The organism is Mucilaginibacter lappiensis (assembly GCF_900155965.1).
GTDB lineage: Bacteria > Bacteroidota > Bacteroidia > Sphingobacteriales > Sphingobacteriaceae > Mucilaginibacter > Mucilaginibacter lappiensis.
Map to the genome: position 1 here is coordinate 1 of NZ_FTMG01000016.1, position 172,389 is coordinate 172,389.

Genomic DNA, 172,389 nt, shown 5'->3' on the forward strand with positions numbered 1-172,389 from the left:
CGTCTGCGGGGCTTTTTTTTTTCATCAAGATAGCCTATTTTAGCGTTTAAACGCGCTTTTTAGTCAATCAGACTTTTTAGAGGCTATCATTTCAATATTCGAGTTTCACAGGTTTTTTTGTTTAACCAGTCGAAAAAGTGTTACAAAATGGAAAAAATGTTACACAATGTAACGCGATTTTGTGACCAAAACAGTAGCTGCTTTGTCGAGTAGATTATTGAATTATGGCAACGCTTAGCCCAAAAGTCTTTAAGCACCACAAAAGAAGTGACGAAACCTACAATGTAAAAATTTGTATTTCCCACAAAAGTGAACGAGCTTACCTTGATACGGAACATTACGTTTCCGAGAAGAAGCTATCCAAATCCTTAGAGATCAAAGATCTTTTTATCTCTAAATTATTAAATGAAACCCTCGACGATTACCGCGAGGAATTCAGCAAGCTTGGTAAAAAGCTTGCATTGTACACAGTAAATGACCTAAAGGATCATTTGCTTAAAAGTGATGAGGCCATCGACTTTTTAAAGTTCTGCCAATTGCACATTGATCAGCTAAAGGTCAACGGCCAGACGCGAAGCGCCAGTAGTTATAACACGGTAAAGAATAGTCTGGAGGATTTTTTTAAGCGAAAGGCAGTGCCGGTGGAAGAAATTACGGTGAGGACGCTCTATGCCTATGAGCGGTACTTGAGTCAGCCCAATTATCCTTTAAAACAAGCTTTCTATCAGAACCGGCATGTAAAAACTCATCAGATCAGGAGATTAATGGAGATTAAGGAAAAATTGTCCAGTGTAAATATCAATCTTTTTGTTGCGAGTAAGGCGGATGTTGAAGTGCCGGATTTAAGAAAAACCTTGTCGGCACTGGGCTTTAAAATCATCCGACAAAGTGTTCCTTCATGGGTCGTCAGTGTCAAAAACTGTTTCAGCTATGGTGTGACCGATGATACATTGCTACTTTACCAACGCTGAAGTAAAACGTTTTATTTATGTTTATTTAATCATCCAATAGCTTTTTTATTTATCTTACATTACTCATGACTAATCGCCTGATCCTTGCCCTTCTGCTGCTTTTCACTGGTTTCTGCCATGCGCAGACGAAGCATGCTATTAGGGCAAAAGTTATTGACTCCGCGGATCATGAGCCGATTGAATTAGCAACGGTTGCTATTATAAACGTTCGCGACTCCTCATTGATGAGTTATACTACTACTGACAAACAAGGCGCTTTTATGTTGCGAAACATCCGTGGTGAAGAGCCCTTACGCCTTTTAATTACACATGTCGGGTACCTGCCCATACGCATCACGCTCCAGTTTTCGAAAATGCCGGTCCTTGATCTGGGCAGCCTCAGTCTCAGTTCAAAAACACTGAGCGAGGTAACGGTCAAAGGGCAAATAGTCCCTGTTGTCATTAAGAAAGACACTGTCGAGTTCAATGCAGAAGCTTTTAAAGTTCGGCCTAATGCCGTCGTGCAGGACCTGTTGAAAAAGCTTCCGGGGGTACAGGTTGACCGTGACGGTACGATCACTTATGCGGGTCGGGAAGTGTCAAAGGTAAAAGTTGACGGTCGCGATTTTTTCGCCAATGATCCTAAGATCGCTACGCAAAATCTTGACGCAGATATGATCTCAAAAGTGCAGATATATGATGACCGGGAGGGTGATCCTGATCATTTGTTACCCGATTATAAAGTGGGAAAGATCATCAATTTAAAATTTAAAAAGAAGTTCAGTAAAGCTACCTTTGGAAAGTCCACGCTGGCGGCAGGCACCCAGGAACGTTACGATATCGAGGGATTATACAATCAATCGCTGGAAGACCTGCAGGTAACAGTTATAGGCAGCAGCAATAATCTTGGACATACCCAGTTTATTGGGACCTCGCTCACGGATTTTGGCACGGGGCAAGGTATTGACCGCGTAACGGGAACCGGCATCAATATCAACGATAATTTTGGAAAGAAGGTGAAACTGAATTTGGTCTATAACTTTGATAATACCACCAACAGTAACCTGCAAACCTCGAATACGGCGCAATTATTAAATGACACCACGGTTACCCATAACGCCACAAATCAAATACATTCCGGAAATACGAATCATTCCATCGGCGGTAATCTCCAGGTCGCGATCGACAGCGCGTCCTATTTAAAATATACGCCCCTCGTCCGCTTTAGCAGCGGAAGCAATACCGGGATCAGCAAAGAAACTACATTTAACAATTTTGTCCCCCTCCTGAGTATCAATAATAGCCGGGAAACAGGTAACAGTAGGAATCAGGAGTATCAGCATAGTATGATTTATTACCATGCTTTTAAGAAAAAAGGGGAGTCTTTAACGATTAGTAACGAGTTGCATTTCAATCCCACCCATTCCACGGATATCAATAACAACCAGCTCACGGCCTATGCGGCCGGCGTTATTTCAGACACGCTAAACAGGTTAAACAGTAACAGCGTCCGGAATACCGGTACCTCACTTGTCGCGGGGTTTCACTATCCCTTAAGCAAAACATGGGCGGGAGAATTGGCCTTACGTGCCGGTTATTCCAAAAATGGCACTGATTTGCTTACCTATAACATCGACTCTAAAACGGGTCAGTATAACTTGTTTCTTGCTTCACAAAGCAGTTCCGTCAGCCGTGGACAATGGACACAAAGCGGCCGCCCGCAATTCATTTACCACAAAAACAAGCTTTCCTTAACCTTTGGGTTTAATGCGCAGCTACAGCAGATCGACAATCAGTTTAATGGCGGCGCTACCCATTTATACCAGCATTTCGCTTATATATTACCGTCATTTGCAGTTTCGTTAAACAAAATAAATTTTGACTATAGTGAAGATATACAGCAGCCTTCAATTGCGCAGTTGAGGCCTATTGTATTGGTCTATAATCAGTTAAACAGTGTGGAAGGCAATCCGGATTTAAAGCCCACGCGTTCGCATAATTTCGGTATCAATTACAGTGGCTTTGATGTGGCGAGTAATTCCTTTATCAATCTTGCAGCCCGCGTTAGTGTTGAAAGTAACAGCATTATACTGAAAAATTTTATAAACGCGCAGGGGGCGCAGTTGACAACTTACAGTAACAAGAATGGACGTTTTTCAATATCGTTAAACGGCTCTTTCAGTAAAACATTTAAACAAATTGGCGATTGGCAAATTCGCGAAAATACGGGCATTAATGCGATTGGCACCCGCAATTTCTTTGAATCCAATAATCAGCAAGGCTACCAAAATACCTATACATTTCCGATTACACAGCAATTTTTTATCAGTTATAAAGATGTGATCGAATTTGCACCGGCATATTATTTGAACTTTACCTTCACACATTACGAACAGGTCAAACTCCCAGGACCGCATTATTTTCAGCAGGTGATCAGCCTGCCGCTCGACATCAACTGGCCAAAACATATTAACTGGACCTTAAACTATACACACATGTATAACTCAATTCAATCAGCTGGCTTCCAACGACAGTCAAACCTGGTGAATTTTTCTATTGCGCACTCGATCCAAAAAAAGGAAAAAGGTGAGTTGCGCCTGACTTGTTACGACCTTCTCAACCAAAGTGTGAGTTTAAATCATTATGTTGCGAATAACACGGTATCTAATACCCAGAATCAAATTATACGAAGGTACTTTTTATTCACGTACACTTATCGCTTTGATAAGACTGAATAGCAGCGGGGAAACCTGCCAAACTGCTGTTGCATTTTTCTCCCAGTTATAAAAAGCGATACCAGAACGTTTGGTCCGCGGGGCAAGCAGCATATAAAATCGAAATCAATCAATATTATTACGTAGCGGGTAATTCGTTTAACGACCTTAGTTGACCGATAAAAAGGTTCGAATTCTGCCCAGCCTCAGGAGCATAAGCCCCGCACGTCTGCGGGGCTTTTTTTATGCCTTAAATTTTATAAGTTGGCGGTGCGGAGATAATACCGACCAAAGATAAAAATATGCGAAAATGAGACGATATGCATGGACTTTGATACAATATGAAGATATCCTGGCAACGCCTTTACTTACTTTTACGATCGTAATAAAATATCAATTATATACTATCCATGAACCAATCTAACCGATTTAAGTCATTGGTCTTGCTGGCCTATGTATGCCTGACTGGCACTGTACATGCCCAGGAAAGAAAAGCACCTGCTTACCCGCTGATCACCCACAACACCTACTTCAGCATCTGGTCAAATACCGATCAACTGAACAACTCTACCACAACGCATTGGACAGGTGCAGAGCATTCACTACTGGGACTGATCAATGTGGACGGGAAGATTTATCGTTTCCTTGGAAAAGAGCAGACCAGCTACAAAACCATATTGAGCGCTTCTGACGAAGCGGCTTATAACGTTAGTTACACGGAAAACAAACCAGAGGGTGACTGGACCTCGCTAAAATACAGTACTGCCGGCTGGAAGTCTGGACAGGCGCCCATTGGCGACGATGGGAAGAACGTAAAAACGTTGTGGAAATCGGACGACATTTGGGTAAGGCGGATGTTTAATCTTAGTACTATCGCCGGTATTAATGAGCTTTTCCTAAAACTTAATCACGACGACAACGTTGAGGTTTTTCTGAACGGTACCAGGGTTTACGAGAAGAAAGGCTGGACAAGCAGTTTCCAATATTTCCCGATCAATAAAAATACACTTAAAGCAGGTCAGAACTTGATCGCTATTCACCTGGCTAATACGGCAGGTGGTCGCTTTTTGGATTTTGGCCTTGTTGACAAATTAAAAGACAATGCCGCTCAAATATTACTGGCTGAACAAAAAAATGTCGAAGTGAATGCAACACAAACTGTTTACAATTTCGCCGCTGGAAAAGTGAACCTTCAACTTACTTTCACTTCACCGTTGCTGTTGAATGACCTGAATTTGTTATCTCGTCCGGTTTCCTACATCGCTTATAAAGTGAATGCAAATGATGGAAAAAATCACACCGTAAAAGTTTTTCTCGGCGCATCATCTGACATCGCAGTATATCAGCCTTCGCAGGCGGTTAGCGCACAAAAATATGCGACTGCAAAACTCTCTGTCTTAAAAACCGGCACCGTTGAGCAGCCTGTTCTTCAAAAAGGCGGCGACGATATGCGTATCGACTGGGGTTATTTTTATGTAGCTGCGCCAAAGACTGCCGGAGCGATTCAATTTATTACCAAAGGCAGTGAGGCTGCTAACGCATTCAAGAAGGGAGTTGTTTTATCAACTGCATCTAAGGGTCGTTCGCTTTCACTAAACACGATCATTCCTTTTGGAACTGTTGGTAAAAACGCTGTTGAGCACTTTGTTGAGTTAGGTTACGACGAGCGGTTTTCCGTACAATATTTTAACACTGATTTGAGGCCCTGGTGGAATAATTCAGGCAAAGCTAGCATTGAAGACGAACTGACAGGCGCCTTTAATGAATACCAGTCTGTTATGCAAAAATGCCACGCCTTCGATAAGGAGGTTTATGCGGATGCCTTACATTCGGGAGGGGCAGCATATGCACACTTGTGCGTATTGGCCTATCGTCAAAGCATTGCGGCCCATACGCTGGTTAAAAGCCCCGCTGGTGAAACCTTATGGCTATCTAAGGAAAACAATAGTGGCGGTTTCATCAATACCGTAGATGTAACTTACCCCTCAGCGCCGCTTTATCTGCTTTATAACCCAGAATTGATGCAGGGTATGTTGAACGGTATTTTCTACTTCAGTGAAACGGGCAAATATCCGCACCCATGGGCTGCGCATGATCTGGGCACTTACCCGAAGGCCAACGGACAGACCTACGGTGAGCCGATGCCAGTGGAGGAATCTGGTAATATGATCATCCTTTGCGCGGCTATTGCTAAAGCGGAGGGCAATGCCAACTATGCAAAAAAACACTGGCAAACGCTAACCATCTGGGTTGACTACCTTGCCAAAGAAGGTTTAGATCCGAAATTCCAATTATGCACGGATGATTTTGCCGGACATTTGGCCCGCAACGCCAACTTATCGGTAAAAGCCATCGTCGCGATAGCTTGTTACGCACAAATGGCCGGGACATTAGGTGAAACAGAAACCGCTAAAAAATATCGGGCCATTGCCGAAGGCATGGTGCCTGAGTGGATAAAAATGGCTGACGCCGGCGATCATTATGCACTCACTTTTGATAACAAAGATACCTGGAGCCAGAAATATAACCTGGTTTGGGACAAGGTCTTGAGCTTACATTTATTCCCTCAGAAAGTTTATGATACCGAAACCCGGTACTATCTGACTAAAATAAATAAGTTCGGGATTCCGCTGGACAGCCGTAAATCATACACCAAGAATGACTGGATCGTTTGGACGGCAACTTTTGCTCCTCAAAAGGATCAGTTCGAGGAGCTGATCAGGCCGCTTTATGTACATGCCCTGGAGACTCCATCACGCGTGCCGCTGAATGACTTTTACGATTCAAAAACGGGCATCAGGGAAAACTTCAAAGCAAGAAGTGTAGTTGGTGGTTTTTATATGAAAATGCTGGCTGATAAATTGAAAGCAGAATAAATTCGGAACACATAATATGAGCCGTATTTTTCCTGTTTTGGGAGTGGCGGGGCTATACGTGGCTCATATCATATCAGAGCCCAATTCTCTTATTTCTATATAATGAACAATAATAAATTGATCACCAAGCCGCATTACCCTATACTGGATGGTTTACGCGGTGTTGCAGCCATCATAGTTGTTACCTTTCACCTGACTGAACCGTTGGGGAGCGGTCATCTGGATATTATAGTTAATCACGGATACCTGGCTGTCGATTTCTTTTTCCTGCTATCAGGTTTTGTTATCGGCTATGCTTATGACGACCGCTGGCATAAAATGACAATCGGCCGTTTCTTTAAACGCCGTATCGAGCGCCTTCAGCCGCTGGTGGTCCTGGGCATGACATTGGGTGCTATAGGCTTTTACTTCACAGATTCAACGCTTTGGCCGCTTATCCATACCGTACCCTTTTGGAAAATGCTGTTGGTTTTGCTGATCGGTTACACTATTCTGCCTGTACCGCTATCCCTGGATATACGTGGCTGGCAGGAAATGCATCCACTTAACAGCGTAGGATGGTCTTTATTCTTTGAATACATCGCCAACATTCTTTATGCGGTTTGGATAAGAAAATTTTCAAAAACTACATTGGCTGTATTAGTATGCGTTGCGGCTGTAGCGCTTGCGTGCCTGGCGATCACCAATGGGGATGTCAGTGGCGGCTGGACATTTAACGTGGAGCAGGTGCGCGTGGGCATTACCCGCACAATATACCCGTTCTTTGCAGGCCTGTTGCTGTCGCGTATTGCTAAACCCGTCCACATCAGGAATGCATTTTTATGGTGCAGCGTTTTATTAGCGATGGTATTGTATATGCCGCGCATCGGCGGTGCCGATCATCTTTGGATGAACGGAATATACGAGTCTGTTTGCATCATTATCGTTTTTCCGCTTATCGTTTACCTTGGTGCCAGCGGTGAGGTCCATACCCAAGCGGGGAGCAGGATATGCAGGTTTCTAGGTGATATATCTTATCCTCTTTACCTGGTGCATTATCCGCTGGTTTATTTTTATGTGGCATGGATCAGCAATCATAAAGGCGTAACCATAGTACAGGCCTGGCCTTATGCATTAGCTATTTTAATCGGTGCAATTATCCTGGCGTATATCACTTTGAAATGGTACGATGAGCCGGTTCGTAAATGGCTGCGAAAAAAATTGGGCTAAAAGAAAAGTCTCCCGGATTCGGTAATGAGACTGAAAATAATTAATTGTAGAATTTTTACAACTAGCCAAGCCTAATCAGGACTATTATCGAACCGCTTGATGCACGATTTACAAACATTCGCTAACGTTTAAATATTGGTTCAAATCCAGTTAGGGGGATGAAAACACTTTTACAAATACTTATCTAATAACAACTTAAATAAGCATTTGGCGTATAATTACCGGAGCTTTGTGTTCTGAAAATAATTTGCAACATAAAATACGTTAGCCGGTCTAATCAACAGTGAGCAACCTAAAGGATGAACAATGGAGCGACCAACGCCTGGTAACAGCGGTGTTAAACGGCCACCGCCATGCTTTTGGTTTGATCATTAAAAAGACAGAGGGACTGGTTGCGCAAATGACCTTTAAGATGATCAACAGTCCCGGCGACCGTAAAGACATCGCCCAGGATGTTTACCTGAAGGCCTTCAAAAATCTTCGTGGCTTTAAGTTTCAATCCAAATTATCTACCTGGATCGGTCAGATCGCTTATAATACCTGCCTCCATTATCTGGAGAAAAAGAAGCTGGTGCTAATCGACAATTTTGGGGAAGATGGCGAAATTCCAGAAAATAACTTTAACAAAGATGTGAGGAATGACACGGAAGAAAAGCTGTTTAGCAAGGAACTGGCCAATATGCTTCACACGGAGATCGAGCAGCTTAAACCACTTTACAAAACACTTATTTCCCTATACCACCAGGAGGACCTAAGCTACGCAGAGATCGCCGAGATTACCTCTCTACCGGAAGGCACAGTCAAAAATTATATTTTCAGAGCAAGAAAAATGCTTAAAGAAAACATCTTATTAAAACATAAAAGGAACGAGTTATGATAACAGCACATCTTACCGATGCGGAGATACAGCTTTATGTAGCTGAACCGGAAATGACCAGTGATCAACTGAAAATACATATCCAAGACTGCGCAAACTGCCAGACTAGGGCTGTCAATTACCAGTTGCTTTTTAATGGTATTCAGGATCAGGCCAAACCGAGGTTTGATTTTGACCTTACAAGCCTTGTACTGGAACAATTACCGGAGCCGAAACGCGCATTCCCATGGGCTGCGGTGTTGGTATCAGTGTTTTCTATTATATTAATTGCCTTGTTAGCGGTATTCTTCTGGTCGTATATGGAGGCGGTTATCACGGGCGCTTCAACAGTCCTAATTGCAATTACAGTTACCGCAGCAGTCGTTATCTTGATTTTTCAGGCCCTTGAAATGGTTAAAAACCATCAAAAGCAGATACATACACTTTTAAACGCAAAAACATTGCAACTATAACTCGGGTAACCGGTCTCATCGGATATAAAAGCAAATCATAAAAACATGAAAAAGATATATATAACCCTTCTGTTGTTCCCAGGCGCTTTCGGGGCGTATGCGCAGAGCAGCACCAATTTAATGAGTGATAAGGGCACCTTCGAGGAATTTGTTCGCGATATCATGCTCCTGCTGATAGTCTTTTTGGTTACAAGTTTCATTCTTACGATGATCAGGCTCTTCCTGGATAACGGTCTAAAGAGGAAAATTGTAGAAATGGGTACACCGGAGACGATAGTATCACAGTTAATGGCAACTGGTAAAAATGAGATCAGGAACAGCCTCAAATGGTTTTGCGCACTTTGCGGGATCGCTGCCGGGCTCGGCATCATCGGCTGTTATCAGCTGACGGATATCTATGCCCTCATGGTTATCGCATTTTGTTTAGCACTAGGCTTCCTCGGTCATTTCCTCCTGGCCAGTCGACTGAATAAAGAATAACACTCCTTCTATTCGAAAAATGAAAACCCTGAAGGGTATGGGCATACTATGCCTGCTTTAGAAATATTAACACATCAAAAAATGAAGAAATTAATCCCGGCAATTATTGCCGCCCTGCTATTACTATGCGTTTGTTTTGCCTTTTTCCTTCAAAATAAACGCAAGGGCGAAACGGTTCTTTCCATTAAAGACGCGGAATCCAGTTATATTTTTAAAGCTTCCTTTTACTCCGGAGCAACGCCGGAAGTAACCAGATATATGGACAGTTGCACTGGCATACTCAGAAAGGAAAATGCCAGTTTCCATATTAAAATCTCAGATGGGGATTTAACTATTACGGCAGATAAGCAAGATAATTCTGTTATCGTTATATCTCACATCAGAAAGATGTGCAAGGGCATCAGTGATATGCTTATCCAGAATTAACCCACCCCTTTTATTACTTAAATCGGTCCAGTCTCCATTTAATTAAAACACTTTTATGAAATTATTTATCATGGCATTTTTTGCCATATGGCTTTGCTTTGCCCCAGATTTTCTAATGGCTCAAACGATAGTCGGCAAAATATCCGGAAAAGTTGTAGATGAAAATGGCCGGCCTATTGACGGCGCCACGGTATCCCTTATCCGGTTAAAAGATTCTGTGACTGTAAAATATGAACTGGCCGCTGCAGACGGAAGTTTTAACTTTGGAATAAGCGATGTGGGTGTATACCGTATCCTGATCTTTTCCATTGATAAACTGCCTTATAAAAGCGAGAGAATAGCAGTGGATGCGCAGCACCTGCTGATCGGTTTAATCCCGATCACCATGCAAACAGTCGCCAAAACTTTAAAAGAAGTAGTGGTTACATCCAGGAAGCCTTTTCTGGAGCAGAAAATAGACCGCACGGTAGTCAATGTAGATGCACTGATCAGCAATGCGGGTACCACTGCGCTGGATGTGCTGGAAAAATCGCCGGGAGTTGCCATTGACCAAGCCGGACAGATCAGTTTTCATGGCAAATCCGGCGTAGCGATCTATATAGATGATAAACCGACTTACCTTTCAGGCAGCGACCTGGAAAACTATCTTCGCTCCATGCCTTCATCAACCTTATCGCAGATCGAATTGATGACCAATCCGCCCGCTAAGTACGATGCTGCCGGAACCGCCGGGATCATCAACATCAAAACAAAAAAGACGAAAGTGAAAGGATTTAATCTGGGGGTGAGCCTTGGTTTGCGTCAAAGCCGGTACACGGCTACGAATAACAGCATGGATTTTAACTATCGTAAGGACAAGGTAAATGTGTTCGGAACCTTCGCCTACACATTCAGCAATGGCTATAACGATATAGACATCAACCGCAGTTACTTTTATAATGCGGGACAGCCATCAGGCGCGTTTACCCAGAATTCGTATATCCGCTCTAAGAGCGGCGGGTACAATGCAAAGCTGGGTATTGACCTGTATACATCTGAAAATACTACCATCGGCGTACTTTTAAACGGTATTGTTCGTTCTCCCGATCAATTCAATAGTAGCAAAGGTCAGTTATTTAATGCTGCTGGCCAGCCCGATTCTTCCATCATATCAAAAAACAAGGAACAGGGCAAGTTTAAAAATGGCAGCGCTAATCTAAATTACAAGCATACCTTTAAAAAAGACGGACCGGAAATAACGGCCAACCTGGATTACCTGGCTTTTGCGACGGACAATAACCAATCATTTTTAAACCAAAGCTATGCAACAACGGGTTCGGTTTCTATAGACCAGCTTAATGGCAACCTTCCCGCCGCCATTCATATCTATTCGGCCAAGGCAGACTACAGCCAGCCATTAGCCGGTGGCTGGAAGCTGGAAGCCGGCGTTAAAAGCAGCTATACCAACACCGATAACCAGGCCAATTATTTCGATATTGTAAACGGAAATACAATTACAGATGATGATAAGACCAATCATTTCTTATATAAAGAAGCCATCAACGCTGGCTACATCAATTTAAATAGGGATTTTAAAAGGCTAAGCATACAGGCAGGTCTCCGTCTGGAAAACACAGATTCCCGCGGTCACCAATTGGGTAATGCCCAAAAGCCGGATTCTGCTTTTAACCGGAATTACACGGGTTTGTTCCCAACCATTTATCTCCTTTATAAATTGGATACATTGGGCGATCATCAGTTAAAGATGACCTATGGCCGCCGTATTGAACGCCCTTACTACCAGGACTTAAACCCATTTATATCTCCGCTGGATAAATATACCTTCTATATCGGTAACCCTTACCTGCGGCCTTCGTACTCGGGGAACTTTGAGTTGGGTTACATTTATAAAGACAGGATCTCGTTAACGATGACCTACACTGATATCCGTGACCGGTCAACAGAAACCATCGAGATCCGTAACGGCTATTACTATGACCGTCCGGGGAATATTGGCAGCACAAAATTGTATGATTTGAATGCAGATGCAAGTTTCGATCCGGCACAGTGGTTTAACCTGGAATTGAGCGGGGACGTATGGCAGCTTCGCCAGGCGAGTGATTTTTACACAGGTACATTAAACAGCCACAACACCAGCTTCTCCGGGCAGGCGGTACTGCAGTTTAAGCTCAATAAAGGATGGACTTTACAAACAGACGGTAAATATCAAAGTAAACAGACCGACGCACAGTTTACGTTGGCTGCTAAGGGCCGCCTGAATATAGCTGCCTCCAAAGTACTGTCGCCGCGCACTACGCTAAAACTGAGTATCAATGACCTTTTAAATACGAACATTAACCAGGGAGTTATAAACAATCTGTATCAAACAAATGCCAGCTTTCGCACGCTGAAAGACTCACGTGCCGCACTGCTTACCTTAAGCATGCGCTTCGGAAAAGCTGTGAAGGATCAGCGCAAACATAATCAGACAGGCGCAGGTGAAGAGAGCGACCGGGTGAAAAATTAATGGGACATTTCATTTAAATCAAATATGCCTTTTAAATGAGTTGGAGCACTTTAAGAGAGTCCAGGACTCAAACCCCTGAAAGGAGTGGTTCGAAAAATGTTCCACTAAACCGCTCACTTCAATAGCTTTTAAATGTAGCTATTATGACCAGGCACATTTTATTAAAGAGTTTAAATCTTATACCGGTTTAACGCCTAATCAGGTGAAAAAGCTTTAAAGTTGTATCAATTAATCAGATGAAAAATCATCTATCATATTAAATGTGGGTACAAAATACAAGCTGCCTGTTTTGGCTGTGCTGAAATCTAATATCCTGTCATAATTTCCTTCGGGTGAACCGATAAACATATTATTCAACATCTGTTGTACGGTGCTGAATGTACTTGCATAGGCTATAAAATAGGTGCCCATTTCGTTGGTTGACATATTGCCGAAGGGCATATTATCCCGAACAATTTTAAGGTCGTCGCCAACATTGGCTAAGGCAATATGAGAGTTGGATGGTTTTACATCATCGCTCATTTCTATATCATTCGCTTTGTATCTGCCGATTACTTTCTCTTGCTGTTCAGTAGGAAGTTCTTTCCACGCGGTTAAATTATGGATGTATTTTTGTACAAAAAGGTAACTGCCGCCCCGGTAAGCAGGGTCATCATTTCCTATCATACTAAAGAGTTCTCTATCCTGTCCGTGTGGATTCTCCGTACCATCAACAAAGCCTAAAATAGAGCGGCTATCCCAGTATCGGAAACCATGAATTTCTTCCGTACTGATGGCCACCGGGCTTAAAATATTTGATATCTCGGCTGCCATATCGTAACAGATACTGGTGTTATCGGCCCTGATATGAAAATGTAGGTCGCCTTTGGAAGAAACTGCGGTGTGTTTATTGCCAACGATTGGAGCAAAATTCGCCAGTTCTTTAGGCAGAGGAACAGGAAGTCCAAGACCAAGCCAGGCATCATGTCCAATTCCCATTACACAGCTTGCCCGGGAAACAGGGAAACGGATATTAGCAGAATTATTAAGATTGATGATCAGTTTACAAAGTTGACCGAATGCCTCTTTAACCTCCGGGTTATCCTTAAAGCTCCAGACCATAAATATGGTATTGTTATTGGTATAGTCTGTTACATTTTGTGAGTCCGGCTTCATAAATTATAATATATCTGTTACGTGTTACGAAAATAAACAAAATCGTCAACAGCATTACGATAGGACAGTTAATTCTGATCCTGAAAATCGGCGCCTATAGTAGTTGCCTTCCAGGCTTCCAGTTCATCAGTCATAGCGGCCAGTTTTTCTGATGCACGCTTATAGGCATCCTGTCCAAGATATAAATGTATTGGCGGTTCTTGATTTTCGGAAAGCTGTATCAATATTTCAGCGGCTTTATCAGGATCGCCTGGTTGTTTGCCATTGGCTGCCAGGTAACGTTCCTGCGTATCTTTAACGGCCTGGTAGCCTTCGATCTTACTTTCGGTAAAAGCCAATGAATTTTGGGTGAGAAAACCTGTGCGGAAACCTGATGGTTCAACCGCGGTTACCTTGATACCAAACTCTTTAATATCAAGCGCTAATACTTCTGAAAAGGCCGTTACCGCGGCTTTGGTTGCCGAATATATTGACCAACCTGGTGCACCTACAAAACCGGCAACGGAACTCATATTGATGATGAAACCATTCTTCTGTTTACGCATAACGGGCAGTACGCTCCTGGTAACGTTAATGGTAGCCAGAACATTCACATCAAAAATATTCCTGATATCCTGTTCCATTATCTCTTCCACTGTGCCGGCCATCCCATAACCGGCATTATTAACCAGCACATCAATTCGCCCAAAGGCAGTGATCGTTTGCCTGATGGATTCATCAATACAATCCAGGTTATTCAGGTCGACTGCCAGTGGGAGAAATCGGTCCGTGTCTATTACGCCAACAGCATCTTTAAGGCTTTGCGCATTGCGTGAAGTTGCGGCTACGCGATAACCATCGTTCAGCAACCTTTTTACCAAAGTAAGTCCCAATCCCTGGGAGGCTCCTGTTATGTACCAAACTTTTGATGAGTTCATAGCTTGTTTGTTTAAGACGTCATGATCTTTGATGTATCCTCTATTAAGGATTGCATCAAAACAGCTGCCTTAGTATGTTTGAGTATAGGTGCAATTTGCCCGCCCCAGAACAATACCATATCCCATTTTTGCTGATCAAGTGCGGCTTTTCTTAGTGAAGACATAAACGTAGTTTGCAAAGGGAAGGGCAAAAATTGTTTCTCTTGGCCTATTAAATCTTTGGCTACCCTGCTGGTTATACCCCTGCCCAACCGCCCTGTAAAGGCACGCGACAGTGTGGTGTATTTAGCGGCATCAGAAAACAACATTTGCCGGTGAGCGGGTAATGCGCCCGATTCATCACAAGCCAAAAACGCAGTGCCGATCTGCGCGGCATCTGCACCCAAAGTGAGCGCCGCGGCAACACCGCGACCAGTTGCAATACCTCCGGCGGCAATGATAGGCGTTTTTACCTTTTCCCTGATCAACTGAACCAGCACAAAAGTTCCGGTAGTTGATTGTTCGGCAGAAGCCAAAAATGAGGGGCGGTGACCACCGGATTCAAAACCCGACGCGATGATCATATCTACACCGGCAGCTTCCAGGGCAATAGCTTCGTCAAGCGTTGTGGCGGCACCCACAGTTTTAATACCCAGTTTACCGCATTGCTCCAGGATATCTGCAGAGGGTATGCCAAACATAAAGCTGAATACTTTTGGACGAGTGCTCAAAATAACCTCAACCTGGTTTTCAAAGCGGGGTTTAAAGACCGCTGGTTTTTGGGGCAAAGCAATCCCGGCTTCATCAAAATAGGGCTTAAATAAAGTTTTAGTCTGCTCAAAATGCTCGGCAGAAACAGTACCATCCACTGCATCGGTATCAGAAACCCACAGGTTAATATTGTAGGGCTTATTGGTGGCTGCTTTTAGCTGTTTATCCTTCTCATAGATCTCCTGCGGACTTAAAGTGTAGGCTCCAAATCCCCCTAAACCACCTGCGTTAGATACTGTAGCCACCAATTCAACTGTAGACAGTCCTCCGCCAAATGGCCCTTGCATGATCGGGTAATCAATTCCTAATATTTCTGTTGCTTTTGTGTTATACCACATGATTATATAATTTTTATTGCTTTATGCCACCAATTATTTGTGAACTAATAGCTATTTAACGCTGTCAAATAAACTACCTCTATCTCATCGTCTTTTATCTTCCCTTTCACGTAATCAAAGAACGTAGCAGCATAGTTATAAGTTTTATGTAATTCAAAAGCTTCCTGGTTTTGATACACCTCGTAATTAACAATAATCCGTGGCAAATCTTCCCGGGTATTCACCTGAAATAATTCGCAACCCGCTTCCTTGCGGGTTTCAATAGCCATTGTGACCATTGCGTTTTTTACTTCCTCCTCAAAACCCGGCAATATATCTATATTGGCGATCAACGTTATCTTACTATTCATGACCAAAATATTTTTAATATGTTTTATTGAGCGATATCACTGATCATTTTATTAACGATGAGCCATTTGCCATCGATCTGATGGAAAGACAGTAACTCATGGTAATTGAAATCATACATTTTTACCTTTACCTCGGCAACGGCAATGGAATTTATTACCCTGATATCAATAATCTCCCCTTTAAATGGTTTGCCCGAATCTTTAGGGCTTTGGCGGTTTGCCACACCATCTAAATATTGCTCCAGTGTTTTGGCATAGGGCTGTCCTTTTACATCACCAAATAATAATGTACCGCTGTAATAAATTTTGCTTAATGAGTTTACATCCCCTTCATATATTCCTTTGAAGTAGTGTTGTTCGAGCACCTCAGTGATGGCAGCTCTGCTTTGCTGATTACTTTCCATTTTCTTTAAGTTTTGTGCTTTAATGTTCTGCAAGGTACAGAACATTAAAGCGGTTAATAAAAGGGTTTTCATATCAATTTAAATTATGCCCGGCTGCCATACCACCATCTACATTGATGATGGCGCCGGTAATAAATTTACTCTTGGCAACGGTATAAACCATTTCGGCAATGTCTTCCACTTCGCCTACTCGGTTTAGCAGATGTAAGCCAGCACTTTGGTCGGCTTTATCGCCATGCATAGGGGTGCGGATAGTGCCGGGCGCGATAGTATTCACCCGGATGTTATCTTTACCAAACTCGCTTGCCAGCTGTATAGTAAGCGCTTGTATAGCCCCCTTTGATGCCATTGGTGCAGTGATAGGAACTCCTGTAAGGGAGTGGTTCACTAAGGGTGTACCAATATTGATCACTACACCTTCGTGCTGTTTTAACATTTGTGGTATAACCGCCTGTGTGGTGAAATAGGTCCCTTTCAGGTTGGTATTCAAAAAGCGGTCGAGGTAAGCTTCATCCACTTCCAAAAAAGGTTTGGTTTCAAATATGCCTGCATTGTTTACCAACACATCTGCCGAACCAAATTTTTCGATGGCTTTGGCCACCAGCTGTTCGCCGGTTTGTTTATGGCTTACGTTACCTGCTACCATGGCCAGGTTATCTCCGGCACCCAATTCGTTAAAAACTTGCTCCAATTTGTGGGCGGTTGAGGAATTGATCACTACATTATCGCCCTTTTCTAAAAAGTAACGGGCTATTTCTTTACCTATTCCGGATGATGCGCCGGTTACAATGACGGTTTGTTTTTTCATGATTTTTATTTTTTATCGGCCGTAATACCTTTTTCTCTTAGCACGGATACTTGTTCACCGGCATAACCCCAATCGTCCAGGTCAACTTCCTGTATCACTACATGGGTTAAGTGCGGGTCTTTATTGAGCGTACTGGTCAATAAATCGGTTACACCTTTTATTAAGGTTTGTTTTTGTTCACGGGTGACTCCTTCACGGGTGATTTCGATTTTTACGAATGGCATGGCTGTAATTTTTAAGCTAAAGCGGTTTCTGCAACAGCGTTAGCGGTGATGGTTACCTGTAATTCAAACTCATTGTAGATCAGGGTATCACCCAGGTCTTTGAAGAAATTGCCAGAACGAAACTTCATGCCGTATTTGGTACGGTCGATCACGATTTTGCCCGATGCGGTAATTGCATCGCCAGCATTTTCGATTTGCGCGTCGAACGCTACCGGATGGGTAAGGTCTTTAATAGTCAGGTCTCCGTTAATATGATAAGACCCATTTCCCTTCGGCACTGATGTGGTGATCACGAATATAGCTTCGGGATATTGTTTTGAATTGAAGAAATCCTCAGAAGCCAGGTGACCTGCAAATTGATCGTTGGTAGCCGGATCGGTTATGTCCAGAATGTTGATCGATGTAGTATCGATGGTAAACCGGCCGCCGGTAAGCTGGCCATTGTTAAGGGTTAAAGAACCTTCTTTAACAGAGATAGTTCCGTTATGTGCGCCGGTTACTTTGCGACCAGTCCAGTCGATGTTACTTTTAGCGCTGGCGATTTTAAAATTTTGTGTTTCCATGTTTGTATGTCTTTAATGACAATACAAATGTGGGAAGGAACCGAGAGGAACTTACGTGACCTACATCACATTTAAAAAGGCTGTTAAATTAAGTGATGTACATCACATTTTGAATGATCAGTGCTGATAAAGCCTGCTCAGTGTTTCTCTCGAAACCCCTAAATAAGCGGCAATGAGATGTTTAGGGACAATGTTGTAGAGTGCAGGATATTGAGCCAGCAGCTCTTCATAGCGGTGTTTAGCATCATTGTTCATGAATGATAATAACCTTTTTTGGGAAGCAACATAACCCTTATTGGTGCGCCAGCGAAAAAAATGTTCTACCTGGTGAATCTCGTTGCAAAGTTTTTCCCGGTCATCGTTTGACAGGCAGAGCACCTCAGCGTCTGTAATGCAATCCAAATTGATGGTTGCTTTAGCATTACTGTAAAGCGCGTTATAATCTGATGACCACCAGGTTGGCATAGCAAATTGGAGGATGAACATTTTAAGGTCATCATTGATATAGAATGACTTGAGGCAGCCATCCAGTACAAAGTATTCATGATCTACCTTGTCGCCCGCGGCAATAATAACCTGGCCTTTTTTGAAAGATTGCAGTTTGAAATGCGAAAAAAGATAATCGAACTGCTCATCTGTTAACGATATAGTTTTAGCGATATGCTCTTTGAGTAATTCTTTTGCTTGCACAAATCAAAAATACTTAATGCATTTAATATTTTACATAGTTAAGATAGGTTCGATATAAAGGGCTGGCCAAACTATTTCGACGAACATTAATGAACAAAAACTGGGTTAACATGAAAAGCTGCTATTTAGCATTAAAATTATATTAACTTATTGATTTTTAATTAGTTAAATTTATTTCAACCATAAAAAGTGTAAACCATGTAAACCCACTTTTGTGATGAAATGGCCCGGCTATTTAGGGGTATAGCCACCAAGGGGTATTGTTTAAAAAGGGCGTCATGCTGATTTCTATGATAAAAGCAAAAGGTTTTTAATTAAGAAAGCACTTTTTAATTCCCTCCCACGGGAGGGGTGCGTTGGGCAGGTGTAATGGCAGGGAGGGGTTTCTATGCACGATGATTATCCTGTTCCATAAAAGCCCCTTTCTCCCCTTCCCTCAATGTCATTAAGTTAAGGGGAAACGCAAAAGCAATTCCGCAAAAGCCCCCTCTAAACGGCGACGCCCTCATGTAATAATCTCCCCCGGAAGGGGAGACTTAGCTTCAATTTTTTAAAGTGCTCCCTACCGGGGAGGATTTAGGTGGGGCTCCATGTGCTTAACTTAATGACATTGCCCCTTCCCTAGGGAAGCTACTGTGTGTACACATCTTTTTGATAAAACCCCGAAGGGGTTTCATGTCGGTAGAAATAGGATCAAAAGAGGTTTACGTGCCGTAGGTACGTCACTATTGATCTTTGCAGGTCAAATAATGACACATCAATAGACCTGAATTAGGTTAGTTTAGTACCTACGGCACTAAAAAGAGGTAGAATTTTATTGTTTCTACCGACATTTTGCTCCTCTGGAGCGGCTTTTTCTAATTATTAGTGCATCAAAAAGATGTGTACACACAGTAGCCCTAGGGAAGGGGAGAAAGGGGCTTTGGCTTCCTGAACGGCTGTCATGCTGAGCCCCGTCTAAGTATGGTGGGCGGGCCTCTGCGCTCTACCCTTCGACGGAGCTCAGGGTGGCAGACCCCTTTTTTTAACATTTCTGTTACTTTATTTTCAGGCTTTGGGCGGTTGCCAATAGCTCTTCCGCTGTCATAAAGCCTTCGGCTTTTTTGGCAATGCCGCCATCGGCATTTAAAAAGAACAGCGTTGGCGTTGCTCTGATCTTATACCTGTCGTTTAGCTTGTGCCCTTCGGGGCTATCGATATCAATGGCTACATCTACAAATTGCTGGTTGTATACATCACCCAATTTTTTCTGAACCAATACTTCCTGTTCCATTTTTTTGCAGGTAGGGCACCAGGAAGCATGGGCAAATACAAACAAAGGTTTATTTTCTGCTTTGGCAATTTCCTCGGCTTGTGCCAAAGAAGTGATTTTGAAATTTACCCCATCATGTGAACTTAACATGGGCTTGTATCTCCTGGTGCAGGAAGTAATACCGAAAGACAGGCCAGCAATGGCCGCGATCATAAATAATTTTTGAAATATTTTCATTTGATTTTAATTAATAGGTTATGCAACTTTTAACTGGATTTTCCGAAAGATGATCTTATACGCCAGCACTACTCCGGTTAATAATAAAGTACAACCCAATACCCAGTTGATGAGATTGTGTTGGGCTTTCAACACATTCATGAGATAGTTTCCTGCGCAGCCGTAAATTAGAAACGCCAAGCAGGTACCCGTACCAATAGCCGTTATATATATGTTGTAATTAGCCGCATCGGAGTATAATACCTTTCTGCCTTTTAGTACCGCCGTCCATCCCAGCCAAAACGGAATATGGAGCGGATTAAGCAAACTGAGCACCAGTCCCGAGTAAAATGGCTGCATGCCTATAAATGGCAGGGTATCCTCAAAATTGCGCATGTGAAATGCCGCTTCCAGACTTTTATAGGCCAGGTACAAAATGGCAAAGCAAAATACCACACTTAAGTATCTGAATAGTTTTTGTAGATGACCCAACTTATCGAGTAAAAACAGCGCTACCCTAACCAGGCTTACTTCAACCAAAATGGCGGCAAACCCAAATTCAAAGGCACCCATGAAATTATTATTGAGCGCATAATTGGCTACACTAGTATTTAAGGTACCAATAGGCAATGCCCCAATAAAACTAATACTGAAAGCGGCAAAAAATAATTTAAAATATCTGGACATGGTTAGGCAATCAGTTTTAAATAGTTGGTATTATCTTTTAACATTTTCATGCCTTCTGTGTAGGTCATGTATTTAAGATTTTTATTTTTCAGGTTGATGGCGCTGATATCATGTAGAAGCTTCCAATGTTTCATGATCTCTTTCCAGGCAAAAAATATGGAATGTTTAGGGTCATAAATATGGGTAGGTTCGCTGCCAGCTCCGTTCAACTCGATGATAGTAAAGTTTTTTCCCTGGCATAGTTCTTCCCAGGTATTGTACATCACATCCATCCTGCCGAAATAAAACTCAGGTATCTGCCGGCAAACAGCATCAATATTTTGGGTTAATTCCTCCGAGATCAAATGTGTTAGATCAATAAATTTAGCGCCCCTGGCGTGGTTGCCATAAGGAACCAATACCCGCTTTTCGTCTAAAGGTAATATCTCTTGAAGTTCAGTAGCATGGGTGATCATTAGCTCGGGTAACTGCAACAAATAGCGGGGTTCTTTGGCCATCAATTCGGCAATGGTGGATATGCCATTACCCGTAACTGTTAAAAATTCCTTACCCACAATACCCGATATATGACCTTTATCCTCACCCGGAATCCTGTAATAAAATATCCCTACCTCATGTTGATATGGAACAAAAGCCTGCACTAAAAAATCAACTTTCATGGATTGTACGTATTGAGTTAGTTCCTGGTCGTTGTATATTTTCTTAACCAGTATGCCCCGGCCGCCTATATCGGGTTTCAGTATTAGTGGATAGCTTAAATTTTCTTGTTTGATGACTTGTTTTATTTGTTCTATCGGTGTTCTTGCTTTAAAGAAAAAAGTTTCCGGTTTGTATGGTTCGGGCATCTGGTAATGGATGAGCCATTTGCTTTCCATAGCAAAGCCACCGTTTTCGATTTGAGGATTCGCGGTATTAAAAAAGAAAAACGAACGTGATTTGAAACTCAGCCAAAACCAGTAAAACATAATGGGTGCATACACCGAATTGAATGACCAGTACTCCCAGTTAAAAAGCCTGATCAGGAAGCGTTTTACAGCAAAAAAGCGCGGCAATATACCTGATGGATATATCTGAGCGGGGCTTTCAATAGCAAGGTCATTTACATATTGTTTATTTTCTTTCAGATCTTCATAGGTCATGGTGATGTTGCCATGCATTACGCTAATATTGGTTACGCTCATTGTTTTCATTTTTCCGTCGCGGTTAATAACCAGGCCGTCCCGCAGATCTCCTTCACCGGCGTGTTTGTGAAAGTGGAGGATGTCATTGGTAGTTTTGGGGTAATCGGATCGTTGCCAGTTACTAAACCAGTTCTCCCGTTTACCGGCCGCCATTTGATCATATAATGTAGCTGACGACCAGATATGGGCTGTATTTATGCTGATGGATGTAGTATGTTTTTCTTCCCCATCCCAGCGGCATTCATACAATTCGCCCGAGGTATACAATATCAATGTGAATGGTTCAACACCATTCAAATCCGTGGTGTTATAGTAATGGGCGGGTAGCTCTGCTTCGATAATTTCCTTCAATACAATTCCGCGGCTTTTCCGGTAATTTTCTTGTCTTGCATGTTTTACAAATGCGCCGTTAAGCAGTACCACCAGGTCGCCATTATTTTTGGCTGCTATCCAGCTACCATGCTTATCCGGATCTTTAGGATAAAGCAATTTCGCGTTCCCGGTGTTATAAATTTCAGGAGCAAGGGCGATGCCCCGGGTTATATGCTCATCCCGATTGGAGGTCAGAAAGAAACCATCTTTGCCGGGAATATAGGTTACTGTGCACATGCCTTCCTGTATTTAAGTGTGGAGGCCGCAACTCCAAATTCTTCAGGGATATCAATCTCCGATACAGCATTAATACCGATGCGGATAAGTGCCATGTGGTGAACGGTATGCTCCATATTGTAAACCAGTTCGCGTAAATAGTTAGTTACTACTTCTGCCTGGTGATCAGCATCGGCTCCGTACTCTACATGTAAAGCAAAGCTCTTGTCGGGCTTATCTAAATGATCAGCTATTTGATGTAGTGCTGCAATGGCTGCGTTTTTATCAGATTCGATAGCATGGTTCCGGATACGTTTATCATAATCAACCACCCCGCTTTCATAACCTTTATACAGTTCGATAAAAAACTCCAGGATGTGGCGAGTATGCTGCCCTATGCTTGAATGGGATAATAATTTTACGGGTTGTGTATACTGTTCGTTTGTAAGATTATCTATAACAAACTCCAGTTGCTCCAATAAATTTATTATTGGCTTTTTAAGTTTCATGATGTTTAAATTTATTATTTGCCTATGCGTGAATAAATGGGATATAGGACACCAATTGTTTTCTGAATATCAACAGGAGGATGGAACAGCAAATAAAAACTGCTAATGCCAGTACAAATAATTGTCCTCCGTCGTTTTGTACAACGATGCCTAATTTGGTGAGGTGTGACAGCAGTGCACCGGCCATAATGCCTACTGCTAATAACGCACCCAGGCTGGTGGTTTTGGGAATTAACAACAGGATGGAGGCTATCAGTTCTAAAGAGCCGATCCCGATTCGTCCCCAGGGCTCTAAACCAAGGGTTGAAAAAATATATACTGATTCCGGGGCTGCTGTAAACTTAAAATATAAGGTTTGGAGCATAATTATCGCGGCGGCAAGGCGCAATACCCAGGCTAAAATATTGATGGGTGTACTTGTCATAATTTTATTTTTTAATGATGTTGGGCGATTGGGGTATGATTTGTAGCTAACCTCAATGCAGCCTTGGTTATATCACGACCAGCCTCTTGTTTGGATTGAAGCGGGAATGATTGAAATACCACATCTTTATTGATGATGGTGATCTTATTGGTATCAAAACCGAAGGTAGCTCCGCTATCCTGGGTTGAGTTTAGTACAATAAGGTCGAAGTTCTTTTTATATAGTTTATGTACTGCATTTTGCTCCTCGTTATTTGTCTCTAAAGCAAAACCTACTGCAATTTGATCGTTCCGTTTCACCTGCCCGAATTCACAGGCGATGTCTACATTCTTAACCATTTTCAGCTCAAATTCACTTGCCGATTTCTTCATCTTATAGGTGAAAATTTCGGCGGGTTTATAATCAGCAACCGCCGCTGCAAAAACAACGATCTGTGCCGATTGGAAATAGGGCTGGCTGGCCGCAAACATTTCATCCGCCGATTGAACATGAATAATGCTGAGGTTAGGATGAGCTAATGCTAAACCTACCGGGCCAGATACCAGGACAACAGTGCAACCCTGCTCTAAGAAAGCGGAGGCGATAGCATAACCCATTTTGCCCGATGAGTGATTACTGATATAGCGCACCGGGTCAATGGCTTCCCGGGTAGGCCCCACGGTAATTAATACCAAAGGACCCTTTGTGGTGGTGTTCATGACGGGTTAGTTATTGTCCTTTATTGCAGGCCATTTTTCATCGGCCGTTTTGATCAGGTTTTGCTGATCTTTTGACCACATCTCTTTCACCTTGCTGTTGTAGTTGAAATAAAGCTTATCGTTTACTACTGTCCAGGTATCAGTTTGAGTAGGAGCCTTGTGCCCTTGTGATAAACCATAAGCGCAATAACCACCATATTGAGGAGCATATTTATCCGGATCGGATTTAAATGCTTCCAGATTTTTGCGGGATGCGAAAAGCCAGGTGGCTTCTTTCCATTGGTAGCTCAGGCTATCAGAGCCCTTCATTGGTTTTGACTCTGTAAAAAAGGCAACTGGATCGTAACCTTTAATGGCTTTACCGCCAGGTGCAAATATTTCTGATTTTTGTGCTTTTGCCTGTGCTATTCCTAAAAAAGCGATGAAGGCGATAAGAATGGTGCGTTTCATATGAATTATTTAATTAGTGTGCGAAATAAGTTTTATAGGGGAAATGGTTTACTGAATGATCTTGGCCCAGTTAGCATCGGCTTTTCTTTTAAGATTGCTTTCGTCTTTATCCCAGGATTTTTTGGTGTTATTAAAAAACTTATTGTAGAAAAGGTAAAGCTTACCATCAAGCAGTTTAAAAGTGCCGGGATCAATATCTACCTTCTCGCCGGTTGCTCCCATGGCATAAGCACACCAGCCGCCGTATTGTGGCTGATATTTAGCAGGGCTGGCTTTAAACAGATCCCTGTTTTGTATTGATGAAAAACGGTAGGTGATACCTTCTATAACGAGAGTAATATCTTTTTTTCCTTCCTGAGCTTTGTGGGCGGTGAAGTAGGAAACCGGGTCATAACCCCTGATAGCTAATCCGGAATCATCCAGGTTAAATTGTTTTTTGTGAAATTCGGTAGCGTTTTGTGCTGAAGCTACGCGAATAATAAATAGAGCTGCAACAAGCAGGGCGAACATTTTTTTCATGATCTTATTATCTTGATTAGTTGTTTTGCTGCTTTGTCGGAGATTACCGGCGATCCTTACAATAATTTTTAATTAATTAGCAAAGGGCCGGATAGATGAAGCTTGCGGAAGGGGAGACTTTCCTAGGATGTATTAAAGAAAAAGCCCCTGAATTCTAAAATTCAGGGGCTTTTTCTTTTTAGCCAGAACATATTACACTATTTATATCTATGGCTTTTTTTCTTCCAAAACTGTTTTTTTAATTGGAGAAAGCTGACCAAAAATATCTGTTATCTGCAGGGCTATATAATAATCCTGGGCTTTCAGATTCATACCTTTAACTAAAAAACCTGTGCTGGTGAGGTCCGGGTCAGTTCCTTTGATAGATGCAATGGGATTGCCAGCATATGAGCTATTTTCATATATTTTTATCTCATAGCTTAACTGTGGTGTTGCGGTTGGTAACATGCTCCAGTTTACAAAGATCTTTTTCTGTGAATGATCATAATAGGATGCCAGGTCATAAATACTAGCCGGCAGAATCTCTGGTTTATCTTTTTGATGAGTGGGATAAAAAGTTTTCGGCTGTCCCGGAGTTGTACCGCATGAAGTTATTTTTACACCATCATTACCATATTTTTCCGCCTTCCATGAACCGTCACCTGCTTCAGCTACCAGGGAGTCCGGATGTGCCCATTTGTTCTGATCGGTTAACATCCAGTAAGATTTGTAAACCGCTGTTCTGGATCTTTTCTGCTCATCGGCAAAGTTTTCCAGGAAACTGCCAATATCGCCATGAAGCATAGCTTCCTTTTCGGGCACCACAAAGGTTACATAATGCCGGTAAGTTTTCTCGCTTTGGTCATATATCCAGTAACCAACCATTGTTGTAGAATCATTTACTGTCCATCGTTTTACAATATTGGTGTACCAATGATCGGGCTTCCAACCAAAATCGGCATGTGAGTGCAATCCGGTCCCCTCACCACCAAAGCCACCAACAAAAGTTAGCGGGTCCTTATACTGTGCTGATAACTGAACCTTGTTAGGAAAATCCCAGATGGAAAATATGTTATTGGGCATACGTGTTTCATTTAATCCCGCCTTTTGTATCCCGCAATAACCACCGCTTTTGCCAATACCAAACTGCACACTGCAGGCATAAGTATATGGAGCCAAGCCATCTGCCGGAAACATCACATCAGCCATCATCAGTTCGGCTTTAATCTTATTCATTTTTACCGTTTTTACATATGGCCCCCATTTTGGACAGCTCTGCTGAGCAAGGCTATATGTAGCCGTGGCTAGTGTTAGTATCGGAATAAAAAGGTACTTTATATTTAATTTCATGTGCTTTAAATAAGCTTAAATTAACTAGTTGTGTGCTGCATCTATCGTTTGTTCTACTACCAGGTAAGAGCCCGGTACGTATATGCGTATAGGGAACCGAAGATTCAAACTATACATTCCATCGGGTAATCCGTCATTATGCACAAACTGGGTAGGTATCCTCTGGTAAATATTAAATTGGTTACCTAAGGTATTTAATGGAAATGGCGTAAATGGGAATCTAAACACCGAGGCATCGTCGGTATAATAATATGATTTAGTGTACTGCTGTAATGATTGTAAGTAAGGCGGATTAGGATTTAACCCAGCGGCCGGCCGGCTGATGATCTCTCCTTTTTTAGGATTAAAAAATACGCCGTTTTTATCCTTATACTTAACAGTGATCACATTCGGGGTATCAGCAACTCTGGTTACCGTTAACAATGGCGGTTTACCCACTACAGATTTACTTTCATTACCAACCATTATCCTGGTTTCGCTGGTTGATCCTATAGTTGGTATCGACTCAAAGGTGGTGGTATCCCGGAGTAAGAAATCGCCTATTTTGGGGTATACTTTTGTCCCAGTTTCGTTTTTTATTTCCAGGTCAAATTGATATTCTCCGGCGGGTAGTTGTAGGGCTCCGTAGTTGCCTAATATCTGGCCACTGGAAGGGTTAATGGAAATAGGCGCTACATTAATGGTTTTAAGTTTAGCATTGATTAGTTGCAGGGTGGTATCTGTTTTAGGGTCATACAATCCTGTCCAAACAGAAACGGGGTATGTTTTGCTAAACAGATCATCTACAATTTTACCGGTTGCTTTATCATAAAAATGGATCACTTTTACCGAAAAAGGTTGCGAGGTCCCGTCGCCATTCAATCCTGCACTAAGAAATGCCCGCCCTTTTGGAATGATGATAGGGCTTTGCTCATAATGAATATATGGGCTCAAAAAGCCAGTGCCTGTTTTTTTACATGCGTAGCTTGTTACTAAACATATAATGAGTAATGGGATATATATAAAGAGGTTACGTTTCATGTTGTGGTTATTGTTTAAAAAATAAAACATGTGAGTTACTAAGCACATTAAGTTGGCCTGTTGAAGTGGTAAGACCTGTTGTTTGGCACAGTACCCGAACCCCTACGGTATCTGGTATGTCTGATGCTACTACAACATTGGGTAGTTTCCCTTTTATAAATGTGTAGTACTCTATACTCGGAGCAGTACTGGTTGCAGAGGTGTAGCCTAAATTAGGGTCATATGTTTTTTCGAACGATACTACCGCCTGGCTCCCGGTTTTGGAAGTATTGAAAACAACCCCATTTTCGGTTAGTGAACCATAAGTTACTGTTTTAGGAATGATGTAAGTGTTCAGTGAATCTTTAAAAACGTTCAGATCGTATTTGATCAACGTATCGATACTATACCTGGCAAAGGGATTCTTTTTTTGAGCCTGTAAAGTTTTTGCTTGTAAATAATTGTTAATGGCAAAATCTGTTGGTGCATAAAATGTGATACCTTTTTGATTGATCACATCTTTTAATCCAGCCTTATCAACCACCAATAATAAAGTATCAAACATATTATATCTGTTACTTTTTAAATAATCATAAGTGCTTAAAGTTGTGGTTGTGTTTTCCAGTTTACCACCAACGATATAATCGTTTTTTTTGCATGAAACCAGTATGATACCGGCCAATGCAGAAATCATAAAGAATTTAATTATATTTTTCATTTTTTTATCTGTTTAAGTGAATTATTGACCTGCTGATGCCCACCATGCATTTTGTGTTAGCAATGGATCCTGCGGTAAAAGTGTCCTCAAATCAAGCGGCCATAAATAGCCCCGGTTAGTTATGCGATTAGGCAAGTAGCCATCGATAGAATTATCATAGTTGGGGTTCGTGATAAGACCCGATCGTACAAGGTCAAAATACCATTGCCCTTCACCGTATAATTCTCTTCCCCGCTCGTCCATTATGGTATACAGCAAATCGTTTTGACTGGTAAAAACATAAGGATCAAGACCTGCTCTTTGACGTACTCGGTTGAGATACATTAAAGCGCTTCCCGTATTTCCCTGATTCAGATCAGCTTCGGCTTTTAGTAAGAAGATATCGGCAAGACGTAAAACAACCATGTTGTTGCTTACAAAAGGAAGCGTTTGCTGTTGTGGGTTTTGGTATATCACGTTGGCATACTTAACCATTAGGGTGCGGGCGCTTTGCAAACCATAAAAGGTTGATTTTATACGTACATCTTTTTTTGAGGCAGTGGTATCATATAAGCTATTAACCAGGTCCTTATTTACCGACCATCCATAGCTTTTACCTTTTACAAATGGATCTCCTAAAAAAACCGAAAAAACGTTATTGTTGTTATCATTGGTAGCATCCCCGCGCTGTGCTTCATTCTGATTGGGAGAATAGATCATGTTGATCTCAAAGATGCTTTCCGGGCTTTGGCCTTTAAAGATATGAGAAAAGTTGGCCCCTGTTTCAAGCGAATACCCACCGTGTTGTATAACGCTATCGGCTGCTGCTGATGCCAATTGATATTGCTTTTGCCACATATACACCTTTGATAAAAGCGCAAATACTGATCCTTTACCCGCCTGAACAGCAACTTGTGAGGCATTGGAATAATTATAACTTAAAAGGCTGGCACTTTTTTTCAGATCACTCACTACCTGGTTAAAACCATCCGCATCTTTGCTTCGGGCAATCGGCTTGGCGTTGATAGGATCTGTATAGGCTTGAGTAACAATCACAGGTTCTCCCCAAACTTGTGTGATATAATAATAGCAATAAGCCCTTATGAAATAAGCTTCGCCCATAATTTGATTTTTAGTAGCAACAGGATCATCCTGGAAATTGGCTGCGGCTATATTGGGTACCTTACTCAATATCAAATTACACTGGCTTATAACCTGGTAAAAACTGGTCCAGTTATGTAATATTGGTTCGCGATAAGGTACGTAGTTAAAGTTCCATTGATTGATAGAGCTTAAACTGCCCAATTCAAAATTTTCATAAGCCGAAAATTCATTGGCCGTTGCATCACCAAAAATGAAATAAGCCTGGCCATTTGTTAAGGCTGTACGCAACAGGCCGTATGCACCTGCCAGTCCGCTTTCGGCAGCTCTTTCACTTGTCCAGAAATTATTGTCGGTTGGTGTATCAATTGGGCCTTCGTTAATGTACTTTTTGCAGGATGTAATTAATCCAACGCCGCAAATAATTATAGCTATAATGTATTTATTTATATACTTTTTCATCTGTAATTTCATTGAATTAATTAAAACTGAACACTTACACCCAAGGTTACTTTCTTAGGGATGGGATAAGTTGCCCCATCGTAAATACCAAACGGATTTACCTGCTCGGCATCGGGAACTTTAGCCTTTTGGAAAGTATAAACATTCTGTAAAACTGCATAGAAACGGCAGCCTGAAAGACCCAATGCATCTAAATACCTTTTAGAAAGTTTGTATCCTAAAGAGATATTGGTGATTTTTAAATAAGCCCCATTTTCGTTAAACATGGTTGAGAAAGGAAAAAACTGATAAAAGTAGGCCCCTCCAGGATTTAAGGCAGGGTACTTGGCTTTATAACCTGCCGGATCCTTAGCGGCTAATACCGGGTCCCAGAATCCTATTTTGGAAAGGTCAGGAATGCTAGAACTGGTAAAGTTGGTGATACCACTTGCCCAGTTATTGTACTGATTAGACAGTAAACTGTTAATGATGTCCCTTTTTAAAGTAAAGGTCATCCCGATACCTAATGAGAAGTTTTTATAACTGAAGTTATTGTTAAAACCACCGGTTATAGCAGGGTTAGGATTAGCTGTTGGCAGCAAATCGCCTTGTGCATTACCTTTGTCCTCGTCAGACCAAACATCATAATCGCCATTGGAATCCTTCCAGATAGGATAACCAGGTTTAACCGGGTAGTTTCCTTTAAAATAGGTAAGTGCCTGACCGGTAAATGGATTAACAGGTATTTGTGATTGCGAATTATAAACTCCCTGATAAATCATCTGGTTAAGCATATACAATGGCTTGCCAACCTGGAAAATGTAATTGATACCTAAACCACTATTGTTATCATTATAGGTTGCATAAATAGTGCGATTGCCATTTGGGAGGCTGAGGATTTGATTTTTATTGTATGAAAAGTTGAAGTTGGTGGTCCACTGAAATTTGCTGGAAGGAGGAAGATTATGCGTATCAATGTTAACCTCGATACCAGAGTTACCTACAGATAAACCTGAGTTAGAGGTTTGTTGTGTATACCCGGTATAAAAGGCCAGCGGAAAGGTGTAGTATTTATTACTTTGAATCTTGTTGTAATAATCTATAGTGAGGTTGATACGGCTGTTAAAAAAGGCGCCGTCAAAACCAATGTCAAATTGTTTAGTTGGTTCCCAGGTAAGGTTTTTATCCGTAACCCCGTTGCCTGTATTAAAGTTAGGCGTACCCATGGCTACGCCGTTGTAATAACCCTGCGTTAAATTGTAACCATTATATGGTGCGTAAAAATCGGATGGTTGATCACCATTAACACCATAGCTTGCCCTTACTTTTAAGAGCGATATCCATCTTACTGGTTTTAGATAGTTTTCATCAGAAAGGATGTAACCGGCGCTCACAGAAGGGAAATATCCCCATTTGTGGTTGGAGCCAAACCTTGACGACGCATCCGCCCGCATGGTAGCATCAAACAGATATTTTTCTTTAAAATCATAATGTACCTGTGTAGCGTAGGATAGCAGCGACGAAGCCTGGTAATCAGTTGAAGCTTTTAAACTGGATTGCGGCACCCCCTGAACCACCTTTATATTATCATCAGGCACATTATCACCGTAGATATTTTTACTGTTCACCACATCTCTTTGAAAGTTTTGTAGTACCAGAATATTGATATTGTGATTAGTGCCAATTTTTCGCCCGTAAGATAAAACGTTATTGACGTTGGCTGATACATAATTACTGCTGTAATCATAAGAAGTAGCAATCCCTTGCGCAGATAGTGTTGTAGGTGAACTGAACTGGTTTTCGCTCATATTGGTACTTCCAGATCCTTCAATTTTATAGAGTAAACCCGGTAGTATCTTGTAGTGCAACCCTATAAAGCCGGTTAAGAGATCGTTTCTGTCCAGGTTTCTTAACTGATCATATTGTCCCCGGTACCTGGCAATATCTGTATCATTAGTATAATACAATGAACTTGGCTGTTGAAAGCCGGATAAAGGGTTTACCTCATGCGGATCATTACCTAGGCCTGGCTGCCTGTCAACTCTAGAAAAGCTGATATTTACCTCGGTGCTCAGTTTGTCATTGATCTGGTAATCGATGTTCGACCGGAATGAATATCTCTTGAAGCCTGTTCCGTATAAAACGCCGTTCTCATCGTAGTTATTCAAACTGAAACGGTAGTTGATGGCATCTGTGGCTCCGGCTATGGATAAGTCGACGTTGTGGATATATCCTTTACGATAAAACAATCCCTGCCAGTTAGTGGCATTGTTAAATGCCGGGTTTAAACTATCAGTAAGCATTTGGGGTAATGAACCAATTGCTCTTACACCACCCTGTTGGGTTAAGAAGTTAAGTTTTTGATTTCGCTCATAAGAGCCGGTAGCTGTTTCAGTTAATTTGGGCTGATCAGAAAAACCACCGTAAACGTTTAAGTTTATTTGGGGTTTTCCTTTAACCGCTCTTTTTGTTTTTATAGTTATAACGCCATTTGCGCCTCTTGAACCCCATATGGCGGTAGCGGCGGCATCTTTGGCTATCTGTATGCTTTCGATGTCATTAATGTTGATGCCGGCCAATACATCGGTTTGGGTATTATCATAATTGCCCAGATCTGTAAGGCTGGTAGGTACACCGTCGATGATAAACAAAGGGGTACTTAAGGCATTGGCTTCGGAAAGGTTAGATGATAAAGCCGAATTGCCTCTCACTGTAAAAGTATTACGTACTCCGGGTTGCCCGCTAAAGTTTTGGATGTTTACCCCTGTTACCTTGCCTTGTAAGGCAATATCAAAACTGGGCGCTGGTAAATTTTCTATGTCCTTACCAGAAATTACCGTTATAGCCGCTGTGGTTGTCCGTTGTTTAATTTCATGGTAGCCTACAACAACCACATTGTTAAGCTCATTTTTTGAAGGCTGAAGGCTTACGTTAATAACCGTTTTTTCTTTAACATCAACTTCTTTAGCATCAAAACCGATAAATGAAAACCGGAGGATGGTATTGGGGGTAACAGAAATTTTAAACTTACCTTCCGAATCGGTAACTAGTCCCCGTTTCTCTCCTTTAACGGTTACCGAAACTCCGGGGATGGGTCTGCCATCATCAGCGCCTTTAACTGTGCCGGTTATATTTACCTGGGCATAGGCAAGCCCGTAATAAAATAACAGCATACAACAAATCAGAATCTTTTTGTAAATGTTCATCATGCTTTACTGGGTTAAATAAATAAATTGGAATGTTTTATAATTAATTATTGGATAATCGCCGGTTAACAATACACACCTTAATTTGCATTGATAAATAGCCTTACGGGAAGCGTCGGACTTAGCTCGTAAGTGATTGCTTTTCAATCAGAAAACCAATAATCTCTTAAACCAAACCTATCGAATAATTTTATTGAGCACCTAATTGGAGGGCACGCAAACGTTTGCTGCTAGGGTTTTATTATACAGCGGTTAAAAAAGTATATTATTTAATAGTTAAGGCAAAAAAGTGAGGTTTAAATCGTCTCAAGAGGTATTATTTAAAAAAAAATAAGAGAAAAATTGATTGGTGTGATTAAAAAAGGAAGATAGTTTTGTTATAGGAGGGTAAATTTTTAATTTTTTATGTCAATTTTAAAATAAAAGATAATAAAAATCGTTCGAGAGGCCTTTTATTGAAAATAAACGTGTTAAAAATCAAAAATATAGCTGCATCTGAAGATATTCCTGTTTTTTGTAAAAAGCTGAATCGGATGCTTTATTGGGAAAATGGAACTATGCTTTTTTTAAAATTGACGCAAACGTTTGATGTGATTGGATTTAATCAGATGCCGATTATTCTCATTTAGTCAGGCTATTTTTCATCTGTTGATTCAACTCAATGTTCTATATCAGCCCAACGCGACGGTTGTGCGCCTCAAATGGATAGCATCTCTTTTAAAATAAAAATTCGGGTTTAAAAATGACTGGTTCGGGATAGGCTTTGTCTAGTTGCCATATATAGTAATTGAGTTGAGTTCATGGTGATGATACTTTTGAGGAAACAATAAAGAAAACTCAAAAATTTAAATCATGAAAACGAATAAACACATCCTTATCAGTAAAATTATTACCGGTGTATTTGTCCTGCTAACAGCAACCGGTTTTGCTCAAACCAACACAATCGCCAACGCCCAGGCATCAAATGCCATCCGCCCTTTTCACGCTCACATTTCGGATGAGGCCGTTGCCGATCTGCGCCAACGTGTACAGGCTACCCGCTGGGCCGAAAAAGAAACAGTTACCGATCGTTCCCAGGGCGCTCAACTGGAAAAAATACAGGCCCTGGTAAAATATTGGGGAACAGGTTACAACTGGCGCAAAGCCGAAGACAAACTGAATGCCCTGCCACAGTTTATCACTTCTATTGATGGGCTCGACATCCACTTTATTCATGTACGCTCAAAAAATCCAAATGCGCTGCCGGTGATCATCACGCACGGCTGGCCGGGGTCTGTTTTTGAACTCCTGAAAATTGTTGGCCCACTGACCGATCCCGAAGCTTATGGTGGCCGCAAAGAAGATTCATTTGATGTGATTATACCTTCTATGCCGGGTTATGGATTTTCTGGTAAACCTACGGTTACGGGCTGGAATGCCGATCATATAGCCCGTGCCTGGGATGTATTGATGAAACGTTTAGGATATAAAAATTATGTATCTCAAGGTGGTGACTGGGGTTCGGTGGTAGCAGATAAGATGGCGGCTCAAAAACCGGTTGGCTTATTAGGTATCCATGTTAATATGCCGGCTACCGTACCTGCTGATGTAGCCAAATTACTGGCCAGTGGCAGTCCGGTACCGGCCAATCTTTCTGCTAAAGAAAAAGCTGCTTACCAATCATTGAATAACTTGTATACCAGGGGCGGTGGGTATGCCGGCATCATGGTTACCCGTCCGCAAACCATTGGCTACAGTTTGTCTGACTCACCGGTAGGTTTGGCCTCGTGGTTCTATGACAAATTCGCCGATTGGACTTATAGTGGTGGCGATCCCGAAAAGTCACTAACCAAAGATGAAATGCTGGATGATATTTCACTTTACTGGTTAACCAACACCGCTACATCAGGAGCACAACTTTATTGGGAAAATAATGCCAACAACTTTAATGCCGTTGATATTTCGATCCCTGCTGCCATAACTGTTTTCCCAGGCGAAATATACCAGGCACCAAAGAGCTGGGCCGAAAAAAGCTACCACAAGTTGATCTATTTTCATGAGGTAAATAAAGGCGGCCATTTTGCGGCCTGGGAGGAACCTCAATTATTTGCCGAAGAGCTTCGTGCTGCATTCAAATCATTACGTAAATAAAACTGATCTTATATAAGAAGTAATACATCGGCCACAGGCAGGTGTATTAAAACAAACAGCGCATTAAATAAAAGGAGAAATTAAGATGTCAAATGCAATTAAATATGATCGCCGCCGCTTTTTAAGTACTACAGCAATCACTATTGCAGCTACTCAATTAGGAATATTTGGTTCGGCGAAAGCACAGCCTCAACAGGCAAATTCAACAGGTAAAATGCCCTTTAAAACCAGCGCAAATACATCATTTGATCATATAAAACAAATTAACGCGGGTGTATTAAATATCGGCTATGCCGAAGTAGGCCCGGCCAACGGTAAAGTGGTTATCTTGCTACATGGCTGGCCTTATGATATTCATAGTTTTGTTGATGTAGCCCCCTTGCTGGCATCAGCAGGTTACCGGGTGATTATTCCGCATTTGCGTGGCCATGGTAATACCCGTTTCCTTTCAGACAATACACCCAGGAACGGCCAGCAAGCTGCTGTTGCCGTGGATATCATCGCGTTGATGGATGCGCTTCAGATCAAAAAAGCTATCCTGGCCGGCTATGATTGGGGAGGACGAACAGCTTGTATTATCGCGGCGCTGTGGCCAGAAAGATGTGAGGCTTTGGTTTCGGTGAGTGGTTACCTCATGACCAATCTGGAAGCCAGCAAACACCCGCTGCCACCAAAAGTCGAATACACTTGGTGGTATCAATACTATTTTACAACGGAGCGTGGTCGGGAAGGTTATGACAAGTACCGTCGTGATTTTGCGAAACTTATTTGGGAAACTGCTTCACCAAAATGGAACTTTGATGAAGCTACCTTAAACCGGAGTGCGGCTTCATTTGAAAACCCGGACTATGTGAGCATCGTGATCCATAATTACCGCTGGAGACTAGGATTGGCTGATGGCGAAGCGAAATATGACGATCTGGAAAAGCGACTGGCAGAAAGCCCGGTAATTACAGTGCCAACCATAACACTCGAAGGAGATGCCAATGGTGCACCGCACGCCGATCCGGCATCTTATCGTAACAAATTCTCGGGTAAATATGCACACCGTACTGTCACCGGTGGTATTGGGCATAATCTGCCACAGGAGGCTCCAAAGGCTTTTGCCGACGCAGTTATCGAGGCAGATAGATTTACTAAATAAGTCGTAAAATATTCAGGTTTAAAAATGTCTAACTCAGCAGTCCCCTTGTCCGCTTGCTGTATTTACGGATAGGACACAGCCCCATATAAGGGTATATTTGAGTAATAATAACAATTTAAAAAACACAACAATGGAAAGCAATAAAATAGATTCACCAGTGAATTCAATCAAAATCATCGAAGATATTACCGATAACAAAATCGACAAAGTATTATATACCGCTAAAGTGCGTACCACAGGCGCCCGCGAAGGTTTTTCCCGCAGCAACGATGGTCGTTTAGATATCAGGCATGCTACTCCGGGTACATCAGCTCCGGGTACTAATCCAGAGCAATTATTCGCTGCTGGCTGGTCGGCATGTTTTGAAGGAGCTATGGGTATTGCAGCTGCCAAAATGAGGGTGACCCTTCCTGAGGAACTGGCTATCGATGCAGAAGTGGATCTGGGTATTACTTCCGGTGCTTACTTCTTACAAGCCCGTCTTAATGTAAGCTTGCCAGGTTTAGATCGTGAAGCAGCACAAGCTTTGATCGAAGCCGCCCACCAAACCTGTCCTTATTCCAAACTAACCAAAGGCAATATCAACGTAGTGATCAATCTGGTTTAATACCCCTTTTATCAAAAATAAAAAAGCCTGCCCGATTATTTCGGGCAGGCTTTTTTATGGGTAAATTTTATTCTGTTTAAATATCAAAAGTTTCACCTATTGCTGGTAGATGTAGCTCTATTCCTGCTGTTTTGAATTGTTTAATCGCATCAGCTTTATCGATCTTAATAAAACCGAACGTATCATAATGAACACCCAATACTTTATTGGTTTTAACAAATTGCGCGGCTTCAATAGCTTCTTCTACACCCATGGTTAAGGCATCGCCTATCGGGAAAACGGCAAAGTCGAGATCTGCCCATTTAGGGATCAGCGTCATATCTAAAGTAAGACCGGTATCACCGCTGTAATAAAAATTACCTTCAGCAGCTTTTATTACAAACCCGCAAGCTACACCGGCATACGTTCCATCGGGCAAACTGCTGGAGTGCTGTGCGATAACTGATTTTGCTGTACCAAAATCAAATACAACCTTACCGCCAGGGTTTATCGGGTGAAGATTCTTTACACCCTGTTTGCCGAAATACGAGTACAACTCCCAGATACCAACCACAGTGGCACCCGTACGGTTGGCGATAGCCACCACATCCTGCATATGATCAAAATGGCCATGGGATACAAAAATGTAATCGGCCGGTATGGTATCAATATTGATGTCTTTGGCTAGTTCATTTCCGGTAATAAATGGGTCAAATAAAATGTGTTTGCCACCAGCAACTACCGAGAAGCAGGAGTGGCCGTAATACGTAATTTTCATAGGGTGTTTTTTATGTAATATTAATCAATTTAAAGTAATGATCCAGGTATTTGCCAACGGTAAAAACCTGCTGTAATCATAAATAATATAAGTGCGTTTGATGGGTGTTTCGTCTGGCTGTAGCGGCGCTTGCATCATTTTTTGAAGGAGTCGGTTTGGTTTGGATACATTTCCGGCACCTGAGTTAAATGCTTTTTCGAAATTAGCCGGAAGGGATGATTCCGGAATGTCGTTTTTAGTTGTATAGAGATTAGATGGCGTGAAATTAGGTCTGGATTTGAGCATATCTGCATAACCCATATGAGGTGAGTACAGGTGCCAGCCAGACCGTATGTTCGTACTAAAAGTCACCGCCTCTTCTGTGCACTTCAATTCTCTTGCAGAACCATATGGACTTTGGGCATAAGCACCGATACTCAGAAACGATGTCAAGCCCATTAAAAGTAGCTTTTTCATGAGTAATATATTTTACTGTACTGTTTATATCATACCAGCCCTCTTTTGAAAGGCTGGTATGGTTTACTTATAAATGCATATGATCTTCATCGGTAGGCTGTTTGCCCTTATGTTTCTTTCCTGCAACGCTGATCATGCCACAATCCTGTGGATTATTTTCAAACGGAGCTCTTGTGAGTAATGACATAGAAAATAATGATATGATACCAACTAATAATCTACTTTGTCTATATTTTTCGGCGCTACTCATAGGATACTACTTTTAACGTTGATATTGCTGTTCAGGTTGGCTCGGGTTGCAGATAAAACTTCGCCTGTAGAGGTATTTTGTATAAAGCCAACCACTTCCCAGTTTTGTGAATTAAAACCTTGAGGAGTCTTGATATGGCTTGTGCCTTTCTTGTCTGCATTTAAGGTAACTGTTTGCAGCTCGCGCACAATCTGTGCATGGGCCAGGGTACGGCCGCTGTTTTCGCCGGCAGCTACTTTGCTGGTGGCCGATTTTTGTACAAGTGCTATTAATAAGTTGTCTGTTGTCGAGCCTCCGGTTACCTGGTAATTGATGGCCAGTTTATCTTTATCTTGCTGAACCTGTAAGGCAACGTTTGCTGAAGCTGTACCTGCCAATGCCCCGGAAATGGCATCACGAAGAGCCGTTTCGTCCGAGCCTATGTATTCGGCCTTCCCATTGATTACAACCTGGGGGGTATAAATTTGCGGGTTGTTGAGCCATTGGCCGTAGGCAACTTGTCGTTTGGAAAATTCAGCATTGCTGAATACGTCTTTCCAGCCCAGGCGGTTCCAGTAATCAACATGGTAGGCCAGCACGTAAACAGGTTTGTCTTTAAATTCTTTTTGAATTTTGGCCAAGAGATCATCAGCTGCCGGGCAGCTTGAACAGCCTTCTGACGTAAATAATTCCAGTAGAGCAAATCCTTTTCCGGTAACCGGAGGATTGTCTTTTTTAGGAGAAGCTGTTGAAGGATCGATTAAAGCAGCGGTTAACAATACGGAGGCTATCGCGCCCGCACAAAAAGTTAAAATTTTAAGAGTTTTCATATCTTCTGATTTTTTTAATTACCTCAAAAGTATTCTCCTAACAGCTGCTTAATTAGTGCAAAAAGGCCCAATTAGTCATAATCCCGGTTCGATTGGACATTTACAAACGCCAAAATATGGGCGTTACCCATGTGCTTTACCTGTTCTCGAGCCAGTTTAAAAAAACAGGTGCTTTCTCTTTATTAATAAGCAATTTTTCTGGCGTAGGGATAGTGAGCTTTACAAATAGTTTGCGCATAAAGTAATGCTCTACCTCTTTTATCGCGTTGAAATTCACAATATACTGCCGGTTTAGTCTGAAGAATTGTACGGGCGATAATAAGCTGATGACCTGATCAAGTGACTGATTTAAAGAGTACTCCTGCTGGTCAAAACACATGATAGATGTTGCCTCATTCCGGATATAAAAGAAAGCTATACTATCTGTAGATACCGTAGTGTATTTATTATGCTTAAACACCAGGAAACTCTTCTTGCCAGCCGGCTGTGCAATTTGCGATAACAAGTTACCCAGATCGGGCATAATGCTTTGCTGGAAAAAGTTTTTGAGCTCATCCACCTTTTTGAAAGCATCGGCTATATCGGTTTTTGAAAACGGTTTCAGCACATAGTCTACACTGTTGGCTTTAAATGCCTCTAATGAATATTCGTCAAACGCGGTACAAAAGATAATTGGGCAGGTGATCTTAACAGATTTGAAAATTTCGAAGCAAAGGCCATCCGAAAGCTGGATGTCCATGAATATGAGGTCAGGCTGTTTGTTTTCAGTCAGATACCTTACCGAACTGTCAATACTCTGCAATTGTGCTATCACTTTTGCTTGTGGCCTAACTTCGGCTATCATGTTTTCAAGTGATCTGGCCGCTTTTAATTCGTCTTCAATGATGATAATGTTCATGTATTACCGGGAGTTTTATTTTGAATATTTTATTGTCATTAATGATCTCGATCTTTTTGTCTAACAAATGACTGTAGCGCAGGTTAATGTTTTTAAGACCAACACCTAGTGAGGATTCCTCATTTCTTTTGGGTTGCAATTGGTTTTCAATAACCAGGTTATCGCCCTCCGCATAAAGCTGGATATGCAAAGGGTGCTCCAATGATACCACATTATGTTTGATACAATTCTCTATCAACAATTGTAAAGTAAACGGGGGGATAAGACTGCCGAAGTATTTTTCACCAATGGTATTGGTGAAAGTAAAACCATCCTCAAACCGGGCCTTTAACAAAAAATTATAAGCCTCCACTATTTCCAGTTCTTCTGATAAATGAATCAGGTCCAGCTTTCTGCTTTCCAGGGTGAAGCGGTAGAAATTGGATAATTTCAGAATAAAATCTACCGAATTTTTATCATGGGTTTCTACCATGGCTTTCAGCGTATTTAAGCTGTTGAATAAAAAGTGCGGGTTAATTTGCTGTTTCAATAATTCGTATTGCGCCCCCAGGTTATCCGCCTTGGTGCGTTCCAGTTCAATATTAACCTGTTGATTCTTATAATTTTGATACAACAGGTGTATAAACATATAAAAAACAAGGTTAATGAGTATCCCTCTCACTTCCACCATCAGCACTACCGGGCCAAAATTAATGTGCGATAGTATGAGTTGCTGTATCGAGGCTAAAGCCAGCATCACACCGATACCGATCAATAAGCTGGTGAGCAGCCGGTAATAAGAAAAGATCCTGTTTGGACGATTGGTGACCGGGTTGTCGCGAAGTGTATAGATGTTATAATACCATACAAACAGGGCAAATAAACCGGTAATTGCCGAGTTTACAGCAGCCTCTGCCGGGTTAAAATGTCGCTCGGCAATTTGAGGAACGGATGATAATAAACCCAGAAAAATTGAACTGACCCATATGATCCCCGGAGATATTTTAAAGCTTTTGTTTTTCATTTAGAATAAGTTGTTTTACGGGAACACAGGTGGTTATAAAGCAAAGATAAAGTAAATTATGACCGACTTATTAGCCCATCATCCCAGGCCCTTTAGTGAAATTACATGTTTTCATTATCCCAGCTATTCTGCTAAACTACAGCCTAAAGCAGGAATCACTAGCCTGTTTATGGTTCAATTAGACATTTTACGTCTTCAATCGGACTATCGCAACCGTGAATATTCAGGATAATGGGAGAGAGGTAGATTTTTACAAACTTGTAAACGCACATAATTGATATGAATCATTCACTTCACCATATACACAATCAAGCCAATTTTGTAAGGCTACTGTTTCTGAACAAGGGCCGTAGGTGAAAACTTGGATGGTTCTTTTCAGCGATTCTTTTTGCAATATTTCCAACACAGTTTGTAAGATCTCTCCTCCAAAAGGAGTATATAGGAAGAATACGGTACCCCGTGAATAGTCTGCCTGGCGGGCGTCTATATTAATAAATTCAACTTTGGGTAAGTTGAGTTGTGCTACACATGTGTTGGAGTAATTACAATAAGCCGGTTCATATTCAACTCCTTTGGTTGCCGTTCCGTTAATCAGATTCACCAGAATGGGTACCTGACCCAGGCCTGATCCCAGATCAAAAAAGACATCATCCGGCCCTAAGTTGGCAAGCTCTGCTATCTCCAATATTATTCTGGCGGGTGTTTTTTGATAAAATACCATTTCCTGCTCCCGCTCCATGGTGGGTTCGGGAACGGCCTGATCTGATAATAAGCTATTCATAAAAACATCCAGGTTATCGTAACCGATGTTATCTGCCGGATTATCATTGTGCTCAAAATATTCACCGATCATTTTCTTGAATGATGATCCGGTGTACATACCCATTCTGATTTTTTCTCTGAGCTGCTTAAACAGATTACTATCTATTTTTTCCAGCTCATATTTTACCTTTTCTGCCTCAAGTTTGAGTGACTCCAATTCCTTCCTCTGCTCTAGGGTTTGCAGCAAGCCGTCAATCCGATCAATGATATGAAAATCAATAAAGTCTATAGCGTTTGCCCGGCTGTTAAAATTGGTTTCTTTATAAAGTGCTTCGTCCTGTTCTAATGCTTGTATGTCGGCTTGTATTTCTGCTAAAACCATTATTTATCGGCTTCTCTGGAATAATAAATTGAAAATGTAAGCTTACCAGCCAAAATTGATGGTTTTTTTAAGATCCGGGTGCAGACTTATAGAGACCGGGCAGGTTAGCGCGGCCAGTTCAAGGATCTTCTTTTCCTGATCGGTGTACTCCATCGGGAATTTAAAGTTAAGTATAATCTCGGCCACCCTGCGCGGATTGGCCGCCATAACTTTGGAAACATCACATTGGGTATTATCCATATTGATGCCGTGCGAGCGTGCAGCCAAAGCCATTACCGTTAAAACACATCCGGCTAATGATTCGGCAAGCAGGTCGGTAGGGGAAAAGCCTTCACCTTTTCCATGATTATCAGTTGGCGCGTCGGTAATTAGTTTAGAGCCCGATTGCAGGTGAATGGCTTCGGTCTTTAAATCGCCAATATAGGTTGTTGTAATGGTTGCCATATGTTTAATAATTATTGTAAGTGAAGTTAAGACTTTTAGAAATGCGATTTAAACAGGTTTGATCAACTACCTGAAAACTGGTATAAATAATTCCAAAAATACTGGTATTTCCATTGATGTATTTATGAAATAGTTTTGTATAGTAATTATTGATGTGTAAGATATCCCTATAACCTTAACACATCTAAGGTAGCTATGTAAAGCTATCATAATTTATACAGGCATTAACCAAATCAATCCGTCATGAAAAATCTTATCGTTTTAATTTTGCTCTTCGTATTTGCGGGAGCATCAACAGTGAAAGCACAGGGCATTATCGACAAAGCAAATAATTTGCTTAACAAAGCAGATAATGCGTCGAGCACAGCAAACCGGGCTGGTGGCACCAGCGACAAAGTTTTAGGGATCTTTAAAAAGAAAAAGAAAGTTGATGCAGCTGCAACTGCGCCTGCTAATGCTCTTACTGGATATAAAACAGTTATCACCATAAAAGGTATTACCATGGAAAACCTCAGGAAGCTGAATGCCAATGTGAAAGCCTGCGCCGGGGTAGATAGCACCAAAATGAAATTTAGCGGTACAGGTTCTATTATTTTAGTAGCTCATGCCCACGGCAGTACAGAAGATTTGTTAACTGCCCTGGAGAAAACGTCCAAAGCCATATTTACCGATAAGAATATAGAAGGCATGGAAGACGGGAAGATTGATATTGCCCGCTAAACAATAGCGTGTTTCATAGTCGGTTTTTTTTATAGGAAAGCCCCGCGTATTGCGGGGCTTTTTAATTCTATGATCGTTTAAATTAACGGTATATATTCATTTTTTTGAGCCAGGCTTTAAAGTATTTTGGCCATTCCTGCTCAGGAGAACCGGGAGCACCCATGCCCCACCCATGGCCGCCGGTAGGGAAAAGGTGTATTTCGGCGGGTATCTGATGATTTTGAAGTGCCGCGTACATTAAACGGCTATTTTCTACATTGGAGATAGGATCATCCTCTGCCTGGGCCAGGAAAGCAGGTGGCGTATGCTCAAGAACATGCAGCTGTACCGAGTAGCGTTTTTGAGCCTCCTTGTCCGGACGTTTACCTATAATTTCTTTCTCCGAATGGGTATGGTCATATGGTGGCAGCATAGTTATTACCGGGTAAAGCAGCGCGGCAAAATCGGGACGGGCAGATATACGATCGATGTCATCAACAGGGGGATAGAATTGTTCATCAAATGTTGTTGCAGTCATCCCGGCCAGGTGGCCACCTGCCGAAAAGCCCATGATGCCGATGCGGTGGGTATCATATCCGTATTTTTTTGATAAGCTCCTGATGATACGCATGGCCCGTTGCCCGTCTTCAAAGGGGACATTAGCATTAGTCCAGCCCTCGCCGGGTAAACGATAAATGAGTTCAAATGCGGTAATACCTTCAGATTGCAGCCAGTTCGCCGCTGGGGTGCTTTCTTTCCCAGCCTCAATATGCGCATAACCGCCTCCGCTGATCACCAATACAGCTATCCCATTTGGATGATCCGGTCGATGAACAATTAACTTTGGTGCTGAAATGTTAGTATAAGAACCTTTGGCACTTATATTTTCGGCTCCTTGCGGGCCTGGGCCATCCGGAGGTGTACCCCGCCAAAGTGGGATCTCTTCTAATTGAGTAGTGCTTTGTGCAATCGTTATATTGCTGTTAAACAAAAATAGTACAACCGCAAGGGCACTGATCAAAGGGGATATATTGGATTTGATATGGAGGTTCATAATTAAAAATACGGATATAAACCGGGTAATTATTTCTTTTGGGTTGATTGTGTAGCAGCTGCAATAATTAATTGGGCTACATCTTCGGGGTGCGATTCAAATACGGAATGACTGGCGCCGGCTATCTCCACCGTGTGGCTATGCGCGCGTTTGGCATACATACGTTCCAGATCGGGGTTGATGATACGGTCTGATTTGGCTACCATATACCAGCTTGGTTTTACTTTCCAGGCAGGGTTTGCTATAATGGCATGAAACACAATATCGGCCGTAGGCATCTGTGAGTTGGCCATGAATTCCGCTTGTTCTTTTGGAAGATCTGCCGAGAAATCTGCATAAAATTTAGATGGCTCGATATAATCAAATCCATCAGCACCTTTTTGAAGTGATTTATAGGCCGATGGGTAAAGTTTACCGTTACCCGCTTCACTTTCTCCGCTATCAGGTGCATGAGCGGCAATGTATACCAATCCCGCAACCTTAGGATCATTACCGGCTATGGTAATAATGGCTCCGCCATAACTGTGGGCCACTAAAATACACGGGCCGTTTTGTTGAGCAATAATTCTTTTAACGGCAGCAACATCACCTTCAAAGGTAGTTAAGGGTTGCTGCACAACGGTTACATGGTAGCCCTTTTTAACCAGTATATTGTAAACTGGTTTCCACCCGGAGCCGTCTACAAAAGCACCGTGTACCAATACTATATTTTTGATGTTTAGGCTGTTGCTGATGGATGGGGGTAAAATGGTTGATTTATTGATGATGTTGGCATTTACATTTGAACCGAAAAATATGCTAAAGGCTAGGGCTGTTACGCCGAGTTTAAGGGAGGTTTTCATGGGGTAGATTGTTATTAAATTATATAGGACAGACGGGTAGGTTAACGAATTGTTATCTAATTTAAGCTTTATGATGCCAGGATGATAAACCTCATCAATTTTGTGTCTGCACTATCTGCTATCAGATCCTGGATTTTCCGGTGGTGTTTATTTAATCCGTTTTTAATCGCTTCACAATCCAGGGCAGGGTAAGACCCTGACCAATAAGAGTAAACAGAACTACCACTACCGAAATGAAGATGATAGCATGGCGCTCCGGAAAGGGACTGCCATCGGCTAAAGTTACAGGCAAACCAATAGCTATGGCCAATGATACAATACCCCGCATACCCGACCAGCTAATGATCAGGCTGTTCTTCATATCCAACAGGGCATCTTCGGTTATTTTGCCTTTGCCTTTTTGAAAGGCCCGCTGCAAATTTATCCGTTGTAAAAACACACGGGCCATGCGTAGCAGCAAGGCAATAACGGTTATGATAAAGGCATAACCGATATAAGCCAGTATCTGGTTGTTGCTAAGTCCTTTTATTACCTGCGGAAACTGTAGGCCTATCAGAATAAAGATCAAGCCGTTCAATAAAAAAATGATGATATCCCAGATAGATTTGGATTGTTTTTTCAAGGCATCAGGGAATACTTTGTTGCTGAAACGCGCAATACTTAAACCCATAATCACTACCGCTATGACACCCGAAACATGCAGATCTTCGGCAACCAGGTAGGTTACAAAGGGCATCAGCAGCATAAAACTAATGGTTACTAAACTGTTAGTATGTACCTGCTTAAGGATAAAGGCCAGAATTTTACCCATGACCACGCCAATCACAAATCCACCGGCCATCAATATGATAAATTGCAAGGAAGCTTTCCAGAATACAAAGGCAGTGCCTGTTACCGCGGCAACCGCAAAGCGATAGGCAACCAATGCCGAGGCATCATTCACCAGGCTTTCGCCTTCCAATATGGTGTTGGTATTGTGGGTAAGTCCTAAACCTTTAGTAATGCTCATGGCCGCCACCGCGTCTGTAGCCGAAAGTATAGCACCAAGCACAAAGGAAAGCGGCCAGGTCATACCGGGTATCATATAATGGGCAGCTATCGCGATACCGCAGGTGGTAATAAACACCAGCGAAATAGCCAAAGTGCCTATCGTATTGATATTAGTTTTAAAAGTTTGGAACGATATATTGAATGCCGCATCGTACAATAGCGGCGGTAAAAATATCAGGAAAACGATCTCGGGATTGAGCTCTATATCCGGTATCTGGGGTGTAAACCCTACGGCAATACCGGCAACAATCAACAGTACAGGATAAGGAAGCTTGATCTTATCGGCAATAGCCGAAAGACCAATCATCACGGCAAGAATAAATATAACAATGCTGTAATTCTCCATAAAAGGCTTTATACTACCTGCTCTTGGTCATAAATGTAAACAATAAATTTATCAGCCCCCAAAAGCCTAAAATATCTTCATTATAGGGGCTGTAAACCCAAAAATCATGCAAACTTCATTTATAATATGATTCTTTGAATAAAAAAAGGATTATTATCTTATAGCGTGTTAATAGTGAGGTATTTAAAATGGGAAATATTTTTTTAGTAGAGGATGAAAGCAAGGTTGCCGCATTTGTTTCAAAAGGGCTGGAAGAGAATGGTTATAACGCCACAGTAGCCGGCGATGGCGCATCTGCCCAAAAAATTATCGATACACACAGCTTTGATATTATTATCCTGGATGTGATGCTGCCCGATATAAGCGGGATTGAACTATGCCGTCAGTTCAGAAAGGCAGGTGTTAATATCCCAATTCTTATTTTAACAGCGCTGGATAATGTAAATAACAAGGTAAAAGGCTTACAGGCCGGTGCAGACGATTACCTGGTGAAACCTTTCCATTTTAGTGAATTATTGGCCCGTATTGAGGCCCTGTTACGCAGGTTTAAACGATCACAAACCGATGAGCAAATGATCTCTTTCGGCGATCTGAATCTGGATACCTGGAGTAAAACTGCAGAGCGTGAAGGGGTGCAGATCACTTTAACCGCCAAGGAGTATACCTTGCTGGAACTGTTTATGCGCCATCCTAACAAAACATTGTCAAGAGAATATATTGCCGAAAAGGTTTGGAGCATTGAGTTTGATACGGGAACCAATTTTATAGATGTTTACGTAAACTACCTGCGTAAAAAAATAGAAAAAGGCTTTAGCAGCAAATTAATTTATACCATTATAGGAATGGGCTATATCATGAAAGATGCTTAAACTGTTATGAAGATAAAAAACAGACTGGCGCTTCACTTCTCGCTCATTACTGCAGGGTTATTGCTGGTTATATTGGCGGTTATCTATTCTATATTTTACAATCTTTTTAAAAACGATTTTTACGGGCATTTAAAAGATAGGGCCAAAGTGGCCGCCCAGCTTTATTTTGAGGCCGATGAAATATCAACCGATTCATTGAACCATGTACGTGAACGCTACCTGGCCAAATTACCCGGCGAAATACTGGGGATGTATGATGAGCACGATAAATCTTTTATTGGCGGGGCACATCAGTATTGGTCGGCCAGTGTTATCGATAAAATCCGTAATAAAAAGTTCATGCAGTTTACGGAAGGTAAAAGACAAACGGTTGGTATTTATTATAATGACAATCAGGGTAACTTTGTTATCCTGGTTTCGGCTTTTGATGAGCTCAACTACAACCGCCTGATTAAAATGGCGCAAATCATGCTGATTTCTTTTTTAGTTATCAACGGATTGCTGTTTTTCCTGGGCCGATGGTTTGCGCAGCGATCGCTGGCGCCCATTGATGGCTTAATTATGCAAATGAACCGCATAACGGTTAATAATTTGCATTTAAGGGTTGAGGAGGGTAAAGGGAAAGATGAGATAACGGCATTGGCCCGGTATTTTAACCGTTTGCTGGAGCATTTGCAAAACGCCTTTGAACTGCAGCAGGCTTTTGTAACTAACGCCTCGCACGAATTAAGAACACCCGTTACCAGCACCGTTGGCGAAATAGAGGTTGCCTTAGCCCGGCCGAGAACGCCCGAAGAATATCAAAAAACACTGCGCTCTGTTTTAACAGATTCCGAACGACTTAATGAAACCATAACCAGCCTGTTAGAACTGGCCCAAACCGATATGCAGTACACCCAGGCCAAACGCGAGCCGGTAATGATTGATGAGCTCATATGGGACCTGCACGATTATTGGAAAAAGCAAAAAGATGCCGGAAAATTAGTCCTGGAAATTTCGAAACTCCCGGAAGAGGCCGATCTTCTACGCATTTATGCCAACAAGGCCCTGCTTACCATAGCCTTTAATAATTTAATAGGTAATGCTTTTAAATTTTCCAATAATCAGCCGGTGGTATGTAACCTGTATGCCGATCAGGAAATGATCAGTATCAAAATAAGAGATTCCGGGATAGGCATACCCGCCGGCGATCTGCAAGAAATATTCACCTCATTTTACCGCAGCCCCAACGGCCGCTCATTTCAGGGTAGCGGGATAGGTTTGTACGTTACCCAAAAAATCATCCACTTATTTAACGGGATTATTTTAGTAGAATCTGAAAAAGATAAGGGTACCATTTTTACCGTTAAATTCCGACCTTCGGTAATCTAATGCCGTTCTAATGTCGATTTAATCCGGCTCTAATTCGTGATGTGTAATTTTGCTAAAACAAATATACTATGCACCTCAAATTTGTTATCGTTCTTTTCTATTCAATTCAACTATGGTGTATGGTTACCGGGGCCAGTGCTTATGCACAAGGCCCTGGTAACGATACCCTGCGAATGAATGTAAAAGATGCCGAAAAAGAATTTTTAAACAAAAACCTCAACCTGCTGGCCCAACGCTATAATATAGATATAGCAAGCGCGCAGGTAATTACAGCAAGACTGTTCCCTAACCCCGATTTTAATTTCGCTAACGGTATCCATAACGATACGCATGATGCCTACCGTAATAAATCACTTGGGCTGTCGCAGTTATTTACTACAGCCGGTAAGCGAAACAAAAATATACAGCTGGCCAAAATTAGTGTAGACCAGGCCAGATACCAGTTTTTTGACCTGATCAGAACGTTAAGATTTACGCTCCGGAGCGATTTTTATACCATTTACTATCAGCAGCAATCGGCCAAAGTTTATAACGAAGAGATAAGTTCGCTGGCCCGAATACTGGTGGTATTTAAAGAGCAATATGCCAAAGGTAACATCGCCCAGAAAGAAGTACTGCGTATACAATCGCAGCTGTACGCTTTACAAACGGAGTATAATAACCTCATTGTTGGTATAGATACTACAGAAAGTGAGTTAAAGATGCTCATCAAAGCATCGCCCAATAGTTACGTTATGCCAATAGCCGACCATGACGATGTTCAGGAATCTGTTACCACAAAACCTTACAAGCAACTGCTTGATTCGGCCTATGCCAACCGTTACGACTTAAAAAACGCAAAATCTATTGTTAATTATAATACGGTTAATCTGGCGCTTCAAAAAGCCACCGCCATACCCGATGTATCCCTTTCATTAAGCTATGATAAGTTTGGCGCTTTCAATAATAATTACATTGCCGGTGGCATCGAATTTAATCTGCCATTTTTTAACCGTAACCAAGGGGGGATTAAACAAGCCCGCCTAGCTATCGACCAAAGTAAGGTTCAGCTGCAAAGTCAGCAGGATCAGCTCGAAATGGATCTGGCAACAACCTATAAAGGGGCTCTCAGATTAGAGAATCTGTACAACGGATTTGATCCGCAGTTTAAGCATGACTTTACACATTTGATACAGGAAGTGTTTAAAAACTATCAGAAAAGAAATATCGGCTTACTGGAATTTCTTGACTTTTATGATTCTTACAAGAACAACCTGCTACAGCTTAATGCCCTGCAGTTAAGTAAGGTTACTTCGCTTGAGCAGCTGAATTTTATAACCGGCACCCCTTTTTTTAATCAACAATAAAATACTCTAACAGGATAATTCATGAAAAGATCAACCCCTATAAATACATTGATTTTTGTTGCAGCGGTGCTGTTGCTGCTTAATCTTTTTGCCTGTAACTCCGATGAAAACAAAGAGGCTGCGAGGGTGCCTTATACCGTTCCGGATTCCTTGATGAAAACACTGGTTATTGATACGGTAAAAGTAACCAACATTACCTACGCTATTAAGTTTAACGGCGCGGTTGATTTTAACACCGATAAGGTTATTAATATATTCCCGCTGATAAGCGGAACTCTGCAGGATATCAACGTGATGCAGGGCGACCAGGTAAAAGCCGGTCAGGTTTTAGGCGTTATTAAAAGTGCCGAGGTAGCCAACTATAACGTGGCCCTCATCAACGCCGAAACCAATGTACGTTTAACCGCCAAACAACTCGATCAGCAAAAGGATCTGTTTAAAAGTGGCCTGGCCTCAAAGGTTGATATTACCAGCGCAGAGGTTAATTATGAGCAGGCCATAGCGGCCCGCACGGCGGCACAACGTATCCTGCGTATCAATGGCAATAACCCTAATGGCGAATACGTCATTAAGTCGCCGATCGACGGTTTTGTAGTTCAGAAAAATGTAACCAATAGCATATCTATCCGCACGGATAACAGCGCCCCCATGTTTACCATATCCAACCTTAAAAAAATATGGGTTGAGGCCAATGTGTATGAAGAAAATATAGGTAAAGTGCATGAGGGTGATGAGGCTGAAGTGAGCACGATATCATACCCTGATAAAGTTTTTAAAGGGAAAGTAGATAAGCTGATGAACGTACTTGATCCCAACAGCAAGGTAATGAAGATGAAGGTGGTCCTGGACAATCCTAACTTTATGCTGAAGCCGCAGATGTTTGCCACGGTTACGGTAAATAATACCGAGAACGAACAGGCGATAGCCGTTTCCAGCAGCGACCTCATTTTTGACCATAGCCAGTATTATGTTATTATTCTGAAAGGTCCCAAAGATGTACAGATCAGATCGGTAGAGGTATCCAGCATTAACGGGAAACTGGCTTATATCAAAAGCGGGGTATCTAAAGGCGACAGGCTGATAGGCTCGCAGGCGGTATTGATCTATGGGTCATTAAACAACTAATTATTTATCCTTAACTAAAAGCAGATGAATAAACTACTTAAGGGAATAATTGGATTCTCGTTAAAAAATAAGTACCTGATACTTTCTCTTGCCGGCTTATTGGTTGTTAGCGGGATAATCACCTTTATCCAGATGCCTATTGAGGCATTTCCGGATGTTACCAATACCGAAATAGATATTATTACCCAGTGGCCGGGCAGAAGCGCCGAAGAGGTGGAAAAGCTGGTCACCATCCCTATTGAAATAGCCCTGAACCCGGTACAGAAAAAGGTAAGTCTGCGCTCGAGCACCATATTTGGGTTGAGCTATGTGAAAGTGATATTTGACGATGATGTGAAAGACCCCGAGGCTCGGCAGCAGGTCATGAACCTGTTAAATAATGCCACATTACCTCCTGGTCTTAATCCGTCGGTGCAGCCGCCTGTTGCACCCACCGGCGAAATTTTTAGGTATACGCTTAAAAGTTCGGTACGTGATGTAAGAGAACTGAAAACCATACAGGACTGGGTGATTGACAGGCGTTTGCGGGCCATACCCGGTATTGGCGACATTAACAGTTTCGGCGGTAAAACCAAAACCTATGAAATAACAGTTAATCCCGAAAAGCTGGCTACCTTAAACATTACCCCGCTTGATGTATTTACCGCCGTTCAGAAAACCAATATCAACGTTGGCGGCGATATGATCATCCAAAATAACCAGGCTTTTGCCGTACGCGGTATAGGTTTGTTGAACGATATCCATGAGATCAGGAACATTGTGATCAGCAACAATAACGGGGTGCCCGTGCTGGTTAAAGATGTGGCGAATGTAGAGATCTCCAACCTGCCCCGCCTGGGTTGGGTTGGCCGGAGTGATGCTCTGATAGATAAACAAGGCCGAAGAACCGTGGTAGACGATACCGACGCGGTTGAGGCTATTATTGTAATGCGTAAAGGCGAAAACCCTACCGAGGTGGTAACCGCCTTGAAAAAAGAGGTAGATAAGCTAAACAATGATGTGCTGCCTGCTGATACCAAAATTATCCCCTACTACGATCGTACCAACCTCATAGATTATGCTACACATACCGTATTGCATAACCTTATTGAAGGTATTATCCTGGTAACGCTGCTGGTATCGCTGTTTATGTTCAATTGGCGTACTACGCTTATTGTTTCTATTATCATTCCGCTTGCTTTATTGTTTGCTTTTATTTGTTTGCACCTCATGGGCATGTCGGCCAACCTGCTTTCGTTGGGCGCTGTCGACTTTGGGATCATCATAGATGGTGCGGTGGTAATGGTGGAAGGGATGTTTGTATTTCTTGACCATAAGGCGGTCATGTTAGGTATGGACCGCTTTAACAAGATCGCCAAAATGGGGATGATAAAAAATAACGGCGCCGTTTTGGGCAAGGCTATTTTCTTTGCTAAGCTCATTATCATCACCGGTTTGCTGCCCATTTTTGCCTTTCAAAAGGTAGAGGGTAAACTGTTTTCGCCATTGGCTTATACGCTGGGTTTCGCGCTTATCGGAGCTTTGATTACCACACTGACGCTGGTACCTGTACTCATTAAGTTATTGCTTAGCAAAAATGTTCACGAAAAGCACAATCCTTTTGTGCATCACCTTACTGCCTTTATGCTTAATGGCTTTACGCGATCATTTAAGCGGAAAGAAGTAGTGGTAACCGTGTCACTGATAGCAATGGCTGTGGGTTTGTTCTCCTTTAAATTTTTGGGGAGCGAGTTTTTGCCCGAGTTGGATGAGGGCGCCATATGGCTAAGGGTGCAATTGCCTTATAGTGTATCGCTTGATCAGTCGGTAGAAACCTCCAAACAGGTGCGAGCCATACTGATGACCTTTCCGCAGGTTAAATACGCCGTATCGCAAACTGGCAGACCGGATAATGGTACAGACGTAGCCGGCTTTTACAATAATGAGTTTGACGTATTGATGTATCCTGAAGAGGATTGGAAACCGAAGATATCCAAGGAAGAACTTATTAGCCAGATGAATGTGAAGCTGGCCAAACTCCCGGGTGTCGATCTTAACTTTTCGCAGCCTATCAGTGATAACGTGGAGGAGGCTGTATCCGGAGTAAAAGGTTCCATTGTGGTTAAAGTTTACGGCGACTCGTTAAACTACATGGAATCAAAAGTAAACGATGTGTACCGGATATTGAAAGATGTAAAAGGTATCGAGGACTTGGGCGTACTGAAAAGTATTGGCTTGCCCGAGTTGGATATCCAGCTCGATCAGCAAAAAATGGCCCAGTATGGTGTGGCCACTGCCGATGCTAACTCTGTAATTTCCATGGCTATTGGCGGGCAGGCGGCATCAACCTTATATGAGGGCGTGCGTACCTTTGATATCCGGATCCGTTTCCCGGAAGCGTTCAGGAAAACCCCTGCCGATATTGGGAACTTGCTGATTCCCACCCAAAGCGGGGCCAAGGTTGCCATTAAGCAAATTGCCGATATTACTCAAAAAACTGGTCCCTGTTTAATTTTCAGAGACGAGAATGAGCGGTATGCTACACTCAAGTTTTCGGTACGCGGCCGGGATATGGGTAGCACCATTGCCGAGGCACAGGAAAAAGTAAATGCCAAAGTAAAACTAAAACGAGGCTACCACATGGCCTGGCAGGGCGACTTTGAAAATCAACAAAGGGCCCAGAAACGCCTGGCCGAAGTGGTACCCATTAGTTTAGCGCTTATCTTTTTACTGCTCTTTATCATGTTTGGTAATGTGAAAGATGCTACCCTGGTATTTTTAAATGTGCCTTTCGCCATTGTGGGCGGTATACTGGCCCTGCATATTACCGGCACCAACTTCAGTATATCTGCAGGTATAGGTTTTATAGCGTTGTTTGGTATCTGTATACAGGATGGCGTGTTGCTCATCACCATATTTAAACATAACCTGGAGGAGCTAAAAGGCGATAGCTTTACTTTATATGCCGCTATTAAGCTGGGTGTAAACTCCCGCATCAGGCCGGTAATGATGACCGCGCTGATGGCAGCCATCGGCTTGTTCCCTGCTGCTATTTCACACGGCATCGGGTCCGAAAGTTCCCGTCCGCTGGCCCGGGTGGTTATCGGGGGTATTTTGTGCGCCATGCTGTTTAGTCTTTGGGTGTTCCCGCTCATTTTTGGCTGGGCTTATCGCAAATCCGATCCGTCTTCAAAAAATGTCAGATAGAATTGAATAACATTAAAAGAAAATCCCCGAGGCGATTGCTCCGGGGATTTTCTTTTAATGCTCCCTTAATGTCCCCTCATAGTCTCTCGCAGATTTAAGTTAACCCACAAAATTGATCAACTTGAAATTTCAACGGGAGGCATCTACGGAGCCAAAGAACGTGCTTTTTTAGAGCTATAAACAGGTGGCCCCGCTGGGGCCGGCAATGCTTTATATTATAATCAGTATACCTGGAGTACCATTCGGCCTCAGAGAGGCCACCTGTTTATAGATAAAATCTAAAGAAATACCGGACTCCTGCGGAGTCTCCTGATCCTGAACTTACCTTCCGGGTACTCTTTAGTTCACATTTAGATTGTATGGGTTAACTTAAACTCGCAGAGGACCCTGAGGTATAAAGTTTGCCCAGCCTCGAGGTCTCCTGAAAGGGATCCTGGGAGGGCTAAATCGAGTCGATACCGCATGCTAATAAGTAACCGTTAATGTAGGCTGATTACTGGTTGCCTCCCGACTGTTCAAGGTGATATCGTTGGTTGAGCTATTGGCACCGTTGTTTTGCAACAGGAACGAGACGATATGATCTGATTTTGCCAGCTGCGTGTTAATCGCATTCTTAACATCCAGGGCATAGGTACCTACGCCGGTAACCACTATCTGCCCTACATAGGTCGTATCTGTTGGGGCATTATTCCAGTTTATAGATGTCTCTCCCCAGTTTTCGGTTTGGGTGGTATATACCGAAATGGTACGCGTAGGGGCCGTATTGACGCCGTTAACATATAAGCTAAGCGTAGCCACCTGCACACTTGTGGCCGGTACAGAACTGAAATCAAATTTTTCATACGCTTTCCTGGCGTAGCCTACAGCATCCGATTTAACTACGGTATAAGCTAAAGTACCGTAGTTAGTTGTGGCGTAACTTCCATCCCTTATGTACGAGTCGGCTGTTGCGTTTAATGTGCTTGTTGTTCCTGTGGAGATGTGCTGGTAAAAACCTATATCCGGTGCGCCGGCAGGTAAAGCGGTGCCATAAAAATCGATACCTCCATTGCCCGTCATAACCAAACCGGTATTCAAACAAGGCGATGTAGCTAAAAGGTTAAAGTTGGTGCTGGCCCCGGAAGTAGCATTTACAAATTGAGGATTGGCGTAAATGTTATTCGAAACCACGCCTGCTGGCCCGTTTGATGAGGTAATAGAGGATGGGTAAAAACAGTTGTTCTGAAAAGTAGCGGTCGAAGCCGTAATTGGCTGTGCCGAAAACTGAGTAACTGTTCCGCCAGCTACGATGTTATTGTTAAAGGTAGCGTTAAAAGCAAAGGGACTGCTGGTATTGGTATATTCAAAAAACAGGGGAATTGATCCGGTAAAAAAGAAGGTGTTGTTGTAGATTTTATTAGTGCTGTTGTTGGATGTGTAGTTGATCATTTTTGCACTTGTACCAGCAGGGTCTACATCGTTCACACTTAAATTATAGCGCACTATAATATTGGTGGCGCTGGGCATAAACAACATAAATCCACGTTTATTGTCATGACTGTAGTTATACTCAAAAATATCGCCGTTGGTGTTGATATCTGCGTCAAATGGTTGCCCGTCGATGTTACCGCCTACAATGCCGGATATTTCATTATGAGCGATAAGGGTTTGATAACTGTTATAAGTCCATGCCCCTGCGTAATTGGCCAGGTTGCTCATACACGTGTTACGAATGGTATTATTGATGATTTTTGAATTTCCGGTAACACCGTTTAATACAATACCATCGCCATAAACATTTTCAATTAAATTGCCGTCAAAAACCACGTTTGAAGCCTGGGTGCTGCTGGATGTGCGGATACCCTCTATCTGGCAATTAGCTACGTGACAATTTTGTACCAATACGTCATTGATCAGCCCGGTGAAAATAATGCCTCCCGTGCCCTTATTATAATTGGAGTTTCCGACCCCGGTTGAATTAACATCATGCACATAACAATTTTTCACATAGATGTGGCTGGCGGCGGCCGTACCTGAATTGTTAGCCTTAATTCCGGTAACCGCGTAATGCAGACCTGAGGTAATGGTATTGGTAATTTCGAGATTGTTGATCTCCCAGAACGATTGATTATTAAGCAGCAATGTAATTGATCCATTCACCAGGCCCCCGCCATTAATGATGGGCTTGTTACCTGTACCGTATAGATCAACTACGATAGGTGCATCGGATGTTCCCGAACCCAAAAACACAATGTTCCCGCTCCAGCTGCCTCCCGCTTTAAACAGGATCTGATCGCCGGGTAAAAAGGTTTGGGCATTTACCTTGCTGATGCTTTGCCATGCGGTGGCGGTGCTTTGCCCATCGTTACTGTCATTACCCGCGGGATCTACATAATAAGTTGTACCGGTTGAATGGGTGCCTTTTACCGGGGTTTTTGAAGCGCCTGTGTCGGTAGGTACCCGGTTAATGGATTTGTTGCAGGATGCAAATAGTGCCATTGCCAGTATAGGCAATAAGATGAATGCTTTTCTCATTTTGATGGTTTTGGTTAAATGATTGGTTGCGAACAGTGTGCCGCACTGGTCATACCAAAGCTCGAAACTTTGAGAAAAAACAAGGGGTAAAATCCTGAAGTAATAGGGGGAGTATTATAAAGGTCGGTAAATCCTCGTGGTTTATGAGTTTGGGGAGAAGATTAAAAAGAAATACCCAAAAGCTAAGGCTTCTCCGTAGGAGTAAAAGCTTTGTAGCAAACAATCATTAGGGATTTAGCATGCCGTAGGTATGCCACCTGGAAGTTTAGTGCCTGAGGTGCCGTTCTAATGTCGCCTTTTCTTCTACAAAACTTGAACCCCAACTGGTCTAACCCCGAACTTGTAATTTGATCCCATTAATCCGTTTTAGTAAATAGATAAGTAGCTCCTCCCTGGATTAAAGTGAAAGTTTTTTTAGCAGGCTCAAATTGCAAAGTAATGCCAGCAGCAGCAAAAGAAAATTTATTATCCCCTTGAGCTTCCAGCGGAAATGCCCGCTGCCCAGTAGCTTGTGCAAACAGTAGGGTGTTGTTTTTGGTGATATCAACCTTTAATGGCATTTGGGTACTGGTATACTTACCGACATATTTATCAAGATCGGTCATATTTAGTGTAATGGTTTTAAACTCAGGAATTGCAAACGGTCGGTTAAAATAAATACTTAATGCACCTATGACAACATTATTGGTTGAATACCTAACACCATTGGAAATATAGGCTATAGTCAACTTATCCTCTGGAAAATAAGTAAGCAAACTGGAAAATCCGTCGATGCCTCCGGAATGTCCAAAACCTTTTTTATCATAAAACGGAATCGTGAACATGGCCATACCGTAGTTGTCCTTCATCGTTTTCATCAGCTCTAAATTAGTCTGGCTAATGAGTTTGCCTGCAAAAAGCGCATTTATAAATTTAACCAGATCAGCGGGCGTAGAAACAATAGCACCAGCGCCGCCCGGAATACTCATATCTGTTTCGGGCATTTGCATCCATTGCCCTGCGTAATTGTAAGAGTATGCTTCGTCTTTGGCCGGGTTGGCCTTAGTGCCGTAATAAGTTTGTGTCAAGCCTATTTTCGAAGTAACGCGTTTTTTTAATTCTTCGGCATAGGTTTTACCAGTTAATTTTTCAATGATATATCCCAGCAGTACAAAGTTGGTATTGCTGTATTCGGCCTTCGTATCAGGTTCAAAATCGGATTTCTGTTTGGCAAAGATGGCGACCATTTCGGGTTCTGACTTAGGACTACCCATATAGGTTAGATAAAGCGAATCGCTCGTAAAGTTATGAAGCCCACTGTGGTGGCTGAGCATTTCTCTTATCGTGATCTTCCCGGCATTAGGGAGTTGTGGGAAATAAGTAGCCAAAGGCGTTTCAAAGGTAAGCTTGCCTTCATCGATCAGCTGAAAGATCATCGTTGCAGTAAACATCTTACTGATAGAGCCTATCCGATATTTTGTTTCAATGGTCGCTGGTGTTTTTTCACCTTTATTCACTTGACTATAACCGATGGCGTTTTGATAAACCAACACTCCGTTAGCAGCTATGGAGATACTGCCCATGTTCTGGTCTTTCGTGTTCAACGCGACAAAAAAGCTGTCCAATTTGGCTTTATTGAAAGTTTGTGCATGAGTGCAACTTTGTAAAATAAGGAACAGCAAGAAAAAGCAGGCTATTTTTTGAATCATTGCGTAAGTGTTTAGAAGATTAAAGATAGAATTTAATTGTATGATAAAGAGGATATCCGGTTGAATTATCCAATCTCCAATCCATTGATGTCGGTAGAAAGTACCTCGCTCATGTAATCCAGAAAGGGACGCATGGTTTTAAATGTGTTGTTTACCAGGTCCACAAAATGCGGGTCTAAAACCTCGGCATCTGTAAATCGCTTCATGAGCAGGAATTGTTTATAACGTAACAGATCAATAGCTTCATGATCGGCATCGAAACCTTTTGGGGTAGTTTTCAACTGCTCGCCCTTCAATGTTTCAAATGTCGAAATAAATGCAGGGGCATTTAATATAGCCCGAAGCGGGGCGGAATCAAAGGCAATATCTTCTCTGATCAGTTTCAGGTCCTGCGGATTTGGCCCAAAGAAGCCACCACCAACAAAGCTGTTGCCCGGTTCCATATGAAAATAATAGCCACCCCGGCGATATTTGGTAGCACGTTTAAAACTACCCGCCCAATGGATTTTATAAGGCGTTTTATCGGTCGAGAAACGAACGTCCTTATAGATACGGTAAAGGCTCTTTTTACCGGAAACCGTTTCTATCAAATCGTGAACATTCATTTGCTGCAATAGGGCCTCGGCAAAAATCTGTAGGTGGTGCTGCTCTTTTTCAAAGTCGGCTTTATGCAGGTTAAACCACTCCCGGTTGTTGTTCAATTTCAATGCGTTTAAAAAATCAAAGCTCGATTGCGGTATCTGCGGTAGTTGTTTCATAGGATATTACGGCGTCTGAAAATTAAGGAACCAGGTGCAAATATACCAGGGTTAAAAAAAGCCGTGTCAACCCAATAACAAAAAAGCCCCGAAATGTTCGGGGCCTTTTGATAAATGATAACCTATTTGGTAGTGAAATAACTGATGCCCGGCGGGTTATAATATATTTCGGGTAACAGGCTGTTCGGGTCCGATGGTTTGGTTGGCCTGGCCGTAGCTTTTAAGGTAATGCCGGTAGTGCCCACCACATAATCGGTATACAAACCGTTGGCCATAATGGTATAGTACCTGCCCGGTGCCATATTGATGGCTTTGGTAACAGCGCCCACTTTAGTACTTGTGCCCGCCAGGTACAGCTGGAAGGTGTATCCGGTAGTGCCTATAGTGTTAGCATCTATGGGTAAAAAATCGGTTAGTTTGCCTGCTGCAATGCTGGTAAAGGGTGTTAAGGTGGTAGCCGCAGGAGCGCCGGTGAGGGTATAAACACCTGTAACATCAAGCGGCGGACTGTTGGGTATAAAATTGCCAAACCGCACATAGATCTTGGTCATATCGGCTGTAGGGAATTTGTCCTCCACAAATATGGTGGCAGGTTTATCCGGGTAACCGATGGTAAACAGGGAATAAGTGCCCCTTTCAGCAAGCGATTGTGTTACGCTGGCAACAGTGGTGTTGGGTGCTGCGGTTTGAGCACTCACCAATGCCGGTACCGGGGTTGAAGTGGCGATTTTAATAGTTGCATTGCCGGTTGCTACCAACGCGTAATTAACCGAGGTGCCGCCCGGATAAAGACCGCCAAATTGCGTGGCCGTATTAAAAGCCGAAGGATAAGCGATACCTGTGATGACCGATGTGGGTTTTAAATTATCGGTTAGCCCCACATTTTGCTGCGGACTTATCTTTGTCCCGTTCACATATTCGTCAACAGCGGGCAGGCCGGGGATGGCTTGTGCATACCTGAGTTGCGCGCCCGTTGCCGGTTGGGATAACTGGGTGATGGTATTTTTTTTACAACCTGTGATCGTGATCAAAAACAGGCATGTAATGATATAAAAGTTCGTTTTCATAATGTCTCTTTTTTGAAATGATTAAGGTAAAATGAACCACGGTTTTTTGGTATGATAATCCGGATCAAGGGCGCCAAAGCTTTTGAGTGCCGGCACATTCCAGATATACTCGGAATTGTAGCGCGGCCTTACTACATAAACCTGTTTGCCACCGTTATCCGGGTAAAGTGTACCCGGTTTACTAAAGCCCTGGAAAATATTGGTATCGTAATTATAGCGGCGCTCATCGGCCCAGGCTTCCAGCGATCCCCATACAAACAGCGAGATGAATTTTTGCTGCATGATATCGGCGATGGTTAAGGTAGCGGCGCTTTGCTTAACGCATGGCCCGCTCATGTAAGCACTGATGGCTGCAGTAGATATAGCTTGTTTAGTGCCTGTAAGTGCTGTTGCCTGTGGTGGGTTACTAACAAAATCCAAACTGGCATTAACCCCATTGATGTAGGCAGCATAAGCACCAGCCTGGTCACCTTTTTTGTATAAAGCTTCGGCTTTGAAGAATTGTACTTCGCCATAGGTCATCAACACACCGCGTGAATTATCATTATAAATGTATCGCTGGGCGTAAGGTGCGGTAGTGGGATAAGTAGTTACACCGTTGCCAAACAAAAATGGTATAAGCGTATTGGCATCTGTTGCGTTAGGGTCGCCGTTGGTGCCTATAACACCGCGATATACTTTATCCTTGCTTTGTGATATCAATTGTTTAATACGCGGATCTAAAGTAGTGTCCTGTGTGGCAGAGCCTGTAAAAATACGGCCATCTAGCAGGCGTACTATAAAATCAGATTGCTTGTATGGACCGATATTTCCCCTTGATGGCCCCCAGAAATTGGAGTCGCCAGATTGTGAACCTTTACATTCCACACTGGCATTATCGGCATTACTTACAAACGAGCTGTCGGCATATTTCTTTACATTATCGGCATTGAAAGTAGCCTTATTACTTTGGTGCAGCGCGTTCTGGGCCAGTATGGCGTAAATAAATTTGATCCATTTACTGCGATCGCCGTAATACATATAATCACCTTTGGCCAGCGTAGGCGATACGATCAGGTTGTCGGTTTTAATGGCCAGGTTCATGTAATTTAGGGCCAGTTGGCAATCTTTCACCACTTCGGCGTAAACCACAGAACCATCATCATAATCAAAGGTCAGGCGTGTAGGGTCAAAGGCTTCTTTTACGATCATGTGATCGTACAGGTCGCCGCCGGTTTGCCATCCCCAGGCCCGCAATGCGTAACCCACGGCCACATAATCCCATTTCTTTTTGGGGATAGCATCCTGCCATAACAGGGTGATGTTTTGGCCCAGGCTAAAATAAACCGTGCGCCACATTTCGCCGTTCGAGTCAGAGGCCGGCGAATAACCTTCTTCGTCCCAGATATTGTTGGCCGTTGCCGATCCCCATACCTGGGCATACTGGCCTATATAACGGCTATCGTACCAAACACCACGTGCCATGCCTGCCTGTATAGGCGGTAATAGGGCCGATGCATCAGCCGTAACCGGGGCATTGGGGTTGGTATTTACATCAATATATTTTTTACAACTGCTTGCCGAAAACAGCACAAGCATTGTCAATATGGAATATTTAAAACTTTTCATGTTGTCTTCTTTTTATAACTTCACTCTTAAACCTAAAGAAATTACCCTCGGCGTAGGTACGGTACCATAATCAAAACCGGCAGCGCCTGTTCCTAAAGTGGAGGAGTTGGTGCCGTTTACGTCGGGATCTGCACCAGAATAATTGGTGATCATAAACACATCCGTAGCGGTTACAAACACGCTGGCCGATTTAAACACGTTTTGACGTTTTAATAACGATTGTGGTAATTTGTAGCTTAACGTAATATCCTTTAACCTTACCCAATTAATGTTGTGCTCAATAAAATCAGCATCAATGGCGTTGGCATAATAGTTATTCTGGGTGTTAGGAGTAACCTGGATGTTGTTGACTGTTGGATTAGCCGAGTTTTCGTTACCATCTTTTAAAACACCCGGCACAACAATAGGAGTCATGCGGTTGAGGGTACGAACGCTTAAGCCATAACGGGTCATGAAAAGCTCGTTGCCGTTAAATACATCCCCGCCTTTACGTATGTCGAACAGGAAGTTCAAGTCAAAATCTTTAAAGGTAAAATGATTACCCAGGCCGATGCTGAATTTGGGCTGCCTATCGCCGGCTACGCCAAAAGTAACGTTGCTGATAGGGATGCCGCTGGTTGGATCTATCAGTACCTTACCTGCATTGTTTCTGGCATAACCAAAAGCAGCTATATTGGTAGTGCTGCTGCCGGGGAAGATGCTTGAACGCACGTTGGAGTAGATCCAGGTATCGGAATTATAATACTCCGGCAAGCCGCCCAGGCTAACTACTTTGCCGCGGGCCGCGGTAAAGTTTAATAATACATCCCAGTTAAAGTCTTTGGATTTAACAGGCGCGCCGGTTAAGGATACCTCAAAACCATGGTTCTTCACCTCGCCGCCATTAATATACTCCAGTACATAACCCGATGCATAGCTGATGCGTGGATTAAAGATCTGGTTGGTTGCCTTTACCTGGTAATAGCTGATATCGGCACCTAAGCGACCATTGAAAAATTGAAATTCGGCACCCAGGTCAAGCTCTTTATCGCGCTCTGGCCGCAGGTTGGGGTTGTTGCCGGTAACATCATAAGCAAAGCCGCCGCCGGTGGTAGTTTGCTGTAACAGGGTCGATCGTATTTTGTAAGGAGCGGCAGGGTCTTTACCCACTTCGGCATAGGACGCCCTGATTTTACCGAATGATAATATAGGGCTATCCTTTAAGCCCGGCAGCTCGGTAAATATAAAACCGAGACCCACCGATGGATAAAAATAATGATCCTGTTGTGTGCCCGATAGTTTGGACGAATACTCTTCGCGCGCGGTAGCATTCAGTGTCAATATTTCTTTATACACTAAACCCAACCTGGCTATACCCGAGAGATAGCGCACTTTTTTCACATAGTCTGATGAACGCTGGGTGGTAGGTGTAGTATTGTTGATATTGTTAAAATCGGGCTGGATGAATTTTTCGCCATAATAACCGTTGATCTCATCCGAGTTGGAAATCGCTTCGGCGCCAACCGCCAGCGTGGTTTTAAAATCGCCAAACTGTTTTTTGCCGGTAGCGAAGAACGAACCGTTGATTTGCAGGTTGCCATCATTATAATTGTCAATAATACCACCGGTGGATATACCGCTGGTAGATGCGAAGCTGTTTAGCGGTGAATTTTGGTACGATGAGCTGTACTGGCTCACAAAGTTATTACCGGCCGTGGCGGCATAATCGATACCGGCCAGGGCCCGCAAATTAAGCCAGGATGCAGCATCAAATGACAGGTCGATATTGCCTATCATACGGTTGGTTTTATCGCGACTGATGTTGTTATGGGCATCCCAAAGCGGGTTGTCAAAGTCAATGAGGCCATCAGATACTACATTGCCGGCACTTGCCGGTAATACCAGTCTGCGGGTACCGTCAGGGTTCAGGTAATTACGCACGTCATCATTGGTGGGCCATGCCAGCGCATCGATATAAGTACCCGAGTTGCCTTTGTTCAGCTTGCGGTTATCAATATTAAAATAATTGAACGAGGCACTGCTGGTTAGTTTGGAGGAGATTTTTGACGTACCCGAAAAACGGAGGGAAATCTTATCATTATACGCTACCGGCAGTACACCTGTAGTGTTGCGGATAGAGGCCGAAAGCCGGTAAGTAGTGATCTCGTTACCACCCTCAAGCGCCAGGTTGTTAATAGTGGTATGGCCGGTTTGCATAATATCCTGCAGGTTATTGTAGGTTTTTGTACCCGGAGCATAGGCCGGTCCGAATAGCGTACGTACCGTACCGTTGGTGCTGCCGTTTTGACCTACGCCAAAAACGTCCTGAATTTTCGGAAAGCGATAAGCGGTAGCAAAGCCAAAGTCGTTATCATAAGTAACCGTACCGGGGCCTGCATGGCCTTTTCTAGTCGTGATCACGATGGCACCACCCGAGGCTGATGAACCATATACCGCCGCCGCATCCGCGCCTTTCAATACCGTAACCGATTCGATATCATCAGGGTTGATGTCCGCTATGCGATTGGTAAAATCCTCGCGGCGGTTATCACCGTTGGATGCCAGTGAGCTTTGGTCAACCGCGTCGTTACTTACCCGGATACCATCAATAACAAACAGGGGAGCGTTTGAACCACCAATGGAGTTTAAACCACGTAGTACAATAGATGACGATGCTCCCGGGTTTCCGCTGGTGCTGGTAACCGTAGCGCCGGCCACACGGCCCTGCAGGGCATTAATAAAATTTTCGCGCTGTGTTTGCTGAATGGCTTCACCCTTAACCGTTTGTACCGGTGAGGTAGAATAACGCTTGTCAGCCTTTACACCAAAGCCCACCGTAATAGGCACTTCCTTCAACATCGTAGCATCCGACTGCATCGCTATGTTCACTACAGTGGCCGTACCTGCCGTTCTTTCCTGGGCTTTCATACCTATAAAAGAATAGACGATGACCTGGCCGGGACTTGCGGCAATGGAATACGCTCCTTTTGAGTCGGACTGGGTACCGGTATTAGTCCCTTTAATTCTTACAGATACCCCGGGTAGTGGATTTCCATCATCGGCCGAGGTGATTTTTCCGGTAATGGTTTGTACTTGCGCCATAGTTTTTAGGGCACAACAACATAATACCAGGAAAAAAAAGAGTAAACTTTTTTTCATACTTAATTGGGTTAATTATATAGTGTTTGTTAGTTGCAAATTCCCGGGCGAAACCCGTTAAGATAATTTCCGCCGGTTACCAGGCGGTAAATCCTGCATAAAACCGCATAGTAATAAAGTCTGTGCTAAATATATGTATAATTTATTTTTAATTGTGCGCTATTTATCTGATTTTATTTTATAATTTGCAAATAACCGCATGTTTATATGCGGCTATTGCAGACGACTCACCCGATCTATCTCCGCCAGCTGGCGGATGGATTACCCTCTCTTCCGCTTCGCGGCAAAGAGGGTAATTGAAAGATTATAAAAGAAATTTTGTCATTCTGAGCGTAGCGAAGAATCTGTTGTGCACCACACTATCGTCGAATAGATCCTTGGCTGCGCTCAGGATGACAAGTGAAAGCCCCTCTTTCCACCGAAGCTGAAGAGAGGGGCGGCAAGCGAAGCGATGCCGGGGTGAGTGAGTCGACTGGATATATAACCCTATAAATACACCAGATTCAGGATTGTTACAAAAAACTACATTTGTATATGCTTAAAAAGGAACGCCACGCATTTATCATCAAACAAATAAACCTGCATAACAAAGTATTGTCGGCCGATCTGGCTACGGCACTAAATGTATCTGAAGACACCATACGCCGCGATCTCATGGAGCTGGACGACTCCCGTCAGATTGTGAAAGTGCACGGCGGCGCCCTGTCCAAGTCATTCCACTATCCCTTTCAGCATACCGATATCTATGCGGTTGATGCTAAAAAGGTTATTGCCCGAAAAGCTATCGGCTTGATAAAAAGTGGTATGATGGTGTTAACCGGAGGCGGTACTACCGTGTTGGAAATGGTGCAGGCCCTGCCCCAAAACCTGGCGGTTACCATATTTACCATTAGTCCGCTGGTGGCGCTGCAGCTGGCCGATCATCCTTTGGTTACAGTGATATTAATAGGCGGAGAGTTCTCCAAAGATTCGCAGGTTTGTGTAGGCTCGCAGGTAGTGAATTATCTGCATGAAATTAAGTTTGATATTTGCTTTTTAGGCACCAATGGTATTTCGATAGCCGATGGCGTAACCGATTCCGACCTGAACATTGTCCATCTTAAAAAAGCGATGATCCATGCCTCCAATCGCCTGGTGGTCATGTGTATTTCTGAGAAACTAAATTCGGTACAACGGATGAACGTTTGCCCCCTGGCCAAGGTTGATTACCTGATCACCGATCTTGATCCGGATAGCCCGGCGCTTGATGATTATAGGGAAAAGGGGATACAGCTTTATTGAGCATCAGCCTTGCAGTCGCTCGGCTCCAGGCCGACAGGTGTTTGAACTATAAATTTCTGTAAAAGCTGTCATTTCGATGAGCAGAGGCTGAGGGTTGTGATGGAGGGGCGAAGAGAAATCTTATGCAATTTGCTTATCCCGGCGTATAAGATTTCTCCTCGTACCTCGTCGAAATGACAACTTTTCTTCTTCCCAGTACTTGTGGGCTGGAGTCAGGTGATGGCAGGGAAATTCCACATTTACACGGTTTACATGTAAACCGTGTTTTTAGAGCGTAAATACATTTAATATATTGATTATGAGTTAATTAATTGTGTGTAAGTCATGAAAAGTGTAAACCCATGTAAACCCACTTTTTTAATAAATTGGCTCACCCCGCCTGTTCAACCTCAATTCATCAACCTGTACTCACTCGGCGATTTACCCGTTTTGGTTTTAAAGATCTTGGTAAAGTGCGATGGGTGCTCAAAGCCCAGTCCATAAGCAATTTCACTGATCGATTTATTGGTACCCCACAGCAGTGATTTTGCATGATCAATCAGTTCCAGGTGAATATGCTCCTGTGTGGTTTTACCTGTGAATTTACCCAGCAGATCTGACAGATAGTTGGGCGACAGGTTGAGCCTGGATGCAAAATAATTTACACTGGGTAAGCCGGTTTCTATGAGATTGTTTTGTGAAAAATAGTCCTTTAATAATTTTTCAAACTGCTGTACCACATCCGAATTAATTTTGGCCCGGGTATAAAACTGCCGGTCATAAAAGCGGTTGCAGTAATTTAACAGCAGCTCAATATTGCTAACAATGAGACCCTGCGAGTGCTTGTCGATATTTTGGGCGTATTCTTTTTCGATCTTGGCTATGCAATCTTTAATGACCAGTTTTTCTTCCTCCGAAATATGGAGCGCCTCGTTTATCTCGTAATTAAAAAAGGTATACTGGTGTATCTTTCGGCCCAGATCGGTACCATGGATCAGGTCGGGATGGATGAAAAGGGCCCAACCTTCTTCTACAAAAACATCCGGACCGGGGGCAATCACCTGACCAGGGGCTGTAAACATCAGGGAACCCTCATTAAAATCATAATAGCCCTTCCCGTATTTTAATACACCCTCGAACTTTTTGCAGGATATGGTATAAAAGCCAAACCGGTAAAATGCATCCACCCGGGGCCGTCTGGCATAAAAGTCGGCATGATCAATAACACTCACCAGGGGGTGCCTTGGTGGAGTGTAATGTACCATCCGGTGCAGATCGCTGATGGATTCCAGTTCAATATATTTATTGGCCATGTTTTTATTGATCAAATAAAGTTACTATAAAAAAAGGAAGGCTGCGCGGGTTAGGAGTAAGGATTTTTGGAACAAGGACTTTTCTTTTTCCTTAGTCCTTGCTCCTTATATATCCTTGTTCCTTGCTCCCCAAATCCTTGCTCCAAAAATCTTTGCTCCCTACTAAATGCCGAGTTGGCCTACTATCATTTTTTTGAAATCCACATCATCCATCTGGTGTCTTGCCTCCAATATTGGTTCGGCATCATGACCTACGGGATAACGCAGTTTTTCGGTACCATCGGTAGCCGCCTCATAAATGGCTTCGGCTACTTCGTTAAGGTTTTCAGACATCGGCCAGTGTTCTATCGATTGGAGAAATTTATCAAACGGAACCTTATAATCACCTGATTCACCAACGCCGTAAACAGCCATCGAACGACCGGCGAACTCGGTTTTATAACCACCAGGTTCAACTATTTTTAACTGGATGCCTAGTGGGTTTAGTTCGTATTGGATAGATTCTGTTAAACCCTCCAGCGCAAACTTAGTGGCATGGTAAAGGGATGAGAACGGGAAAGTAACCTTACCGCCTATAGAAGAAACGTTGATGATAACGCCTGATTTTTGTTCGCGCATCAGGGGTAATAAAGCTTTGGTCACATCAATCAATCCAAATAAATTAACATCGAACTGTTTTTTAATCTCTGCATCGCTAGCGGCTTCCAATGCGCCAAATGCACCATAACCCGCATTGTTCACCAATACGTCAATCTGGCCAAATTTTTCAATACCGGCTTTCACCGCGTTTTGTATGCTGGCTTTATCAGTCACATCTAATTTGGTTAACAAAACCTGGTCGAGTGCCGATAATTCTGTTTCTTTTTCTGGCGAACGCATGGTAGCTATCACGTTCCAGTTGTTTTTATGAAATAATTTAACGGCCTCTTTTCCAAATCCTGATGAAGCGCCGGTGATTAATACTGTCTTTTTCATTGCTTTTATATTTAATTGCTGAAACAAAGGTGCGCCGAATAGCGCTGGTTGATTTATACTTTTCTACTGATCACTTATACTTTTGGGGAATGAGGGATGGAATGGTGGTCTGTGATTGAAATTAAAAACCCATCGCTGTTTATTCCCGTATATACAGCTATGAGTAAAACCACCATAAAAGGTATAGGGCTGATGCTGATCGCTTTTTGCCTGTTCAGCTTTACGGCGAAAGCGCAAAAGCATATCGAAGCCGGCGAAAAAGCCCCCGATTTTTCCTTGTATGACCAAAATGGCAAGCTGTTTAAAATGGCCGACGAGGTTGGTAAACACACGCTGGTTATTTATTTTTACCCTAAAGACGAAAGCATGGTTTGTACCAAAGAAGCCTGCGCTTTCCGCGATAGCTTTAATGATTTTACCAAAGCCGGGGCTAAAGTGATTGGTATCAACGGCGGGACAGTGGCCAGCCATAAAGGTTTTGTAGATCATTACAAATTACCTTTCACCTTACTGAGCGATCCGGACAATAAGGTTTACAATTTATTTGGGGTGAAAAAGAAATTCTTCATGTCGGGCAGGGAAACTTTTATTGTTGATTTGAAAGGCAACGTGGTGTATACGCACGCGGCTATGCTGGAAGGTAAAGAACACGCCGATGATGCGATGAAGTTTATCAAATCATCAAAATAACAGCCTATGATAACCACCTTAAAAATAATCTTTAGTATCCTGTTTGTATGGATGAGCTATGTGGTGATCAGTACCAGCATGGAAAGTAATTTACTTAAGGAATGGGATTTCCTGGGATCGATACCCTGGATGCGGGCCACGCTTTGGGATTTTTATGCTAATGTTTTGGTCATTTATCTGTGGGTTTGCTATAAAGAGAAGGGCGTTTTGCTTAAAATTGTATGGCTCGTGCTATTGGTGATGCTGGGTAGTATTGCCACTATAGCGTTTGTGCTCATCCAACTATTCCACCTAAAAGAAAACGAAGGGCTGAAAGAACTCTTTACCGCAAGAAATGAATAGCCAACCTGTACTTTGCCTTATCGTGTATTGCCTGCTGGCCTGTTGCGGCATCATGCTGCTGGTATGGTTTTGGGCACGCAAAATAAAAAATGCCGGAGTGGTGGATATTTTTTGGTCGTACAATTTCCCGGTTATCGGTGTGATACTATGGTTGCTGGCTCCGGGTTTTCCCACGCGCAGGCATCTCATCTGTGCTATGGTGATACTTGCCGGTTTACGTTTAGGCACACACCTGGCCATCCGCATATTGAAACATATTAACGAGGAAGAAGGCCGTTATCAACAATTGCGAAAAGAGTGGGCGCCCAACCCCGATCGTAAGTTTTTCTTTTTCTTCCAGTTTCAGGCCATCTCCAATGTGCTGCTGGCCATACCCTTTTTTATCAGTGCAATGGATACCAATCCGCAGCTATCCGGATTTGAATATGCGGGTTTTGCCTTATGGTTTATCAGCATAACCGGCGAAACCATTGCCGACAGGCAGCTGGCCGCATTCAAACGTGATCCGGCCAACAAGGGTAAGGTATGTTCGGTGGGTTTGTGGAACTATTCGCGCCACCCCAATTATTTTTTCGAATGGCTCATGTGGGTATCTTACTTTGTATTTGCGCTGGGCTCACCCTATGGGTATCTGGCTGTGATCAGTCCGGCTATTATATTGTACCTCCTGCTGAAAGTAACCGGTATCCCGGCTACGGAAGAGCAGTCATTACGTTCCAAAGGCGAGGCTTTTAAACAATACCAGTCAAGTACCAGTGTGTTTATCCCCTGGTTTAAACGCCCCCTCACCCCCTGAAGGGGAACTACTTTGTGGTCACAGACATCCCGTAGAAGCATTTGATATCATCAATTTTTTTCGGTATCTTTATATACAACGGCCCGGTTTTCCTTTTATCAGGAAAATCGGGCCGTTGTGTTAAGGAAATAAAAGGCCCAAAAATCATCCATTTGGTATATTGTTATTTGACTATCAGTAATTTAATACTTTTTAAACCTTTCAAAACACGTCAAAAATTTGTTAAAAAGTGTTAAAATCGATGGTTTTGCACCAGTTTTCGAGTGTTTTTCGTCAGTTTTTGTATCGTTTTGGGGCAAAAAAATGTTAAAATAAAACTTTAAAAAGTTTTTTGTACAAAATGTGGGAGGGGATACAATCCAAAAAGTTGTAAAACACGTAATATCCTTTAAAACAAGGCTTACATCGTATCGCGTAAAAATCGTTATACGTATATCCTAAACTTATGTGGTACGATAAACTAATAGAACAAAACAAGGTTCCTGATTTTTTACTGAGGCAGGGTATCCGCAAACTTTTAAAACAACGTTTGGCCGATGAAAACAAAGGCGGCGTAGAGCAGCAACAGGCCCACTTGATGGAGCTGATCGCCCAGTTAAAGGCCTCGGCCATAGCGGTAAATACGGTCGATGCCAACCAACAGCACTATGAAGTACCAACGGAGTTTTACCAATATTGCCTGGGTAAAAACCTGAAATATTCATCCGGCTACTGGAAACCAGGCGTAACCGATATTGATACCTCCGAAACCGACATGCTGGAACTAACCTGCCAGCGTGCCGAACTGGAAAACAGGCAGCAGGTATTGGAATTGGGTTGCGGCTGGGGCTCGTTATCGCTGTATATGGCCGCAAAATATCCGGGCAGTACTTTCAAGGTGGTATCCAACTCGCGTACGCAAAAAATACATATAGATGAGCAGGCCAAACAGCGGGGTATCAAAAACCTTACGGTAATCACTGCCGATATCAACGCTTTTACCATTGATGATAAATTTGACCGTGTGGTATCGGTAGAGATGTTTGAGCATATGCGTAATTACCAGCTGTTAATGGCTAAAGTGGCTTCGTTCTTAAAACCCGATGGTAAACTATGGATCCATATTTTTACTCATAAGGAATATGCTTACCTTTTTGAGGTAATTGACGAAACTGACTGGATGAGCAAATACTTTTTTACGGGTGGCATCATGCCTTCGGACGATCTAATGTCGTATTTTAATGATGATCTGGTGGTTGAAAAACACTGGCACGTAAACGGCACACACTATGGCAAAACTGCCGAAGCCTGGCTGGTAAATATGGATGCGCATAAAAAAGAGATCATGCCTTTGTTTGAGCAAACCTACGGCAAAAGCGAGGCCGTTAAATGGTGGGTTTACTGGCGTATTTTTTATATGGCCTGCGCCGAACTATGGAATTTTAACCAGGGTAACGAATGGTTGGTGAGCCATTATCTTTTTCATAAAACACAAAAATGATCAGGCTGATACCACTACTTATATTATTTCTGCTTTCTCTACTAACGGTATTCAAGGCCCCTGCTTACTACCTGTGGCTCGCTGCCATTGTAATGACCGAATACCCGGTTATATTTATTGGCCTGACAACTATAATCACTGTTTCGGGGGTATGGGTAAGCTCATACCGGACTGCGGGTACTGCGCTGGGTATTGTAACGTTACTGCTGTTTCTTTCGCCGATGGTAAGGGCTTGTATCATTGCAGGAAATTTACAGCAGGATATAGCTGAGGCTTTCAGCAGCATGCAATGCGGTAATTCACCAACTGTTTTCCGTGCCAATCAACAACCATTCAGTTTAATGAAATTGTTGAAAGGTACACCAGCTTTAGCTTATAAAACTTATCCGTACGTAAGCTATCCGGATACCACATTGAATCTGGATTTTTACCAATCACGGGTGTTAGGTAAACGGCCTTGTGTTATTGTGATACACGGTGGCTCCTGGAGTAGTGGGGATAGCCAGCAATTACCGGAACTGAACAGTGTTCTGGCGGAGCAGGGATATCATGTGGCAGCCATCAACTATCGGCTTGCCCCCAAATATCAAACACCGGCACCTGTCGAGGATATCGAAAACTGCCTTAAATATTTACGTCATCATGCCGATGAGTTATATATCGATACCAACAAATTCGTGCTGCTGGGCCGGTCGGCGGGGGCTCAGATAGCCTTGCTGGCGGCTTATACTTTGCGTGATACCTCCATAAAAGGCGTGATTGATTTTTATGGCCCGGCGGATATGGTTTGGGGATATTCTATCCCATCCAACCCGCTGATTATGGATTCGCGCAAGGTGATGGAAAATTACATCGGGGGCCCTTATAAGCAAATACCTGCCAAATATGTGACTTGCTCACCTTTGGAGTTTGTAAGCAGGCAATCGCCGCCAACACTTATTATTCATGGTGCAAATGATGTGCTGGTAGCCTATGAGCATAGCCGCAGACTAAACCAAAAGCTACAGCAAAACGGCATCAAACATTATTGGTTAAAACTGCCCTGGGCCACACACGGTTTTGATTACCATTTGAATGGCCCGGGTGGGCAGCTATCCACCTATGCTGTTGAAATTTTTTTAAATACTATAACTCAATAATATGCACAAAACGGCCATCATTGGTACCGGTATTGCCGGGATGGGATGCGGACATTTTTTACAAAAAGAAACCGATCTTACCTTCTACGAACAGAATGACTACATCGGCGGGCATACCAATACCGTTACTGTTGATGAAGATGGCGAACCTGTATATATTGATACCGGTTTTATGGTATTTAACTATAAAACCTATCCCAATCTGTGCCGCCTTTTTGAGGAGATAGGTGCCCCGGTTAAAAAGACCGATATGTCATTCAGCGTACAGTATGTACCTACCGGTCTGGAATACAGCGGGTCCAGTGTTAACCACTTATTCGCGCAGCGCAAAAACATATTTAATCCGCGCTATATCAAAATGCTGATGCAAATTGGCAGGTTCAATAAAGAGAGCGTTCAAATACTGGATGATCCCAAATATGCCGATTACTCTATTGGCAGGTACATCAAGGAGTTTGGTTATAGCGATGATATGCTATGGAAATACCTGGTACCGATGAGTTCGGCGGTATGGTCGACGCCGATGGAACAAATGCTTGATTTCCCTGCGGTAACCCTCATTCGTTTTTTTCTGAATCACGGTTTTTTAGGCCTGGATACGCAGCATCAATGGTATACACCGGTAGATGGCAGTCAGTCATACCGGGAAGTCCTGATCAGGCCGTTTAAAGATCGGATCCATGTTGGTCGAAAGGCCATCAAGGTATCCCGAAACGCAGATGGTAAAGCTACCGTTCACGCTGCCGATGGTTCACGGGAAGTGTTTGATAGGGTGATCATTGCCAGTCACGGCGATCAGGCCCTAAAAATGCTTGATGAACCAATAGCAAACGAACAAAGGCTGTTATCAAACTTTAAATATCAATACAACAAAGCCACCCTGCATACCGACGAAAGTGTGATGCCCAAAACAAAACTGGCCTGGAGCAGCTGGAATTATCGCATACAAATGCAGCAGGGTAAGCTTTTGCCCAGTACCATTTACTGGATGAACAAATTACAGGGGGTGTCTGAAAAGAAGAATTACTTTGTTTCTGTCAACCCGCATGATAATATCGACGAACAAAAGATCATCAAAGAAATAGATTACGAACACCCGCTGTTTGACGTACCTGCTATCAACGCCCAGGCAGAGTTGCATCAATTAAATGAACAGGGGCCTATCTATTTCTGCGGCAGCTATTTTAAATATGGCTTTCATGAGGATGCTTTTGCCAGCGCGGTAAAGCTGTGTTCTCATTTATTGGGCCGGCCGGTTTATGGCGATATAAACCAACCCGGTACTTCATACGTATATTAAATTATGGCAAGCGGCGCAATTAATTCCTGTTTATATAAGGCAAAAGTGATGCACCACCGAATGGCGCCAAAAGTACACCGCTTCCATTACCATATATTTATGTTTTATCTCGATCTGGATGAGATAGACGAGTTGGGTAAACGATTGAAACTGATGAGTCGCAACCGCTTCAATCTGTTCAATTTCAGGGATAAAGATCACTTGCAACTGCCCCGAGAAAAGCCGGATACCTCCAAAAATACCAGGGAGCATATCAATGATTATTTAAAAACACAGGGCATAGATACGCCTCTGAAACGGATCATGATGTTAACCAATCTGTGTACCTTAGGCTATCAATTTAACCCGGTGTCCTTTTATTTTTGTTTTGATGATAATGACCTGCCTATTTGCTCAGTTGTAGAGGTTTGCAATACCTTTAGGGAAATGAAACCCTATTTTTTAGGTGCCGAAACACAGCAGGCAGGCGGCTTTAAGCTCAATATCGAAAAATACTTCTACGTGTCGCCATTTATTGATATGGACACCAATTTTGATTTCGATCTGCAGGTACCCGGCGAAAAACTACAGGTAAAAATTGATGATTATGACCGTGAGGGTAAGCGCTTTTTTATCAGCACCCTTAGCGGTAACCGCAAACCTTTAACTGATGCTAATTTGCTGCTTTATTTTTTGAGCTTCCCGCTTATTACACTTCAGGTGATTGCATTGATTCATTGGCAGGCGCTCAAATTATGGCTTAAAAAATTGCCGTTTCACCGTAAGGGTGATAATCTGGCGCTTCAAAAAGAAGTGTATAGGCCTTATCCATCAAAATATGTATCCTGATCAAAAACTGTTTGTGGCGTATAATCCGTATATCCTGTAAACGTAACACTATAGCATATACTTACTAATGGATAATACACTTGCCATTGCCGGACGTACCGGTATTTACCAGGACATTGTTTTAAAGCTTTTGTACAAGATGGATAAAGGAACCCTTTATCTGACTTTGCCATGCGGAGAGATACTAACGATGGGCACGGGCGAGGGTAATATTACAGCAAGCATAACCATAAACGACGAATCGTTCTACAAACGGATTATCCTGTATGGCGATATTGGCTTTGGAGAAGCCTATACAGATGGGCTTTGGGATACCGATAACATAACCAATGTTATTAAATGGGTGTTGCTTAATATTGAAAATGCCCCTGGCGTATCAGGCAGTCGCACAAAAACCATAGCCCTAAATCTGTTTAAATGGTTCAATAAACTATATCATTCCAAAAGGGCCAATACGGTTAGTGGTTCCAGAAAAAACATAGCAGAACATTATGACCTGAACAATGATTTTTTTGCCAGTTTCCTGGATCCTACCATGACCTACTCCAGCGCTTATTTTTATCGCGATGGACTAAGTTTACAGGAGGCACAATTGGCAAAATATGAGCGTTTGTGCCGTCAGCTACATTTAAAACCACATGATCATGTGTTAGAGATAGGTAGTGGTTGGGGTGGTAATGCCATATATATGGCCCAAACATACGGTTGTAGGGTTACTTCTTTAACCATATCCGAAGAACAGCATAAACTGGCGGTTGAACGCGTTGAAGCCGCAGGCTTAAGTGATAGGGTTAAAATTTTATTGCAGGATTACCGGCTGATGGAAGGCCAGTTTGACAAAATAGTATCGGTAGAAATGCTGGAAGCCGTTGGTCATAAATTTTTGGATGGCTATTTCAAAAAATGTCATGAACTGCTCAAAAAAAGCGGGATACTGGCCATACAGGTAATTACCTCACCCGATTCCAGGTACGATAGTCTGCGTAAAGGTGTCGATTGGATACAAAAACATATTTTCCCGGGTTCATTGCTGCCATCTGTGGCTGCTATAAACAGCGCTGTTAACCGTACCGGCGATATGACGCTGATAGATATTAAAGACCTGGGTATAGATTATGCCAAAACTTTAAGGCTATGGCACGATCAGTTTAATAATAACCTTTCAAAAATTAAAACGCTGGGCTTTGATGATGCCTTTATCCGCAAATGGAATTATTATTTCTGCTACTGTGAAGCTGCCTTTACCATGCGTAATATCAACGTAATGCACTTGGTTTATTCGCGGCCTAATAATATCAACTATTAGAATACTCCAGCATAACATCCTATAAAAAATCTTAAACTATTTCCTATCATTTTGATAATCTGATTATTTCAAAATGATAGGATAGCTTTTTCCTGTTTTTATATATTCTCCTATTTTATTGGTTTAAGGCTTGTTTAGGGCCAATTGAATAATAACATGTGTTTTACGGCATGTTATTAGTTTAAGTGTCCTGATTTAATATTATATCATGGCATCAATTTATATCGTACTTAAAATAGTGGCTTTATTAACGGTTATTATTATCCCGTTAGCCGGCCCCAAAAGAAGAAAAAAATCAGCAAATATGACCGAAGTAGGCAAATTTGCAGTGAACGAAGAAGGTTACCTTGAACTTTACATTGGCAATTCTGTAGATCTCCATCCTGTACAATAATCTCAAAATTGCTTAAATTGAAAAAAAAGCCTTTCATTTTGATAGGTTTTTTTTATGTCCCGTTCTGTGTCTGAAAAATAAAATCTGTATTTAAATGATCTAAACACATAAATGGTGTGCTAGCCGCGTAATGGGCATTCTTTTGGCAATAGGTTATATACAGTTATAAAAAAAATCCATGCTTGTAACTGAAATAAACTAAAAAATAAATGGAAGATGAACGAATTATTATAAGGTCAGCCATTCCGTCTGACGTGGTTTTTGCCGACCAGATTATCCATGAAATGGAAAGCTCCGCGATAGCACGGGGCTCCGGAATATCCAAAAGATCTGCAGCCGCTATCATAGAAAAAATAGATGAAGGCAAAGCGATAGTTGCCATCACCGAAAACGGCGAATGGGTTGGTTTCTCCTATATAGAAACATGGGACAACGAACAGTTTGTTTCCAATAGCGGTCTTATCGTATCTCCTAAACACCGTAACCAAGGTGTAGCCTCCCAAATCAAAACACAAATATTTGAACTATCCCGAACCAAGTACCCATCTGCCAAGGTGTTCAGTATCACCTCGGGGTTAGCCATTATGAAAATGAATAGCCGCCTGGGTTTTGAACCTGTGACCTATAGTGAGGTTGCACAGGAAACCAGATTTTGGGACAGCTGCAAAAGCTGTGTTAATTATGATGTATTGCAAAGTAAAAACAGGTGTAATTGCTTGTGCACCGCCATGTTGTTTGATCCACAGTTAAATTAATTATTTATGGTTATGATAAAAGATTTGAACGAACGGGCAGATGTTTCTCCGTTATGGACAGGCCTGCCTATGAACGCACAGCTTTTTAGCGAGTCGGTAAGTTTGCTGCAACAATTAATTAAAACGCCCTCATTTAGCGGCAATGAAGACGTGGTGGCCGATATGGTACAGCGGTACCTGGCCGGTTATTCCATTAAAGTAAAAAGAAAGGGCAATAACGTTTGGTGCTATAATAAATATTATGATAGTACTAAACCTACTATCCTGCTCAACTCCCATTTAGATACGGTTAAGCCCAATGACGGTTATACCAATGATCCATTTTGTCCCGAAATAACATCCGGAAAATTATATGGACTGGGGAGTAATGATGCAGGGGGCTGCCTGGTGTCACTGATTGCCACCTTTCTGCATTTTTATTGTTACCAGGGGCTGGGTTTTAACCTTTGCCTGGCAGCAACTGCCGAGGAGGAAAACTCTGGTCAAAACGGAATTAAATCAGTTCTACCCTTGCTGGGCAAACTGGAGCTGGCCATAGTGGGCGAGCCCACCTTATTACAAATGGCGGTTGCCGAAAAGGGAAACCTGGTGATTGACTGCATCAGCAATGGCCGTTCAGGTCATGCTGCGAGAGAAGAGGGGGATAACGCTATTCACAAATGTCTGAAAGATCTTGACTGGTTCAGGAATTACCAGTTTCCGCAACAGTTTAGCGGGCTACCACCGGTAAAAATGACCATCACTATCATCAAATCGGGTTTACAGCATAATATTGTTCCTGCTTTATGTGAGTTTACGGTTGATATCCGTAATGATGATACCTACACTCAGCAGGAAATCCTGGATACCATCAAAAAGAATGTGTCATGCCAGATCACGGTACGCCCGGGATCATTGGGAGCATCTTCGGTGCCTATTGACCATCCCATTGTGAAGGCTGGTATAGCCATAGGATGTAAAACTTATAGCTCGCCTACCACTTCAGATCAAGCCTGGTTAACCATTCCCTCAGTAAAAATAGGCCCGGGTGATTCTGCCAGGTCTCATTCTTCCGATGAGTTTATTTATCTCGAAGAGATCAAAAAAGGTATCAACACCTATGTCAGGCTATTAGAAACCCTGCCGCTGATGTTGATCAACAATCCAAACAAGTACAGAAATGAAATCAAACATATTAATAATTGATGACGAGGTGAAGCTCAGTGAATTACTCGCCCGTATACTAAGCCTGGAAGGGTATCAAGTAGTACAGGCGGCTAATGCCAAAGCAGGTATACGCATAGTTGAGCGTGAGGATATTATGGTTGTTTTGAGTGATGTAAAATTGCCAGACGCTAATGGGGTAGACCTGGTAAGTAAGATCAAACAGATCAAACCCTATATAGAGGTGATCAACCTTACTGCCTTTGGTACTATCAGTGATGGAGTTTTAGCCATCAAGAACGGAGCCTTTGATTATCTCACCAAAGGCGATGATAATGATAAGATCATACCCATGGTAAGTAAAGCTATGCAAAAGGCTAACTTACAATATCAGGTGAGTGAGCAGCAGGATCAGGTAGAGGCACAGCACGGGTTCCCTATTGTTCTGGGACGATCGCCCGCTATTTTAGAGGCCGTAGAACTGGCAAGAAAGGTAGCAAGAACGGATGCCACTGTTTTATTGTTGGGAGAAACGGGCACCGGTAAAGAAGTGTTTGCCGAAGCTATACATTATGAGAGTTTAAGAAAGGATAAACCCTTTGTGGCAGTTAACTGCAGTGCCTTTAGTAAAGAATTATTGGAAAGCGAGCTGTTTGGTTATAAAGCCGGTGCATTTACTGGAGCTGTTAAAGATAAAAAAGGCTTATTTGAAGAAGCCAGTAGTGGAACCATTTTTTTAGATGAATTAGGAGAAATGAGTCATGACCTGCAAGCTAAATTATTGCGCGTATTGGAAAATGGTACTTTTATTAAAATTGGCGAAACCAAAACCACCAAAATAAATGTACGCTTGATTGCTGCTACCAACCGCGATCTGCAAAAAGAATCAGAGGAAGGGCATTTTCGCCTTGACCTGTTTTACCGCTTATCTGGGTTTTCTATTGTACTGCCCCCACTGCGCGAACGGATAGGGGATATAGAGGTGTTGGCCCGACATTTTGTAAAAGTTTATTCGGCTAAGGTTAAAAAGAAAATACCAGACGTAGATGCAACCTTTTTGAAACTGTTGAACCAACACAAGTGGAACGGGAATATCAGGGAGTTGAAAAATGTGATAGAGCGAGTGATTATTCTGATGGATGAACCACTGCTTACCCCAAAACTATTGCCCTATGAATTTCATAATGGTGGCTATTATGACCTGGTTGCGCTTGATCTGCATAGTGTAGAAAGACACCACATCAGGCGTATATTAAAATACACCAAGGGCAATAAAACAGAGGCTGCCAGGATACTTGGTATTGGCTTAGCCACGCTCTACCGCAAAATTGAAGAGTATCAAATACTCATGAACTGATCAAAATGAGAAAACCGTCCTAGTAAAATGAGACGGTTTTCTTTTAAGAAGCAACTTTTAAAAAATAGAATTTAAAATAAGTTACTGATAATCAATCGATATGGATCGAGGTTGCCAGTCTGGTATACCTATTGGCTACTAAGCCGCAAATAGTACTAACGTGGTTATGGAAGAGCAATAAAACAAAGCTTTGCCCCACCACAAAAACAAATAATTTCCATATTCAAAATGAAAAAATTTCTATTGTCACTTGTTCTAGGCATAACATTAACTAATGCCTATTCCCAGGATCATGCAATTGCCTTGAAAAAGGATAGTACCATGGTTAAGGATACTGTAAAAACCAAAGCTGCTCCTGCTGAACCATTTGCCTTTGGCGACTTCACCTGGCTTAACGGTAATGACCGCAGGCATAAAGCCCTGTTGGATACCAAATATTTTACCGGTCGTTTCCTGCTTGATTTTAATTATACCGCGTCAAATCATAATCCTATTGATCATACTGTAGTGGGCTCAACCGCATTGGCTCGTGATCATGAATTTGAAATTTCGACGGTTGCCTTCGGTGGTGATTTTCACTACGATAATGTTCGTGCCAGTGTACTTACTCAGTTTGGTACGCGAGCCACGGTAGTGCCTCGTAACGATTTAAGTGTTACCCGGGGGCAGTTTGATCTGGGTACCGCTTATCGTTATTTAAGCGAAGCTAATGCGGGCTATCACTTTAATGTGTTGCACGGTATTAACGTTGATGCGGGTATATTCATGTCATACGTAGGTTTATTCTCTTATTACAATGCCGAAAACTGGGCCTACCAGCCATCATTCACTTCAGATAACACACCCTGGTTTTTTAACGGTATCCGCGTACAGATATTCGTAAGCGATAAGCTGAAAATTGAACCATGGCTGATCAATGGCTGGCAATCATACGGTATGTTCAATAGCCAACCAGGTATAGGTGGTCAGATTTTATGGCGCCCTGTAGAGTGGTTTCAGGCATTAACCAATACTTATTATGGTGCTGATACCCAGGATAAACCCGGTAGAAAACGTTTCCACTCCGATAACAGCATCGAGGTTCGATATTTTAAAAGCCAAGATAAAGGCAGCTTTGTTAACAGCGCCGCATTTTCAATCACCGGTGATATCGGTTTTGAAAAAGGTGACGGTGTAAATGGCTTCCACGCGGACCCGGTTAAAGGGCCGGCTCAATATTTCGCCAGCGGTATGATCTATCACCGTATGGTAATGGCTAAAGGGCATTTGGGCTGGACGATCGGTGGTGGCGTGATCAATAACCCGGGCCGCTACCTGGTGTTATATCCAACGGGCGATGCCAACCCTATACCAGCTATCAACACGGGTGCAGTTGGTTCACATCCGTTTAGCGCTAACCCCGGTGATCAGTTTCATGGTTACGATTATTCAACCACGATTGACCTGATGCCGAATGATTACCTGACCTTTCGCCTGGAGGTTGTACATCGCCACGCCAGTGTGCCTTACTTTGCCGGCCACGGTGGCGTAACTTCTCCTGATGGATATAATACCACCCCGGTGCCAACAGATTTTACACCCGATCTGGTACCATCCGAAACAAGGTTTATAGGGGCGCTATTAGTAAGGTTTTAATTGCTTTAATTAGCCTTTCGATAAAAATATTACAAAACCTGCAATAACTTACGCTCAAGTGTCTGGGTAAGTTTAGCAAGGTTGGAGCCGGGGGGTGCAGCCCGGCTTTTTAAAGAAATACTATTAGTTTATAGTATCATTAAATAACATAAAAAATGAAAACATCAATCAAAGTGCTCATCGCACTGATGGTGATCTGTATACAAGGTGTACGATCACAAGCACAAAGTACAAAAAACGCCACTGGTATATACCTTAACGAACAGGATTACAAATCAGGTAAATTAAGTTATGCCCTAGATAATAACGATAAACTTCAACTGAACGGGTTTTTAAACGGGAAGTATGTAACACTGGCTTACCAGGGCAAAAAAATGAAGCTATCCAAAAGTGAAATATTTGGATACCGTCAAAATAACCAGGACTTCAGGTTTTATGAGAATGTAGCTTATAAGATATTGGATACCGCCGGTTTTATGCTTTACAGTCGCCAGCAATTAGTCCAACAAGGCAAAGGATATGCACCTGTTGAATGCTACTTTTATAGTGTTAGCACTGCAAACCCGGTTTTAAGTTTAACTATAGAAAATATGGATAAAAGCTTTCCGGCCCGTACTGAGTTTCGTTACAGTATTCGAAATCATTTCCGCCGTGATGCTGATCTCATGGCGTTTGATAAAGTTGATCGTCAGTATGAGATCAAATACCTGTATTTTAAACACGCTTAATGCCCAATAAATTGTCCTCTAATTAACTATTAACACGTCCATAATGTAAAAAGCTCGGTACAAAACCGGGCTTTTTAATTTTGAGACTATATTGTAATTTGGTGTTAATGGCTTATTTACAGGTGGTTAACGATATTGTTCGTGCTGTCTGGTTTATAATTGATGTCATCAATAAATCATAATCAGTAATTTTTAAAAATTTCTTAAACTTTTCATAAATCCGGATCGTTATTTATTAACTGCGGGTTAATAAGTGTTTATCATTAAAATCAGGAGTTATGAAAATTTTTGTAGCCAATATTCCATTCTATGTAGGCGGTGTAGGTATCAGGCAATTGTTTGAATTATTTGGTGCCGTTATAGCAGTAAAAATTATAACAGAACCCACAACAGGCAAAAGCAAAGGCTTTGGTTTTGTTGAGATGCAGGATAACCAGCAAGGATTGCATGCAATCAAAGAGCTTGACGGCAGCACCATTGGTGATCGGGACATTGTGGTTAAACTGGCCGATCAGCAACCCGAAGAAATTCATGTACACAAACGCCCACGTATCTCATTAAGATAAACAAGTACGCTTTTACCATTTAATTGGGGGTATTATAATGAACGAAATGATAACAATGGCAGAAATTGCTGCCAGGACGTTAACCGTTAACGTGATCCATTTGCTAAAAAGCGAGATTGGGGAGCAGGGGATAGTGGCTGCTTTGGGTAACCAGGTGTTGATTAGTATCAGTAAAGCTGATTTTGAACAAAAGCTGGGTAATCTCCTGCAAAAGATCTATGGCGCTATTGACCAGCATTTTCCTGTACGCCAGGATCACTTATCGGTTGTTATACGTGATACCGATGCCCGGTATGAAAATGTGTTTAAAATATGGAAATCAGTCTGAGATTCCTTAACTACAATATGGTAGTGGGTTAGGTATGGACATAAAACGTTTCCATACCTTTGAAATTACAGATCAATCCTGCATATCTGCAAGTATGTTGAGCTAATACACTGCAATTTTGTATTCATAAATAACAATAGTTATGAATACAAACAGTTTTTTATTACTCCGGCTGGCCATTGGTGCCAGTATGTTAGGGCATGGATTGGTACGCCTGCCCAAACTTCAAACTTTTAGCCATTGGATGGTGGGCAGCTTTGCCAAATCCATATTACCCCAAGCCTTGGTTATTCCCTTTAGTTATGTATTGCCAATTGCCGAATTTATTATTGGCCTGCTGCTCATTACAGGTTTGTTTACAAAACCAGCCCTCATGGCAGGCAGCCTGGTCATGATCATACTTGTTTTCGGAACTTGTATGATTGAAAACTGGGAAGCTTTGCCATCCCAACTTATTCATGTTGCCTTCTTTACTATGCTGTTGCAGTTCATCAGTAGTAACACCTGGGCAATTGACCAATTACTAATTAAACAAAACTAAGCAATGGAAACCCGTAGAGATTTTATTAAAAAGAGTAGTATTTTAAGTTTAGCTGGTGCTGTGCAACCAGCCAGTGCAATTAATTTATTGCAAACTAAACAACAGACCAAGCCAAAAACACATTGGGCCGATGGATTCCGTTTGGTGGTTTCTGTATCCATGCAGTTTGAGGCAGGTGGGCAACCTGATAATGCCGAAAGCCCTTTTCCGCAGAATATGCAAAAAGGTTTCATCGATCTGCCTGCGGCAACCTGGTTTGCTTATGGTTATAAAGAAGGTATTCCCAGGATGCTTGATAACTGGGACAAGCTGGGTATTAAAGTAACCTCGCATATGGTGGGTACGGCGGTTTTAAAGAATCCGCAGCTGGCAAAAGAGATTGTACAGCGGGGCCACGAAGCCGCAGCACATGGTATGAACTGGGCAACCGAATATACCATGAGTTACGATGAAGAGAAGAAATTTATTAAAGATGGCATTGATGCTATAAAAAAAGTGACCGGTTTTGATGCCATTGGATATAACGCCAATTGGCTTAGGAGAGGTGAAAACACGCTGAAAATATTACAGGAATTAGGCTTCATTTATCATATTGATGATCTGAGCCGTGATGAGCCTTTTATTATTAAGGTAAACGATAAAGATTTTGCAGTTGTGCCATATACCCTTCGGTGTAACGACATTATGCTGATAGAAGGAAAGAATTTTTCAGCAGATCAATTTGTTAACCAGGTTAAAATGGAATTTGATCAGCTTTACGCAGAGTCTGAATACAAACGCAGGCAAATGTCAATCAGTTTTCATGATCGTATTGGCGGTAGCCCGCAAATGGTAAAGGCTGCCAGTGAAATCATCAAATATATTCAACAGCAGCCGGGAGTTGCCTTTAAACGCAAAGATGAAATTGCCCGTATGGCCCTGGCCGATAAAACTACAATAAGGGAATAATTGCAAAACGAAATAATAACAATTTAGAAATCATTTATTGTAATAATGATCATGAAAAGGTGTTAACTTGCGGCACTCCGCTACATAGCATACTCGTCGTCGAACTCAAAGAATAATTCACTTTATCCTTCTCTGTTTTTTCCGATCATTAGGCCATGCGTTCGTCATTAAAGCCGATGAACTGACGGTGATTAAATCACATTAGTTTATTTTATGACGATCCTCATTTTTTTTATTGCACATTGGTTTTTGTCGTTGTTTTTCCAAACCTTTTTTCAACATCGCTATGCTTCCCATCGCATGTTTACCACTAGTAAAACTGCCGAACGGGTATTTTATTTAATGGCTTATTTTTTTGAGGGGGCCTCGTTTTTAAACCCGAGGGCTTATGCCATCATGCACCGCGAACATCATGCTTACAGCGATACGGAAAAAGATCCGCACTCTCCTCATTTCTTTACAGACATCTTTCAAATGATGAAAGCAACTATTATAACATTTCGGGATCATCTGAAAAGGACTACAGAGCCCGAAGCCAGGTTTTCGGGCAATTATCCGGAATGGCCCTTAATTGACAGGATAGGCTCTTCTATACTCTCCAGGCTATTGTTTGGGGCGGCATATACCTGTTTTTATATTGTTTACGCCAGCCATTGGTGGATGTTCCTGCTTTTACCCATACATTTTATGATGGGGCCTGTTCACGGAGCCATTGTAAACTGGTGTGGCCATAAATATGGTTATACTAATTTTGATAATAACGACCAGTCAAAAAATACCACCCCATTTGATTTCCTGATGCTGGGAGAGCTATTTCAAAACAATCATCACAGGCATCCTAACAGCGCTAACTTTGGTAAAAGATGGTTTGAGATAGATCCGGTTTATCCCGTAATGAAACTGATGCACTGCATGCGGATCATTAAATTACGTAAAGCTTTTTAGGTTACAATTAAGCAATGGTAACGGTAACACCAGCGCTTTCCAGTGTATTTACCACATGATCCGATATCTGATCATCGGTAATGATCTGATCTATTTCATCAATATTGCATATTTTACCAAAACCGCGTTTTCCGAATTTGGTAGAATCGGCTAGTACGATAGTTTTGTTGGAGATGGCCATCATTTGCTTATTTAGATGAGCCTCCATGGCATTGGTGGTGGTAAGGCCGTATTCAATATCAATACCGTCCACACCCAAAAACAGCATGCTGCAAAAGAAATCTTTCAGGATATTTTCTGCATAAGTCCCCATTACCGAGGAAGAGCTTTTTCTGATCATTCCACCCAGTTGCAATACCTCAACCCCAGGGGCATGGATCAGCTCAATAGCTACATTTAATGACGAGGTAATAACCGTAAGGGCTTCCCTGGCCTGTATGCTTTTTGCAAAGGCCTGTATGGTTGTCCCCGAAGCCAGGATAATGGAATCATTAACACCGATCAGGCCGGCAGCAGCAGCCCCGATGCGCATCTTTTCGTTCGATTTTATCTTTTCCTTTTCATTTACAGGGCGGTCTGTGGTGTAAGGATTACTTTGTGTTGCACCGCCGTGCGTACGAAAAAGCAGGTTTTTTTCTTCCAGATATTTCAGATCCTTCCTGATAGTTACGGACGAAACTTTTAACTCTTTGCATAAGTCAACTACTTCAACATAGCCTTCCTTTTGCATTTTATTGATAATATATTGGTGTCGCTCTGTTAAATTGATCATAAATCATCAATCAAATTGATATGGCCAAATTACAAATTATGAATATCAATTGTTTAATAAAGTACACTATTAACTTCTACCACGAAAAGGAGTAAGGCCGTATAATTGGGAATAGTTTACAACCATTGTATATTACACCAACTTTAACTTATTATTAGGTTACTGTTTTTAATGTTTTTTTCTGGTAGTGTTAATGTAGTGGCGTATAAATAGAAAAGTGAATGGTAATATCAAAAATTCCTGTCTATATTTATATCCCAATTAATTATAAACGTAAATAGTAAAGTGCATAAAATTATTAACAGTAATCAAATTCAGCAATTGATTGCAGGCGAAGAGTCTGCATTTGATGCTATCTATGAAATGTACTGTGAAAAAGTTTACAGGCTGGCATTCAGATTTTTAAAAGACAGGGAGCAGAGCGAAGAGATTGTTCAGGAATGTTTTATAAATCTTTGGATGAGTAAGGAGAAACTAAATCCTGAAGGAAATATATGGCTGTACATTTATGTAATTGCCAAAAGATTATCATTAAATGCACTAAGGCAAATTTGCCAGTCAAGAGAGTTTGCCGATAAATTGATCGCTCGTATAGTAACCATACATAACGATACAGAAGAGGATCTGCTGGTAAATGAACTGGAACAGTTTACAGAAAAGATCATCAATAAATTACCAAAGCAGCAGCAACTGATATTCAGGTTAAGCCGTGTAGAGCACTTGTCACACAAAGAAATAGCCGATCAATTGCAGATATCACCCAATACTGTAAAAAACCATATGGTTGAGGCACTCAAAACTTTAAAATCTCATTTACAATATTCAGATCTCATCTATTTTTTAGCCCTAGTTTTATCAGTCCATAACTTTTAAGGGCACGTTGTTTCTTACTCACTCCTTAAGCTTTTTACAGGACTAACTAATGCTGCCTTTATAGATTGGAAGCTTATAGTAAGCAATGTGATTATAACAGCTGCTAAACCTGTTAACACAAATACCCAGCCGGATATAGTAGAGCGATACTCATAATGCTGTAACCAATTATGCATCAGGTACCACGCAACCGGACTAGCAATCAATAAAGAAATAATGATTAACCTTATAAAATCGGTAGAGAGTAACCGCCAAAGGTTGAATACTGAGGCCCCCAAAACTTTACGTACACCTATCTCTTTTATACGTTGCTCGGCCATAAATGAGGCCATGCCAAATAATCCCAGACAGCTGATAAATATAGCCAGGGCCGCAAAGCAACTTGCCAGTGTGCCTATGCGTTCTTCGTCCTCGAATTTTTTGGCATATTCTTCATCAATAAATTGGTAATTTAAAGGTGTTGATGGATCATACTTCTTGAAAATGGCTGTGATTTTTAAGAGTGCATCATGGGCACTCATTAACGGATTAATTTTTATATTAATGTTTGATAAATGCTGCCACCTTGGTAAATAGAAAAAGGTTTGTTGAGCTGTTTCATATACCGAGCGGTTAACCATATTTTTTACTACACCAATAATTTTAAACTTTCCGTTACTAATCCACTCAATGGTTTCACCAACCGGGTGTTTAAGGCCCATAAACTTTACTGCCGCTTCATTGACAATAAATCCTGATGAATCTGATAAATAGGCAGGGTCAAAATCTCTTCCTTCTTTAATTTCCCAACCCACGGTTTTTCCAAAATCAGATGTAACGGCCATACTTACAAATTGTTCCTGAACACCAGGGTCTTTGCCACTCCAGTTAAAGCCGCCGTTATTAATGTATACGGCTGTTACCGGGCTTTCTGATTCGGATACACCGATTGCTGCCCTGCTCGCAAGTAAATCATTTTTTAAGGACTGGTATTGTTTATTGATATCATCGGTTTGCAGGTGTACATTTATTAAATTGTTACGACTATAACCAATAGGCCGGTTTTTAGCAAACTGAATTTGTTGAAAAACAACTATAGTGCCTATGATCAACACCACAGAAACGGTAAACTGTATAACGACTAAAACTTTGCGTGGTATAGCAGCTAAGCGGCCCACCTTAAAAGTGCCCTTTAGTACTTTTACCGGGCGGAATGAGGATAAATATAATGCAGGATAACTGCCTGCAATTAACCCTGTGAATAAGCTAAAAATAATTCCCAGCGCCCAGAATAATGGATTTTCCCATAATATGCTTATCTTTTTATCAGCAAGGTGATCAAATCCGGGTAGGCATAGTTGAACTATTAATAATGATAGGAGGAAAGCTAAAAAAACTATTAAAAGAGATTCGCTAAAAAACTGGGCAATTAATTGACTCCGAACAGAACCGATAGCCTTGCGGATGCCTACCTCTTTAGCTCGTTTTTCGGAGCGTGCTGTACTTAGGTTCATGAAATTAATACAGGCAAGCAGCAATACAAATAAGCCTATTATTCCAAACATCCATACATATTGAATACGACCTCCGGTATTAATTCCGTTTTTAAATTCGCCATATAAGTACCAGCGGCTCATGGGTTGAAGAAAAAGTTGAGATTTATACCTGGCGTCGCTGTTGTGTGTACTGGTGAGTGCATTCAGTTTCAGATTTTTAATTTTAGCCGATACCAGGTTTATATCCGCGCCATCAGCAAGCTGAACATAGGTTTGAAACCAGCTTGCCCCCCATGGGTTATTAAACCGGGTAGCATATTTTTCTTGTATAGCCAGCATTTGCCATGGCGCTATAAAAAAAAGATTTCCGAAAGAGGAGTTAACAGGCAGATCTTCATAAATGCCGGTTACTTTGGCGTTTGTTTCTTTATCTATCCTGATCATCTTGTTTATAGGGTCGGTATTGCCGAAAATAGCTTTTGCAGTTGATTGCGAAAGCAGGATAGATGTAGGATCGTTTAAACTGCTGGCGGCACCTTTCAGTATTTTTAACGATAGCATGTCGGTAACGGCTGGTTCCATGTAGTTTCCCTGCTGGGTTACGCTCCTTTCGCCATAAGTTAAAAGATGATTATTAGTCCAAGATGTTATAATAACATGTTTAAAATACTCCCCAAAGTTACTCCGCAGGGCAGGCGCCAATGGCAAAGCTGATCCTCCATCGGTTTCTATTTCGTTGTTGACCCAGGCATTATCCATTACTTTTGCAATGCGATCCTGATTTTTAAAGTTGGTGTCAAAAGATACTTCATCCCAGATCCATAATCCGATCAGCATGGCTACGGCCATCCCAACTGCAAGCCCACTAATATTGATCAAAGAAGAAAACTTGTTTTTGATAAGATTTCGTCTGGCGATTTTTAGGTAATTCCTGATCATATAGGTTTTATTAAAAATGATAATATCAAATAGATAAAAAGTGTAAGCCCAGCTGTACCAAGTTCTGGAGGCAATTTATTTCAAAGTGAAATTGGAGGTTCAAACAAAATGCCATTATTTAAATGGCTTATTATTAAGTAATTGTGAATTTAATAAGAGCCTGGATGTTCGTTTTTGATACATGGTGCGTTCGATATTGAACTTCTGGCATATCGGTCTGGAATGTTTTAAAAACAGCTAATTATTTATAACAGCTAATTTTTTTTAAAAGCGACTAGTCCTACCCCATAGTTAGTGTGTTCTCTACATACCAAGCCCATTCTGGGTATTATAAACCATTATATATGAATAAGGATAAACTCGAGCGTTTATTGCAACAGTATTTTAACAATACCATAACTGATACTGACTGTATTGAGTTGCTTGATTATCTGCGAAATAATGATCCTGACGAAATAGCTAAGACAATAGATGAGCGATTACTTACGCTGGAAGAAGGGCCGGAGTTTAATCGTTTTCAAGCTAAAAAAGTTTTGGAGCGCATTAAATCCGATTCGAGGTTTATGCGCCGGGGCGTAGAACCAGAGGATGCTAAACCCGTAAATAAATGGTACCGTAGTTGGATAAGAGTTGCAGCTATCCTTATTTTTTTTAGCACTGTTGGTTTTTATTTTTTATTTAACAGATATCATAAAATAGCTAATCAAAATGATTTAGCAGGAACTAAGTCTTCTCAAATTTTACCGGGTAGTACAAAAGCGACCTTAACACTGGCTAATGGAAAAGTTATTTTACTTGACAGCGCAGCTGATGGAATGCTCACAAAATCGGGCCGTACAGTAGTAAACAAAGCTCATAACGAAGGATTGGTTTACAACACACTGGCCGATAATCACCAAACAGCCACCAACACAGATACGGTATATAATACATTGACCACACCCCGTGGGGGCGAGTATAAAGTAAAACTCCCGGATGGTACTAATGTGTGGTTAAATTCTTCCTCATCTTTAAGTTACCCGGTTGAGTTTGCCGGTAACGAAAGACATGTAAAACTTACCGGCGAAGCTTATTTCGAAGTCGCTAAAAATAAGGATAAGCCTTTTTATGTGTGTGTTAATAATGTATGTGTGAAAGTTTTGGGCACACATTTCAATATCGCGGCCTATACTGACGATGCAGAGCTCACCACTACTTTGCTGGAAGGATCTGTTTTAATTACAAAAAATAGTCAACAACGTTTATTGAAACCCGGTCAGCAGGCAGTAGTAAAAAATAACGCCGATGTGATCAATGTTTCAGATGCGAGTATCAACCAGGTGATGGCCTGGAAAAATGGGTATTTTGTATTTAACGATGACAACATTAATACCATTATGAAAAAGCTGTCGCGCTGGTATGATGTAGATGTTGAATACCAGGGCAGCTTTGAAAATCAGCGTTTTGGGGGCACATTTTATCGCTCCAAAGGAATTACAGAATTATTGAATAATCTGGAAAAAATCGGAAAAGTACACTTTAAAATTACTGGAAGGAGGATTATAGTTATGCAATAAATCTACATTCCCATTTCTCACTTATGATTATCTGGAAGTAAACCAGGAGCGTTTCGGACCGCCCCTGGTGTCAGCCATGATCCGGCTATGACAGATAATGAAATTAATTGCAGCGAATACAACCACTTAATTAATAAACTGACATTCAAATGTATAAAAATTTTACTGCATTTACTTGCGGCAAACAACGTGGGCGCCTATATAAACCTGTGCTTATCATGAAACTAACCCTAATTTTGCTAACGGCCACCTTTTTACAGGTAACAGCAGCAACTTACGCGCAGAAGGTTACATTGAAGGCCGAAAAAAGCAATCTAAAAGAAGTATTTGAGCAAATACAAAATCAAACAGGCTACGATTTTTTATATAACTCAGATGATTTGAAGGTTGCCAAACCGGTAAGCCTTGATCTTAAAAATGTCCCTCTGAAAGAGGCGCTGGATATGTGCTTTGCCAACCAATTACTCACCTATGTAATTGAAAATAAAACCATATTAATTAGTAAAAAAACAGGCCAGAACGATAATATAAAACCCCCGAAAAAGGTAACAGGAAAAGTTACTGACAATAAAGGTTTTCCTCTGCCTGGGGTAACCATTAAAGAAAAGGGGACGAGAATGGGCGTAGTGACGGACAATAATGGAAATTATATCATTAGTGTTAGTGACGATAATGCGATACTTGTTTTTAGCTTTGTTGGTTTTGTAACACGCGAGATACCACTTAATGGTAAGCCCCAGCTCAACATAACGCTCGAAGATAATCCAACAGATCTGAACGAGGTTGTAGTAGTGGGTTATGGCACGCAAAAGAAAGAATCTGTTACCGGAGCCATTACTTCTATTGGCACCAAAGATCTGGTACAATCCCCAACTGCAAATTTGAGCAACGCGTTGGCCGGGCGTTTATCAGGCTTAACAGCTATTCAAACTTCGGGTAAACCTGGTGATGACAACTCCACTTTATATGTACGTGGTATTGGAACCTATACTGGCGTAACCGCTCCGTTAATCATGGTTGATGGTGTTGCCCGCGATACCTATAATGATATTGACCCAAATGAGGTAGAAACAGTAAGCATATTAAAAGATGCTTCTGCCACAGCTGTATATGGTGTTCGTGGTGCCAACGGTGTTATTTTGATCACTACCAAGCGCGGTAAAGAAGGGGCTCCTAAGGTAAGTGGTACAGCTCAAACGGCTATATCAGAATTCTCCAGTATGCCTAATTTTGTTAACTCATATCAATATGCTTCATTATTAAATGAGCAGAGTTATGAAAATTACTGGATCCAACATTCCAATGATGCTGATATAAAAACCTGGAGTGATTTTGCTCAGAAAAGAGATGCTAACTGGGTGAAGGAAGCCACGATCTATTACTCGCCAGAGGACTTGAAATATTATCAGAACGCACACACGCCAACTGTTAATGGCAAGCCAAATCCTTATTATGATCCGTATGGTCACCCGGATCAGGATTGGAAAAAACAGATTTTCAATAAGTTCACGCCGCAAACTCAGTACAACGTTAATATCACCGGTGGAACACCATCTGTAAAATACTTCGTATCCTTAGGCTATCTGAAACAAGGTGGTTTATTCAATACGGATTATATGCCATTCGGCGATGACATGCAATTCAAGAAAAAGCGTTACAATTTGCGGTCAAATCTTGATTTTGATGTTAATAAAAACTTCAGGGTATCGGTTGATATAGCTACGCAGTATGTGACCATAACAGGTATGGATAATGACGAGTATACCTGGGAAAAACGTATCCTATGGTCGTCACCACTTGGGTCACCTGGTATTATCAATGGCAAATTTGTTGTGCCGTTCAGCAATCAAAACGAGCAGCTTAACCCATTGTATGCTATAGCCAATAGCAACAATTATAATATCAATACCAATAGTACCCTAAACTCGTCCATCAAATTAACGCATAAGCTCAATTTCATTACCGAAGGCTTGTCCATCAATGCTAAAGGCGCTTATGACAGCTATTTTCAGGATCGTTCATACGGAAAATATACACCATTATTATATGGCGTAAGAGCAAATCCCAATGGCGATAAGTTAAACCCCATTCTGGTACAACTAACTAATGACGTAGCACCAATGCGATCTGATGATTATTATACCCAAAAATGGCGTAAGCTATATGGCGAGGTTTCGATTAACTACAATCATACTTTCGCAAAAAAACACGCTGTTTCAGGTTTGATATTAGCGAATGCCGAAAAGCGATACGATCCAACCTATGTGCCAGACCTGCCGCATGCTTATGAAGGTGCTGCTGCAAGGATAACCTATGCCTATGATAACAAATATCTGGCCGAGTATAACATGGGTTATAATGGTTCTGAGAATTTTCCGGAAGGCAAAAGATTTGGTTTCTTGCCGGCTTATTCATTAGGCTGGATAGCCAGTAATGAATCCTTTTTCCCAAAAACTGATTTTGTAACCTTTCTGAAGATCAGGGGGAGTTTAGGTAAAGTGGGGAATGACGGTATATATGTACCAGGAAGCAACCCTCCACAATTGGCGCGCTATTTATACTTGCCAGATACCTGGAAATATGGCGACAGCTACACCTTTGGAACATTAAACAATCAGAATAGTGTTCAGGGAGCTATGGAAAGTGTATTGGGTAATCCAAATGTTACCTGGGAAGTTGCCACCAAATCAAATATAGGTTTAGAGGCTCACCTGTTTAACGAACGTGTTACTGTTACATTTGATCACTTTAACGAGCATCGTAAAAATATCCTTTCATACCGCGGAAGCGTTCCGGGTATTGTTCAGGCAACCCTGCCTCCATACAATTTGGGTGAAGTTAAAAACTGGGGTAATGAGATAGAGGTTAGCTACAATAGCGCACCCGGCAAATTTACCTGGTGGGTAAAAGGGAATGCCTCAACCAACAAGAACAAGATTATTTTTCAAGACGAGGCTATCGCACCCGGACAAGAGTATAATGCAGCTACTGGTCGCCCGATCAATCAGGGATCATATCTGCAAGCCGATGGTTTATATACATCGTGGTCACAATTATATGCCGTTGACGCTAACGGAAATCCAATACTATCAAGCCCGGTAAGAGCCTTAAATAAAAGTGGAAAACCTTATGTAAACGCCGCCGGGCAACCGGTTTATCAGAAAGATCTGGGTTATGCCGGGGCTCCGCTGCAACCTGGAGAGGTAAGGCTGGTTGATGTTAATGGCGACGGTATCATCAACGAAAAGGACTATGTGCGAACCGGAAAAACGGATATCCCAGAATTGAGTTATGGTCTGTCATTCGGTTTCAACTATAAGGGCTTCGACTTTTCGGCCTTATTGCAAGGTGTTGGCGGCGTGGCTAAGTATGCTATGCAGGAGCTCCACTTTAACAAACAACAATCGCTTTTTGATGTGGATCTGAACCGCTTTACCCAGGAACGGTATGACAATGGCGACAGGATCGACTTTCCTATTGCTGCCTATAATCAGGCGGCGGCTTATAACACTTTTTTCCTGAAAAGTACTTCTTACCTGCGATTGAAAAATATGGAAATAGGATACACACTTAAGCCAAGCTTTTTGAAAAAGGTAGGTATTAAATCAGCCCGTTTCTATGTGAATGGGTTGAACCTGTACACCTGGTCGCCGAATAAAATATGGGGCGATCCCGAAAACTTAGGCTACATCGGTTATCCGCTAACACGGACTTATAACGTGGGTTTAAATGTTAATTTTTAATCAATTAATAGCTAAATGATGAAAAGAATAAATATAATCATATTGCTTTTTGTGGGTCTGATAGGCGGTCTGTCTTCAACAAGCTGTAAAAAAAGCTTTCTGGAAAAACCCAAAGGAGGATCAGTAACCGTTGATACTATTTTTGATAGCAAGAATCAGGCACAATATGCAGTAGCAGAAATGTATTACCTGTGTGTACGGGGCTATTTCCCCCAAACCTATGATGGTTGCCGCCCCGAAGCTATTACAGACCAGCTTTACATTATACACCCGGCCTATGACTGGGCTTCAAATACAATAGGTACAGGAACGTATATTACCGGTAACATGAGTGCTGATGCTAACTGCGATTATGGTTTTGGATCTGATAATGGCCCGGGATATGGCTGGCATTATAAAGGTATAAGACAGGCAAACCTGGTATTGAAAAATATCAATAAGGTTGCTGATGCCGATGCAAACTGGAAAACAGATGTAAAAGGGCAAGCCCTTTTTTGCCGGGCCATGCAGCACTTTGAAGCGTTTAGATATTACGGAGGTATCCCCATTGTAAATAAACCTTTAGAAGGAGACTCAAAGATAGCAGTACCACGCAGTTCGGTGCAATCTGTAGTTGATAGCGTAGTTAAATGGTGCGACCAGGCGGCGAGTATGCTGCCTACTACACGTGGGGCGGCCGATTTTGGAAAGGTTACTAAGTTGGCTGCCCTTGCATTAAAAGCCAGGATATTGTTATATGCCGCTAGCCCGCTTTATAACACACCAGCCAATTTAAAAGCTGAAGTATCGGGAGCCCGTTTTGGTGATAGCCGCGATACCGTATTGGCTTATCCCAGCTATGACCAGGAGCGTTGGAACAAAGCTGCTAAAGCTGCCAAAGATGTAATAGACAATGCAGGGGGCGCTGGGGTATCATTATTCAATACTGGAAAACCTTTAACAACCGGCGAAACCTATGCCACACTTGGCGATTATGAATCGGTATGGAATGTATTTGCTAACCAGGAACTGATATTGGTGAACACGGCCAACCAGGCGGGTAGTGGCTTTGTATGGGGGCAGTATTTATCCTCAAAGTTGCGTTTGGCTCAATGGGGGGTGAAAAATAATGTGCCTGTTGAATTTATGCAGCAATATGAAAAAATGGACGGCACTAAATGGACTTTACCCGCTACAGGTGCCGATCTGCCGGTTGATATGGCTGCTCTTAATCTTGATCCACGGTTTTACCAAACAATCGCTTATGATGGTAAATATTATAGCAGTCAGCGTGGTGTTTTAGCGTATTATAAAAAGGGTGATTATCCAACCGATGGTAATTTGGCCAGCAGTGATGCCGGGGTTGATGGCTACGCCACAGAGGTATACAAGTTTGTTGCCCGTGTTGATAACATGACCGACAATCACCTGGCCTGGCCGGTATTTCGTTTAGCTGAATTTTATTTAAGCTATGCAGAAGCCTTGAATGAATATCAGGGCCCGGGCGGTGATGCTACTAATTACCTTAACCTGATCAGGTTAAGAGCCGGAATGCCCCCAAAACAACCTGCCGATCCCAGTTCATTCCGGGATGCCATACAAAATGAACGCACTATTGAATTAGCTTATGAAGGTCACCGGTATAATGATCTTAACCGTTGGCTGAAGGCAAAATCGGTGTTAAACGGCACTTTACATGGTATACAAACCACCGCAAGAAAAGGCACAGACGGGCAATTAAAACGAACCTGGCAGGTGGTACCTTTTGTTGCAAGAGTATTTCCCCCAAAATACTATTACGTTCCTTTCCCCAGTAAAGAGATCAGTTTAAGATATCTGGGCACGAAGGCGTGGGATGGACAAAATCCGGGGTGGTAATCAGCTATACACATTAATAAGTAATGAGAAAAATGAAAAAAGAATATATAACCCTTTTTGCATGGATTTTTACGTTCTGTAGTTTTTCTGTCGCTAATGCGCAAACTACAAATGTTACTCAGGCAGATTCCACTAAAGCCAGCAATAGCGCTACAAAAGCCATAGTTGATGGTGGAATAAAAGCTGAAAAATCCTGGAGAAATACAGGTGCGGTTTTTACCCTTCCGGGTGAAGATTTAACCCATATGACGGTAGGTAATTTACTAAATACACTTCAGGGACGCATTCCCGGTTTAACGGTGGTAACCGGATCTGGTGAGCCCGGCTACGATAATCCTACACTTTATGTGAGAGGGCAAAGCAGCTGGAATATAGCCGGAAACCAGGTACTCATTTATCTGGATGGTTCGCAGGTTGATATGGGGGCCCTAAGTGGTTTGTCGGCCTATGAAATAGAATCGGTAACACTGTTAAAAGACGCTGCCGCATTAGCCGTATATGGTTTACAAGGAGGTGCTGGTGTACTCAGCATTAAAACCAAAAGAGGTACGGAGATACCCAAAACCCAGATAACCGTTAACGGCAGATATGGGATACTCAGTGCTATTGACCTGCCCACAGTGATGGATGCTTATGGCTATACAACAGGCTACAATCAGGCATTAAAAAATGACGGATTGCCCATTAAGTACCCTAACCCAGAGTTGTATAAAGCAGCCAATGATCCATATCACCCTAATGTGAATTGGTATGACCAACTGTTAAAAAATACATCAACAATTCAGGATTACAATTTTTCTTTTAGGGGGGGTAATGCCACAGCGAAGTATTTTGTATTGATGAACTATACCAACTTTGATGGTTTATACAAAAATGCCGATGTCATTGATAAGGACTTTGGTACAAATGCCAAATATACCAAGTTAAATCTTCGGGCTAATGTGGAACTGCAATTGAATAAAAACCTGTCGGTAATGGCCAATATCAGTGGTATAACCGAAGATAGGAACACTCCATCGGGCTTTGCCGCCGGCGACGTATTCAACGCGCTGATGTATCTGCCTGCTTCTGCCTTCCCGGTAAAAAATCCGAATGGCTCATGGGGAAACAACTCGGTATATAACTTTAACCCGGTTGAGCTTTTACAACAAAATGGGGTATACAGCTCCCATACCCGAACCCTGCAAACTACCTTTAGCTTTACCCAGAAACTGGATGCTATAACCAAAGGCTTAGATCTGCGCGGGTTGGTATCGTTTAGCAATCAGTATGTTGGTGTTTATCAGAAACTTTTCTCGGTACCTTCTTATGAGATTGTAAAAGATGCCAATGATCAGCCAGTAATGTCAAACGGAACTGTGGTTTATAAAACGATAGGTACTATCAGTCAGTCAAGCAATGATAACGGCGGTCCGTTTTGGAACCGTACTACCGTACAGGCTGGTTTTGATTATGACCGTAGTTTTGGTAAACATACTTTTACCGGTATGATTATGGCCCGTAGACAGGGCTATAGCCACAACGGTTTAACCTACCAGGTGCGTACGCAAGGTTTGTCTGGTGATTTAACCTATGACTATGATCAAAAGTACATTGTTGATTTTTCTGCCGCCTACAACGGATCTGATGATTTTGAGCCAGGTAACCGGTATGGTTTTTTCCCTGCGGTTGGTTTAGGTTGGATAGTATCTAAGGAAGACTTTTTAAAAGACAATGCGGCTTTCAGTTTTCTGAAATTAAGAGCTTCGTACGGCTCTACAGGTAATATCAACGAAAAATACCGTTTCCTGTATCAACAGTTTGCTCAAAGCACCCCGGGCTGGATCACCGGTACTGCCAACAACAATCATACTGGCTTAGCAGAGGGACCTTTCACTAACGCGAACGCGGCTTGGGAAAAGAAAACCACGCTTAATATTGGTGTTGATTGGGAGTTATGGAAAAAGTTTTCGGGTACCATTGATGTATTTACAGAGAAACGGACTGGTATCCTCGAGATCCCATCAGCAGGTGTGCCTGACTACACGGGTTTTAACTTGCAATATGCTAACACTGGCGAGGTACATAATAAAGGACTTGAGGCTTCCCTTAAGTTTGATGAAAAGCACCGTAATTTTGAATATTATGTAGGAGGATCGGTGGCCTTTGCCCGGAATAAAATAGTCAAACGGTCTGAGGCTCCACAACCTTATAACTATCTATACACGCAAGGTTACCCTATTGACCAGATGCGGGGATTGGTTTTCAAGGGTTTCTATCAGCAGTCTGATTTTGATGCTAATGGTAACTTAAAGAAAGGGGTACCAGCTTCTTCTTATACCAATGTGAAACCAGGTGATCTGAAATTTGCCGACCAGGATGGCAATGGTATCATCAATGATTATGATAAAGTACCCTTAAATTATACCAAACTGCCCGAAATTACTATCGGCTTTAACCTTGGGTTCAAATTTAAAGGATTTGATTTTGACGCCTATCTGCAAGGGGTAATGCACCGCACGGTAAGTCTGCTTGATGATGCTCCTTATTATATTAAACCATTTGTAAACAATAATAACATCACTGCATTTTCGGCCAATAGCTGGACCCCTGAAAATGCGACTACAGCAACTTCACCGCGCCTTTCAACCTTGAGCAATGCCAATAATACCCAGGCATCTGATTTTTGGATGCGTAATGGCGATTTCTTGAAACTGCGTAGCATTGAACTGGGCTATACTTTACCTCAAAAAGGCTTTTTAAAGAAATTGGATGCCGTGCGAATATTTGTGAACGGAACCAACTTGTTTACATGGGACAAAATTGCCGATCTGGAGGCCGAAGGTCTTTCTATGGGATATCCTTTAATGAAAACGGTAAGTTTTGGTATGAAAGTGAAATTGTAGTATAAACTATTGTAATTACAAGGAAATGAAAAAAAATCGATATATAATAACATTGCTGGCAATAGGCACAATGTTTTACTCCTGTAAACGTGATTATCTGGATGTGCAAACTTTACAGGCAGGTGTTACTGTTGATAAACTTTACAGCAATTATACCTATGTACAGCAGCAGGTTTGGAATGTTTACAGTTATTTGCCCGATGGCCTTGCCAATTTGGATATGGAAGCAGCTACCGATAACGCGGAAGCTACTAACCCGTTAGATACATCGCAAACTTTTAACACCGGTACCTGGAACCAGTACAATAACCCTGCTGATGTATGGGCCAGGAATTTTAAAGGTATAAGACAAGCCAATCTTTATCTGAAAAATAAGAATGCGGTTGATATTTCCTATATCAAGGATAAGATCACTTCATCAGATTCCACAACTTATTTTAACGCTCGCGATAACGTTAAATTTATGGAAGGTGAAGTGCTTTTCTTAAAAGCGTTTTTCTACATGGAACTGGTTAAACGTTACGGAGGGGTACCTATTTTTGATCAGCCGTTTGATTATGATGATGCTAATACCTGGAAAAATGTACAACGAAACTCTCTTGATGAGTCTCTTAAATACATCGTTTCCTTATGTGATAAGTCGGCGGCTATTATACCTGCTAACCTTGGCTCTTATTCCTGGTACGAGGCTGGCCGTGTTACACAGGGGGCTATAAAAGCGCTAAAAGCTAAGGCCTTATTATATGGAGCAAGCCCGCTGTTCAAGGATAATGGTTCAACGGTAACCTGGGCTCAGGCTGCTGCGGCTGCACATGATGTTATGGCTTTAGGCTCTTATTCGCTCGATGCCAATTACACCAATTTATTTGGAGCAAATAACACAACATCGGCCGAGCTTATTTTTTATCGCCGTTACGGCGCTATAAATACGGTTGAGTATGCTAATTATCCAATCGTATTTCAAAATAGCCAAGGTAAGAGCATTGCTCCAACTGAAAATTTTGTCGAGAGTTTTGAAGTACTTCAAAAGGATGGTTCAGGTAATATAACCGGTTCGGTACCCTTTAGCTGGAGTGATCCGGTCCAGGCTGCTAATCCATACCAAAACCGGGATCCCCGTTTTGCGGCCACAGTGGTGTATAATGGGGCTACGTTTAATGCCACAACTATCGAAACATTTGCCGGTGGTAATAGCGGCTTACCCAAACAAAATGCCACCAAAACAGGCTATTATATGTCAAAATGGGTTAATCAATCTATCGATCTGGTTAATAAAACCACAGCCAATCATGCCTGGGTCTATTTCAGGTATGGAGAACTCCTGCTGAATTATGCCGAGGCCATGTATAATGCCTATGGTGCCAATGCCGACCCGCAAGGATACGGGATGACTGCCCTGCAAGCTATTAACAAGGTAAGGCAGCGTGTCAAAATGCCGGTATTAACGGTGTTGAACCAGCAAGCTATTGAACATGAGCGCAACGTGGAGCTAAGCTATGAGGATCAACGTTTCTGGGATGTGCGCCGGTGGAAAGAAGGTTCAATATATTTCAAGACTCCGGTAAATCGCATCGAGATCACTAATTCAGCGGGCTCAAATAGCTATGCGGTTAAACAATTGGAAGAAAGGATATTTGACGAAAAAATGAATTGGTTTCCTATTCCGCAAAGCGAGATCGCGAAAACCAATTGGAAACAAAACCCAGGCTGGTAATGATATCCGGATCATCATATGGACAAAGTATGATGACCCCTCTTAAATAAGTAAGGATTTAAAAAATATTTTATGAAAATTCATATATCATCAATGCTAAAATGGACTGCTTGTTTAGTATTGACCATAGCTTCCTGCAAACAGGAATACCTGGAAGGGGTAAAATCGAATCCTGCGGTAAAAGTTTATTTACCACAAGCAGAAAAACCGAATGGACTTGTTGATGCGCTTGTTGATGGCAAGTTATTGGTTGACAGCGTAGCCGGCACAGCTAATTTTTCGGTTCTGGTTTATCGTGGTGGCGAATCAAACTTTGATGCTTTAACTGTGGATGTAGGTATTGATAATACCGCTATAGCCGGTTTGATCACGTCAGGCGCGTTACCGGCCAATACCGTTATACTAGACCCGGCCGATTATACTTTACCGTCAAAAGATTCTGTGACGCTCAATAATAACATCATGAAAGGTGCTATCATACCTAAAATAAAGATCGCCTCTATGACCAAATATGGTGGAAAAACCGCAGCTTTAGGTATCAAAATAGCCAATTCATCAAAGCAGGCTATCAATACCGATATGAATAAAGTGATCATTTATTTTAATGTGGATCAGCTACTGGACGCGGTTACGCCTAAAACCAATATGGTTGATAAAACCAAATGGACGGTTTTAAAGATCGCTTCAAATGACAACGTTACGTTTAAGGTTAATGATGATGGAAGCATACTGGCATCCGGAGGCAGTGGCGGGCATCAGGGCGTTTATCAACCTTTTGAAGTAAGAGCCAACAAACAATATAAGATTGATTTTAATGTACAGGGACAGGGTGCTACCAACACTTGGTTTGAAGTTTACCTCAGTACCTTACAACCAACACAAAACAAAGATTATAGTGATGGTGGCATACGTATGGCTCTGAATACCTGGACAGGTTGCGGTAATACACCATTTAATGGCTTATTATCAGCTGTTAAATGTGCGGGCAGTGGCAACGTGGTTTCATTCCCAAATGCTGGTACAGTTTGGCTGGTTATCAAATCTGGAGGGGATAACCTGGGTACCGGTGGTATAAAACTTACTAATATTGATTTTAGAAGGGTTAATTAACCCATGATATTGAAGATCTCTTTTGAGATATAGTTGATGTAGTATATACATACTATGAGCGTCCCGGGGTGAGATACGGGGCGCTTTTTTGTTTCTATATTTCAAGCTATTACAACCAAGCAGACTATCTTAGGCACAGTTTCTATATAAATTGTTTATTATTCGCGCACAAATTTTCAAATATAGAGTACCTTCAAAAAATGTTAAATAAAAAGTTAATAGGCTTAAGTAGTATATTGTTTGTCATGATTGTTTGGGGCAGCAGTTACCCTGTAACCAAGATGATTATCAATGATATCCAGCCGTTAACACTTGCTTTTTGTCGTTGTTCTATAGGCGCTATTACGTTATTACTTATATTTTTGATCAATACAGATAAACCCATCAAGGAGTATTTGGTTGGTGTGCCATGGTTCTCTATTATATTTATGGGCTTAACGGGAGTTACTTGCTTTTATACACTTTTTAATCTTTCGGCCCAACTTACTTCGGCATCAGTAGGATCATTGATACAGGGGTTTATCCCGGTTTGTATAGCGCTGTTTGCTGCAGTATTTCTTAAGGAAAAATTATCTGTTGTACAGATAGTTGGAATAACAGCCTCTTTAGTAGGTGTAATGCTCATTGGGTTTTTATCAAGCGATAATAACAGTGATACCCGGAACAGCATAACGGGGAACCTGTTAATGATTATTGCTGTAATTTCATGGGGTGCATATACTATTATGTCAAAAAAGACTGCTGCTCATTTTAATCCGTTACTGATTACCAGCCTAAGCACATGTGTTGGTTCATTGTGTTTACTGCCTGCCGCTATATTTGAAAACCGGCATTCCGGCTGGCCGGTTATACATCTGAATTCATTGCTGGCGATCCTTTATCTTGGAGCTGTATCCTCGGGTGTCTGCTATTTACTATATAGTAAATCGCTACAATTATTAACCGCGGCACAGGTTGGGAATTTTGCTAATCTCGACCCTGTAGTTGGATTGATTATATCTCTTGTTTTTTTAAATGAACATATTAATATTTTACAAATAGCCGGCGCAGTTTTAGTTTTGGGTGGTATTGTACTTAGTACCAGGAAAAGCCGGTTGGCTGGTTAAAAATAATTCGGACAGGGCTGCATTTATAAATATAAATATCGATGAAAGTTAAACGCATTGTATCCAATATCAGCACACCTGATGTTGCAAAAGCTAAAAGTTTTTATCAGGATGTATTGGGGCTTGACGTAGTAATGGATCACGGTTGGATAGCAACATACGGTTCCCCTGATAACATGAGTATACAGATCAGCTTTGCATCTGAAGGTGGCTCCGGTACGCCCGTTCCTGATGTTTCTATAGAAGTTGATGATATTAACGCCGCGATTGAACGGGTGCGTAAAGCAGGATTCAAGATAGAATATGGGCCTGTTGATGAACCCTGGGGCGTAAGGCGTTTTTATGTGCGCGACCCATTTGGCAAATTGATCAATATATTAGCCCATCTATAGTATACCGACCTGTTATCGGATAATAGCTACCCATCCTGCTAAAGGTTTGCTGCCATTCTTTAAATCGATGATATAGTAATAAGTGCCTGGTGGTACCTTGTCACCATGATAGGTGCCATCCCAAGGTGTCCCATAGCCGTTGGTATGAAATAGAGCCTGGCCATAACGGTTGAATATATTAACCGTACAATTTGGATAGTTGACCAGATCGTCAATCTTCCACACATCATTAAACCCATCACCATTGGGTGTAAAAGTATTGGGGACATGAATGGGTGTTATTACAGTAACCGTAACCGGAACGGTGGTTTGACAGCCGATTGATGAGGTAGCCGTGAGATAATAAGTTGTTGTAACACCAGGATTGGCCAGTGGATATGGCGTACTGGTACTACTCAGACCAAATGCAGGCGACCAGTTTAGAGAGACAATATCTCCTGAGAGTTGTGGAACCAAAGTTACACTTTCGCCCAGCTTTATAGTTGGATTCTGATTGAAAACAACTCCCGGTGCCGGATTAATATGAACTTGTATAGGCTGACTGGTTTGAGGCACGGTACAACTCACATTGTTAGCCGTAATACAGGTAACTACGTCATCGTTTTGCAGGGTACTGCTACTAAAGGTTGGCTGATTGAATCCGGCATTAACACCGTTTACCTGCCATTGATAACTGTTAACTGTAGTACCAGCTGGTATGCTTGCTGTAAAGTTTATCGCATTGCCGGCGCACACGGTAGCATCTGCCGGTAAAGAACTAATGGTGGGGGTGATGCCATCTTGTGGAGAAGTAGAGTTAATAGAACTTACCACCGTTACCGGTACATTGATAGAAACTGTACCACCCAACATGGCAGGGGTGTTGGTATTACCATTATTATTGCCAACGATGCCATTTCCGGCAATGGTAGTAAGCTGACCTGCCGGGGTTATGCGTACAATACGCTCATTATCGGTGTCAACTACGATGAGGTTACCAAAGGGATCCAACTTTATACCGATAGGGTTATTTAAAGTGGCCTTATCCCCTGGGTTGGTGGTGTACAATTGAAGCGTGGTGACCTTACCCGAAGGATCGATTTTACGGATGGCATTATTTTTTGAATCGGTAACGTATAAATTCCCCTGGCTATCCCCGATAATACCTTTCGGTTGGTTAAAACTTGCCGCGGCTCCTGTACCATCTGTAAACCCCGAACCATCGTGGCCTGCTATGATGGTTATGGTGCCATCGGGAGCTATTTTTTTGATGGCGCTGGTATAATCGGTTATGTATAAATTCCCTAATGGGTCTGTAGTGATACCTATGGGGTTGTTTAATTTTGAAACAGATGAAGGTGAGGTAATGGTAGTAACCATACCACCTGGTGTTACTTTACGGATCAGATAATCGCCCTGTGTTATATATAAACTGCCGGCAGCATCTATCGTGATCCCTTTCGGATCTTTAAAACTCGCGGCTGTACCCAATCCGTCAACCGTTTTATTTTGACCGTCACCGGCCAGGGTAGTAACGGTACCATCGGGCGTTATCTTCCTCACGCGGTCATTCTCATCAATTACATACGAATTTCCGGCCGGGTCAATGGTGATGCCATTAACCACTTTGAATTTTGCTATAGCGCCGTTACCGTCTGCGTATCCGCAGCCACTGCCACCCGCAAAAGTTGTTACCGCGCCATTGCTTGCAATTTTTCTGATGCTGCAGCTATAACTGTCGGCTACGTAAATGTTACCAGCTGCGTCGGTTACCGCATCGGAAGGTACACTAAAAGTAACAGCCTGTGGGTTTGGTCGTAAATTGCTGCTGGTAAGCGTAATGGTTTGGTTTCCGAGATTTGCACAGCTTAAATTTGGAGGGCTTATCGTATTCGTTAGTGTACTGCCATCACATACGAACGGTTGGCCCAGATCTGCTACCTGTACCTCGTAACTTCCGCTCTCACTTAATTTAAGTGTTATAGGTTTGGGTTTTGGAAAAATTACCGGGACAGCATATGGGGTAACCGAAAAAAAAACAGCTGTAGTGCCCCCAAACTGATCACCGGCAGTGAGTGTAATAGTGGTAGGTTGGTTTACAGTTAATGCTGTGCCCGCAACAGGTTCCTGTTTAATACTAAGTGTGACATTTGTACAAATATCATGAGGTGCAAACATTACGGTATAATCAGGCAAAACGGTATTACAGCTATTGTCTGCCGGAATAGTTACATCGTGGTAATTTGAAAATATAGGAGTACTGACAACTATAACCGGTATTGCTTTTGTTTGAGTAGTGCCTGGTGTACCATTACTGGCCGTAACGGTTATGGTTTGCGGGCCAAGTGATGAACAATCGAGTTGAGAAGGATTAACCGTAACGCTACCATTTACAGCAAGTCCGCTGATATCGGCAACATCTGTAGAGGTGATGGTTTTATGACCGGTTTCGTCAAGTTGTAGCCTTACGGCCATTTTAGGGGTAATCTGCGGAGTTTGCGCCTGAGCCGTGCCAAAGACAAAAATTAACAGACAAAATAAACAAAGACTTTTTTTTAATGCTGGGGATGCACCAGCAATTATCCTATGGTTTTTTAGGTAATAGGCAGAGGCTGAAATAAAGGTTGAACGCATCTTTTTCCTTGCATTACAGATAATGCATCCCATTATCCATCAGTTAACACAAAGTTGTTAATTAACAAATTAAACGAAAAAGCAGTTCATTATGTTCAGTGCGCTTGTATCCATATTATTCATTATTAACAGCTGACGGATAAAAGGTGACATGCTTTAAAAGAAAGTATAAGGTTTAAAATTTAAATTGACGTGTGTTCGGGATAGAAGGCGAACTCATGTTATCTTAGTAATCCTTAAAAAGTGGGTTTACATGGTAGAGGTTATGAAACTAGAGCGATATTTTCCTGCTGATATTTTAAAGCCCTTTATTGAAAATTACCTGTTCATCGAAAGCGAACAGGGGATGGAAAACTGTGTGCTGCCAGATACGTCCATAGTTATGGGTTTTAGGTATAAAGGCGCTATAAGCGATGAAATTGAGGGGATTAAAAACAATTTGCCTGGAGCTCTCCTAACCGGATTGAGGAAATCTGTTCGTTTGATCAATTATTCAGGACAGACCGCTATGTTGCTTGTAGTTTTTAAACCGGGAGGAGCAGCAACATTTTTTAAAGAACCACTCCATGAACTGTTTGGCCTAAGCTTAGCACTGGACGCCTTGATTGGTCAGCAGAAATTGACTGAGGTAGAAGAACAACTAGCAGAAGCAAGTGATAATTTTCAGCGGATTGCCGTCGTAGAGCGATTTTTACTTTCGAGATTATATCTGGCCAAATCCGATTTGCTTATCCAACATGCCATTAAACAGATCCGTTTGACTAAAGGAACCTTACGAATAAAAGACCTGGTAAGCACATTTCCTATTAGCCATGATCCCTTCGAAAAGCGATTCCGGAAAATAACAGGCACCTCGCTCAAGCAGTTTTCATCCATAGTTCGTTTACGAAACCTGATAGAAAAGTATGATCCAACGATCGATCTCACCGAAACGGCTTTGGCTGCCGGTTATTTTGATCAGGCTCATTTTATAAAAGACTTCAGAATATTTACCGGCCAAACCCCGCATGAGTTTTTCAGATCGACCATTCACTGGTAAATCAATGATTTTTTACAATTATTAGTTCCTTGCTTTGCTGAATTTTGGATCAACAAATAATTCAGTAAAACATCATGAAACAAATATTCATCGACAAATTTGTAATCCCCCAAAACGGCAAACAGGAATTTACCCAAAGGATGAACTTCAATCGGGATTTTATTAAAAACTTACCAGGCTTTTTAGGCGATGCAGCCTACGAACGCGCAGACGACAACGGAAACATGATTTGTATAACCGTGGCCAACTGGGAAAGCGAAGACGCTTTAAACCAGGCCAAACAGAAGGTACAGGCAGAATACCAACGTATTGGCTTTAATCCGGCCGAATTGCTCGCTCGCCTGAATATTACGATGGAACGGGAAATTTTTCAGCCCTTAGCCAATTGATTAAAGCATCAGCAGGTATATTTTATTTGTATGCCTGCTGATACTTCATTCAGACTTAAGGGATCACTTTTTTACGACGGAATTCATCAAACAGATCCACAAACATTTGTTCGGTATCTACATACTCGTGAAAGCCAAAACGGCGTGCTTTGGAGCCATCGGCAAAAAAGTCATAATTCCAGGAGAAAACAAAATCTCCAAAACCCCAGTACGAAATAGTTTCATATCGATGTTTTTCGAGCCCATATTTTTCCTGGATCTTTTCCCATATTGGAGCTTTATCGGCCATCACGGTTTGCAAAGGCATTTGCAGTGGAGATGCGATTTCGAGATCAAAATAACGGGCAATTTTTGGCCACATTTCATTCCATCGGAATAGATCGCCATTGTTGATATTAAAGGCCTGATTAGCGCACCTTGGATCGGTAGCCGCCCATACCGTTGCTTTCGCCAACAGCCGGGCATCAGTCATTTCCATCAGTTTATCATAAGCTCCAGGTTTGCCCGGAAAGCGCAAAGGAATGCTTAATTCTTTAGAAATAGTAGCATAGACAGCAATAAGCAGGGCCAGGTTCATGGGGTTACCCAGCGCTGTACCGCCCACAACCGAAGGCCGGATAGCCGACCACGTCCAGGTTTTGCCTTGCTGCCGCTGCTTCAGAAAATTTTGCTGATCAACATTAAATTCCGGTGGCATATGACCTGCGTCGCTCTCTTTAGCGGGTGTTTTAAAAGGGCCAAGGTGAGCGCCATAAACCTTATATCCCTGCATCAGGCTTATATGTTGCAGATTCAAAGCAATAGGCTCAATAACATCAACCAAGTTTACCAGCATGGTTAAATTGGGTTCTACCAGTTCGGCCCAGGTGGGTTTATCCTGGTAGGCGGCATAAAATATATGAGTGACAGCGGATAATGAGCTTAGCTGTTTAGTAGTATCCTCCTTATCGAGTAAATTCACCGGGATGTAGGTAAGGTTTGTTGAAGAAATACCCCCACGTCTGGAGAGCCCGATAATATTCCAATCACCAAGGGATACCAGATGGTTGATAAGGTTAGTGCCAATTACGCCATTGGCGCCAACTATTAACGCTGTTTTAGCAGGGTTTAAGATTTGGTTGTACATGATATTGTTTGTTGCTTATATCAAAATTCAAACTTTTGAGCCCTCTGAACCCTGTAAAAAACAAGCATTAGTATGTAAGATTTGGGTAAAATGGACATAAAAATTTTTTCTAAATACATTGTAATACGATGTTATTTGTATAGCTTTGTATTATGGAATCCAATGTTATAGCCAAATGGGAAACGCAAATGAAAAAGGGTACGCTTGATTTCATTATTTTATTGCTTTTAAAAAAGAAAGACCAATACGGGTACGAATTATTAGAGCAAATTAAGTTAGCCTCTGGATATGATATCAGCGAAGGAACCATTTATCCGCTTTTGAACCGTTTAAAAGATGACCGGTTCATTGAATCAAAATGGGTAGAAATGGAAACCGGTATGCCCCGGAAATATTATAGTATTACGAATAGCGGACAGACATCTTTAGAAAAAATGACCGCATTTTGGGCCACGTTATCCGCCAATCTTGAAAACCTTATTTAAAAATATTAAATCATGAACAAAGACACCTTACTGAATGATCAGCATTATAAAGCCTATATGAAAAAGGTACATAGTATGATCAACAAATTGCCTAAGCATGATCAGGCTGATATTCAAAGAGAAATCAGTAGTCATATTTTTGAAAGCCTGAATAACTACCCCGAGACAACGATAGAACAGGCCCTGGAAAACCTGGGAGAGCCACAAACCTATCTATCAGAATGGGTAGTAACCAAAAAATTGGAAAGAGCTGTGAGCACGTATAATCCTTTCCGCATTATATGGGGACTGATTACCGGGATTATTAAGCATGGTGCATACGCATTTAAATACATTCTTTTTGGTTTACTGTATTTATTTACGTTTACATTCGGCTTTCTTTGTATCGCTAAAATCATTGCTCCAAGCCATACCGGTTTATTCATCTCTTCACAAAGTTTTGTTTTTGGTTTTAGCAGTGATATCAGCAATGCGCATGAAGTGCTTGGGGCAAAATTTATTCCAATTTGCTTATTCATCACCATTTTGCTGTATATGGTTATCACCGTTTTATTAAAGATGTCGTTAGTGAAAGCTAAAGAACGACTTTTTTAACGATGTTTTAAGGAAAGGGGGCGGTCTTATTCCAGACCGTATTCCTTCAGTTTTCTGTATAAGGTAGCTATCCCGATGTTTAGCAGGTGAGCGGCTTCGGCGCGGTTGCCATGGGTATGGTTCAGTACCCGCTGAATGTGTAACTTTTCTACTGACGACAGATCAAAAGCCGATATAGGGATGCCTGTTTTTACCTGTTGCTGCTGAATTTCGTATGGTAACAGAGTTTCATCTAAAATATGAGTATCAGCCAGGATCACCGCCCGCTCAATCACGTTTTTGAGCTCACGGATGTTGCCGGGCCATGGATAATCTTCCAGTTTGCGCACAAACTCATCGCTTAGCTCATTGAGCTGTTTTTTTACCTTTAAGGTAAAGTGCTGCATAAAATACTCAGCGAGCAGTTTGATGTCTTTTTTACGCTCGCGCAGGGCAGGTAAGGTGATCTGGAAAACTGAAAGCCGATAAAAAAGATCAGACCGGAAATGGCCCTCAGTAATTTCGTTTTGCAGGTTACGGTTGGTTGCTGCCAATATCCTTACGTTCACCTGGGTTGGTTTAATATCGCCGATTTTTAAAAACTGCTGCGATTCCAGCACCCGGAGTAATTTGGCTTGCAGATCATGGTCAAGCTCACCTATCTCATCTAAAAAAATGGTACCTCCGTTGGCTTCTTCAAACAACCCTTTTTTATCCTTCAGCGCCCCGGTGAATGATCCGGCTTTGTGGCCAAACAGTTCACTTTCCAATAGGTCCTTGGTGAAAGCACTGCAGTTTACCGCTACAAATGATTTGGTATTGCGGTTGCTGGCCTGGTGAATGGCTTCGGCAAAAATTTCCTTGCCGGTACCTGTTTCACCCAATAATAAAACAGTGGTATCGGTTAAGGCTACCTTTTGTGCCAGCTTGATCACATCGCTAATGGCGGTTGATCTGCCGATGAGCCTGTCGAAACCAAACTTATCATTCAGCTTGCTTTGCAGTTCTATAACGGTTTGCTGCAACAGGGCTTTATCCATAGCCTTGCTTACCAGCGGGATGATCTTTTCGTTATCATCGCCTTTGGTGATATAGTCAAAAGCCCCGGCTTTAATGGCTTTTACGCCATCGTTAATGGTGCCGTAGGCTGTTAGTACAATAATTTCTGTTGAAGGATAATTCTTCTTGATAGTTTCTGACAGGGTGATGCCATCAGTATCAGGTAGTTTTACATCACTGAGGACTACGTGTATATATTCCTGCTGTAATTTGCGCAGACCTTCTTTTCCATTGGCGGCAGTGAAAACCTCGTGTCCTTCCAATTGCAGGATACGGGCCAGCAGGTTGCGTAACCGTTCCTCGTCATCAATAATTAAGAGCTTACCTTTTTGCATCCTTCAGATGTGCCGATTTTAGATGTGCAAATGTGGTGATATTATTCGGGATGTGCAGGTTTTAGATGTGCAAATGTGGTGATATTATTCGGGATGTGCAGGTTTTAGATGTGCAAATGTGGTGATAGATGTGAAGGTTTTAGATAACTAAAATCATTTGCACATCTGAAATTTGCACATCCGCACATCAATTCACCTACCATGCCCTTGCCCGACGAGTGGCGCGCATTAGCTGGCGGTGCCTTTTAGCCTCGTAATAATCGTTGGTTACCAGTATGGAATGTATTACGCCTGGTATCCAGAAACACAAGGTTAAAAAAATATTCAATATAAATGCTCCGATACGGCCAGTGGTCAGAATGGCCAGCGGAGGGAATAAAAAACATAAAAAGTATCTCATGGCGCTAAAATTTAACAGTAAAGTTTATTGTAAAAGGACACTACTCACTGCTATGATTTTCCAATCATCGTCAAACATCTTCCAAATCCTGGTAAAACGGAACGTACCAGCAAACGCCTCATCGTTATATTTTCCGGAAATATATTTTTTAACGGCAACAATAGCTACATCCTCCATCAAATGAATAACCTGTTCACTAGTCTGGATATCATGAATGCGGAGGCTGCCTGATCGATGGGCGTCTAAGTCCATTTCTTTGGTTAATACCTGTCCCATATGATTGGTAAAGATCAGCTCATCATGCAGTAAATAATCTAAGACCGAAATATCACTATTTTTCATGGCAGTCAGCAGTAACTGCTCATTTGTAATAATTTCGTCTTTGCTTATTATCTTCATTATAGCATTTAGACCGCGAAACTATTTTTTTGTTACGGCCGCTATCAATCGCGCAGGTTGAGCGGTAACTGATCGCCAAAAAACAAGGCTTTTAGCTCGGTAGCGTCATTAGGCTGCATTTTACCACCCAGTATCAACCGTAGTTGGCGGCGGCGTAGGGCTCCTTCAAAAAAGGCTATTTCTTCTTCCGTTTCCGGTATTAGTGCAGGTACTGTTGTTTTTTGCCCTTCACTGTCAAGAGCCACAAATGTGTAATAAGCCTCATTGCTTTTTACGCGGGTGCCTGAGGGAATATTTTGTGCCCACACATCCATCCTTACCTCAACCGAGGTGGTGAACGCCCGGGTTACTTTGGCCTCAATACTAATCACATCCCCCAGCTTAATTGGTGATTGGAACGATACATTATCAACCGAAGCGGTTACCACAATACGGTTGCAATGTTTTTGAGCGGATATGGCCGCGGCAATATCCATCCAGTGCAGCAGGCGCCCTCCCATCAGGTTGTTTAAAGTATTGGTATCATTGGGTAACACCAGTTCGTTCATGATGGTATATGATTCTTTGGGCGATTTTCCGGTCATGTGCTTACATTTTATGCAAAGATATGCAATAAGTCCGGTTAGGCTAAATCCTCAGGAATCAATTAAGGCTTTGTTTATTTTTTTGCCATCAGCTCATGGGTAGCCTTCCCATCTTTGATGCCGATTTTTACAACATCTTTAGCAACATGATAAGCCAAAACAACAAAAGCTATAATGGCGGTACGGGCAATATTTTTAGGTTTGTTCATAGCCACAATTTATGAAATATTGTTCTTTAAATGAATATGTTGTATATTATTTCTTCACCGTGTTCAGTTCACCAAAACCAACCAGTTCGTCCCAGCGGCTGGTAGGCGCGCGATAGTAAATAAGCAACTGGTAATCATTTTCGGTTTCAAAGTGGCTGCCTTCCAGTGGGATATCACTGGCCCTTTTGGTAGCGTTATCATACCAGACATACTCATAATCATATACGCCTTGTTTTAGCAATAAATTGATATGGTATTTGCCATCCTCGCCAAAAATCAGCTTGCTGCGGTCATCCAGCTTATAGTCATTAAAGGCGCCAACGATGTACGGGCTACCCTCTGATTGAGACTTATAGGCAGCCAGGCCAAAATAGATGTGCGCGTAATCGGCATCTATGCGCGGGTCGCTGCCATCTTGGTTTAGCACAAAAAACTTGCCATCATTATCATACAGCAACAGGTAATCCGGGCTATCACGAATAGGATCCGTAAGCAGCACCACATTGTTGGCCGTATCTTTTATAATACGCGATATGCGCTGGGAATTAAGCTTTAACGTACGGGTATCAAACAGCCTGAACTCGTTGCGGCCTGGAAAATCATTGATCGATACATCATTATAAACCAATTGTGTGCCACGCACATAGGTTGGCTGTGTATTTAAAATACCGGTTTGCGTACGAGCGTTCTGCATCAGTAAAGCGCGGATCTCGAACGAAGGGTTTTGTACGGGTAAGCCGGCATAATCAACCGTGAAATTTACCTTTTGATTGGTTTTGCGGGTTTGCACATCCGGCGAGGTGCCAACGGTAGCCGCTATAGATACCTTTTTGTTGACCACATACAAGCGGCGGGTAAGCACAGGTTTCGACTGGTCGCCATTTTCATAAACTTTGAGTATGTAATTGCCTGATATTTTGGGCGCTATATTGTTGTTTGGCAGCTTGAGCTCATAGTGTGTATATTTTTGGATGGTACCGGTTGAGTAGGTATAGGTATACAAACGATCGTCGGTAAAGCTTTGCAGGTATTCGGCGGTAGATAGGTTCGACGAGTTCCAGCGGGTATCACAGTGCTCAATGGTATAATAGAAATTACGACTACCGCCATGCAGATCGTCAAAAGCGAGCAGTACTTTTTCGGTTGATCCTAAGGTGATTACCGGGAATGATCCCTGTTTTTGGGTGTTGTAAAACTCCACGCTTTTGATAGCTGGGTCGTACACATTATTATCATAAGGTGATTGCGCAAATCCATGCAGGGTAATGAATAAGAGAACCAATAGGTAGTAATGTTTTCTCATTTTTATCAATTTACTTTATTGTCCGATCCAGGCAGGATCGGTGTGGCGAAATTTAAGAATTTTCAGAATAGAAATAACCCCGGTGCTGCTCATTTAAAAAATTATCCTTTAGCGAAACCTTTTTAAACCTTGAATTTTAACACTTTTCTGTCCGAAAACGCGATAAAATCGTTCAAAAAGGGACTCAAAACCATAGATTTTAACACTTTTTAACAAATTTTAACACGGTTTTGAGTGGTTTTTAAAACTTTAAAAAGTATTAAAATATTGATTGTCAAATAATTAAATACCAAATAGTCGGTTTTTGGGCCTGTTTGTCCCTTAACTAAAACAGCCCGGCTCTCTGTTATTCAGAGAACCGGGCTGTTTGTATAAATATACGAAAAATCTGGGAGAATGCGGAAGTCTTTTAGTAAACATCTGCACATCAAAGTTCCCCCTTTAGGAGGCCTAAGCTTCCAGTTCGAGGATCTGCTCGGCCAGAGCTTCCCATTTTTGCTGAACTTGTTTTAGTTCGGCTTGCTTTTGGGCATAGCTCGCGTTGGTATCTTTTAATTTGTTGCTATCGGTATAAATTTTATCGTCGGCCAGTTGGGCTTCCAGTTGTTTTACTGTCTTTTCAAGCTCGGCAATCTGTTCTTCCATTTTGGCCAAATCCTGGTTCAGTTTTTTCAATTGCTGGAATTTGTTTTCGCTTTGTGGCTGTTTAACAGGCTCAGGCTTTTTCTCTTCCTTTTTGGGTTGAGGTGCAGCTGGTATGGCTGTTTTAGGTTCGAGTTTGCGTTTAGCTGCCCACTCATCGTACTCGGCGTAAGTGCCCGGGTAAATTTTGATCTTCTGATCTTCAATAAACCAGATCTTGTTAGCCACATTATCCAGGAAAAACCTGTCGTGCGATACCACGATGAACGTGCCTTCGTATTGCTCCAGTGCCTGGATCAGGATGTTTACGGATTGCATATCCAGGTGGTTGGTGGGCTCATCCAGTACCAGGAAGTTGGCATCGGCAGTAAGGGCCTTGGCCAAAGCCACGCGCGATTTTTCGCCACCCGAAAGCACCTTGATCTTCTTGAATACATCATCTCCGGTAAACAGGAAGGAACCTAATATGGTACGCAGCTCTGTATCGGTATGTTTTGGGGCAAAAGCCTGTAGCTCCTGCAATACCTGGTTTTCCAGGTGCAGGGATTCCAACTGGTGCTGGGCAAAAAATGTAGTGCTTACATTATGCCCGGTAGTTACTTTACCTTTATAATCGTGATCTGCCGAAGCGATAATGCGTAACAAGGTCGATTTACCTTTACCGTTGGCACCGATCAGGGCAATTTTGTCGCCTTTTTCAATTACAGCTTCACCGCCATTCAAAATATCAATAGCAGGATATTTTTTGACAATATCTTCCAATGTGATTACGTGCCTGCCCGATTGTTTAGAGAAACGGAAAGCGAAGTTAACTGATGGATTATCATCATCCACATCATCCACACGCTCCATTTTATCCAGCATTTTGATACGCGACTGCGCCATTTTTGCTTTGGAAGCCTTGGCACGGAAACGCTCAATCAAACGCTCTTCCTGTTTTATTTTTGATTGCTGGTTTTTGAATTCACCGCGCTGGATTTCTTCGCGCTGGGCTTTTTCTTCCAGGTAAAAAGTATAGTTGCCCGCGTAAACGGTCAGTTTGCCTTTGCGCGATTCTACCGTACGGTTGATCACCTTATCCAGGAACCACCTATCGTGCGATACAATAATGATAGCGCCGTTAAATGCTTTCAGATAATCTTCCAGCCATTGAATAGATGGTAAGTCCAGGTGGTTGGTAGGCTCATCCAGCAGCAGGATATCGGGAGCCTGTAATAATATTTTAGCCAGCATTACCCGCATGCGCCATCCACCCGAAAAAGTGTTGAGCTTGCGTGCGCAATCGCTGTCGCTAAAGCCCAAACCGGCTAAAATTTCGCGCGCCTTGTATTCAATGTTATAACCATCAAGCAGCTCAAACTCATGTTGTTTATCGCTCAGCTTGTGTAAAAGATCTTCGGTATAATCGGTTTCCAGCTTTTTAAGCAGGTTTTCTATCTCGTCATGCAGCTGGTTCTGGCGCTCAAAAGCCTCCATAGCCACGTGCACAATAGTTTTATCAGATGAGTATGACAGCAAATCCTGGTTCAGGTAACCCATGGTAAGGTCCTTAGCCATGGATATGGTGCCCGATGTAGGTTTATAGTCGCCTACAATAATTTTTAAGAGGGTAGTTTTCCCGGTTCCATTGGCACCTATTAAACCAATTTTTTCACCGGGTTTTATATGCCAGTTGGCTTCATCGTAAAGGGCCCGCGCACCAATCTCAAACGTAAGGTTATTTATAGCAATCATTTGCGCGCAAAGATACGATTTTTGAGCTTAAAGCAGAAGGCTGAAAGCGAAAGGCTTAGAGAGTAATGTCTAACATCGAATTTTGAATTTCGAATGACGAAGCAGCATCTATTTTGTTACCTCGATATTCGAAATTCAGCATTCATTATTCGATATTAAATTACCAAAACTTTAAGCCTCTCAGGCTCCCACTGCTTTAAGCCATGTTTGCGCCATCAATGCTTCGCCGGGTACGCTGGGGTGTACGCCATCCATGCTCCAGTAAGGGGCGGGGGCTACTTCCAACGCTTTATCAAACGCGGCCTGGTAGGGTACAAAAACGGCTCCGAATCCGGCAGCGATATCGCGTGCGGCTTTGCGGAACAGATCAAACGTGGGGTACCATTTATCGTCCACGGCCCGCACACCTTTGGTGGCAAAAGGCTCGCATATCACCAGTTTAACATCGGGCAGCGTTTGTTTGGTAAGGGTAAGTAGTTTTTTATAGTCGGTAATGTAAGTATCGATGGTGCCTGTATAGCCGCTGGTAAGGGTATGCCAAAAATCGTTCACGCCAATGTGGATGCTCAGGATATTCGGTTTCATGTCAAGGCAATCGCTGGTCCAGCGTTCTGCCAGTTGATAAACCTTATTGCCGCTGATGCCTTTGTTGTATATTTTCAGGTCTTTGCTGGCATGGTCAAGCAATAGTTTGGAGGCGGTGATCAGGGCATAGCCCGAGCCTAATGCGCTGGTGGTATTGGGTTCGGTTTTTGTATGATCGCGGCCCCAGTCGGTAATGGAGTCACCCTGGAACAGGATCACATCGCCATTATTGAATTTCAATTTAGGCCCACTTTTTTCGGTGGCTAATGCTGCCGATACAATTTGCGGGATACCCACCGCAGCTATTGATCCTACAGCAGTGGTTTTCAAAAAATTGCGGCGACCTTGTTTAAAAGTGTCTCTTAATGTTTTCCTGATCATTCTGGATTTGTTTTAGGCGTAACTGAATTTTCGAAAATACAGATTTGCGGTGTTTTTTTTAATAAAATAAATTACTACCGCGAGTTTAGCGATAGCGTAACTCGTGGTGTAGCATGGAGTAAGCTTCCAGCTTACCAAACCAAAATATTCAACCCATTAAAATAATATCGATTAACCCTTTACCACCGGCATAATCCCTTGCACTGCCGTACAGATAATGTTCAGGTTCATCAACCCAGCCTGCAGTTACAGGATTATGATGCAAATAGTTGAGTTTCTGATCTATTATCTCATTACTCCACAATTCGATAGGATGATTTCCTTGCTGCCAAAATTGATAGTGTTCGTTGTTTGAATTCGCCTTACCCTCCCGTTCAAAAAACCATAACATCCATTCACGACGGCTTTCCTGACTGTTTTCATCGATGGCTTTTATGATAGCTTTTGAAGTGTGTCTTTTTATATCTCTTAAGATATCCTGCATCGGTTTATTTTTGGTGCCGATGATGAGATGGATGTGATTGCTCATGATTACCCAGGCGTATAGTTGGAGCCCTTTATGTGCGATGCAGTATTTAAGACTGTCAACGATAATTTCTTTGTATTCTCGTCTGGTAAATACGTCGATCCATCTTACGACGGTAAAAGTTACAAAATAAGGTCGCTCCTGATCGTGGAATTTGTAATTACTGCTCATGGGGGAGTTAAGTTAGTAAAGTTGTGTTAAAGCTGAAAGCTTTACCATGCTATACCACGAGTTACGCTGCGCTAAACTCGCGGCAGCGCCAGTTGCAAAATAGGGCCGTTCCTGATCATGAAATTTATAATTGCTGCTCATTGAGGAGTTAAGATAGTAAAGTTGTTGTAAAGCTGGAAGCTTTGCCATGTTATACCACGAGTTGCGCTGCGCTAAACTCGCGGCAGCGTTCGCTCTATTAGAGTAGCCAAATCAAAAAATCCTAAAATTCTGGTTTACACACATAAAGGAATGTGCTAACTTCGCGGCATGTATTTTTTATTAAAACCCATCCTGTTCCAGTTCGATCCCGAAAAAGTACATTATTTTGTAACCCGTAACTTAAAACGGTTTAATCGTTTTCCGGGTGGCGCTGCTTTGAGCAGGGCCATTTGGGATGTCAACAATCCACGACTGGAAAAAGAGGTGTTTGGCCTTAAGTTTAAAAACCCGGTAGGACTGGCGGCCGGTTTTGATAAAAATGCCGAACTCATGGGCGAAATGGCCAACATGGGTTTTGGTTTTGTGGAGATAGGTACCGTTACCCCGTTGCCGCAACCTGGTAACCCTAAAACGAGAATGTTTCGCTTACCTTCTGATGGTGCGCTTATCAATCGCATGGGTTTTAATAATTTTGGTGTTGATGTAGCTGCAGAGCGCATTGCCGCTTTCCGCAGAAATGCGAAAGGGGCTCAGAAAGATCTGATCATCGGCGGTAACATCGGCAAAAATAAAGTTACCCCCAACGAAGAGGCCGTTAACGATTATATCAAATGTTTTGACCGCTTGTTTGATGTGGTTGATTATTTTGTGGTGAATGTGAGCTCGCCTAATACACCGGGTCTGCGCGAATTGCAGGAAAAGGAACCGTTGATGCACCTGCTGAATACCTTACAACAACGGAATTCAAAAAATGGCACCAGTAGGCCTATTCTTCTGAAAATAGCTCCAGACCTCACCGATTCACAGTTGGATGATATTGTTGATATTGTACAGCAAACCGGCATAGCAGGTATTATTGCTACCAATACTACTATCAGTCGCGAAAATTTAACCGCTGCCGAAAGTTTAAAGAATGAACTGGGCGGACTGAGCGGCAAACCATTAACCAAACGCTCCACCGAGGTGGTCCGTTACCTTCACCAAAAATCAAACGGATCGTTCCCCATCATTGGCGTAGGGGGCATACATTCTGCCGATGACGCGATGGAAAAACTACAGGCCGGCGCTTCGCTGGTGCAGCTGTATACCGGCTTTATTTATGAAGGCCCGTGTTTGATTGGCCGGATTAACAAGAAGCTGCTGGCTATTTAGTTAGAGATTTTTCTATCGTAGAGGCACATCACATGTGTCTCTTTTTTTTGCACCTTATAACACGAAAGACGCATGTAATGCGTCTTTCTACGGAAAATAAAATCCATAAAAAAATCCCACCGGTTTCTGAAACCAGCAGGATTTATAAGATCTTTTAAACGCGGTTAAGCGCTCAAACAGAAAAAATTATTTTGCAGCAGCGATAGCTTTTGCTAGAACTTCGTTGTTTTTAGCAATCTGGCTATGTTTTGACTCAGCAGAACGGCTTCCGTACTCCAGGTTAGTAGCCAGTTTCAAAAACTGAACTTCTAAACGTGAAGTAGTTTTGTTTTTTCTATCTTTTCTTTTTAAACGAGTAACGCCCATGGTCTTGTTATTTTTAATTTTTTTAATACCCTTGAGGTCGGGAGCGGATTCGAACCGCTGTAAAAGGTTTTGCAGACCTCTGCCTAGCCACTCGGCCACCCGACCATTTTTTAAGGACTGCAAAAATAGTAATTTATTTTTTGGAAAGCCAATATTTATTTCATTGATTTTCTTTTTATCTCAGAACATAGTATCGCCGTGGCAATGGCCACGTTCAATGATTCGGCATTTCCGGCCCTGGGGATGGTTACTGCGCTGGTTATCAATTGCTCAACCGGGGCGCTTATACCGTTCCCTTCGTTACCCATCACCAGCAGGCCCTCAGTTCCAAAATGGGTGTTATATATATTTTCACCATTGAGCATAGCTCCGAATATGGGCAGTTTGATCTGGGGCAGTACGTTTAACAGATCGGCATAATGTACGTTAACACGTGCCAGTGAACCCATGGTAGCCTGTACTACTTTGGGGTTATATACGTCGACGGTATCTTCTGAACAGATAATATCCTGTATGCCAAACCAATCGGCAGTACGTATAATGGTGCCCATATTGCCCGGATCCTGTATGCTATCCAACACCAGCGAAAACTTTTTTTCGAGCGCTTTATAATTTAATACCGGCCATATTGGTATCTTGACCAAACCAATTACCTCCTGCGGTGTTTTCAGGGAGCTGATTTTTTGGAGTTCATTTAATGAAATTTCCTGAAAGTTTATTTTTCGGGATAAATTCAGCAATTTTGGAGCAATTGCAGGGGTATGGTAAATGGTATCAACCTGGTAGGCAGAGTTTATAAATTCCGTAACTGATTTGTAACCCTCAACCATAAATAAACCATGTTCCCTGCGAAACTTTTTATGTTGTAAGGATGATAATAAACTGATTTGTGATTTTGAAAGCATATATAAACCCTGCTGTTTTCCGCCTTACAATATTAAGTATTTTGCTGCTCATTATCGGATCGGGATGCAGCAGTACCCGTGGTTTGAAAAAAGACCAGGTAATAGTACGCAAAATTACTATTCATGGCATCGATAAAGAATTTGCCGAAGCTGCTGTAAATTATGTAGATAAGGAACAGCAACCCAATAACTGGCTCAACCTGCAGTTTTATTATACTTTCAGTAAAAACGGCAAGCGTAATTTTGGCGAAGCCCCATCTATCCTGGATAGTAACCTGGTTGAATTTTCCCGTTTTCAGATAGAAAAATACATCCAGAACCGCGGTTACCTCAAAGCTAAGGTAAAGGATAGTATCGTTGTAAAAAAACAAAAGGCCGAGCTGGTTTTTACCGCCCACGAGGGGCCCATGTTCAGGATTCGCAAGGTAACGGATAGCATTGCCGATAAAAACATAAAGAATTTATACAACGCCAACCGTAACAAGATATCCCATATTTCGCCCGGAGCGCGTTTTGATACCGATAGTCTGGCCCATGACCGGGATGAGCTTTACGCGCTGATGAAACGGAATGGCTACTTTGATTTTTACAGGCAATACATCAGTTTTGATTACGATTCCACCTTTAATAGTAGCGTGGTTGATGTAAAAATGAACATTGATAACCCGGCTGGTAAAAAGGAGCACCCGGTTTACACCATCAATAATACGCTGATCACCATTTCGCGCAGTAACGGGCGCACACCAGGTAAAGCAGATACCCTGCAGGTTGATTCGCAGTTTAGGTTTGTTGATTTCTCGGGTCGCTTTAAGCCACGGGTAGTAAAAGATTATACCTTTCAGCGTAAAGGCGATCTTTACAATGCCGACAATCAAACGCTTACAACTACCCGACTTTCGGAATTAAGCGTGTTTCGTAATGTGCCCAACCCCACTTACGAAAAACTGCCCGATAGTTCAAACCGGCTCAATACCAAAATTGATATTGTACCACTCAAAAAAATGTCTGACAGGGTGGAGGGCGAGGTGCTATTTAGCGGGGGGCGCTTTGGTTATAACGTAGGTACCACTTTCACCAACCGTAACCTGTTTAAACAGGCCGCTATATTACAGGTGAAATTAAACTGGAGTATCTTATTTGATAACGGGCATAGTATTCAAAACCAGGAGTTGAGAGCGGGGGTTAGCCTCATTTATCCACGTATTTTAACACCCTTTGATTTTCCGCTGTTAGGTAAATTTGGGGTGCCTCATACTACTTTTTCCAGTAACTATTCCCTGTTTTATCAAAAAGACCTGGTTAGGCGCGAAAGTTTCATTAACTCCATTAGCTATGACTTTTTTGAAACCGGGCGTAAGCAACATACCATTACACCTATCAGTATTGAATTTTCACGCGGCATACTCGATCCGGCAGCCAGGGATACGTTTATTAAACAAAACAGGCTTTCCTATGTAAAATTAATTGGTCGTACCACCTTTACAACGGGCAGCCAATATACTTTTCAGTATAACGCGCTGGAGTTAAACTCTTACAAAAGCTTTACGTATTTCCGGGGTAGTTTGGATATTGGGGGTAATTTCCTGAGCCTTGCGAGCAGCGTGTTCAATACATCAAGAGATGCGGATAATGAACGTAAAATGTTTGGCTATACTTTTTCACAATATGCCAAAACGGAACTTGATCTGCGTATTTACAAATCATTGGGAGATGAGCGGCAGTTTATATTCCGTATAAACCCGGGTATTGGTATCCCATATGGTAACAGTAACCAGTTGATATTCGAAAAAAACTTTTACACTGGTGGTGCCAACGATATCAGGGCCTGGTTGCCTCGCACATTAGGCCCGGGACAGTTTAATCGTGGTACTTTTTATGGTAATGATTACAATACCCGTGCAGGTCTACAATACCTCGATCAGTTTGGGGAAATAAAAATAATTGGTAATGCCGAATACCGGTACACGTTGGCTAATAATCTTTGGGGAGCCAAACTAAAAGGGGCCTTATTTATGGATGCTGGTAACGTATGGCGCCTGGGTAAGAAAGCAGAAAACCCCGACGGTGAGTTCAGGTTTGATAACCTGCTGCAATCTACAGCTGTGGGTATTGGTACAGGCCTGCGGTTTGATCTCGGTTTCTTTATCTTCAGGCTCGATGCGGCATTTAAGTTTAAAGATCCGCAGTTTAACGGTTCGGATCAATGGGTGCTCATCAAACACTTTGGCGAGCTATTTAACGATGGTCCGTTTAAAAAGGCTTATTATCAAAACAATGCAACTGCCAAGGATAGCAATGGTAACGTTACAAAAGGCGACAGCTATAACTTTATGCAGCTGAATTTTGGTGTAGGGCTGCCTTTTTAATTAATTATTGAGTTAGCGAATTAGTGATTGGGGGAAGCCTGAGTTTTAAAGGGTGCCTCTGCGCACAAGTCTTCGACAAGCTCAGACTGACAGCCCTTTTTTGTATTGTTTGTAGCGTGACTTCCACAACACAGCATCGGCATGGACGAAGGATCTATTCACACCCTGAAAAGGAGCTTTCAGCTTTTTGACTTCCGCTTTCAGCTTATCTAAAACATTCCCTTTAGCCCGTCAATAATGCTTTCAAAAAAGGTGGGCATACTTAGGCCGTTGTGATAGTTAAAGTATAGGAATATACAGAATATCACCACCGCAATAATAATAAACCGCTTAAACATATAGGCCAGCAGCACCAGTGCTAGCGGAATGGCCACCAGCAATATCCAGCTAATATGGAGTGGACTTAGTTTACTATCATGCTTGTAAATGTAATACAGAATGGCGTGCGTGCCACTGTCGTTCATGTGTTTGGCATATAAAAAGGCCGAGCGGTCGAGTTTGTGACGATAGAAAGCTGTTCCTTTTTCAAATTTCAACTGTTCCTGGAAACCGTTCATTACAAAGGTGAATACCCCGTTCACATCCTCCTGTATCACACCGGCGGTATCGGTAGCAACCACCGCAACCTCATCAACAGCAAAAGGATTTTCTTTTATCACAAAGTGATTTATCGCTATCGATTTTGCAAAGCCGAAGCTATGAGCGGCTGTAATAAGGCTTAGTAAAAGAAATAGTTTCTTCATTTTTTCAATTGGTCGGTTATGTTACCGTATAAATATGTCCGCAATAAAAATAGTGTTTTAAAGCTGTTGGTTCAAGAAATATATGCCAGCATTTAATACCTCCTGCAATATGTACCCAAAACGAGTAAGATCATAACAGCCATGAGGCCATTTTGTTGAACGTTTAATTGCTTCAATAATTTACAATGCCGTTATGCAGGCTTTACTGCTAAAATATTAAAATACCTTAGCTTAGCGGCCATTGCAAATAGCGCTCCATAAAAATGATCAAAGCATATAAATTATATACCGGTGCCGACGGTAATTCGCACATACAAACAGGCAGCGTAGCCGAGGCTGAGTTTAACGAGGCGGTGTCTATCCGGTTCCAGGAATCGCCACCACATTCATTCTTTGATTGGCACAATGCGCCTACCAATCAATACGTGATCACCCTGTTAGGGACATTGGAGTTTGAAACCCGTACCGGCGAAACTTTTATATTGAAACCCGGCGAAATACTGATAGCTACCGACACTACCGGCACTGCTCACAAATGGCGACTGATTAATGACGAACCCTGGCGCCGCGTTTACGTAACATTTGACCAGGAAAACCAGGTGAATTTTATACCGGACGTTGAGTCGTAAGTCTGAAGTTCTAAGTCTTGTGTCATAAGTCAAAAGAATCTCTTCTCCCAACTTGAGACTTCGGACTTACGACTTTGGACTCCTGACTATTTTTATTCTCCTGCTGATTTTAAACCACATAATTATTTGTATAAATGATACCTGTTTGTAAATTACACGCAAATTCTTTTTGTATACCCTGATACCATGATTATTGTTATTCAATGTAAAGACCAGGTTGGCTTGGTAGGCTCCATAGCCACTATACTGGCCAAGCACCAGCTCAATATCGTTTCCATGCGCGAACATGTAGATAAGGCCGAAAATATCTTTTTTGTACGCCTGGAAATAGAGGATGGAGATACCGGGGGATTGGAGGAGACATTGAAAGAAGTATTACCCCCTGGCGCAATTATAGCTGTAAACCCCAACCCGCATAAAAAAATAGTGGTGATGGTGACCAAAGAGTACCATTGTTTGGCCGATATACTGATACGTAATTATTTTAAAACCCTGGGGGCAACGGTGCAATGTGTCATCGGCAATCATGCCACCCTGCAGGATATTTGCGAACGCTTTGATATGCCTTTTTACCACCTGTCGCACGAGCAATATGGCCGGAAAGAGCTGGAGCAGCAAATGGGGGATGTAATACAGCAATATGCCCCTGATTATATTGTGCTAGCCAAGTTTATGCGAATCCTGTCCCCAGCGTTTGTAGCCAGGTTTCCGATGCGCATCATCAATATACACCATTCTTTTTTACCAGCATTTATTGGCGCCAATCCTTATAAACAAGCTTTTGAGCGTGGCGTAAAATTGATTGGCGCTACTGCCCATTTTGTATCCAACGAGCTGGATGAAGGGCCCATCATTGCCCAGCAGATCATCCCGGTAAATCATTCATTTACGGCCGCTACTATGGTAAAAGCCGGTCAGGAAATTGAAACAGCGGTATTAGCCAATGCCCTTAAACTGGTTATTGAAGATCGTGTTTTTGTGTACGGGAATAAAACGGTTGTTTTTGGGTAGGCAAAAGTAATAAAAACAGGGTGTCATGGTGAGCTCCGTCGAACCATGGTGGGCAGGCCTCTGCGCGCGCGTCTTCGACAAGCTCAGACTGACAGGCCTTTTACAATTTAGTAATTTACTTCGCTAATTAACCTCTGTTTAATACGCAGGCTTTATTTTTACCACCTATAAATATTTGTTAAAACCACCATGAAAAAAATCATTCTTCTTTTAGTCCTTTCTATTGCCATCTGCACAGCCGGCTTTGCCCAGCAATTTACCGTGGCTACCTACAATATGCGTAATGATAATGCCAGTAATGACGATTCGGTACGCGGTAATGGTTGGAAACAGCGCCTGCCGGTAATTGTAAAACTGATACAGTTTCATGACTTTGATATATTCGGCACGCAGGAGTGTCTTATCCACCAGTTACAAGGCCTTAAAGCCAGCATGCCCAATTACGCATATACCGGCATAGGCAGAGACGATGGTAAAACCGAAGGTGAGTTCTCGGCTATTTTTTATAAAACTACTAAGTTTAAGCTGTTGGCCCATGGCGATTTTTGGTTGGCCCCAGTTACCGATAAGCCAAACAAGGGCTGGGATGCTGCCTTACCACGTATTTGTTCATGGGGTGCCTTCCAGGAGATCAAAACAGGGTATAAATTCTACTACTTTAACCTGCACATGGATCATATTGGCGTAGTGGCCCGCCGCGAAAGCGCTAAACTGGTTTTAACCAAGATCAAGACCATAGCTGGTACTGCCTCGGTTATATTTTCGGGCGATTTTAATGTCGATCAAACTTCTGATAGTTATGCGGTGATCAATACATCGGGTACTTTAAAGGATGCTTATGAGCTGTCGCCCATCAAATATGCCGAGAATGGTACTTTTAATGATTTTAATGCCAATACCAAAACTACGTCACGTATCGACCATATATTTTTAACTAAAGATTTTACCGTAAAAAGGTATGGGATATTGACTGATAGTTATAGAGCAAAAACAAAAGGAGGGGATAAATACGAGGCCAAACTTCCGTCTGACCATTTCCCGGTAATGATAGTGGTGGATCATCAATGACCCACCACACCAGAGATATAGTTGATTAGTATAAGGCTTTTTATTCTACAATAAGCGTAGCGATGGAGTGAGGTAAGCTGGTAGTTTTAGCGGCTTTGCCTTTTATCCATAAATAGTATTCAATTTTTTCGTCGGTTTTGTTCATCACCACTACGGCCAGTTTACCATCGGTATTCAAGTACGCGGTGGTTAACAGTTTATCCCTGCTAGCTACCGCGCTTACACGTTTGGCGCCCGGACGGATAAACTTAGAGAATTGGCCCAGGTAATAGTAAGAGCTGGTATAAATGAGATTACCGGTTTGGGTATCAGCATGTACCGGAGCAAAGCAATAGTTACCCACGTGGTTTGGTCCGCCTTTTTCATCAAGCAAAATGTTCCAATCGGTCCAGGCTACGGTACCGGCGTTAAAATCATTGATCATGGATAGTCCGTATCTTTCGCCCAGGGCCCAGTCGTTAACTTTAGCAAAATCAAACTTTTCGATACAGCCTTCTGTAAAAATCAGGTTTTTATCGGGGAATGATTCATGTACGCGACGGGTGCTTTCAAATTGCTGACCGGCACCTGTCCAGGTTTCATACCAATGGAAACCTACACCCCATATGTATTTGGCGGCTTCAGGGTCTTCTAAAATGGTGCTGGCACGCTGGTAAAGCAAGTCGCGGTTATGATCCCATACAATCAGTTTCTTATCGGCCAGGCCTTGTTTGTGCAGGGTTGGACCTAAAAAGTTCTTTACAAAATCGCGTTCCTCTTCAGCAGTGAACATGCACGACTCCCAGCTTTGTTTAGCCATAGGCTCGTTCTGTACTGAAAGACCCCATACCGGGATGCCTTCTTTTTCGTAGGCTTTTATAAATTTTACATAGAAATTGGCCCAGCTTTGATCAAATTCCGGCTTCAGTTTGCCACCGTGCAGTACATCGTTATTGTCTTTCATAAAAGCCGGAGGGCTCCATGGCGAAACAAACAGGGTTAATTTTCCCCCAGCCGCAGCCATAGCCGCTTTGATAAAAGGGATTCGGTAAGTTTTATCGTGGCTGATGTCGAACGTTTTCAGGTCGGCATCACCTTCTTTTACATAACTGTAGCTTGCGCTCGAAAAATCGCAGCTTTGGATATTGGTACGGGCCACGGTGTAACCAATACCCTTGTCTTTATCGAAATAGGCGGTTAAAAATTCCTTTTGTTTATCTTTTGGCAGTTTGGCAAATACCTCGGCCGATGCATCGGTTAAGGCGCCACCCACGCCCAGCATGGTTTGGAATGTTTTAGCCGGATCAACAAAAACAGAAACCTCGGTTTCGCCGGGTTGTGGTTTATCCGTAAATTGGAGTGTTTCGGTTTGAGTAAGCTTATAGCCCGCCTCTTTTTCGGACACAATTACCTTTACCGATTTGTTGTTTATAGAAAACGGAGCTGTCCCCTGGGCATTTACAAAGCCAGCTTTTACAAGGCCGCCCGCGATAAAACAAGCAATTAAAATTTTTTTCTTCATGGATTTATATAATAGAATACCGGGGTTGAATAACGCTGAAAATGGACGTTCCGGCAATCCAAATTTATTAAAGTTAATGAGAATAAAGCAAAAAGACTTGTATAAATAATTGATTTATAATTACTTGGTATAAAATTGATACGCTTTAATACCGGAGTTGTTTAGTAGCAAAAAAACTCATAATCAGACTGTTCCGTTCAGGGCGTTACAGTCCTAATTAAATTTTGATGCGCTTAAATACAAAATGAATTATGTGTATCAGCCGGGGCAAAAATTACTTTTGCGCCTTGATCTCTTCCTCTATCCGCAGGCTTTCTTTATGGATGGCGTTCATTAGCTCGGTTACAAAGGTTTCTGACAAGCTTTCTTTTTTACCGGCTTCAATACTCTTTTCGATCACCTGCTTAAAGCGATCGGCCTGCAATGCGGGGATGTTGTTCTTGGCTTTGTAAACACCAATTTCTTTAACCACCCTTTCGCGTTCGCCAAGTAAGGCTATGAGCGCTTTATCAAGCGAGTCAATTTTTTTGCGGCTTACCTGCAGGGTTTGATCATTGCCTTTGGACGTTTTCATTGGTGCTGTTTGTGCGCTCACTAAACTATAACTAAACAGGGATACTAATAATAAGCCAAACGCGCGGCTGTATAATTTTACTTTCATGCTTTTTTAACCAATAAACCTATAAATTATTGCAAGTGTTTTCAATTATACATAAAAAAAGCAGGCTTCTGTAAACCTGCTTTCCATTTAGCTTTTGCGCCTTACCTGCCATCGGCATTATGACCATGTTTAATCATGTCTTTAACCGCCTGGGCTAAAAATTCCTTATCGCCATCATTAAGCATGGTTTGTTTCCCGCCATCGTTTAGTTCATAGGTGATCTTGCCATAGTGATCACTCTCGGCAATTAACTGTTTGTCGTCGCGGGAGTATTTTACATACCCGTTTGGTGAAATACTTTGAATGCCGGTGCCATCGGGGGTAAAATAGGTTTGCCCCACATATTCTATTTTTACGGTGCGGCCGTTATTATTTTCCACGATAGTGGTATGCCTTTTGCCAAATCGGCACGCGGACACCGATAAAAGGATAACGATGGCCGCAATCAATTGTAGTTTTTTCATGATATAAATTTTTAATGATTTAAAAGTTGTTGATTTTCCTGTAACGACACTAGCCTGATGAGTCCGATGCTTAGCCCTATGAACCAAACCGACCAGCCCAAATGCACAAATCGTTGAATAAGGCCCGGGTATGTATTTTGAATAGCAGGTATAAAGCGTAAAAATATCAGCAGCATCAGCGCCAGGCTTATTACGGATGTTACCCTCACAGATACCAGCTCCCGTCTGCCCCGCCATAAAACGGCAACTAGTAGTGTACCTACATAGAACAGTAAAAAAGCCGGACCCGAAGCCGAATGTAGATGATCTCCTGCATGAAACATGGCTGCCCAACCCATCATAAAAGTAAATGCGGGCAGCGTAAATACCGGGATTAGGTTAAGGTCTAATTGTTTACAGGCGCCGTATACACCCATTATAAAAAACATACTTAAAATGGCGCTAAACATAGTTAAGGTAGCCATTAAAGGTTCAGACGGGGTGCCGGTAGCGCCAAGCTCGCTGATGGTGCCGCTCAGATGATTATAATTTCCATGTATAAAACCGCATAGTATAGTTGATGCCCAAAAAACTATGGGGATAATAATGCCGGTGTATAGTAACATTTTGATGTTCATGATAGTAGCTAAGGTTAAAATTGAAACAAATATATACAAAACATGGTACTATACAATACATAGTACTATATTTGGTAAAATATTTTAATTGTAACCTAACTGTTTAAAAGTGGGTCATATAGATGTGTGTATGCGAAATGAATAGCGTAAATGATTCAAAAGCGAACGGCCTGTACGAATCCGAACAGATTAATTGATATCGATTGTTGTTAATTGTCTGTAAAACAATTTGTTACGATATTGGCATATATTTTATTATAGAACAAGCTCTACCTAATTAATTAAGCTGTTATCCAAATGAATACAGAAGATCGCATCTGGAACCTGGTGATAAAAAAGCTAACCCATGAAGCATCTGAACAGGAGCTGCAGGAGTTAGCTATACTGCTTAGTGAAAATCCGGATATTGATGATAGCGTAAACTTGATGCTCAAATGGTGGCAACCCCAAACGGAACAGACACAGGAGGGACACAGCTATTTTCTTTTTAAAAAAATACTTAATCGTATCAAAGAAGCAGAAACGAAATTGCCGTTAACTAACCTTTCTCAAGAAACAAAGGCCGGTAATTTTGAACCGGGCTTTAAAAAAAAAGCACTAAGCAATCCAATTAATCACTTCGTAAGCCATATCACCATGATAAAGAATTATTTAAAAATTGCAGTAAGGCAGTTGCTCAAACAAAAAATGTATGCGGCCATCAAAGTTGGAGGCTTTGCGCTGAGTATTGCTGCCTGCTTACTTATTGCTTTATATATACGAGAAGAATTAAGCTTTGACAAAAGCTACCCCGATGCCGACAGTATTTACAGGATTGTAGGGATATACAATATGGACAACATCCATGAAAAAGGAGTTGATTGGCCGGCTGTAATGGGCAGAACAATGAAAGCTGATTTTCCGGAGGTGGAAAAGTTTGGTCGCTTAATGCCCAATTCACTTTTTTGGGGTGCAGGCAGCAATGAGTTGAAACGGAGCGATGCGCCCGAAAATACACATGAGGAGGGTTTTGTGTATGCAGATCAGTCGCTTCTTGATATATTAAAGTTGCCCATGATTTATGGCGATAGGGCGCATGCGCTTGCTGAGCCTTTAACCATGGTGATATCAAAAAGTAAGGCCGATAAATATTTTCCGGGTCAAAACCCTGTTGGTAAGGTGATGTACCTTAATAATAACAAAAGCAAGCCCTACAAAATTGGCGCCGTGATGCAGGATATCCCAACCACATCACACCTGCATGAATATAATTTTTTCCTAACGCTTGCCGGTGTGGAATTTTGGAATGGCGAGCAGACTACCTGGCAAGCAAGTAATTACCGTATTTATGTTGCACTAAAACCGGGGACTAATATGGCCCAGTTTAACAAAAAGGTAACCGATGGGATAATTAACAATTATTATATCCCTGATATGATCAAAAGCGGGGATAAAAATGCCTCAAAAATTAAAAATGCATTAACCATGCGCGTCCAGAATGTTGAAGATATCAATCTCCGGTCATATGATATTCATGATGGCATGTCGCATGGCGATATCCGTTTCATTTGGTTGTTTGGTGCTGTTGCCGGCTTTATACTGCTTATAGCCTGTATCAATTTTATCAATCTTTCCACCGCCAAATCGGCTAACCGTGCTAAAGAAGTAGGTTTACGCAAAGTGGTAGGCTCGCAACGCAGTGGCTTAATCCAGCAATTTTTAACCGAATCATTACTGTATAGCTTTTTTTCTTTCGCCCTGGGTTTAATCCTGGCGGTTATACTGCTGCCTTATTTTAATATGCTTGCCTCCAAATCATTAACTATCCCCTGGCAACAATGGTGGTTGTTGCCAACAGTGTTGGTATCGGCTGTTATTATTGGGGTAGTTGCAGGGATTTATCCGGCCTTCTATCTTTCGGGCTTTAAACCTGCCGAAGTATTGAAGGGCAAGCTGAGTTCTGGCAGCAAAAGTTCAGGACTGCGTAATGGCTTAGTGGTTTTTCAGTTCACCACATCCATTATTTTAATCATCAGCACGTTTATTATTTACAACCAGATGCAATTCATCCTCAATAAAAAAGTGGGGTTTGAGAAAGACCAGGTGGTGATGATACAAGGCACCAATACCCTGGATAATGAGGTAAAGAATTTTAAAGAAGAATTGTTAAAGCTGCCGGCAGTAAAAAGTGTATCCATAAGTGATTTTTTACCGGTAGCTGGTACCAAGCGAAATGGAAACCCATTTTACAATGAGGGAAAAGTTAAGACAGAAACTTCAGTCGGCGGTCAGTTTTGGGATATAGATGCCGACTATATCAAAACTTTTGGGATGAAACTGGTTGCCGGCCGCAATTTTAATCCAGCAATGAAAACTGATTCGCAGGCAGTTATCATTAATCAAACCTTGGCTAAAAGACTTAACCTTAAAAATCCGGTAGGTAAAAGGATCAGCAATGGCGGAGATCCGATGTTGGTGATTGGTGTAGTACAGGATTTTAATTTTGAATCGTTGCGCGATGGGATAGAGCCTTTGGTATTGCATCTAAGTAACAGCAACTCCATCGTATCGGTAAAAGTAAAAACCGGCGATATGAAAAATACGCTGGCCGAGATCACCAGAACCTGGAAAAGCTTTTCACCAAACCAGCCTATACGTTACACTTTCATGGATGAACGTTTTGCCAGCATGTATGCTGATGTACAGCGCATGGGGCGCATATTTACCAGTTTTGCCATACTGGCTATTATAATAGCCTGCCTGGGCCTGTTTGCCCTGGCTGCCTATATGGCCGAGCAACGGAGCAAAGAGATAGGCATCCGTAAGGTGCTGGGCGCAAGTATCGGCAACATCACCACGTTGTTATCCCTCAATTTTATAAAACTGGTGTTTATTGCCATTGTCATAGCGTCGCCTATAGCCTGGTGGGCCATGACCAAGTGGTTACAGGATTTTACTTATCGCATTCCTATTGGCTGGGAAGTATTTGTATTTGCAGGTATAGTTGCCATAAGTATTGCCCTGTTAACGGTAAGCTTTCAATCTATCAAGGCGGCCATTGCCAACCCCATCAAAAGTCTCAAAAGCGAATAACCTATCTTAACCTGTCATAAAAAAAACAGCCCCGGGTAAAAACCGGGGCTGTTCTGTTTTTATTTGTATAATACTAATTAAAAGCCTGGGTTATTAGGCAATAATTTGGGATTAACATCTGTTTCCTGTTTTGGTAAAGGGAACAATAGTTGTTTTTCGGAATAAGTTGCATTGAATACTGTTTTATGACCTACAAAATTATCCCAGTTACCAGTAACATCGTTATGTATTTTGCGGGTGCGCACCATATCAAACCACATTTTGTTTTCAAAGCAAAGCTCAAAATAACGTTGCAGCCATACTTCCTGCTCAAATGAGGTTTGGCTTAAAGCGCCAATCGGAGCCAGCGTAGCCCTTGCACGGATCTGATTTACATACTGAATGGCATTGCCATTTGGCGCCCCTTCGGCACGGTTTGAAGCTTCGGCATACATGAGCATCACATCGGCCAAACGATAAATGGTATAGTTCAAGTCTGACTTGGTTGTACTGGTAACCGCGTTTACATCAAACCATTTATAAATGTAATGATTTTTAAACACAACTGGCGCGTTCGGTGCTTTAATGGCAGGATAACTGGTGTAAAAGAATTGTTTTTCTGCTACACGTTTATCACCTGCCGGGAATGAAGCAATGAACTGATCTGTAGGCCAAACCGATCCATATTCATCAGAATAGGAAGATATGCCTGAAAAGTTAGGAATGGTAAGTGGGGTAAGTGGGTTGGTTGTAGGAACCGAGGCCGCGTACTGTATCTGGAAAATAAACTCACCATTATTTTTGTTAGCCGGAAGTATCATATCAGTATAATTCGGGAACAGGGTATATCCACCATTCTGAATTACATCTAATGAGCGTTTTGCCGATTCGGCATAGTTGGCGGCCCCTCCATTAATGGCAGCACCTGCATAGGTTAAATAAACATCGGCCAATAATGACTTTACCGCAGCCATAGATACTTTACCGGTAACATCTTTCCAGGGTAGTGTTGATTTTTCTGCTAAAAGCAAATCGGGGATAATGATCTCATCATAAATTTGCTTTGCCGGTACACGTGCAACCTGTAAGTTCAGATCCTTGGCCGGTTCAGTTATTTTAGGCACAGCGCCATACATACGTACCAGGAAAAAATAATATAAGGCCCGCAGCGTATGAGCTTCGGCTAACATATTGGTTTTAGATGCATCACTTAAATCGGAGGCATTAATGGTTGGTATCCTTTGTATGGCCAGGTTAGTTGCTCCAATACCCAGGTACATTTGTTGCCACCAGGTGTCAAAATAAAAGGAAGTGTTGCTATAAGTAAGTGTTTGAAAATTTACAAACCCGGTTTGCCCCAGATCACTATTGGCTTTGCCTGTCATAAACTCCATCAGGTTCCAGGTATTACCACCGTATGAGCCAGATTGGCCAGCAAGTAAACCACCAAGGTTTTGATAACCCGCGTTAGCAAAGGCCCGGGCTACTTTAGAGCTTGAAAGATCAGAATTGGGGCCTAAAAAAGAGGTAGGCTTTTCTTCCAGGAACTTTTTGCATGAGCATGAAAGCAACATGCACGATACGATTAATATATTTTTTAATGTTTTCATTTTAATGCGATTTATTAGATGGTTTCTATTATATCCTTCAAGCTATTATTCTATCTGTTTTGATCATATCGCCAATTTTTAGAATCCTACCTGTAAGCCAAGGTTCCAGATACGTGGACGTGGGTTAGCGAAGAAATCTATATTTTGTGAAAATGCAGGATTTGAACCATAGCTGCTGTTAAACGTATCAACCTCAGGGTCGTAACCGGTGTATTTGGTGATCACGAACAGGTTTTGAACGCTTGCATAGATACGTAAACGGCTCATGTGTACGCGTTGCAGCATAGCAGTTGGGAAGGTATAACCCAATATGAAGTTTTGGCCGCGAATAAATGAACCATCTTCTACCCACCAGGTATCAAAGTGCGAATCCTGTGCATATTTGTAGTTACGCACTTGTGATATAGAGGTGTTTTGGTTGTTTGGGGTCCATCCGTTTAATACAGTTTTTAAGCTGTTTGATATGGTTTGCCTGTCTTCAGACGAGTGTTTGAAGTTAGCGGCAGTATTTACACCTTCAACAAAGCGGATATCGAAGGAGAAATCCCAATGTTTGTATTTGAAACTACTGCTGAAAGTACCTGTCCATTTTGGATAAGCGCGACCAATGATGCTGTATTGGTTGCTGCCATCGGCATTATAGAGATATTTTCTGTCGCCGGCTTTTAAACCATGTTTGGCGGCTTCGGCAATATCAGCAGGCGAATCACTGTAAGTACCCACACGGGTCATACCGTAGAAAGAACCCAATGGCTGACCAACACGGATCACATAGTTTTGACCCAGGAAGTTGGGGCCAGGGAATATATCGGCACCACCATCATTCAATTTGGTTACTTTGTTTTTGTTGGATGCAAATATGAAATTGGTTGTCCATTCAAAATCAGAGGTTCTAACGTTCACAGTGCTCAGAGCAAGCTCAATACCGGTGTTTCTAACCGAACCAACGTTTTTGTAAACGTTTGCCGTGGTAAAACCTGCAGACCATGGAATAGGTGTTTGCAACAACAGGTCGCTGGTGTTTTTGATGTAGAAATCAGCATTCAGGTTTACCCTGTCGCCAAATAATCCCAGTTCAACACCACCATCCAGCATTTTGGTTCTTTCCCATTTCAAATCGGGGTTACCCAAATAGGCAGGCAATAAAGATATCTGCGCAGCGCCGTTCAAAACAGTTTGACCTGTTCCGTATTGTGCAAGTGAACGATAGTTACCAATTTCCTGGTTACCGGTTATACCGTAACTGGCCCTCACCTTTAAGTTAGATACAGATTTGCTGTTTTTCAGGAAATCTTCCTGAGATACGCGCCATGCCGCACCAACTGAAGGGAAGAAAGAGAATTTATTTTTTTCGCTGAACCTGGATGAACCGTCATAACGGCCTGTTGCGGTGAACAGGTATTTTTCATCAATGTTGTAGCTGATACGGCCGTAGTAGGAGTTTAATGAATTACTCTCATCCTGTGATTCATTGGCGCTTTTTACAGAACCGGCTTGCTGATAATGATATTGGAAAAAATCATCAATAAAGTTTTGTGTTTCTGATCTTACCCTTTCGTACCCGTTTCTGTTAAAAGATATACCCGCTAAAGCTGTAAACCTTTGGTGGTCATTGATCTTTTTGTTCCAGGTAAGGTAGTTTTCTGTTTGCCAGAAATAGTTTTGATAAGCGTTGATATTTGCTACACCACCCTGGTCGGCAGATAAATGCTGCAGGGCTAATGACGAGTAGAAATTGTTTTTTTGTGAGCTCAGGTTATAACCAAAATCAGTTTTAAAATCAAGCTCTTTTGATATCTTGAACTGGAAGTATACGTTACCCAACATTTGCATGTTATTATTAAGCGTATAACGCTCATTAGCAATTTGGATAGGGTTTGGCGCACCTTCAAGACCGGCTATATCAAAGTTACCGGCATAAACTCCGTTAGGATATTTGATAGGTACCAGAGGTACTTCTTCGGTAACCGCGCGGGGTACGTTCAAACTACCGTTGCCATCAGTTACCAAACGCTGGCGGCTGCTGATCAGGTTAATACTACCACCTATTTTTAACCAGTCTTTAACATCGTTATCCATAGTCATTTTAATGGAATAGCGTTTAAAGGCCGACGTAGGAGTTAAACCATGTTGATTAAGGTACCCTAATGATAAGCTGTAAACTGATTTTTCGCTACCACCCTGAATGTTTAATTGGTGGCTTTGTGAAAAAGAAGGTTTGTAAGTTTCTTTTTCCCAGTTGGTATCATATTTAGGGGTGTTATCCGGATTAAACAGTAATGGGAAATTTTGATAGTTAAGCGCTTTTGCTGGTGTTTGTACCGCGCCGGTAGGATCAAATTTTGCCCCATTGGCAAATGATTGGTTGTAAATGTCTATAAATTCTTTAGAATTAAGTGTGGGTACATGACGATAAAGTTCGCTGATGTTTGTGTTAGCATCGTAGCTAATGGTTGCAGGGCCTTTTTTACCACGTTTGGTGGTTACCATGATAATACCATTAGCACCACGCACACCATAAATGGCTGTTGATGATGCATCTTTTAAAACTTCGATAGAAGCGATATCATTAGGGTTAATAGAGTTGGGGTCAACACCTACAACACCGTCTACCACATAAACCGGATCGATATTGGAGTTGATGGAACCGATACCTCTGATGCGCACTTTTGCGCCCGCGCCTGGTGCGTTGCTGTTAACGCTTACATCAACACCGGCAACTTTACCCTGTAAAGCCTGGGTTAAGTTAGGTACGGGTTTGTCAAGCAACTGCTCGGCTTTGATAGTAGTTACAGCACCGGTAAGGTCAGATTTTTTTGCTGTACCATAACCAATAACCACTACCTCATTCAGGTTGCTGGCGGTTTCTTTTAATTGAACATTAATAGTACTTCTGCCATCGGCGCCTACTTCCTGGGTTGCAAAACCAGTATAGGAGAATATTAAAACGGCATTAGCATTTGGTAAGGAGATGTTGTAGTTTCCGTTTGCATCGGTCACGGTACCACTTGATGTTCCCTTTATTTTTATGCTTACAGCAGGTAAAGGCGAGTTGTCTTGCGCACTGGTAACCTTTCCGCTAATTTTTATCTGTGCCATGGCCTGCAGGGAAAGCAGGGTGAACAGGATCGAGTAAATAAGGCTTTTCTTCATAACGTTAATTAATAATTTAAGAATGGATTCTTTAGGGGAATATCCCATCGGATATTAAAAGACGGCTGATGACTAAGGGGGCTGGTGATACGCGGGAGGGGTACCCTTAAAAAAGGGCAAAGCAATCCACGCTACCTTAACGGTATTATTTTTTTTCATGAAAATTTATTACTAAGTGGTTTCTAAAGTTGTACGCTAATCAATAGTTTATTTATTTTTAATAGCCCATTGTTTTAAAACTGTGATGGCATCAAACAAAACACCGGCTTCGCCCCTGAAATCGCCAGAGCCTTTTGGGGCGCCGGTTTGTACATCGTACCATTCATAAAAGCCTTTGTGCGCAATGGCCCTGTCAACCATTGGTATTAATTCTTGATATGCTTCTTTTGCCTGACCGTTTGCAATCAGGGCAGCTATCATGCGTCCGCCAAACCAGGTCCAGTCGCCGGCGTTTTGATAAATGTAAGGGTGCATATTGGGGAACTGTGCTGCCGGGTAGGCTGGATAAACCGTTTTACCAATAGTGGCATACTTATCTTTGGCTGCAGCGGCCAGTAACTGTTTGTTTATTTCTTTAACCTCGGCGGGAGTATTAAACCCGGCCAGTATGGCGCAGATAGATCCACCGCTATACAGGATTTCGTCTTCATTAAAATCTTTGGAGAATGGGCTGCCGTTCATATAAATATGCGGGCGGTATTTCTGAGCCGAAGTCATCCACAGGTGTTTACGAACATTTGTTTTGATGGTATTGGCTATGGTTGTCCAGTTTTGTTTGGTTTGATAATCCTGCGGCTTCATGGCCATAAAGTCATGGATGGCAATTACATACATGGCATTATCATAAATATCAATGGCCCATTTGGTTTTATCATTGATGGCTACACCCCAGCCGGTTTCGGGTTGTACATCGCCCCAGTCAATGGTGGTGGCACCTGTTACCAAACCGTATTTGGCCGACCATCTGTCTTTTTGGATATAAGCAAAGGCATCCTCTATTCTTTGCAGAACCGTTTTAGCACCTATTACTTCAAAAAGTATTGACCTGTCGCCGGTTACATCTATGTATTTTTTTACAGCCTGAATAAGGGATGATTCCTGGTCGGTTTCGACGGTGTTTTTATGGGCCGCCCAACCTGGTAATAACTTGGAGTAGCGGTATTGGTAACCTACACCCGCTCTGGCACTATCAACCACACCGTCAACAATATTGCCGTCATCGCCCTGAATTTTAAAAAACATCAGGAGCATTTCTTTTACCTTTTCTTTGGGGTGTACTTTTAAGGATCCTTTGATAAAAGTGTTAAAATCCCTGATCCATACTTCGTTATAGGAAGTGCCTGCGGAGAAACCGGAAAGCAATTTTAAGCCCCGTGCCTGTATGGTATCCAAACGGCTATCTGCCAGTATAGAACCGGCCAAAGCAGACTTATCTTTTACCTGCGCGTTTGCGCTCAGATAAAATAGACACAGGAATATAAGCACACCTAGTAAACGTATCTTCATGCAGGGATAGTTAAAGGATGTAATATGATTAAAGGTATTTTGAACAGACAAAATACGCAGTGTGAAATTGGTTATATTATATGTACAAACATACGTACATTAAATTCATTTCCAAATTTTTGTATTATAAAATGGTTAATCTTTAGGTGTTTTGTTATTATTAAATCTTAATCGGCGGCTAAAGGTAAACTATTTGTTACAAAAGTTGCCATAAAGATTTAAACTTAATCGATTAAGAAGTTTAATTTAACTGATAATTCTGATATGTAGCTATATGATATGTACTTTCATAACTTTATATGAAAGTACATATTTAATTAAGTGTTAATCGTTAAGTAATGCAGATAAGTTTGGTCCACAAATGATTAACTGAAAATTCGTTTACGGATGCGTGATAATGACTGTGGTTTGATACCCACATAGGAAGCAATATGGTATTGCGGAATCCTTTGAGTAAGATCGGGGTAATGATTCAGGAACTGCTGATACCGCACCTCGGGAGGATCGGTATACAAGGAATCTAACTGTTGTATGGCCGATAAAAAGACCTGTTCAATAGCCACCCTGCCAAATTTCTCGCCTTCGGCCACCTCCCTGTAAAAACGCTGTAGCTTTTCATAGCTGATCACATATAGCCGTGTTGCTTCCAGTGCCTGGATATTTTTGTCGGATGGTACCTGCGGTAAAAAGCTGATGTAATTACAAACAAACTCGCCTTCCTTGTTAAAAAACATGGTTCGTTCGTCGCCATCGTTATTAATAAAATACCGAACGAGACCTTTATTAATAAAAGCCACATGCTTACACACTTGTCCATCCCTAAGCAGGTATTCGCCGGGTTTGAGGTTTAACTCGGTAAACAGGTTTTTAATAATAGTTTCTTCTTCGGCAGAGAAGGATATCAGTTGTTTAATGGTACTGATCAATGATTCCATTGGCGTGTATATAAACCGGGTTTTACAAGTGAGATAGGCCGGCCATAATTTATTATTCCTGAGTTGTTAATTCTACATCTGCAGATTGGCGACGATTAGCAATTATTCGCTCACGGTGTTGCGTTCCCCATTTTTTCAATTCTTCTAATACCGGTTCTAATGTCTGACTATAGGAGGTAAGTTCATAAGTGACGGTAACCGGCGTGGTTGAAAAAACATTCCGCTTCACAAACTCGTTCAACTCCAGTTCTTTTAACTCTTTTGATAATATCTTGGGGGTAATGTCACCCAACGCTCTTTGAATATCATTAAAACGCAGGGGCCCGTCAGAGAGGGTGGCGATAAGCGGCAATTTCCATTTTCCGTTGAGTACATAAAGGGCATCCCTAACCGCGCCTCCGGCAGCCTTACAGGCTTCTGAACCATGATCTCTTTTTTTAAATTGACCTTCCATAAATAATAAGCGCTATCTAAAAAGATACCACTATCCTTTGGTATAGTAGTATCTTTTTAATAGTAAAGGTAGCTAAGTTTGCTGAAAAAAGAAAATGAAAGCAATTAAAATTACTTACTGGGCAACCACAACCATAGTAGCCTTAATGATGACCTACTCGGCCTATGCCTACTTAACACAGGCAGCCATGTTACAGGCTTTTAATCATCTTGGCTACCCGGGCTATTTCAGGGTGGAACTGGCCCTGGCTAAATTGGCCGGTGCGGCTTTGTTGTTGATCCCCCTAAAGTCATTGATCAAGGAGTGGGTTTACGCGGGTTTTACGTTTACTTTTATCTCGGCTTTTATAGCCCACAGCGCATCCGGCGATCCTGTGAATTATCGCGTAATGCCGGTTATTTTCCTGGTGTTCCTGGCTGTTTCTTATATTACCTATCATAAGGTAAAACAAGCTACGACCAAAAACCCTGCACTTTAATTTGCCCCGACGGATAACCCTGGTTTTTGAGCAGTTTACGCAGTTGCGCTACCATGGTGTTATTACCGGCCAGGTAAAATACTGTGTTTTCGAGACTGTATTGCTGTTCAAGTACCCACTCAATAAGGCTGTGATGGCCAAAAATATCTTTGCGTGCCACTGGTTGCAAGGGCGACCAAAAGTATTCATGAAAAAGCCTGCGGTGATGCTCGTTGCCAATCACCAGGCCACCCGAAAAACGGGTGTGGGGCAATACCATTTTTTGCAGGGCCAGCAAGTGGCCCATGCTGCTCTCGTCGCCAAGGGCAACAACTGCCGAGGTGGGTACGGGACTATGGTTGGTTGAGCCTATTTTAAGATAGCTCACTATGTCGTTTTGTTGGAGTTGCTGAGCCCATCTGCTGCCCGGCCCATTGTGTGCCGCATCAACATAAATGGTACAGGTACTGGTTTCCGCATCCCAGCCCGATGGGGTATAATCGCGGAAGGTAAAATCGTCGACCCTGAATTTTATATATGGTATTTCGTTCCATTGTGCTATGTCGGCAAAAGGAAGGTGCAGGTCGATCTCAATCAAAGTTGATGGCTCCCAATGCCGCACTTCAAGCACCCGGCCAGATTGTAATCTGTGTTCAAACAGCTTTCCGGCTTTTCTTCTGATTTTTTGAAAAGAGGATGTTTCCATGGGTAGTTCTTTTAGTTATACAAAGAAACCGCGTATTTGCCCCCAAGTCAATGACCATCTTGAGGTAATGATTGGATTATTTACGGTAATGTGTCCGGAATAAAAGAGGAGTGGTGCCCTCTACTTTTTTAAACAGTCGTGAAAAGTAAGTGTGATCGGTGTAACCAAGAGCGTGGGCAATTTCTTTTACGTTCATTTCGCTATAGTACAGTAAGCGTTTAGCTTCAAGCAACACCTCCTGTTGTATCCAATAGCTTACTGAAAGACCGGTTACTTTTTTTAAAGCTTCATTCAAATAAGTTTCCGAAACATTAAGCATAGAAGCGTAAGCAGAAGGGCTTTTAACCTGCCTGATATTGTTGATCAGCAGTTTTTTAAATTCCTGCGCTAATTGAACCGGTCGCGACAAGGCAAACTGCAGATTATCAAACCCACTGAAACAACAGGCTGCTATCCCCACAAATGATTGCACCAGTGAGTGTACCACCTGTAAGTAAAAGGGGCCGGGATTATCTTCCTGGTATTTTTCCCGCATCAGGCACAACAGATCGGTACATTGACGCATTTTTATGGCATCTAATGCAAAGGGCTGTTGCAGCACCAGTTGGCTTTCAAAAACATTGCGGTAATCAGGGGCTATCAACAGGGCGTCGATAGCTATAAACCAACCGTAACCTACCTCATTGCGAATACGGTGGTGTACTTGTCCTGGCAGTATATAATATAAGGAAGAAGCGCCGAACCTTAACTCCTGAAAATCGATCATGAGCGATGCTGTGCCTTCTTCAATAACAAAAAAGATATAATGATCATCCCGGTGCGCACCCAGGGTATCAGCATCATCGTCGGGTATATCCCCGGCAACAAAACGCCTGATTTCGAGGCCTGTGGAGGCCCGTTCCCTGAGCTGATGAACTGGAATGTCTCTCATTTTTTTGTTATCTGTGCCAATATATGGCTATTTGGGCAGAAGAAATCTTCTTGAAATGTCAAAATAATTGGGGCTTGGAGCACCCCTCTAAACGGCGAAGCCCTCATGTAATAATCTCCCCCAAAGGGGGAGACTTTTAAAAGGACATTCTAAAGCCCTCGTCTTTGGAGAGGGTTGGCTGAGGTCCAATCCAACTCCCACTTTGATATTTAAGCCTATCATTTTGATAGCTTTATTTTGATCATAAACCTCCCGGTAATTTTAATGAACTAAGTAAATGGCTGTTTTATAGCTATTTAATACTATATTGTATTTATTGGCATTTGCTTGGTAAAGGACTCTTAAAATATTTAATACTATGGATGTTTTACAAGTTATTATTTACGTGGCGGTCTTTGCAGCCATCTTCTGGATCTTTTTTAAATCAGTTAATTACTTCGAAAAAATCTAATCACCATGATCGCATTATTCATTGTGGCCATAGCCGTGTTTGTATACATGGTGTACGTGCTGCTTAAACCCGAAAAATTTTAATTATTTAAACCATGAACACTGAAATTTCAGGTGTAATATTTACCTACCTACTCACACTCGCGCTGGCTATACCCTTGGGCCGGCACATCGCCCGTGTTTTTAAAGGCGAAAAAAACTGGCTGGATTTTATGGCCCCGTTGGAACGTTTCATTTTCCGTTTCAGTGGTATCGATACCAAAAAAGAAATGAGCTGGAAACAGCATTTATTCGCCCTGCTTACTATTAATAGTGTATGGCTGATATATGCTTTTGTTTGTTTAATGGCACAAGGGCACTTACCGTTAAATCCGGATGCAAACCCTGGCCAGTCGCCAGATACTGCTTTTAATACCGCTATCAGCTTTTTGGTCAACTGTAACCTGCAGCACTACTCGGGCGAAAGCGGCGCTACTTATTTTACACAGCATTTTGTATTCATGTTCCTGCACTTTGTATCCGCAGCCACCGGTATTGCCGCGCTGATTGTGGTTTTCAGGGCCATGAAAGATAAGATAACTGATAAATTAGGGAACTTTTGGGATTACTTTGTAAAATCAATCACCCGTATATTATTACCGATTTCCTTTGTAATAGCTGTAATATTTGCCTTTAATGGCATGACCACCAGCTATGCAGGTAAAGACACCTTTATTAGTATGCAGGGCGATACCGTTCACGTATCCCGCGGACCTGTTGCTGCCCTGGTTGCTATCAAACACTTAGGTACAAACGGTGGCGGCTGGTTTGGAGCCAACTCTGCCCATCCTATCGAAAACCCTAACTATTTAACTAACACTACCGAATTGGTAGCACAATGTTTAATACCTATAGCCTTGGTATTTGCTTTAGGTTTTTATTTGAACAAGAAAAAATTCTCCTATGTGATATTCGGAGTGATGACCATAGGGATGCTGCTATTCATGATCCCGACCATAAATGCCGAATTGAATGGAAACCCGGCTATAGCCCATATGGGTGTCAGTCAAACAACCGGAGCTATGGAAGGTAAGGAAGTAAGGTTTGGCCCGGCTAACTCAGCATACTGGAGCGTTATGACCACCATTATATCTACAGGTTCGGTAAACTCCATGCATGACAGCGCCATGCCTATGTCTGGTACCATGATGCTAATGGGTATGATGGTGAACTGCTTTTATGGTGGTTGCGGGGTAGGTATCCTCAACTTCTACATCTTTATCATCATCGCAGTATTTATATCTGGATTGATGGTAGGGCGAACACCGGAATTTTTTGGGCGCAAGATAGAGGCCCGCGAAATGAAGATCGCATCCATCATTGCTTTGCTTCATCCTTTTATTATCCTGGTTGGCGCTGCTATATCATCCTATGTAATTGTACACATGCCGGGTGCCGATTGGGCCGTTAAACCATCTGCCTGGTTAAACAACCCGGGTAACCATGGGTTTGCTGAAATGCTGTATGAGTACACTTCATCAGCAGCTAACAATGGTTCGGGCTTTGAAGGTTTGGGCGATGGTAACATTTTCTGGAACGTTACTACAGGTATTGTGATGGTACTGGGCAGGTTCCTGCCTATTATTGGTCCGCTGGCTATTGCCGGTTTACTGGCCAATAAAAAATTCATCCCTGCATCAGCCGGTACATTAAAAAGTGATACCTCAACCTTTGGGATAATGATCTTCGCGGTAATCATGATCATTGCTGCCCTGTCATTCTTCCCTGCACTGGCATTAGGTCCAATTGCCGAACACTTTTCATTAAAATAAACAGACAGCCCCCACCCAAACCCTCCCCGGAAGGGGAGACTTTTAAAGCCCTCCCTTCCGGGGAGGGTTTGGGTGGGGCTGACCTAAAAATATAAGTTATGAACTCAAATCAAAATACATTATTCCAGGGCGATCAGATGAAAGAAGCTTTTAAGCAATCATTCATCAAACTAAACCCACGCATCCTGTTCCGTAACCCGGTGATGTTCACTGTAGAGATCGGCACGGCGGTAATGCTCATCGTAAGCATTTACTCTTTTGCCAATAAGGGTCAGGGTAGTTTTGCCTACAACTTTACCGTATTCATCGTTTTATTTTTAACCGTACTGTTTGCCAACTTTGCCGAAGCTATTGCCGAAGCACGTGGTAAAGCACAAGCCGAAAGCCTGCGCAAAACCCGTGAGGAAACACCTGCCCGCCTGCTGGTTAACGGCAAGGAGCAAATGGTGATGTCATCCCAACTTAAAAAAGGCGATGTGTTTATCTGCGAAACAGGTGATAACATCCCTACCGATGGCGAGATCATTGAAGGTATCGCTACCATTGATGAATCGGCGATTACGGGAGAATCAGCTCCGGTGATCCGCGAATCAGGTGGTGATAAATCATCTGTTACCGGTGGTACCAAAGTATTGTCAGACAAGATCAAGGTAATGGTGACCACCCAGCCCGGTGAAAGCTTCCTGGATAAAATGATTGCTTTGGTTGAAGGTGCATCGCGTCAGAAAACACCCAATGAAATCGCTTTAACTATTTTGTTATCAGGCTTTACACTCATCTTCGTGATTGTGTGTGTTACCCTGAAACCATTTGGAGATTATGCAAATACCCCTATAACTATAGCTGCTTTTATTTCCCTGTTTGTATGTTTAATCCCTACCACTATCGGCGGTCTGTTATCAGCCATCGGTATTGCAGGGATGGACAGGGCTTTACGTGCCAATGTGATCACCAAATCTGGTAAAGCAGTAGAAACTGCCGGTGACCTGGATACTTTGCTACTGGATAAAACAGGTACCATCACCATAGGTAACCGTAAAGCCACCAACTTTTATCCGGCCACAGGTATCACTCGTGAAAACTTTGTTGCTGCCTGCGTACTAAGCTCATTGGCTGATGAAACTCCCGAAGGTAAATCAATTGTTGAACTGGCCCATGAGGACAAAACCATGCCTAAGGTGGCTGCTCCCCAGGATTCAGTATTTATCAAATTTACTGCCGAAACCCGCTCCAGCGGTTTAGATACTCCAGAAGGTTTGCGGATCCGCAAAGGCGCGTTTGATTCTATCCGTAACATAGCCCTAAAGGCCGGTCACCCGTTCCCAACCGAGGTAGAAGATAATGTTAAAAAGATCTCTTCAAACGGCGGTACCCCATTAGTGGTATCACAAAACGAACAGATCATGGGGGTTATCGAGCTGCAGGATATCATTAAACCCGGTATTGCCGAACGTTTTGAACGCCTGCGTAAAATGGGTGTTAAAACCGTAATGGTAACTGGTGATAACCCGCTTACCGCCAAATTTATAGCCGAGAAGGCCGGTGTGGATGATTTTATTGCCGAGGCCAAGCCCGAGGATAAAATGAACTACATTAAAAAAGAGCAGCAAGGTGGCAAACTGGTAGCTATGATGGGCGACGGTACAAACGATGCTCCGGCCCTGGCACAAGCCGACGTAGGCGTGGCTATGAACAGTGGAACCCAGGCTGCTAAGGAAGCCGGTAACATGGTGGATCTGGATAACGACCCAACCAAGCTGATTGAGATTGTGGAGATAGGTAAACAGTTATTGATGACCCGCGGTACGCTAACCACTTTTAGTATAGCTAATGACGTGGCCAAATATTTTGCCATTGTGCCTGCCCTGTTCATGGTATCTATACCATCACTAAAAGCCCTGAACATCATGGACCTGCACAGCCCGGAATCGGCCATATTATCTGCGGTAATATTTAACGCCATCATTATACCAATGTTAATACCACTGGCATTAAGAGGTGTGGAATATAAACCAATAGGTGCAAGCGCGCTGTTGCGCCGTAACCTGCTGATATACGGTTTAGGCGGTGTACTGATACCATTTATAGGTATTAAACTGATTGACCTGGCAGTAGGCGTATTTTTATAAACAGATATGAGATTTGAGATATGAGATGTGAGACAAAAAACTCCATATCTCATATTCAGAATCTCAAATATAAATTCAAATCTTTAACCAGATATGAGTATTGAGCTAAAGGCTTCTCCAAAAAACATAGAGTTGAAGTCTCAAATCTCAAATCTCATGTCTCAAATCTCAAATCATGAAAACATATTTGTTGCCCTCATTAAAGTTAACGCTCATTTTGATCGTGATAACAGCAGGCATATATCCACTGGCCATTGCCGGTGTAGGTAAATTAACTCCAGGCCATGGTGATGGCGAAACTTTAACTTATAAAGGCCGTGTAGTAGGCTACGCACTGGAAGGCCAGAAATTTACTAAGGACGAATACTTCTGGGGCCGTCCATCGGCAGTTGATTATAACGCTGCCGGATCAGGTGGTTCAAACAAAGGTCCGTCAAACCCTGATTACCTGAAAGACGTTGAAAAACGTATTGAGGACTTCTTAAAGCATAACCCCGGTGTAACCCGCGCACAGATCCCTGCCGAAATGGTTACCGCATCGGGCAGTGGTTTGGATCCTGATATTTCGCCAGCCGGTGCGCAGGTACAGGTAGCCCGTATTGCTAAAGTGCGTGGTTTATCTGCCGATCAATTAACCAAACTGGTTGATGAGCATACCGAAAAACCATTGTTTGGCTTGTTTGGCCCAAGCAAAGTAAATGTGCTTAAACTGAATATAGCTTTAGAAGAGCTGAAAAAATAAGAAATCATCGTAGCTCCTTTAATTCAACCTGCTTATTGATTAATTGAGTAATTAAATTTAATCCATGACTCCTTTTTTAACTAAAAGAACCGGAGGGGGGTAAGTACATACCCATGGGTTTGAAATAAAATAAATCTCAAAAAAAATATTCATAAACAGTAATGAAAAAAATAGTTCTAATGATAGTTGCCATGGCGGTTATCACCTTACATGCACACGCACAAAAGGATACAATCAAGGTTAAAAAAATCAAAAAAGATACCGTGGCACGTTCGTTACCATCCCCAATTTCTTCACTTCCATTTCCGGTTTCGGATTGGGATGGTGCTCCTTTAATTGGGGCGGATGCTACTGCGCCCGATTATCCTTTGCAAAAGGCCTTGGGCATAACAAAAAGTAAAGTGAAAATTTATGGGTGGGTTGATGTTGGCGGCGATATTAGTTCGTCAAAACATTCAAATGCCCCTACTTCATATGATCTTATCCCTAATTCGGTGTTTCTTGATCAGGTAGGTTTAAAGTTTGATAAACAACCCAACACGGTTCAAACAGATCATTTTGATTATGGATTTTTATCAACCACCATATTTGGGACCGATTACAGGTACACTACAGGCAAGGGCTATTTTAGTGATCAGTTGCTTAAACACAATAATAAATATGGCGTTGACCCGGCCGAAATTTATGGCCTCTTATATTTTCCTAAAGTAGCCGATGGCTTATTAGTAAAGGTAGGGCGATTTATATCTCCGGCTGATATTGAAGCGCAATGGGCTACTGATAATTATTTGTATACCCACTCCCTCATGTTTACGGTTGACCCTTATACATTTACCGGCGCTCAGGCAACCTTTAAACTGGGCTCGCACTGGCAACTGGAAGTAGGCATACATGGTGGTAATGATGTTGCCCCATGGAGTAAAGCAGCAAGTGTAAATGGCTTACTAATGGCCAGATGGGTATCAAACGATAATGACGATTCTATTTATGGCGGTATAAACGCCCTGGGAGCAGGTAAATACAAAGACAACCATGACGATCTGCAAATGGTAGTAGCTACATGGGGACATAAATTTAACAAAACATTGCACATGATGACCGAGGTTTATTATATGTGGCAACATGATGCCTTAGTTGGCGGAACAGTGATTGATGGTCCTCCGCAGCCTTTTTACACTAATGTTGGTGCAGGCAGTCCTATACCGGGAGCAGCGCAGGCAGTTGGTGCAGTTAACTATTTCCAGATCAAACTGTCAACGCATGATTATATATCTATACGTAACGGTTATCTGAGCGATCCGCAGGGCAACAGAACAGGTTTTGCAACAAGTTATTCCGATCATACCATAGGGTTTGTACACCACTTTAATAACTACATACGCATACGTCCCGAAATACGGTACGAGCGTGCTTATGCCAATGGTGTCACTCCTTACGATAACGGAACAAAAAGAGATCAATACTCTGCGGCTATGGATTTAATTGTACGCTTTTAAAACCTGTCATATATAAAAACAATAGTATACCGGTTATCCTGCAATAATTGGCTATATGAGTAACCATAAATAGTAAAAAAATGAAAAATTTTAAATTAACCCTGATCATGTTGCTGGGCATCATGGGGTTTGTTAAAACATCAATTGCACAAATTCAACCAAATGGCTTGTATTTATCTTTTAACGATTACCGGCAGCATAAATTAAGCTACGCTAATAATGGTAAAGGTAATAAAATCGTAATTCATGATTTTTTACAACAAAAAAATATTACAGTTACAACTGATGGTACAAAGCAGGTATTTGCTAAAAATTCAATATATGGCTATCGCAACAACAGTCATGATTACCGTTTGTTGGGTAATAAAGGTTACCAAATAATAGATACTGTTGGCTTTTATATATATAGCAGTGACGTATTGAGCCAGGAAGGTAAAGGTTTAAAACCTGTAAAAACTGATTTCTTTAGTACTAAAGGCGATGGCGAAATAATGCCCTTAACGCAGGACAATATTGCAAAAGCTTTTGTTAAGAATCATAAATTCAGATACCTGGTTCAGGCCGAATTTAAATCAGACAGGGATATGGACGAATATGATAATGGTGTTAAAGAATATAAAATAAAAGAGCTTTATATTGATAGTAACAAATAAAGATATATTCGCTTATCTGGGCGTGTTTAATGATACGTATGGATTGTTTTTTATAATTGATTTTGATTGTTAATTATAAGTTTGGTTGACGAACATTCATACTATAAAAGGGGATTTTTCGGAATCTCCTTTTATTAGTTTTATAAAAAATTATTAGCCATGAAAATGCTAAGTTTAAGCAAAGGTAGTGCAGTTTCCTTCTCAGGAGGGATTGGGAAATTGGATATAAAGAAAATCGATAATTTTAAAGTCTCCCCTACTGGGGCAGATTTAGAGAGGGCTTCATGAGCGAAGAAAATAAAGAGCAGTCGGTTGAGCATTTCCTGGAGCTGATTAAACGTTCGAGGAGGGGTAAATTTAAGGTTTACATAGGCATGAGCGCCGGTGTGGGTAAAACCTACCGCATGCTGCTGGAGGCCCAGGCCCTGATGCGTAATGGCATTGATGTTAAAATAGGCTACGTTGAAACCCACGGTCGTAAAGAAACTGTGGCGCAGTTGGAAGGTTTGCCGGTAATACCCCGCCGAAAGTTGTTTTATAAAGGTAAGGAGCTGGAAGAGATGGATCTGAAAGCCATCATCAGCCTGCGCCCCGAAGTGGTGATAGTTGATGAACTGGCCCATACCAATATTGAAGGCAGCAGTAACGAAAAACGCTGGCAGGATGTAATGCAGATCCTGAACGCGGGTATCAACGTGATCAGTGCGGTAAACATTCAGCATATGGAAAGCCTGAATGAGGAAGTACAGCGCATTACCGGGGCAACCATTACGGAACGCATCCCCGACAAGGTGTTGCAAATGGCCGATGAAGTGGTGAATATCGACTTAACTGCTGACGAATTGATTGATCGTTTAAAGGAGGGAAAGATATATGATGAAAAGAAAGTACCGCTGGCGCTCAATAATTTTTTCCAGGCCGAAAGGATATTACAACTGCGTGAACTGGCCCTGCGCGAGGTGGCCCACCAGGTAGAACGGAAAATTGATATCGAGATACCCAAAAATATCAAACTGCGGCCCGAACTCTTTTTGGCCTGCATCAGTACCAATGATGCATCAGCAAAAATAATTATCCGCAAAACGGCCAGGCTGTCATCATACTATCGTTCCAAATGGTATGTACTGTATGTACAAACCTCGCGCGAAAGCAGCGACAAAATAAACCTGGCATCACAGCGCCATCTCATTAACAACATGAAACTGGCTACACAGTTGGGCGGCGAGGTACTCAAAGTAAAAAACGACCAAATAGCTAAAGCCATTTGGGAAACGGCCGAAAAATATGATATCACCACCATTTGTATTGGTAAACCAAGGTTTAAGTTTTACCAGGTGATCATGAAAACGGCGGTGTTTACTCAATTGTTGAATAAAATGTCTAAAACGGATATTGACCTTGTAATACTATCATAACATGACCATTAAAAATAAACTACGTACAGGCATCGGTTTTTTGTTTGTCCTGTCATTCATCTGCTGCGGCTTGTCGGTGTATTTCCTCAACCGTTTATCGGCCGATGCGGGTGCTATTCTAAAAGATAATTATAAATCATTGCAGTACGGCCAGCAGATCCTGTCGGCGGTAGATGCTAATGGAGGTCCGCTTAGCCCGGCGCAATTAAAAACTATTGAAACCAACCTGGTGCTGGAAGAACATAATATTACCGAACCCGGCGAAGGTCAAACAGCTGCTTCGCTGCGCACCGTTTTTGAAAAAATAAAACTGGTAAATAACGATGCTGCCCAGCTACCTGCATTACGTGCACAGGCCAGGCAATTGGTTTACAGCTTTATGCAGCTAAATATGACGGCCATTTCGCATAAAAATGATATTGCCAAAGGTACAGCCAACCGCGCCACTATACTGGTTGCATTTTGCGGGGCGTTCTTGTTCCTGGTAGCCTTTAGTTTCGCGGTTAATTTCCCGGGTTATATAGCTAATCCGCTTAAGGAGCTTACCGCCCGCATCAAAGAGGTATCCAACCGTAACTATCATCAACAGATCGATTTCCGGTCTGATGATGAATTTGGCGAACTGGGCCATGCCTTTAACACCATGACCCGCAAGCTGGATGAATTTGAGAACAGCAACCTGGCCAGTATCCTTTTTGAGAAAAAACGGATTGAAACCATCATCAATTCCATGCACGATGCTATTTTGGGTCTGGACGAGAAAATGATCATCATATTTGCCAATGAAGTAGCTTGCTCACTCATCGGGATGACAGCCGATCAGTTGAATGGCCGCTATGCGCCTGATGTGGCTATCGAAAACGACCTGCTCCGCAACTTGCTGATGAACGATCAAAGCCGGCTAAAAATATTTGCCGATAACCGGGAGAGTTTTTACTCGCGCGAGTCGCTATCTGTAAGCAGTAAAGACAGGGTGATAGGCAAGGTGATTATCCTGAAAAATATTACCGAATATCAGCAACTGGATGAGGCTAAAACCAATTTCATCGCCACCATATCGCATGAATTAAAAACCCCGATATCGTCTATCAAAATGAGCCTTAAGTTATTGGAGGATGTACGCATTGGTGATGTAAATGCCGAGCAAAGGCAACTGCTGGAGAACATTGAAGAAGATGCCCGTCGTCTGCTGCAAATAACCGGCGAACTGCTGGATATGGCACAGGTAGAAACCGGCAAGCTACAGCTTAACTTCGGAAAAACCCATCCTAGAAATATTGTAGATTACGCGGTGAAGGCCATCAAATCTATAGCCGATCAGAAACAGGTTATCATTAAAGTTCAGTGCGATGAAAACCTGCCCGATGTACATGCCGACCTGGATAAAACCACCTGGGTGCTCATCAATCTGCTATCCAATGCCATCAAATACAGTCACGAAAAATCAACCGTGGAGCTGGTGGTGAAAAAGCGCCACACCGACGAGATCGAGTTTTCTGTACAGGATCATGGCAAGGGTATCGAAGAGCAGTACCTGTCGCGCTTGTTCGAACGCTATTTCAAAGTCCCCAACGCCACCGCCGATCAAACCGGCACAGGTCTGGGCCTGGCCATTGCCAAAGATTTTATCGAAGCACAATCAGGGAAAATTGCTGTGGATAGCGAACTGGGTGCAGGCAGCAGGTTTGCCTTTACTTTGAAAAGAGTGGCTTAATGGGGCGCTCTTCTTCAATTTTGTCATGCTGAGGAACGAAGCATCTATTATTAAACTTTGCAATCGCGAAATAGATCCTTCACTCCGTTCAGGATGACAACTTATATCGGATTTTCAGTTCCCTCTCCACGGGAGTGGTCAATGTCATTAAGTTAAGGGGAAACGCAAAAGCAATTCCGCAAAAGCCCCCTCTAAACGGCGAAGCCCTCATGTAATAATCTCCCCCGGAAGGGGAGACTTAGCTTCAATTTTTTAAAGTCCTCCCTACCGGGGAGGATTTAGGTGGGGCTCCATGTGCTTAACTTAATGACATTGCGGGAGGGGTGCGGATGGATTATGCTGTGGCAGGGAGGGGTTTATGCGTGATACATGTCCGCAAGGTGTTATAAATCCCTTCCTCTTCCCGAGGGAAGGAATCGCACGCGGCCCGGGCTTTTAATGAAATATCATGGCCCCCTAAAGAACCCTTTGTCATGCTGAGGAACGAAGTATCTGTTATTAGGCTTTGCAATTATGAAAACAGATCCTTCAACCGTTCAGGATGACAAAATCCACATATTTATCAATCAACCTCAATGATCTTCACATCCCAGGGCATTAATTGTACAGCAGCATTCTTACTCACACCATTGCCTGATAATAGCTCCTTGCCATCATGATAAGGATAAGTGAAACTGGTTTGTTGATCAGAATAATTTAAATAATAGTGTACCGTTTTCCCTCTTTGGTTAACGCCCGATTTGGTGATGACAGGGAACGAAAGCAATTGATCTTCATTCCATAGTCCTGCTTTTTTAACCGCGTCGGCCAGGATCTTATCGGTCACGGCGCTGGTAGTGAGGCAGCCTATGTAAGTAGCTATCCCTTTTCCATAATTATTTTCGGTAATAGCCGCGTATTTGCCCCACACCGGGTGATCGTAATAGGCCAACACTTTGGCAGTTGTGGGGGTGATCAGCTCCATCCAGGTATTGATCTTTTTATCAGCCGCGTTTAGGCCCAGGTCGCCTTTAAGCGATACATTTTCGGGTACGGTGAATTGGCTGTAATAAATGCCGCAGGCCTCATCAATAATGCCGGGTTGGCGTGTGGTACGAACCTTTACGTTTTCGTCGGAGAAGCCACTTTTAAAAGTATAAATAACGTGACCGCCGTTTTTTACAAAACGGTTTAAACGCTGCAGCAAACTATCGGGTGCAGCATACAGCAGGGGCACAATGAGCACTTTGTAATTTTCGATGCTTGAGCTGCTGGGGTCAACAAAATCACAGGGGATGTTCATATGGTAAAGACCATCGTAAAACTGTCGCAGTACATCATTATAACCCGTGTGCACGCCCCATCCAAAACCAAAGGCTTTAAAACCGCTTATGGCCTCGTTGCTAAACAATATGGCTACATCACTTTTCTTTTTCAGGTTGATGAGCTGCGGACTTAAGCGGGCAAAATCTTTACCGATGGTTTTCGCTTCGTCATAAACCGGGTTGGGCTCAAAGTCATGGCTCAGCAAACCTTTCCAATAAGTTTCGGCCGAGTTATGGATGGAATGCCAGGGCCAGTACTCCACCATGTTGGCTCCCGATGCCAGGTGACTAAAAGCCTGCAAACGCAGCTGCCCTGGGTAAGGTGTCCATTGCGGAAAGCCTTGTGCTTCGGTTTCCATCACCAGGTAATTTTTAACACCCTTCATGGAGCGTGCCACATCGCCTCCAAAGGAAATTTCGGCACCGGTCAATTTATCCTGACTGGGGTGGTAAATATCAACCCCGGCAATATCCAATGCCTTAGCCGCTGCAAAATGGTCAATCTCAGTTTGTATGCCAAAGGTATAACCCCGCCAATCAAAATCGAAGTTATGGGTGATAAATTGGTCGGGGCGTTTATATTCCCTGATAATAGCTGCCTGCCAGGCCATATAATCGGTAACCAGCTGCCGCTGAAATTTGGCGAACTCGGCAGCCAGACTGCCGTTGATAGTACCGTTCATCGACGGGAAATCGTCCCAGTTATTGATGCGGTTGCTCCAGTAATCCAGGCCGAATATTTTATTGATGTTATCCAACGTTTTGTATTTGGCCTGCATGTATTTTACAAACAAGGCCTGTACATTTGGCCCCGATGTGCCGTATGATTTGGTTTCGTTATCCACCTGGTAACCAATAACAGCCGGGTTATCCTTCACATGCTCCATGATCTTCCGGATCACCCGGTTGGCATAAACCCTAAAATCAGTATTGGTAATGTCCATATTTTGCCTTGCCCCGTACTGGTTTTGGCCCGATGAGGTAATAGCCAGTATTTCGGGATGTTTTTTTGCCATCCAGGTGGGTATGGCATAGGTAGGGGTGCCAATAATAACACTGATGCCGGCCTTATGCATGGCGTTCAACACCCGGTCGATATGCGTGAAATCAAACACGCCATCCTGAGGTTCTACCGTGCTCCAGGTCGATTCGGCTATGCGAACCACGTTGATGCCGCAATCCTTCATCATCTGCACATCCTTATCTAACCTTTCGTAGGGCATGTACTCATCATAATAAGCCACGCCATACAGGAGTTTGGTCATTTTAGGATACTGGGCAAACAGGTGTCCGCCAAAGCACATTTGCAGCAGCAAAAGCAGCAGGTATTTCTTCTTCATGAATAGCTTTCTTAGGGAAAAGGGTTTCAGGAGATGAATGTACAAATTAATTGTTTTTTTAACACGAAATAATAAAAATATTTTACGATGTGCTACTTGCGCACGTTTGCAAACGTGCGCAAGGTTGAGTGAAATTAAATTTTGGTTAACTTTTAACAACTGATGGTATAATTGTTGAGGTTTTTTCGTAACATGGCACATGTTAAGATCAATACCTTTACTTTTTGTTGTTCTATTCTTTTGCACCGTTGTTAAGGCGCAGCAGGCGGATAGCACACTGAAAAAATCGCCGGTAAAAACGTTAACCGATAAACAATATACCGCTTTACTGAATGGCGAGGATGTGTATAACCACATGGCACTACCGGCAGAGATTAACCATTATCCCATGCCCGACCAGGTGATCAAATTCAAAAAGGAATTGGGACTGAGCCCCAACCAGGTAATAAAAATTACCGCAATTGCTACCGAGCTGCACCGGAAAAGGGTGGAAATGGGTGGGTTCATTATTACCAATGAGCAAACTTTAGACAATCTTTTTCGTAAACAGCGCTTAAATAATGGTGATCTGATATTTTATGCCACGCGCTCCGGATTGTACTATGGCGAGCTCAGAAACGCCATTTTGCAGGCTTGCTTAAGTACCGGCGACCTGTTGGCGCCCCAGCAAATTAAAAAGCTGGAAACTTTGCAAAATCCTAATTGATAATATACCGTTGGATTTACTTATTTTAGCGGCCCAAATAAATAGTATGAAGATTACTTTTGATTTTGAAAAACCACTGGCTGAACTGATACAGCAGATTGAAAAGGTGAAGCAGGTGGAGGATAAAAATAAGCTCGACATGTCTGCAACTGTAGCCGAGTTGGAAGCCAAGCTGGATGCTGCTAAAAAGGAGATATATTCAAACCTTACCGGCTGGCAAAAGGTACAGATATCCCGCCATCCCGAAAGGCCTTATACCCTTCAATATATTGAGTTAATGTGCGATGATTTTATTGAATTGCACGGCGATAGGACTGTAGGCGACGATAAGGCCATTATTGGTGGCTTTGGAACGCTCAACGGGCAAACCGTGATGTTCATAGGGCACCAGAAGGGGCGTAATACCAAAGAGCGTCAATACCGCAACTTTGGCATGGCTAATCCCGAAGGCTACCGCAAAGCATTAAGGCTCATGAAAATGGCCGAGAAGTTCAATAAGCCTGTTGTTACCCTGATAGATACCCCAGGAGCATTCCCTGGTCTGGAGGCTGAGGAGCGCGGACAAGGTGAAGCCATTGCCCGTAACCTGCTGGAAATGTCGGTGTTGAAAGTGCCGGTGATCTGTGTGATCATAGGCGAAGGTGCATCTGGTGGAGCATTGGGTATAGGTATTGGCGATAGGGTGCTGATGCTGGATAATTCTTGGTATTCGGTAATTTCTCCCGAAAACTGCTCAACCATCCTTTGGAAAACCTGGGAAAATAAAGAACGTGCTGCTGAGGTCTTGAAACTGACTTCGACAGAAATGTTGAAGAATAAACTAATCGACGGTGTGATCAAGGAACCACTTGGCGGCGCGCATCAGGATCCAGTAGCTATGGCTGCCATCCTGAAAAAGCAATTGCTCAAGGACTTGAAAATACTTACCGAACGCGATATCAATGAACTGGTTACCGAACGTATTGACAAGTTCTGCAACATGGGTGTTGTAAACGAAGGATAAAAGAAATATAATTTCATAAAAAGCGGCTTATGCCGCTTTTTTGTTTTATGATAAAGGCTGTCATACTGAGCATGTCGAAGTATGATGAGCAGGCCTCTACGCGCTTTCGCTCCCGCGAGATTAGCATAGCGTATCTCGTGGGTGGCATGTGGTAAGCTTCCAGCTTACGTCAGCTGAAAGCTGAGCCATGTGTACCATGGGCTGGAAGCATAAGGGACAAAAAGTGGGTTTACATATTTTACGGTTAAAATTATATAATTAATTGATTTTCAATAATATAATACAGTGTTAACCATGAAAAGTGTAAACCATGTAAACCCACTTTTTAACCAAATTGGCCGCCTGTTCAGGAATTATGTTTAACCTCTCCTTTTAAATACAGTACTATTAAAAAAGAAAGCCCCGGCATATGATTATGCCAGGGCTTTCTTTTTCAATGTGTTTTCTATCGCTTAGCGCTGATACCAAATTTTGTTTCAAAACCTTTCAGCTGTGCACTGAATTTGGTATTTAACTCCGTTTGTTTAAATTCTTTGGTAAAGCCTACCAGACCGCTTAAAATCTGTATAGAGTATTGTACATCGCGATTATTATCTAAACTGATTTCATTGCGCTGTAATAGTGCATAGTTGTAATTAAGCAGGTTGTTTACATAATCATCAACCTGGTTTGACAGCTTGTTGGCCAAAGGGATATCTCCCAGTCGATACGAACTCTCGATCATGTAAAACTTACGTACAGCAACCTCGGTGGAATTGATGATGCCCGGCATTACTTCGTCATATTTCTTCAATGTATTTTTGGCCAGATCGTTATGTCCTTCTTTCATCAGGTTATCAGACAAGTTTGAATAAAGCCTGGTAATCAATGGGTAAAACATGGTCATGGATTCATGATCAAGGTAACGCGCGGTTTTCATATTACCCCATTTAAATTTGGTCATCATATTATGATACATCACCGGGGTATTGCTGTTTTCCAGCGCGTTTGATGCAGTATCTGGTTTCAATGGCATTAAGCGATAAGCGAAGCCCTCGTTATATAAATACTTATCGAGACCTATCATGTTGTCGTTAGGTACGGTCACCGAAAAATAGATCGGTCGTTTCCAGTTATTATGCGATAGGATGTCCATCATTGCCAAAACATCTTTGGTCACATAGCGGCCACTAAAGGTCCAGTCCATCTCAGGTACTATCTTATCTTTTTCGGCAGCCGGAACGGTACCCGTTTGCACTACCTGGTTAGGGTCAATAGTCAATTTAAAGTTTTTGGTAGGCAGGTAATTGGCTACATCACCATTGTTATACTCTACCATCGTTGCTTTATCATCCGAAGTCATGAAATCAAAAACCTCTTTCAACTCGGTAGGACCTGCAACTTTCTGATCATTAAAATAAATAACATCGCGTACACCGGGCTTAAATTTGTCATTAGACATGCTGATAGGCAACGGCTCCGATTCGTTCATTTTATTTTTCATGCCGCGGATGTACCAGTCAGTACCCAACAAGCTTAAATTCACAATACGTACATCCGGGCGTACATTTTCAACTTCCTGTATATACCAAAGTGGGTAAGTATCGTTATCGCCATAGGTAAATAAAATAGCATTAGGGGCGCAGGAATTCAGGTAATTATATGCCATATCATGCGGCGTAAGCTTGGTTGAGCGATCATGATCGTCCCACTCCTGGTTGGCCATTAATACGGGCGCTGCCAGTAAACAAATCAGCGTAGCTATAATAGCGCTTGTTTTGGCGTTGATCTTTTTGGATAAAAAGTCGGCGATAGCCAGTACGCCTAAACCTATCCAAATGGCAAAGGCATAAAAAGAACCAGCATAAGCATAATCACGCTCACGTGGCTGCAAAGGATCCTGGTTTAAGTATAATACAATAGCCAGGCCCGTAAAAAAGAACAATACCAATACCACACCCGCATTGCGCTGATCGCGCCAGAAGTGGAAGAACAAGCCTATCAGACCAATGATAAGCGGTAAAAAGAATAAACGATTATAACTTTTGCTTTCCGTAACGGCATAAGGCAGCGGCTTGTTAAAATCCCAACCGCTTAACCAGGAACCATCGATGCCGCCTTTGCCATCAATGGCACCTGTTTGACCGTCGAGGTCGTTGGCACGGCCCACAAAGTTCCACAAAAAGTAACGGGTATACATCTGGTTCACCTGCCAGGTACCAAAAAAGCCCAGGTTGGTAGCAAAAGTAGGGTGTTCGCTTTGACCAAGTTTGCTCCATGCCCTGTAAAAATCGGGGTGACCAGCCTTATCGCTGAACATACGCGGGAAAGGGGTGTTGCGATCATAAACAGTGGTTAGTTTTTTACCGGCCACTTCATATTTGGTTTCACCACGACGATAAATAGTTGACCCTTCGGTTTGCTCGGTTGGTGTTGAATCAAAAAACTGACCGTAAAGCAATGGGGTATCACCATACTGGTCGCGGTTCAGGTAGCCGTTAAGGGCAAAGGCATTTTCTGGGTCGCTGTTATTCAGGTTAGGATTTGCTTTGGCTCTTACTACAATCATGACGAATGAACTGTAGCCAAACAAGATGAACAGCAGGCAAACTAAAAAGGTATTTAAAGCAAAACGTTTTTCGCGGATTTTAACCACATATTCCAGCAAGGCTAATACCGCCAAGCCGACAACTACACCTATAATTCCGGCGCTGATGCCTAATGCAAGTATAAAACATGTTGCCGCTATAATTATGGCCGGTTTTTGTGGCTTAATTGTATAGTAGATGCCAGATACGATGGTACCTATGAGTAAGAGAAAGAATACTACTGCGCCGCTGCCAAAGCCCATGCCTAAAGTATTCACAAAAAGCAGGTCGGAAAAGGCTGCACCTTTTACGGTATATTGAATAACGCCCCAAAGTACAAAGGCTACCGCCACTATGCCGGCAAAAAATGCCCAGAAAGTACCTTTTGAAGTGATGTTTTTTGCCCTGCGAAAATAAATCACCAGTGCTATGGCTGGTATCACCAGCAGGTTTAACAGGTGGATGCCTATAGAAAGTCCCATTACATAGGCAATAAATACGATCCATTTATCGGCATGGCGTTCGTCGGCATGAGCATCCCATTTTAATATGGCCCAAAATACGATGGCTGTACATAAGGACGATTGTGCGTAAACTTCAGACTCCACGGCCGAAAACCAAAAAGTATCAGAATAAGCATAGGCTAAGGCGCCAACCAAACCTGCACCTATAATCAGAATCAGGTTTGTAGTATTTATTTCTTCAGCCTTTTTAACCAATAGTTTTTTGGCCAGGGCGGTTATAGTCCAAAACAGGAACATGATAGTTGCCCCGCTGGCCAGCGCCGATGCCATATTGGCCCAGTAAGCCACCTTGGTATTATTGCCCATAGAGAGTAAGGTAAATACTTTACCTATCATGGTAAAAAGAGGAGCACCGGGCTGGTGTGCTACTTGCAAGCGGTAAATACAGGCCACAAACTCGCCGCAATCCCAAAAGCTGGAAGAGGGCTCTAAAGTTAAAATATAGGTTAGTGAAGCAATGATAAAGGCTACCCAGCCAAATATATTATTGATCTTTTTGTAGTCCATGTCTGAATTTTACGATAGAAAAAAGGGTTGAATGCAGCCCGAAATTAGTAAAAGTATTATGATGTTAAAATCAAAAGCGGTGGATTAACAACTTTTTTAGCCCGTTTTGGGCCTCAAAAGGCAATGAAAAATACTTTTTTAAAATTCTTTTTGAGAGTTAAAAAATCGTCTTATATTTGCATTCCTTTTCGGGGAGTAAAAACAAACCAAAGGAGATTGCCTGATAGTATAATGGTAGTACGACGGTTTTTGGTACCGTTTGTCTAGGTTCGAATCCTGGTCGGGCAACAAGAAAGATTTCGGATTTCTGATTTTCAATTTCGGATTTAGGTCTGATGGAAAATTGAAATCCGAATTGTTTTTTATACAGGTTGTAAGTGTAAAGTGATATAAGATTAAGGAAAGCCCGAAATCGAAAATCCCAAATCCAAAACAAGAAAATGCCATTACAATTTAATCCGGTTAAGTTATTTGCAGGATCAGGCTCTAAAGAACTTGCGCAAAAAATTGCTGATGCTTATGGCCGCGAATTAGGTGACGTGGTGCTTTCTCGCTTTAGTGACGGCGAGTTTCAACCACATTTTAATGAATCTGTAAGGGGATGCGATGTATTCCTGATCCAGAGTACCAACCAACCTACCGATAACCTGATGGAATTACTAATGATGATTGATGCCGCTCGTCGTGCTTCATCACATTATGTAAGTGCCGTTATTCCGTATTTTGGATTGGCGCGTCAGGACAGAAAAGATAAACCACGTGTGGCCATCAGCGCTAAGCTGGTAGCCAATTTGCTGGTTGCTGCAGGAATTAACCGTATCATGACCATGGATCTCCACGCTGCGCAGATCCAGGGGTTTTTTGATATACCGGTTGATCACCTGGATGCTTCTATCATTTTTGTGCCTTATATCAAAAGCCTGGGTTTAGAAAACTTAACTATTGCATCGCCGGATATGGGCGGTTCATACAGGGCACGTAGTTTTGCGAAGTTCTTTAATGCAGAGGTAGTAATTTGCGATAAACGTCGTAAACGTGCTAATGAAATTGAATCCATGACGCTTATTGGCGACGTTACCGATCAGGATATTGTGCTGATTGATGATATATGCGATACGGCCGGTACATTGGCTAAAGCAGCAGGTTTAATTATGGAACGTGGTGCACGCAGCGTACGCGCGGTTTGTACACATCCGGTGTTATCGGGCAAGGCTTATGAAACTATTGAAAATTCAGCTTTAACCGAACTGATAGTTACTGATACTATACCTTTAAAATATGCCAGCCCTAAAATAAAGGTATTATCAACTGCCGAGTTGTTTGCAAAGGCTATCAGCAATGTGAACGAGCACGGTTCTATCAGCCAGTTGTTTAGGGTAGATTGAGTAGTAAGTCGATAGTCTATGGTCGATAGTCCATAGTTGTGAAATGAATAAAAGAAAATCCATGGTCTATTGTCTATCGACCATGGACTATATAAATAAATAATAAATAAAAACAAATGAAATCAATTGCTATTAGCGGTTCTCCAAGAGAGAACGTAGGGAAAAGAGACGCTAAAGAACTGCGTTATCAAGGCTTAGTGCCTGCAGTACTTTACGGTGGGCCAACACAATCCCACTTTGCAGTGTCCGCAGCTGATTTGAGAACCGTTGTTTATACTCCGGTTGTTCATTTCATCGATCTTGAGATTGCTGGTGTTAAATCACAGGCTATTATTAAAGATATTCAGTTTCACCCTTTAACTGAACAAATTATCCACGTTGACTTTTTGTTGCTTGACGAGAAAAAGCCGATCACTATCGAGATCCCTGTTAAATTAACCGGTACATCTCCAGGTGTTAAAGTGGGTGGTAAATTAGTTCAGAAATTAAGAAAACTGCGCATCAAGGCATTGCCTAAAGATCATTTAGATGCTATTGAAGTAAGCATTGAAGCTCTGGAAGTTGGTAAATCAGTAAAAGTTGCCGAAATTAAATTGGCAAACCTTACTATCACCAATGCTCAGGAAGATACTATCGTATCTGTAACTACTTCACGTGCATTACGTCAGGCAGAGCAGGAAGCTGCTTCAGGTAAAAAGTAATTTACCCTGATCTTAAAAAAAAAGCGCCGGGCATTAGCCCGGCGCTTTTTTTTTGACTTTTTAGACTATATGACTATAGGATTTTGAGATTGATGAGATCATTTATAAATTGTAGATATGTTAAAGCATAATTTCAGGCAACTCAGAATTTGGACCGACTCAGTTGATTTATCAAGGAAAGTTTATTTGCTTACCCAAAAGTTCTCAACGGAGCATAGATTTGGCATTTCAAGTCAGCTATATAGGGCGGCTGTTTCAATTCCGTCCAATATTGCTGAAGGCTCCGCAAGAAAATCAGAAAAAGATTTTGCTCATTTTTTATCCATAAGCCTCGGATCTGCATTTGAATTGGAAACACAATTAATCATCGCTAAGCAATGTAACTTGGCTACTGATGCTGATTATGATAATCTGCTAAATAAAGTTGAGGTATTACAAAAGCAAATAAAATCTTTTTTATATACCATATCTCAATAGTTTTAAATCCCATAGTTCCTAAGTCGCATAGTCCCAAAAGTCTTTTATCTTTGCCCCAAATGAAATATCTGATAGTTGGTTTAGGAAATATAGGACCTGAATATGCTGATACCCGGCATAATATAGGGTTTATGATACTGGATGAATTGGCCAAACAGGAAGGCGCAAAGTTTTATCATATGCGCCTGGCCTATTACAGCGAAGTATCATTCAAGGGGCGTACACTGCATCTTATTAAACCAACAACTTACATGAACCTAAGCGGGAAAGCCATGAATCATTGGATGAAGGAGTTGAAAATACCTGTTGAAAATGTAATGGTATTGGTTGATGATATTGCCCTTCCTTTAGGTACCCTGAGATTAAAACCTAAAGGCAGTGCTGCTGGTCATAACGGTTTAAAACATATTGAAACAACTCTTGGTCACAATAACTACGCCCGTCTTCGATTTGGCGTAGGCGATAATTATCCCAAAGGCCGCCAGGTTGATTATGTATTAAGTGGTTTTGATGATGATGAAAAACCCGAACTTCCTGCATTGATTGATCGTTCAATCGAAATGATCAAGGGCTTCGCTACCATCGGTACAGAATTAACCATGACCCGGTATAATAAATAATACATCCCTTCGTTTCAGGTGTAAACTAACTGCTTAGTTAAGATTTGTTAAATAGTTTTTGCTGTATGCAACAGTTGAATAACTAATGGCGTCTTATCACTAAATCCTTATGAAACAATTTTTACTGACCCTGCTTTCCTGTTATATATCGGCGATTTGTTTTGCCCAGACTCAAAATTCGCCAACAAACATAACTGTTAAGGGCTCAGTAATTGATTCGGCAATAAATAAACCTTTAGGTTATGTTACGGTTGCACTGCAAGATGCCACTACCCATGCACCCGTAAAAAGTACCCTTGCCAAAGACGACGGAAGTTTTGAATTAAAAGCACCGGATGGTAAAACCTACCAGTTGGTTGTCGCTTTTATTGGGTATGCTACCAAGATTTTACCTGTAAAACTAACTGGTAATGAATTTAATGCCGGTAAAATTTTACTAGCACCCTCCAATAAAGAATTAAAAGAAGTTACCGTAACAGCTGTGCGGCCAACCCTGAAGCAGGAGGTTGACCGGCTTACATATGATGTAACTGCTGACCCTGAAAGTAAGGCGGTATCAGCATTGGATATGATGCGTAAAGTGCCTCTTTTATCGGTTGACGGAGATGACAATATCAAACTCAAAGGAAGTGGTAATTATAAGATCCTGATCAACGGAAAGGAATCGGCGTTAATGGCCAAAAGTCCGTCGGATGTATTGAAAGCGATGCCGGCTACGAATATCGAAAAGATCGAAGTGATCACTACGCCACCAGCCAAGTATGATGCGGAAGGCTTAACCGGTATTATCAATATCATTACCAAGAAAAATGCCGACCAGGGATATAATGGAAGTATCAATGCGCGTTATAATTCTGTTTGGGGGCCAGGATATAATCTGAACGCTACCGTGAAACAAGGTAAATTTGGTCTTTCTGGTTATGCTGGTTTTGGTACGCAGAAGCAAGTAACCGGGGTAACACACAATACTCAAACACAATTTGTAAATCAATCAGTATCAAGTATATTAAATCAGGACGGTTCCAGAACATTTGGCGGTAACTATAAATATGCTAATGCCGAATTGAGTTATGAAATAGATAGTCTTGATCTGATCACAGGTTCTTTCGAGATCTTTCAGGGACATTTTGATCAAAATGGTTTCCTGCAATCAAACCGGGTTAACAACGTAGGTACGCTTGATGAGGCTTATCGTAATGCCACTACCAGTAACAGTAAAGATAAAGGGGCCGATATTGCCATGAATTACCAGCGGAACTTCAAAAACCACAAAGATGAACTGTTAACCTTGTCATACAAATACAGCTATTCGCCAAGTAACCAAACAAGTTCAAACGCATTTACCGACAGATTTAATTATGATGCCGTGAACAATCCCGATTTCAGACAACGTAATAATGCCGGTAACCGTGAGCATACCATACAGCTTGATTATGTATATCCGCTAAAAAAACTAAATATCGAAGCCGGAGCCAAAGCCATCCTGCGGAATAACTTCAGCGATTTTGGGCGTGATGACTTTGATCCTAATACAAGCCAATATGTGGTGAACACCGGACAAACAAGTACGTTTGACTATCATCAGGATGTGACCAGTTTTTACAACTCCTATCAATTAAAACTAAGTAAATGGACAGTCAAGGCCGGCTTACGTATTGAACATACCCAGGTCACAGCCAATTTTGTAGGCACACCGCTTGATAAGGGGTATAACAACCTGATACCATCCATATCCATACAGCGTAGTTTGAATAGCAGCAGTATTAATTTCGGTTTTACACAGCGTATACAGCGGCCAGGTATATACCAGCTTAATCCCTTCGTTGATAATTCAAATCCTAAATTCATCAGTACAGGTAACCCGGATCTGCGCCCCGAATTAAATAATACTTTTGATCTTACTTATAGTAATTTTAAAAAAGCATCTGTTACTGTGGGATTAAGTTATGCGTTCTCCAATAACTCTATCCAAACTATAAGCAGTTTGCGTGATACAGTAACCTATACTACTTATCAAAACCTGGGCAGCAATCGTACGCTGGGTTTTAATGTCAATACCAATTTTTCTATCATCAAGCCACTTACCGTTAGTTTAAACGGACAAATTTCACATGTGTGGTTAAAAGGTGTTTACAACGATCAGTTTTTTAGAAACGGGGGATATATTGGTAATGCATTTGCCAGCTTTACCTATAAACTGGGCGATACTTACAGGTTTGGTTATAACGCCGGTTTCTTTAGCGGTGATGTAACCCTGCAAGGTAAATCAAGTAATTTTATTTATAACTCCTATACTGTTGCTAAGGATCTGTTCAAGAAAAAATTCACAGTAACCCTTGTAGCTAATAACCCTTATAGTAAATACAGGGCATTTACCAATACTACCAACACGCCCGATTTTTCTCAAACCATCAGCAGAGAAAACCCATACCGTCACTTTGCCATCAGGGTTAATTATAAATTTGGTAAGTTGAGCAGCGATATTAAAAAGAACCAACGCAGTATCAATAATGATGATACCAAAAACGGGAGCAAAAGTAGCGGGGCCAGTCAGTAAGGAGATGTAATAGATTAAAAACACCTGACATACTTTTGGCACAAAAAGGATAAATTAGCCTCATGAAAGTTTACGGAATAACCAATTGCAACACGGTTAAGAAAGCGCTTGACTGGTTAAAAGAAAATAAGGTAGATTATAATTTCCAGGATTTCAAAAAGCTGGGTGTGAGCACCGAGAAATTGCAGGAGTGGGATAGCAAAGCGGGCTATGAAAAATTCCTGAATAAACAGGGCCTTACCTGGAAACAACTTGACCCGCAGGTAAAAGAAAGTGTAAAAACAAGTACTGATGCGCTTACCCTGTTACAGCAAAAAACCAGCATGATTAAAAGACCGGTTATTGAAGATGGTGATTTTTTGTTTTTTGGTTTTGATGAAAAGGTTTACCAATCTCATTTTTTAAACAAATAAGGCTCAAATATTTTCATAGTCCTCAATTTAAAGCCTATAAATCTTGTATATCTACCTGATTTATAGGCTTTGCCTTTATTTATCAGTAATTCACTAATTCATTAAATCAATAATTAATATTCTGGTAACAATCGTTTTACCCGAACATTCAAAAATGTTTTTTTGTAGTATACTTGCTGTATATATACAAAAAATATTGAAATGAATTTAAAACTGATGGCCGGTCTCAGTATGGCCTTTTTGTTGGGTTTTAGTGTAAGTGATGCTCAGCAGACTGCTTCAACTAATGCGCCTGCTTCTGATTACAATTATCATGAAACTTTCGGACCCGGTTTTTATACCAAAAATGGCACAGAGTACCGTGCCGCAAGTGGTGAACCAGGGCCTAAATATTGGCAAAACCGGGCCGATTATCAATTGGCTGCAAAATTAAATGATCAAACTAATGAGATCACCGGTTCTGAGGTTTTAACTTATACGAATAATAGCCCGCAAAATTTGGACTTCTTATGGATGCAGCTTGACCAAAACCTGTTTAAATTGGATTCGCGCGGAACTGCTATTGTGCCGCCAACCGGCAGCCGTAACTGGGGTCGTGGTGAAGCATTTGATGCCGGCTACAAAATAAAATCAGTAAAATACGCTGTTGGTAAAGGTGAATTCGCCGAAGCTAAATTTTTGATCAGCGATACCCGTATGCAAGTTTTTTTACCTAAAGAGGTAACAGGCAATGGCGGGCAGGTTAAACTTAAAATAGAGTACTCATTTGTTCCGCCAAATTATGGATCAGACCGCATGGGGTATCAGGACACCAAGAATGGCAGAATTTATACCATTGCCCAGTGGTACCCACGCATGTGCGTATATGATGATATAATGGGATGGAATACCCTGCCATACACAGGGCCGGGTGAGTTTTACCTGGAATATGGCGATTTTGACCTGAGCATTACTGCTCCGGCAAATCATATCGTATTAGCCTCCGGCGAATTGCAAAATCCGCAAGAAGTGTACACTCCGGAACAGCAAAAACGTTGGGCCGAAGCTGCGCAAAGTGAAAAAACGGTAATGATCCGTACCGCCGATGAGGTTAAAGACCCAAAATCGCGCCCGGCTGGTAAAACAGAATTAACCTGGCATTTTAAGATAAAGAATGCGCGTGATGCTTCCTGGGCTTCATCTGCTGCATTTATTATTGATGCCGCCAAAATGGATCTGCCAAGCGGTAAAAAATCAATAGCTATTTCAGCGTACCCGGTTGAAAGCGATGGCAATGACGCCTGGGGCCGCTCCACAGAATATGTAAAAAAATCAATTGAATATAACTCTGCCAAATGGTTTGAATTTCCTTATCCTGCTGCAACGGCCGTTGCAGGTATTGTAGGTGGCATGGAGTATCCTGGTATTGTTTTCTGTGGATACAAGGCAAAGAAAAACGCGCTTTGGGGGGTAAATGATCATGAGTTTGGGCACACCTGGTTCCCGATGATTGTAGGTTCAAACGAACGCATGTATGGCTGGATGGACGAAGGTTTTAACACTTTCATCAATACGCTTTCAACCGCTAACTTTAATAACGGCGAATATAAAAGTACCCGTACTATGGATATGCACCGTACCGGCGACTTTTTTACTAAGCCCGAACTGGAGCCAATGATGAGCCAGCCAGCTAACCTGAAAGAAAGAAATACCGGTACATTGCTGTATGCAAAACCAAGTGCCGGTTTGGTTTTATTACGCGAGCAGATATTAGGTCCTGAGCGTTTTGATTTTGCTTTTAAAACCTACATTAACAGATGGGCATTTAAACACCCAACACCTGATGATTTTTTCCGCACTATTGAGAATGCATCAGGCGAAAGCTTGCAATGGTTCTGGAGAGGCTGGTTCCTGAACGACTGGCGCCTGGATGTTGCGGTTAGCGATGTGAAATATGTAGATGGCGATGCGTCAAAAGGAGCATTGATCACCATAGATAACCTGGGTAAAATGGCCATGCCGGTTATCCTGGAGATAAAAACCAAGAGTGGTAAAACCGAGCGTATTAAACTGCCGGTTGAAATTTGGGAGCGTTTTGCTTCATGGACATTCAAATATCCATCAACCGAAGAAATTGAATCGGTTACTTACGATCCGGATAAAGTATTGCCAGATTATAATCCCGACAATAACGTTTGGAAAAAATAAGAAATACAAAAACCCGGCTAAGGCCGGGTTTTTTGTTTAAGGAAAATGACAAAATATTTCGGTATGCCTTTGAGCGGGACAAAGTCATCATTACTCAATTGAAATTTGCGCCTTTGGCACCTATAAAATTATTATCGAATAAAATTCAAACGAGCTCTTAAACCTTTTCTGTATTTACTTATCATAGTTTTAGCGAAGGTTAATTAGCCCTATCAATACCTATGAAATTCTTTATTACAGTTCTTGCCTCTTTTATCTGGTGTTTGCCAGCAATTGCTCAATCGCCTCGTAGTAACGCCAAAGCAGACACGCAAAAATATCTTCTTGAATATGATCCGGCTGTATTACGCATAAAAGGCAATTCGTTGCTTATAGGTATTGTAGCCATATCTGATAAGGGGCAAAAATCACAAACGCAAGGTTTTTTAAATGGCGTTGATAATTGGTCGAAATATAAAATAGAAGTAGATAGCGGCAATTACTCAAATGGAAAAATTAAAATAAAAGAAAGTGGAAAAGCATATAAAAAAGGAGATTCACTAACAGTTAATGTCTACACAAAAAAATCCTTTTTATTTTTCAGCAGTAAAGGAAATTGGTTATTCAGTCAAAAAATACCCTATAATTATGAAACAAAGATAAATATTTTAACCACAGGGAATTTTTCGAAAGCGCCTGGCGACCACGTTCAGTTTGGTGTGCGAAAATACTTTGATAACAAAATGTTTATTGACAAATGGGCCCCGGTTAAGAAGAATTTAAAAGATTTTGTTTTCCTGTTTAATGGTGTTCATATTTCGAAATCAAAAGACGATTTAAAAATTGATAAAGACCCAACCCAAATTAAAAATGATAAAATACAGCTGATAGCTTTATTAGCTAAGAATACCTCTATAACTGATACGCTTAACGTTTTACTCGATTATGTTGCAAACTATCAGTGCAATATACAATCGGGCAGAACAGGGTATGATTTAAATGTTACGGCAGATATTTATCACGATTCGATCATCAATGCTCAATTGTTAAAAATTAAGATAAACAATGATCTTACACATAAAACCTATAATTATTGGGTTAATACAAATGGAGGTTCGATTGTTATTTCAAGTAAAAGTGCAAATGGAAGTGATGGTATAAATGGCACGGATGGTATTGCGGGGACACCGGGATCGCCTGGAACAGTTTCAACTGATGTACAAACTATAACCAATAGTGATGGGACAACTACCACTACTACCAACATCGTAACTGGTCAGGGTGGGAACGGCGGAAACGGCCAGGATGGCGGAAACGGTCAGGACGGTGATGCAGGTGGTAATGGCGGAAATATTACTGTTTATTATTCGCCCGCTGTTACACCATTTCTAAACCTGATTAAGGCATTTAGTATCCCGGGTAAAGGTGGATCCGGGGGGAGGGCCGGCAAAGGTGGCGTAGGTGGAAGTGGAGGCTCCGGAAATCCGAATGGGAATACTGGTTTAAATGGCCAGGATGGCCGATCCGGTTTCGATGGCTCTAATGGGCGGACGGGAAATGTAACTTTTACAATGACCAATCCGATAAGGTAAAACTGAAGCTGGTGATATTTTTAACTTCCATTAAATCTTTGTGCTAAGCTGATTAATGTAAACCCACTACTATATGATGGTTTACACAATTTGTGGAGATTTTTAATTAAATTATTGATTACCAATTAATTAAATCAATGTTAGCCATGAAAAGTGTAAACCATGTAAACCCACTTTTATAACAAAATGGCCCGCCTGTTTAGGGATTATGCTTAGCCCCCATCTTTTAAATACAATTTAATTTTAGACATACGAAGTTTTTAAGACTTCGATTTCTATGATCTATGCAAGTAAATTTTGATAATTATTTTCATAGTGTGAGTTGTGATTAACGCAGGCAAATATTCTTAGTATAAGTTTGTTTCTAACGGCGTTGATCACACTCATTTTATTCTTCTTTTGCTCGTTTACTTTTCGCTGATAATATTGTTTCAGATCTTGGTTGTATTGTATAGCGACAATGGCCGACATATGTAAAAGTGTTTTTACTTTTTTATTTGCCATGTGTGATACTCTGCCTTTCCCTTTGAATATACCTGATTCTTCCACAAAAGGTGCTACGCCGGCATAACAAGCGTATTGTTTAGGAGTACTTAT

The 172,389-nt window shown here is 42.1% G+C and carries 149 protein-coding genes, 2 tRNA genes and 1 pseudogene; 79 read left to right on the plus strand and 73 right to left on the minus strand.

The genetic code is table 11. The annotated features are described in order from the left end of the window. Window positions 1–224 precede the first annotated feature (224 nt). The 10 genes and pseudogenes from BW976_RS28930 to BW976_RS23195 form a co-directional block, all read left to right on the plus strand. On the plus strand, window positions 225–971 hold the full coding sequence (locus tag BW976_RS28930) for a phage integrase SAM-like domain-containing protein (RefSeq protein ID WP_084192324.1): 747 nt from the start codon (window positions 225–227) through the stop codon (window positions 969–971). A gap of 65 nt (window positions 972–1,036) precedes the next feature. After that, window positions 1,037–3,688, plus strand: a complete 2,652-nt coding sequence (locus BW976_RS23155) for an outer membrane beta-barrel protein (RefSeq protein WP_076377008.1) — start codon at window positions 1,037–1,039, stop codon at window positions 3,686–3,688. Window positions 3,689–4,074: 386 nt separating this feature from the next. Next, on the plus strand, window positions 4,075–6,540 hold the full coding sequence (locus BW976_RS23160) for a glutaminase family protein (RefSeq protein WP_076377010.1): 2,466 nt from the start codon (window positions 4,075–4,077) through the stop codon (window positions 6,538–6,540). Between the two features lie 102 nt (window positions 6,541–6,642). Further along, complete coding sequence (locus BW976_RS23165; protein ID WP_076377012.1) at window positions 6,643–7,749, plus strand: acyltransferase family protein; 1,107 nt, start codon at window positions 6,643–6,645, stop codon at window positions 7,747–7,749. A gap of 283 nt (window positions 7,750–8,032) precedes the next feature. Further along, window positions 8,033–8,626: an RNA polymerase sigma factor gene (locus BW976_RS23170; RefSeq protein ID WP_076377014.1), complete on the plus strand. Its 594-nt coding sequence runs from the start codon at window positions 8,033–8,035 to the stop codon at window positions 8,624–8,626. Beyond that, window positions 8,623–9,078 (plus strand): hypothetical protein, encoded by a 456-nt coding sequence (locus BW976_RS23175; RefSeq protein WP_076377016.1) that lies wholly within the window; start codon window positions 8,623–8,625, stop codon window positions 9,076–9,078. The genes BW976_RS23170 and BW976_RS23175 overlap by 4 nt, the downstream gene beginning before the upstream one ends. 45 nt (window positions 9,079–9,123) lie before the next feature. Then, window positions 9,124–9,558, plus strand: coding sequence for a hypothetical protein (locus tag BW976_RS23180; RefSeq protein WP_076377018.1), 435 nt, complete (start codon window positions 9,124–9,126; stop codon window positions 9,556–9,558). Between the two features lie 81 nt (window positions 9,559–9,639). Further along, window positions 9,640–9,984, plus strand: a complete 345-nt coding sequence (locus BW976_RS23185) for a hypothetical protein (protein WP_139332408.1) — start codon at window positions 9,640–9,642, stop codon at window positions 9,982–9,984. Between the two features lie 55 nt (window positions 9,985–10,039). Continuing rightward, entirely contained in the window at window positions 10,040–12,490 is a 2,451-nt protein-coding gene (locus tag BW976_RS23190; protein ID WP_076377022.1) for an outer membrane beta-barrel protein, read from the plus strand. A 112-nt stretch (window positions 12,491–12,602) separates the two neighbouring features. Next, window positions 12,603–12,707 (plus strand): annotated as a pseudogene (locus BW976_RS23195) (helix-turn-helix domain-containing protein); the annotation flags it as partial. Between the two features lie 11 nt (window positions 12,708–12,718). Here the strand turns inward: BW976_RS23195 and BW976_RS23200 are convergent. The 22 genes from BW976_RS23200 to BW976_RS23310 all read right to left on the minus strand — a co-directional run bounded on the left by BW976_RS23200 (window position 12,719) and on the right by BW976_RS23310 (window position 32,989). Then, window positions 12,719–13,645 (minus strand): Dyp-type peroxidase, encoded by a 927-nt coding sequence (locus tag BW976_RS23200; protein ID WP_076377024.1) that lies wholly within the window; start codon window positions 13,643–13,645, stop codon window positions 12,719–12,721. A gap of 68 nt (window positions 13,646–13,713) precedes the next feature. Next, a complete protein-coding gene (locus BW976_RS23205) occupies window positions 13,714–14,562 on the minus strand; it encodes an SDR family NAD(P)-dependent oxidoreductase (protein ID WP_076377026.1) in 849 nt (282 codons plus the stop codon). A gap of 11 nt (window positions 14,563–14,573) precedes the next feature. Continuing rightward, window positions 14,574–15,650 carry an NAD(P)H-dependent flavin oxidoreductase gene (locus BW976_RS23210; protein WP_076377028.1) on the minus strand — a complete coding sequence of 359 codons (1,077 nt, stop codon included), beginning with the start codon at window positions 15,648–15,650 and terminating at the stop codon, window positions 14,574–14,576. Window positions 15,651–15,694: 44 nt separating this feature from the next. Then, complete coding sequence (locus tag BW976_RS23215) at window positions 15,695–16,000, minus strand: putative quinol monooxygenase (RefSeq protein WP_076377030.1); 306 nt, start codon at window positions 15,998–16,000, stop codon at window positions 15,695–15,697. A 23-nt stretch (window positions 16,001–16,023) separates the two neighbouring features. Then, entirely contained in the window at window positions 16,024–16,476 is a 453-nt protein-coding gene (locus BW976_RS23220) for a nuclear transport factor 2 family protein (RefSeq protein ID WP_076377032.1), read from the minus strand. A gap of 1 nt (window position 16,477) precedes the next feature. Then, window positions 16,478–17,212 (minus strand): SDR family NAD(P)-dependent oxidoreductase, encoded by a 735-nt coding sequence (locus BW976_RS23225; RefSeq protein ID WP_076377034.1) that lies wholly within the window; start codon window positions 17,210–17,212, stop codon window positions 16,478–16,480. Between the two features lie 5 nt (window positions 17,213–17,217). Continuing rightward, window positions 17,218–17,436, minus strand: coding sequence for a tautomerase family protein (locus BW976_RS23230; RefSeq protein WP_076377036.1), 219 nt, complete (start codon window positions 17,434–17,436; stop codon window positions 17,218–17,220). Between the two features lie 11 nt (window positions 17,437–17,447). Next, on the minus strand, window positions 17,448–17,999 hold the full coding sequence (locus tag BW976_RS23235) for a YceI family protein (RefSeq protein WP_076377038.1): 552 nt from the start codon (window positions 17,997–17,999) through the stop codon (window positions 17,448–17,450). A 117-nt stretch (window positions 18,000–18,116) separates the two neighbouring features. Next, window positions 18,117–18,689, minus strand: a complete 573-nt coding sequence (locus BW976_RS23240) for a Crp/Fnr family transcriptional regulator (protein ID WP_076377040.1) — start codon at window positions 18,687–18,689, stop codon at window positions 18,117–18,119. Window positions 18,690–19,725: 1,036 nt separating this feature from the next. Then, window positions 19,726–20,178 (minus strand): thioredoxin family protein, encoded by a 453-nt coding sequence (locus BW976_RS23245; protein WP_076377042.1) that lies wholly within the window; start codon window positions 20,176–20,178, stop codon window positions 19,726–19,728. A gap of 18 nt (window positions 20,179–20,196) precedes the next feature. Next, window positions 20,197–20,844 carry a LysE family transporter gene (locus BW976_RS23250; RefSeq protein ID WP_076377044.1) on the minus strand — a complete coding sequence of 216 codons (648 nt, stop codon included), beginning with the start codon at window positions 20,842–20,844 and terminating at the stop codon, window positions 20,197–20,199. 2 nt (window positions 20,845–20,846) lie between these two features. Next, window positions 20,847–22,634 carry an NRDE family protein gene (locus tag BW976_RS28935; RefSeq protein ID WP_084192325.1) on the minus strand — a complete coding sequence of 596 codons (1,788 nt, stop codon included), beginning with the start codon at window positions 22,632–22,634 and terminating at the stop codon, window positions 20,847–20,849. Further along, complete coding sequence (locus BW976_RS23265) at window positions 22,622–23,122, minus strand: hypothetical protein (RefSeq protein WP_076377046.1); 501 nt, start codon at window positions 23,120–23,122, stop codon at window positions 22,622–22,624. The genes BW976_RS28935 and BW976_RS23265 overlap by 13 nt, the downstream gene beginning before the upstream one ends. A 22-nt stretch (window positions 23,123–23,144) precedes the next feature. Next, the gene (locus tag BW976_RS23270; RefSeq protein ID WP_076377048.1) at window positions 23,145–23,546 is read right to left on the minus strand and encodes a DoxX family protein; all 402 of its coding nucleotides are present in this window, start codon (window positions 23,544–23,546) and stop codon (window positions 23,145–23,147) included. A gap of 11 nt (window positions 23,547–23,557) precedes the next feature. Next, the gene (locus BW976_RS23275) at window positions 23,558–24,244 is read right to left on the minus strand and encodes a phosphopantothenoylcysteine decarboxylase domain-containing protein (protein WP_076377050.1); all 687 of its coding nucleotides are present in this window, start codon (window positions 24,242–24,244) and stop codon (window positions 23,558–23,560) included. 6 nt (window positions 24,245–24,250) lie between these two features. Next, window positions 24,251–24,694 carry a YHS domain-containing (seleno)protein gene (locus tag BW976_RS23280; protein ID WP_076377052.1) on the minus strand — a complete coding sequence of 148 codons (444 nt, stop codon included), beginning with the start codon at window positions 24,692–24,694 and terminating at the stop codon, window positions 24,251–24,253. Window positions 24,695–24,742: 48 nt separating this feature from the next. Next, window positions 24,743–25,213 carry a YHS domain-containing (seleno)protein gene (locus BW976_RS23285; RefSeq protein WP_076377054.1) on the minus strand — a complete coding sequence of 157 codons (471 nt, stop codon included), beginning with the start codon at window positions 25,211–25,213 and terminating at the stop codon, window positions 24,743–24,745. A 207-nt stretch (window positions 25,214–25,420) separates the two neighbouring features. After that, window positions 25,421–26,542: a DUF3472 domain-containing protein gene (locus BW976_RS23290; RefSeq protein WP_076377056.1), complete on the minus strand. Its 1,122-nt coding sequence runs from the start codon at window positions 26,540–26,542 to the stop codon at window positions 25,421–25,423. 24 nt (window positions 26,543–26,566) lie between these two features. Further along, complete coding sequence (locus BW976_RS23295; RefSeq protein WP_175614165.1) at window positions 26,567–27,562, minus strand: DUF5007 domain-containing protein; 996 nt, start codon at window positions 27,560–27,562, stop codon at window positions 26,567–26,569. A 7-nt stretch (window positions 27,563–27,569) separates the two neighbouring features. Next, complete coding sequence (locus BW976_RS23300; protein WP_076377060.1) at window positions 27,570–28,259, minus strand: fasciclin domain-containing protein; 690 nt, start codon at window positions 28,257–28,259, stop codon at window positions 27,570–27,572. Window positions 28,260–28,280: 21 nt separating this feature from the next. Then, window positions 28,281–29,801, minus strand: coding sequence for a RagB/SusD family nutrient uptake outer membrane protein (locus tag BW976_RS23305; protein ID WP_175614166.1), 1,521 nt, complete (start codon window positions 29,799–29,801; stop codon window positions 28,281–28,283). A 20-nt stretch (window positions 29,802–29,821) separates the two neighbouring features. Then, window positions 29,822–32,989, minus strand: a complete 3,168-nt coding sequence (locus BW976_RS23310) for a SusC/RagA family TonB-linked outer membrane protein (protein WP_084192326.1) — start codon at window positions 32,987–32,989, stop codon at window positions 29,822–29,824. Window positions 32,990–33,453: 464 nt separating this feature from the next. On the opposite strand from BW976_RS23310, the gene BW976_RS29540 reads away from it, so the two are divergent. The 4 genes from BW976_RS29540 to BW976_RS23325 all read left to right on the plus strand — a co-directional run bounded on the left by BW976_RS29540 (window position 33,454) and on the right by BW976_RS23325 (window position 36,867). Beyond that, complete coding sequence (locus BW976_RS29540; RefSeq protein WP_175614167.1) at window positions 33,454–33,615, plus strand: hypothetical protein; 162 nt, start codon at window positions 33,454–33,456, stop codon at window positions 33,613–33,615. A gap of 223 nt (window positions 33,616–33,838) precedes the next feature. Further along, window positions 33,839–35,116 carry an epoxide hydrolase family protein gene (locus BW976_RS23315; protein ID WP_076377066.1) on the plus strand — a complete coding sequence of 426 codons (1,278 nt, stop codon included), beginning with the start codon at window positions 33,839–33,841 and terminating at the stop codon, window positions 35,114–35,116. Window positions 35,117–35,201: 85 nt separating this feature from the next. Continuing rightward, the gene (locus tag BW976_RS23320; RefSeq protein ID WP_076377068.1) at window positions 35,202–36,260 is read left to right on the plus strand and encodes an alpha/beta fold hydrolase; all 1,059 of its coding nucleotides are present in this window, start codon (window positions 35,202–35,204) and stop codon (window positions 36,258–36,260) included. A gap of 130 nt (window positions 36,261–36,390) precedes the next feature. Next, complete coding sequence (locus tag BW976_RS23325) at window positions 36,391–36,867, plus strand: organic hydroperoxide resistance protein (RefSeq protein WP_084192327.1); 477 nt, start codon at window positions 36,391–36,393, stop codon at window positions 36,865–36,867. A 76-nt stretch (window positions 36,868–36,943) separates the two neighbouring features. On the opposite strand, the gene BW976_RS23330 is transcribed toward BW976_RS23325, so the two are convergent. The 8 genes from BW976_RS23330 to BW976_RS23365 form a co-directional block, all read right to left on the minus strand. Next, window positions 36,944–37,624: a metal-dependent hydrolase gene (locus BW976_RS23330; protein WP_076377070.1), complete on the minus strand. Its 681-nt coding sequence runs from the start codon at window positions 37,622–37,624 to the stop codon at window positions 36,944–36,946. Window positions 37,625–37,648: 24 nt separating this feature from the next. Beyond that, complete coding sequence (locus BW976_RS23335; protein ID WP_139332410.1) at window positions 37,649–38,080, minus strand: hypothetical protein; 432 nt, start codon at window positions 38,078–38,080, stop codon at window positions 37,649–37,651. Between the two features lie 67 nt (window positions 38,081–38,147). Further along, the gene (locus BW976_RS23340; protein WP_076377074.1) at window positions 38,148–38,330 is read right to left on the minus strand and encodes a hypothetical protein; all 183 of its coding nucleotides are present in this window, start codon (window positions 38,328–38,330) and stop codon (window positions 38,148–38,150) included. Continuing rightward, a complete protein-coding gene (locus tag BW976_RS23345) occupies window positions 38,327–39,139 on the minus strand; it encodes a DUF1223 domain-containing protein (RefSeq protein ID WP_076377076.1) in 813 nt (270 codons plus the stop codon). The genes BW976_RS23340 and BW976_RS23345 overlap by 4 nt, the downstream gene beginning before the upstream one ends. A 136-nt stretch (window positions 39,140–39,275) precedes the next feature. Next, entirely contained in the window at window positions 39,276–40,037 is a 762-nt protein-coding gene (locus tag BW976_RS23350) for a LytR/AlgR family response regulator transcription factor (RefSeq protein ID WP_076377078.1), read from the minus strand. Continuing rightward, window positions 40,018–41,040: a sensor histidine kinase gene (locus BW976_RS23355; RefSeq protein WP_076377080.1), complete on the minus strand. Its 1,023-nt coding sequence runs from the start codon at window positions 41,038–41,040 to the stop codon at window positions 40,018–40,020. The genes BW976_RS23350 and BW976_RS23355 overlap by 20 nt, the downstream gene beginning before the upstream one ends. A gap of 250 nt (window positions 41,041–41,290) precedes the next feature. Continuing rightward, entirely contained in the window at window positions 41,291–42,184 is an 894-nt protein-coding gene (locus BW976_RS23360; protein WP_076377082.1) for a class I SAM-dependent methyltransferase, read from the minus strand. A gap of 42 nt (window positions 42,185–42,226) precedes the next feature. Next, window positions 42,227–42,628, minus strand: coding sequence for an OsmC family protein (locus tag BW976_RS23365; RefSeq protein WP_076377084.1), 402 nt, complete (start codon window positions 42,626–42,628; stop codon window positions 42,227–42,229). A gap of 243 nt (window positions 42,629–42,871) precedes the next feature. On the opposite strand from BW976_RS23365, the gene BW976_RS23370 reads away from it, so the two are divergent. Continuing rightward, window positions 42,872–43,348 (plus strand): hypothetical protein, encoded by a 477-nt coding sequence (locus BW976_RS23370; RefSeq protein WP_076377086.1) that lies wholly within the window; start codon window positions 42,872–42,874, stop codon window positions 43,346–43,348. 82 nt (window positions 43,349–43,430) lie between these two features. Here the strand turns inward: BW976_RS23370 and BW976_RS23375 are convergent, their stop codons facing one another. The 3 genes from BW976_RS23375 to BW976_RS23385 all read right to left on the minus strand — a co-directional run bounded on the left by BW976_RS23375 (window position 43,431) and on the right by BW976_RS23385 (window position 46,619). Then, window positions 43,431–44,381 (minus strand): alpha/beta hydrolase, encoded by a 951-nt coding sequence (locus tag BW976_RS23375; RefSeq protein WP_076377088.1) that lies wholly within the window; start codon window positions 44,379–44,381, stop codon window positions 43,431–43,433. A 29-nt stretch (window positions 44,382–44,410) separates the two neighbouring features. Then, window positions 44,411–45,223, minus strand: a complete 813-nt coding sequence (locus BW976_RS23380) for an alpha/beta hydrolase (protein WP_084192328.1) — start codon at window positions 45,221–45,223, stop codon at window positions 44,411–44,413. A gap of 151 nt (window positions 45,224–45,374) precedes the next feature. Beyond that, the gene (locus BW976_RS23385; protein WP_076377090.1) at window positions 45,375–46,619 is read right to left on the minus strand and encodes a Na+/H+ antiporter; all 1,245 of its coding nucleotides are present in this window, start codon (window positions 46,617–46,619) and stop codon (window positions 45,375–45,377) included. A gap of 188 nt (window positions 46,620–46,807) precedes the next feature. Between BW976_RS23385 and BW976_RS23390 the strand changes: the two genes are divergently transcribed. The 5 genes from BW976_RS23390 to BW976_RS23410 all read left to right on the plus strand — a co-directional run bounded on the left by BW976_RS23390 (window position 46,808) and on the right by BW976_RS23410 (window position 54,516). Beyond that, window positions 46,808–47,488, plus strand: coding sequence for a response regulator transcription factor (locus BW976_RS23390; RefSeq protein WP_076377092.1), 681 nt, complete (start codon window positions 46,808–46,810; stop codon window positions 47,486–47,488). Window positions 47,489–47,494: 6 nt separating this feature from the next. Further along, window positions 47,495–48,859, plus strand: a complete 1,365-nt coding sequence (locus BW976_RS23395) for a HAMP domain-containing sensor histidine kinase (protein ID WP_076377094.1) — start codon at window positions 47,495–47,497, stop codon at window positions 48,857–48,859. 68 nt (window positions 48,860–48,927) lie between these two features. After that, window positions 48,928–50,205: a TolC family protein gene (locus BW976_RS23400; protein ID WP_076377096.1), complete on the plus strand. Its 1,278-nt coding sequence runs from the start codon at window positions 48,928–48,930 to the stop codon at window positions 50,203–50,205. A 21-nt stretch (window positions 50,206–50,226) separates the two neighbouring features. Beyond that, window positions 50,227–51,330, plus strand: a complete 1,104-nt coding sequence (locus tag BW976_RS23405) for an efflux RND transporter periplasmic adaptor subunit (protein WP_076377098.1) — start codon at window positions 50,227–50,229, stop codon at window positions 51,328–51,330. A 24-nt stretch (window positions 51,331–51,354) separates the two neighbouring features. After that, window positions 51,355–54,516 carry an efflux RND transporter permease subunit gene (locus tag BW976_RS23410; RefSeq protein ID WP_076377100.1) on the plus strand — a complete coding sequence of 1,054 codons (3,162 nt, stop codon included), beginning with the start codon at window positions 51,355–51,357 and terminating at the stop codon, window positions 54,514–54,516. A 465-nt stretch (window positions 54,517–54,981) separates the two neighbouring features. Here BW976_RS23410 and BW976_RS23415 read toward each other — a convergent pair whose 3' ends face one another. The 6 genes from BW976_RS23415 to BW976_RS23440 form a co-directional block, all read right to left on the minus strand. After that, complete coding sequence (locus tag BW976_RS23415; protein WP_076377102.1) at window positions 54,982–57,030, minus strand: CBM96 family carbohydrate-binding protein; 2,049 nt, start codon at window positions 57,028–57,030, stop codon at window positions 54,982–54,984. 356 nt (window positions 57,031–57,386) lie between these two features. After that, window positions 57,387–58,718, minus strand: coding sequence for a serine hydrolase domain-containing protein (locus BW976_RS23420; RefSeq protein ID WP_076377104.1), 1,332 nt, complete (start codon window positions 58,716–58,718; stop codon window positions 57,387–57,389). A 65-nt stretch (window positions 58,719–58,783) separates the two neighbouring features. Then, window positions 58,784–59,476, minus strand: coding sequence for a DUF2461 domain-containing protein (locus BW976_RS23425; RefSeq protein WP_076377106.1), 693 nt, complete (start codon window positions 59,474–59,476; stop codon window positions 58,784–58,786). 122 nt (window positions 59,477–59,598) lie between these two features. Then, window positions 59,599–60,543, minus strand: a complete 945-nt coding sequence (locus BW976_RS23430) for a DUF4397 domain-containing protein (protein WP_076377108.1) — start codon at window positions 60,541–60,543, stop codon at window positions 59,599–59,601. A 21-nt stretch (window positions 60,544–60,564) separates the two neighbouring features. Further along, the gene (locus BW976_RS23435) at window positions 60,565–62,151 is read right to left on the minus strand and encodes a SusD/RagB family nutrient-binding outer membrane lipoprotein (protein WP_076377110.1); all 1,587 of its coding nucleotides are present in this window, start codon (window positions 62,149–62,151) and stop codon (window positions 60,565–60,567) included. A 12-nt stretch (window positions 62,152–62,163) separates the two neighbouring features. Continuing rightward, on the minus strand, window positions 62,164–65,289 hold the full coding sequence (locus tag BW976_RS23440; protein WP_076377112.1) for a SusC/RagA family TonB-linked outer membrane protein: 3,126 nt from the start codon (window positions 65,287–65,289) through the stop codon (window positions 62,164–62,166). A gap of 534 nt (window positions 65,290–65,823) precedes the next feature. Between BW976_RS23440 and BW976_RS23445 the strand changes: the two genes are divergently transcribed. Continuing rightward, complete coding sequence (locus BW976_RS23445; protein ID WP_076377114.1) at window positions 65,824–66,570, plus strand: DeoR/GlpR family DNA-binding transcription regulator; 747 nt, start codon at window positions 65,824–65,826, stop codon at window positions 66,568–66,570. A 389-nt stretch (window positions 66,571–66,959) separates the two neighbouring features. Here BW976_RS23445 and BW976_RS23450 read toward each other — a convergent pair whose 3' ends face one another. Both BW976_RS23450 and BW976_RS23455 read right to left on the minus strand, forming a co-directional pair. Beyond that, complete coding sequence (locus tag BW976_RS23450) at window positions 66,960–67,862, minus strand: helix-turn-helix domain-containing protein (RefSeq protein WP_076377116.1); 903 nt, start codon at window positions 67,860–67,862, stop codon at window positions 66,960–66,962. A gap of 162 nt (window positions 67,863–68,024) precedes the next feature. Continuing rightward, entirely contained in the window at window positions 68,025–68,837 is an 813-nt protein-coding gene (locus BW976_RS23455) for an SDR family oxidoreductase (RefSeq protein WP_076377118.1), read from the minus strand. 159 nt (window positions 68,838–68,996) lie between these two features. Between BW976_RS23455 and BW976_RS23460 the strand changes: the two genes are divergently transcribed. The 19 genes from BW976_RS23460 (at window position 68,997) to BW976_RS23550 (ending at window position 86,058) form a co-directional block, all read left to right on the plus strand. Further along, window positions 68,997–69,527: a peroxiredoxin gene (locus tag BW976_RS23460; protein ID WP_245834775.1), complete on the plus strand. Its 531-nt coding sequence runs from the start codon at window positions 68,997–68,999 to the stop codon at window positions 69,525–69,527. A 6-nt stretch (window positions 69,528–69,533) separates the two neighbouring features. Continuing rightward, window positions 69,534–69,869, plus strand: a complete 336-nt coding sequence (locus BW976_RS23465; RefSeq protein WP_076377120.1) for a DUF1475 family protein — start codon at window positions 69,534–69,536, stop codon at window positions 69,867–69,869. After that, complete coding sequence (locus tag BW976_RS23470) at window positions 69,862–70,665, plus strand: DUF1295 domain-containing protein (RefSeq protein WP_076377122.1); 804 nt, start codon at window positions 69,862–69,864, stop codon at window positions 70,663–70,665. The genes BW976_RS23465 and BW976_RS23470 overlap by 8 nt, the downstream gene beginning before the upstream one ends. A 445-nt stretch (window positions 70,666–71,110) precedes the next feature. Then, a complete protein-coding gene (locus BW976_RS23475) occupies window positions 71,111–72,145 on the plus strand; it encodes an SAM-dependent methyltransferase (protein ID WP_076377124.1) in 1,035 nt (344 codons plus the stop codon). Beyond that, window positions 72,142–73,284, plus strand: coding sequence for an alpha/beta hydrolase (locus BW976_RS23480; protein WP_076377126.1), 1,143 nt, complete (start codon window positions 72,142–72,144; stop codon window positions 73,282–73,284). The genes BW976_RS23475 and BW976_RS23480 overlap by 4 nt, the downstream gene beginning before the upstream one ends. Before the next feature lies 1 nt (window position 73,285). After that, complete coding sequence (locus tag BW976_RS23485; protein WP_076377128.1) at window positions 73,286–74,584, plus strand: NAD(P)/FAD-dependent oxidoreductase; 1,299 nt, start codon at window positions 73,286–73,288, stop codon at window positions 74,582–74,584. A gap of 3 nt (window positions 74,585–74,587) precedes the next feature. Continuing rightward, window positions 74,588–75,412 (plus strand): DUF1365 domain-containing protein, encoded by an 825-nt coding sequence (locus BW976_RS23490; RefSeq protein WP_076377130.1) that lies wholly within the window; start codon window positions 74,588–74,590, stop codon window positions 75,410–75,412. Window positions 75,413–75,479: 67 nt separating this feature from the next. After that, window positions 75,480–76,718, plus strand: coding sequence for an SAM-dependent methyltransferase (locus tag BW976_RS23495; RefSeq protein WP_076377132.1), 1,239 nt, complete (start codon window positions 75,480–75,482; stop codon window positions 76,716–76,718). Between the two features lie 208 nt (window positions 76,719–76,926). After that, window positions 76,927–77,112, plus strand: a complete 186-nt coding sequence (locus BW976_RS23500) for a hypothetical protein (RefSeq protein WP_076377134.1) — start codon at window positions 76,927–76,929, stop codon at window positions 77,110–77,112. Between the two features lie 209 nt (window positions 77,113–77,321). Beyond that, the gene (locus tag BW976_RS23505) at window positions 77,322–77,867 is read left to right on the plus strand and encodes a GNAT family N-acetyltransferase (RefSeq protein WP_076377136.1); all 546 of its coding nucleotides are present in this window, start codon (window positions 77,322–77,324) and stop codon (window positions 77,865–77,867) included. Window positions 77,868–77,873: 6 nt separating this feature from the next. Beyond that, entirely contained in the window at window positions 77,874–79,052 is a 1,179-nt protein-coding gene (locus BW976_RS23510; RefSeq protein ID WP_317042960.1) for a M20 family metallo-hydrolase, read from the plus strand. Then, the gene (locus tag BW976_RS23515) at window positions 79,027–80,367 is read left to right on the plus strand and encodes a sigma-54-dependent transcriptional regulator (RefSeq protein WP_076377138.1); all 1,341 of its coding nucleotides are present in this window, start codon (window positions 79,027–79,029) and stop codon (window positions 80,365–80,367) included. Before BW976_RS23510 ends, BW976_RS23515 begins: the two co-directional genes overlap by 26 nt. Before the next feature lie 228 nt (window positions 80,368–80,595). Further along, the gene (locus tag BW976_RS23520) at window positions 80,596–82,002 is read left to right on the plus strand and encodes an outer membrane beta-barrel protein (protein ID WP_076377140.1); all 1,407 of its coding nucleotides are present in this window, start codon (window positions 80,596–80,598) and stop codon (window positions 82,000–82,002) included. 155 nt (window positions 82,003–82,157) lie between these two features. Further along, the gene (locus BW976_RS23525) at window positions 82,158–82,730 is read left to right on the plus strand and encodes a hypothetical protein (protein ID WP_076377142.1); all 573 of its coding nucleotides are present in this window, start codon (window positions 82,158–82,160) and stop codon (window positions 82,728–82,730) included. Window positions 82,731–83,008: 278 nt separating this feature from the next. Then, entirely contained in the window at window positions 83,009–83,296 is a 288-nt protein-coding gene (locus tag BW976_RS23530; RefSeq protein WP_076377144.1) for an RNA recognition motif domain-containing protein, read from the plus strand. A gap of 37 nt (window positions 83,297–83,333) precedes the next feature. Further along, the gene (locus tag BW976_RS23535; RefSeq protein ID WP_076377146.1) at window positions 83,334–83,624 is read left to right on the plus strand and encodes a hypothetical protein; all 291 of its coding nucleotides are present in this window, start codon (window positions 83,334–83,336) and stop codon (window positions 83,622–83,624) included. Between the two features lie 142 nt (window positions 83,625–83,766). Continuing rightward, on the plus strand, window positions 83,767–84,165 hold the full coding sequence (locus tag BW976_RS23540; protein ID WP_076377148.1) for a DoxX family protein: 399 nt from the start codon (window positions 83,767–83,769) through the stop codon (window positions 84,163–84,165). Window positions 84,166–84,168: 3 nt separating this feature from the next. Then, window positions 84,169–85,113, plus strand: coding sequence for a polysaccharide deacetylase family protein (locus tag BW976_RS23545; protein WP_076377150.1), 945 nt, complete (start codon window positions 84,169–84,171; stop codon window positions 85,111–85,113). Window positions 85,114–85,326: 213 nt separating this feature from the next. Then, window positions 85,327–86,058 (plus strand): acyl-CoA desaturase, encoded by a 732-nt coding sequence (locus BW976_RS23550; protein ID WP_076377152.1) that lies wholly within the window; start codon window positions 85,327–85,329, stop codon window positions 86,056–86,058. 7 nt (window positions 86,059–86,065) lie between these two features. Here the strand turns inward: BW976_RS23550 and BW976_RS23555 are convergent, their stop codons facing one another. Further along, window positions 86,066–86,830, minus strand: a complete 765-nt coding sequence (locus BW976_RS23555) for a DeoR/GlpR family DNA-binding transcription regulator (protein WP_076377154.1) — start codon at window positions 86,828–86,830, stop codon at window positions 86,066–86,068. Between the two features lie 285 nt (window positions 86,831–87,115). Between BW976_RS23555 and BW976_RS23560 the strand changes: the two genes are divergently transcribed. Beyond that, entirely contained in the window at window positions 87,116–87,703 is a 588-nt protein-coding gene (locus BW976_RS23560) for an RNA polymerase sigma factor (RefSeq protein WP_175614168.1), read from the plus strand. Between the two features lie 14 nt (window positions 87,704–87,717). On the opposite strand, the gene BW976_RS23565 is transcribed toward BW976_RS23560, so the two are convergent. Further along, window positions 87,718–90,117: an ABC transporter permease gene (locus BW976_RS23565; RefSeq protein ID WP_076377156.1), complete on the minus strand. Its 2,400-nt coding sequence runs from the start codon at window positions 90,115–90,117 to the stop codon at window positions 87,718–87,720. A 344-nt stretch (window positions 90,118–90,461) separates the two neighbouring features. Between BW976_RS23565 and BW976_RS23570 the strand changes: the two genes are divergently transcribed. The 8 genes from BW976_RS23570 (at window position 90,462) to BW976_RS23605 (ending at window position 104,480) form a co-directional block, all read left to right on the plus strand. Further along, window positions 90,462–91,673 (plus strand): FecR family protein, encoded by a 1,212-nt coding sequence (locus tag BW976_RS23570; RefSeq protein WP_076377158.1) that lies wholly within the window; start codon window positions 90,462–90,464, stop codon window positions 91,671–91,673. A 218-nt stretch (window positions 91,674–91,891) separates the two neighbouring features. Next, window positions 91,892–95,416 carry a TonB-dependent receptor gene (locus BW976_RS23575; RefSeq protein ID WP_245834776.1) on the plus strand — a complete coding sequence of 1,175 codons (3,525 nt, stop codon included), beginning with the start codon at window positions 91,892–91,894 and terminating at the stop codon, window positions 95,414–95,416. Between the two features lie 15 nt (window positions 95,417–95,431). Further along, the gene (locus tag BW976_RS23580; RefSeq protein ID WP_245834777.1) at window positions 95,432–97,273 is read left to right on the plus strand and encodes a RagB/SusD family nutrient uptake outer membrane protein; all 1,842 of its coding nucleotides are present in this window, start codon (window positions 95,432–95,434) and stop codon (window positions 97,271–97,273) included. 32 nt (window positions 97,274–97,305) lie between these two features. After that, entirely contained in the window at window positions 97,306–100,158 is a 2,853-nt protein-coding gene (locus tag BW976_RS23585) for a SusC/RagA family TonB-linked outer membrane protein (protein WP_076377164.1), read from the plus strand. A 25-nt stretch (window positions 100,159–100,183) separates the two neighbouring features. After that, on the plus strand, window positions 100,184–101,872 hold the full coding sequence (locus BW976_RS23590; RefSeq protein WP_076377166.1) for a RagB/SusD family nutrient uptake outer membrane protein: 1,689 nt from the start codon (window positions 100,184–100,186) through the stop codon (window positions 101,870–101,872). A 72-nt stretch (window positions 101,873–101,944) separates the two neighbouring features. After that, window positions 101,945–102,982: a DUF1735 domain-containing protein gene (locus BW976_RS23595; protein ID WP_084192330.1), complete on the plus strand. Its 1,038-nt coding sequence runs from the start codon at window positions 101,945–101,947 to the stop codon at window positions 102,980–102,982. A gap of 200 nt (window positions 102,983–103,182) precedes the next feature. Beyond that, the gene (locus BW976_RS23600) at window positions 103,183–104,088 is read left to right on the plus strand and encodes a DMT family transporter (RefSeq protein WP_084192331.1); all 906 of its coding nucleotides are present in this window, start codon (window positions 103,183–103,185) and stop codon (window positions 104,086–104,088) included. Window positions 104,089–104,129: 41 nt separating this feature from the next. After that, complete coding sequence (locus BW976_RS23605; protein WP_076377172.1) at window positions 104,130–104,480, plus strand: glyoxalase superfamily protein; 351 nt, start codon at window positions 104,130–104,132, stop codon at window positions 104,478–104,480. Window positions 104,481–104,492: 12 nt separating this feature from the next. Here the strand turns inward: BW976_RS23605 and BW976_RS23610 are convergent, their stop codons facing one another. Then, window positions 104,493–106,934: a T9SS type B sorting domain-containing protein gene (locus tag BW976_RS23610; RefSeq protein WP_175614169.1), complete on the minus strand. Its 2,442-nt coding sequence runs from the start codon at window positions 106,932–106,934 to the stop codon at window positions 104,493–104,495. A gap of 424 nt (window positions 106,935–107,358) precedes the next feature. Here BW976_RS23610 and BW976_RS23615 point away from each other — a divergent pair, with 424 nt between their 5' ends. Both BW976_RS23615 and BW976_RS23620 read left to right on the plus strand, forming a co-directional pair. Beyond that, on the plus strand, window positions 107,359–108,132 hold the full coding sequence (locus BW976_RS23615; protein WP_076377176.1) for a helix-turn-helix domain-containing protein: 774 nt from the start codon (window positions 107,359–107,361) through the stop codon (window positions 108,130–108,132). 74 nt (window positions 108,133–108,206) lie between these two features. Further along, complete coding sequence (locus tag BW976_RS23620; RefSeq protein ID WP_076377177.1) at window positions 108,207–108,521, plus strand: antibiotic biosynthesis monooxygenase family protein; 315 nt, start codon at window positions 108,207–108,209, stop codon at window positions 108,519–108,521. Window positions 108,522–108,576: 55 nt separating this feature from the next. Here the strand turns inward: BW976_RS23620 and BW976_RS23625 are convergent, their stop codons facing one another. After that, window positions 108,577–109,647 (minus strand): SDR family oxidoreductase, encoded by a 1,071-nt coding sequence (locus BW976_RS23625; RefSeq protein ID WP_076377179.1) that lies wholly within the window; start codon window positions 109,645–109,647, stop codon window positions 108,577–108,579. Window positions 109,648–109,799: 152 nt separating this feature from the next. Here BW976_RS23625 and BW976_RS23630 point away from each other — a divergent pair, with 152 nt between their 5' ends. Both BW976_RS23630 and BW976_RS23635 read left to right on the plus strand, forming a co-directional pair. Next, the gene (locus tag BW976_RS23630) at window positions 109,800–110,132 is read left to right on the plus strand and encodes a PadR family transcriptional regulator (protein WP_076377181.1); all 333 of its coding nucleotides are present in this window, start codon (window positions 109,800–109,802) and stop codon (window positions 110,130–110,132) included. 12 nt (window positions 110,133–110,144) lie between these two features. After that, window positions 110,145–110,726 carry an HAAS signaling domain-containing protein gene (locus tag BW976_RS23635; protein ID WP_076377183.1) on the plus strand — a complete coding sequence of 194 codons (582 nt, stop codon included), beginning with the start codon at window positions 110,145–110,147 and terminating at the stop codon, window positions 110,724–110,726. 26 nt (window positions 110,727–110,752) lie between these two features. On the opposite strand, the gene BW976_RS23640 is transcribed toward BW976_RS23635, so the two are convergent. The 10 genes from BW976_RS23640 to BW976_RS29545 form a co-directional block, all read right to left on the minus strand. Further along, entirely contained in the window at window positions 110,753–112,099 is a 1,347-nt protein-coding gene (locus BW976_RS23640; protein WP_076377185.1) for a sigma-54-dependent transcriptional regulator, read from the minus strand. Window positions 112,100–112,295: 196 nt separating this feature from the next. Then, window positions 112,296–112,499: a YqaE/Pmp3 family membrane protein gene (locus tag BW976_RS23645; protein ID WP_076377187.1), complete on the minus strand. Its 204-nt coding sequence runs from the start codon at window positions 112,497–112,499 to the stop codon at window positions 112,296–112,298. Between the two features lie 24 nt (window positions 112,500–112,523). Further along, the gene (locus BW976_RS23650; protein ID WP_076377189.1) at window positions 112,524–112,898 is read right to left on the minus strand and encodes a nuclear transport factor 2 family protein; all 375 of its coding nucleotides are present in this window, start codon (window positions 112,896–112,898) and stop codon (window positions 112,524–112,526) included. Window positions 112,899–112,942: 44 nt separating this feature from the next. Further along, window positions 112,943–113,482 (minus strand): acyl-CoA thioesterase, encoded by a 540-nt coding sequence (locus BW976_RS23655; RefSeq protein ID WP_076377191.1) that lies wholly within the window; start codon window positions 113,480–113,482, stop codon window positions 112,943–112,945. A 74-nt stretch (window positions 113,483–113,556) separates the two neighbouring features. Further along, a complete protein-coding gene (locus BW976_RS29910; protein ID WP_260180814.1) occupies window positions 113,557–113,691 on the minus strand; it encodes a hypothetical protein in 135 nt (44 codons plus the stop codon). 46 nt (window positions 113,692–113,737) lie between these two features. After that, on the minus strand, window positions 113,738–114,994 hold the full coding sequence (locus BW976_RS23660) for a type IX secretion system plug protein (protein WP_076377193.1): 1,257 nt from the start codon (window positions 114,992–114,994) through the stop codon (window positions 113,738–113,740). 450 nt (window positions 114,995–115,444) lie between these two features. Continuing rightward, complete coding sequence (locus BW976_RS23665) at window positions 115,445–117,370, minus strand: ABC-F family ATP-binding cassette domain-containing protein (protein WP_076377195.1); 1,926 nt, start codon at window positions 117,368–117,370, stop codon at window positions 115,445–115,447. Window positions 117,371–117,550: 180 nt separating this feature from the next. Then, window positions 117,551–118,336, minus strand: coding sequence for an SGNH/GDSL hydrolase family protein (locus tag BW976_RS23670; RefSeq protein ID WP_076377197.1), 786 nt, complete (start codon window positions 118,334–118,336; stop codon window positions 117,551–117,553). 148 nt (window positions 118,337–118,484) lie between these two features. Next, window positions 118,485–119,033, minus strand: coding sequence for an REP-associated tyrosine transposase (locus BW976_RS23675; RefSeq protein WP_076377199.1), 549 nt, complete (start codon window positions 119,031–119,033; stop codon window positions 118,485–118,487). 12 nt (window positions 119,034–119,045) lie between these two features. Next, window positions 119,046–119,222: a hypothetical protein gene (locus tag BW976_RS29545; protein ID WP_175614170.1), complete on the minus strand. Its 177-nt coding sequence runs from the start codon at window positions 119,220–119,222 to the stop codon at window positions 119,046–119,048. A gap of 120 nt (window positions 119,223–119,342) precedes the next feature. Here BW976_RS29545 and BW976_RS23680 point away from each other — a divergent pair, with 120 nt between their 5' ends. After that, window positions 119,343–120,386, plus strand: a complete 1,044-nt coding sequence (locus BW976_RS23680) for a quinone-dependent dihydroorotate dehydrogenase (RefSeq protein ID WP_076377201.1) — start codon at window positions 119,343–119,345, stop codon at window positions 120,384–120,386. Between the two features lie 186 nt (window positions 120,387–120,572). Here BW976_RS23680 and BW976_RS23685 read toward each other — a convergent pair whose 3' ends face one another. The 3 genes from BW976_RS23685 to BW976_RS23695 all read right to left on the minus strand — a co-directional run bounded on the left by BW976_RS23685 (window position 120,573) and on the right by BW976_RS23695 (window position 121,657). Continuing rightward, window positions 120,573–120,752 carry a spore protein gene (locus BW976_RS23685; protein WP_076377203.1) on the minus strand — a complete coding sequence of 60 codons (180 nt, stop codon included), beginning with the start codon at window positions 120,750–120,752 and terminating at the stop codon, window positions 120,573–120,575. A gap of 34 nt (window positions 120,753–120,786) precedes the next feature. Continuing rightward, window positions 120,787–120,857 (minus strand) — tRNA-Cys (locus BW976_RS23690). A 50-nt stretch (window positions 120,858–120,907) separates the two neighbouring features. Then, window positions 120,908–121,657, minus strand: coding sequence for a TrmH family RNA methyltransferase (locus BW976_RS23695; protein WP_076377205.1), 750 nt, complete (start codon window positions 121,655–121,657; stop codon window positions 120,908–120,910). On the opposite strand from BW976_RS23695, the gene tamL reads away from it, so the two are divergent. Continuing rightward, window positions 121,648–124,023 carry a translocation and assembly module lipoprotein TamL gene (gene tamL, locus BW976_RS23700; protein WP_139332411.1) on the plus strand — a complete coding sequence of 792 codons (2,376 nt, stop codon included), beginning with the start codon at window positions 121,648–121,650 and terminating at the stop codon, window positions 124,021–124,023. The two genes, BW976_RS23695 and tamL, sit on opposite strands and share 10 nt — an antisense overlap. 209 nt (window positions 124,024–124,232) lie before the next feature. Here the strand turns inward: tamL and BW976_RS23705 are convergent, their stop codons facing one another. Then, window positions 124,233–124,766, minus strand: coding sequence for a hypothetical protein (locus tag BW976_RS23705; RefSeq protein WP_076377207.1), 534 nt, complete (start codon window positions 124,764–124,766; stop codon window positions 124,233–124,235). Window positions 124,767–125,029: 263 nt separating this feature from the next. Here BW976_RS23705 and BW976_RS23710 point away from each other — a divergent pair, with 263 nt between their 5' ends. From BW976_RS23710 to BW976_RS23720, 3 genes are all read left to right on the plus strand, one after another. Then, window positions 125,030–125,395: a cupin domain-containing protein gene (locus BW976_RS23710; protein ID WP_076377209.1), complete on the plus strand. Its 366-nt coding sequence runs from the start codon at window positions 125,030–125,032 to the stop codon at window positions 125,393–125,395. A 186-nt stretch (window positions 125,396–125,581) separates the two neighbouring features. Continuing rightward, window positions 125,582–126,406, plus strand: a complete 825-nt coding sequence (gene purU / locus BW976_RS23715) for a formyltetrahydrofolate deformylase (protein ID WP_076377211.1) — start codon at window positions 125,582–125,584, stop codon at window positions 126,404–126,406. Between the two features lie 189 nt (window positions 126,407–126,595). Continuing rightward, window positions 126,596–127,474, plus strand: a complete 879-nt coding sequence (locus tag BW976_RS23720) for an endonuclease/exonuclease/phosphatase family protein (protein ID WP_076377213.1) — start codon at window positions 126,596–126,598, stop codon at window positions 127,472–127,474. Window positions 127,475–127,514: 40 nt separating this feature from the next. Here the strand turns inward: BW976_RS23720 and BW976_RS23725 are convergent, their stop codons facing one another. The 4 genes from BW976_RS23725 to BW976_RS23740 all read right to left on the minus strand — a co-directional run bounded on the left by BW976_RS23725 (window position 127,515) and on the right by BW976_RS23740 (window position 130,717). Continuing rightward, complete coding sequence (locus tag BW976_RS23725; protein ID WP_076377287.1) at window positions 127,515–128,975, minus strand: glycoside hydrolase family 30 protein; 1,461 nt, start codon at window positions 128,973–128,975, stop codon at window positions 127,515–127,517. Window positions 128,976–129,249: 274 nt separating this feature from the next. Further along, window positions 129,250–129,636 carry a chorismate mutase gene (locus BW976_RS23730; RefSeq protein ID WP_076377215.1) on the minus strand — a complete coding sequence of 129 codons (387 nt, stop codon included), beginning with the start codon at window positions 129,634–129,636 and terminating at the stop codon, window positions 129,250–129,252. A gap of 101 nt (window positions 129,637–129,737) precedes the next feature. Continuing rightward, window positions 129,738–130,100, minus strand: a complete 363-nt coding sequence (locus tag BW976_RS23735) for a hypothetical protein (protein ID WP_076377217.1) — start codon at window positions 130,098–130,100, stop codon at window positions 129,738–129,740. Window positions 130,101–130,111: 11 nt separating this feature from the next. Next, window positions 130,112–130,717, minus strand: a complete 606-nt coding sequence (locus BW976_RS23740; RefSeq protein ID WP_076377219.1) for a DUF998 domain-containing protein — start codon at window positions 130,715–130,717, stop codon at window positions 130,112–130,114. Window positions 130,718–131,014: 297 nt separating this feature from the next. Here BW976_RS23740 and BW976_RS23745 point away from each other — a divergent pair, with 297 nt between their 5' ends. Next, on the plus strand, window positions 131,015–133,789 hold the full coding sequence (locus BW976_RS23745) for an ABC transporter permease (RefSeq protein ID WP_245834778.1): 2,775 nt from the start codon (window positions 131,015–131,017) through the stop codon (window positions 133,787–133,789). Between the two features lie 77 nt (window positions 133,790–133,866). On the opposite strand, the gene BW976_RS23750 is transcribed toward BW976_RS23745, so the two are convergent. The 5 genes from BW976_RS23750 to BW976_RS23770 form a co-directional block, all read right to left on the minus strand. Further along, window positions 133,867–135,378: a RagB/SusD family nutrient uptake outer membrane protein gene (locus BW976_RS23750; RefSeq protein WP_076377221.1), complete on the minus strand. Its 1,512-nt coding sequence runs from the start codon at window positions 135,376–135,378 to the stop codon at window positions 133,867–133,869. A gap of 78 nt (window positions 135,379–135,456) precedes the next feature. Continuing rightward, window positions 135,457–138,531, minus strand: coding sequence for a SusC/RagA family TonB-linked outer membrane protein (locus BW976_RS23755; protein ID WP_076377291.1), 3,075 nt, complete (start codon window positions 138,529–138,531; stop codon window positions 135,457–135,459). Between the two features lie 207 nt (window positions 138,532–138,738). Further along, entirely contained in the window at window positions 138,739–140,037 is a 1,299-nt protein-coding gene (locus BW976_RS23760; protein WP_076377223.1) for a glucosidase family protein, read from the minus strand. 365 nt (window positions 140,038–140,402) lie between these two features. Further along, window positions 140,403–140,972 (minus strand): Crp/Fnr family transcriptional regulator, encoded by a 570-nt coding sequence (locus tag BW976_RS23765; protein WP_076377225.1) that lies wholly within the window; start codon window positions 140,970–140,972, stop codon window positions 140,403–140,405. 52 nt (window positions 140,973–141,024) lie between these two features. Then, window positions 141,025–141,426, minus strand: a complete 402-nt coding sequence (locus BW976_RS23770) for a winged helix-turn-helix transcriptional regulator (RefSeq protein ID WP_076377227.1) — start codon at window positions 141,424–141,426, stop codon at window positions 141,025–141,027. A 94-nt stretch (window positions 141,427–141,520) separates the two neighbouring features. On the opposite strand from BW976_RS23770, the gene BW976_RS23775 reads away from it, so the two are divergent. Then, window positions 141,521–141,904 (plus strand): DoxX family protein, encoded by a 384-nt coding sequence (locus tag BW976_RS23775; RefSeq protein ID WP_076377229.1) that lies wholly within the window; start codon window positions 141,521–141,523, stop codon window positions 141,902–141,904. Here the strand turns inward: BW976_RS23775 and BW976_RS23780 are convergent. Both BW976_RS23780 and BW976_RS23785 read right to left on the minus strand, forming a co-directional pair. After that, on the minus strand, window positions 141,879–142,589 hold the full coding sequence (locus BW976_RS23780) for an SIP domain-containing protein (RefSeq protein ID WP_076377231.1): 711 nt from the start codon (window positions 142,587–142,589) through the stop codon (window positions 141,879–141,881). The genes BW976_RS23775 and BW976_RS23780 overlap by 26 nt on opposite strands. 76 nt (window positions 142,590–142,665) lie before the next feature. Further along, window positions 142,666–143,520, minus strand: coding sequence for a helix-turn-helix domain-containing protein (locus tag BW976_RS23785; protein WP_076377233.1), 855 nt, complete (start codon window positions 143,518–143,520; stop codon window positions 142,666–142,668). 456 nt (window positions 143,521–143,976) lie between these two features. Here BW976_RS23785 and kdpF point away from each other — a divergent pair, with 456 nt between their 5' ends. From kdpF to BW976_RS23825, 8 genes are all read left to right on the plus strand, one after another. Beyond that, entirely contained in the window at window positions 143,977–144,054 is a 78-nt protein-coding gene (kdpF, locus tag BW976_RS30105; protein WP_076377293.1) for a K(+)-transporting ATPase subunit F, read from the plus strand. Window positions 144,055–144,065: 11 nt separating this feature from the next. Further along, a complete protein-coding gene (kdpA, locus tag BW976_RS23795; protein ID WP_076377235.1) occupies window positions 144,066–145,781 on the plus strand; it encodes a potassium-transporting ATPase subunit KdpA in 1,716 nt (571 codons plus the stop codon). 98 nt (window positions 145,782–145,879) lie between these two features. Further along, window positions 145,880–147,910: a potassium-transporting ATPase subunit KdpB gene (gene kdpB, locus BW976_RS23800; protein ID WP_076377237.1), complete on the plus strand. Its 2,031-nt coding sequence runs from the start codon at window positions 145,880–145,882 to the stop codon at window positions 147,908–147,910. A gap of 175 nt (window positions 147,911–148,085) precedes the next feature. Further along, complete coding sequence (locus tag BW976_RS23805; protein ID WP_076377239.1) at window positions 148,086–148,652, plus strand: K(+)-transporting ATPase subunit C; 567 nt, start codon at window positions 148,086–148,088, stop codon at window positions 148,650–148,652. 161 nt (window positions 148,653–148,813) lie between these two features. Next, window positions 148,814–150,148, plus strand: coding sequence for an outer membrane beta-barrel protein (locus BW976_RS23810; protein ID WP_076377241.1), 1,335 nt, complete (start codon window positions 148,814–148,816; stop codon window positions 150,146–150,148). An 80-nt stretch (window positions 150,149–150,228) separates the two neighbouring features. Next, a complete protein-coding gene (locus BW976_RS23815; RefSeq protein WP_076377243.1) occupies window positions 150,229–150,801 on the plus strand; it encodes a hypothetical protein in 573 nt (190 codons plus the stop codon). A gap of 284 nt (window positions 150,802–151,085) precedes the next feature. Continuing rightward, entirely contained in the window at window positions 151,086–152,216 is a 1,131-nt protein-coding gene (locus BW976_RS23820) for a histidine kinase (protein ID WP_076377245.1), read from the plus strand. A gap of 1 nt (window position 152,217) precedes the next feature. Further along, window positions 152,218–153,930 carry a HAMP domain-containing sensor histidine kinase gene (locus BW976_RS23825; RefSeq protein ID WP_076377247.1) on the plus strand — a complete coding sequence of 571 codons (1,713 nt, stop codon included), beginning with the start codon at window positions 152,218–152,220 and terminating at the stop codon, window positions 153,928–153,930. 562 nt (window positions 153,931–154,492) lie between these two features. Here BW976_RS23825 and BW976_RS23830 read toward each other — a convergent pair. Then, complete coding sequence (locus BW976_RS23830; protein WP_217696295.1) at window positions 154,493–156,574, minus strand: beta-galactosidase; 2,082 nt, start codon at window positions 156,572–156,574, stop codon at window positions 154,493–154,495. Between the two features lie 199 nt (window positions 156,575–156,773). Here BW976_RS23830 and BW976_RS23835 point away from each other — a divergent pair, with 199 nt between their 5' ends. Both BW976_RS23835 and BW976_RS23840 read left to right on the plus strand, forming a co-directional pair. Then, entirely contained in the window at window positions 156,774–157,280 is a 507-nt protein-coding gene (locus BW976_RS23835) for a hypothetical protein (protein WP_076377249.1), read from the plus strand. Window positions 157,281–157,326: 46 nt separating this feature from the next. Next, window positions 157,327–158,283 (plus strand): acetyl-CoA carboxylase carboxyltransferase subunit alpha, encoded by a 957-nt coding sequence (locus tag BW976_RS23840; protein ID WP_076377251.1) that lies wholly within the window; start codon window positions 157,327–157,329, stop codon window positions 158,281–158,283. A gap of 445 nt (window positions 158,284–158,728) precedes the next feature. On the opposite strand, the gene BW976_RS23845 is transcribed toward BW976_RS23840, so the two are convergent. Next, complete coding sequence (locus BW976_RS23845; protein WP_076377253.1) at window positions 158,729–161,881, minus strand: protein O-mannosyl-transferase family; 3,153 nt, start codon at window positions 161,879–161,881, stop codon at window positions 158,729–158,731. A 217-nt stretch (window positions 161,882–162,098) separates the two neighbouring features. Here BW976_RS23845 and BW976_RS23850 point away from each other — a divergent pair. The 9 genes from BW976_RS23850 to BW976_RS29915 all read left to right on the plus strand — a co-directional run bounded on the left by BW976_RS23850 (window position 162,099) and on the right by BW976_RS29915 (window position 171,792). Beyond that, window positions 162,099–162,169 (plus strand) — tRNA-Gln (locus BW976_RS23850). A 152-nt stretch (window positions 162,170–162,321) separates the two neighbouring features. Beyond that, a complete protein-coding gene (locus BW976_RS23855) occupies window positions 162,322–163,266 on the plus strand; it encodes a ribose-phosphate pyrophosphokinase (protein ID WP_076377255.1) in 945 nt (314 codons plus the stop codon). A gap of 116 nt (window positions 163,267–163,382) precedes the next feature. Beyond that, entirely contained in the window at window positions 163,383–163,967 is a 585-nt protein-coding gene (locus tag BW976_RS23860; RefSeq protein ID WP_076377257.1) for a 50S ribosomal protein L25/general stress protein Ctc, read from the plus strand. 117 nt (window positions 163,968–164,084) lie between these two features. Beyond that, window positions 164,085–164,444 (plus strand): four helix bundle protein, encoded by a 360-nt coding sequence (locus BW976_RS23865; protein ID WP_076377259.1) that lies wholly within the window; start codon window positions 164,085–164,087, stop codon window positions 164,442–164,444. Between the two features lie 59 nt (window positions 164,445–164,503). Then, window positions 164,504–165,064, plus strand: a complete 561-nt coding sequence (gene pth, locus BW976_RS23870) for an aminoacyl-tRNA hydrolase (protein WP_076377261.1) — start codon at window positions 164,504–164,506, stop codon at window positions 165,062–165,064. Between the two features lie 109 nt (window positions 165,065–165,173). Beyond that, window positions 165,174–167,621: a TonB-dependent receptor gene (locus BW976_RS23875; protein ID WP_076377263.1), complete on the plus strand. Its 2,448-nt coding sequence runs from the start codon at window positions 165,174–165,176 to the stop codon at window positions 167,619–167,621. A 62-nt stretch (window positions 167,622–167,683) separates the two neighbouring features. Continuing rightward, window positions 167,684–168,034: a Spx/MgsR family RNA polymerase-binding regulatory protein gene (locus BW976_RS23880; RefSeq protein ID WP_076377265.1), complete on the plus strand. Its 351-nt coding sequence runs from the start codon at window positions 167,684–167,686 to the stop codon at window positions 168,032–168,034. 201 nt (window positions 168,035–168,235) lie between these two features. Then, window positions 168,236–170,221, plus strand: a complete 1,986-nt coding sequence (locus BW976_RS23885) for a M1 family metallopeptidase (RefSeq protein WP_076377267.1) — start codon at window positions 168,236–168,238, stop codon at window positions 170,219–170,221. Window positions 170,222–170,442: 221 nt separating this feature from the next. After that, the gene (locus BW976_RS29915; protein ID WP_076377269.1) at window positions 170,443–171,792 is read left to right on the plus strand and encodes a hypothetical protein; all 1,350 of its coding nucleotides are present in this window, start codon (window positions 170,443–170,445) and stop codon (window positions 171,790–171,792) included. A gap of 282 nt (window positions 171,793–172,074) precedes the next feature. Here BW976_RS29915 and BW976_RS23895 read toward each other — a convergent pair. Next, window positions 172,075–172,389, minus strand: a 315-nt coding sequence (locus tag BW976_RS23895) for a transposase (RefSeq protein ID WP_175614171.1), incomplete at its 5' end; no start/stop codon positions are given.

Excerpts from the sequence above, each read along its gene's own strand:
- BW976_RS23155 (WP_076377008.1), top strand. The coding sequence starts at position 1,037 with ATGACTAATCGCCTGATCCTTGCCCTTCTGCTGCTTTTCACTGGTTTC.
- BW976_RS23550 (WP_076377152.1), top strand. The coding sequence starts at position 85,327 with ATGACGATCCTCATTTTTTTTATTGCACATTGGTTTTTGTCGTTGTTT.
- BW976_RS23400 (WP_076377096.1), top strand. The coding sequence starts at position 48,928 with ATGCACCTCAAATTTGTTATCGTTCTTTTCTATTCAATTCAACTATGG.
- BW976_RS23380 (WP_084192328.1), bottom strand. The coding sequence starts at position 45,223 with ATGAAAACCTCCCTTAAACTCGGCGTAACAGCCCTAGCCTTTAGCATA.
- BW976_RS23485 (WP_076377128.1), top strand. The coding sequence starts at position 73,286 with ATGCACAAAACGGCCATCATTGGTACCGGTATTGCCGGGATGGGATGC.
- BW976_RS23265 (WP_076377046.1), bottom strand. The coding sequence starts at position 23,122 with ATGAAACTTAAAAAGCCAATAATAAATTTATTGGAGCAACTGGAGTTT.
- BW976_RS23780 (WP_076377231.1), bottom strand. The coding sequence starts at position 142,589 with ATGGAAACATCCTCTTTTCAAAAAATCAGAAGAAAAGCCGGAAAGCTG.
- BW976_RS23605 (WP_076377172.1), top strand. The coding sequence starts at position 104,130 with ATGAAAGTTAAACGCATTGTATCCAATATCAGCACACCTGATGTTGCA.
- BW976_RS23360 (WP_076377082.1), bottom strand. The coding sequence starts at position 42,184 with ATGGTTTTAGCAGAAATACAAGCCGACATACAAGCATTAGAACAGGAC.
- BW976_RS23840 (WP_076377251.1), top strand. The coding sequence starts at position 157,327 with ATGAAGATTACTTTTGATTTTGAAAAACCACTGGCTGAACTGATACAG.
- BW976_RS23670 (WP_076377197.1), bottom strand. The coding sequence starts at position 118,336 with ATGATCAGGAAAACATTAAGAGACACTTTTAAACAAGGTCGCCGCAAT.
- BW976_RS23565 (WP_076377156.1), bottom strand. The coding sequence starts at position 90,117 with ATGATCAGGAATTACCTAAAAATCGCCAGACGAAATCTTATCAAAAAC.
- BW976_RS23720 (WP_076377213.1), top strand. The coding sequence starts at position 126,596 with ATGAAAAAAATCATTCTTCTTTTAGTCCTTTCTATTGCCATCTGCACA.
- BW976_RS23750 (WP_076377221.1), bottom strand. The coding sequence starts at position 135,378 with ATGAAAACATTAAAAAATATATTAATCGTATCGTGCATGTTGCTTTCA.
- BW976_RS23410 (WP_076377100.1), top strand. The coding sequence starts at position 51,355 with ATGAATAAACTACTTAAGGGAATAATTGGATTCTCGTTAAAAAATAAG.
- BW976_RS23225 (WP_076377034.1), bottom strand. The coding sequence starts at position 17,212 with ATGAAAAAACAAACCGTCATTGTAACCGGCGCATCATCCGGAATAGGT.
- BW976_RS23395 (WP_076377094.1), top strand. The coding sequence starts at position 47,495 with ATGAAGATAAAAAACAGACTGGCGCTTCACTTCTCGCTCATTACTGCA.
- BW976_RS23415 (WP_076377102.1), bottom strand. The coding sequence starts at position 57,030 with ATGAGAAAAGCATTCATCTTATTGCCTATACTGGCAATGGCACTATTT.
- BW976_RS23765 (WP_076377225.1), bottom strand. The coding sequence starts at position 140,972 with ATGGAATCATTGATCAGTACCATTAAACAACTGATATCCTTCTCTGCC.
- BW976_RS23595 (WP_084192330.1), top strand. The coding sequence starts at position 101,945 with ATGAAAATTCATATATCATCAATGCTAAAATGGACTGCTTGTTTAGTA.
- BW976_RS23630 (WP_076377181.1), top strand. The coding sequence starts at position 109,800 with ATGGAATCCAATGTTATAGCCAAATGGGAAACGCAAATGAAAAAGGGT.
- BW976_RS23465 (WP_076377120.1), top strand. The coding sequence starts at position 69,534 with ATGATAACCACCTTAAAAATAATCTTTAGTATCCTGTTTGTATGGATG.
- BW976_RS23355 (WP_076377080.1), bottom strand. The coding sequence starts at position 41,040 with ATGAAAAACAAAAGCTTTAAAATATCTCCGGGGATCATATGGGTCAGT.
- BW976_RS23165 (WP_076377012.1), top strand. The coding sequence starts at position 6,643 with ATGAACAATAATAAATTGATCACCAAGCCGCATTACCCTATACTGGAT.
- BW976_RS23540 (WP_076377148.1), top strand. The coding sequence starts at position 83,767 with ATGAATACAAACAGTTTTTTATTACTCCGGCTGGCCATTGGTGCCAGT.
- BW976_RS29910 (WP_260180814.1), bottom strand. The coding sequence starts at position 113,691 with ATGAACAAACCTAAAAATATTGCCCGTACCGCCATTATAGCTTTTGTT.
- BW976_RS23295 (WP_175614165.1), bottom strand. The coding sequence starts at position 27,562 with ATGAAACGTAACCTCTTTATATATATCCCATTACTCATTATATGTTTA.
- BW976_RS23235 (WP_076377038.1), bottom strand. The coding sequence starts at position 17,999 with ATGGAAACACAAAATTTTAAAATCGCCAGCGCTAAAAGTAACATCGAC.
- BW976_RS23190 (WP_076377022.1), top strand. The coding sequence starts at position 10,040 with ATGAAATTATTTATCATGGCATTTTTTGCCATATGGCTTTGCTTTGCC.
- BW976_RS23350 (WP_076377078.1), bottom strand. The coding sequence starts at position 40,037 with ATGAACATTATCATCATTGAAGACGAATTAAAAGCGGCCAGATCACTT.
- BW976_RS23620 (WP_076377177.1), top strand. The coding sequence starts at position 108,207 with ATGAAACAAATATTCATCGACAAATTTGTAATCCCCCAAAACGGCAAA.
- BW976_RS23490 (WP_076377130.1), top strand. The coding sequence starts at position 74,588 with ATGGCAAGCGGCGCAATTAATTCCTGTTTATATAAGGCAAAAGTGATG.
- BW976_RS23300 (WP_076377060.1), bottom strand. The coding sequence starts at position 28,259 with ATGAAAAATATAATTAAATTCTTTATGATTTCTGCATTGGCCGGTATC.
- BW976_RS23785 (WP_076377233.1), bottom strand. The coding sequence starts at position 143,520 with ATGAGAGACATTCCAGTTCATCAGCTCAGGGAACGGGCCTCCACAGGC.
- BW976_RS23345 (WP_076377076.1), bottom strand. The coding sequence starts at position 39,139 with ATGAAAACTCTTAAAATTTTAACTTTTTGTGCGGGCGCGATAGCCTCC.
- BW976_RS23270 (WP_076377048.1), bottom strand. The coding sequence starts at position 23,546 with ATGACAAGTACACCCATCAATATTTTAGCCTGGGTATTGCGCCTTGCC.
- BW976_RS23570 (WP_076377158.1), top strand. The coding sequence starts at position 90,462 with ATGAATAAGGATAAACTCGAGCGTTTATTGCAACAGTATTTTAACAAT.
- BW976_RS23210 (WP_076377028.1), bottom strand. The coding sequence starts at position 15,650 with ATGTGGTATAACACAAAAGCAACAGAAATATTAGGAATTGATTACCCG.
- BW976_RS23705 (WP_076377207.1), bottom strand. The coding sequence starts at position 124,766 with ATGAAGAAACTATTTCTTTTACTAAGCCTTATTACAGCCGCTCATAGC.
- BW976_RS23480 (WP_076377126.1), top strand. The coding sequence starts at position 72,142 with ATGATCAGGCTGATACCACTACTTATATTATTTCTGCTTTCTCTACTA.
- BW976_RS23315 (WP_076377066.1), top strand. The coding sequence starts at position 33,839 with ATGAAAACGAATAAACACATCCTTATCAGTAAAATTATTACCGGTGTA.
- BW976_RS23675 (WP_076377199.1), bottom strand. The coding sequence starts at position 119,033 with ATGAGCAGTAATTACAAATTCCACGATCAGGAGCGACCTTATTTTGTA.
- BW976_RS23755 (WP_076377291.1), bottom strand. The coding sequence starts at position 138,531 with ATGAAGAAAAGCCTTATTTACTCGATCCTGTTCACCCTGCTTTCCCTG.
- BW976_RS28930 (WP_084192324.1), top strand. The coding sequence starts at position 225 with ATGGCAACGCTTAGCCCAAAAGTCTTTAAGCACCACAAAAGAAGTGAC.
- BW976_RS23535 (WP_076377146.1), top strand. The coding sequence starts at position 83,334 with ATGAACGAAATGATAACAATGGCAGAAATTGCTGCCAGGACGTTAACC.
- BW976_RS23585 (WP_076377164.1), top strand. The coding sequence starts at position 97,306 with ATGAAAAAAGAATATATAACCCTTTTTGCATGGATTTTTACGTTCTGT.
- BW976_RS23845 (WP_076377253.1), bottom strand. The coding sequence starts at position 161,881 with ATGGACTACAAAAAGATCAATAATATATTTGGCTGGGTAGCCTTTATC.
- BW976_RS23615 (WP_076377176.1), top strand. The coding sequence starts at position 107,359 with ATGAAACTAGAGCGATATTTTCCTGCTGATATTTTAAAGCCCTTTATT.
- BW976_RS23290 (WP_076377056.1), bottom strand. The coding sequence starts at position 26,542 with ATGAAATTAAATATAAAGTACCTTTTTATTCCGATACTAACACTAGCC.
- BW976_RS23865 (WP_076377259.1), top strand. The coding sequence starts at position 164,085 with ATGTTAAAGCATAATTTCAGGCAACTCAGAATTTGGACCGACTCAGTT.
- BW976_RS23515 (WP_076377138.1), top strand. The coding sequence starts at position 79,027 with ATGAAATCAAACATATTAATAATTGATGACGAGGTGAAGCTCAGTGAA.
- kdpF (WP_076377293.1), top strand. The coding sequence starts at position 143,977 with ATGATCGCATTATTCATTGTGGCCATAGCCGTGTTTGTATACATGGTG.
- BW976_RS23160 (WP_076377010.1), top strand. The coding sequence starts at position 4,075 with ATGAACCAATCTAACCGATTTAAGTCATTGGTCTTGCTGGCCTATGTA.
- BW976_RS23180 (WP_076377018.1), top strand. The coding sequence starts at position 9,124 with ATGAAAAAGATATATATAACCCTTCTGTTGTTCCCAGGCGCTTTCGGG.
- BW976_RS23655 (WP_076377191.1), bottom strand. The coding sequence starts at position 113,482 with ATGACCGGAAAATCGCCCAAAGAATCATATACCATCATGAACGAACTG.
- pth (WP_076377261.1), top strand. The coding sequence starts at position 164,504 with ATGAAATATCTGATAGTTGGTTTAGGAAATATAGGACCTGAATATGCT.
- BW976_RS23810 (WP_076377241.1), top strand. The coding sequence starts at position 148,814 with ATGAAAAAAATAGTTCTAATGATAGTTGCCATGGCGGTTATCACCTTA.
- BW976_RS23635 (WP_076377183.1), top strand. The coding sequence starts at position 110,145 with ATGAACAAAGACACCTTACTGAATGATCAGCATTATAAAGCCTATATG.
- BW976_RS23805 (WP_076377239.1), top strand. The coding sequence starts at position 148,086 with ATGAAAACATATTTGTTGCCCTCATTAAAGTTAACGCTCATTTTGATC.
- BW976_RS23685 (WP_076377203.1), bottom strand. The coding sequence starts at position 120,752 with ATGGGCGTTACTCGTTTAAAAAGAAAAGATAGAAAAAACAAAACTACT.
- BW976_RS23500 (WP_076377134.1), top strand. The coding sequence starts at position 76,927 with ATGGCATCAATTTATATCGTACTTAAAATAGTGGCTTTATTAACGGTT.
- BW976_RS23590 (WP_076377166.1), top strand. The coding sequence starts at position 100,184 with ATGAAAAAAAATCGATATATAATAACATTGCTGGCAATAGGCACAATG.
- BW976_RS23325 (WP_084192327.1), top strand. The coding sequence starts at position 36,391 with ATGGAAAGCAATAAAATAGATTCACCAGTGAATTCAATCAAAATCATC.
- BW976_RS23470 (WP_076377122.1), top strand. The coding sequence starts at position 69,862 with ATGAATAGCCAACCTGTACTTTGCCTTATCGTGTATTGCCTGCTGGCC.
- BW976_RS23735 (WP_076377217.1), bottom strand. The coding sequence starts at position 130,100 with ATGAAAAAACTACAATTGATTGCGGCCATCGTTATCCTTTTATCGGTG.
- BW976_RS23430 (WP_076377108.1), bottom strand. The coding sequence starts at position 60,543 with ATGAAAACGAACTTTTATATCATTACATGCCTGTTTTTGATCACGATC.
- BW976_RS23435 (WP_076377110.1), bottom strand. The coding sequence starts at position 62,151 with ATGAAAAGTTTTAAATATTCCATATTGACAATGCTTGTGCTGTTTTCG.
- BW976_RS23505 (WP_076377136.1), top strand. The coding sequence starts at position 77,322 with ATGGAAGATGAACGAATTATTATAAGGTCAGCCATTCCGTCTGACGTG.
- BW976_RS23445 (WP_076377114.1), top strand. The coding sequence starts at position 65,824 with ATGCTTAAAAAGGAACGCCACGCATTTATCATCAAACAAATAAACCTG.
- BW976_RS23205 (WP_076377026.1), bottom strand. The coding sequence starts at position 14,562 with ATGAACTCATCAAAAGTTTGGTACATAACAGGAGCCTCCCAGGGATTG.
- BW976_RS23385 (WP_076377090.1), bottom strand. The coding sequence starts at position 46,619 with ATGGAGAATTACAGCATTGTTATATTTATTCTTGCCGTGATGATTGGT.
- BW976_RS23460 (WP_245834775.1), top strand. The coding sequence starts at position 68,997 with ATGAGTAAAACCACCATAAAAGGTATAGGGCTGATGCTGATCGCTTTT.
- BW976_RS23695 (WP_076377205.1), bottom strand. The coding sequence starts at position 121,657 with ATGCTTTCAAAATCACAAATCAGTTTATTATCATCCTTACAACATAAA.
- BW976_RS23275 (WP_076377050.1), bottom strand. The coding sequence starts at position 24,244 with ATGAACACCACCACAAAGGGTCCTTTGGTATTAATTACCGTGGGGCCT.
- BW976_RS23310 (WP_084192326.1), bottom strand. The coding sequence starts at position 32,989 with ATGATGAACATTTACAAAAAGATTCTGATTTGTTGTATGCTGTTATTT.
- BW976_RS23450 (WP_076377116.1), bottom strand. The coding sequence starts at position 67,862 with ATGGCCAATAAATATATTGAACTGGAATCCATCAGCGATCTGCACCGG.
- BW976_RS23530 (WP_076377144.1), top strand. The coding sequence starts at position 83,009 with ATGAAAATTTTTGTAGCCAATATTCCATTCTATGTAGGCGGTGTAGGT.
- BW976_RS23835 (WP_076377249.1), top strand. The coding sequence starts at position 156,774 with ATGTTAAGATCAATACCTTTACTTTTTGTTGTTCTATTCTTTTGCACC.
- BW976_RS23730 (WP_076377215.1), bottom strand. The coding sequence starts at position 129,636 with ATGAAAGTAAAATTATACAGCCGCGCGTTTGGCTTATTATTAGTATCC.
- BW976_RS23285 (WP_076377054.1), bottom strand. The coding sequence starts at position 25,213 with ATGAAAAAAATGTTCGCCCTGCTTGTTGCAGCTCTATTTATTATTCGC.
- BW976_RS23440 (WP_076377112.1), bottom strand. The coding sequence starts at position 65,289 with ATGAAAAAAAGTTTACTCTTTTTTTTCCTGGTATTATGTTGTTGTGCC.
- BW976_RS23710 (WP_076377209.1), top strand. The coding sequence starts at position 125,030 with ATGATCAAAGCATATAAATTATATACCGGTGCCGACGGTAATTCGCAC.
- BW976_RS23200 (WP_076377024.1), bottom strand. The coding sequence starts at position 13,645 with ATGAAGCCGGACTCACAAAATGTAACAGACTATACCAATAACAATACC.
- BW976_RS23525 (WP_076377142.1), top strand. The coding sequence starts at position 82,158 with ATGAAAACATCAATCAAAGTGCTCATCGCACTGATGGTGATCTGTATA.
- BW976_RS29915 (WP_076377269.1), top strand. The coding sequence starts at position 170,443 with ATGAAATTCTTTATTACAGTTCTTGCCTCTTTTATCTGGTGTTTGCCA.
- BW976_RS23215 (WP_076377030.1), bottom strand. The coding sequence starts at position 16,000 with ATGAATAGTAAGATAACGTTGATCGCCAATATAGATATATTGCCGGGT.
- BW976_RS23740 (WP_076377219.1), bottom strand. The coding sequence starts at position 130,717 with ATGAACATCAAAATGTTACTATACACCGGCATTATTATCCCCATAGTT.
- kdpB (WP_076377237.1), top strand. The coding sequence starts at position 145,880 with ATGAACTCAAATCAAAATACATTATTCCAGGGCGATCAGATGAAAGAA.
- BW976_RS23775 (WP_076377229.1), top strand. The coding sequence starts at position 141,521 with ATGAAAGCAATTAAAATTACTTACTGGGCAACCACAACCATAGTAGCC.
- BW976_RS23455 (WP_076377118.1), bottom strand. The coding sequence starts at position 68,837 with ATGAAAAAGACAGTATTAATCACCGGCGCTTCATCAGGATTTGGAAAA.
- BW976_RS23370 (WP_076377086.1), top strand. The coding sequence starts at position 42,872 with ATGAAAAATCTTATCGTTTTAATTTTGCTCTTCGTATTTGCGGGAGCA.
- BW976_RS23815 (WP_076377243.1), top strand. The coding sequence starts at position 150,229 with ATGAAAAATTTTAAATTAACCCTGATCATGTTGCTGGGCATCATGGGG.
- BW976_RS23820 (WP_076377245.1), top strand. The coding sequence starts at position 151,086 with ATGAGCGAAGAAAATAAAGAGCAGTCGGTTGAGCATTTCCTGGAGCTG.
- BW976_RS23575 (WP_245834776.1), top strand. The coding sequence starts at position 91,892 with ATGAAACTAACCCTAATTTTGCTAACGGCCACCTTTTTACAGGTAACA.
- BW976_RS23885 (WP_076377267.1), top strand. The coding sequence starts at position 168,236 with ATGAATTTAAAACTGATGGCCGGTCTCAGTATGGCCTTTTTGTTGGGT.
- BW976_RS23390 (WP_076377092.1), top strand. The coding sequence starts at position 46,808 with ATGGGAAATATTTTTTTAGTAGAGGATGAAAGCAAGGTTGCCGCATTT.
- BW976_RS23760 (WP_076377223.1), bottom strand. The coding sequence starts at position 140,037 with ATGAAGATACGTTTACTAGGTGTGCTTATATTCCTGTGTCTATTTTAT.
- BW976_RS23220 (WP_076377032.1), bottom strand. The coding sequence starts at position 16,476 with ATGAAAACCCTTTTATTAACCGCTTTAATGTTCTGTACCTTGCAGAAC.
- BW976_RS23680 (WP_076377201.1), top strand. The coding sequence starts at position 119,343 with ATGTATTTTTTATTAAAACCCATCCTGTTCCAGTTCGATCCCGAAAAA.
- BW976_RS23665 (WP_076377195.1), bottom strand. The coding sequence starts at position 117,370 with ATGATTGCTATAAATAACCTTACGTTTGAGATTGGTGCGCGGGCCCTT.
- BW976_RS23330 (WP_076377070.1), bottom strand. The coding sequence starts at position 37,624 with ATGAAAATTACGTATTACGGCCACTCCTGCTTCTCGGTAGTTGCTGGT.
- BW976_RS23230 (WP_076377036.1), bottom strand. The coding sequence starts at position 17,436 with ATGCCATTCGTAAAAATCGAAATCACCCGTGAAGGAGTCACCCGTGAA.
- BW976_RS23825 (WP_076377247.1), top strand. The coding sequence starts at position 152,218 with ATGACCATTAAAAATAAACTACGTACAGGCATCGGTTTTTTGTTTGTC.
- BW976_RS23425 (WP_076377106.1), bottom strand. The coding sequence starts at position 59,476 with ATGAAACAACTACCGCAGATACCGCAATCGAGCTTTGATTTTTTAAAC.
- kdpA (WP_076377235.1), top strand. The coding sequence starts at position 144,066 with ATGAACACTGAAATTTCAGGTGTAATATTTACCTACCTACTCACACTC.
- BW976_RS23510 (WP_317042960.1), top strand. The coding sequence starts at position 77,874 with ATGGTTATGATAAAAGATTTGAACGAACGGGCAGATGTTTCTCCGTTA.
- BW976_RS23520 (WP_076377140.1), top strand. The coding sequence starts at position 80,596 with ATGAAAAAATTTCTATTGTCACTTGTTCTAGGCATAACATTAACTAAT.
- BW976_RS23375 (WP_076377088.1), bottom strand. The coding sequence starts at position 44,381 with ATGAACCTCCATATCAAATCCAATATATCCCCTTTGATCAGTGCCCTT.
- BW976_RS23280 (WP_076377052.1), bottom strand. The coding sequence starts at position 24,694 with ATGAAACGCACCATTCTTATCGCCTTCATCGCTTTTTTAGGAATAGCA.
- BW976_RS23640 (WP_076377185.1), bottom strand. The coding sequence starts at position 112,099 with ATGCAAAAAGGTAAGCTCTTAATTATTGATGACGAGGAACGGTTACGC.
- BW976_RS23645 (WP_076377187.1), bottom strand. The coding sequence starts at position 112,499 with ATGAGATACTTTTTATGTTTTTTATTCCCTCCGCTGGCCATTCTGACC.
- BW976_RS23855 (WP_076377255.1), top strand. The coding sequence starts at position 162,322 with ATGCCATTACAATTTAATCCGGTTAAGTTATTTGCAGGATCAGGCTCT.
- BW976_RS23475 (WP_076377124.1), top strand. The coding sequence starts at position 71,111 with ATGTGGTACGATAAACTAATAGAACAAAACAAGGTTCCTGATTTTTTA.
- BW976_RS23175 (WP_076377016.1), top strand. The coding sequence starts at position 8,623 with ATGATAACAGCACATCTTACCGATGCGGAGATACAGCTTTATGTAGCT.
- BW976_RS23305 (WP_175614166.1), bottom strand. The coding sequence starts at position 29,801 with ATGAAAAAGTATATAAATAAATACATTATAGCTATAATTATTTGCGGC.
- BW976_RS23365 (WP_076377084.1), bottom strand. The coding sequence starts at position 42,628 with ATGGCAACCATTACAACAACCTATATTGGCGATTTAAAGACCGAAGCC.
- BW976_RS23340 (WP_076377074.1), bottom strand. The coding sequence starts at position 38,330 with ATGAGTAGCGCCGAAAAATATAGACAAAGTAGATTATTAGTTGGTATC.
- BW976_RS23495 (WP_076377132.1), top strand. The coding sequence starts at position 75,480 with ATGGATAATACACTTGCCATTGCCGGACGTACCGGTATTTACCAGGAC.
- BW976_RS23185 (WP_139332408.1), top strand. The coding sequence starts at position 9,640 with ATGAAGAAATTAATCCCGGCAATTATTGCCGCCCTGCTATTACTATGC.
- BW976_RS23860 (WP_076377257.1), top strand. The coding sequence starts at position 163,383 with ATGAAATCAATTGCTATTAGCGGTTCTCCAAGAGAGAACGTAGGGAAA.
- BW976_RS23405 (WP_076377098.1), top strand. The coding sequence starts at position 50,227 with ATGAAAAGATCAACCCCTATAAATACATTGATTTTTGTTGCAGCGGTG.
- BW976_RS23875 (WP_076377263.1), top strand. The coding sequence starts at position 165,174 with ATGAAACAATTTTTACTGACCCTGCTTTCCTGTTATATATCGGCGATT.
- BW976_RS23320 (WP_076377068.1), top strand. The coding sequence starts at position 35,202 with ATGTCAAATGCAATTAAATATGATCGCCGCCGCTTTTTAAGTACTACA.
- BW976_RS23600 (WP_084192331.1), top strand. The coding sequence starts at position 103,183 with ATGTTAAATAAAAAGTTAATAGGCTTAAGTAGTATATTGTTTGTCATG.
- BW976_RS23580 (WP_245834777.1), top strand. The coding sequence starts at position 95,432 with ATGATGAAAAGAATAAATATAATCATATTGCTTTTTGTGGGTCTGATA.
- purU (WP_076377211.1), top strand. The coding sequence starts at position 125,582 with ATGATTATTGTTATTCAATGTAAAGACCAGGTTGGCTTGGTAGGCTCC.
- BW976_RS23830 (WP_217696295.1), bottom strand. The coding sequence starts at position 156,574 with ATGAAGAAGAAATACCTGCTGCTTTTGCTGCTGCAAATGTGCTTTGGC.
- BW976_RS23625 (WP_076377179.1), bottom strand. The coding sequence starts at position 109,647 with ATGTACAACCAAATCTTAAACCCTGCTAAAACAGCGTTAATAGTTGGC.
- BW976_RS28935 (WP_084192325.1), bottom strand. The coding sequence starts at position 22,634 with ATGTGCACAGTAACCTATATTCCCGGCAAAGATGGTTTCTTTCTGACC.
- BW976_RS23745 (WP_245834778.1), top strand. The coding sequence starts at position 131,015 with ATGAATACAGAAGATCGCATCTGGAACCTGGTGATAAAAAAGCTAACC.
- BW976_RS23880 (WP_076377265.1), top strand. The coding sequence starts at position 167,684 with ATGAAAGTTTACGGAATAACCAATTGCAACACGGTTAAGAAAGCGCTT.
- BW976_RS23650 (WP_076377189.1), bottom strand. The coding sequence starts at position 112,898 with ATGAAGATAATAAGCAAAGACGAAATTATTACAAATGAGCAGTTACTG.
- BW976_RS23420 (WP_076377104.1), bottom strand. The coding sequence starts at position 58,718 with ATGATTCAAAAAATAGCCTGCTTTTTCTTGCTGTTCCTTATTTTACAA.
- BW976_RS23610 (WP_175614169.1), bottom strand. The coding sequence starts at position 106,934 with ATGGCCGTAAGGCTACAACTTGACGAAACCGGTCATAAAACCATCACC.
- BW976_RS23545 (WP_076377150.1), top strand. The coding sequence starts at position 84,169 with ATGGAAACCCGTAGAGATTTTATTAAAAAGAGTAGTATTTTAAGTTTA.
- BW976_RS23555 (WP_076377154.1), bottom strand. The coding sequence starts at position 86,830 with ATGATCAATTTAACAGAGCGACACCAATATATTATCAATAAAATGCAA.
- BW976_RS23725 (WP_076377287.1), bottom strand. The coding sequence starts at position 128,975 with ATGAAGAAAAAAATTTTAATTGCTTGTTTTATCGCGGGCGGCCTTGTA.
- BW976_RS23335 (WP_139332410.1), bottom strand. The coding sequence starts at position 38,080 with ATGAAAAAGCTACTTTTAATGGGCTTGACATCGTTTCTGAGTATCGGT.
- BW976_RS23250 (WP_076377044.1), bottom strand. The coding sequence starts at position 20,844 with ATGTCCAGATATTTTAAATTATTTTTTGCCGCTTTCAGTATTAGTTTT.
- BW976_RS29545 (WP_175614170.1), bottom strand. The coding sequence starts at position 119,222 with ATGGCAAAGCTTCCAGCTTTACAACAACTTTACTATCTTAACTCCTCA.
- BW976_RS23660 (WP_076377193.1), bottom strand. The coding sequence starts at position 114,994 with ATGAGAAAACATTACTACCTATTGGTTCTCTTATTCATTACCCTGCAT.
- BW976_RS23245 (WP_076377042.1), bottom strand. The coding sequence starts at position 20,178 with ATGAAAATATTTCAAAAATTATTTATGATCGCGGCCATTGCTGGCCTG.
- BW976_RS23770 (WP_076377227.1), bottom strand. The coding sequence starts at position 141,426 with ATGGAAGGTCAATTTAAAAAAAGAGATCATGGTTCAGAAGCCTGTAAG.